This is a genomic window from Aeromonas sp. R2-1 (genome assembly GCF_040908425.1).
Classification (GTDB): domain Bacteria; phylum Pseudomonadota; class Gammaproteobacteria; order Enterobacterales; family Aeromonadaceae; genus Aeromonas; species Aeromonas caviae.
In genome coordinates, this window is record NZ_JBFODR010000053.1 from 1 (window position 1) to 230,686 (window position 230,686).

The window sequence follows — 230,686 nt, forward strand, 5'->3', positions numbered from 1 at the left end:
TACTCAGGTACTCAGGTACTCAGGTACTCAGGTACTCAGGTACTCAGGTACTCAGGTACTCAGGTACTCAGGTACTCAGGTACTCAGGTACTCAGAAAAGCAGAGCAGAACCATGCTCGACCACCACGAGTTTTGCATAGCAACCTCGATCTATTCCCTCTCCCCTTGGGAGAGGGTAAGGGTGAGGGGAAACCACTCTACATCGCTAGCAAGCGCCAGAAAGCAACAAGGGCTGCAGAGTGTGCTCTGCAGCCCTTGTGTCATGGATGCGGTTTAACGGGTGCTGGCTGCGTCAGGGGCGACCTCTCACGATTTCACGATGCTTTCATCTCACCATGAAGTTTCAAACTGCCTTTATCGCAAAAAACTGATCACTTGTATGCCAAAAACAACAGGGGCAGCGAAGTCTCACTCCCCTGCCCCTGTAGTAAGCAATAAACGGCGGATTAAGGCTTAGCTCGCCCAGGTAATGATATGGTCGGCCCAGTCACCAGCCTGCGCCTCGTGCACTACCTTGCCGCGCACCGACTGGCCAGCCTGGTGCATGGCGCTGCGACTGCCGGTGATAAGGGGATGCCAAGTCGGCAGGGTCTGCCCTTCCGCCAGCAGGCGGTAGGCACAGGTAGAGGGCAGCCAGTTGAACTCGGCAATCTTGTCGTGGGTGATCTGCAGGCAGTCCGGCTCTTTTTTAAAGCGGTTGCCGTAATCGGAGCACTGGCAGGTCTTGGTATTGAGCAGGTTGCAGGCCACGTTGGTGAACACCAGCTCCTCGGTGTCCTCGTCGATCAGCTTGTTCAGGCAGCACTTGCCGCAGCCGTCGCACAGGGACTCCCACTCCGTCATGGTCATCTGTTGCAGGCTTTTTACCTGCCAAAAGGGGGCGGTCTGCACGGGTTCACTCTGCTGCATAAAAATTGGCTCACTCAATACACTGACAAGCGCGTGGTTATACGCCCTATGGCCCGATTTTTCAAGGTTTGCGACAGAGCCAAAGAGACGCTACATGATCCTGTTCTTGATGATATCTAACCAATTAACCGGCCCATTAAAACTGCTATTCACATCAACATGGTCACCACAACCGAGGTTGCAGGCTTTGCTTCCTCCGCAGTAGCGAGGGCGCCCCCTTCCTCCCCATGCATTGTCCTCCAGAAACGACAAAAGATGCCAAGGCGACCAAAAACTAGAAGGGCCAAAAACGATGAGGCTCTGAAGATATCAGGCCATACCAACACTGGCACGGTAGCGATTCAACCGGTAGATGCAGAAGTGTCGTATGGCTGATGCATTGCGATAAATTCACGCCATTCAGGTTCAAGCTCCAAGGCAGACTGCCTCTCTTGGCTTAAGGACAACCAAAATGGTAACCACAAATACGTCCACCAGTATTCCATGTCTCCCTGTAGTGAGCCCAACCCTTCGGGGTCAATCCATGGGAATGAGTCTGCAGGAAGAGGTGGATCTAATCTCGTCTGCTGGAGAGTTTCAAGCACATCAAGGTCATTACAGGCAAACGAGACTGTCGTTCCAGCAAAAGAAGGGTGCAAGAAAAGCATGACTTTCTTGCTCACTGGATCCCCTGAACGACTTAATACCTGTGTGTTCAAATCAGGGCTCACTACATAGCCTGTTTGGGCAAGAGCTTGGAAAAATATCGCCAGACTATCCTCTGAAACAAGGAAACGAATAAGATAAGCCTCGATTGAAGGCTCTGGTGGTAGTGGCGTTGGGTACCCGCTGTACGCACTTTCTGGCACTTTGGGGCATCCAGTCCCCCTGAAAATATCTTTCATGTCAGGAGGTGACGCTTCCTTTTTTCTTCCAAACAAGTGATTCAGCATGTACATAATTTCCATAAGGGAGAACCACTATCTATTCGGAGTCATATTGTCTGGCAGAGGCAATGAAAATGTCACTAATCAATCCTATGACGATTCCCTCTGGGCCAACATCTCTCCCTAGAGTGTTTTATAAAATGTCACCTTCCACAATTTATAACAAGATCGTATGTCAATACATGCCTCGTGAGAGGCTTATCAAAACAGGTAAAAAATAGGTCGAGGTCAAAAGGTAGCCGATCCAGATTGCGTGCCCCACACTCCTCCAAGGTGATCCTCTCCCGAGTTTCCCCCGGTAATATTGACAGGTGACGGGCCTCAAATGAGTTGATATCCTAGGCGCTTTGCTCTTTGTCATGGATATTTAGCCTCCGAGAGGCCGTTGCATGGCATCATTGACTTGGTAAAAGATATGAACTTTAAAGTAATAGCAGTAATAATCGGAGTCAGTGCATCAAGCCCCGCTTTTGCTGGGTTGTTCGATGTAAAAGAAGAGTCAGCACCATTTAAATGCGGAAGAGAGGATGCTGTGTCTGCTCTTGTGCAGACACTTCGCGATGATGCATCTCCAATGCTGAAGTCTAGGTATGCAAAGACCACCAGTACCGAGCAACTTAGCCAATTTCAGGCAACCCTTGATGCTATTAATGTTCAAGCATCAGAGGTCACAACGGTTGACAAGACAGATGCCTCACTGAACTGTATCGCGACTATCACAATGACAATACCTATGGAGCTTAAAGACGTTGCGGATAAGGTTCCCGCTGTTTACAACGAATTCCTGAACCATAGTGATGCGACAAGCAGAAATAACTCCTTAATATGGAAAGACAGAACTTACAGTCTACGTCTGGCAGATAATGGCACAGACATCTCCGTCAGAGGGACGAACTTCTATTCTCCAATGTTGACTCTGGTAAACGCTGCCTCTATCGCAACCAGAAAAGATGAGATCCTCAAGGAGAACGATCCTTCAATGGTACCGGCGGCCAAGGAACTCTATATGGCCGAGGATAAAGAACTGAATCGTATCTGGGGAGCAATTCCCAAGTCATTCCGCTCATCAATGATGGATTCACAAAGGCAGTGGGTCATTGCCAAAGCCAATACTTGCGGTTCTCTAAGTAGAGCCAACTCCCCAGATGAAGCAGTCAAAGACAGGGTTGAAATCTTCAAGTGCCAAACAGACTTTACCAAAGAGCGAATTCAATTCTTGACTGCAGGTCAGAAATAATAGGCTGGTATATAACAGTCATCGAGAAAACTCTTATCTCAGAATACTAGCAATAAAAATGCCGCCCCAAGGGCGGCATTTTGCTATCTGAGCTAACAGGCTAACTTACCAGCCGGTCACTTCACGCAGGGCCTTGCCGATATCGGCCAGGGAGCGCACGGTTTTCACGCCGGCATCTTCCAGGGCGGCAAATTTCTCGGCCGCGGTGCCTTTGCCACCGGCGATGATGGCGCCCGCATGACCCATGCGCTTGCCAGCCGGGGCGGTGACGCCCGCGATGTAGGAGACCACCGGCTTGGTGACGTGGGCCTTGATGTAGGCCGCCGCGTCTTCCTCGGCGTTGCCGCCGATCTCGCCGATCATCACGATGGCTTCGGTCTGCGGGTCATTCTGGAACATCTCGAGGATGTCGATGAAGTTGGAACCCGGGATGGGGTCGCCACCGATACCGACGCAGGTGGACTGGCCGAAGCCCTCGTCCGTGGTCTGCTTGACCGCTTCGTAGGTCAAGGTGCCGGAGCGGGAGACGATGCCCACCTTGCCCGGCTTGTGGATGTGGCCGGGCATGATGCCAATCTTGCACTCACCCGGGGTGATGACACCCGGGCAGTTCGGGCCGATCATGCGCACGCCGGTTTCCTGCAGCTTCACCTTGACGTCCAGCATGTCCAGGGTCGGGATGCCTTCGGTGATGGTGACGATGAGCTTGATGCCAGCATCGATGGCTTCCAGAATGGCGTCCTTGCAGAACGGGGCCGGTACATAGATGACGGAGGCGGTGGCGCCGGTGGCTTCCACGGCATCACGGACGGTATTGAACACCGGCAGACCCAGGTGAGTGGTGCCGCCCTTGCCCGGGGACACACCGCCGACCATCTGGGTACCGTAGGCAATGGCCTGTTCGGAGTGGAAGGTACCCTGACCGCCGGTAAAGCCCTGGCAGATCACCTTGGTGTCTTTGTTGATCAGAACGCTCATTATTTGGCCTCCGCTGCTTTTACCACTTGCTGAGCTGCGTCAGTCAGACTCGTTGCGGCGATGATATTGAGGCCGCTGTCGGCCAGTTTACGGGCACCCAGTTCGGCGTTGTTGCCTTCCAGACGCACCACCACGGGCACTTTCACACCCACTTCCTTGACGGCGCCGATGATGCCTTCCGCGATCATGTCGCAGCGCACGATGCCGCCAAAGATGTTGACCAGCACGGCTTGTACCTTGCTGTCGGAGAGGATGATCTTGAAGGCCTCGGTCACGCGCTCCTTGGTGGCGCCGCCGCCGACGTCCAGGAAGTTGGCCGGGGAACCGCCGTGCAGGTTGACGATGTCCATGGTACCCATGGCCAGGCCGGCGCCGTTGACCATGCAGCCGATGTTGCCATCGAGCGCCACATAGTTCAGCTCCCACTGGGCGGCGTGCGCTTCGCGGGGGTCATCCTGGGACGGATCGTGCATCTCGCGCAGCTTGGGCTGGCGATACAGGGCGTTGGCGTCGATGTTGATCTTGCCGTCCAGGCAGTGCAGGTTGCCCTTGTCGGTGATGACCAGGGGGTTGATCTCCAGCAGGGCGAAGTCGCAGTCCAGGAACATCTGGCCCAGACCCATGAAGATCTTGGTGAACTGCTTGATCTGATCGCCGACCAGACCCAGCTTGAAGGCCAGCTCGCGGGCCTGATAAGGCTGCGGGCCTACCAGGGGATCGATGGCAGCCTTGTGAATGAGTTCCGGGGTTTCGTGGGCGACTTTCTCAATCTCCACGCCACCTTCGGTGGAAGCCATGAAGACCACGCGGCGAGAGCCACGGTCGACCACGGCGCCCAGGTACAGTTCCTTGGCGATGTCGGTGCAGGACTCCACCAGGATCTTGGTAACCGGCTGACCGTTGGCGTCAGTCTGATAGGTCACCAGGTTCTTGCCGAGCCAGTTCTGGGCAAAGGCGCGGATCTCGTCCTTGCTCTTGGCCAGCTTGACGCCGCCCGCTTTACCGCGGCCACCGGCGTGGACCTGGCATTTGACGACCCAGGTGTTGCCGCCAATCTTGTCGGCCGCTTCGGCCGCTTCCTGCGGGGTAGCACAGGCATAACCTTCGGAGACCGGCAGGCCATACTCGGCAAACAGCTGTTTTGCCTGATATTCATGCAGATTCATAGATGCTCTATCCGTGTTGTAGGTATTTCCGTCCGGGGCTCGTGTTTCTCAATCCCCTGTGAATGGGGGCCTGGGCGGCCCCTCGTTATCTTTCAGTCACGCTTGCTCAGACATCCAGCAGCAGACGGGTCGGGTCTTCCAGGAGCTCCTTGATGGAGACCAGGAAGCCCACGGACTCGCGGCCGTCGATGATGCGGTGATCGTAGGAGAGCGCCAGGTACATCATCGGCAGGATCTCGACCTTGCCGTCGACGGCCATGGGGCGGTCCTGGATCTTGTGCATACCCAGAATGGCGCTCTGGGGCGGGTTGATGATGGGGGTGGACATCAGGGAGCCGAACACGCCACCGTTGGTGATGGTGAAGTTGCCGCCTGTCAGTTCATCCACGGTCAGCTTGCCGTCACGGCCCTTGCCGGCTAGGTCTTTGATGGCCTTCTCGATGTCCGCCAGGCTCATGTTGTCGCAGTCGCGCAGCACCGGGGTCACCAGACCACGGGGGGTGGAGACGGCGATGCTGACGTCGAAGTAGTTGTGGTAGACGATGTCGTCACCGTCCAGCGCCGCGTTCACTTCCGGGTAGCGCTTGAGGGATTCGACCACGGCCTTCACATAGAAGGACATGAAGCCGAGCTTGATGCCGTGCTTCTTCTCGAAGATCTCGCCGTACTGCTTGCGCAGCTTCATGATGGGCGCCATGTTGATCTCGTTGAAAGTGGTCAGCATGGCGGTGGTGTTCTTGGCCTCCAGCAGACGCTCGGCGATGCGCTTGCGCAGACGGGTCATGGGCACACGCTTCTCGGTGCGACCGGCCAGCGGGGCAACCGGTGCAGCAGCCATAGGAGCGGCAGCAGCCGGCGCAGCCACGGGAGCCTTGCCCAGATTCTTGATGAAGGCTTCCACGTCTTCCTTGGTGACACGACCACCCTTGCCGGTGCCGGTCAGCTTGGCGACGTCGATGTCGTGCTCGGCCACCATGCGGCGCACGGAAGGGCTCAGGCCATCGGCAGCGTCATCGGCCACGGCTTCCACCGGCTTCTCGCTGGTCGCTTCACCGGCCACCGGGGCCGGCTTGAGCATGGCGATCAGCTGGCGGGAGAGCACGGTCGCCCCTTCGCTCTGCAGGATGTCGCCCAGTACGCCGGCTTCCGGTGCGGGCACTTCCAGCACGACTTTATCGGTTTCGATGTCAACCAGCACTTCGTCACGGGCAACCAGATCACCCGGTTTCTTGTGCCAGGTCGCGATGGTGGCATCCGCCACTGATTCCGGCAGGTCCGGTACCTTGATCTCGATAGTCATGTAATCAGTTCCTTGTTACTTCTTGGCCAGCAGGCTTGTTCCAGGTCAGAGAGGGTCCCGACACGGGCCCTCTCATCCACAACTCGTTCATTCCAGGGTAAGGGCGTCTTCCACCAGGGCTTTTTGCTGCTTGGCGTGGACGGACATGTAACCGACGGCCGGTGAGGCCGAGGCCGGGCGACCGGCATAACGCAGACGGGCATGGCTTGGCAGCACGCTGTCGTAGTGATGACGGGTGCTGTACCAGGCGCCCTGGTTCTGCGGCTCTTCCTGACACCAGACGAAGTCGGTGACATGGCTGTAATCGGCCAGGATGGCGCGCACTTCCTCTTCCGGGAAGGGGTAGAGCTGCTCGATCCGTACCAGGGCCACGTCCTGCTGCTCGGCCTTGCGACGGGCATCGAGCAGGTCGTAGTAGACCTTGCCGGAGCAGAAGACCACGCGCTTGACGCCTTTGGGATCCAGCGCATCGATCTCGCCGATGGCGTTCTGGAAGGTGCCCTCTGCCAGCTCTTCGAGCTTGCTCACCGCCAGCGGGTGGCGCAGCAGGGATTTGGGCGTCATCACGATGAGCGGACGGCGCATGGGGCGCACTACCTGACGACGCAGCATGTGGAACACCTGCGCCGGGGTGGAGGGCACGCACACCTGCATGTTGTGCTGGGCGCACATCTGCAGGTAACGCTCCAGACGGGCGGAGGAGTGCTCCGGGCCCTGACCCTCGTAACCGTGCGGCAGCAGCATGGTCAGGCCGCACATCCGGCCCCACTTCTGCTCGCCGGAGGAAAGGAACTGATCCACCACCACCTGGGCGCAGTTGGCGAAGTCGCCGAACTGGGCTTCCCAGATGGTGAGACCGGCCGGCTCCGCGCTGGCGTAGCCATACTCGAACGCCAGGACCGCGTTCTCGGTCAGCACGGAGTCGTACACCTCGAATGGGCCCTGCTCGTCGTGCAGGTTGCACAGCGGGGTGTAGGTGCTGGCATCGGTCTGGCTGTGCAGCACGGCGTGGCGATGGAAGAAGGTACCGCGGCCGGAGTCTTCCCCGGTGAAGCGAATGCGGGATCCCTTGTCCACCAGGGTGGCGTAGGCCAGCGTCTCGGCAAAGCCCCAGTCCACCAGCTTCTCACCGGCGGCCATCAGGCGACGGTCTTCGTAGATCTTCTCGACCTGACGTTGCAGCACATGGGTCGCCGGGTACTGGCTGATGCGCTCACCCAGGGCCTTCAGATGATCCATGGGCACAGTACTGTCATAGGCCATGGCCCAGTCGTGACCCAGATACGGGGTCCAGTCCACGGAGTGCAGCTCCATGGGGCGCCATTCCTTGCTCACCCGCTCGCCCCGATCCAGGGTATCGCGATAGTCGTTGACCAGGGTGGTGGCCAGCTCAGGCGCGATGGCTCCTTCGGCGATCAGCTGATCGGCGTAGATCTTGCGCGGGGTCGGGTGCTGCTTGATCTTCTGATACATCAGGGGCTGGGTCGCGCTCGGCTCGTCAGCCTCGTTGTGGCCGTGACGACGGTAGCAGACCAGCTCGATCACCACGTCGCGCTTGAAGGTGTTGCGGTAATCCAGGGCAATCTGGGTCACCAGCACCACGGCTTCCGGGTCATCCCCGTTGACGTGCAGCACAGGTGCCTGCACCGCCTTGGCGATATCGGTGCAATATTCGGTGGAGCGCAGGTCACGGATATAGGAGGTGGTGAAGCCTACCTGGTTGTTGATGACGATGCGCACCGTGCCGCCCACGCCATAGGCACGGGTCTGGGACATGTTGAAGGTCTCGGCAACGACTCCCTGCCCCGCGATGGCGGAGTCACCGTGGATGGTGATGGGCAGGACGCTGGATCCGTCCTTGTCACCGCGGCGGTCCATACGGGCACGCACGGAGCCGATGACCACGGGGTTGACGATCTCGAGGTGCGACGGGTTGAACGCCAGCGCCAGGTGGACGTTGCCGCCCGGGGTGGCGAAGTCGGAGGAGAAGCCCATGTGGTACTTCACATCCCCCGTGCCCCAGGATTCGCCGTGCTTGCCGGCGAACTCGTCGAACAGGTCCTGAGCGCGCTTGCCCAGTACGTTGATGAGCACGTTGAGGCGACCGCGGTGGGCCATGCCGATGACGGCTTCCTTGCAACCCTGCTCACCGGCGCGGCGAATAAGCTCTTTGAGCATGGGCACCATGGCATCGCCCCCTTCCAGGGAGAAACGCTTGGCCCCCGGGAACTTGGCACCCAGGTATTTTTCCAGCCCTTCGGCGGCGGTCAGGCTCTCGAGGAAGCGGGTCTTCTCTTCGAGGGTATAGTTGCCCTTCCCTTCGATGGATTCCAGCCTGTCTTGCAGCCAGCGCTTCTCCTCGGTGGAGGTGAGGTGCATGTAGTCGGCGCCGATGCTGCCGCAATAGGTCTTCTTCAGCGAGGCATACAGATCGGAGAGCACCATGGTCTCGCGACCGATGGCGTAGGAGCCCACATTGAAGGTGGCCTCCATGTCTGCACCTTGCAGGTTGTGGAAGGCCGGGTCCAGCTCGGCGACCGGCTCGCGCTGCCACAGACCCAGGGGGTCCAGGTTGGCGTTCTGGTGACCGCGGAAACGGAAGGCGTTGATCAGTTGCAGTACGCGAACCTGTTTGGCATCCACCTGGGGATCGGAGACGGGAGCGCTGTAACGGGAGGAGTCCTTGGCCAGGCGGCGGAAATAGTCGCGAACCTGGGAGTGGGGTTGTTCTACTGCATGTCCGTTGACCTGGGGCAGCGACTGGAACAGGCTGCGCCATTCGTCGGCAACGGAGTCGGGGTTTTCCAGGAAGGATTCGTACAAATCCTCAATGTAGCTTGCATTCGCACCAGCCAGGTGAGATGACTCCAACCAGGCCTTCATCACGCCGTTATGCATTTCTATCCCTTGTACATCTTGTTCGCTGCACTGCAGCTTGTAGGGTCATAGCCATCCCGGGGCGGGATGGCTATCCAGAGGTCGGGCCCGGCGCAAGGCGCCCTGGCCCCGATACTACACGGCCCGGTTGAGCAACATCGACTTGATCTGACCGATGGCCTTGGTCGGGTTCAAGCCCTTGGGACAGACGTTCACGCAGTTCATGATGCCGTGGCAGCGGAACACGCTGAAGGCGTCATCCAGGTTGCCCAGTCGCTCACTGGCCGCAGTATCGCGGCTGTCCGCCAGCCAGCGATAGGCGGCGAGCAGGCCGGCCGGACCGATGAACTTGTCCGGGTTCCACCAGAAGGAGGGGCAAGAGGTGGAGCAGCAGGCACAGAGTATGCACTCGTACAGGCCATCCAGCTTGGCGCGCTCTTCGGGGGATTGCAGGTGCTCACGCACGGGCGGCAGTTTTTCGTCGTTGATGAGGAAGGGTTTGACCTTCTCCCACTGGGTGTAGAACTGAGTCATGTCGATCACCAGATCCCGGATCACCGGCAGACCGGGCAAGGGTCGAATGACGACCTTGCTGCCCTTCTTCAAGAGATCGGAGAGCGGCGTGATGCAGGCCAGACCGTTCTTGCCATTCATGTTGAGACCGTCAGATCCACAGACCCCTTCGCGGCAGGAGCGGCGGAAGGCGAGGGTGGGATCCAGCTCCTTTAGCTGGATCAGTGCGTCGAGCACCATCATGTCGGAACCTTCAGGAATATCAAGACGATAATCCTTCATATACGGGACGTTATCAACGTCCGGATTGTATCTGTAGACAGAGAATGTGACGTTCATTGTGCTTGGCTCCGCAATCAGTAAGTCCGGACCTTGGGCGGGAACGCCTCACGGGTCTTGGGTGACATGTTGACAGCGCGACGGGTCATGGACTCGGTGTCCGGATGATAGAGGCTGTGGCACAGCCAGCTCTCATCGTCACGCTCCGGGAAGTCGAAGCGGCTGTGGGCGCCACGGCTCTCGGTACGGAAGTTCGCCGCCACCGCGGTGGCATAGGCGGTCTCCATCAGGTTGTCCAGCTCCAGGCACTCGATGCGCTGGGTATTGAACTCCTTGGAGGTGTCGTCCAGACGGGCGTTCTTGAGACGCTCGCGGATGAGTTTCAGCTCGGCCAGCCCTTCTGCCATGGCATCCCCTTCCCGGAACACGGAGAAGTTGTTCTGCATGCAGCGCTGCAGATCCTTGCGGATCTGGGCCGGGTCTTCCCCGTCACGGTTGTTTTCCCAGCGGTTGAAGCGCTCCAGCGCCTTGGCGATGTCGGCGTCGGTGGCTTCCACGCCGTGCTCCATCGAGCCAAGGGTCTCCACCAGGTGCATGCCGGCAGCACGACCGAACACCACCAGATCCAGCAGGGAGTTGCCACCCAGACGGTTGGCACCGTGCACGGAGACGCAGGCGATCTCGCCTACCGCGAACAGACCGACCACCGGCACGTCGTTGCCATCCTTGTCCTGGGTCAGGCACTGGCCGTTCACGCTGGTCGGCACGCCGCCCATCATGTAGTGGCAGGTCGGGATGATGGGGATGGGCTCTTTGACCGGATCCACGTGTGCGAAGGTGCGAGAGAGCTCGCAGATACCCGGCAGACGGGATTCCAGTACCTCTTTGCCGAGGTGATCCAGCTTGAGCTTGATGTGCGGGCCCCAGGGACCGTCGCAGCCACGGCCTTCGCGGATCTCGATCATGATGGAACGGGCCACCACGTCGCGACCGGCCAGGTCCTTGGCGTTTGGCGCATAACGCTCCATGAAGCGCTCGCCGTCCTTGTTCAGCAGGTAGCCGCCTTCACCACGGCAACCCTCGGTCACCAGTACCCCTGCCCCGGCGATGCCGGTGGGGTGGAACTGCCAGAACTCCATGTCCTGCACGCCGACCCCGGCGCGCAGCGCCATGCCGACGCCGTCACCGGTGTTGATGTGGGCGTTGGTAGTGGACTGGTAGATGCGACCGGCGCCGCCGGTGGCGAGCACGGTGGCCTTGGCCTTGAAGTAGACGACTTCACCACTCTCCATGTCGATGGCGGTACAGCCGACGATATGGCCATCCTGGTTCTTCACCAGATCCAGGGCATACCACTCGGAGAAGACGGTGGTCTTGTTCTTGACGTTTTGTTGATACAGGGTGTGCAGCAGGGCGTGACCGGTACGGTCGGCTGCCGCCGCGGTGCGGGCAGCCTGCTCGCCGCCGAAGTTCTTGGACTGACCGCCGAACGGACGCTGGTAGACGGTACCGTTGTCAAAGCGGGAGAAAGGCAAGCCCATGTTCTCCAGCTCATAGATGGCCTCGGGGCCGGTCTTGCACATGTATTCGATGGCTTCCTGATCACCGATGTAATCGGAGCCCTTGACGGTGTCATACATGTGCCACTGCCAGTTGTCGTCGTGGGCATTGCCCAGGGCGACCGTGATCCCGCCCTGGGCGGAGACCGTGTGGGAACGGGTCGGGAAAACCTTGGATAACAGGGCGCAGCTCTTGCCGGACTGGGCAATCTGCAGCGCGGCGCGCATACCGGCGCCACCGGCACCGATCACGACCGCATCAAATTCACGAGTTGGAATAGTCACCTTACACACCCCACAGCACGACGAAACCAGTCATCACATAGACAAACAGCACCACCACCAGCACAAACTGCAGCGCACCGCGCAGTCCGACCGGCTTGATATAGTCGGTCAGCACCTGCCATAGACCGATCCAGGCGTGGATCAAGACGCATACGAGCGTCAGCAGGGTGAAGACCTTGGTGAAGGTGTTGGAGAAGAAGCCGGTCCACACCTCGTAGGTGATGTCGTTGAACGCGACAAAGCCAACCAGATAGAGGACGTAGCACGTCATGATGAGGGCGGTGGCGCGGATCAGGATGTAATCATGAACACCGCTGCGCCCGAAAGTTGCAGAATTGGTTACCATACCAGTACCCCCGCCAATACCGCCAAAACCGCGGTGATCACGAAGGCCACACGGGCACTCTGATTACCGGATTCCAGCTCTTCCCAATAGCCCATGTCCATGACCAGGTGCCGCAGACCGCCCACGATGTGGTAAGCCAGCGCGGTCAGGATCCCCCACAGCACGAACTTGATCAGGAAGTTGTCCATGATGGCAACGACCGATTCAAATCCTTCGGGAGAGGCGAGTGAAGTACCAAGCATCCACAGCAAGATGGCCAATGCCACAAAGGTGATGACCCCTGAGACACGATGCAAGATGGAAGCGATGGCGGTGACAGGAAAGCTGATCGTCTGTAGGTCGAGGTTTACAGGTCTCTGTTTGTTTTTCACGGCTTTGCCCACTCAGCTCCATTGAGCACGTTAGTTATTGTTTTCACACGCTTTGAGGGCGAGGAGTGGCATTTGTTAGGTTTTTGTTACCAAAACAACTCAGGAAAGCCAAAAATAACATTTTCGATATCACATCTGGCTTTGCGAAAGCGTTTCAAACACCGACGACCATCACCCACGTGGCGCAGTATATCGGCGGCCTTAACCAATGACAATCAAATAGCTACACAGAAAATCCAAAACCGTAAACCAGATCTCACAACAGCTTTAACAAGTCATTAATGATCATCCAGCAAAATTGACAAAGACATGGTTCTCTGGTTCAAATAAGGCGCTCCAGCCGCCGTGGTACGGGTAAGAACCTTTGCCAGCGTCATAACAGTCGTAATAAAGTAGGGCTGGAACCAAATTATAAAAGAGCAAAGGAGACGTGCTATGGCTGATAAGATAGCCACCCTACATCTGCCCGGAAAAGAGCCGGTTGAACTGCCGATCCTCTCCGGTACCGTTGGACCCGATGTGATCGATGTCAGAAAGCTGGGCACGCAAGGATATTTCACCTTCGACCCCGGTTTCATGGCCACCGGTTCTTGCAAATCTTCCATCACCTACATCGATGGCGACCAGGGTGTCTTGCTGCACCGCGGTTACCCCATCGCCCAGTTGGCCACCCAGGCCAGCTACCTCGAAGTCTGCTACATCCTGCTGTACGGCGAGGCCCCCACCAAGACCCAATATGCGGAATTTGAACGTCTGGTCACCCGCCACACCATGGTGCACGAGCAGATCGCCTTCTTCTTCCGTGGCTTCCGCCGCGACGCCCACCCCATGGCCGTCATGTGCGGCGTGGTCAGCGCACTGTCCGCCTTCTATCACGACGCCCTCGACATCAACAACGAGGAGCATCGCGAGATCTGTGCCTTCCGTCTGCTCTCCAAGATGCCGACCCTGGCCGCCATGTGTTACAAGTACTCCATCGGCCAGCCCTTCATGCAGCCGCGCAACGCCCTCTCCTATGCAGGCAACTTCCTGCACATGATGTTTGGCGTGCCGACCGAAGAGTACAAGGTCAACCCCATCGTCGAGCGCGCCATGGACCGCATCTTCACCCTGCATGCGGATCATGAGCAAAACGCCTCCACCTCCACCGTGCGTCTGGCCGGTTCTTCCGGTGCCAACCCGTTTGCCTGTATCGCTGCGGGGATCGCCTCCCTGTGGGGCCCGGCCCACGGTGGTGCCAACGAAGCCTGCCTCAAGATGCTCGAAGAGATTGGCTCCGTGGATCGCATTCCCGAGTACATCGGCCGCGCCAAGGACAAGAACGATCCGTTCCGTCTGATGGGCTTCGGTCACCGGGTCTACAAGAACCACGATCCCCGTGCCACCGTGATGCGCGAAACCTGCCACGAGGTGCTTACCGAGCTGCAGATCAAGGATCCGCTGCTGGACGTGGCCATGGAGCTGGAGCGCATCGCGCTGTCCGACCCCTACTTCATCGAGAAGAAGCTCTACCCGAACGTGGACTTCTACTCCGGCATCATCATGAAGGCCATCGGCATCCCCATGTCCATGTTCACCGTGATCTTCGCCATCTCCCGTACCATCGGCTGGATTGCCCACTGGAACGAGATGCACTCGGACCCGGATCAGAAGATCGGCCGTCCCCGTCAGCTCTACACCGGTCAGCCCCTGCGCGAATTCGTGCCCCTCGACCAGCGCTGAGCCCGATCTGTCATGGTTTGTTACAAAGGCGGTCATTGACCGCCTTTTCTTTTGCAGGTTTAATCGCGCCCTTTTACGCCAAGGACACTCATCATGAAATCTCCCCTGCTCCTCAGCTCCGCCCTCCTGCTCAGCGCCTGCCAGAGCGCCCCGACCACCGAAACCCTCTATATCCAGGACAAACTGGCAGACTGCGTCGGTGTCGCCCCCATGAAGTGCATGCAGGTGCGCAGTCAGCCGGGCGAGAGCTGGAGTCTCTTCTATCAGCAGATCGAAGGCTTCACCTTCGAGCCGGGCTACCGCTACCAGCTGGAAGTGACCAGGGAGCAACTTGCCGATGTGCCGGCCGATGCCCCTTCCTTGCGCTACCAGCTGATCAAGGTCGTGAGCAAGGAGCCGGTTCGCTGACGAGTCGCTGACAGGTAACCCGGTTTCGTTTGTGTGCTCTCTGAGGTATGCTGTCACCCCTTTTTGCCACGGTTTGAGTACGGACCCGACCCGCATCATGATCACGATCCGCACCATCCGCACGCCAGACTGGCCCGCCATCATGGCCATCCAGCACGAGTGTTATCACCAGTTCGAACCCGAGCCCCTCGAGGTGATGCAGAACAAAACCGAGCTGGCCCCCGCCTCCTGCTGGGTGGCCGAGCGTCAGGGCAAGGTGCTGGGTTACCTGCTCTGCCACCCCTGGCGTGCCCACCAGCCCCCGCCCCTCTCGGTGCCGATGAAGGCGCTGGCCGGCCACGACGAGTTCTATCTGCACGATCTCGCTGTCTCGAGCAAGGCACGCGGCCTGGGTGTCGGACAGCGACTGCTGGCAAGGGCGCTCACTTTCGCGAGCCATGCAGGATATCGCCATGCAGGCCTGGTGGCGGTTCAGGATGCCCCCGCCTTCTGGCGCAAGCAGGGGTTTGTGCCCGCCGACACCGGCAAATCGCTGGTGGAGTATGGTGACGGGGCTGTCTATATGCGGTTGCCCCTGGCAGACAGCGGTCCCGAACCGGGAACCATCAGCAGAGTTCAATAAAAAGAGTTCAATAAAAAAGGCGCCTTTCGGCGCCTTTTTCTATTTCGCGTTGCGCTCCCCACAGGGAGATCAAGCCTTGAACTTGCTGAACACCAGAGAGGCGTTGGTACCGCCAAAGCCGAAGCTGTTGGACATGACGGTATTGAGGTCGGCCGCTTCGTATTCACGCACGATGGGCAGGCCCACGGCTTTCTCGTCTAGGTTCTCGATGTTGATGCTGGGGGCGATGAAGCCGTGTTCCATCATCAGCAGGGAGTAGACGGCCTCGTGCACGCCGGCGGCGCCCAGGGCATGGCCGGTCATCGCCTTGGTGGCGGAGAGCTTGGGTGCATTGCTGCCAAACAGGGTCTGAATGGCTTCCAGCTCCTTGGTGTCACCAACCGGTGTAGAGGTACCGTGGGTGTTGATGTAGTCCACCTTGCCGACACCCTGCATCGCCATCTTCATGCAACGCACGGCGCCTTCACCGCTCGGGGCCACCATGTCGTAGCCGTCGGAGGTCGCACCGTAACCGGTGATTTCGGCGTAGATGTGGGCACCACGGGCCAGGGCGTGTTCCAGCTCCTCGACCACCAGGATGCCGCCGCCACCGGAGATGACGAAGCCGTCGCGGTCCGCATCATAGGTGCGGGACGCTTTTTCCGGGTTGTCGTTGTACTTGGTGGAGAGCGCGCCCATGGCGTCGAACTGGATGGTGGAAGACCAGTCCAGCTCCTCGCCGCCACCGGCAAAGATGATGTCCTGCTTGCCAAGCTGGATCAGTTCCAGGGCGTGACCGATGCAGTGAGCAGAGGTGGCGCAGGCGGAGCTGATGGTGTAGTTGACACCCTTGATCTTGAACGGGGTGGCAAGACAGGCGGAGGTGGTGGAGGACATGGTACGCGGCACCATGTAGGGACCCACCCGCTTGACGCCCTTTTCACGGGCGATATCGGCAGATTCGGAGGTGTTCTTGCCGGAGGCGCCGCCGGAACCGGTCACGATGCCGGTACGCTCGTTGGAGACCATCTCTTCCGGCAGGCCGGCATCTTCGATGGCCTGCTGCATGGAGAGGTAGGCGTAGGCCGCGGCGTCACCCATGAAACGCATGACTTTACGGTCGATCAGTTCAGACGGATCGAGTTTGATGTTACCCCAGACACGGCTGCGCAGGTTGTACTGCTCGAACTGCTCGGAATAGGTGATGCCGGATTTGCCTGCTTTCAGGGAGGCCAGCACCTCTTCCTTGTTGTTGCCGATACTGGAGATGACGCCGATACCGGTGATCACTGCTCTTCTCATTAATTCATCTCGTCTGGAAAAACTGGCACCGAGTCTACCCGCTTTCGGCTGCCAAACTGGTCTGCTTTCACGTAGAATGCCCGCGATTTTGTGACGCGAGCCGAGGAAAACGTGAGTCAAACATCCTTACATCATGCCCGATTGGACTGGAACGAAGCGGGAACTCCAGTCTCCAGTGAGTTCGGGGATGTGTACTTTTCCAATGATAACGGTCTAAGTGAAACCCGCTACGTCTTTTTGCAGCAAAATCGACTGCCAGAGCGATTTTCGCACCACGATAGTGACAGTTTCGTGATTGGTGAAACAGGTTTCGGTACAGGACTTAACTTTCTGGCCACAATGGCCGTCTTTCTGGAACAGGCCCCCCTGTCCGGCAACGGATCCCGGCTGCACTTCATCAGCGTCGAGAAATACCCCCTTACCCAGGCCGATCTGCGCAAGGCCCTGGCCGCCTGGTCCGAGCTCGCCCCCTTGAGCCAGCCTCTCATCGACCAGTGGCCGTTGCCGGTCTCCGGCTGCCATCGCCTGCTCTTTGCCGATGGCCGCATCCGCCTCGATCTCTGGTTTGGCGACATCAAGGAGATGCTGCCTCAGGTGCCCCATCCGGCAACCGGTCTGGTGGACGCCTGGTATCTGGACGGTTTCTCCCCTGCCAAGAACCCAGAGATGTGGACCCAGGATCTCTTCGACGATCTCGCTCGCCTCGCCCGCCCCGATGCCACCCTCTCGACCTTTACCTGCGCCGGTTTCGTGCGACGGGGGCTGATTGCCGCCGGCTTTGCCATGAAGAAGGTGAAGGGCCACGGCAGCAAGCGGGAGATGCTGGCGGGTGTTCGGGAAGGCAAAGTGCCGCAGCAGAGCATCGCCCCCTGGTATGCCCGCCCCGCAGGGCGGGAGGGAGAGGTGCTCATCATCGGTGGCGGCATCGCTTCCGCCATGACGGCGCTCTCTCTGGTGGAGCGGGGTCGGCACGTCACCTTGCTGTGCGAAGATGGTGAACCGGCCAGCGGCGCCTCCGGCAATCGACAAGGAGCCCTCTACCCCCTGCTCAACGGCGAGCACGATGCCCTGTCGCGCTTCTATTCGCTGGCCTTCGGCTTTGCCAGAAACCGGCTGCTGGCCCTGGCAAAGCACCACCCCGTCGCCTTCTCCCTGTGTGGCGTCACCCAACTCGGTTACGACGACAAGTCCACCGCCAAGCTTGCCAAGATGAGCCAGGGCCCCTTCCCCCCCGAGCTGATGCACCCACTCTCGGCAGCGGAGGTTGAGCAGGTGGTCGGCCTGCCCTGCGATGCGGATGGCGTGAGCTATCCCCTAGGGGGCTGGCTCTGTCCGGCGGATCTCACCCGCGCCGCCATCAGGGAGGCGCAGGCCAGCGGGCGGCTGGAAGTGGTGTTCAATGCCGCTGTAACCCGCATTGCCGAAGAGGCCGATGGCTGGCGAGTGGAGAGCCGGGATGGCCGCCAGTGGCACGCCCCCAATCTGGTGGTGGCGGCCGGGCATCAGTTGCCAACCCTTCTCCCCTTTGCCGAGCTTCCTCTCTATCCGGTGCGCGGCCAGGTGAGCCATGTGCCGACCACGGCTGGCTTGAGCCAGCTCAAGAGCGTGCTCTGCTACGATGGCTACCTCACCCCGGCCCACAACGGCGCGCACTGCATCGGGGCCAGCTATGGCCGCAACCAGACCGACCTTGCATACCGCACCGACGAGCAGGAGCAGAACAAGGCGCGGCTGCAAGCCTGTGTGCCCCAGCAGCGCTGGCCTGCCGAGGTGGATGTGAGCGGTGCTCAGGCCCGCATCGGGGTGCGCTGCGCCAGCCGGGATCACCTGCCGGTAGCCGGGCCCGTCGCCCGGTTGGCGGCGCTGGCGGATCATGACGTCAACGCCCCCGCGGATCAGCAGAGCGCACTACCCCTGCACGCCGGCCTCTACGTGCTGGGGGCGCTCGGCTCCCGAGGTCTGTGCTCGGCGCCCCTGTGCGGCGAACTGGTCGCCAGCGAGATCTGCGGCGATCCCCTGCCGCTGGCCGCCGATCTGCTGGAGGCGCTCCATCCCGCCCGCTACTGGGTGCGAAGGCTGCGCAGGGGCAAGCCACTGCGCGACTAACTCCCCAGGAGCCGGGGCTGCCCGCCTCCACACCATTGGGCGCACCAATAAAAAACGGGCTCAATCAGCCCGTTTTTTATGTTTCCCATGAGCGTCCATGGGCCTGTACACGTGTCATCAGCCAGCCCTGGGCCAGACGACCCCCAGCCTGCGCCCCTGATCGGTCTGGCTGGCCAGGGTGTCGAACCGCGCCCGGGTGGCCTCCAGCACCGCCTGCCCTGCCTGCCAGCCCTGATGCTCCAGGGTTGGGCAATCCCGGGTCACCGGCAACTGGGCGAGGCGCGTGCCAAGCTGGCTCACGCTCTCCAGCAGGATGTCCTTGTGACGGCTCTCGTAGTCAAACATGGCGGCCACCAGTTTGTCCCACTTCTGGCGCTCCTTCGCGGGCGCACGGGCCTTGTCCATCCAGTTGGGCACCCTGACCTGGATGCGGGCACGGACGCTGGCCTGCTCCAGCTCGCAGCGCGCCGCCGTCGCCTTCGTCTGCAACTGCCAGGAGAGCTGATAACTGGCCTTGCCAATGTGCCCGTCCGCCTGGGTGGGCGACAAGGCGGTGATCTGGCGCATCACGGCCCCCACATCGGCCCCGGAGACCCGATAGAACTGGAAGTCGACCTTGATATCGGGGGCGACCTTCACACCGGCATAGTGGGAAGGTACAGCACCAATTGAGGCGGCATAAATGAGGGCCACCGTCACCCCTGTCTTGCTGAAGAGTCCCATCTGTCCGCGGCTTTGCTCCTTGTGAGTCCCGGCTTAATTTCAATTAATAATCAATGAATTAATAACCCAATTGGGAGATTACCCCTGATCCAGCCCCCTGTCATCCGCTCTTGGCACCCGGTTGCTGCAAACGTGCGAGTCATCACCCCGGCTCAGGCGGGGATTTGCAGTCGAGATCACAAGCTGCCATCGAACGGATGGTGAAATACTCCTTAGTGGGTAATATCCGCAGTGTTTTTGTTGGCCGATGCCGGATAGTCCAGCGCAACCCTCTGGTGAGCCCTGGCAGGCCACCCCCTCACTTCAACTCTTGGGAAGGTTTTATGATAGAACTCCTGATCGGCACCCTGGTCACCCTGGCCGTGGGTCGCTACATCTTCAAGGGCTACTCCGCCACCGGGGTACTGCTCAGCGGCGGCCTGCTGCTGCTGGCGATCACCGCCCTGATGGGCAAGGCGGTGCTGCCAGCGAGCGTCCCCTCCACCGGCCACATGGCCACCGACATCTTCGAATACGTGCGCTTCCTGCTGGTCGACAGGGGGGGTGGCCTCGGCATGCTCATCATGGTGCTGTGCGGCTTTGCCGGCTACATGAGCCACATCGGCGCCAACACAATACTGGTGAAGCTCGCGAGCAAGCCCCTCGGTGTCATCAAGTCCCCCTACATCCTGCTGGTGGCCGCCTATCTGGTCGCTTGCGCCATGTCGCTGGCGGTGAGCTCCGCAACCGGCCTCGGGGTTCTGCTGATGGCCACCCTCTTCCCGCTGATGGTCAACATGGGGATCTCCCGTGGCGCGGCGGCGGCGGTGTGCGCCTCACCGGCCGCCATCATCCTCTCCCCCACCTCGGGGGACGTGGTGATGGCCGCCCAGGCTGCGAACATGGAGCTCATCGAGTTTGCCTTCAAGCTGACCCTACCCATTTCCCTGGTGGCCATCGCCGCCATGGCGGTGACCCACTTCTTCTGGCAACGTTATCTGGATCAGAAGGCAGGGGAGCACAACGCCGCGGTCGCCCCGAGCGATCTTGTCACCGACGCCCCCGGTTTCTACGCCATCCTGCCCTTCACCCCCATCATCGGTGTGCTGCTGTTTGACGGCAAACTGGGGCCCAAGCTCGACATCGTCACCATCATCGTCATCTGCCTGGTGCTGGCCGCCCTGCTGGAGCTGGTGCGCAAGCGCAACGGCCGCGAGCTGCTGGACGGGCTGCAGGTGTGCTGGCGCAACATGGCCGACGCCTTCGCCGGCGTGGTGATGCTGCTGGTGGGTGCCGGGGTCTTTGCCCAGGGTCTGATGGGGCTCGGTTTCATCGCCAACCTCCTGGATCTGGCCCAGAGCTTCGGTACCGGCGGCATCGTCATCATGCTGGTGCTGGTGGTCATCACCACCCTGGCGGCCTTCACCACGGGTTCCGGCAACGCCCCCTTCTACGCCTTCGTGGAGCTCATCCCCCATTTGGCCACCAGCCTCGGCGTCAACCCGGCCTATCTGGTGATCCCCATGCTGCAGGCATCCAACCTCGGCCGCACCATCTCGCCGGTCTCCGGGGTGGTGGTCGCCTGTGCGGGGATGGGGAATCTCTCTCCGTTCGAGGTGGTCAAACGTACCTCGCTGCCGGTGGCCGTCGGCCTGCTGGTGGTGATCCTCGCCACCCAGATCATGGTTCCCGCCTGACTCTTTACCGGCCCGGCTGCCGCCGGGCTGGTATCCCCCCACCCCATGCAGTAGACTCGGTGCTCTTTTTTTCTAAGGAGGACCGAGCCTTGAGTATGACGGTTCAACTTGCCCACTTCAGCGACTGCCACTCCCATTTCGATGGTGCCCCCATGCGCTTCTCCCCCGATGGCGAGTCCGAATGGCGCACCCAGTGCGGCGGCTATGGCCGCATCCTGACCCGGCTCACCGCCCTGCGCCAACAGGCCGAGGCAGCCGGCCAGACCTGCCTGCTGCTGCATGGCGGCGATACCTTCCAGGGGTCACTTTACTTCAACCGCTTCAAAGGGCGGGCCAATGCGGACCTGCTGGCCCTCTTGCGACCGGATGCCATGGTGATCGGCAACCACGAATTCGATCTGGGCAACGGGCCGCTGGTGGAGTTTTTGCGCCAGCTCGATTTCCCGGTGCTCGCCGCCAACATCGACAACCGTCAGGAGCCCGCCGATGCCCCGCTGCGGCTACAGGGACTGCCGCGGCTGTTTGACGCGAGCCGCCCCTGGCACAAGCGCGTCATCGACGACGTGCCCTTCGCCCTGCTCGGCATCACGCTGCCGCAGATGGCCGCCATCGCGAGCCCCGATCCCCACACCCGTTTCCACGGTATCGAAGAGACCTTGAGCCGTGCCCTCTGCGAGATCAAGGCCGAGGGGATCAACCACATCATATTGCTGAGCCACCTGGGTCTGGCGCAGGACAAGCGACTGGCGACCCGCTTCCCCGAGCTCAGCCTCATCGTCGGCGGGCACACCCACAGCCTGCTGGGGGATCTGGCGCCGCTCGGGCTCGACAGAGAAGGCAGCTATCCCCTCATGGTGAACGGGGTGGCCATCCTGCACGCCGCCCACAGCGCCCTCTGTCTCGGGGTGTGCGAACTCACCTTCGACGAGCAGGGACGCGTGTGCCAAAGCCGCGGCCAGCTGGAGTGGTTACCCTGGGATCCCTGGCCCTTTGCTTCCCCGCCTCCTGCGGGGCTGCACTTCTGCGAACCGGCCCCCGAGCTCGAGCAGCATCTGGCCAGACGCTATCGCCCCGAGCTCGAAACCATGGCCCGGCGCGTGGTGACCCGGCTCGCCGATTCGCTCCATCACCAGCGCCTGCCCGATGCCAGCCTGCCCGCCGGCAGCCAGGTCGCCCCCCTGGTAGCGAGTGCCATGCTGGCCAGTGCCCGCGAACAGGTGGGTCAGGTAGACTTTGCCCTGCACAATGCCGGGGGCGTGCGCTGCTCCCTCGAGCCCGGCCCCCTGACCGAAGCAGATGTTGCCGGGCGTCTGCTGCCCTTTGCCATTCCCCTTACTCTCTACCGGGTGCACGGCCATGAACTGGCCGAGGCGCTGGAGGGGGCCATCGACAACGCCACCAACAACGGGGTGACGGGCAATGGCAGCGGCAGCTTCCCCTATACCGCCGGGGTGCGCTTCTGCTATCAGGCCGACAGACCCAAAGGGGAGAGGATCACTCGCCTGGAATGGGAAGTCAGCCCGGGTCAGTGGCAGCACGTCGAGCCGGATGCCATCTATCGCGGGGTCTCCAGTGCCTATACCGCCTCCGGCAAGGAGGGCTACACGGCCCTTGCCCGCACCCTGACCCAGCACAATCAGGAGCTCGGCATCACCCTGGCGGATGCCTTCCTGCGCTGGGCACGCCACCTGCCGGAACTCAGCCCTCTGCCGGCCCTGGTGGAGTATCACGGCCAGTGAATCTGACACCGGACCATCCCGGGTCGGTGCCGCCTTTCCACTGCATAGGGGAATCCTGATCCGCTCCCAGGCGCAGGCCCCCTACCATGCAACCTCAGGCTGTGACGCCCGACTGCGCCAGCCCTGTCTTGTGATGTGGCCTGCCAGTGCAGACAGAGGCGTGAAAACGATACTTTTACGAATTATTTCAGGTGCCTACACTTCTTCCATTGCATCGTGCAGCCCGGCTCGGCAAGATAAGCCCGCTTTTTCAGTCTTTCCCGCAGGAACAGGTCACCCATGAATCACGCCATCCGCTTTACCCCGCACCGCCACAATCCCGGGATCAGGCCGTCGGTCATCTTGCTCACCGCCCTGATGGCTCTGCTGTTCTGTCTGCGCAATCCGTTGTTCCACGGCATGGCCCCGGGATTTGATGCCTCCCTGTTTGCGGTGATGGGCAAGATGTGGAGCGAGGGGGGCGTACTCTATCGGGACATGATCGACATCAAGGGTCCCATGATCTTCGCCCTCGATGCACTGGGCTATGGCCTTGGTGGCTTCTTCGGGATCTGGCTGCTGGAGTGGGTGCTCTGCTGGCTGGGCCTCATGGCGAGCTGGCAGGCTTTTTCGCAGCTCGGGCTCTCGGTGCGGGCGCGACTTGGCAGCATGCTGGCCCTGCTGGCGCTCTACAGCACTCGCTACTACTACGGCAACATGACAGAGGACTGGACATTCCATCTGGCCCTCATCGCCCAGTGGGCTTTCATCACCATGCTGCTGGACAAGCGATTCAGCTGGGGACCGGCCCTGGTCGCCGCACTCACCTTCGCCATCGTGGCCTGGATGCGCACCAACAACGGCGCCTTCTGGGGGGCCTGGTATCTGGTGCTCTTCTGTCACTGGTGCCTGCGTGAGCAGTGGCGCTGCGCCTTTGCCCTGCTCTTTTCCAGCCTGCTTGGACTGGCCCTCGTCGGCGGCCCGCTCTATGCCTACTTCCAGCACCACGACGTGCTGACCGAGTTCAAATACTACGCCTTCGGCATCTTCTTTGAAGGGAGCTACGGCAACGGCTTCTCTCCTGAGGTGGGCGCCGTCGGTCTGCTGCGCACCGGCCTCATCATGCTGCTGCCCGCCTTCCTCGTGCTGATGCTCGGGCGCCGCCAGGAGTGGTATCTCCCCGCGCTGTGCGCCACCCTCCTGGGTGTGCTGTTCACCCTGATCGCCAACTCGGTCTCCGGCCATGTGTTCGATCACTATGACGTGCTCTATCTGCAACTTGGCCTGCTGCCGCTCGCCTGCCTGCTGGACAGAAGCGAGCAGCGATCCGATGCCCTGGGGCTGCTCTGCATCTCTCTGGTGGTACTGACCGCCAGCTGGTTGCTGGCCCAGCAGCTCGGCTATGGCTGGAGCACCAAGGAGTGGTCTCTGGAGCGGGTGCGCGAGGTGCTCGGCAACAGCCTGCTGTGGGCCTTGCCCGTGCTCATTCTGGTCCCGCTCTGGCGCGCCTGGGACGTGCGTAGCGCCACCCCCTGGCTCGCCTCGCTGGCTATGCTGGCGCTGCTGGTCAACAACGCCTGGGAAGGCAATCTCAAGGGCAGGCCGTTCAATCCTCCCGCTCAGGTCAGGGTCGACCGTATCCTCGCCGAGACGGCGCCTACCGACAAGATCTGGGTCGATGGCATCCAGCCGCAATACTACCTCTGGACCGATCGCCAGCCGGCCTCCGCCTATCTGTTCTTTGCCAACGTCAACCCGCCCTACGATGTGCGCGAGCGGGTGCTGGCTGACATCCAGCGCCAACAACCCAAATTCATCATCGCCAAACCGGAGCGGGTGGCACAGGAGCTCAAGACTCCGACCTCCCCCTCCCACCTTGCCTTCTACCAGTATCTGGCAGCCCAGTATGAAGAGGTGGACCCGGGCCTGTACCGGCGCCGCTAATCAGGCACACAGAAGGGGCCATCCTGGTGATAGCCCCTTTTCGTTGTCGTCATAAAGAGGGGGGCCGACCATGTTCAAGGCGCTCCATCCTGACTACAATGGCGCTCTTTTTTGCGGCAGAGGGAAGAATCATGGCGGAGCTGACTTATCTGGGGGGCTATCCGGAGCCACTCAAGGCTCAGGTACAGCAGTTGATTGCGGCGGGCAAACTCGGCGAGATGCTGGCCAAACGCTACCCGCAAACCCACCTCGTCCAGAGCGACAAGGCGCTGCTCGCCTATACCATGGAGCTGAAGAACCGCTACCTGAAAAGCTCGGCGCCGCTTTCCAAGGTGATCTTCGACGGCAAGATCAACGTGATCAAGGATGCCCTGGGACTGCACACCTATGTCAGCCGGGTGCAAGGCAGCAAGCTCAAGGCCAAGAACGAGATCCGCATCGCCGCCCTGTTCAAGGAGGCCCATCCCGCCTTTCTCAAGATGATAGTGGTGCATGAGCTGGCCCACCTGAAGGAGAAGGATCACAACAAGGCTTTCTACCAACTCTGCCAGCACATGGAACCGGACTATCATCAACTGGAGTTCGATCTCAGGCTCTGGCTCACCTGGCGTGATATCGAGCGTACCGCCCGCTGATCCCCTTGCAAGGAGGCAAGATGCGCCCATGGCACACACCTCTCCAGCCCGTTCGCCATGGGCACTGGTTGCTCCCGGGGCTGATGCTCTGGCTCTTCTCCCTGCCGCTGTCGGCCACCGAACGCTGGCAGCGTGATGACTACCTTGTCCAGAGCTTCATGGAAATCGCCATGAAACGGGAGTATGACCATGAACAACAGGAGCACTTCTCCCGCTGGCCGGGCCCCGTGCGTCTCAAGCTCGTCAACGAATTCGGCGACAAGCCGCTGCAGGCCGAGGTCGTCAAGGTACAGACCCGTCACCTGAGCAGGATCACCGGTCACCCCATCGAGATTGTCAACGACAACCCCAATCTCACCCTCATCATGACCCGGCACAAACAGATGGCGAGCTGGGCTGCGCGCACCATGCGCCAGGACGAGTCGGTGCGCATCGCCCTCAAGGAGGGGATCTGCCTGGCCAATTTCGCCACCAACGCTCGCTACGAGATCACCCGTGCCACCATCATCATTCCGGTGGATTACAGCCGGGCAAAAGGTCGTTTTCTGGATTGCGTAGTGGAAGAGTTGAGCCAGGTGATGGGGCTGCCCAACGACTCGGACAAGGTGTTCCCCTCCATCTTCAATGACAGCAGCATCGACAGCTTTCTGACCGGGCTCGATTACGTGTTACTCAAGCTTGCCTACCACCCGGCATTGCAACCGGGGATGACGGCGGACGAGGTACGCGCGGCGCTCCCCGCGGCCCTCAAGGCACTGCGTGCCAATGGCGACATCGCACAGGCCACCCAACGGGTGCAGGTCGACAGCCTCAAGCGTTGGGCGGGACTCTGAACGCAGCCAGAGACATTACTCTTTCGCCTTTCGCCTTTCGCCTTTCGCCTTTCGCCTTCATGGTCATGCGCTTACCCCATCAACGCAACACGCAGCCCATGGCTGCGTGTTTTGAAGAGCGGTTCGGCAAAGCCGGTACAGGGATCATCACCCGACTGGAGGTTCCTCCTCGCGCCCTGGTGGATCACGACGATGTTTGCCGCTGAGAGCTTATCTTCAGGCCTCCAGAGCCTCTTCTTCCGGCATCCAGCTATCAGCGTTTTCCCACACCTCCTGCACCATGGCTTCGGCCAGCTCCTTGTCTTCCTTGCTGGCGCGACTGACCGTCAGAGCCATGGCACTACCCGGTGCCACCCGCACATGCAGATCGGGAAAACGCTCACCCAGTTGCTTGAGCAGCTCCTGGCGCAAGGCCTCCATGGTCGAGGTGGGGATCTGGTGTTTTCTGTCGATGATGATTTCCAGGCGCATAGGGTACGTCTCCATGATAATTTACTGTATTTTTATACAGTAAATTTGAAAAGTAAAGATGGTGGCTGCACATAGGCCCTCACCGCCCATGCCTTCTTGCTGACGATGTGCAGCCGAACGGCCCCGATTTTCCCCCATCGCTGTCATCATGGAAAAAACAGTTGATATTGATTCTCATCCATCGCATTATCATGCCTTGTTATAACATAACAAAAGAGGCAATCATGCGCCCCCATATTCACCCTGAATACCGCAAGGTTCTGTTCCACGATCTCGCCAGCAATACCTACTTTCTGATCGGCTCCACGCTGGCCACCGATCGCACCAGAGAGTGGGAAGATGGCAACACCTACCCCTATGTGACGCTGGATGTCTCCAGCGCGTCCCACCCCTTCTATACCGGCAAACAGAAGCAGGTCGGCAAGGAAGGTCAGGTCGCTCGCTTCGGCCAGCGATTCGGTCAGTTCTTCAGCAAAGGAAAAGAGAAACAATGAAAGTCCTCGCCTCCCTGAAATCCGCCAAGTCGCGTCACCCGGACTGCCAGATCGTGCGTCGACGCGGCAAGTTGTTCGTCATCTGCAAGAGCAATCCCAGGTTCAAGGCTCGTCAGGGCTGATTGCGCATCCGCCCCTCATGGATAACAAAAGCCCTCGTCATGAGGGCTTTGTCATCTCTGGGCTCTGCTCACAGCGGGGTGGCGCACTTGCGGTATTCGGTGGGGCTGACTCCTACCCGCTTTCGGAATACCCGCGAGAAGTAGAGCTGATCGTCATAGCCCACCTGCTGGCCTATGGTGGCGACCGACAGCGGCGTGGTCTGCAGCAACAGCTTGGCCCGCATGATGCGCTGATCCTCACGCCAGCGCACTATGCTCACCCCCACCTGCTCGCGAAACAGGTGCGCGAGGCGCGAGGGGGACAAGAACACCTGCTCCGCCAGCGCTTCCACCGAGATCTCGGCCGAGAGGGACTCGCTCAGGATCTGGCACGCCTCGTGGACCCGGTGATCGATGGCGGGATAGGCATTCTGGGACGATGCCTCGTAGCAGCGGATGAGCAACCGCTCCAAGAGGTTCATGGCGAGCTGCTCCGACATGGGCCGCAGCTGCTTGTGGGTCTCCTCGATGTCGAGGAAGAGGGCGTCGAATTCGGTGAGCAGCTGGTTGTCCGCCAGTTGCAGTCGCCCCACCTGCTCCGTCACCTGGGGCCACTTGAGCCAGTCAGCCCAATAGGCCCGCGGCCGGAAATAGACCCAGCGGTGATACCACTCTCTGGCATCCGGCGCCCGGCCGTAATGGTGCACCGCCGCGGGTGGAAAGAGCAGCAGGTCACCGGGCTCCACGGTGAAGGCCTTGTCCCCCTGAAAGATCTGCCCCTTGCCCTTGATGGTCAGATTGACGATGAACCCCTTCATGCCGTGGGGCCTGTCGATGGTGAAATCCAGCGCGCTCCCCTGCTCGATGGGAGTCATCCCCGAGACCAGGAAGACGTCGAAGGCGTAGCCGGGCAGCAGGGGATTGAGTTGTTTCGGCTTCTCTTTTTGCATCGAGGACATGGCGGAAAACAGGGTTTCAGTAAAAAAGTCGACATGGGCCATTGTAGAGATCCGGCGTAGGAACCCCCTAAGTTCGCAAGCTGTTCGTTGTGAAATTGTTGAACTGGCTCACAGCTTGCCGGGGAAAACACCGGGCCGGCGCGAGGCCGGCCCGGTGACGAGGAAAGACATCGCTCAGATACGGGCTTTGCGCACCTGCTTGTAGCGGTCGAACAGCACGGCGGCGAGCAGGATGAGGCCACGCACCACGTACTGGGCAAACGGGGAGATGTTGAGCAGGTTCATGGCGTTCTCCATCAGCCCCAGGATCAGCACCCCGGCGATGATGTAGGAGATCTTGCCGATCCCCCCCTTCATGGAGACCCCACCCAGCACGCAGGCGGAGATCACCACCAGCTCGAAGCCGATGGAGGTCATGGGCTGACCCGAGGTCATGCGGGATGCGAGGATGATGCCGGCGAGCGAGGCGATGAGCCCGGTCATGGTGAAGATGATGATCTTGGTGCGCACCACGTTGACCCCGGCCAGACGTGCGGCCTCCTCGTTACCCCCCATGGCCAGGGTATTGCGCCCGAAGGTGGTCTTGTTGAGCAGCAGCCCGAACAGCACGAAGCAGACAGCCGTCAGCCAGATGGGCGTCGGGATGCCGAGCAGGGCGGAGTTGCCAAGCTCGAAGAAGCCCTCCTCCACGATGCCCACCGCCTTGCCGTCGGAGATGATGTAGCCCACCCCGCGCGCCATCTGCATGGTGGCAAGGGTGGTGATGAGGGCGTTGATCTTGAATTTGGCCACGACGATGCCGTTGATGAGGCCAAAGACAAGGCCCACCGAGAGACCGGCCAGAATGCCGAGGGGGATGCTCTCGGTGGCGTTGATACCCACCGCGCAGGCAACCCCGGAGCAGGCCACCACTGAGCCCACCGACATGTCGAACTCGCCGGAGGCGAGGCAGAACAGCATGCCGCAGGCCACCATGCCCGACATGGAGACGGCAAGCCCGAGCCCCCGCATGTTGATAAGGCTGGCGAAGTTGGGGACCAGCACGCAGGCGAGCAGGAACAGGATGGCGAAGATCACCAGCATGCCGTACTGATCCCAGATGCGGGTCAGTTGCAGGCGGGTACCGCTCACCGCGGTGTCGTTGGCGGCTTGGCCGACCGAGGTCGTTGTTGTCATGGTATTTCTCCTGAAAATTCCGGGTGCTATCTCGTTGCGGTCAGCAGATCAACGGGCCGGCATGGCCAGATTGAGCGCCTTGACCTCGTTGGCCTCGTCGTGGGAAAGCTCGCCGGCGATCTCCCCCTCCCGCATGACCAGGATCCGATCCGCGATGCCCAGCACCTCCGGCAGCTCGCTCGAGACCACCACCACGGCGATGCCCACCTTGGCCAGATCGTAAATCACGTTGTAAATCTCGTTCTTCGCCCCGACGTCGATGCCCCGGGTCGGTTCATCGAGCAGGATCACTTTCATGTCTTCCGACAGCCAGCGCCCCAGAATGGCCTTCTGCTGGTTACCGCCGGAGAGGTTCATGATGGCCTGCTGGGGAGACGGGGTCTTGACCCGCATGTCGCGGATCCGCAGCCTCGCGTTCTCGTCCTCCCACTTCTGGTTGATCCAGAAGCCTCCCCACGCGTGGTGGTGGCGGGCGCTGATGTTGATGTTCTCCTGCACCGAATGGATGGGGATGATGCCGAGCGCCTTCCTGTCTTCGGTGCAGAGCATGATGCCGCTGCGAATGGCGTCGATGGGGCTCTGAATGACCACCTGTTTGCCAAACACCGCTATCTCGCCCCCTCGAGGTGTCTCGGCGCCGAAGATAAGCTTCATCAGCTCGCTGCGCCCGGCCCCCACCAGCCCGAAGATGCCAAGGATCTCCCCGCGTTTCACCTCGAGCGACACCGGCGCCTTGAGGCCGGGTCCCATCAGGTGCTCCACCTTGAGGCCCGCCTCGCCAAGCGGCCTTGGGCTGTAACCATAGATGTCGGTCAGTTCGCGCCCCACCATGGTCTTGACCAGCAGATCCCGGTCCACCTCGGCCATGGAAGCGAAGGTGCGCACGAACTGGCCATCCTTGAACACCGTGATGGCATCGCACAGGGCGAAGATCTCGTCCATGCGGTGGGAGACGTAGAGAATGACCTTGCCCTCATCCCGCAACTGGCGGATGACCCGAAACAGCTGCTCAATCTCGCGGGACGACAGGCTGCTGGTCGGCTCGTCGAAGGCGATGACGCTGGCGTCCCGGGTCAGGGCCTTGGCGATCTCCACCATCTGCCACTGACCCAGGGACAGGTACTTGAGCGGCGTCTCGGGGGAGACGTCCATCCCGAGGCGTGCCAGCTGCCTGGCCGCATCCTGATAGAGCTTCTCCCGATCGATGACGCCGCGCCGGGTCGGCAACTGCCCCAGGTAGATGTTCTCCGCCACGCTCATTTCAGGGACCAGGTGCAGCTCCTGATAGATGATGGCGATCCCGCTCTCAAGGGCATCGACCGTGTTTTGGAACACTTTCTCCTGACCCGCCAGCTTCACCACCCCGCGGGTGGGCGCCTGAAAACCGCTCAGGATCTTGAGCAGGGTGGACTTGCCGGCCCCGTTCTCTCCCATCAGCGCGTGTACCGTGCCCTGCTGGCAGGCGAAGGAGACGTTCTGCAGCGCCTTGACGCCGGGAAACTCCTTGCTGATGCCGCAAAACTCCAGATATGGAACTTGATTCATGAGATGACTCCAGCCAGCCGGCACGGCGCACTCCGCCATGCCGGCATGGGTATCAAGGGATGGGGATCACAGCCCTTTCTTTTGCAGTTCGGCCTTGAAGTTGTCGCGGGTGATGAGCACCACGTCGGTCACCTCGGTGAACTTGGCAGGCTCGGCGCCGTTGACGACCCAGTCATGGAGCATCTGGATGCTCTTGTAGCCGTGTACGTCCGGGCTTGGCAGCAGGGAGCCGAGGAAGCCGGTGGCGCTGGACTTGGAGAGCTCGTTCACTGCATCCACCCCGTTGATACCGATGCCGATGACGTTCTCCGCCTTGAAGCCCTGCCCTTCGGTAGCGCGCACGCCGCCGAGCACGGTGTTGTCATTCATGCCGACGATGAGCCAGTTCTTGACCTCGGGGTGTTGCACCAGCATGGAGTTGGCGGCATCCAGCGCCCCCGGAATGTCGTTGCTCTTGGTGGGCGCGCGGAAGATCTGGCCCTCGGGGAAACCGGCGGCCTTGAGCGCGCCCAGGGAGCCCTCGACCCGGCGACGGGCGGTGTCGAGCTCGTCGGCGGTGATGGCGAGCACCCCGGTCGCCTTTACGTCCCACTGGCGCTTTTGCATCTCCTTGTAGAGCTCCTGACCCTGACGCTCGCCAATCTTGGTGGCGGCCATCATCACCAGGGGCACTTGCTCCATGGGCTGGCCCTTGGCGTTGACGAACTGGTCATCCACCGTGATGACCTTCAGATCCATGCTGTTGGCCTTGGCCATGATGGCGGCACCGAGTTTGGGATCCGGGGTACAGATGACGAAGCCCTTGGCGCCATTCGCCGCCAGACTGTCGATGGCATTGAGGGTCTTCTCCCCGTCGGGGACGGCTATCTTGATCACCTCGAAGCCCAGATCCTTGCCCGCCTTGTCGGCGAAGTTCCACTCGGTCTGGAACCAGGGCTCCTCGGGCTGCTTGACCAGGTAGCCCAGCTTCAGCGCTTCGGCCGAGAAAGCAGAATTTGCCATACCAAGGGCGAACCCCATCGCGATCATGCCTTTAACGATTTTGTTCATGCGAATGTCTCCAACGGTTCTATCAATCCATGTATCCACGCAGTGCTGCTCGTTGAGCCAATCAAGTCGCAGCCATATAAAAACATGCTTAAACAGGACGTTATTGTTGTTGCTGGTTGAGCGAACCAAGTTGTAATCGTTTTCACAATAAAAAATGGAGAGCAGGATCACGCCATGAGATTGCAGCCATTTCGTCTATATAATTAGCAATTTCGTCACATATTGAATTTTAGAGAGCCGTCACCCTGTCGCACTGACAGCGTTAAAATCCATATTTCCAGCAGCCAATGGCTAACCGCCCCTCCTGCCCATCTCCTATGGTTCCCCCCAGTCACCCCTCATTGATGGTCAGGAGCACTTATGTCTGAGCACATCGTCATCGGACTCGATTTCGGCAGCGACTCGGTCAGGGCACTCGCCGTGCGCTGCCAGGACGGCGCCGAGCTGGCGACCCATGTCGTCTATTACCCGCGCTGGCAGGCAGGCCACTACTGCCAACCGGTCAACAACCAGTTCCGCCACCACCCCCTCGACTATCTGGAGTCCATGGAGCAGGCGGTGGTGGCGGTGGTGAGCCAGCTCACGCCGAGTCAGCGCACCGCCGTGCGCGGCATCGGGGTGGACAGCACCGGCTCCACCCCCGCCCCCATCGACAGAGAGGGGCGCGTGCTGGCCCTGCGTCCGGAGTTTGCCGACAACCCCAACGCCATGTTCGTGCTGTGGAAGGATCACACCGCCATTGAGGAGGCGGAGGCCATCACCGCCCTGTGCCACGGCGGCCAGTTCCCCGACTACAGCCGCTACATCGGCGGCATTTACTCCTCCGAGTGGTTCTGGGCCAAGATCCTGCACGTCTCCCGCGCCGATGCCGCCGTGCGCGCCGCCGCCTGCAACTGGGTCGAGCTGTGTGACTGGGTACCCGCCATCCTGAGCGGCACCCAGGCCCCGGCCACCCTCAAGCGCGGGCGCTGTGCCGCCGGCCACAAGTCCCTCTGGCACCCGAGCTGGGGCGGCCTGCCCCCCGCCGACTTCCTCAATGCCCTGGATCCCCTGCTGACGGAGGATCTCGACTTCCCCCTCTTTACCGACAGCTGGACCGCCGATCTCCCGGTCGGCACCCTGACCCCGGAGTGGGCGGAGCGGCTGCACCTCTCCTGCGAGGTGGTGATCGCTGGCGGCGCCTTTGACTGCCACATGGGGGCGGTGGGAGCCGGGGCCGGCAACAATGCGCTGGTGAAGGTGATCGGCACCTCCACCTGCGACATCCTGATCGCCGACGAGGCCACCATAGGTGATCGGGCCATTGCCGGGATCTGCGGCCAGGTGGACGGCAGCGTGGTGCCGGGCATGGTGGGGCTGGAGGCGGGACAGTCCGCGTTCGGTGACATCTATGCCTGGTATCAGCGCCAGCTCGGCTGGCCCCTTGACAGCCTCGCCGCCCAGTATCCGGAGCTTCGCACCGCCATCGAGCGCCACAAGCAGGCCCTGTTACCCAGCCTCGCCGCCGCCTGGGATCAGCAGCGCGACCTGGCGCACCTGCCGGTGGTGCTCGACTGGTTCAACGGCCGGCGCACCCCCTATGCCAACCAGCGCCTGCAGGGTACCCTCACGGGGATCAACCTCGGCACCGATGCCCCCGATCTCTTCGGCGCCCTGGTGGCCTCCACCGCCTTCGGTGCCCGCAGCATCATGGAGTGCATGACCAGTCAGCAGGTGCCGGTAGAGCAGGTGATCGCCCTTGGCGGCATCGCCCGCAAGTCCACCACCGTGATGCAGACCTGCGCCGACGTGATGAACAGGCCCATCCAGGTGGTGGCCTCGGATCAGTGCTGCGCCCTGGGGGCGGCCATCTTTGCCGCCGTGGCGGCCGGGATCCACGCCGATGTGGCCAAGGCCCAGCACCACATGGCGAGCGCCGTGGAGCGCACCCACCAGCCACACCCCGAGCGGGTCGCCGAGTATGAACGCCTCTACCAGCGCTACCTCGCCTGGGGCGCCGCCGCCGAACCCCTCTACAACCGGGGGGTGCCGGCATGAACCTCAAGATCCTCAAGGAGCAGGTGCTCGCCGCCAATCTGGATCTGCCGCGCCATGGCCTGGTGACCTTCACCTGGGGCAACGTGAGCGGCATCGACCGAGAGCGCAATCTGGTGGTGATAAAGCCAAGCGGCGTCAGCTATGAGCGGATGCGGGTCGAGGACATGGTGGTGCTGGATCTGGCGGGCAAGCAGGTGGAGGGCGCCTTGCGCCCCTCCTCCGACACCGCCACCCACCTGGTGCTCTATCGCGCCTATCCGGAGCTTGGCGGCGTGGTGCACACCCACTCCACCCATGCCACCGCCTGGGCCCAGGCGGGGCGTCCCATCCCCATTTTCGGCACCACCCAGGCCGACTACTTCCACGGCGAGATCCCCTGCTCCCGCCTGCTCACCCCGGGTGAAGTGGAGGAGGATTACGAGGGGCTGACCGGTCATCTCATCGTCGAAACCCTCAAGCAGACCCCCATCCTCACCATGCCGGGGGTGCTGGTGGCCAACCACGGCCCCTTCAGCTGGGGCAAGAGCGCCGAGGACGCAGTACACAACGCCGTGGTGCTGGAAGAGGTGGCCCGCATGGCCTGGCTCACCGGCCAGATCAACCCGGGGGCCCGCCCCCTGCCCGATTACCTGCTGGAGAAGCACTACCAGCGCAAGCATGGCAAACACGCCTATTACGGCCAGACAAAAGCCTAAAAGAGGACAAACTCATGGAATTGATGAAACAGCTGGAAGTGTGGTTCCTGGTCGGCAGCCAGCACCTGTATGGCGCAACCACCCTGAAGCAGGTAGCCGATCACGCCCATACCATCACCAACCAGCTCAACGAGGGGGCGAACCTGCCCCTCAAGATAGTGCTCAAACCCACCGGTACCACCCTGGATGAAATCAGCGCGGTGGCCCGGGATGCCAACCACGACGAGCGCTGCGCCGGGCTCATGGTGTGGATGCACACCTTCTCCCCCGCCAAGATGTGGATCCCGACCCTCAGCCAGTTGCAAAAACCCCTGCTGCAATTTCACACCCAGTTCAACCGGGATCTCCCCTGGAGCGAGATCGACATGGACTTCATGAACCTGAACCAGACCGCCCACGGCGGGCGCGAGTTCGGCTTCATGGGGGCCCGCCTGCGGCTGCCCCGCACCGTAGTGGTGGGTCACTGGCAGGATGAAGAGGCCAGACAGAAGATTGGCAACTGGATGCGCATCGCCGCCGCCATCCACGACAGCCGCCACCTCAAAATCGCCCGTTTTGGCGACAACATGCGCAACGTGGCGGTCACCGAGGGCGACAAGATTGAGGCCCAGATCCAGTTCGGCTATCAGGTGAACTACCACCCGGTCGGCGATCTGGTCAAGGTGATCGATGCCGTGCCCGAGAGCGACATCGAGGCGCTGCTGGCCGAGTATGAGGCGACCTACACCCTGACCGAGGCGGTGCAGGCGGGTGGGGGGCTTCGTGCCTCCCTGTATGAGGCGGCGCGCCAGGAGCTGGGGATGAAGAAGTTCCTCACCGACGGCGGCTTTGGCGCTTTCACCACCACCTTTGAAGATCTCTATGGTCTGCACCAGCTGCCGGGCCTCGCCTGCCAGCGCCTGATGGAGCAAGGCTTCGGTTTTGGGGCAGAAGGGGACTGGAAGACCGCGGCCCTCTTGCGCACCCTGAAAGTGATGGGATATGGCCTTGCGGGGGGCGCCTCCTTCATGGAGGACTACACCTACCATCTGGAAGCGGGCAACAACCTGGTGCTGGGGGCCCACATGCTGGAAGTCTGCCCCTCCATCGCCGCAGGCAAACCCGTGCTGGACGCCCAGCATTTAGGCATAGGCAAGAAGGCCGATCCGGCCCGCCTGCTGTTCGCGGCCCCGGCGGGCAAGGCGGTCAACGCCAGCCTCATCGATCTCGGCAACCGTTTCCGCCTGGTGGTCAACCAGCTGGAAGTGGTGGACCTGCCAGAGGCCATGCCGAAACTCCCGGTGGCCAGCGCCCTGTGGAAACCCCTGCCGGACCTGCAGACCAGTGCCGAGGCCTGGATCCTTGCGGGCGCCGCCCACCACTCGGTGTTCACCCAGGCGGTGGACATCGAGCAGCTGCGCACCTTCGCCGACATCATGGGTATCGAGTTTGTGGTCATCGACGAGCACACCCGCATCCCCGCGCTCAAGGAGCAACTGCGCTGGAACGAGGTCTACTACAAGATCTGCCAATGACCCTTTAATCGGCCAGCGGCCATCACCATGACAACAGCCCCGCCCGCGGGGCTGTTTCATTTCGCGTCCCCTCAGGGATGACCCTCCCCCTCCAGCAGCCAGTGACAGACTCGCTGCACCCCGTGGCGCTGGCTGTCGGGCCGGGCGATCAGGGCGTATTCGTGATCCGTCTCCAGCACGGGGGTGAAGGGAGCGACCAGGGCGCCGCTCTCCAGCTCCTCGGCCACTATGGTGGGATCCCCGAGAGAGAGGCCAAACCCCTGCAAGGCGGCATTCATCGCCAAGTCCAGGGTATCGAACAGCTGCCCCCCCTGGGGCTGCCAGGGGATGTCGAGGAAGGCGGCAAACCAGTTGCGCCAGTCCCGCCTATCGGCGCTGGCATGGATGAGGGGCAGCAGGGGCAGCTCGTTCAGGTCGCGCTCGAACAGACGATGCTTGGCAGCAAACGCCGGGGCGCAGACCGGGGTCAACCGTTCCCGAAACAGGGGCTGGCTGTGGGAATAACGCCCCAGGCAGGGCTGGTAGACGATGGCGAGATCGAAGGGCTCCCGGGAGAAGTCGATGCCATGGCTGTGGCTGCCGCGCACCTCCACCGCCTCCCCCTCGAACGCCTGCAACCGCCGCAGCAGCCAGCGGCTGGCGCAGGAGGGCACCTTGATGCTGATCGCCTGCTCGTGGGGCAGGGCCTGCAAGGCGCTGAGCCCCTCCCCCATGCGGGCCAGCCCTTCACGAACGAAAGGCAGCAGCCGCTCGGCGGCGGGGGTCAAGGTGAGACAACGGGTGCCGCGCACGAACAGCAGGTGGCCCAGGCGCGCCTCCAGCTGGGCGATCTGCTTGCTCACCGCCCCCTGGCTCACGCACAGCTCGTCGGCAGCCAGGGTAAAACTCAGGTGGCGGGCAGAACACTCGAAGACCTGCAGGCCATAGAGAGGCAACTGAGTACGCGGCTGGGTAGACAACATGACAAGCCTCCATGCTTGAGAAAAACTCATGCGTACCATGCCGAATAATCCGTTGTCCGGCAAGCCTTGGGGGGGCTAAAAAGGGACCTCTTTCACACACGCAGGTGACGGCCCCATGTCCATCCCCCAGGTTTCCAGCAAACTGCCCCAGGTGGGCACCACCATCTTCACCGTGATCGGGGATCTGGCCGCCCGCCACCCCAGCATCAACCTCTCCCAGGGGGCGCCGAGCTTCCCCTGCGATCCCGAACTCATCCGGGTGACCCACGAGGCCATGCTGGCCGGTGAAAACCAGTACGCCCCCATGACGGGGCTGCCTGCCCTGCGCGAACAACTGGTAGCCAAGATTGCAGCCAGCTACGGCCATCACTATGACGCGGGCGAGGAGATCACCATCACCGCCAGCGCCAGCGAAGCCCTGTTCTGCGCCATCACCGCTCTGGTTCACCCCGGCGACGAGGTGATCATGTTCGAGCCGGCGTTTGACAGCTACCGCCCCATGATCCAGTTGCAGGGAGCCACCCCTGTGGTGATCGCCCTCAAGGCGCCGGATTTCGCCATTCCCTGGGACGAGGTAGCCGCCCGCATCACCCCCCGCACCCGCATGATAGTGCTCAACACCCCCCACAACCCCACCGGCACCGTCTGGCAGGCAGGGGATCAGGAGCGCCTCGCCCGCCTGGTGCGCGGCACCGACATCCTGATCCTCTCGGACGAGGTGTACGAGCACGTGGTGTTCGACGGCGCCCTGCACCAGAGCGTCATCCGCTATCCGGAGCTGGTGGAGCGCTCCGTCGCCGTCTTCTCCTTCGGCAAGACCTTCCACGTCACCGGCTGGCGGGTGGGCTACTGCGTGGCGCCCCGCCCCCTGATGGAGGAGATCCGTAAGGTGCACCAGTTCGCCATGTTCGCCGCCGACACCCCCATGCAGTACGGCTTCGCCCACCTGTTGCAGCAACCGGCCCACTATCAGGGGCTGGCAGCCTTCTACCAGCGAAAGCGTGACCTGCTCGCCTCGGCCCTGGCCGGTTCGCGCCTGACCCTGCTCCCCTCGGCGGGCAGCTTCTTCATGCTGGCAAGCTACGAGCGGGTAAGCGACGAGCCGGACAGCCTGTTCGTGCAGCGGCTCATCCGCGATCACGGGGTCGCCACCATTCCGGTCTCCGCCTTCTATCACGACGGCACGGATCAGCGGGTCATCCGCCTCTCCTTCTCCAAGGATGACGACACCCTGCTGGCGGGCGCCGAGCGCCTGTGCGCCGTCTAGGGGGCACCATGAATTCACTGCGCGTTGCCGTCCTCCAGATGGTCTCCGGGGATAACCTTGACCACAACCTGGCCCAGGCCGAGGCGTTGCTGCGTCAGGCCGCGGCCGAGGGGGCAGAGCTGGCCCTACTGCCCGAATATTTCTACCTGATGCCGGTCGATGAGCGGGCGCGGGTGGCCCTGGCCGCCCCCGTTGACGATCACCCCCTGCTTGCCTGGGTACAGGGGCTGGCCCGGGAGCTCGGGCTCTGGATCCTGGCCGGCACATTGCCGCTTGCCAGCCACGAGCCCGGCAAGATGCACAACAGCAGCCTGCTCATCGACCCGCAAGGGCAGCTCGCAAGCCGCTACGACAAGCTGCACCTGTTTGGCTTTTGCACCGGGCAGGAGCAGTATGACGAGGCCGCGACCATGACCCCGGGCCGGGAGGTGGTGAGCCATCCCCTGCCCTGGGGCGTGCTGCGCATCGGGATCTGCTACGACCTGCGCTTCCCGGAGCTGTTTCGACTCGATCCTGCCCCCGATTTCATCGCCCTGCCCGCGGCCTTCACCCACACCACAGGGCTCGCGCACTGGGAGCTGCTGCTGCGGGCCCGGGCGGTGGAGAACCTGGCCTTCGTGTTCGCCAGCGCCCAGGGAGGGCACCACCCCGGTGGGCGGCGCACCTTCGGCCACAGCATGATCATCGATCCCTGGGGCCGGGTGCTGGCCCAGGTAGAGGAGGGTCAGGGCCTGGCCATCGCCACCCTGGATCTGGCCGCCCAGCGCAAAGTGCGCAGCCAGTTGCCGGCCCTCACCCATCGCAAGATAGCCGTCGGCCCCGCAAGCCGGCACATTCAAGACCATCGGCATGACGCCACAGACGCCACAACTGCAAGGGAATGACCATGAAACTCAACACACTGATGATGCTGATGGCCCTGGCCACCGCCGGCCAGGCCGCCGCCAAACCCCTGGTGATCGCCACCGACGCCACCTATCCCCCCTTCGAGATGGTCGACAGCAACGGCCAGCTCGGCGGCTTCGAGGTCGATCTGGCCTATGCCCTGTGCGCGGCCATGAAGACCGAGTGCGAGGTGATCAACCAGCCCTGGGATGCCCTGCTGCCGGGACTGCAGGTGCGCAAGTACGACGCCATCATGTCCTCCATGAACATCACCGACGAGCGGCGCCAGAAGGTCGCCTTCAGCCAGGTCTACTACATGATGCAGAACCGCTTCGTGGGGCGCAGCGACAAGGCGGCCGACTTTGCCGACACCCCCGAGCACTTCAAGGGCAAGGTGATAGCGGTGCAGGAGGGCACCCCCCAGGACAACTTCATCACCGCCCGCTACGGTGAGGTGGCCAAGATCAAGCGCTACGTCAACGCCCAGTCCCCCATGCTGGATCTGCAGTCCAGCCGCGCCGACTACACCTTCGGCAACATGGTGCAGTTGAAGGTGGGCTTCCTCGACAAGGAGATGGGCAAGCAGTTCGCCTTCGTCGGACCCCAGTACAACGGCACTCAGGACAAGATCCTGGGAGAAGGGGTGGCGGTGGCCCTGCGCAAGAACGATGACAAGCTCAAGAGCCGGTTCGATGCCGCCATCGACAGCGTCAAGGCCGACGGCACCTTTGACACCCTGCTCAAGAAGTACCAGCTCGAAGACCTGCTCTGATCAACTCCTGCCCGGCCTCGCTGACATGCGGGCCGCGTTGAAGAAGGGCGGCCCTGGCCGCCCTTCTTCTTTTCCTGCTCTGTGCTGCGTCTGTTCTCTTTCACGCCCCCTATTTCGCCAGTGCGAGGTGCCCGGCAATCTGCTGGTACAGGGTCTGGTAGTTGCCGTCGAAGTGGTGGGAACCCGGCAGTGTCACCGTCGTCACGTTCGGCTGCTGCAGGCGCGGGCAGAGTTTGACCGGGGAGTCATCCTCCGCTCCCTGCACGCAGAGCAGCGGCAGACTCTGGATGCGTTTCACCTCCGGCAGGGTGGGATAGCTGCCCCCCTTGCCGTGCACCACCATGTCGCTGACGTGGATCTCGAAGTCCGACGCCGTCGAGGGGGAGAGCATCACGGCGCCCGCCAGGCTGTCACGATAGGCCGGCGGCAGGCGATTGATGACGAAGGGCACTATCTCGGCACCAAAGGAGAAGCCCACCAGCAGCCAGCGCTGGCGTCCCCAGCGGGACTGGTACTCGGTGAGGATGCGCACCAGATCCGCCGTCGCCTGATCCGGCGTCTTCTTCTTCCAGTAATAGGAGAGCGAGCTCCAGCCCACTACCGGCATGCCGTGGGCCTGCAACTGGGCGCCCAGCCCCTTGTCCAGCGCCGCCCAGCCGCCATCCCCGCTCATGAAGACCACCATGGGGGCGGACGAGGCTTGCGCCACCGGCAACTCCACCAGCCCCAGATCGGCGCCGACCCGGCCCGGCTGGGCGGCCACCGCCGGCAAGGTGAACGAAGAGACGAGACAGCAAATCAACAGCAACAACATGGCTCTCATGGGCCAACTCCTATTTTTTCATGAGCCCGAAGGGGCCGCGACTGATGAGGGAGACGAGGTGGGTCAGGGTGCGGGGCAGCACCAGATGACCGGTGCAGAGCAGGTAGCGGGGCTCCCACCTTGGGCCGAACTTCTCCTTGTAGCGCCGCAACCCCTGGAAGTTGTAGAAACGGCTGCCCCGGGTGAACAGGGTGTTGCCAAGGCGGGCCCAGTAACCGCCGAGGGGGTTGTCGTTGAACCCCGACATGGGGGCCATCCCCAGGTTGAAGCTGGCATAGCCCTCCTGCTTGCCCCACAGCAGCAGCTCGACGAACAGGAAGTCCATGACGGGGGCCGCCCCCGTGTCCAGGCTGTAGCGCATCAGATCGATGGAGAGGCTCTCCTTGTTGTCGCTGGTCCAGAGGTTGGCAAACCCGACGATCTGCCCCTCCCGCCGCACCAGCGCCATCGGGTTGAGGGTGAGGTAGGCGGGATCGAAACTGCCTACGGAGAAGCCCTTCTCCCTGCCCTGCTTGCTGTGCAGCCAGCTGTCTGAGATCCCCCTCAACTCGGGCAGCAGGGGGGCAATCTCACCGGGTGCCACCACCTCGAAGAGCAGCCCTTCCCGTTTGCCCTTGGCGTGACTCTGGCGCAGGTTGCGCAGGCGACTGCCGGCGAGATCGAAGCTCGGCAGATCCACGATGGCCTCCTCCCCCAGCTTGAAGGGGATGAGCCCGAGATCCAGATAGACAGGGAGATAGCGGGCCGACACCTGGTAGAAGACCGGGCTGACGTCGTGCTCGTCACAGCGCTCGCGAAACTGCCAGAGCAGCTCCTCCACGAGGGAGGACTGACCGACGGGATCCCCCATCACAATCCAGCTGCTGCCCTCGGCCCCGTACATGAGGAAGACCTCGCCGCTTGGGTGGAACAGCAGGGACTTGTCCCCGAGCTGGGCCAGGTAGCCGTGGCCTCCCCCTGCCCGCATCACCAGCCCATGGGCACGGGAGAGCGCCTCGGCATCCGGCTTGCCGACGGCCAGGCGCAAGGGAGCCAGCAGATGGGCCACCCCGACCACCGCCAGCACCCCGATGACGCTCCCCATGGCGCGCAGGGCGCGGGAGGCGGCCCCGGGCCCGTGGGCCGAGACGTGCAGCCAGAGGGAGGGGTCGTACTCCACATGGCGGTAGGAGAAGAGCAGCAACCACAAGGCCCCCAGCAGCACGGCTCCCACCGACATCAGCCAGGAAGGGGTGAACCGGGCGTGAAGCAAGGAACCCTTGCGATAAAAGAGAGGGCGGCAGGGGGTGATGATTAGCAAGAAGCCCCCGAGCAGCAGGGCGGACTCCCAGTCAAACCCCTTGAACAGGGAGAACAGCATGCCAAGCCCCAGCAACCACTGGGTGATCCTGAATGCCCCGTCATGACGGCGGTAGAGGCTGTGGGCCAGCAACAGCAGCAACACGCCGCTGACACTGCCGAGCACATGGGAGAGCTCCAGCAGGTGCAGCGGCAACACCTCCAGGAAGGCTTCGATCCGCCCCTTCATGGTGGGGATCATCCCGGAGCAGAGCAGCAGGGTGCCCGCCGCGAAGGTACCCATGCTCACTAGGGCGGGCACCAACTCCCGGGTCGCCATCATCACCCCCTGCAGCCGGTGCAGGCGGGCCCGCTGTTGCAGCAGCTCCTGACCTGCGAACAGCAGCAGAGCACAGAGGAAGGGCAGGAAGTAGTAGACGCAGCGGTAGATAAGCAGGGAGGCGAGCAGCTTGTCCACCGGCAGATAGTGGGTGAGCAGCAGGCTCATGCTCGCCTCGAAGACCCCGATGCCCCCCGGCACATGGGCCAGCACCCCGAGCAGGCTGGAGAGCACGAAGGCACTGAGCAGCACCGGATAGGGCACGCTGCCCGATGGCAGCAGCACATAGAGCACGGCGGCGGCGGCCATCCAGTCAAGCAGGGCGATGAGCAGTTGCAGCAGGCGGTATCTGATGCGCGGCAGGAACAGCGGGTGTCCGCGCCAGACCAGGGCAGCCCCCGGCCACACCAGATATGCCAGCACCGTCAGCAGGGCCAGGCCCCCCGCCAGTTGCAACAACCCGGTCGCCCAGCGGGGCCAGTCCACCAGCAGGGCCGCCCCCTGCCCCAGCAGCAGGGCACTGCCCCCCCAGCCCATCAGACCGAGGAAGAAGGTGATGGAGCAAAAGAGGATCACCCTGGCCACCTCCCCGGTGCCAAGCCCCAGGGAGGAGTAGAGCCGGTAGCGTACCGAGGAGCCGGTGAGCAGCGCAAAGCCCAGGGTGTTGGAGAAGGTGTAGGCGATGAAGGAGGTCATCCCCACCTGCTGCCAGGACAGTCGCTTGTCCAGCACCTTCAGGGCCAGCAGATCATAGCAGCAGAGGCAGCCATAGCTGAGCAGGGTGAGCAGCAGGGCGCCCCCCAACTGCGGCAAGGGTTGAGACCAGATGGCCTGGCGGATGTCGTGCCAGTGCCACAGGTGGGTCAAATGATAGAGGACGGTCAAGGCCGCCCCCAGCAGCAGCAGGCTGCACAGGGGGCCTATCCAGATCAACAGCTGACGCCGCATTCAAGATTCCTGTCGAAAAGCGTGGAGAAAGAGAGGCTCCGAAAGCGGGCGGACAAGGCGCCCTCCCGGAGTGACTCCCCCACAGGCGGCGCGTGACGCCGCACGTTCACGGGGGCAATCCTATGATTTACCAGGCTCTGCCCGCTCGCCACTTTTCTTCTGTAACCTTATGTACAGGCAGACAAAACATCCCCGTCCGGGATAGAGGCAGGAGACGCCATGACACCCTCCCCCCTGATAAGACGCTTCCCCCAAAACGCCCAGGGGCGCGATCTGGCCGTCGGCGACATCCACGGCCACTTCGCCCTGTTGCAGCAGGCCCTCGACACCCTGGATTTTGATCCCGCCCGGGACCGTCTCTTCAGCGTCGGGGATCTGGCGGATCGCGGGCCCGAGTGCAGCGAGGTGATCCACTGGCTGGCCAGGCCCTGGTTTCACCCGGTCTGCGGCAATCACGACGACTACGTCTGCCGTTACGAGAGCTGCGATCGGGAGAACTGGATCCGAAACGGCGGCGGTTGGTTTCAGCACCTGACCCCTACCGAGCAGGCGGCGTTCGCCGTCCACTACCGCAGCCTGCCCCTGGCCATCGAGGTGGCCACCCCGGCCGGCCCGGTCGGGCTGCTTCACGCCGATTGCCCCTTCTCCTCCTGGCAGGGGCTGCTGGACCAACTCGATGCCGGGGTGAGCGGCGGACGGCTTCGGGCCATCAAGAACGTCTGCCTCTGGTCAAGGCGCCGTATCGAACGGCTGGACGAGAGCGGGGTCGCGGATCTCGCCGCCTTGGTGGTGGGCCACACCCCGGTGAGGGTGCCGGTGCGCCTTGGCAACGTCCACTACATCGACACCGGCGGCTGGTATCCCGAGGAGGGCGGCTACTTCACCCTGCTGGACCTCAATACCCTGACCCCCCACTTTCCCCTGCCCTGAGCCGGACCGATGGGATGAACAGGCTCACGGACAACGCCCACTGCCCATTAAAGCGCCAGGCGAACGCCCCGGACTTCGCTCTGCCAGCGCGATGGTTTACCATGCAGGCAATTGCGGTGCATGGCACCCCCACCTAGGCGCCAGGCGCCGCCGTCATCGGATACTCCTTTCGAGCAACATGAGCACATCAGCGCACCCGGCCAGCGGGCCCACGTTCTACTTCCACGACTACGAGACCTTCGGCATCAGTCCGGCCAAAGACAGGCCGTCGCAGTTTGCGGGCATTCGCACCGACGCGGATTTCAACCTCATCGGCGAGCCGCTGGTGATTTACTGCAAGCCGCCGGCGGATTACCTGCCGGAGCCGGAAGCCTGCCTCATCACCGGCATCACGCCGCAAAAGGCGATGAAGGACGGCCTGTGCGAGGCGGACTTCATCCGCCAGATCCACGCAGAGTTCGCCACCCCGGGCACCTGCGTGCTCGGCTACAACAGCATCCGCTTCGATGACGAGGTGACCCGCTACACCCTCTATCGCAACTTCTATGACCCCTATGCCTACGCCTGGCAGAACGGCAACTCCCGCTGGGACATCCTCGACATGCTGCGGGCCTGCTACGCCCTGCGCCCGCAGGGGATAGAGTGGGCCTTCGATGAAGAGGGCAAGCCGAGCTTCAGGCTGGAGAAGCTGACGGTGGCCAACGGCGTGGCCCACGCCAACGCCCACGATGCGCTCTCGGATGTGCTGGCCACCATCGAGATGGCCAGGCTGGTGAAAAAAGCCCAGCCCAAGCTCTTCGAGTACCTCTTTGATCTTCGCAACAAGAACAAGGTAAAGGCCCTCATCGACGTGGTGACCATGAAACCCCTGGTGCACGTCTCCGGCATGTTCTCCCCCTGGCAGGGGTGTGCAAGCTGGGTGTCGCCGCTCGCCTGGCACCCCAGCAACCAAAACGCGGTGATCATGGTGGATCTGACCCGTGACCCGACTCCGCTCATCGAGCTCTCCTGCGAGGAGATCCGCGAGCGCCTCTACACCAAAAAAGAGGAGCTGGGGGATCTGGCCGGCATTCCGGTCAAACTGGTGCACATCAACAAGTGCCCGGTGCTGGCCCCGGCCGCCACCCTGACGCCGGAGCGGGCGGACGAGCTGGGCATCAATCGGGCTCAGTGCCGCAAGAGCCTGGATCTGCTGCGGGCCCACCCCGAGGTGCGGGAAAAACTGGTGGAGGTGTTCAACCAGGAGTTTGCCGGCAGCACCGACGGCGACCCCGACACCCAGCTCTACGCCGGTTTCTTCGGCCACGGCGACAAGTCCACCATGGATCTGGTGCGCGCCACCCCGGCGGATCTGCTGGGGGAGCGGGAGTTTGCCTTCACGGATCCCCGTCTGCCCGAGATGCTGTTTCGTTACCGCGCCCGCAACTGGCCCCACACCTTGAGCGAAGCGGAGCAGAAGCGCTGGCGCCTGCACTGCAGCGACTACTTCAGCCGCCGCCTGCCGGATTATGTGCCGCGCCTGGAAGCCCTGGCGGAACAGAATCAGGGGAACGAACGGAACTTTGCGATTCTAAAGAGTCTCTATCACTACCTTGAAAATCTGTGAGATGTGAGCCGTTTCACAGTTAAAAACCGATGCGTTTCCCCGGCTCGCGACATAATGGGCAGGGAGCCCAAGCTCCTGATAGTGTGAATATTTAGATGCGCTGACGGCATGGATGCCGTGCTTTCGACTGTTGGGGAACTCTCGTTTTATGCGTTCAGCTCTGCCTGCTTTGACACTCGTAGCCTGTGCCCTGCTGCCCCAGGCCGCCCTCGCTGGCGCCCGGTTCGAGGTGCCAGACTACCTCTTGCGCCTGCCGGAGCAGACCTACCGGCTCATCGAGCGCAATTTCAGCACCCTCTACCAGCAGACCGACTTCACCCCGCAAATCACCAACAGCTATTTCAACCACTCGGATCTCTACCGCTTCGCCGGCATTCCCCTGGCCATCACGCCGCAAAACGGCTTCCAGATGGAGGTGTTCGGCCAGCTCTACAACAAGTCGTCCCAGATCTATGCCCAGATGAGCCAGGATCTCTCCCTCTATCGCACCCTGCGGGTGGACATGATGGGGGATCAGAGCGACGAGATCGCCATCGGCATGGGGCTCGGCATCCCCCTGACAACCCGCCTCACCGTCAAGGCGCTCGCCTCCAGCAACGAGATCCCGGGCTATGGCTCCGCCAATTACGCCATCGGGATGGAGTGGCACTTCTAGAGACCATTTCGCCACGTAAAAAAGGCTCCCTCGGGAGCCTTTTTGCAGTGCAACGCCATCAGGGGTAGCGGATCACCGCCCCCTGCCCCCCTTGCAGCACCAGGGTGCTCCCCAGGGGCGTCTCGTCCCAGAAGTCCGTGCCCCCCGGCGCCAACGGGAACTCGCAGGCGTGCTCCCCCCAGTTGAACAGGCAGAGCAGCTCGCCGCCCCCGGGCAGCGCCACCCGCCCGCGCTCGAATGCCATCCCCTCGAAGCGGGCCGCCGGGGTGCGCGCGGCGCACAGGGCCAGCAGCTTGCCAAGGCGCGCCCCTTGCGCCTCGTCCAGATCCTGCAATCTGTCCCCCGCCAGCACCATGCCACCGCTCGCCACCAGGGCGGCCAGGTGGAAGTCGTACTCGGCGCGGCTCCCGTGCTGGCCCGGAATATCCCGCAGGCAGACGCAGTCGGGGTCCAGCACCCAGAGCCGCTCGTGCTGCCAGGCGCGGCAGAAGGCTTCTCGCGCTATCTGGCGAAAACGGGGGCCCTGGCGCTCCACGTCATCGCTCACCCGCATGCCGTGCACCAGGCCGAGGCTCGGCCACAGCGGCGCATTGCAGCCGAGCAGGAAGGCCCCCTCCCCGGCGCCGCGCAGGATGGCGGCCATTCCGCGCCGATAGGCCTCCACCCGGGTGGCGGCGGGGTCGTGGAAGCGCCCACCGTGGATGGCCCCCCAGAAGTTGGCATCGAGCTTGAAGTAGTGAATGCCCCACTGGGTACGCAGGGTGCGAAATACCTGCTCCAGGTGCGTCTGCACCTCGGGGTGGGTGCCATCCAGCACGTACCAGGGGGTGCAACGCCAGCCCCCGTAGGTGACCCGCTCCGAGGGGAGCGGCAGGCCATCCTCCCCTTTCACGAACCAGTCAGGGTGATCCTGGAACACTCGGGAGCCGGGCTCGGCGATAAAGGGGGCGACCCAGAGCGCAGGCTCGCAACCGGCGGCGCGGATCTCCCCTGCCAGGGCCGCCACCCCCTCCTCGAACTTGGCGGAAGGGGTGAGCCAGTCCCCCATCCTGGCCTGATAGCCGTCATCTATCTGCACGTAGCGCAGGGCCGGGAAACGCTCGGCCCGCACCGCCAGGTTCTCGCGAATGTCCGCCGCGCTCACGTTCGCGTAGTAGTGATACCAGGAGCACCAGCCGCTCGGGCGCGTGGGCACCTCCCCCACCAGGGAGCCGTGCTCGGCGGCGATATGCTGCGCCAGCGTCGCGAGCAGGGCCTCCCTGTCCGGCCCCTCCAGGCAGATCAGCGCCTCGCTCTGCCAGTGCGCACCCGGCGCCAGGGTGCGCCCTTCGGTGTTCATTACGATCTCGAGGCGCCCGTCGGGATGGAGGCGAAACTCCCCGCCAAAGCGCTGGCAACTCGCAAAGGCCAGCAGCAGCCAGCCCCCCTCCTGCGCCACCAGCAGCAGGTTGTGCACCGTGTGGTAGCCATGGTCGGCGGTGATGCGATAGACAGACGCATCGGGGCAGCGGCCCAGGTGCTCGGGGGCGTTCCAGCGTCCCCCGGTCTGGGCCAGCATCTGGAACCCCTCCCCGTAGATGGCCGCGTCGGGCGCAAGTCCGAGATCCCCCTCAAACAGCCGCCAGTGGTGGACGGCCTCGGACTGCTTCCCTGTGTTGTCAAGCCTCACCCGGCAAAGCGGCCCCTCCCACTGGCGGGTTTGCAGCAGGGCGTCAGGGAGGGCGGGATCGGCGGGCAGTTGGCGCAACCGGGCCAGGAGAGAGGGGGTCGACATGGGAACTCCTTCTTGTGAATGGGGATGAAGCCGGGGCCATTGTATCCCCTGCGGGCCAGTTGACCCTGTTCCCTCCCCCCCGTGCCTGTTAAACTGCGACCTCGCTCACACTTGCCAAGATGAGGCCCCCGTGCTGCTGCAACGCACCCTGCGCTACCTTCGTGATTTTCTGGTCATCATCGCCTGTCTGCTGGCAGGCAAGGCCGTGGCGGCCATCCTGCCCTTCGCCTTCCCCGGCAGCATCATCGGCATGCTGCTGCTGTTCGTGCTGCTCTCCTTGCAGATCGTCCGCTTCTCCTGGGTCGAGCTGGGGGGCGGCCTGCTGCTGCGCCACATGGGGGTGCTGTTCGTGCCGGTGGCGGTGGGCCTGGTGGCCTGGCTCGAGCCCCTGCGCCAATCCTTCGGTCTCATCATGCTCTGCGTCGTGCTCGGCATCGTGCTCATCCTGGGCGCGGTCGGCCACCTCTATCAAAGGATGAACAAGCCATGATCCTCTGGTTCGCCCTGCCCCTCACCCTGGCCCTCTATTTCATGACCCGGGCCCTCTACCGCCGCCTGCCCTGGCCCGTCATCAATCCGGTGCTGATCCCCACCGCCGTCATCATCGGCCTGCTGCTCTGGCTCGATCTGCCCCTGGATCAGTACCAGCAAGGGGCCTCGCCCCTCACCGCCCTGCTGGAACCCGCCGTGGTGGCCCTGGCCCTGCCGCTTTACCAGCAGGCACGCCAGATCCGCGACAAGCTCACACCCATCCTGGCCTGTACCCTCACCGCGGTGCTCATCTCGGTCTGCACCACCCTGGGGGTCGGCCACCTGATGGGGGCGGATCCGGCGCTGCTCGCCTCCATCGCCACCAAGTCCATCACCACGCCGCTCGCCATGAGCGTCAGCCAGTCCCTCGGCGGCATTCCCGCCATCGCCGCCGCCGTGGTGGTGGTGGTGGGGATCCTGGGGGCCCTGGTGGGCTATCCCCTGCTCAAGCTGATGCGGGTCACCGACCCCGAGGCCCAGGGGCTCGCCATGGGAGCCTGCGCCCACGCCATCGGCACCGCCGCCTCCGCCGAGCAGGGAGTGACCCAGGGCGCCTTCTCGTCGCTGGCCATGGTGGTGTGCGGTGTGCTGACCGCGGCCATTGCCCCCCTGCTGTTCGCCCTCTACCACTGGCTGACCTGATCCCCGTTGCCATGGCCGCCCCTGCGGCCATGGCCTCTGTGCCCTTTCACCGTTTCCATCCGATACCCTCGCCTCCCTGATGCCGGGAGCTGGCGCACAGATTGCGAAAGACAAACGTTTCCTTTACCATCCCCGCCCCTTTGCCCATCAAGGCGTGAGCGCGCTCACACAATTCGCCGCGCTTGCTCCCTACAATGGCCCCCCAATTGGCCTTTGAGGACACAGTATGCATCCCCGCTTTGCCAAGCCATTCGAGACCCTTTCCGCCCCGCTCCAGGCCGCCCTGCTGCCCATGCTGGGGGACGATTTCCAGGCCCGTTTCACCCCGGACCAGGTCGCGACCCTGAAAGCCGCCACCGGGCTGGATGACAGGGCCCTGCGTCTGGCCTTGCTGCCGCTGGCGGCCGCCTGCTCGGTGGCCCCCATCTCCAGGTTCTTCGTCGGCGCCATCGCCTGCGGCCTGAGCGGCACCTGGTACTTTGGCGCCAACATGGAGTTCGCGGGCCAGGGGCTGTTCCACTCGGTCCACGCCGAGCAGTCCGCCATCTCCAACGCCTGGCTGGGTGGCGAGACCGGGATCTCCGAGATCACCGTGAACTACACCCCCTGCGGCCACTGCCGCCAGTTCATGAACGAGCTGAGCACCGCCAAGACCCTGAAGGTCTCCCTGCCGGACGATCTCAGCGAGCTGCAATCCTTCCTGCCCCACTCCTTCGGCCCCGCCGATCTCGAGATCACCGATGCCCTGATGAGCCCCCAGGCTCACGACGAGCTGGTGCTCGAGAGCGACGACCCCCTGTGGCAGGCTGCGCTCGCCGCCGCCCGCCAGAGCTATGCCCCCTACAGCCAGGGCTATGCCGCGGTAGCGCTGCAGTTCGAGGACGGGCGCATCTTCTGCGGCCGCTATGCCGAGAACGCCGCCTTCAACCCGAGCCTGCCGCCGATGCAGATGGCCTGCGCCCACGCTGTGCTGGGTGGCGAGGATCTCGCCACCGTGCGCCGCGCCGTGCTGCTGGAGAGCAAGGATGGCCAGATCAGCCAGCGGGATTCGGCCCAGTCCACCCTGAAGGCGCTGGGTTCAGTCGAGCTTGAGTACAAAGCCGTCTGACCCCGGCATCCGCCAACGGGAAGGGGAGCTGCGGCTCCCCTTCTTGCTCTCTGCGGCTCTCATCCTGCCCCTCACCCCCTTTCTCTGCGCCTCTGGCGCCGTGCATCAGATGCCCCCCTGCCCCATGTGAGGGCGGTCTCCCTCCGATGACCTTATTGGCAGACCTCCTCTGCGGTGGCGGGAAGCCCAGGTTAAGGGGCCAATGCCCCGCCCCTGCCCCTTGCGGTCCCCGTGTGTGACCCCAAGATGCATTTGCCAAGCCACTGGGATCCCGCCTCTCCATGGATTTTGCAAATACCTTTCCCTGCCGATTCCCCCGGCGCGGAGCGGCATGGCGGCGGCGGGAAAGGTCGGGGAAGGGGTCAATGCCCCGCCCTCGCCCCTGGCGGCCCCCGTGTGTGACCCCAAGATGCATTTGCCAAACCACTGGGATCACCCCTCTCCATGGATTTTGCAAATACCTTTCCCTGCCTGTTCCCTCGATGAGGGGCGGTATGGCGGCAGCGGGAAACGTCGGGGAAGGGGTCAATGCCCCGCCCCCGCCCCTGGCGGCCCCTGTGTGTGACCCCAAGATGCATTCGCCCAGCCACTGGGATCACCCCTATCCATGGATTTTGCAAATACCTTTCCCTGCCGTTCCCTCGACGCGGGGCGGCATGGCGGCGGGAAACCTCGGGTAAGGGGTCAATGCCCCAGCCCCCTGTCGGCTTGCTTCCCCCTGAAATACAGCGGGGGAGCCACTGGCTCCCCCGACTGTCATTGATGTGGCCGATATGGCGGCACCGACCCCTGTCAGGACTCCCACAGGATGCGCTGGCTGCCGGACCAGCGCTCGCCGATGTCCGCGTATTTTTGTTCCAGCAGGTGGCGGCGGATCTTCATGGTGGGGGTCAGCACCCCGTTCTCGATGTTCCAGGGGCTCTTGACCACCAGGATGCCCCGCAGGCGAGCATGGGATTCCAGCTTGTCGTTGACCCGATTGAGGGCAGCCTCCAGCTGGGCCTCCACCCCGGCCTTGTCCCCCTTCATGGCGCTCTCGGCGAGCTGCACCAGGGCGACCGGCTGCGGCATGCCGTAGCCGATGACGCAGAGCTGCTCGATGATGGGCTCCTGCCCGAGCATCCCCTCGATGGGCACCGGGGCCACGTACTTGCCCTTGGCGGTCTTGAAGACGTCCTTCATGCGGCCAGTGATGGTGAGGTAACCCTCCCGGTCCAGCTTGCCCATGTCACCGGTGTGCAGCCAGCCCTCGGCGTCGATGGCCTCTGCACTGTGCTCGGGATCCTTGTAGTAGCCCACCATCATGCCGTCGCAACGACAGAGGATCTCCCCCTCGTCGGAGATCTTGATGGTCACCCCGGGCCCGGCCTTGCCGACGGTGCCTATCTTGTCCGCCCGGAACGGGTAGTTGAGGGTGGAGTAGGCGTGGTTCTCGGTCATGCCCCAGGCCTCGGTGATCTCGAGGCCGATGCTGTGGTACCACTCCAGCAGCGCCGGGGCCACCGGCGCCGAGCCGCAGCCCAGCACCCGCGCCTGATCCAGCCCCAGCCCCTTTTGCAGCTTGCTCTTGATGAGGCTGGAGACGAGGGGGATCTTGAGCAGCAGCGCCAGCTTTTTCTGGGGCAGCTTCTCGTGGATCTTGATGCGGAACATGGCCCAGAGCCGCGGCACCGAGATGAAGACGGTGGGACGGCAGCGCTTGACGTCCTCGATGAAGGTGTCGAGGGATTCGGGGAAGGCGATGGTGGCACCGCTGAACAGGCTGCCGCCGTAGATGTAGACCCGCTCCGTGATGTGGGCAAGGGGCAGGTAGGAGAAGCCGCGATCCTCGGCGGTGAGGGAGACCGCCTCCACCAGCTTCTCGCAGGACCAGGCATAGCGCTCCACGCTCAGCATGGCCCCCTTGGGCTTGCCGGTGCTGCCGGAGGTGTAGACCAGGCTCAGCAGGGCATCCGGCGCCTGCACCGGGCTGTCCGGGATGGGGTCGTATTGCGCCAGCAGATCGTCCCACTGGTGGGCGGCCGGCATGGTGTCGTAAGGCAGGGCGATACGCAGCAGATCCCCGGGCACCCCCGCCTCCTGGCTCTTCCAGTCGTCCAGCTTGCCGACGAAGATCGCCCTGGTTTCGCTGTGGCGCAGCACGTATTCGATGGTGTCGACGTTGGCGGTGGGGTAGATGGGCACGCTCACGTATCCCCCCATCTGCATCGCCAGATCGGCGATGAACCACTGGGCGCAGTTCTTGGAGAGCAGGGCCACCTTGTCACCGGGCACCAGGCCCAGGGCGCGCAGTGCCGTCACCATGCGCCGCGCCTCGTCGGCAACCTCACCCCAGGTGAAGTCGACGTATTCGCGGTGGATGGTCTGACGCAGATAGATTCGGTCGGGACACTGCCGCTCCCAGTGATAGAGCATCTCGAGCGGCAGTCTGGTGGCAATGCGTGAGGTGGAGGCCATGGTTTAATCCCTGAAACAAAAGGCGAGCCTCATTATTAACCTTTTGATAACACTCAGGGAAGCAGATTACTTAAACTTGTGTTTGAACTGCGAATGGGATCAAGCTTCCGCCTGGGCCTGCAGACGCTTCCACATCTCCTGCACCAGCACCTCGTCCTGCTCGGAGAGCTCACCCTGCAAGATGGCCTCGTTCAGGCTGCGCAGCACATAGCTCTTAACGTCCCGCACCAGGGTCTTGCCCTCCAGCTCGGCGCGCGCCACCGCAAGGGAGATGTGCCCTCGCAGATAGCCACCCGCAAACAGCTCGTCTTCGCTGGCCGTGGCGACCATGGCGTCGATCAGTCCCAACAACTTGTGTTCAAAATCGTGAATCGTCATTTAACGCAGCCTCATTTCCGGGGTTGCCGGCAAAAAATTCGGGGAGTGGAACCGCGATCCGGTTGATCGCGGCTCTCTGGCGCCAGGCCAGCCGCATCCTTGATGTCCTATTCCGGGTTGGCCACCGGGTAGATGACCTGATCCTTGTATCCCGTGGTTATGCGCAGATAACCACTCAACGACCGGTTCAGTACCGGATCGTCGGTGTCCACCAGCAGCGGACGGCCTTCTAGCGCCGCCAGCTTGGCTTTGGTGGCGAGCACCTGGATATGCTCGCGCCCGACGGCCCGGATCACGTCTGGACTCAATTGCTGATTTCCGCGCCCGAACAGATGTCCCTGACCGCCGATCAGGGTGATGATCAGACGGCAGCGACGGCCGCGGATCCGGGTCAGGATCTCGGCGGCGGAGAGATCCTGCCCGATAAGCCGGCCATTTTCCACCAGATCCACACCGAGCAAGGTATTTTCCAGACCCAGCTCCCCCATGCAGGCGGCCACCGTGCTCCCCGACCCCATCAGGTAGAGGGTATCGGGCTCCATCTGCTCCACCACACCGGCGGCAAGATCGGCGAGCACCAGCTCCTCGGACTCCCGCCCCCCCTGCTTGACCGCCTGCACGTAGCGCAGATCCCCGGGCACCAGCAGCTGGCCGTAGTGGCGGGCGCGCACCTTGCCGGCGCGAAACGCCTCCTCGTCGATGTCCATCACCTCCGCATCCACCAGGCTCAGAAGCTCCCCTGCGATCATTCTGGCCGCCACCCGGCCGCTCGCCGCCGGCGTCACCCCGTAGACCCCGGAGTGGATCTTGCACCCCGCCGGGATGCCGAGCACATGGCAGGACTCCCCCACCGCCGCGCAGATGTCACGGGCGGTGCCATCGCCACCGGCGAAGAGCAGCAGATCCACCCCGGCATCGCGCAGGGCCAGGGCGGCAGCCCGGGTGTCCTCGGCGCTCGTCTGCGCCCCGGCAGGCCGATGGACAATGCGATGGGGCAGCCCGAGCTCTGCGGCAAGCGTCTCCCCCATCTCACCGGCCACCGTCAGCAGCTCGAATGACGTGGTCAGCTCGCACAGGGGCAACAGGGCCTGGCGGGCCCGCTCCCGGGCCTTGGGGACGGCCCCGCGCGCCAGCGCCTCGGCGACCATACCGTCACTGCCCTTGAGACCGACGGCCCCGCCGATGCCGGCGACGGGGTTGATGATGAGCCCTAATCGAAACATGTTTCCCTCCTGTTGGATCGCCGCCATTTTTATCTTTTCCCGCCACTGGGACAAGCCATGACCCCCTGCTAAAATGCGCGGCTTCTACCTCAATCACTGTTCAACCAAGGTTCAATCATGCTGGAATGGATTGCTGACCCCTCCGCCTGGGTCGCGCTCGCCACCCTGACCCTGCTCGAGATCGTGCTCGGCATCGACAACATCATTTTCATCTCCATCCTGGTGGGTCGCCTGCCGGAAGCCCAGCGCCAGAAAGCGCGCATCCTGGGGCTGGGGCTCGCCATGGGCACCCGCATCCTGCTGCTGCTCTCCCTGGCCTGGGTGATGCGCCTCACCGAGCCCCTCTTCACCGTGCTGGGGGAAGCCATCTCGGGACGGGATCTCATCCTGCTGGTGGGGGGTTTGTTCCTCATCGCCAAGAGCACCCACGAGATCCACCAGAGCCTGGAAGGGGCCGCCGAAGAGGCGGGTGTGGTGAGCAAGACCGCGGGCTTCCTGTCCACCCTGGTGCAGATCGCCATCCTCGACATCATCTTCAGCCTGGACTCCGTCATCACCGCCGTGGGCATGGCGGATCATGTCCCTGTCATGGTGCTGGCCATCATCATCGCCGTCGGCGTCATGATGTTTGCCGCCAAGGCCATCGGCGACTTCGTCGATACCCACCCCACCATCAAGATGCTGGCCCTCTCCTTCCTTATTCTGGTCGGGGTGGCGCTGATGGCCGAAGGGCTGGATCTGCACATTCCCAAGGGTTACATCTACTTCGCCATGGCCTTCTCGCTGGTGGTGGAGATGATCAACATCCGCCTGCGCAGCCACCAGGAGCGGGCCAAGTAAACCGCGACCTGCCCAGAGATGGCCAAACAAAAAGCGCGACCCAGGGTCGCGCTTTTTTATTGTCCCGCCAACGGGGCGCCTTGGGCTCAGAGGGCGTTGCGAGCGGCCACGGCGTCCGCCAGGTTGCGCAGCAGCACCTCGGTATCGGCCCAGCCGATGCAGGCGTCGGTGATGCTCTGGCCGAAGGTGAGCTCGCACCCGTCCACCAGATCCTGACGCCCTTCCACCAGGTGGCTCTCCACCATGACGCCGAACACCGCCTTGCTGCCGGCACGCAGCTGACCGGCCACGTCCTCGGCCACCAGCATCTGGTTCTTGAACTGCTTGCTGCTGTTGGCGTGGCTGAAGTCGATCATCACTTTCTGGGGCAGACCGGCCTTGTCCAGACCACTCACCACCTCATCCACGTGACGGGCGCTGTAGTTGGGCTCGCGGCCACCGCGCAGGATGATGTGACAGTCCGGGTTGCCAGCGGTCGAGACGATGGCGGAATGGCCGTACTTGGTCACCGACAGGAAGTGGTGCGGGGCGCTGGCGGCGCCGATGGCGTCGATGGCCACCTTGATGGTGCCGTCGGTGCCGTTCTTGAAGCCCACCGGGCAGGAGAGACCGGAGGCCAGCTCGCGGTGTACCTGGGATTCGGTGGTACGGGCGCCGATGGCACCCCAGCTCATCAGATCCGCCACGTATTGCGGGGTGATCATGTCGAGGAACTCGGAGGCGGTCGGCAGCCCCATGTCGTTGAGATCCAGCAAGAGCTTGCGACCCAGGCGCAGGCCGTCGTTGATCTGGCAGCTGTTGTCGAGGTAGGGGTCGTTGATCAGCCCCTTCCAGCCCACTGTGGTACGGGGTTTTTCGAAGTAGACCCGCATCACGATCTCCAGCTGATCTTTCAGCTCGTCGCGCAGCACCTTGAGGCGTTTGCCGTATTCCAGGGCGGCGACCGGATCGTGGATGGAGCAGGGGCCGATCACCACCAGCAGGCGATCATCGTCGCCGGCCAGGATGTTGTGGATGGCCTGACGGGATTCAAACACGGTGGCCGAGGCGGTGTCGGTCGCCGGAAACTTCTCAAGCACCGCAACCGGGGGCAATAACTCTTTGATTTCACTGATACGAACGTCGTCGGTTTGATGCTGCATGACCAAGTTTCCTGCTAGATGACTGCGATAAAGAGATCTCAATCTAGCCCTGTGCCGGGTCGGTGTAAATAGAAAATTACATTCTTCGACAAGGAATTTTATTATCGCACCTTGCAAGTTTGCATAATGCTGCTAGGAGGCATGAAAAAAGCGGGGGGCAGAGATGAAAAGGCCCGCACGAAGCGGGCCGAAAGGGCTCAGGCCTGACTGACGCTGGCCAGCTTGTCGAAGTAGTCCGGGAAGGTCTTGGAGGTGCAACCCGGATCATTGATGGTGACCGGCGTATCGGAGAGCGCCACCAGGGAGAAGCACATGGCGATGCGGTGATCGTTGTAGGTGTCGATGGCCGCGTGGGTCAGCTGTGCGGGCGGGATCACGGTGATGAAGTCGTGCCCCTCCTCCACTTCCACGCCCAGCTTGCGCAGCTCGGTCGCCATGGCGTGCAGGCGGTCGGTCTCCTTCACCCGCCAGTTGTAGATGTTGCGGATGGTGGTGGTGCCCTCGGCAAACAGCGCCGTGGTGGCGATGGTCATGGCCGCATCCGGGATGTGGTTCATGTCCATGTCGATGCCGTGCAACGGCCCCTGCTCGGCCTCGATGAAGTCATCGCCCCAGGTGATGCGAGCCCCCATCTTCTCCAGTACGTCAGCGAAGTGGATGTCCCCCTGGATGCTGTGCTTGCCGATGCCGGTAACCCGCACCTTGCCCTTGATGGCGCCCGCCGCGAGGAAGTAGGAGGCGCTGGAGGCATCCCCTTCCACCAGGAAGTCGCCAGGGCTGACATAGGTCTGGTTGCCCTTGATGTAGAACACCTTGTAGTCGTCGTGCTCGATGACCACCCCGAACTGCTTCATGATGTGCAGGGTGATGTCGATGTAGGGCTTGGAGACCAGCTCCCCCTTGATGTGGATGCGGGTGTCGCCGGCCGCCATGGGGGCCGCCATCAAAAACGCCGTCAGGAACTGGCTGGAGACGGAGCCGTCGATGTGGACATCGCCACCCCAGAGCCCCTTGGCATCCACCACCAGGGGCGGATAGCCATCTTTCTTCAGGTACTGGATGTGGGCACCCGCTTCGCGCAGGGCATCCACCAGGTGGCCGATGGGGCGCTCTTCCATGCGCGGCTCGCCGCCCAGGGTGTACTCGCCGGAGCCCAGGCACAGGGCGGCACACAGGGGGCGCATGGCAGTACCGGCATTGCCGAGGAACAGGTTGACCGGCGCCGAGACCGCGAAGCTGCGGCCCAGACCGTGCACGGTGCACTCGGTCTTGTCGGCGGAGAGCTTGTACTTGACGCCGAGCTGGGTCAGCGCCGCCAGCATGTGGCGGATGTCATCGCTGTCGAGCAGGTTGGTCAGCCGGGTGGTGCCCCGGGCCAGGGCCGCCAGCAGCAGGGCCCGGTTAGAGACACTCTTGGAGCCGGGCAGATTGACCACCCCGGCCACGCTAGAAATGGGTTCCAAACGCAACGAATTCATAGACTTCCTGTTCGATCTCAATTAAATCACCTGACCGGACGTTAACAGCCTGCGTCCCCCGCGGCAAGTTCGACAGTGGCACGACCGCGGGAGAGGGCAGCCTGGGTCAGGATGGGTCTGAAAAACAGACGCCGGGGAGTCCCCAGCGTCTGGCAATGGGGAGACACGCCTCAACCGTGGCGTTTGGCAAAGTCATCCATAAAGCTGACCAGGGCCTTGACCCCTTCCAAGGGCATGGCGTTGTAGAGGCTGGCGCGCATGCCACCGACGATGCGGTGTCCCTTGAGAGCCAGCAGACCGGCCGCTTCCGACTCCGCCAGGAACAGCTTGTCCAGGGCCTCGTTTTTCAGCTGGAAGGGCACGTTCATGCGGGAGCGGCAGGCCACATCCACCTTGTTGCCATAGAAGCTCGACTGATCGAGGTAGCCGTAGAGGAAGTCAGCCTTCTCCTTGTTGCGTGCTTCCATCGCCGCCAGGCCACCCTGCTCCTTGAGCCACTCGAACACCAGACCGGCCAGGTACCAGGCGTAGGTGGGGGGCGTGTTGAACATGGAGTCGTTCTTGGCGGTGAGCTGGTAGTCGAAGATGGACGGCACATCGGCGCGGGCCTGGTTCAGCAGGTCGTCGCGCACGATGGCGATGGCCAGACCAGAGGGGCCTATGTTCTTCTGGGCACCGGCGTAGAGGATGCCGAAGCGGCTCACGTCGAGGGGACGGGAGAGAATGGTGGAGGAGAGATCCGCCACCAGGGGCACATCGCCGGTGGCCGGGATGTCGAACATCTCGATGCCATCGATGGTTTCGTTCGGGCAGTAGTGCACATAGGCGGCATCGGCGCGAAACGCCGGCGTCGGCAGCAGGTGGGAGACCCCCTGCTCGTTCTTGGCTACCCCCTGGAAGGTCTGGATGTCACCGTATTTCTGGGCTTCATCCACGGCGCTCTGGGCCCAGACGCCGGTCACCAGGTAATCCGCCTTCTTGTTGGCGCCACCCAGCAGGTTCATGGGCACGGCGGAGAACTGGCCGCGGCCACCGCCGTGCATGAAGAGCACCTTGTAGTTGTCCGGCACCGCCAGCAGGTCGCGCAGGTCCGCTTCGGCCTTCTCGGCGACCGCCATATAGGGCTTGCCGCGATGGGAAAGCTCCATGACCGAGGCTCCCAGCCCCTGGAAATTACAAAATTCGCGCTGGGCGCGCTCCATGACTTCAACCGGCAACATGGCGGGGCCGGCGCAGAAGTTGTAAATCTGTTTGCTCATGACGCTTTCCGTGAATGGATGTGTGTGATCGGTGACTCGAACGTTTTTACACGACAGCCCCCCGTGGGGGCAAAGGCTTTTTGGGATCCAGCGCAACCTTTTGCCCCGGCGCCACCGGGCACTCATCAGACAAAAGCCCTGAACGGGCCAGGGCTTGCAGAGAATATGCATGGAAACGGGGGCGAGACAGCACGGACGGCTTTGTTCGCCCCTTTGTGGCAAATTTACAGCTTGGCGGTGAGCTCAGGCAGCAGAGTGAAGAGATCCCCCACCAGACCGTAGTCCGCCACCTGGAAGATGGGGGCCTCGGCGTCCTTGTTGATGGCGACGATCACCTTGGACTCCTTCATCCCCGCCAGATGCTGGATGGCGCCCGAGATGCCCACCGCGATGTAGAGCTCGGGGGCCACCACCTTGCCGGTCTGCCCCACCTGCAGGTCGTTGGAGACATAACCCGCATCCACGGCGGCCCGCGATGCCCCGACGGCAGCCCCCAGCTTGTCCGCCAGAGCGTCGATGAGGGCAAAGTGCTCTTTCGAGCCGAGTGCCCGCCCGCCGGAGACCACCACCCGGGCCGCCCCGAGCTCGGGTCTGGCGGAGCGCACCGCACGCCGCTCGATGAGCCGGGTACGGCAGCGCACCTCAGCCACCGGCAGCGATTCCATCACGGCACGCTCCTCCCCGGACCCGGCCTTGGCGAACGCGGTGGGCCGCACGGTGAGCACCTTGACGGGGGCGCTGCTTGCCACCCGGGCGATGGCGTTCCCCGCATAAATGGGACGCAGGAAGGTGTCGGGCCCCTCGATGCCGGTCACCTCGGCGATCATCTCCACCCCGAGCCTGGCCGCCACCCGCGGCAGCAGATCCTTGCCCTGGCTGCTGGCCGCCATCAGGCAGTGCTGGTAGTCCCTGGCCACCTCGGCGAGCAGTCTGTCGACCCCGTCGTTGAGCCCCTCCGCCAGCATGGGATGTTCTGCCAGCAGCACCCGGTTTACCCCCGTGAGGGCGGCGGCCTGCTCCCCCGCCTCCGTCAGCCCCTGCCCCAGCAGCAAGAGGTGCACCTCGCCCCCCAGGCGCCCCGCCGCCGTGACCAGCTGGGCCAGGTTGTCGGCGATCCGCCCCTGATGATGTTCCGCAATCACAAGTACGCTCATGGCAGCACCTTCATGTCATCCATTGATCCCTTGCTCCCCTGGGCCGCTGCCCCATGCATGGCGCTCACGCCTGCGGGAGGCATCCCTCTCATGCCCCTGCCCATCAGAGCACCCGGGCTTCGTGCTTGAGCTTGTCCAGCAGCTCGTCCACCGAGCCCACCCTGATGCCGGCGCTGCGCACCGGTGGCGCCATCACTCCGAGCTGCCGTGTCTGGCCGGCCGGCACTACCCCGAGGGCGGCGAACGGCTGGCTCTCCAGCGGCTTGCGCTTGGCCTTCATGATGTTGGGGAGGGAGGCGAAGCGCGGCTCGTTGAGGCGCAAGTCCACGGTCACCACGGCGGGCAGCGCCATGCCGAGGGTCTCGAGGCCACCGTCTATCTCGCGGGTCACCTGCAATTCCCCCTCCACCAGCCTGATGGCGGAGGCGAAGGTGGCAAGCGGCCAGTCATTGAGGGCGGCGAACATCTGCCCTACCTGATTGTTGTCGGAATCGATGGACTGCTTGCCGAGCAGCACCAGATCGGGCTGCTCCTGCCCGCACACCGTTTGCAGGGCCCGGGCCACGGTGAGCGGAGTCAGGGTCTCGTCGGTAACATAGTGCAGCGCCCGATCCGCCCCCAGCGCCAGGGCATGGCGCAACTGCTCGGCCGCCGCCTCGGGGCCGAAGGTCACCACCACCAGCTCGGATGCCACGCCGGCTTCCCGCAGCCTGACCCCCTCCTCCACCGCGATTTCACAAAACGGGTTGATGCCCATCTTCACATTGGCGAGCTCCACATCGGAGCCATCCCCCTTGACCCGGATCCTGACGTTGTAATCAACGACCCGTTTGACTGCGACCAGCAGCTTCATGGCGGTCATCCCTCATACCTGTTGTGTGGGTCCACCTTGTCGTCACTCACTTTTCTGCTGACAAAGTGGTTTACGTTTACGTAAACTACCAGCACTACCCTAGGCCAAGTCGAGCGCAGAGGCAAGATGGAACGCGAAGCAATGGAATTTGATGTCGTCATCGTCGGTGGCGGCCCGGCAGGCCTGAGCGCCGCCATCGCATTGAAGCAGCAGGCCCCGGCCCTCTCGGTCTGCCTGCTGGAGAAGGGGGCCGAGATCGGTGCCCACGTCATTTCCGGCGCCCTGCTCGATCCCGTCGCCCTCAGGGAGCTGCTGCCAGAGAGCTGGCAGGAAGCCCCCCTCGGCGTGCCGGTGACGGATGATCAGGTCCATCTGCTGCAAAGCGACAGCCGCTCCCTGCAGCTGCCCCACTGGGCGGTGCCACCCCGCATGCACAACGACGGCAGCCACATCATCAGCCTCGGCACCCTCTGCCGCTGGCTCGGCAAGCAGGCCGAGGCCCTCGGTGTCGAGATCTACCCGGGCTTTGCGGCGAGCACCCTCATCGTGGAGGAGGGCCGGGTACGCGGGGTGGTGACCGGCGATCTTGGTCTCGACAAGGAGGGCAACCCCAAGCCGGATCACGTGCCCGGCATGGCCCTGTATGGCCGCTATACCCTGTTTGCCGAAGGGGCGCGCGGCCACCTCGGCAAACAGCTGATCGCCCGATTCCATCTGGAAAATAGCGCCCAGCCGCAGCATTACGCCATCGGCTTCAAGGAGGTGTGGCAGGTGCCTGCGGGACAATCCCACCCTGGGCGGGTACTCCATGGCAGCGGCTGGCCCCTTGGTGAGGGAAAGGGCAACAAGAGTCAGGGGGGCTTTTATCTCTATCATCTGGCCCAGGATCAGGTGGCGGTCGGCCTTATCGTCGATCTCAACTACCAGAATCCCTGGCTCAGCCCCTTTGACGAATTCCAGCGTCTCAAGCACCACCCCCTCATCGCGGCAACGTTGCAGGGGGGCGAGCGCATCAGCTACGGCGCACGGGCCATCACCAAGGGGGGCTGGCACTCATTGCCGCGCATGCACTTTCCCGGCGGCCTGCTCATCGGTTGTGACGCGGGCACCCTCGACTTCTCCCGCATCAAGGGGATCCACACCGCCATGAAGTCAGGCATGGTGGCGGCCGCGACGGTCGCCATGGCACTGCGAGGAGGGGATGAAGGGGGACGGGATCTGGCCGAGTTTCAGGACGCGCTGCTGCAAAGCTGGCTGACCCGGGAACTGAAGAGGGCCCGCAACGTTGGGGCCGCCCTGCACCGCTTCGGCCCCTGGCTCGGCGGCGCCTTCAACTGGCTGGAGCAGCGACTCTTTGCCTTGACCTCTCCTTTTACTCTGCTGGACAAGGAACCGGATTACCGCCAGCTGCGCCTGGCCAGCCGTTGCCAGCCCATCGACTACCCCAAACCCGACGGCAAGCTCAGCTTCGACAAGCTCTCTTCCGTCTATCTGGCCAGCACCAGCCACGACGAGGATCAACCCTGTCACCTGACCCTTCAGGACGCGCGCATTCCGGTCGAGGTCAACCTGCCCACCTGGGCGGAACCCGCCCAGCGCTACTGCCCGGCGGGGGTGTTCGAGATCCTCGATGGGGATACCCGGCCAAGGCTGCAGATCAACGCCGCCAACTGCATTCACTGCAAAACCTGCGACATCAAGGATCCCAGCCAGAATATCGTCTGGACGCCGCCCCAGGGCGGCTCGGGCCCCAACTATCCCAATCTGTAACAGGCTTGCCCACGCAAACCAGAGCAGATAACAAGGAGACGCAGCCCCGGAACACCGCACGGAGACCGTTTTCTGCGCTTGGCCGGAGGCTGTCGCAGGGCGACCAGCAACCCGCCATTCCCGCCGGTGAGCTCGGGCCCTCCCCCACTCCAGGGCGAAGAAAGGAGGCGACGTCGGGATCGCCCGTTTCGAGGTCGGCGTGGCTGATCCGACCTCGCCGCTTTTTTGAGCGAACAGGCTGAACCCCTGATGAATAGGCCCTGACAAGCGGGTCCCGCCCCTGTATAGTTCGCCGCATTCAGGTTGTCCATCGGCCTCGTTATGCTATTTCATGGGATCGCTTTCCGTGCGATCTAAGGCCGCATGAACCTGTGCAACCATCCCTGATTACCCATGACTTCTTAAGGGGGGACAGATGATCACCGCCTACATTCTCAACAACAAGGTGCTGGACATAGTCACGCTCGGGCCGGATGACATCGTTCCCGACAACACCGTCTGGCTGGATGCCTACAAGCCGGACACAGCGGAGCGAGAATGGTTGACGGGCCTGTTCCTGGAGGAGGTGCCGGACAAGGAGGAGCTCGATGACATCGAGGCATCCGCCCGCTTCTACTGGGACACCGACGGTCTGCACATCCACTCCCTGTTTCCCCAGCGCATCGGCCGTGACACCAAGGGTGTGCACGTCTCTTTTACCCTGCGCAACAACCTGCTGATCAGCATCCGCGAGGATGACATCGGCCTGGTGCGTCTGCTGCGCCACTACATGCGCCAGGACAGGCTGGAGGTCGAAGACGCCCTCGACATCCTGCTGGAGGTGCAGAACCTCAAGGTGGAGTACCTCTCGGATCTCATCGAGGATGGCTACAAGACCCTGGAGAACACCGCCGATCAGATCTTCGAGCCGGACCAGATCAACCCCATGCTCAAGGAGCTGATGGCCCAGGAAGAGGCCAACGGCCAGATCCGTCTCTCCCTGCACGATACCCGCCGCGCCCTGCGCTTCCTCAAACGCAGTCTGCGCCAGCGCATGACGGGGGAGCAGAACAAGTGGATCGACGAGATGCTGCACGATGTGGAATCCCTGCTGCCCCATACCCAGTTCCTGTTCGACAAGATCAACTTCCAGCTGGAGGCCTCCATGGGGGTGACCAATCTGGAGCAGAACAAGGTGATCAAGATCTTCTCGGTAGCCGCGGTCATCTTCCTGCCGCCGACGCTCATCGCCAGCATCTACGGCATGAACTTCGGTCGCATGCCGGAGCTCGCCTGGGAATACGGCTACCCCCTCTCTCTGGTGCTGATGGTGATGTCATCGCTGGGCACCGGTCTCTTCTTCAAGCGAAAAGGCTGGCTGTGACGCCGGAACCCGGCAACTAAAGACTGCGGATTGGGGGGCATGGCCCCCCGATTAATTCCCGGCCGTTGCCGGCCTTGCAATGGCCTGCCCTGTGCCCCATATCCCCTTCATCACTCGCACTGCATGAATGGATACCGGGCCACCATGACCCTCTACCCCGAACACCGTTACGACGATCACGGCCAGTTGCGCCCCCCGCTCTGGTTCTGGCCCATCGCCCTCTTGCTGACCCGCTCGGTCTGGCTGTTTCTGATGGCGGGGGTCACCCGGGAGAGTGGCAGCGCCATCCTGACCCTCTTCTACCCGGACAAGCTCACCCTCTATATCAGCCTGCTGACGGACGTGCCCGCCATGCTGGCGCTGCTCGCCTGCGGCGGCACCCATCGCCAGACCCACAGTGCCAGAGCCTGGCTCAGACGCCACAGCCCCTTGCTGCTGCTCTGCTCTGCCGTCAGTGGCCTGCTGATGCAACTGCACAGCCTCAATCTGCAGCAGTGGTCGTTCAACTGGTCCACCGCCCTGGTGCTCATCGCCAGCCTCTGGGCGCTCTGGTATCTGCTGAGAAGCCGCCAGTTGCGGGATTACGCCCTGGATCAGCCCCACTGACAGGCTGGTTCACTGGCGCGTGACCCGGATCTGCAGAGTCTGGCGCTCGCTGCCGCTGGCCCTGCCCATGCCTGATGGATTGGCGATCGCGGCCTCCCGGCTGCCTTGGGTTGTGGAAAGCTCCCCCACCGTCAGCCACTGGCCCGGGGCGCCGCTCACCTCGGTGGCACTCTGGCCGGTGTGTATGTTGCCCCGCTCCACTCTTGCCTGTTCACTGCTGAGGGCCACCTGCACCCTGTCCCCTATCAGGGTCGCGGTGGCGTAGAGACCGTTCATCAGCGGCATCATGCCCACCACCCTTCCCCCCTGCCACTGGTAAAAGGTGACCGGCTGATAGGACCCCATCTGCAACAACACGGGCCGCCCGGAGAGGCCGCGCACCTGCCAGTTGTCACTCTGGCTGCGTTCATAGTGCCGGGCATCCCCCTCCAGCAGCCACTGCCGTTTGGCATCCAGGCCCAGCCCCACTCCGGCCTGCTGACTGCTGGAGGCGCCATCCACCCGCCACTCGATGAGCAGGCTTTGGGGCGGCTGGTTCACTTGCGCCAGGGTACGCTCGGCCTCCTGCAACTGGGCGGGGGTTCCGCTCAGTACCAGCTGGTTGCCCATGGCGCTCACCCCGAGATCCGGGTAGATCTCCTTGAGCGTCTGCACCGCGGCATCCGCCTCGAATACCGGTATGACCTTCACTTCGGCCCTCAGGGGCAATGCCAGCAACAGGCAGCACCCCAGCCCCCAATACCCTGATCCAGCGCGCATCTTCTCCTCCCGGCGTTCACCGCCACCCTCTCGCTTCCTGCCATCATGGTCCATGGCGCCCCGATTGCAACGGGCCTGGTATGCAACCCCACACAGAGGCACCTGATAAAGACTCGTTAAGATACCAAACAATACAAATAAAAATGGTTATCATTTGTTGTCACAACAAAAACCCTCGGATACAATTCGGACTCATTTTTTCGAGTCAGCCTCTGATGAAGCCAGAATCCGTCGCATCCACCCCTGCCGCCATCCACCTGGCGCTGCTCATCAACATGCTCTCCATGGGCTGCATGATGATGGTGATGCCCCTTGGCCCGGAACTGGTAACCCGCCTGGGGATGCTGCCGGAGCAGACAGGTTACTTCAGCGGCGGCGCCACCCTGGGCGCCGCTCTGCTGGGCCTCCTGGCCGCCCCCTGGCTCGATCGGGTCAACCGCAAACCCGCCCTGCTGGTACTGCTGGTCCTGCGCTTCCTGCTCTTGATGGCTTGCGCCCTGGCCGAGGATAGCCAGACCCTGCTGCTGATCTTTATCCTGTCCGGCTGTGTGGCCGGCCCCCTGGGGGCCATCCTGATGGCGGCGGTGCTGGATCTGGTACCGCCCGCCGAGCGGGGCCGCCGTCTCGCCTACGTGGGCATGGCGTTTTCCCTGGCCGCCATTCTGATCGTGCCCGCGGCCCTCGTGCTGGCCCAGTGGTCTGGCTGGCAGAGCCCCTTCCTCTTGTTTGGTGCTGGCGGCCTGCTGCTGGCCCTGCTGTGTGCGATCTGGCTGCCGTCCCTGCCGGTCAACCGGGCCCCGGCAGGCCAGGGGATGCGCCAGTTGCTGGGGTCACCGCTCTGCCAGGGAGCCCTTTTCATCCTCTGCCTGCAGATGTTCGGCCACTTCCTGCTCATTCCGCACTTTGCCAACTACTTCCAGTTCAACCTGGGTTTCCCGCGCGAGCAGATCGCCAGCCTCTATCTGTGCGGCGGTCTTGCCAGCATGGCCACCATGCGCCTGTGCGGCGGCTGGATCGATCAGGGCCGCGCCCAGGGCGCCATCCTGCTCACCAGCCTGGCCCTGGCCCTGATCACCCTGGTGGGCTTTGCCTTGCCGGCAGGCCTGCCTCTCTATCTGCTGTTCACCCTCTTCATGGCCCTGAGCTCCGCCCGTGCCAGCACCACCCTCGCGGTCACGGCGGCCATTCCGGCCCCCCATCAGCGCGCCGCCTTCATGTCTTTCCAGGGCTCAGTCACCAATGTGGCAGCGGGCCTCGGCAGCCTGCTCTCCGCCAGATATCTGGTCTCCGACGAGGGGGGCGCCCTGCACGGTTTCCCCACCCTGGCCTGGATCAACATTGCGTGCACCCTGGTGGCCTGCGCCGGTGTCTGGTTCCTCATCCGGGGCCTGAAGCGCACAAGAGATAACAATAATCCTGCCTCTGGCACCGCCAGACAAGGAAGTCAGTGAGCACCGGATCAGAAGAATCCGGACCCCATAACCTCAGTTATATCCATGGAGTTTTTGACAATGCAGTTGCAGCACGGCCTCTTTAAACTGAACCCCATTCTGCTCTCCCTTGGTCTGCTGGCCGTACCGGGCCTGGCCCAGGCCGAGTCCGTCAAGGCCAACGAGACGGTGGTGGTCACCGCCACCCAGACCAAGCACACCGAGCTGACCGCCCCGGCCAGCGTCTCCGTGGTCACCCGCGCCGATCTGGACAAGATGAACGTCAACAACATCGGCGATGCCCTCAAGCACGTTCCCGGTGTCAACATCATCGGCACCAACCCCACGGGTCGCAACGAGATCAAGATCCGCGGCATGGGCGGTGACTACACCCTGCTGCTGGTCAACGGCAAGCGGGTCAACGCCCGCGAGACCCTGGGCAGCTCCTTTGGCAACGACTTCGACTTAAGCTCCATCCCCATGGCCGCCATCGAGCGTATCGAGGTGATCCGCGGTCCCGTCTCCTCCCTGTACGGGGCCGATGCCCTCGGCGGCGTGGTCAACGTGATCCTGCGCCAGGCCAAGGAGTACACCGAAGCGGCCGTCGGCTACACCCACACCATGCCCACCAAGGGGGATGGCGGGGATGCCAACCAGGGTAGCGCCTTCGTCTCCGGCGCCCTGATCGACAACAAGCTGCTGGGCAGCGTGGTGGTGGAAGGCTATCAGCGGGATCGCTGGAAGAGCGAGCAGTCCAACAACCCGGATGCCGACGCCCTGGAGAAACGGGAAGTGGTCAACGTGCTCTCCAGCCTGAAGTGGCTGGTGGCCGACAACCAGGACATCGACTTCGATCTGGGTTACAACCAGAACGACATGGACAGCTACTTCAACAACGTGCCCCGTGCCCCGACCGCACCGGCCACCCCCCACAACGTGCAGAAACTCGATCGCCTGAGCATGGGGCTGACCCACAACGGCCGTTGGGAACACTTCGACAGCCGCGCTCGTTACTACTTCGAGCAGACCGATCTGATGGATGACTCCCAGCTCAACGGTGGCGCCGCCGACATCACCCAGACCAACAACACGGTGGATGGCCAGTTGAGCGGCTACCTCGGGGATCACCTGCTGACCTCGGGTGCAGAGTTCCGCAAGACCGAGCTGGAGCACAGCCGCAGCATCCAGAACGGCAGCGTGGATGCGAGCCAGAGCGCCCTCTACCTGCAAGACGAGTTCGGCTTTGGGGATCTGGCCCTGACGCTCTCCGGCCGCCTGGATCACCACGAGACCTATGGCAACGAGTTCAGCCCCCGTGCCTACGCCCTCTACTCCCTGAGTGACGAGTGGGTGATCAAGGGGGGCGCCGGCAAGGCGTTCAAGGCCCCGACCCTGGCCCAGTCCAGCGAAGGGTTCGCCACCACCGCCTGCCGCGGCGCCTGCAAGGTGATAGGCAACCCGGATCTGAAGCCGGAAACCTCCGTCAGCTACGAGCTTGGTACCGCCTACAACGCCGATCGCTTCGGCGCAGGGGTGACCGGCTTCCACAACGAGATCGAGGATCTGATCCAGAGCGATCAGTGGGGCCCGGGCTACCGTCCGACCGTCATGACCTACCTCAACGTCAAGAAGGCCCGCATCAAGGGGCTGGAGCTGACCGGCTGGTTCGACGTGCTCGACAACGTGCAGCTGACCGGCAACCTGACCCTGCTGGACTCCGAAGACAAGAGCACGGGTGACGATCTGGCCAAGACCCCGGATCACACCGGCAACATCGGCCTGGACTGGAAGGCGAGCGACGTGGTCAGCGCCAACCTGGCCTGGCAGTATGTCGGCAGCCAGGTGATCAAGGTGCCGGCCCGCAACGCCCAGGCATTCACCTCCAAGCACTACCAGACCCTGGACGTGAACACCAAGTGGACCGTCACGCCGGCCCTGGACTTCAAGCTCGGCATCACCAACCTCACCAACACCCAGCGTGACGAGGTGGCGACCGACGCCGACTTCATCCTGGAAGGTCGCACCGTCTACGCAGGGGTCGATTACAAGCTGTAATCCATCCTGTCTGCGGGAGCCCCGGTCGCGGGGCTCCCTTTTTGCGTTTCTGCCTCCCCGAATTCAAGGAGTCATTGAGTGCTCAGATACCAAGCTCGGCTGTTCTGGCTCGGCGTGCTGCTCCTCTTCCTGCTGATTTGTCTGTCACTGGCCACCGGGGCCGGTGTCTATGGTGGCCGCGAGGTCGCCGGTTTCCTGATGGGCGATCCCGCCTTCGTGGCCGATGAAAAGCTCGCCATGATAGTCCATACCCTGCGCCTGCCCCGTACCCTGGCAGCCCTGGTGGTGGGGGCATCACTCTCCCTGGCGGCCTCCATGCTGCAAAGTGCCACACGCAATCCTCTGGCCGAACCCGGCCTGCTCGGGGTCAATGCCGGCGCCGTCTTTGCTCTGGTGATCGGCCTCACCTGGTTTGGCGTCGAATCCGCCTACGGGTATCTGCTCTGGTCCGGCATGGGGGCCCTGCTCGGCAACCTCATCGTGCTGGGCCTCGGCCTCATGGTGGGGCGCTCCAACCCCCTCAAACTCATCCTGGTAGGAGTCGCCCTCTCCGCCACCTTCGGCGGTCTTTCCAACTTCCTGCTGCTCTCCAACCGGGTGGTGCTGGAGCAGTTCCGCTTCTGGAACTTAGGGTCCCTTGCCGCCTCCAGTCTGGAGGCGGTACTCACCGTGGTCCCCTTCGCCCTGGCCGCCCTGCTGCTGACCCTGGCGCTCTGTCGCCCTCTCACCCTGATGCAGATGGGGGATCACCAGTCCAGGGCCCTCGGCATCCGCCCCACCCGGGTGCGGATCGGCGTGCTCCTGGCCGCAACGCTCTTCACCGCCTGCGCCATCGCCATCGCCGGTCCCATCGGCTTTGTCGGCTTCCTCGCCGCCTACTGCGCCCGCCTGGTGGAGCCGGTTCGCCTCGCCATCCAGGTGCGCTTCTCCGCCCTGTTCGGGGTGCTCTTTCTGCTCGGTGCCGATGTGCTGGCCCGCTGGCTGATCCAGCCCTACGAGCTGCCCAACGGCGTCATTCTGGCGCTCATCGGGGCGCCCGTGCTCATCCTGGTGGTGCGCAGCGGCGGCTTCCGCTCCCTGCTGGCCGTCAAATAAGGTGCCACGCCCATGAAGAACTCTCTCTCACTCCCGAGCGGCACCCTCTGCCTTCGCCTTGGCAGCCGCACCCTGTTGCTGCACCGCCGCGCCTGGCTCATCACCCTGGGGCTCCTGCTCGCCCTCACCCTGCTCTCCCTGTTGGCCCTCACCCTGGGTTCCGGCAAGATCACCATGATGGGGGTGATCCAGACCCTGCTCGGGGAGGGAAGCCGACTCGATCAGGTAACCGTCTTCAAGATCCGACTGCCGCGCCTGTTGGCGGTGCTGGTGGCCGGCGCCGCCATGGGACTCTCGGGCTGCCTGGTGCAGACCCTGGTGCGAAACCGCCTCGCCACCCCGGACATGATCGGGGTCAACGAGGGGGCATCCCTTGCCATCATCATCTTCTCCCTCTATCTGACCCTGGGCAGCTGGCCCTGGTGGGCCGCCCCCTTCGGCGCCCTGTTTGCCGCCGCCGTGCTCTATGCCCTGTGCAACAAGCCGGGGGAGCAGGGCTACCTGTTCGTGGTGATCGGCATCGGGGTCTCGGAGCTGATGAACGCCCTCGGCCAGTTCGTCATGTCCACCCAGTCCCTGGTGCACCTCACCAGCCTCTATCTGTGGAACATGGGCAACTTCGTCGGTCAGGGCTATGGCACCTTGCTGCCGGTGAGCCTGCTGCTCCTGCTCATCTGCCCCTGGACCGTCTGTCTCTCCCGCTCCCTCGGCGTGCTGCGCCTGGGACCGGTGACGGCCAGCACCCTCGGGGTCAACGTGAACCGGGTCCAGCTCGGGGTGCTGGCCCAGGCCATCATTGTCGCAGCCCTTGGCACCGCCATCGGCGGCCCCGTGGTCTTCATCGCCATGGCGGCCCCCATCCTTGCCTCCTGGCTCAGCCGGGATCGCATCGTGCCGCTCTGGATTGCCGCCCTGTGCGGCGCCCTGATGCTGCTCGCCAGTGACACCCTGGTGCGGGTGCTGGCCAGCCCCCACGAGGTGGCTACCGGCATCATGACCCGCATTCTCGGCGGCCTGCTGCTGCTCTTCATCCTGCTCAAAGATCGCCAGAAGGCCGACTGACCATGGCATTCATCCATTTTCAATACAGACCGAGGGCCGCCCGATGACGCTCACCGTGAACCGACTCCAGTTCGGCTACCCGCAAAAGACCATCTTCAAGGAGATCTCCTTCTCCCTCCCCCGGGGCAAGCTGGTGGGGATCGTCGGCCCCAACGGCGGTGGCAAATCCACGCTGCTCAAGCTCCTTGCGGGACAGGAGCAGCCCCGGTCCGGGGAGATCCTGCTCAAGGAGAAGCCACTCGGTGCCTATGGCGCCAAAGCCCTGGCTCGGGAACTCGCCTATCTGCCCCAACGCCCCCTGGTCCCCCCCGGTATCCTGGTGGAGCAGCTGGTGCAATATGGCCGCCATCCCCATCAGGGCTGGTTCAATCAGTGGAGCGAGGAAGATGCTCGCATGGTGGACTGGGCCCGGGAGCGGATGCAGCTCGATGCCATCTGGCACCAGAGCGCCAGTTCGCTGTCCGGCGGTCAGGCCCAGCGGGTGTGGCTCGCCATGGTGCTGGCACAGGATGCGGACATCATCTTGCTGGACGAGCCCACCAGCGCGCTGGACATCGGCCACCAGACCGAGGTGATGGAGGCCATCCATCGGGTCGCCGCCGAGGGCAAGACGGTGCTTATCGTCATCCACGATCTCGCCACCGCCGCCCGCTACTGCGACGAGCTGATTGCCCTGGGGGATGGCGCCATCCAGGCCATGGGCCCGGCCCGGGAGGTGGTGACCAAGCCCCTCATCGATCGCCTCTACCAAACCGATGTGGACATACTGCACGCCCCCGGCGACGGGGCCCCTGTCATCGTGCCCCGCCGACGCGCTGACGAAGCGCCTCGCCTGCGCGCCGACCATGGCGTGCCGGCCTGAGCCATACCCTGTCCCAGAGAAAGAAACCGCCTGATGGCGGTTTCTTTCTCTGGGCTTTGCGCTGGCGTTATCCGGGCGCTGGCATCGTGCTCACAGCAACAAGACGGTGAGCACGCCCCCCGGCAGGGCTTGCCAGTGCAGGGTGGCGCGCCAGCCAGCTGGCAGGGTCGGTGTCAGCGGGCATTTGAGCTCCAGGGTGAGAGTCTGCGCCGTCATGGCGAGCCAGCGGGCATCGAGAAAGTCAAAGTAGCGCCCCACCCGGGGATAGAGCCCCTTGAAGAGGCTCTCCTTGGCGGAAAACACCAGGGTCACGCCCTCTGCCAGGCTCAGCTGGGCGTCGTGAACCCCCGCCTCCAGCCGTCCCCACTCCTCCCCATCCATGATGCCGGGCCAGAGCTTCGCCCCTTGGTCGCCATCGAGCCAGGCCTCCAGATCCAGCCCGATTCCCTCCTGGCCCGGACGCACCGCACACAGGGCCACCCCCTCTCCCGCCAGCCGGCTGTGGCTGATGCTCCCCTCCACCCCTTCAGGCCAGAGTGGCTCCCGGGCCGCTCCGATGGCCACGCTGCATCCTGCAAGACCGAAGGGACGCAGGGCCTCACGGGCTGCGAGACGCCCTGCCAGAAACTCCCCGAGGCGCTTGGGGGCAGCCCCCTGCAATGAAGCAGGCAGGATGATGCCCTGGGCCCCAAAGCACTCCGGCGAGAAGGCGGCGGGATCAAAACTGACCCGATGAAGAGACAGCGTCTCCAGGCCCGGCAGGCACAAGGCATCGAATTGACGGACAAAGGATCCATCGAGTGAGGGACAACGAGGCAACATGCAAGGCTCCTGACAGGGGCCTGCGATGGTACCAAAGCAAGCCGAGGTCATGCCACAAATACAAATGACAACGCTTCTCACTTGCTTTGTGGTAGCATGTCCCCGCCCATTCGGGGCTGGCCGGGCGGCTCTCAGGCACTTTCCAAAGACTCCGGCCCACCGATTTCACCCATAAGGATGTCACCATGAAGATCTTCTCCCCGCTGGCCACCTTGCTCATGCTGGCCAGCCTGACGGGCTTCCAGGCCCAGGCGGGCAGCCGCCAGGTCATCGATGCCAACGGCCAGCCCCAGAGCGTCCCCGATGCGCCCCGGCGGGTCGTCGTGTTAAGCGAACTCGATCTCGACAGCGCCCTGACTCTGGGGCTGCAGCCGGTAGGCACCGTCAATGGGCGCGGCCAGTCCACCCTGCCCCGCTATCTGCTGGACAAGGCGGGCAAGGAGATCGCCGTGGTCGGGGATCTGGACAACCCCAATCTGGAGACCCTCATCGATCTGGAGCCGGACCTCATCCTCACCGGCCAGACCAAGCCCGAGCTCCTGGCCCTGCTCAAGGAGATCGCCCCTACCGTCGTCACCGGCAACTGGGGCGAGCCCTGGAAAACCGTGTTCGGTCGCAGCGCCGACGCGATGAACCGGGGGGCCGAGGCCAAGGCGTTCCTCACCCGGTATGAGGCCCGCCTGGCAGAGGCCCGCAGCAAGCTCGCCCAGCATCAGGGGGAACAGATGAGCATAGTGCGCTGGAACCCCAAGGGGCCGAGCTACATGCACGGCGGCACCTTTGCCAGCAGCGTGGTCACCGAGATGGGGCTCACCCGCCCCTCCCACCAGATTGGCGACAAGAGCCCCCACTCCCCGGCCCTGAGCCTCGAATCCCTCAACCTGCTGGACGGTGACTGGCTGGTGATCGGCACCCTCAGCACCAGCGGGGATGCGGTGGATGCCATGAAGCAGGCCGAGCAGACCCCGGCCTTCCAGCAGCTTGGCGCCATCAAGGGCAAGCGCTTCGGCGCCGTGGACGGGTCGCTCTGGACCTCCACCGGCGGCCCCCAGGCGGCCCTCAAGGTGATCGACGACGTCGAGCGCCTGCTCACCAAACCGGATGCCGCCCCCATCGCTCACTAATCCCTCGGTTTACGGCCAACAAGAAGCCCGCATGATGCGGGCTTCTTTTTTATCCATCGCTCTTACCATCCGGCAAGGCGACTACTCGGGCAATGGCAGCGCCTTTCTGTCCAGTTTGCCGCTGCCAGTCTTTGGCAGGGCATCCAGCAGGATGAGCCGCGCCGGCACCATGTAGTGAGGCAGCGTCGCCTGCAGCCCCTTGCGCAGGGCGAGGCGATTGAGAGTCACTCCGGCCCTGGCCTCCACGTAGCCCACCAGCATGGCCTCGTCCCCCTCGCCCACCAGACGCACCGCCGCCTCCTGCACCCCGGCCTGGCGGCGCAGTCCCGCCTCCACTTCGCCGAGCTCGATGCGAAAACCGCGCAGCTTGATCTGATCGTCGCGCCGTCCCAGATAGAGGAAGCGGTCCGCCCCAAGGAGGCGCACCCGATCGCCGGTGCGATAGAGGCGATGGGTGGCAAGGCGCAGGAAGGCGGCGCTGGTCAAGGCCGGCTTGCGCCAGTACCCCTCGCACAGGGCCGGGCTCTCGATGCAGAGCTCGCCGCACTCCCCCTCTGCCACCGGCTGCCCCGCCTCGTCCAGCACCCAGTGCCGATAGCCGGGCAGGCTGTGGCTGATGGTGATCTGCCCGCCAACCGGCGGCCAGCGCACCTCGCTCACCAGGGACCAGACGGTGGCCTCGGTCGGCCCATAGCAGTTCCACAGCCGCCGGGTGCGGGCACAGAGCTGCTCGGCCAACCCTGGGTCCAGCGCCTCGCCGCCGCACAGGGCGGTGAGGGTATTGCGCCCCTGCCAGCCAGCCTTGAGCAACATACGCCAGCAGGCCGGGGTGGCCTGCAGCCAGTTGATGGAGGAGTCGGCCTCGAGCAGGGCCAGCATCCCCAGGGGATCCTTGTTGTGCTCACCGCCAGCCACCGTCAGCCGGCCACCGCCCCAGAGCGGCCCCAGCATCTCCAGCAGGGAGATGTCGAAGGCCGGGGTGGTGATAAAGAGCCAATGGCAGCTCGGTGAGAGCCCGAGCCGCTCGCGGATCCCGTCGAGGAAGCAGAGCAGGGCTCGCCGGCTGATGACCACCCCCTTGGGCTCGCCGGTGGAGCCCGAGGTGAACATCATGTAGGCAGCCAGGGCGTCATCCACCTGAGGCCAGGAGACCGGCCCTGCCGCTGCCGGCCCGCCGAGGGTACGCAGCGGACAGCCGAAAGCGGGCACCGATCGATCGCAGTCGCAGATCACCGCCGACAGGCGCGCCTGGCGGGCGATCCCCTGTAGCCGCTCCACCGGAAAATCCGGTTCAAGGGGCACAAAGGTGAGACCGAGGCGCAGGCAGGCCAGCAGGCTGGCCACCAGATCGGGGCTGCGGGAGAGATAGAGGCCAACCCGCTCCCCCACCGCCAGCCCCTGCAATCGGGCGGCAATCTCGCCGACTCTGGCATTGAGCGCGCCGTAGCTGAGCCACTGCTCATCTGATCCGCCCTCACTGATGCCCTCCCCGCCCATGCGGATGGCGGGGGCCAGCGGGGTGGCGGCCAGACAGGCCGCCAGCCGCGCACCCAGGTTGGCCGCCCCCTCACGGGGGGCAGGCCGGGTTTGCACGAGCGGAGCCTCATGCTTGATGGTCACCGTCATAGCGCCGCCTCCGTTTGGCGTACCAGCCAGTGCCGATAGAGCCGGCTGGGGGATGGATGGGCCTTGAGCGTCTGCAGGGTAAGTGGCGCCCGATCCTGCGCGAACGCCTCGTTAAGAGCAGCCAGCAGGGCGAGCTGCTGCACCGAATCCACCCCGAGTTCACACAGGGTCTGCTGCCAGATGCCGGGCACGCCGCACTGGCGCTCCCACAGGGCCACCAGCGCGCGGGCCTCGGCCGGCGGCTGAGCCAGGCTGGGCTCCGCCCTGGTGGCGACCACCTGCGGCATCACCGGGGGCTGTGCCGTCGCCACGCTGGCCGGTTGGCTCAGATCCGTCTGCGCCAGCCAGTCGAGCTCGGCCAGCCAGTCAGCCAGCACCGCCTCGGCCCGGGCCTCGGGGATCTGCTCGCCATCGAACTCGAGGCGCAGCTGGAGCGTCTCACCCCGACTGCTGACCACCAAGGAGAGAGGAAGCTCCACCTTCTCCACCACGGCGCCGAACTGCGGCACTAGCTGGTGAGGTTCGGGGGCGACGGGGGCCGCCGGCATGGGGTAGTTCTCGAACACGAACAGGCTCTGGAACAGACGTGCCCGGCCTTTGGTCAGTGCCGCCAGCGACTGGGTGCCGTGCTCATTGAGCGCCATCAGGTCGGTCTGCAACCGGGCGATATGCTCGGCCAGGGTCAGCTCGGTGCACCACTCAAGCGCCAACGGCAGGCTGTTGATATAGAGCCCGACGCTCGCGGTGATCCCCTCGATGGGGTAATCCCGGCCCGGGGTCACGTTGCCCACCAGGGTGACGGCATCGCCAGAGCGGCGTGCCAGCAGACGGTGCCAGACATATTGGGCCAACAGGCCCGCAGTCACGCCCAGGTCGCGGGCACGGCGCGCAAGCTGAGCTGCCACTTCGGCCGGCAGCGCCGTGGCGCACACCGCCGGTCGCTGCTGGGTATGGCGCCCGCTTGAGCCCGCGTCCAGCGTCACCCCGAACAGGCAGGCGAGATCGTTGGGCGTTGCCAAGAGCTCGCCCCGCCCCTGCCAGTAGGCGTCGGCGCTGCGGGCTTGGCTGGCGATATGGCGGCCAAATTCGAGCCAGGCGGTATCCGGCTCGCGCTGGGGCAGCAAACCGTTCATGAGAGACTGATAGTCGCGATGCAAGGCACCCAGCAACACGGGGCCGCTCCAGCCATCCAGCACGCTGTGGTGGGCGCTGAAGATCACCTTGTGGTGATCGGGGGCCAATTTGAAACAGGCAAGGCGCAGCAGGGGCGCCTGCTCCAGCGGGATCGGGCGGGCCAGATCCTGCTCGCGATAGGCCTGGACCCGTGTCTCTGCATGTTCCACTTCAGACAAGTCCTCATAGTGGAATGGCAACTCGGCGCGCTTGAGGATGCGCTGCAGCGCGACCCCATCCGCCAGTACCAGTTCGCTGCGAAGGGCCGGCCAGCGGGCGATCTGCCCCTGCCAGGCCTGACGGTAGACCGCCACGTCCAGCGGCTGGTGATAGTCGATCTCGGTCTGCAGGTGATAGGCGTGATCCCGGGGCGCCAGCGCCCTGTGATGGAACATGCTCTGCTGAAGCGAGGTCATGGGCAGCAGGGTCTCCACCTCGCGCCCGGCCAGCACCCGATCGAGCCCAGCTTGCGAGAGGTCAAGCCCCGGGAAGTCGCTCGGGGTATGGCGCGGCGCCTTCTGGTTGCAGCAGTGCTCCACCAGCGCCGTCAGGTTGTCCGCCAGCCGCGCCATCAGAGCGTCGCTCCCTTGCTGGTTGAGGGCGCCGACCTGGCGCAGGGTGAGGCGGCCATCAAACACGCCCCCATGCAGACTGACCAGCTCCCGCGGCAGATTGTCAGGGGACGTGGGGGCCCCCGGCGCCAGCGGCAGGGGCTGCCAGGGTTGAGCGGCCTCGCCCTGATGGCTGACCCCCAGGTAGTTGAAGACGATCAGGGCTTCGGGCAGTGCCCAACCACGGGGGTGGTGCAGGCGCAGGGCGTTGAAGCCCACCCCCTTGTCCGGCACGGCGCGCAGCCGCTCCTTGGTGGCGCAGACCAGCGCCTCCCACTCCCTGGCATCCGCCAGCGCCAGCGGGTAGGTGCTGGTAAACCAGCCGAGGGTACGGCTCACGTCGAGTTCCGCATCGATGGCCTCACGGCCATGTCCTTCCAGCATCACGCAGTGACGGCTGCCGTAACCCTGCTCGCTCAGGGTACGGGTCAGTGCCGCCAGCAGCAGGTCGGGCACCCGGGTGAAATAGGCCTGGTTGGCGGTGTCGATGAGGCGGGCCGTGGTCTCCTGACTCAGTTGCAGCAGGCTGGCGGCGGCACGGCCATCGGCGGCTCGTTGCGCCGAGAGCAAGCCTGACTCGCAGCCCTCCCCCTGAGCCAGCCAGAAGCCCATCTGCTCCTCTTCCCGTTTGGCGTAGGCCGCGAGCCCCTCGCCCCACTGGCGATAGCTGCTGCCCTTGGCGGGCAGCGGCTCACCCCTGCTCACCCGAGCGAGATCCTCGGCCAGAATGCGCCAGGAGACGGCATCGATGACCAGATGATGGAAGGCGAGGAAGAGCCCCTCCACCGTCTCCCCGTCCACCGTCAAATTGCGCAGGCGGGCCCAGGCCAGGGTGTGGCCGCTGGCAGGGTCGAGCTCTTCCTGCAGCTCGGTCAGGCGGGCCTGCAGTTCGGCCTCGTCTAGATTGGCGGCATCCAGGGTCGGCAGCGGCGGCAATGGCAGTTCGGCCAGGTAGCGCTGACCGGTCGGGGTCACCGCCAGGCGCAGGGCATCGTGGTGCTGGCGCAGGGCATACAGCCAGCCGCGCAGGTCCTCATCGTCCACCCCGGCCGGCAGGCGCAGGATCACCCCCTGGTTCCAGTGACCGGGCTTGGCAAAGCCCTGCTCGAAGAACCAGTGCTGAATGGGGTGGAGCGGGAACTCGCCGGTCAGGCTGCCCTGCTCGCTCCTGTGGCTGATCGCCTGCTGCTGGCCGAGCTGGCGACAGAGGCGGCGCACCGTCTTGGCTTCGAACACGTCTTTCACGCTGCAGTGCAGCCCCGCATCCCGCAACCGGGTGGTGAGCTGGATGCTGAGGATGGAGTCACCGCCCAACCGGAAGAAATCATCCTCCACCCCGAGGGGCTGCTTGAGCACCCCTTGCCAGATGGCGAGCACGGTCTGCTCCAGTTCGTTTTGTGGCTCGCCCTTGCTCTGCTGCCAGACGATGGCGGGCAGTCGGCGCAAGTCCAGCTTGCCGTTGGGGGTGAGTGGCATCTCGGGCAGCCAGCAGAGGCGCGCCGGCACCATGTATTCGGGCAGGCACTCGCCGGCCCGCTGCAGCAGGGCATCGCCGTCGGGCTCCCTTGCCCCGGCCTGCAAACAGGCGTAAGCGAGCAGGCGCCCCTCCTGCACCACCACCTTGATCTGGCGGATGACCGGGCACAATTCGGCAAGCCGGGTCTCGATCTCCCCCGGCTCGATGCGATAACCGCGCAGCTTGATCTGCTCGTCTATCCGACCCAGATACTGGATGTTGCCGTCGCGGCGCAGCAGGGCCCGATCGCCGGTGTGATAGAGGCGATGGGTACGTTCCTCATTCGTTGCATCAAAGGCCAGCTCGATAAAGGCCTCCTGGGTACGCTCCGGTAGATTGAGGTAGCCGCGGGCCAGCCCCAGCCCCGCCAGGCAGAGCTCGCCGGGCACCCCCACCGGGCAGAGGTTGCCCGCCTCGTCCAGGATCAGCGCCTTCAGGTTGTTGACGGGTCGACCAATGGTGATGGGCGCCCCCGGGGTGAGCCGCGCGCAGAGCGCGGTGACGGTGCACTCGGTCGGGCCGTACATGTTGAACAGCGCCACCCGCTCCCCCCAGCGCTCCACCAGGCTGCTCGGGCACGCCTCGCCGCCAAAGCCGATGGCCTTGAGGGAGCCGAGATCCGCCGGGGGCAATAGATTCGCCAACAGCGCCGTGGGCAGGATCATATGGCTGGCACCGCAAGCGATCGCGGCACCGATCACCCCCTCGCCCGGCTCGCCGAAGTGCAGGGCCGCGCCGCAGTAGAGCGGCAGCAGGGTGGTCATGTTGCCTGCATCGAACGAGAGGGACATGCAGTTGAACATGGCGCCATTCTGATCAAGGGCGATGCGCTCGCCGTGATCCGCCATCAGGTTGACCAGGCTGCCCTGCTCCACCATGACCCCCTTGGGCAGGCCGGTGCTGCCGGAGGTGTAGATGATCTGGGCCAGCATGGCGGCGTCCCGAGGCAGTGCGGGCGTGCTGGTTGGCATCTTGTCCAGCACCAGCCCTTGCAGATCGTGATATTCGGCCGTCGTGCCCGCCAGCGCCTCGCCAAGCCGCGGATCCGGCACGCCACCCAGCACCAGGCTGATGGATGCATCGCCAAGGATATGGGCCAGCCGCTCGGCGGGATAGGCAGGATCGAGCGGTACATAGGCCGCCCCCGCCTTCCAGCAGGCGAGCAGGGCGATGACGAAGGCCACATCGCGCCTGGCCTGGATGCCGATGGCGGCGCCCGGGGTGACGCCCTGAGCCTGCAGCCAGTGGGCCAGCCGGTTGGCTAGCACCTCCAGCTCGCCATAGGTCAACGATTGCACACCGTCGCTCACCGCCAACGCGTCCGAGCACTTCCCAACGCGCCGCTCGATATGACAGAGCAGGGTGTCGCGACTCGGGTAATCCGGCGGCAGGTCTGCAAGCTCGGCGGCCAGCGCTGCCTGGTCGGTGCCCGCCTCCAGCGGCAACTGCCAGATGTCGGTCTCGGGGGCCGCCACCACGGCGCGCATCAGGTGCAGCAGGCGATCGGCGTAGGCCTGGATGGTCTCTCGCTCGAACAGTGCGGTGGCAAACAGCCAGTCCACCCTGACCGAATCCATCAGCTCGGTCACCTTGACCGAGATGTCGGTCTTGGCCGGCAGCACAGGCGAGGTCTCCTCCACCAGCTGGCAACCGGGGATCAGATCGTTGAAGTCCACCTTGGCCTGATAGACCAGCATGATCTGGAAGATGGGGTTGATGGCGGTGGTGCGATCGGCGCCGATGGCCTCGGCCAGCGCCTCGAAGCGGTAGAGCTGGTGATCGAAGGCCGCCAGATCTTCCTCCCGGCACTGCTGCAGATAGTCGACAAAGCTGGGCTTGCCGCTGAATTGAGTGCGCAGCACCAGGGTATTGACGAAAAAGCCCACCAGGGACTCGATTTCGTGACGCTCGCGATAGGCAAGCGGGGTGCCGATCACCACCTCCTTCTCGCCGCTCTGGCGCACCATCAGCAAGGCAAACAGGGCGTGCAGACCGATGAAGTTGGAGGTGCTGTGCCGTTGGCACAGGCGCTTGAAGCTCTCCCACAGGTCGCTCTCGATGGTGGAGAAGACCAGCTCGCCGCCGCTGTCCTGATGGGCCGGGCGCGGCTTGTCGAGCGGCAGACCGTGCACCTCGGGGCTGCCACCTAGCCGATCGACCCAGAACGGCTTGAACTCGGCGTGATAATCGAGAAAACGCGGTGAGTTGAACCAGCGGGCATAGTCGATGTAGGTGAGCGGCAGCTCGCTTACCTGCAGAGGCTCGCGGTTCTGGTGGGCAAGAAAGGCGCGCTTGAGATCCGCGAACATGTTCTTGACCGACCAGCCGTCGGAGATGATGTGGTGCTGGGTGATCAGCAGCACGTGTTCGCGGCTGCCCAGCCGTATCAGATGCACCCGGCTCAGATCCCCTTTGGTCAGGGAGAAGGGGCGCCCGATCTCCTCGCGTACCCGCCTGGCCACATAGGCCTCGCGCTCAGCTGCGGGCTCTGTGCTCACATCCTCAATCTGCAACGTGAAGGGCTCGTGGGGCAGGATCTCCTGCGCCCCCCTGCCCGCCTCGTCCTTGATGAAGCGGGTACGCATGCTGGGGTGGCGGGCAAACAGGTGGTCGAAGGCAAACTCCAGTGCCGCCGTGTCCAGCTCTCCCTTGACGCGAAAATAGACCGGCATGTTGTAGAGGTGGGAGGCCTCCTCGTATTGCTCGATAAACCAGAGTCCGCTCTGGGACGAGGAGAGCGGCCCCTGCAAGGCCCCCTCTGAGGCGATAGGGGCCTCAAAGGCGGCACGGGCCGCCAGGCAGCGCACCAGTTCATCCTTGTGGGCCTTGATGGTAGCGCCGATGGCCGGCGTCACCGCCTCCTTGCTCGACTGGGAGATAAGCTGGCCCTTGTCGTTCAGCGCCAGCTTCACTCCCTGCCGTTCCAGCTGTTTCAACAGCAAAATCGTATTGTTCATCTGTTTCTCAAGCCTCAGGCACTCAGGGTGGCGCCGCCGTCGACGACCAGATCCTGCAGCGTGATGTGGCTGGCCAGATCCGAGGCCAGGAAGAGGACGGTATGGGCGATCTCCGCCGGGGTGGCGACCTTGCGCAAGGGGATGCCGAGCTTGAACTGCTCCGGCAACCCGGCAATGGTGCGGGCCATGGCCTCCTCGCTTGGCAGCATGCCGCGCAGCATGGGGGTATCCGTCGAGCCCGGCGACACCAGGTTGGCGCGCACGCCGAAGGGGGCCAGCTCCAGCCCCACCGTCTGGGTCAGGCTGGTGACCGCCGCCTTGGAGGCACAATAGGCCGCCATCTGCATGCGCGGCACATGGGCGGCGTTGGAGCCGATGGTGACAATGGCGCCGCGCCGCTGCCCCTTGAAGTGGGGCACCAGGGCCCGCAGAAGATAGAAGACGCCGCTGGCGTTGACCGTCATGCAGTCCTGCCAGTCATCATCGCTTAAGGTTTCGGTGGGGCCGAGACGCAGTACCCCGGCCCCGTTCACCAGCACATCGAGCCCGCCGTCCGCCAGCAGCGCTGCGCAGCAGGCGTTGACCGCCTGCGAGTCGCCAATATCGAGCAGCCGGGTGGCATAGGGGTAGTCGGCTTCGGGAAACGCCAGATCCAGCCCCACCACGGATGCGCCGGCCGCCACGAACTGCGTCGCCACCTCACGGCCGATGCCGCGCCCGGCCCCGGTCACCCAGACCCGCTTGCCAGTAAAATCAAAGGCCATTGCTTGTTGCTCCTTATCCATCACCACACCATCTCCACGCTCTCTTCGTCCTCGGCAAGCAGGCCGTCGAGGAAACGGCAGAAGTCGTCGAGGCGCGGGTGATCAAACACGTCGGAGACCTTGACCTGCACCCCGAACTCGGCGCCGAGCCGGTTGACGATCTGGATGGTCTGCAGGGACTGGCCCCCCAGTTCGAAGAAGTTGTCCGTGGGCGCCATGGTGGCGAGCCCCAGGATCTGCTGCCAGATGGCGCCGACCCGGTTCTCGGTCTCGCTGCCCAGGGTCAGGGCTTCATCGCCCGCCTGGTAGGCGGCCAGCAAGGCCTTGCGATCCAGCTTGTTGGAGCCGGTGCGAGGCAGCTGGTCATAGTGGCGATAGTCGGTGGGGATCATGGCGGCAGGCAGCACCCTGGCCAGCTGCGCCTTGATGACCCGGCTGTCGCGCTCCGCCCCCGCCACGAAGGCCACCAGCCGGCGCACGCTGCCGATGCTCACCCCCTGCACGCAGGCCTCGTCCACCCCCGGCAGGGCCAGCAGCTGGGCCTCCACTTCGCCGGGCTGGATGCGATAGCCGCTTATCTTGAATTCGTTGTCGCGCCGGCCGAGGTAGACCAGTCGGCCGGACACCAGGCGCACCCGATCGCCGGTGCGATAGACGGGCATCAGCTCCGCGCCAACCCGCAAGGTATCGAAGCTGCCTTGTACGCCCCCCACATAGCCGTTGGCCAGCTGCGGGCCGAGCAGTACCAGCTCGCCTTCCTCGGCGGGTTGCTCCCCCGCCCCCAGAATGAGCGCCTGCATGCCGGGCAGCGGCAGACCGATGGGCAACTGGGCCTGGCTCGGATCTTCCTGCTGCAGCTCCTGAGTGGTCACCACCACGGTCGTTTCGGTGGGACCGTAGGTGTTGAACAGGCGCACATCGGAGCGACCCTGGCGCTGCCACTGGGCCAGCTGCTCGGGGTAGACCGCCTCGCCGCCGATGATGACGGTGGTAAGCCCGGCAGGAATGTGGGCCTGACCCGCCGTCAGCGCCACCACCCACTCGTTCCAGAACGCGGTGGGCAGGTCGAGGTGGGTGATCCCCATCTGCTCCACCCCGGCCGCAAAGGCGGGCATGGATTCGAGCAGGGCGTCGGTGCGCAGTACCAGGGTGGCACCGGCGCTCAAGGTGGCGAACACCTCCTCGATGCTGGCGTCGAAGTTGAAGGGGGCGAATTGCAACATCCGCGCCTCTTCATTCAGGTGATAACGGCAGCGGGCGGCGGCGGCGAAGTGATCCAGCGCGCCGTGGCTCACCGCCACCCCCTTGGGCAGGCCGGTCGAGCCCGAGGTGAACATCAGGTAGGCGACGGCGCGGCCGGCTGTCGGCTGGTTGAGCCGATCATCGCTCACCAGATCCCCCGCCAGGAGCGTGCGCCCCTCAAACAGGCTGGCCAGCTTGTGGCGGTACTCGGCCTGGGTGATCAGGGTCTTGACCTCCCCCAGCCGCAGAATATGGCCCTGGCGCTCCAGCGGCTGCTCGGGGTCGAGCGGCACGTAGACGGCGCCCGCCAGCAACACCGCCAGCTGGGCGAAGATGGCCTGGGGGGTGCGGGCCAGCATGACCCCCACCTTGTCGCCGGGGGCGACGCCTGCGGCCTGCAGGGCGGCCGCCATCTGTTCGGATCTGGCCAGCAGCGCCTCGTAGCTGAAGCGGGCCTCTCCCTGCGCCGTGCTCTGAATCAAGGCAATCTTGTCCGGGGTCTGGGCGGCGAAATGGCAGAGCGCCTCCAGCACAGGCCGAGCCTTGATCACTTCATGGGAGGGGCCGGCGATCAGGGCGCTGGCTCGCTGCTCGGCCAGCCAGTCGGCCTTGAGCGCCCCCAGAGTCTGGGCGGGCTCGGCCAGCCAGCGGCCCAGCAGGGCAAACAGGGTATCGGCGATGGCAGCCAGATCCCCCTGCTGGTAGCAGCCGGGGTTGGCGTCCAGATCCAGTCTGGGCTGGCCATCGACGCCGACCTGCACCTCGATGGTGAGATCCTCCACCGGCCCGGCGCTGATGTTGAGAATATGGGCAGATAGCGGCCCGAAGCGGCGAGCGTGATCGAAGGGCATGATGTTGACCAGCGGGCCGAACAGGCGCTTGTCGCCCCCCACCAGGCCAAGGTCGCGGCGCAGCAGCTCGTAGCGGTAGTGCTGGTGCTTGCGCACCCCGCGCTTGGCCTTGGCCACGGCGCCGGCGGCGCCCGCCAGATCCAGCCCCTCTTCGAGCTCCAGAGCAAGAGGGGTAATGTTCATCTGCATGCAGGGCACGGTCAACGATGCCGAGCCGATGCGGTTCATCATCATCAGGCCGAGCAGGGTCTTATCCTGGCCGCTCGACAGCGACAGCTGGACAGAGAGGCCGGCCAGCAGCAGATCGGGCCAGCCCAGCTTGTGCTCGTCGGCAAAGCCAATCAGGGATTGCCAGAGCGCCGCCGGCAGCGGACGGCTCTCGCGGATAAATTCGGCGGCAATCGGCGCCCGTAACGAGCCAAAGGATGTCACCTCGGGCCAGCCTTGCAGCTGCTCCTGCCAGAAGGCGCGGGCGGCGGCGTTCTTGCCGCTCTGCTCGCGGCTCGCCTCTTCTGCCAGCACCTCAGCCAACGAGCCGAAGGGAGATGGGGAGTTCATCTCACCGGCCAGCCCCTCTGCATACAGTTCGGCGATGCGCTGGAACAGCAAGGTGGTGCCAAAGCCGTCGAGGGCGATGTGGTGCACGCAGCTGTAGAGATAATCGCGGCCGGGGCCGCGCAGCAGGGCAAAGCGGCAGGGTGCCTCTTGGGTCAGCTCGAACGGGCGGCGCAGATCGGCCCAGGCCCAGGCGCGGGCCAGCGTCTCGTCATCGCGCTCGAGGGAGACCTCTTCATAGGCCAGGGGCAGCTCATGCGAGACGAAGCAGACCGCCTCCTTATCGTCTTCGAAGTGGCCCTTGAGCGCCTCGCACTCCCCCACCGCCTTGGCAAGGGCCGCGACCAGCACGGCCGCCTCCACCTTGCCGTCGAAGGCGATGCACTCGGCGGTGTTGAACATCGCCTTGTCGTCATTGAGCAGATGTCCGGACCAGAGCCCCTGCTGGGGGATGGTCAAGGGGAAGCGATTCATGGGGTCACCTCCAGCGCCTGGGCTGCCAGCCTGGCCTCGATGAGGCGCCACCAACCGTTGAGGGTCGGCAGCTTGGCGAGATCCACGAAGCCCAGCTCCACCCCGGCGGCGCGCCACTCGGTGAGCAGGGCCATGATCCGCACCGAATCCAGACCGTAGTCGATGAGGTTCTCGTCGGGGTCAAACTCCCCTTCGTCCTCGTCGATATGACTTAGCAGCCGCGCCTTGAGCCCCTCATACGTCAGCAACGGATTGGTGGGCAGCGGACTGGTCTGGGCGGCAGAAGCGGAGGCCGGGGCGAGGGCCAGCACCTCCTCGCAGCGGATCACCTTGCCGCAACGGGTCGCCACGTAGTCGAGCGCCATCTGGTGGTCGGCCAGGGAGAAGTCCGCCACCCCGTCCGCCAGGAAGAAGGGCTGGATGTCGCGCATGAAGGCGTCGCAGGCGGTCATCATGCAGCCAATATGGCCGTAGATGCCGCCGATGATCAGCTGATCTCGCCCCAGCGCTTTGAGCATCTGCTCGAGCTCGGAGCGCTGGAAGGCGCTGTAACGCCACTTGACCAGCACGGTGTCGTCACGCTCTGGGCAGAGCGCTGCCACCACCTGCTGTTGCTCGGGCCGTTTGTTGAGCCCCGGGCCCCACATGTCGTTGAGCAGGGCGCGATCTTCAGGGGATTGATCCTTGGGCTGGGCGGTGTAGAAGACCGGGATGCCGAGGGCCTTGCACTGCTTGCGCACGGCGGCCAGCTGCTCGATGAGCGCCGCAATCAGCGGGCTGTTTTCGCCATAGAAGGCGGTGAAGTACTCCTGCATGTCGTGGATCAGCAGGGCTGCGCGCTTGGGATCCAGAGACCAGTCGACCTTGTTGGCCTTCCACTGGCTGGGCATGGCGTAATTGTTCAGGGTTGGGATAGCCATAACGTCATGATTCCTTACTAGTTTTTATGCTGTAGAGGCTGGTTGGCGGCGATGGCGTGCGCAATGCGCGCCCGCAGCCCCTGCTTGTCAATCTTGCCCACCGCCGTCATGGGCAGGGCGTCCAGAGTTTCGAAACGGTCGGGCAGCTTGAAGTCCGCCACCCCGCGCTCGCGCAGAAACTTGCGCAAGGCCAGCGGCTTCAAGGCGGGATCCGTGCTGACGATGAAGGCGCAGCTCTTCTCCCCCATGGCGCTGTCAGGCATGGAGACCAGGGCCGCATGGGTGATGGCAGGGTGGTGCAGCAGCTGGTTTTCCACCTCTTCCGCCGCGATCTTCTCGCCGCCCCGGTTGATCTGATCCTTCTGCCGCCCGACCACGGTGAGGTAGCCATCGGCATCCTGTACCACCAGATCGCCGGAGCAGTAGAAGCCCTCGGCATTGAACACCCGGGCGTTGTGGGCCGGGCTCTGGTAGTAGCCGCGGAAGGTATAGGGGCCGCGGGTGTGCAGGGCGCCAGGCTCGCCGGGGGCAACCGGATTGCCCGCCTCATCGAGGATGCGCACCTCGTCGTCCGGGCTCATGGGACGGCCCTGGGTGTGAATGACCTTCTCGTCGGGATCAGAGAGCCGGGTGTAGTTGACCAGCCCTTCCGCCATACCGAACACCTGCTGCAGCCGGCAGCCGAGCAGCGGCCCAATCTTGCTGGCCACCGCCTCCCCCAGCTTGGCGCCGCCCACTTGCAGCAAGTCGAGGCTCTCGAGCTGAGTGCGCGCTGTGGGATCCGCTTCCGCTGCCTGCAGCCAGAGCGAGACCGCCGGCGGCACCAGCGAGGTGAGATTGACCCGGTGGCGGGCGATCAGCGGAAAACAGCTGATGGGGCTGGGATCGGGTGCGAGCACCACGGTGCCACCCACCTCGAACACCCCGAGGGCGCCAGGGGAGCTCAGGGGGAAGTTGTGGGGCGCCGGCAGGGCGCACAGATAGCGGGTATGGGGGCCAAGGCCACAAATTTCGTTGCTGCGACGCACGCTGTAGTAATAGTCGTCATGAGTTCGCGGGATGAGCTTGGGGGTGCCGGTGCTGCCGCCGGAGAGCTGGAAGAAGGCCACCTCGTCCGCCGGGGTCGGGCCACATTTCACCGGCTCACTCTCATCCCCCTTCGCCAACCAGTGGGTCAGCCCCAGCTCCCCCTCATCGCCATCCAGCAGCACCAGCTCGGCGCCGATGCTTGTCAGCAGCTCGCTCTCGCGACCCTTGCTCGCAAACAGCGGGTGAGCCAGCGAGCCGATAAAGAGGCGCGGTGTGATCTGCTCGGCATAAGAGAGGAGCTCCAGCCGGTTGTGGCTAAAGAGCGCATTGACCGGCGCGATGCCGGCCTTGAGTAGGGCGAAGAACACCAGATAGAACTCGGCCACGTTGGGGAGCTGCACCAGCGCGGTATCCCCCACCCCCAGGCCGTGGCGGGCCAGATTCGCGGCCAGCCGGCTCGAGGCGGCGTCCAGCTCGCCATAGCTCAAGCGCCGCTCGCCGCAGAGGATGGCCTCGGCGTCGGGGGCCAGCTCGCACTGACGCGCCAGCATGGCGGTCAGCGGCTCGCCGCGCCAATAGCCCTTGGCGCGGTAACGCTGGGCCAATTCGTCAGGCCAGCGGGTATAGGGCTGGAAGCGGTTGAATTGGCTCATTGCGCCACCTCCGGACTCAGGCCCAAGACTTCCAGATTCGGCTGTCCACTCTGCCAGCCCAGATATTGAAGCTGGGTCATTGCGCCACCTCCAAATCCAGGCCCAGTGCCTTGAGCATGGTGCCCAGCTTGGTGCCGGTCTCGGCCCACTCCATGGCGGGATCCGAGCCCGCGACGATACCGGCGCCAGCAAACAGCTCCACCTGATGGCCATCGAGCACGCCGCAGCGGATCACCACGGCCCACTCGCCGTTGCCCTGGCTGTCGCACCAACCGACGATGCCGCTGAACAGGGCGCGCCGGAAGGGCTCCTGCTCGCGGATGAACTGGCGGGCCAGATCAGTGGGATAGCCGCACAGGGCCGGGGTGGGATGCAGCTGGCAGGCAAGTGACAGTACCGATGCCTCGCCGCCATTGAGCCGCCCGGCGATGGGGGTGCCCAGATGCCAGAGGGTATCCGTGCTCATCAGCGAGGGATGAGCGGGGATCGCCAGCTCGCGGCAGTGGGGGGTCAGCACCCGGCGGATCTCGTCGATCACCAACTTGTGTTCATGCTGATCCTTGCGAGAGGCCAGCAGATCCCGGGCCACCATTTCGTCTTGCGCCGGTTCGCTCGCCCGACGGGCTGAGCCCGCCAGCGGATGGGTGAACACCTCTCCCCCGCTGACCCGCAGCAGCAGCTCGGGGCTTGCGCCCAGCAGGCGGCGGCCCTGGCCGAGCGGCAGGGAGAAGTGGAAGGCGTGGGGATTCTGGGCCATCAAACGGGCCATCACCCGCTTAGGGTCGGCGGGCTGGTGCAAGGTAAGGGTGAGTTTGCGCGACAACACCACCTTGGCGAGACGACCTTGTGCAAACGCATCCAGCGCCGCGCTGACCGAGGCCTGAAATTCGCTGGCCGGCGGGGTGCTCTGCACCGAGATGACCCGGTTGGCCTCGGGGGCCTGCTCAGCCGCTGTCACCGATGACGGCTCTGTCGGGGCCAGTTTCTCGCCCCGCTTATAGCTGCCGGGCACATAGAGGCAGGAGGCCTCCGCCGGGTCGAACGCAAAAGCACCGATCAGCAGAGGATTGCTCTGGCCGGCGGCGCTGGCCGCGGCTAAGGCGCTGGCAATCTGTTGTTCCAGCAGGGGCCATTCACAGGCGGGGGTGGTGATGGGTTGCCCCAGGTCAGTGGCACTGATCGTGCCCTGACCCGAGGTAAACAAGAAATCAGGCGACATCTTCGCCTCGGCAGGTGTGCCATTGTCCATTACTCGAGTCTTCACGTAACACCCTCAAAGAAGATTCAAAATGATAATGATTATCAGTTTGACTTTGTGCGGCGGTAAAATACTCGCTTTGAAATCGCGGGGTCAATGGGATTTTGCATCGTTAAAACAGGAGCTTGTCTGTGGGTACTTCAGAGATGACGCCAGGGCGGGCCTGCTGGCGGTGAAGGGAAACAGCTACTCGAATGAAAACGGATTGCCATCCCCATATGGGGGATGCGACAGAAACCGGTCAGGGCGGCCCCACTGGCGGCCAACCCGCTTTGCCTCTAAGATGGCGCCACCTCTTGTGACAGCCCCGAAAATGGAACCCTCCCATGTTGAAACACCTGCTTCTGCTTCCCTTCGCCCTGCTGCTGGCGGCCTGCTCGCTGACCCAGTACAGCGTCAGCGAAGGGGAGATCAACCAGTACCTCAAGGAGCGAGTCGCCTTCGAGAAACAGCTGGGGATCCCCGGCATCATGTCGAGCAAGATCCGCCTCGATGACATGCAAAGCCGCATCGGCCGCAGCCAGGCCGACAAGGTCGAGCTGGATGCCGCCGGCGAGCTGCAGGTGGCGAGCCCCCTTGGCAGCCAGCAGATGAAGATCCGCCTCTCCCTGCGGGCACGCCCGGACTATGTGGCCGAGCAGGGCGCCATCTATCTGCGCGATCTCGAATTGCTCTCCGTCAAGACCGAGCCGGCGGACGTGGGCACCGCCCTCTCCCCGCTCTTGCCCACCTTCAACCAGTCCCTCTCCCTGTTCCTCTCCCAGACCCCCGTCTACCGGCTCGATGGCAGCCGCCAGAACGAGGCGCGGATCAAGGAGAAGGTCGAAGCCCTCAAGGTGGAGCCGGGCCGACTGGTCATCCCCTTCAAACTGATGTGACACCTGCCGCCGCGCCTCTCCTCTTCACCCCACCGGGGCGCGGTTTTTTTCTTCTCAAGCCCCGCCCTTTGCCCCATAATGCACACCATTCTCATTTAGATTCATGAGAAGCGTCATAATAAAATCAACAATATGGTGAGAAGGACATGAGAAAAACCGTACTGGTGCAGGCGATCGCCTGCGCACTCCTCAGCAGCGCCGCACAGGCTGCCGTCAAGGTGGAGGACAAGACGTTCAACACCGCCGCCAACATGCTGGCCTACACCGAATTCGAGCTCTCCGGCGAGCCGCTGGCCGAGGCCCTCGGTCTGGATCTGGATGTGCTGGACGCCAACCGCGCCGACGAGCCGACCCCGTTCGACTTCGCCGCCGGCATCGAATCCTATGAATACTCCGAAGAGGCAATGTACGCCCTCAACTACCAGTCCGGCATGGGCCCCCATCTGGTAAACGGGCCGCAAAACCAGGCCCGTGGCGGCACCCTGGCCGACCTGGGCAAACGGGTACTGGCCATGGCCGAGGCCGTCGGCTTCCCCGCCGATGAAATTCCCCAGGGCATGTATCCCCTCTCCCTGCCCTACGCCTCTGCCAACCCGGAGTTCGCCCAGGCCGTAAACGCCACCCCGGTCAACGGTGACCAGATCACCATCAAGACCGCCAAGGGCAACGAGAAGAGCGTCAAGACCCAGGTCCCCGCCTACTTCCGCGACTACGCTACCCTGCGCTGGAGCGGCAGTGACAACCTGCTGGTCCCGGCCGCCGTGGGCGGCATCCTGCTCAAGGAAGTGATGTGGTCCCAGGACTTCCTGGGCGGCATGCACGTAGCCGAGACCGATGAAGAGGTGGAAGCCGCGTCCGCCACCATGGATCAGGACGGCAAGCACAAGCTGGGGGTTTCTGCCGCCGACGGCTTCAACGGCATGATGCTGACCGAGCAGTCCATCGACAAGCTCGCCATCCTGCAAGGTCAGCTCGGCTTTGACGGCAAGACCCTGGGCGCCAAAATCACCCCGCAGTACGATCCGGCCAAGGGGGTTGTCTACTTCCCTCATCAGGTGAAGGTGACAGAGACCAGCAAGAACGACGCCGGTGCCATCGGCAAGCTGGAGGTCGTGGACGGCTCCGCCCAGTTGCGCGACGCCTGGATGCTGCTGTGGCCCCTCTCCGAGTTCTACGCCTTCAGCGATCAGCGCACGGCCAACACCAACCAGAACCCGGCCTTCCACGCCGTGTTTGACGGTGCCCCGTTCGCCGCCGCTCCGGCTGCCAACCAGACCAACGATCTGGGCAAGGCGGTGGCGGGCAGCGATGCCTTCTCCCTGGCCCTGAACCTCTCCAACCTCACCTTCAAGAACCTGCTGGCCCTGCACTTCGAGCCCAAGGCTGGCACCCTGGTCGACAGCTGGCAGGCTGGCAAACAGGCCGGGCACGTCACCACCTTCGACGCCGCCTACGCCCTGGTCGCCCTGCAGATCTTCCAGCGCGCCCAGGATGCGCTGCCGGTGGGTTACGCCGCCGGTGACAATGGCGAGCTGAACCTCAAGACCCCGCAGGGTGAGCAGGCGATCGCACTGGTCCGCAAGCAGGCCGATTTCATCCTCGCCAACCTCAAGGGCAAGAACGGCCTGGTCCATGACGGTCTGACCCTAGGCGGCAAGCTTGACGCCGGTCAGTCCATCGACGCGCAGTTCGCCGCCATCCGCGGCCTGACCGCCGCCTTCCTGGCCACCTCGGATGCCAAGTACCGCACCGCGGCGCGCGAGCTCTTCATCGCCGCCGACAAGGCCTACTTCAATGCCAAGGCCGGTACCTGGCTCGCCGGCAAGCAGGGTGAATACACCCCCTGGACCCAGGCCGCCATCTCCGGCGCCCTGCGCTCTGCCATGCTGAACCTGCGCAACGAAGGGGTCGAGAAGGCACCCGAGCTGGAGCTGGCACAGCTGACCCAGCGCTACGTGAGCTGGTTCCGCGGCACCGTCAACGGCGGCATGCAGATGGCCGAGTGGATCGGCGACTCCGGCGAGAACGTCATCGAGGGTGCCGGCAGCGACACCGACGAAGATGGCGTCCCGCAAGTGACCGCCGCCGGTGGCAAGCATGGCACCGCCATGGTGATGGCCAGCAAGGCCCTGGTCAGCGAGAAATAAATCGACCACCAATAGAAAGGGAGCCCAGGGCTCCCTTTTTTTGTCTGTGTCGACGAGGTTAGCCGAGCTTGGCCAGCATCGGCTTGGTCACCAGCACGATGCCCTGCTCGGAGCGGTAGAAGCGGCGTGCATCCTCGTCCGCGTTCTCCCCCACCACCAGGCCGTCTGGCAGCTTGCATCCCTTGTCCACCACCACCCGGCGCAAGCGGCAACCAGCCCCGATCTCGACCCCGGGGAAGATCACCGCCTGATCCAGGGTACAGAAGGAGTGCACCCGCACGTTGGTGAACAGCACCGAGTTGAGCACGAAGGAGCCGCTCACGATGGAGCCCCCCGCGAACATGGAGTTGATGGTCATGCCGTGCTGGCCGTTTCTGTCCTGCACGAACTTGGCCGGGGGCGACATGTTCTGGCTGGTCCAGATGGGCCAGTTCTCGTCATAGATGTCGAGCTCGGGCACCACGGAGGCAAGGTCCATGTTCGCCTCCCAGAACGAATCCAGGGTCCCCACGTCGCGCCAGTAGGGTTTTTGCCCCTCCTTGGCCCCGACACAGGACATGTTGAACGGGTGGGCAAAGGCCTTGCCCTCTCCCACGATGCGCGGGATCACGTCCATGCCGAAGTCGTGCTTGGACTCCTGGTTGTGGATGTCCTCTTCCAGCAACTGGTAGAGGTACTCCGCCTCGAAGATGTAGATGCCCATGGAGGCCAGCGAGCGATCCTCGCAGCCCGGCATGGCGGGCGGATTGGCCGGTTTCTCCACGAAGGCGCGGATCTTGCGTTGCTCGTCGATGTCCATCACGCCGAAAGCCGATGCCTCGCAGCGCGGTACCTCGATACAGGCCACCGTCACCTTGGCGCCGAGGCGCACGTGATCCAGCAGCATGGCGGCGTAGTCCATCTTGTAGATGTGATCCCCCGCCAGCACCACGATGTACTTGGGACCGTAGTCACGGATGATGTCGACGTTCTGGTAGATGGCGTCTGCGGTGCCGCGATACCAATGCACCTCGTCCACCCGCTGCTGGGCGGGCAGCAAGTCGATGAACTCGTTCATCTGGTAGCGCAGGAAAGACCAGCCCGATTGCAGGTGGCGCAACAGACTGTGGGACTTGTACTGGGTCACCACACCCACCCGGCGGATGCCGGAGTTGATGCAGTTGGAGAGCACGAAGTCGATGATACGGAATTTGCCGCCAAAGTGGACGGCGGGCTTGGCGCGGTTATCGGTCAACTGCTTCAGGCGGCTGCCCCGTCCCCCTGCGAGCACCAAGGCCATACTCTGATTCAATAGTTGCCGTGCTTTGGCGGTGTCTACGGGTTCTAGCAACATATCTACCTCTGCTCTGTTGGGGCTGTTTTCAACCCATCTTCGCTTTTTTTACAGACCATGAAAGTGTTTTCACTCACATTTAGTTGCATTCCGCCGGCGCTTTATCGTGGAGTTGCGTGAGTACTCATGTTTTGCGCCAGCGACTTGGTTAGAATTTCTACATCATGAACATCATCAAGGATGAAACGATGTTGAATAAACATGAGGGAAACCTGCTGCTGGTCAGCGCACTGGTCTGCATTCCCATGCTGCTGTTGCAGGGAGTGCTGCTCGCCCCCCCCGCCTCACCGCTCACCCTGCTGCTGGTCCTGATGACCACCCTGACGGGATTCGCCCTGCTGCTCTTTCTCACCCACAGCGTGCGCCGTGGGGAAAAGGCGAGGCAGGAGCAACGCTGGCTGCTGGCGCTGCAGCAGCGGGATCCCGCCATGCTCGACAGCGTACAGGCACAAACGGCTCTGCGCCAGCTCCTTGCGTCCTTCAATGAGGCCGAGATCGATGCCCACCGCCAGATCACCGAATTGCACAATCAGGCGACCCGGGACGAGATGACGGGCCTTGGCAACCGCCACGCCTTCCGGCGCGATCTGACCGAGCTGCTGCAACAGGAAAACACCCAGACCGCCATCCTGGTGCTCATCCGCGCCACCGAGCTCGGGACCCTCAACGCCCAGCGCGGCTTCCAGTCCGGGGATGCCTACATCCGGGACATCGCCGCCCTCATCAGCCACACCGTCAACCGCTTCCCGGGCCACCGGGTCTATCGCATCTCGGGGGCCGATTTTGCCGTCCTGCTGCCCCCCCTGGCCCAGATCCCGCCCCATCTGCTGGGACGGGATCTGAAGCTCGCCTTCGATCGCTATCAGCACGATCACGAGCTCGAGAGTGCCGCCTACTCGGGCATGACCCGCCTGAGCAGCGAGCAGAAGATAGAGGCCATTCTGGCCCGGGCGGATCTCGCGCTGGCCCGTGCCCAGACAGAGGTGGTCAATGGCTGGGCCATCCAGCAGAACGACGAGGTGGTCGAGGTGCAGGGTCAGCGTCACTGGACCCAGGTGCTGACCGATCTGCTGGAGCAGGAGAGCATCAGCTTCACCTGCCAGCCCATCCAGCCCCTGCATCGCGGCATGCTCGCCTACCACGAGATCTATCCCCGTTTCAGCAGCAGCGACGGCACCGTGCTGCCAAGCGATACCCTGCTCGCCATGGCGCAGCGGCTGGACATGGTACTGCGCCTGACCCAGATGGTGATCCGCCATGTCATCCGCCAATACCGCGCCTTCGGAGGCCACAACAGCCGATGGGGTCTCAATCTGCCGGGCTCCCTGCTGCAAAACAGCGCCTTTCTCATCTGGCTGGATCACCAGTTGCAAAAAGACCCCGACATCGGGGCCAATCTGGTGTTCGAGCTCGACGAGGAGCACCTGGAGCGCAACCTGACCGGGTCCAGGCGGCTGTTCGAGCTGCTCAGGCGCCACGGCAGCCGCTCGGCCATCTGCAACTTCGGCAAGGGGATCGGCTCCTTCAGCCTGTTTCGCGAGCTCAAACCCGACTACATCAAGCTGGACCCCGGTCTCATCACCGAGCTGGAGCAGGATCTCACCAACCAGCAGTTCGTGCGGATGATCGTCGACGTCTCCCATCGCATGGGCTGCCTGGTGATCGCGGAAGGGGTGGAACAGATAGGCCAGAAGCAGATGCTGCAGAGCATGTATGTGGACGGCTTGCAGGGCTACCTCATCGCCCGGCCCCAGGAGCTGGGACCGGAGATCGGTCAGATGGGGATCTTCACGGAGACGGTTTCAGCTTCAACAGGGTCAGAATGATGTCGTTGAGCTGGCGATAACGCTCCAGCTCCTTCTGATCGTAACGGGTCGCCAGCATGGTCGGGTTGTGGCGATGCTTGAGGTAGCGGTTGATCTGCAGGCGGTTGAACCCGGCCACCTTGTAAATCTGGCCGAGCAGGGCATTGAGCTCGTCGTCCGCCAGCCCGGCCCGGGTCAGGTAATCGGGTTGAGACGGGCTCTCCTGGCGGGCCGTGACCTTCTCCAGCTGGCCACGCTCCTGCAAATAGGTGAGCCACTGCTCCACGTAAAGCGGCTTGCAGCCCCCCAGCAGATTGAAGTACCCCACGGCATCGCAGCGGCACCCGCTCAGCAGCACCAGGGCCAGCTCGTCGCTGTCACACTGAAAGCTCACCGGGCCGCTCTGGCTCCAGTCCAGCGCCTGCACCTGGATCCTCCCCTGCGCCCCCGCCTTCGTGGTCACGTCAAAGACAAACATGGCACCTCCCGATCGGCAAAGGGTTGATGATGACCCATCCCCGGAACGGGTGCAAAGGCAAATCGCCTTTCATGGCCCATGGCGGCCATAAAAAAACCGGCCCCCCGAAGGGGGCCGGTTCATCACAATCCGGCAGGACGGCAGACTCAGGCGTCCAGTTCCACCAGCGCCTTGGCCAGCTCGATGGGCTCGAGCTCCTGACCTTCCAGATCGGCGTTCCAGTTCGGGCCGACCAGCACGTCGTCCTCGTCCAGATCGTTGATCCAGATGTCCAGGAACTCTTCGAGCTCGATCACTTCCGGCTCGTAATCCGCCCACTCGTCCACGCAGTGCAGGCGGGCATCTCCTTCGGCGGACCAGAGCGGCATCACGTCCGCATCTTCGAACTCGGCGGAGCGGCACACCACCCAGTCTTCACCGTAGCGCAGACCCCACACCTGACCCGACTCGCGGACTTCTTCGATGAACAGCTGGAAATTGGCGTCAAGATTGTCAGTTAGTTTGCTCATGGGGTCTCTCTCTTGCAAAGCAATGGCAGGCTGTCGGCCAGGGCTGGCCGAGAATGGGGCAGATGGTGTCCCAAAAGCCCCCCAGACTCAAGCCTTATCCCGAAAAAGCGGGGAGAAAGGCCGTCAGATGCGATATTTCGCCACCAGGGCCCCCAGCTCGTCGCAGGCCAGCGCCAGTTGCCCGGATGCCTGCTCGGTCAGCCGGTTCTGGGCCAGGGCATCCGCCGCCAGCTGGGTGATGGCCACCAGCCGCTGGTTGATCTCCTCCGCCGCCCGGCTCTGCTCCGCCGCCGCCGTGGCAATCTGCCCATTCATGGCAGTAATGGTGTGGACGGATCCATCGATGGCATTGATGGCGACATCCGCATCGCCGGCCCTGTCCGCCGTCGCGCGGGAGAGCTGCTGCAACTGGCTGATGCCGCTGACCACCTTGCCGGCCCCCTCCTGCAGCCGCTGGATCATCTGCCGGATCTCGTCGGTGGAGCTGTGGGTGCGGGTCGCCAGGGTACGCACCTCGTCGGCGACCACCGCAAAGCCGCGCCCCTGCTCCCCGGCCCGTGCCGCTTCAATGGCGGCGTTGAGGGCCAGCAGGTTGGTCTGCTCCGCCACCCCGCGAATGACGTCGAGCACGGAGCCAATCTGCTGAGTCTCCTGCTCGAGGCGGCTCACCGCCTGCACCGTCTCCACCATCTCGTCCGCCAGCTGGCTGATGGACTCCCGGGTCTGGACCACCACCTCGCGGCCATGCTGGGCCAGATTGAGGGCCGAATCCGCCGCGTCGGCGGCCTGGGCCGCGTGCTGGCCCACTTCGCGGCTGCTCACCGTCATCTGCTCCATGGCGCTGGCCACCCGCAGGGTATCCTGCTCCTGGCCGGTGACGATGGCGCCGGTACGCTCCACCACCTCGGCCAGCTGGTGGGCATGCACCCGGTTCTGATCCGCTATCTGCTGGCTGCGGGCCACCAGCTGCGCCATCTGGCTGGCGAAGAGGTTGAAGTTGATGCTGAGCTGGCTCAGCTCGTCACGCCCCGACTCCGGCAGACGTACCCGCAGATCCCCCTCCCCCCTGGCGATGTTGCCAAGGGCCGAGACCGAGCGGGAGAGGGGCACGACGATGCTGCGCACAATGAGGCCGACCACGGCAAACAGCAGGAGGGCCAGCACCAGCCCGATCCCCAGCAGGGTGTGCAGCACCTCCCGGTACTGGGCCTCGACGTCGTCCACATAGACGCCGGTACCGATGATCCAGTCCCAGGGGGCGAAGCGCTTGATGTAGGAGATCTTGCGTACCGGTTCGTCCACCCCCGGTTTGGGCCAGTAGTAGGCCACCTCCCCCGCGCCCTGGGCCCGGGCCAGATCGGCGAAGGCGACGAACAGCCTGAGCCCCTGCTTGTCCTCCACCCCGGAGAGATCCTTGCCGTCCAGCTCGGGTTTCATGGGGTGCATCACCATGGTGGGGTGGCTGTCGTTGATCCAGAAGTAGTCATCGTTGCCGTAACGCAACCCCTTGATCAGCGCCAGCGCCTCGGCCTTGGCGCTCGCCTCGTCCAGCTCCCCCTTGCGTACCCTGGCTTCCAGCCCTGCCACCAGGCTGTAGGCGGTCTCCACCTGGGCCTGGGTCTGGCGGCTCTTCTCCCCCATCAGCCCCTGCTGATAGATCTGCAGGCAGAAGAACAGCAGCAGTCCCAGCAGCGCCAGCACCATCAGGGTCACCAGCGACAGACGCCGACCGATACTCCATTGTCTCAACATACCCTCGCCCCGCAGCAGCTACATATCCTTAACACAAGGTATGCCGCCGCGACGCGGGCTGTCCACGATGTCAGCAAAAGCGATGCCAAAAACATGATCCAGCCCCAAAAACAAGAAAGGGTGCCAAGTGGCACCCTTTCTCGTGGTCGACAGGAAGAGGGATCACCGCTCCCAGTACACCTCTTCCAGGCTGTCTTCCTTCTCCGGCAACCCGCGGGAGAGGCGCGGGCTGCTCTGGGCCAGCACCTCGTAGCTCACCCGGTTGGCGTACTTGCACACCTGGGCCAGAGAGGAGTAGGTCAGGAATTCCGAGAGATGCTTGGCGGAGTTCGGCACGTTCATGCGGTGGTAGGCGTTCGCCACCATGTCGTGCAGCACGGCGGACAGCGCCCCGTCCCCTGCCCCGTTGGTGTTCTTGATCTTCTCCGGGCCGCCCATGTAGGGGGAGATGTGGGAGTAGATACGCGCAGGCTTGCGGCACTTGTCCCGGGCCATGGGGCGGCTGAACTCGTACATGTTGAACTCGGGGATGACGCCGGGCAGCAGGGTGTGGGTGGTCTCGCGCTTGTAGTCCTCGTCGGTGTAGCTCGCCATGTAGAGGCCGATGGGGCCGGCGGTGCAGAGCACCATGTCCGCCCAGTCCAGCGCCTTGTCGGCCGCGCCGAGGGGATCCTTTATCCCGGTCAGGGCCTCCGCCTCGTCCTCGTTCATGGCGAGCACGGTCACGTTCTCGCTGATGAAATCGCGCCACCACTGGGGATTCTCGTCGATGACGAAGCGGGTGCCCAGAGTCAGCACCACGGGCACCCCGGCCTCGCGGGCATAGCGCACCGCGGCCATGGCGGCCTCCTTCATGGGGGTGCCGTCGGCGCCGCGCACCAGGTAAGCGGTGATCACCAGGGCCGAGGCCTCCTTGATGATGGTCTCGGGGATGTGGTCCACATCCAGGTGATCCATCTTGCCGGCGTTGATGCCAAAGCTGCGCTCTCCCCCTTCGGTGATGAAGGTGAAGCAGCGCCCGACCGGGCCGTCCACCGGCTGCAGGTAGTCGAGGTTGACCCGGGAGGAGGTGTTGCACAGATAGCGGTAGGCATAGCTGCCGATGCGGATGTCCTGGCTCATGACGCCAAGCAGGATGGAGTGGGAGTCCGCCAGCACGGAGTAGTTGTGCATGGTGTTGCCGATGGTGCCGCCGGCAAATTCGCTCACCACCATGTTGTTGGCCTTGAGCTCGTCGTAGACCAGCTCCGCCACTTCGTCGGAGATGAGCATGGAGTGGCCCTTGCTCAGGCCGTACCGGTTCAGGAAGTCTTCGTCCACATGGGCTTCGATATCCACCAGAGTCTGATCGATGCCCACTACATAGGCCTTGCCCAGTTCGGTGAGCTGGGAGTTCTGCGGGATCAGGGGATCACGTCTGTCGACCGGGAAGTAGTGTTTGGACTTGCGCTGACCGGGAAATTTCATGGCAATCTTCTGTGCTCTGGGGAAAAGAGGGGCGGGATTTTAACACAATCCACCACGCCGAAAAGTCGCACGATTGAATTTTGAGGTCAGTATAGACAAGGGCTTGCGAGGAAAACGTTTGACTTGTCTGCCACAAAAAACCACCCCGTGACGGGGTGGTGTTGCGGGATGACATTCAGCTTGCCGAGAGCCCCTGCACCAGGGCCAGCACCGAGAACACCCCCAGCGACAGCCAGAAGAAGAGGGTGCCGAAGAGGCGCGGCATGTTGGGAGCCCTGGGGATCTGGATGCCGATGGCATGCAGGATGCGCCCCACCAGCAGCAGCACACCGCCCAGGTGCAGCCAGAGCGACCCGACCCCCGCCAGTTCGCACAGGGCCATCAGCAGCAGGGTGAGAGGCACGTACTCGGCAAAGTTGCCGTGAGCGCGGATCGCGGCCAGCATCTCGGGGGCTTCCCCCTCCCCTATCATCACCCTGAACTGGGCGCGGCGCTTGACCACCCAGAAGGAGAGCAGCAGGAACAAGAGCCCGAGCAGGCCGGCGTAAATCAGCGTGATATGCATCATCAGGACACTCCTTTATCGTTGAATCCGAACGTCCGCCACGTCGGGCGCCGGATGAGAACGGCCATCATGCCAGCTCGCGACAGATGAGGGAAACCATCATGCGGATATGGGCCTGATCGCTGTTGAGGGCCGGGATGTATTCAAACTGCTCGCCACCGGCGGCCATGAAGATTTCCCGGTTCTGCACCTGGATCTCCTCCAGGGTCTCGAGGCAATCCGCCGAGAAGGCCGGGCAGATCACATCGAGCCGCTTGACGCCGCGAGAGGGCAAGTCGCCCACGGTCAGGTCCGTGTAGGGCTTGAGCCACTCCTCCTTGCCAAAGCGGGACTGGAAGCTCGCGGTCCACTGCTCCGGGGCCAGCCCCAGCGCCTCCGCCAGCAGGGCGGCGGTGCGCCTGCACTGATGACCATAAGGATCCCCTTCCCGCTCGTAGCGCTCGGGAATACCGTGGAAGGACATCAGCAGATGCTCCCCCTGGCCGTGCTGCTCCCAGTGGCGACGCACGCTCATGGCCAGCGCCTGGATGTACTCCGGGTGGGCATGGTAATCGCGGATGAGCCGCACCACCGGCAGATTGCGCTCGGTTTTCATCGCCCTGGCCCAGGCATCGAACACCGAGGCGGTGGTACTGACCGAATACTGGGGATAGAGCGGCAGCAGGATCACCCGGTTGACCCCCTGGGCCTTGAGGGCCTGCCAGCCATCGGCCAGCGACGGGGCACCATAGGTCATGGCGAGCGCCACCGGCACTTCGACTCCTTCCCGCTTGAGCTCGTGCTCCAGGGCCGCGCGCTGCTGCTGGCTGATGACCATCAGGGGGGAGCCCTGCTCGGTCCACACCTGCTGATAGAGCTTGGCCACCTTGGGGGAGCGGGTCGGCAGGATGATGAAGTGAAGCAGGGGGCACCAGAGGTAGCGCGGCAGGTCGACGACCCGCTGATCGTGCAGAAACTGGCTGAGAAACGCCTTGACCGCCGCCGTGGTCGGCGCGGCCGGGGTACCCAGATTGACCAGCAAGATCCCGGTTTTCGTGGTCACGTTAGCATCCTGTCGTTCTGTGTCGTGGGAATGGAATGCAAGAAAGGGCCCGGTATGGACCCTTTTCTCACTCTCGTAGCCAGCCGGCGAACGGCTGCGTCCTGCCGGCCCTGAATGGCTTAACCGAGAATGGCGGCCAGTTGCTGGCTGACCAGATCCACCGGCTGGGTGCCGTCGATCTTGACGTAACGGGTGTTGCCCGCTTCCGCTTCCTTGCCGTAGAAACCGATGAGCGGCGCGGTCTGCTGATGGTAGACATCCAGACGCTTGCGCACTGTGGTCTCTTCGTCGTCGGCACGGATCACCAGATCCTCGCCGGTCACGTCATCCTTGCCTTCCACTTTCGGCGGGTTGAACACCACGTGGTAGGTACGGCCGGAGCCGGAGTGCACGCGGCGGCCGCTCATGCGCTTGACGATCTCTTCGTCCGGCACGTCGAATTCCAGCACGAAGTCCACGGTCACACCGGCATCCTTCATGGCTTGCGCCTGGGGAATGGTGCGGGGGAAGCCGTCCAGCAGGAAGCCGTTGGCGCAATCCGGTTGCGCGATGCGTTCTTTGACCAGGCCGATGATGATGTCGTCGGAGACGAGCTGACCTGCGTCCATCACGGCTTTGGCCTTGAGGCCCAGCTCGGTACCCGCCTTGATCGCCGCACGCAGCATGTCGCCGGTGGAGATCTGCGGAATACCGTGTTTTTCCATGATGAACTGAGCCTGGGTACCCTTGCCGGCGCCCGGAGCTCCCAACAGAACAATGCGCATACACGCTCCTAGTTGATTGGTTATTCAATTCTTGAGAAGGCAAAAAACTACACGTTTTCGCCCGTATTAACAAGCTCGCCCCGTGTGAGTGGCCAGATTATCACCACACTCCCGCCCCGTCTCTGCGACCAAAGACGCAGACGACGACCACAAAAAATGATTGAAAATGCAGCAGCGCACCAGAGGGGAACGGCCAAAAAAAAGCCCACTGTCATGCAGTGGGCCAATCACAATCACATCACGCCTGGAGTAGCAGACGGTTGATACGGGAGACGAAGCTCGCCGGATCATTGAGGCCGCCCTGCTCCGCCAGCTGGGCCTGCTCGTGCAGGAGGGAGACCCACTCGCCAAACAGGCTCTCATCCTCGATGGTGCCGAGCTTCTTCACCAGGGCATGGTCGGGGTTGAGCTCCAGGATGTACTTCTGCTCCGGCACCGGCTGACCGGCGGCGCGCATCAGCTTGATCATCTGGGTGCTCATGCCGTGGGCGTCAGTGACGATGCAGGACGGCGAGTCGGTCAGACGGTGGGTGACGCGCACCTCTTTCACCGCTTCACCGAGGCTCTTCTTGACCCGCTCCACCAGACCGGCGTTGGCTTTTTCGGCCTCTTCCTGCGCCTGCTTGGAGGCCTCGTCTTCCAGATCCCCGAGATCCAGTTCGCCACGGGTGACGGAGACCAGCTGCTTGCCGTCGAACTCGGTCAGGTGGCTCATCAGCCACTCGTCCACCCGCTCCCACATCAGCAGCACTTCGACGCCCTTCTTGCGGAAAATCTCGAGGTGCGGACTGTTCTTGGCAGCGGCATAAGAGTCGGCGGTGATGTAGTAAATCTTCTGCTGACCTTCCTTCATGCGGCCAACGTAATCCTCCAGCGACACGGTCTGGGCTTCGCCCTCGCCGGCGGTGCTGGCAAAGCGCAAGAGCTTCGCGATCTCTTCCCGGTTGGCGTAATCCTCGGCCGGGCCCTCTTTGAGCACATTGCCGAACTCGCTCCAGAACTTGGCGTACTTCTCGCCGTCGTCTTTCGCCAGCTTGTTGAGCATGGTGAGCACGCGCTTGGAGCAGGCCTTGCGCAGGGAGGCGGTCACCTTGTTGTCCTGCAGAATTTCACGGCTGACGTTGAGCGGCAGATCGTTGGAGTCCAGCACCCCTTTCACGAAGCGCAGGTAGGTCGGCATGAACTGCTCGGCGTCGTCCATGATGAAGACGCGCTGCACGTAGAGTTTCAGGCCGTGCTTCTGCTCGCGGTTGTAGAGATCGAACGGCGCGCGGGCCGGGATGTAGAGCAGGCTGGTGTACTCCTGGGCCCCTTCCACCCGGTTGTGACCCCACAGGAGCGGGTCTTCGAAGTCGTGGGCGACGTGCTTGTAGAACTCCTGGTACTCCTCGTCCTTGATGTCCTTCGGGTTGCGGGTCCAGAGCGCAGTGGCGCGGTTGACCTGCTCCCACTCCCCCGGGGTGCCGACGATGGTTTCACCGTCTTCTTCCCGATCCGGCGTGCCCTCCTTGAACATCTCCACCGGCACGCTGATGTGGTCGGAATATTTGCTGACCACGGAGCGCAGGCGCCAGTCGTCCAGGAACTCCTCCTCATCGCTGCGCAGGTGCAGGATGACGTCGGTGCCGCGACCGGCTTTGGTCACATCGGCCACGGTGAAGGAGCCTTCCCCTTGTGATTCCCACTGCACGCCCTGCTCCGGCGCGGTGCCAGCGGCGCGGGAGACCACGGTCACCTTGTCGGCCACGATGAAGGCGGAGTAGAAGCCCACCCCGAACTGGCCGATCAGCTGGGAATCCTTGCCCTGGTCACCGGAGAGGTTCTTGAAGAACTCGGCGGTGCCGGACTTGGCGATGGTGCCCAGGTGCTCGATCACCTGGTCACGGGTCATGCCGATGCCGTTGTCCGAAATGGTCAGGGTCTTGTTCTCTTTGTCCACCACCAGGCGCACGCGCAACTGGCCGTCGTTTTCGAACAAAGAGGCATCGGAAAGCGCCTTGAAGCGCAGCTTGTCCGCCGCATCGGAGGCGTTGGAAATCAGCTCGCGCAGGAATACTTCTTTGTTGGAGTAGAGGCTGTGAGCCATCAGGCTCAGCAGTTGTTTGACTTCAGTCTGAAAGCCGTGGGTTTCGGCGTGAACACTTTGGGTCATCGACCAGTCCTCAAAACGTCGGGTTGAACAGATTCCCAAGCTAGATGGGGTTGGCCTTTCAAATATCAAGGGGCTTACGTGCAAACTTGAGAGCAAATTTGCACACCGGCCCCTCGCTTGGCCCACACAGGCAACCCCTTCCCGGCCTCCCCCTTCACAAGGGGGAGGTGCACCGTCGTCCCCTGTCTGGCGAGGAGGGTCAGATTGGGATCGAGCGTGGAGCCAATAGCGGAGTCAGCCTTGCTCTCCCCTGCCAAAGGGAGGGCTGGGGTGGGGTGCGTTGCTTTCTCTCCTGCCAAAGGGAGGAGTGGGGCAAGATCCATTGCTCCCTCCCCTATCAAGTGGAAGGCCGGGATGGGGTTCGTTGCTTTCTCCCCTGCCAAAGAGAGGAGTGGGGCAAGATCCATTGCTCCCTCCCCTGCCAAGGGGAGGGCCGGGGTGGGGTTCGTTGCTTTCTCCCTTGCCAAAGGGAGGAGTGGGGCAAGATCCATTGCTCCCTCCCCTATAAAGGGGAGGGCCGGGGTGGGGTCCGTGGCCTCTTTAGCTCAGGCGCTGGCGCCCCATCAGGGAGTGGGAGAGCGTGGTGCCATCCACCAGCTCCAGCTCCCCGCCCACCGGCACGCCATGGGCGATGCGGCTCACCTCCACCCCTGCGGTGCGGGCCATGTCGGCAATGTACCAGGCGGTGGCATCCCCCTCGATGGTGGGGTTGGTGGCGAGGATCAGCTCCTTGATCTGCTCCTCTTGCAGGCGGCGCTCCAGGATATCGAGCCCCAGCTCCTCGGGGCCGATGCCGTCAAGGGGCGACAGGTGGCCCATCAGCACGAAGTAACGGCCGGAGAACTGGCCGGTCTGCTCGATGGCCGCCACGTCCGCCGGGCTCTCCACCACGCAGAGCAGGCCGTTCTCCTCGCGCTTGGGATTGGCGCAGATCTCGCAGCGATCGTTCTCGGTAAAGGTGCGGCAGTGGCTGCAATGACCGATTTCGGTGAGCGCCCGGTTGAGCAGGGAGGCGAGACGCAGGCCGCCGCTGCGCTCGCGCTCCAGCAGGGTGAACGCCATGCGCTGGGCCGATTTCGGGCCCACGCCCGGCAAGACCTGCAGCGCCTTCATCATCTCATCGAGCAGGGGACTGAATTTCATGGGGATATCCTTTAAAGCCGCGCCGAAGGAGTGATTCGGCCCGCTTGCCTGAAGCGGTGCCGACTCCTCCATCCGAACCTATCTTGTTGGCGCAGGACTATACCCGAGCCGGCCCCGGGCGCCAATGGCCGGATCCCCGTCGGGCGGAGCAGGGCAGCCTTGCACTCAGGGCTGACTCAGGTTCGCAAGTGACCCGTCGCAGCCACCAACAAGTACGGCACCCGATGCAGAAATCGGGATCCGCAGCCTAATGCCGTTATTAGGGAGAGAGCCTAGAGGGTTCTATATCACCGGCCGGTCACAACTATTGACGCGACAAGGTGATGAATTCGACACCCGGATGACAGTCCCTGCCCCATCGTGCGGCAGACCGCTCGACGACATGCCTACGACCCATTGATGAAATGGCGGCAACAGGGCGCAAGACAGCGCCAACAGGCCCTGGAGAAAGTAGATCGGCGGCAAAAACGTTTAGTTTTTCTATTTAAAATGTGTAAGTCGTAAAGAAAAACAGAACAAAAAAGCCCCCCTGTTGACTCATTTGTTGAGCAAGGTCCGGTTTCCAACACCTCCCGCTACTGTTTTTTAATCGACGAGATAGCATGTCCCAGATGGCAACCAACTCTGCAACGAACATTTCCTCGCACGAATCTCTTAGCAGGGCGTTTTTTACATCGGAGTAAACATGGGATTTTATATAAGGAAGAGCATTGCTGTTGGCCCTTTTCGTTTCAATCTATCAAAATCTGGGCTAGGTGTTTCTGCTGGTATTAAAGGCCTAAGAATTGGAACAGGCCCAAGGGGAAACTATGTCAGAATTGGTACGAAAAATATTTACTACCGTTCCACTATTGTTAGTTCTCCATCTGAAAGCTCTTTGATTCAAGATATAAACCAGCACGTTACAAGTGATCCCCATCATTACACTCATGAACCGCTAAAGGAAATTGATTCCGCACATGTCACACAGATCGTTGATTCATCTTCATCAGAGTTACTCAACGAGCTAAATGATAAACGAAAGAAATATAGGATGTGGCCAATCGTTTTTATTACGTCCTTAGGGCTTACATATTTATTGAATAATATGGAGCTACCAAGATGGGTTGTGCTTTCCACATTAGTATTGGGTTTGTTTTTCACTTGGGTATCTCATACACGAGATATGCTGGCTAAGACAACTGTGTTGTTCTATGACTTTGAACCAGAAATGGAGACTACATATAATAAACTGTTCCAAGCAGCTGAACGCTTGGAGAAATGTAGAAAAGCTTGGCACATATCGGCCTCTGGTAAGGTCCTTGATAAAAAATACCATGCGGGTGCCAGTAATCTAGTAGACCGCAAAACAACAACAATTCAGATCTCTGAGCCTCCATATTTACAAACGAATGTAAAAACTGTCGCACTTGCCGTTGGTCGTCAGACTTTGCATTTCTTCCCTGACCGAGTTCTGGTTTACGATGCTGCAGGAGTCGGAGCAGTAAGTTATCAAGCACTCCTTGTGACGGTACGTGATAGGCGGTTTATTGAAGATGAAACCGTTCCAAGCGATGCATTGATTGTTGATAAGACGTGGAAGTATGTAAATAAATCTGGTGGGCCTGACCGCAGATTCAAAAACAATCACGAGCTACCAATCTGTTTATATCAAGAAATGACGTTTACCAGTTCTACAGGGCTTAATGAATTAGTCCAATTATCTAAACGCGGCCCTGCTGAGGACTTTAAAAATGCTCTTTCTGCTCTAGCAACCAGCCTGCCAAAGGAAACATAAGAATATTAATTTGTGAGATTCATTGGTCATAGAACATCGTATTTATTTTTTCGATTAGTGCCGTAGGGTGCAATAAGCGCAGCGCATTGCACCTCTTGCATTTTTTAATTAGTGGTGCAATTCACTTCGCTTATTGCACCCTACATTCCCACCCTGTATTTATGCCCTCACTTTATAGTGGCTGTCTTTACTGCGGTCACTTCTCTTCCCGACCATTCTCCATCCAGCCGATGAAATAAAGACTCCATTGCCACCCAAGCCTTCCCTCCCTGTCGCTCCTGCCGATAATTTATTGGTCAACATTTTATCGTCTGTTTTTCAACCCGTTTGATTGAAAAGACTGGTTAAAAATGGCTGCTTAGCAAAAACAAACTCTTGCCCGCTGCTCGGGGGCCTATTTCAATCAAGGAGTAATTAATAACCTCGCTCAACAGTCTTTTTTGATTATTTATACCTGAGCATACTCCCACAGACTCTGTGTCATCATAAGCTGAATCGCAGATAAACAGACTGTGTCCATGATGAGCCTCCTATTTATATCCAGCTAACCCCCGCTCCCATCGCAATCCTGAAGATCCTCCCGAACGACTATCCGTGAACTCCCGGTAGTGCGGGGCCCCTGTGTTGGCAGCCATGCCACCGGCAATCAGACAAGATAATTTCATGAACTGTACTAACAAACCCGCCCTGTCCGGCATCATGCTGGCGGCGATCGGCGTGGTCTATGGCGACATCGGCACCAGCCCGCTCTATACCCTGCGCGAGTGCCTCTCCGGCCAGTTCGGTTTCGGCGTCGAGCCCGCCTCCATCCTGGGCTTTCTTTCGCTTATCTTCTGGCTGCTGATCCTGGTGGTCTCGGTCAAGTACCTCTCCTTCGTGATGCGGGCGGACAACGCGGGCGAAGGGGGCATTCTCACCCTGATGTCGCTCGCGACCCGCAACACCCCGGAAAAATGGACGCCGGTGCTGATCATCCTGGGGCTCGTCGGCGGCAGCTTCTTCTATGGCGAGGTGGTGATCACCCCGGCCATGTCGGTGATGTCGGCCATCGAGGGCCTGAAGATAGTGGCGCCTTCCCTGGACGCCTACATAGTGCCGCTCTCGGTGCTGGTGCTGACCCTGCTGTTTGCCATCCAGAAGCACGGCACCGCCGCCGTGGGCAAGCTGTTTGCCCCCATCATGCTGATCTGGTTCCTGACCCTGGCGGTGCTTGGCCTGAATAGCATCCTCCAGCACCCCGAGGTGCTGGGGGCGCTCAACCCGGTCTGGGCGCTGCGCTTCTTCATGACCTATCAGAGCGCCTCCTTCTTTGCCCTGGGCGCCGTGGTGCTGGCCATCACGGGGGTGGAGGCGCTCTATGCGGACATGGGCCATTTTGGCAAGAGCCCCATTCGCCGCGCCTGGTTCATGGTGGTGCTGCCATCGCTAGTGCTCAACTACTTCGGTCAGGGGGCCTTGCTGCTCGGCAATCCCGAGGCCATCGCCAATCCCTTCTTCCTGCTCGCGCCCAAGTGGGCGTTGCTACCGCTCTTGCTGCTCGCGACGCTCGCCACCGTCATCGCCTCCCAGGCGGTCATCTCCGGGGTCTTCTCCCTCACCCGGCAGGCGGTGCGGCTCGGCTATCTCTCCCCCATCCGCATCGTCCACACCTCGGAGCAGGAGTCCGGCCAGATCTATATTCCGGTCATCAACTGGCTGCTCTATCTCTCTGTGGTGATCGTCATCATGAGCTTCGAGCACTCCAGCAACCTGGCGGCGGCCTATGGCATCGCCGTGACCGGCACCATGGTGCTAACCTCCATCCTCTCCTGCTCGGTGGCCCGCCACAGCTGGCACTGGCGCAAGCCGCTGGTGGCCACCCTCTTCGCCCTGCTGCTCGCCATCGACGTCCCGCTGTTTACCGCCAACCTCGCCAAGATCTTCTCCGGCGGCTGGCTGCCGCTCACCCTGGGTGCCGTCATGTTCACCCTGATGACCAGCTGGAAGAGCGAGCGCTTCCAGCTTATTCGCCGCCTGAACGAGCACGGCAACTCGCTGGAGCCGATGATCGCCTCGCTGGAAAAATCCCCGCCGACCAGGGTGGCCGGCACGGCGGTCTATCTGTCGCGGGTGGTCAACGTCATCCCCCATGCGCTCCTGCACAACCTCAAGCACAACAAGGTGCTGCACGAGCGCGTCATCCTGCTCACCCTGAAGGTGGAGGATGTGCCCTATGTCCACAACGTGCGCCGGGTCTGCATCGAGCAGCTCTCCCCCACCTTCTGGCGGGTGGTGGCGAGTTACGGCTGGCGCGAGACCCCCAACGTGGAGGAGATCTTCCACCGCTGCAACGCCGAGGGGCTGAGCTGCCGTATGATGGAGACCTCCTTCTTCATGGCCCACGAGTCCCTCATCATGAAGGAGCGCCCCTGGTACCTCTATCTGCGGGGCAAGCTCTTTATGCTGCTGCAGCGCAACGCCCTGCGGGCGCCGGATCAGTTCGAGATCCCGCCCAACCGGGTCATCGAGCTGGGATCCCAGGTGGATATCTGATGGCGGGCGCCGCGCCCAAGGTCATGGCACGCAAGAGGGAGGCAACCGCCTCCCTCTTTCATTGCTGAGCGCCTCTCTCTTCCGCCCGGGATCTCGAGCCGCCAGGAGACGTGGCGCCCCTCACAGGATCGCAAAGAAGCGCCGCATCTGGCACTCAAACCGGGGCGAGATCAAGGTATTGGGGACCGGGGCCCCGGTAAACTTGGCCCCCGTGACAGGGCGAGGGCCTCCTCTGCCTGTCAAGGCTACGCCCCTTCTATCGCGACGCAGCCCGTTGCCCCCCGTTCGTTGCACCCGATGGCCCATGCCGTGGCGGCAGGCCAGCAGATGGGAGTTCGATATCGCATGACATCCCCCAGGATGATCGCCGGATGGCCGCCCCTGTCGGCCCTCCCCAGCCTCCCTGTCATGAGGGAGGGTTCCCTGCCCCCCGGTTATCAGGGAGGGGCGCTGGCCCCTCTTTGGATGGCGCCATGACCACGTCGACACGCCTTCGACTGCGCAGGGAATTTCATATAGACGGTATCGTGCAGGGGGTCGGCTTTCGCCCCTTCGTCTATGGGCTGGCGCTGCGCCACGGCCTTGCCGGTTATGTCTTGAACGATGCCAATGGCGTCACCATAGGCGCCGAAGGATCCCCTGAGCAGCTCACAGCCTTTGCCTGCGAACTGCGGGAACTGGCGCCGCCGCTTAGCCGCATCGATCATGTCAGCGAGCGGGAGCTGCCCCTTGCTCATGATCCCGACTTCGATGGCCAATTTCATGGCCAGTTTCGAATTAAAGCGAGCCAGCAGCAGAGCGCGGCCACGGTCGCCATCTCGCCGGATCAGGGGATGTGCGAGGCATGCGCCCGGGATGTGGCCAGCCCCAACGATCGCCACCACCACTACCCTTTTACCAACTGCACCCACTGCGGCCCGCGCTACACCATCATCCGCCGCCTCCCCTACGACCGCCCCCATACTGCCATGGCGGGCTTTGCCATGTGCCCGCGCTGTGCGGCGGCCTATGAAAACCCGCTGGACAGACGCTACCACGCCCAGCCAGTGAGCTGCCCCGAGTGCGGGCCCCATCTCAGCTGGCGCAGCGGCCACGGCGATGCGCTGGCCGAGTGTGAGGATGCCCTGCACACCGCTGCCCGCGCCCTGCAAGCGGGCAAGCTTATCGCGGTCAAGGGGATGGGGGGTTATCACCTGATATGTGATGCCCGCAGTGAGTCTGCCGTGGCGCGGCTTCGCCAGTTAAAACGGCGCGCACGCAAGCCGCTGGCGGTGATGATGGGCTCCCTTGCCGAGGCCAAATTGCATGTCACCGGCAGCGAAGACGAGTGGAAGCTGCTCGCCTCTCAGGCCAGGCCCATCACCTTGCTGCGCAAGCGCAAAAACGATGATCGGCACTCAGAATCTGGACTGTCAGCCACGCCGCTGGCCGAGGGGATAGCCCCCGGCATCCCCTACCTTGGCATCATGCTCCCCTATACCCCGCTCCATCAGCTGCTGCTGGATGCCTGCGCCATGCCGCTGGTGGCCACCAGCGCCAACAGCCGCGGCAGCCCGATCCTTATCGAATGCGAGACGGTGGTCAGGGAACTCGGCAGCGAGATTGACGGTATCCTGGATCACAACCGCCCCATCCTGCACCCTTGCGACGACAGTCTGGTGCAGTGGGCGGGCGGGCGACGCCAGACGTTGCGCCTCGCCCGGGGTTATGCCCCCTGCACTCCCAGCCTGAAAGAGGCGGTCCAGGTGCCACTCTTGGCAGTCGGGGCGCAGCAGAAGAACCAGCTGGCGCTCGCCTTCGGCCGCCAGCGCATCTACAGCCCCTACATCGGCGATCTGCACAGCCTGCCGATGCAGGAGCACTTCGAGCAGACCCTGGCGACCTTTCGCGATCTCTACGCTCTCAAGCCCGAAGTTCTGGTGTCGGATCGCCACCCGGGCTATCTCAGCCATCAGTGGGCCAAAATCTACTGCCGCGATCACAATGCCACCCATCTCGAGGTGCAGCACCATCACGCCCATCTGCTGGGGGTGATGGCCGAGCACGACATCACGGGCCCGGTGCTGGGGGTTGCCTTCGATGGTACCGGCCTTGGCGATGACGGCACCCTCTGGGGGGGCGAGCTGCTGCTGGCAGATGTTCAGGGATTTGAGCGCGTTGCCCACCTCCAGCCCTTCAAGCTGATCGGTGGCGAGGCGGCCATCCGCGAGCCGGTACGCCAGCTGCTGGGGCTGCTGTTTGAATCGCACAGCCCTGAGCAGATCAGTGCCCTCGATATGCCGGCGATCAAACAACTGCCCGCTGAGCGGATCAGCAACCTGCACCAGCTCTGGCGCCTCGGTCGCAACGCCCCCTATACTAGTTCCATCGGTCGGCTGTTCGATGCGGTGGCGGCGCTCTTGGGAGTGATCGACACCCCGGATTACGAGGGCGAAGCGGGACTCTTGCTGGAGGCAGCCGCCTTACAATTGGCCCCCGATGAATTGCCCTTCCCCCTCGCCTTTGATCTCAGCCAATCAACAGAGGGGCCACTGCAGATCCAGTGGGCCAAGCTGATCCATACCCTTGTCAGCGAGCGGCGAAAAGGCACCGCCACCGCCAGCCTGGCCGCCGGTTTTATCCGCGCCATCAACGATTTGGTCATCGCCCTGGCGGAGCGCTTCCCCGGCTATCCGGTGGCGCTCGGGGGCGGCGTCTTTCAAAACCGGGTACTGATGGACCAGCTGGTGCCCGCACTCGAAGCCGCCGGTCGGCAGGTATTGACCAGCGAAACCCTGCCGCTCAATGACGGTGGCATCGCCGCCGGTCAGCTCTGGTTTGCCATTCACCATCTTGCCACGCATCAGCCTGTCACCACCGGTTGTGCCACCTTGTCGGAGTCCTGAAATTCATGTGTCTATCCATCCCCTCTCAGGTGGTGCAGCTGCACCCCGAAGATAACTGCGTCACCGTCGACACCCTGGGGGTACAGCGGCGCGTCAGCTGCATGCTGCTCGAAGAGCCTCTCAACATTGGCGACTATGTGCTGCTCCACATCGGCTTTGTGATGAGCAAGATTGACGAAGAGGAGGCGCAGGCCAGCCTCGAGAGCTTCCGCCAGATGGTGGCCCTGATGCCAGAGCAGGATATTTTGCCATGCTGACCTTGAATGATCTCTTTCAGGGTTTTCGTCAGCCCGAGGTGATCCGCGCCCTCGCCGCCCAAATTACCGAGCTTGCCAAAGATCTGCCAGAGCCGCTGCGGGTGATGGAAGTGTGCGGCGGCCATACCCACACCATCATGAAGTACGGCCTGCACCAGCTGCTGCCAGCCAGCATCGAGTTTGTCCACGGCCCCGGCTGCCCGGTCTGCATCATGCCAAAAGAGCGCATCGATCAGGCCATCGAGCTGGCGAGTCAACCGAACGTCATTCTGGTCACCCTGGGGGACATGATCCGGGTGCCGGGCTCCAAGGGCACGCTGGCCCAGCAGCGCGCCAAGGGGAGCGATATCCGCCCCGTCTATGACCCCCTCGACGCCCTGCGTATCGCCCGTGAGAACCCTGAGAAAACCGTGGTCTTCTTCGCCATCGGTTTCGAGACCTCCACCCCCATGACGGCCGCCTTGCTGGCGGCGGCTGAAGCTGAGGGGATTGAGAACCTGCTGTTTCATATCAACCATGTACTGGTGCCCCCCGCCATTCATGCGGTGATGGCCGACGGAGTGGCCAAGGTGAATGCCTTTATCGGCCCCTCCCACGTCAGCGTCATTACCGGCGCCGATATCTACCTGCCTATCGTCGATCGTTATCAGGTGCCGGTGGTGGTGAGCGGCTTCGAGCCGGTGGATGTGATGGAGGCGCTCTTGATGATGGTGCGCCAGAAGGTGGAGGGTCGCTACGCGCTGGAGGTGCAATACAGCCGCGCCGTCACCGCCAGTGGCAATAAAGCCGCCCAGCGGCTGGTCGAGCGCTTTTTCGAGACCCGCGAGCACTTTCGCTGGCGAGGTCTGGGGGATATCAACGCCTCCGCCCTGCGCCTGCGCGATGCCTTTGCCAAGCGCGATGCGGAGCGTCACTTTGCGCTCGCTCAGACTCCCATCGATGACCACAAGGCGTGCCAGTGCGCCGATATCCTGCGCGGCCTGGCCAAACCGAACCAGTGCAACGTCTTTGGCCGGGGCTGCACCCCGACCCAGCCCATGGGCAGCTGCATGGTCAGCTCCGAAGGGGCCTGCAATGCCTACTACCGATATATGGGGATCCAATGAGAGAAATCCAGTTAAGCCACGGCGGCGGCGGTGTAGAAATGAACCAGCTGATAAGCCACCTCTTCTTTCGCCACTTTGGCAACGAGATCCTGCTGCGCGGTGAAGATGCCGCCCTGTTGCCGGTAGAGGGCCCCGTTGCCTTCACCACCGACAGCTTTACCGTCTCGCCGCTCTTCTTCGAGGGGGGCGATATCGGCAAGCTGGCCATCGCCGGCACGGTCAACGATCTCGCCATGATGGGGGCCAAGCCCGAGTATCTGAGCGCAAGCTTTATCATCGAGGAGGGTTTCCCCTACGCCGATCTCGCCCGCATCGTCGAGTCGATGGCGACTGAACTTGCCAACAGCGGTGCCCGCATCGTCTGCGGCGACACCAAGGTGGTGCCCAAGGGGGCCGCCGACAAGATCTTTATCAACACCAGCGGGGTCGGCACCTTCCCGCTGCCCGAACAGAGCCGGGGCATCTCGGTGCGGAGCCTCAAGGCCGGTGACGCCATCCTGGTGTCGCGGGATATCGGCAGCCACGGCGCCTGCATCCTGATGGCCCGTGACGCCCTGCAACTGGGATCCGATCTCAAGAGCGACTGCACCACCCTCTGGCCGCAGGTCGAAGCGCTGCTAAAAGCGGGGATTACCCCTCACGCCCTGCGCGACGCCACCCGCGGCGGCCTTGCCGCCGTGCTCAACGAGTGGAGCAGCGCCTCCCAGGTGGCCATCGAACTGGAGGAGTCCGCCATTCCGGTGTGCGATCCGGTACGCGGCCTGTGCGAGCTCTACGGTTTCGAGCCCCATGATCTCGCCAACGAGGGGACCATGGTGCTGGCCCTGCCTGCCGAACAGGCACAGGACGCGCTGGGCATCTTGCGGCAATTCAACCCCGCGGCAAGCCAGATCGGCGTGGTGCAGGCGAGCGATCGCCACAAGGTGATCCTGAGCAACCCCTGGGGCAGCCGCCGCTATCTGGAGCTGCCGCAAGGGGAGCTGCTGCCGCGGATCTGTTGAGCGGCCATGCCGTCTAGTCAATTACAGGGAGGAGTCACTGCTCCTCCCCATATCGGTTAAGGAGCCACCATGCACGAAATGTCTCTGGCCATGGCCGCCATCGATCTGGCGGCCGAACAGGCCACCCAGCGGGGCTTTAGCAAGGTGACCGCCCTCTGGCTCGAGGTCGGCAGCTTCTCCTGCGTCGACCCGGACACCATTGCCTTCTGTTTCGAGGCGGCCGCCAAAGGCACAGTGGCCCAAGGCGCCCAACTGCACTTTCAACACCAGGCGGCAGAGGCCTGGTGTTACGACTGCAACCAGACGGTCACCCTCACTGAACGGGGGCAGGCCTGCCCCGGGTGTGGCGGATACAAATTACGAGTCGCGCAGGGTGATAGCCTGCGCATCACCGACATCGAGGTAAGTTGATATGTGTAGCGTATGCGGATGCGGCCAGGCGCGGATCGCCGGCCATGAGCACGATCATGAGCATCATCACGAACATGAACATCACCATGAACATGAGCACGACCACCATCATGGTCATGACGCCCATCACCATCATGACCATGAGCAGAGTGCACCGCGCACCCTGATCATTCACCACCACTATCACCATCAGGGGGATGTCCATCACCACTACCACGGGGTGCGAGATCCCATAAGCCACGAGGGTCATGATCACCCCCACGACCATCATCATGATCATGTCCACTCTCATGACCACGGCCATTCCCACGCGCATCCCCATGATCACAGCCATGACCATGACCATGACCATGACCACCAGCAGGGTGATCTGCACTACGGCAAAGGGGAAGCGGGATTGTCGGTGCCCGGCATGGGGCAGCGCCAGCTGATCGCCATCGAGATGGACGTGCTGGCCAAAAACAACGCGCTGGCCGCCCACAACCGCGAACACTTCGACGAGGCGGCCCAGCTGGTGCTCAACCTGGTATCGAGCCCGGGTTCAGGCAAGACCACCTTGCTGTGCGAAACCCTGCGCCAGCTGTCCGACAAGCGCCCCTGCGCGGTGATCGAAGGGGATCAGCAGACAAGCAGAGATGCGGATCGCATCCGTGCCACTGGCGTGCCTGCCGTGCAGATCAACACCGGCAAGGGCTGCCATCTGGACGCCAAAATGGTCCACGACGCCTGCCACCAGCTACCCGCCAATGAAGGGGGCATCCTCTTTATCGAGAACGTCGGCAATCTGGTCTGCCCCGCCAGCTTCGATCTCGGCGAGAAGTACAAGGTGGCGATCCTCTCCGTCACCGAAGGGGAAGAGAAGCCGCTGAAATACCCGGACATGTTTGCCGCCGCCCAGCTGATGGTGATCAACAAGATCGATCTGCTGCCCTACGTCAGCTTTGACGTGGCCCGCTGCATCGAGAACGCCAAACGGGTCAACCCCTATATTCAGGTGATCCAGGTCAGCGCCACCACGGGGGAAGGGATGGATGCCTGGCTCAACTGGCTGGCCACGGCCTGAACCAGAACCGGTTAAACGCCGCTGATAACGGTAGATAACAAGAGAGGGAGGCTGATGCCTCCCTCTCTTTTATCTGCGTGCTTTGCCAACGATTCTCTCTGTACAGAATGGCCAGCGTTTCATACTCGCGCCCCCTCACCCTGGCCCTCTCCCCAGGGAGAGGGAATCGGTTTGTGGATGCCGCGGCTATACGACGCCCTCAAACCCCTCAGGGGGCTTCGAGCATAACAACCAGCCATATTTTCAAACCCCAAGGTTCTCCAAACCCTAAACCCCGAGCCTGGCGAAATGGCACCTTCTGCTCCCTTCTCCCCTTGCGGGAGAAGGGCTGGGAATGAGGGGGAAGCCATTCCTCAGGCCACGCTACGGGCCATCGCCTCCTGCTCCGCAGGCGGCTCACCAAAGCGCAGCACCCGATGACAGATCTGGCGCAGCAGAGCCTGCTGGTGACTGAAGACAAGCATGGCGAGACCGCGCTGCTCGCACTCCATCATCAACTCCCGCCAGAGCTGGCGCTGAATCTGCGGATCCAGCTGGGCGGTCACTTCGTCGGCAATCAGCAGTCGGGTGCGGGGATCGAGGGCGCGCAGCAGTGCGATTCGGGCCAGCTCGCCGCCGGAGAGTTGACCGGGTTTACGACCGAGCCATTCAGGCTTGACCATAAAGCGGGCAAGCATGGCGTCATCGGGGCGCCATACATCCCACAGCGCCTGCCCGGTGGTGCGATAAGGATTGAAGGTGAGTTCCGGGTGCTGAGGCACCAGCTGGATGGGGTGATAACCTTTTACCTGTTCAGGCACCGGCTGCCCATCCAGCAGGATCTGCCCGCCAGCCCCAACCGGTTGCCAACCCGCCAATACCCGCCCCAGGGTGGTCTTGCCATGGCCACTCGGCGCAGAGATACCGAGTCGCTCGCCCGCTTTCACCGTCAGCGACAATCCCTGCCAGAGGGGACGTTCCCCCTGGGCGATAGTGAGATTTCGTACTTCAAACATCAGGAAACCTCCGGCACAGAGAAGAGCGCGTTGAATTCCGGCAGTGCCTGCCAGTGGGCGCGGAGCATCTCGCTCCCCTGCCCCTGACGCAGATGGTGGCAGCTCAAAGTATCGCTCACCTGCCCCTGATGCAGCGCCACAATGCGATCGGCAAAGCGGGCCGCCAGCGCCAGATCGTGGGTCACCCAGAGGATGCCGCTGCCCTGATTGGCCAATTCACGCAACTGGCCGAGCAGCAGACAGGCCAACCCTTCATCGAGCCAGGCGGTGATCTCGTCTGCCAGAATGTAGCGGGCGCCGCCGAGCGCCGCAGTGCAGGCCAGAATGCGCTTGGCCATGCCGCCGGAGAGCTGGCGCGGGAATCTGTCCAGGGTGGCGGCGGGCAGCTGGTAGCGCAGCAGTTGCTCGCCGAGCCGCTCGCGGGAACCGCTCTGACCGCACAGACGCGCCGCACGGCCCAGCTGGCGCTCCACCGTCAGCAGCTGATTGAGGGCGCTCACCCCCTGCGGCACATAGCAGAGGGTGTGACCGCGCAGACGGGCACGACTGGCATCGCACAGGGGCGTGCCATCGAGGGAGATTGTGCCGCGCATCCGCAGATTGTCCGGCAGCAATGTCAGGGCGCTTTGCAGCAGCAGGCTCTTGCCCTCACCGCTCCCCCCCACCAGTGCCACGATTTCGCCGGGCGCCAGTTGCAGGCTGATATCGGTCAACAAAGGCTGCCAGCTACGCCGCCCCAGCCAGGAGTAGTGGGCCGCTTCTATGGTCACATGGTCGAAGCTCAGCATGGTTCACTCCTGTGCCACAGCAGCTGTTGCAGAGCGCGGGTTGCCTGATCAAAGAGCAACACCAGCAGCAACAACATCAGGCCGGGGAAGAGGGCCAGCCACCAGCCGCCACCGGCAAGATAACGCAAGGCATCGGCCAGCAGCAGACCCAGCGAGGCCTCGTGGGCCGCCAGTCCAAAGCCGAGAAAGCTCAAGGCAGCGCTGTGCAGCACCGCATGGGGAAACATCAGCAGGGTGCCGATAAACCACTGGGGCAACAGCCCCGGCAACAGATGGGTGCGCCAGCGACGCAGCGCCCCCATCCCCTGACAGCGGGCCAGCACCACATAGTCGCTGCAGGCGATCCGCCGCGCTTCTGCGCAGAGAATGAGCGCCAGTTTGGGCCAGTGGGTGAGCGCCACCGCCAGGATCACCCCGCGCATACCGCCCCCCACGGTGAAGCAGATAAGGATCAAGAGCAGCATATGGGGCAGCGCCAGCATGGCGTCGATCACCAGCCGCACCGCCGCATCACATCTGGGATGAATGAGCGACACACTTGCCGCCACCATGGCCAGCAGACCACTGCAGAGCGCCGTGCTGATCCCCAGCTCCAGACTGGTGAGGGTGCCCTGAAAAGCCCGCAACCAGAGATCCCGCCCCATCTGATCGGTGCCGAACCAGTGGGCCAGCGAGGGAGGCTGCTGGCGCGCCAGCAGATCCATCGGCACATCCTGATGAGAGAGGCTCCAGCCGTAAGTGGCCAGCAGCGCCAATCCGAGCAGGGCAAAAACCAGCCGCAGTATGGAGGGAAACGGATTAAACAGCATGCTCGCCCTCCCAACCCCGATTGATGCGGGCCAGCAGCACCCGAGCCACCGTATTGCCAATAAAAACCAGCAGGGTGCAAAAGAGCACGATTCCCATCAGCAAGGGGATATCGCCCCGCAGCCCCGCATCCACGGTGGCCTGGCCGAGCCCCGGGTAGGAGAAGACCTTCTCGGCCAAGAACGATCCGCCAATCAACTCGCCAAGGGAGGCAAACTGCAGACAGATGGCCGGGGTCAGGGCATGGCGCAGCACATGAAAACGCAGCATGGGCCAGCCGCCATCACCCTGGGCGCGGGCGTAGCGGATAAAGTCGCTCTCCAGCACCTCGGCCACCCGCTCCCGGGTGTGCAGGGCGATGTTGCCAAGCCCCAGCAGGGTCAAGGTCGCCACCGGCAGCAACAGATGACGCAACCGCATCAACCAATCCGCCTCATCGGCAGCGAGCCCCGGCGTCCAGGCGCAGCAGACCGGAAACCAAGGCCAGTGCACCGCAAACAGGGCGAGCAGCAAGAGGCCGACCCAGAAGGTGGGCAGGGAGGCGAGCAGATAGGCAAACCGGCAAATCAGGCGATCGGGCCAGCGATTGAGATAGCGACCGGCGCAGAGGCCCAGCAAAATCCCGAAAAATCCGGAGAGCAGCCAGGCGCCCGCCAGCAGCAGGAAAGAGGCAGTAAAGCGCTGGCCTATGACTTCACCCACAGGCGCGTTGTAGAGCATGGAGTAACCGAGATCCCCATGCAGCACCTGGCTAAACCAGTGCCAGTAGCGCAGCCAGAGCGGCTGATCCAGCCCCCAGCGGGCAGCGATGCGGGCGTACTGCTCGGGCGGCACGTGCAGCAGATCGTTGCCGATATAGGCTTTGATGGGGTCGATAGGGGAGTAGCTCAACAGCACAAAGGTGGCGACCGAGACCAGACAGATCAGCCCTGCCAGACGCAGCAGGGCTTTTAGAGTGGCAGTCATCATGGTGGACGAACTTAACGGCACGTCCACCGCCAATCCTGCAAGTTGTTGAGCAGTGACCAGCTACCGTGAATTTCCGGCGCCCCCTTGCCAAGCTCGATGCAGCGATTGACCAGATAGGTATGCTGCACATTGAGCAGCCAGGCCCAGGCGGCATCTCCCTGCACTCCGGCGCCGGTCTTGCCATCCCACTCCACCTGCTGCCAGAACGGCACGGCCGCCTGCCAGTTCGGGGCATCCAGCGCCTGCTTGAGGTGGCTATCCACCACCGAATTGCTGTAGTAGCCCGGATTGTAGAACTCCACGCCACCGGAGCCGCTCTGGTAGTGGTGATAGAGCTCCATGGGATCCAGACTCCCCCACCCCATCAGCACCGGGTTGGCGTGCATCTCCCGCTCCACCTGCTCCCAGCTGCCGGACTTGAGGCTCACCTCAAGGCCGATGGGTCCCAGCATGGCCCGCACCGCTTCCGCCAGATCCCGGCGGGTGCTGTCGCCACTGGTGTACCAGAGGGTAAAGGCGGCGCGCAGGGAGCCCTTGTGGCGAATGCCGTCACTGCCCCTCTTCCAGCCTGCCTCGTCGAGCAGGGTATTGGCGTGGGCCGCATCCCCATCCTTGAAAGCGGTAGCTTTGTTCAGCCAGGGCAAGCCTTCTACCGCGCTATAGGCGGGGATGGCGTGCCCTTCCAGCAGCTGATCGGCCAGCAGCTTGCGGTCGATGGCGTAGTTGATGGCGCGGCGCACCGCCACATCCGAGGTCACGTCGTTGCCGATGGGATAACCCTTGGCATCCTTGCCGCCCGCAGGCGGAATGGGAAAGACGATGCCGCGGTTCTCCACACTCGGGCGCACCCAGAGTTTGAGGGAAGCAGGCACGGTAGGCGCCAGCGACGGGGCGATGCGCACCAGATCGAGTTGATTACTCTGGGCGGCGGCATAGGCGCTCTCTTCATCGATAAAGACAAACACCAGCCGCTTGAAGTCATTGCTGCCGCCGGCGTAATGGGGGTTGGCCTCCACCACCAGTTGCTGGCCGGGCAGGAAGCTCACCAGCCGGTAAGGGCCGGCACCGACCGGCTTTTGGGCATAGGCTTTTGCGTCGTAATCCTTCTTCGACACTATCCCCAAGGATCCCAGCACGTTGACAAAGGTGCTCTGGGGGGCACTCAGGGTGATGGCAACCTCGGTGGGCGAGAGCACCTTGGCCGAGACAAAGTTGCCCATGTCGATCTTGCCGCCGCCCTGGGCTGCGCTGTTGTAGGTGAAGGCCACATCCTCTGCGGTAAGCGGTGCACCGTTGGAGAATGTCAGATCCGGCTTGAGGCGGATAAGCCACCCCTTGCCATCCTGGTTCGGAGTCACCGCTTGGGTGAGCACGTTCTGCCAGCTGAGGTCGGCGTTTTGCTTGAGCAGCGGGCTGTGCAGCAGCAGATAGCTGCCGTGGCTCCAACCAAGCAGCGGGTCAAACCCTTCGGTGGGTTCGGCTCCGATGGCAAGCTTGAGTTCGGCGGGGACGGGCTGGGCAGCCAGCGCCATGGTAGAGAAACCGCCCGAGAGCAGGGCCAGCAGGGACAGTGCCCGCACCAGGACTGGCGCACCCAGCAGGCCATCGACGCGGCCATGTTCAATCTTCATCATGATCCTTGTTCCCAGGATTCACTCGCAGAGATGCAACGCCACCTCAATGAGGCGAGTGAGGGGCCCATGCCGGCCCCTGTGTCAAACTGACGCGCCCGGTTGTCGGCACGCCTTGGTCTCAGGACTTTCGTCCCCCGAACAGTCGTCGGCGCCCCAGATCCACGCCGCCCTCCCCCTGCTGCACCGGCAAAGAGTGCAGCATCTTGAGGGTGCTGCTCACCAGCGCGCGCCCCTCGTCGGCCCCGAGATGCGGGTCGATGGGGGACATGAGCGAGCAGGCCAGCAACTGCCCCGTCTCGGGCAATGCCCCCACCATAAAGGTCAGGTTGCCGCAGGGGAGCTGCAGGGCGAGCCGATCGCTGCTGCTGCGCACCGGCCAGAGCTGATCCGGCCCCGGCAACACCACCACGCTCAGCATCCAGGGGGTGAGCACGCAGCCGAGCCACTGCCCTTCAAACAGGGTGCACTCGGCCACGATGGGCATGGCCGGGTGATAGAAGGGCAGGGCCTGCATCTCTTGCTGCGCGATCCGCTCGTATTGGGCCACCAGGCGCGGGGCAGGGTTCGCGGCAAAACCGCTAAACTCCTGCGCCGACTCTGTCGCGGCTTCGTTCACTGTCTTGTTCACTACCTCATTCACAATGGATTGCGCCATACGCCCTCCCGCGCTCGCTCGGCCTTCTCCTGCTCAGAGAGCGGAATGGCCGGAGCTCCCAGACTGGCCAGCAGGGTCAGGATCCGATCCGTCGCCTCCCCCAACGCCGTCGCCACCACAGGGGTCAGCCCGATGCGGGGTTCGAGGGATTCGGGCTCGACCCCAATCAAGGTGAGCCGCCTGGGGGATTCCCCCGTCATGTGCAGCGCCGAGAGCACGTCCGCCAGCCCCAGCTGGTGAGGGGAGATCTTGCGGCCAAACAGGGTCGGGATCTCCTCATCCTTCAAGGTCACCACGGTGCCCGGCGGATTGCCGCTGCGCACCGCGTCCGCCAGTATGATGTGGTCGCGACTGGCCATCGCTTCGAGCAGCTCCATGCCGGCGGTGCCGCCATCAAGCAGCTCGATGCCAGGGGCGAAGCGGTAGTCGCGCTCCAGCCCCTCGACGATCCGCACGCCGACGGCCTCATCGCTCAACAGCAGATTGCCCACGCCCAGGATCAAGGTGTTCATCACAGCACCTTCACCTGAGTTGTTTCACCGCTCTGGGTATCCACCACGTGCACCGCGCAGGACATGCAGGGATCGAACGAGTGGATGGTGCGCACTACTTCCAGCGGCTTGGCGGGGTCAGCCACCGGGGTGCCCACCAGGGATTGCTCGTAGGGGCCGGGTTCATCGTTGAAGTTGCGCGGGCCCGAGTTCCAGGTCGACGGCACCACCGCCTGATAGTTGGCGATCTTGCCGCCCTTGATGACTACCCAGTGGGAGAGCATGCCCCGCGGCGCCTCTTCAAAGCCCACCCCGCGAAACTCCTTGTCCGCCGGGATCTCGGCCTTGATGTAGGCGCTGACATCCCCCTTGCCGATATTGTCCACCAGCGCCTGCCACTGGTGAGACAGAGTGTCTTTGAGCACGCAGCAGCGTACCGCCCGGCCGATGATGCGGCCCAGGGTGGAGTGCAGCTGTTCGGTCTTGATGGCCGAGCCGGTGAGCGTCTTGTAGAGACCGTTCAACTGATCGAAGTGCGCCACCGTCTCCGGGTGCTTGGCGGCGAGCTTGACCAAGAGGTCTGCGAGCGGCCCCACCTCCACCACCTTGCCGTAGAAGGTGGGGGATTTGACCCAGGAGTACTTGCCGTCATCCTGCCAGCCGGTGTAGTTGGGCTCGGTCTTGCCCTCCCAGGGTTTGAGGGGGGCGTCATCCTTGTACCAGGCGTGCTTGTTGCTCTCGGCGATGCCATCCATCAGCCAGCCATCCTGATGGCTCTCGATGGGGCGATAGCCGGCCAGATCGCCATTCTCGATGTAGCCGCCCGGCATCAGGAAGCTGCCGCCGTCACCGTCGGTGGGGAGCTCCGGCACGCTCAGGTAGTGCTTGGCCCCCTGCCCCAGGTTCAGCCACTCGGGGTAGTGGGCGGCTATGATGGCGGCATCCACCTTGTAGACCTGCTCGATGAACTCGCCGAGCCGGTCGATAAAGCTCTTCACATACATGAGGCGCTCGAGGTTGAGCACGCTCGGCGCATCCAGGTTGATGGGGTTGGCCACCCCGCCCACCGCCAGATTCTGAATGTGGGGGGTCTTGCCGCCCAAAATGGCGACGATGCGGTTGGCATCGCGCTGGCACTCCAGTGCCTGCAGATAGTGCGCAACGGCGATGAGGTTCACCTCCGGGCTCAGTTTCATCGCCTTGTGGCCCCAATAGCCGTTGGCAAAGATGCCGAGCTGGCCGCTGGCCACCAGGGCGCGGATCTTCTCCTGCACCTTGGTCAGCTCGTCGACGCTGTTGAGGGACCAAGTCGATACCCCCTTGAGCATGTCCGCCGCTTTTTGCGGATTGGCCCCAAGGGCCGCGGTGATATCCACCCAGTCCAGCGCGGAGAGCTGGTAGAAGTGGACGATGTGATCGTGGATGTTGTGGGCCGCAATGATCAGGTTGCGGATGTACTGGGCATTGACCGGCACCTTGGCGCCGATGGCGTTCTCCACCGCCCGCACCGAGGCGATGGCGTGAATGGAGGTGCACACCCCGCAGATGCGCTGCACTATCATCCAGGCATCGCGCGGGTCGTTGCCCTTGACGATCTCCTCCATCCCGCGCCACATGGTGCCGGACGACCAGGCCTTGGTGACGACGCCGCCTTCGATTTCACAGTCGATACGCAGGTGACCCTCGATGCGGGTGATGGGGTCTATGGTGATACGTTGGCTCATACGTTGGCTTTCCCTCGGGCCTGATAATCTTGGTGAACACGTTCAAGTGATGGCAGTACCGGCAAGAGCCGGATCAGCAGCAAATAGGCACACACCTCGATGGCGACGAAGCCCAGGGAGATCAGCACTTCCGCCGCGGAGGGGAAGTAGTGGTAGCCATTGCCGGGGTTGAAGGCGAGCAGGGAGTAGTCCAGTCGCCAGAGGGCGGCGCCCAGCAGCATGCTGAGGGCCCCCAGGAACAACATGCGCGAATCGCGGCGGCTCTTGTCCCAATGGAACACCAGCAGCGGGAAGATCATCAGCGCGATCTCGCTCCAGAACATCAAGGCGTAGCGGTTCCACTGGGAGAGATATTCCGACTTGTCGTTGATGACGATCTCGGCAAAGCGCAGCGCCACGAACAGGATCAGGAAGATGTCGATCACCTGGGTCAGCTTGTAGAACAGCGACTTCTCGTTGGGGCCGCGCCCCGCCAGCCCTGCCTGCACCAGGGAGCCTTCAAACACCACGATGGAGAAGCCCATGATGAAGGCGGTCAGAAGCGAAAAGACCGGCAGCAGCTCGTAGCTTTGCCAGAGCGGATGGATCTTCTCCCCCGCCACTATCATCAAAGAGCCCATCGAGGATTGGTGCATGGTGGGCAGCAGGGCCCCCAGCGCCAGGATGAAGAACATGATCTTGTTGAGCCGCGCCATAGAGGCCTTCCAACCGAACTTCTCCAACAATACGGGGGCAAACTCCAGCGCCATCACCCCGATGTAGATAGTCATGCAGACCGCTGTCTCGAACAGCACCGAGGAGGTGTTGAAGAAACCCGGAATGTAGAAGTAGGGCAAGTTCCAGTAACGGCCGACGTCGATGGTGATGGAGAGGCCGCCCAGGGAATAGCCAAACAGACTCGCCAACAGGGCCGGCCTTACCAGGGGGTGATACTCGCCCCGGTTGAAGACGTAGACCGCCCAGGCCAGCGCCCAGCCGCCGCAGGCGAAACCGGTGCCAATCAAAAGGTCAAAGGAGATCCAGAGCCCCCAGGGGTAGCCGCCGTTCAAGTCGGTGACCGAGCCCAGCCCGAAGATGAGGCGTTTGAGGATCAGCATGCCGCACAGGATGGCGAACGGCGCCAGCACCATGACCGGCCAGCTGACCAGTCTGCCCCCCAGCGGATGTGCCTTGTGATTACTCATGGTCCTTGCCTCCCGATTGCTTGTCATGGCCCGCGTGCGAGTCATGATCGTCGCCATCCTGATGGTCCTTGGTGTTGCGGCGAATGAGTACTGAGAGCCCGGTCAGCACCACCAGCGGCAGCACCATCCCCTTGTAGAGGGTGTGCTGGATATGCTCGGAGCGCGCCCCGGAGGAGAGCTCCGGCAAGTCAGGCATGTCGAGCTTGGTGTAGGGCACCCCGGCCAGCACCAGCACCTGGGTGCCGCCCCCCTCTTTCTCGCCATAGACGTAAGGCTGGTAGTTGGGCACTTCATGCAGGTAGGGATCGTTGGCGCTGAAAGTCTGGCGCGGGTAGGCGTATTCGCTGCCCGGGGTCGCCAGCAGCCGGCGCTTGGCCTCGGCCATCAGCGCCTCGCGGGTGCCAAAGATGACGGCGCCGGTCGGGCACACCTCGACGCAGCCGGGCAGCTTGCCCTGATCGATGCGCTCAAGCCCCTTCTGGTTGCAGAGCTCGCACTTGTGGATCGCCCCGAACGGGTTGTCGTAGTCATATTTGGGCACGTCGAACGGGCAGCCCACCATGCAGTAGCGGCAGCCGGTGCAGACGTCCGGGTCGTAGTGGACGATGCCGGTCTTGGGATCCTTGGTCAGCGCCTGCACCGGGCAGACGGAGACGCAGTTGGGATCGACGCAGTGCATGCACTGCTTCTTGATGTAGGCATAGCCATCCACCAGCTGATCCTTGTGCTCACCCGTGCCGCTCTTCCACACCTGAATGATGTTGTTGGTGTAGGGGCTCAGCTTGTCGTTGTTGGACCAGGTCGCTTCCCCGGCCGGATTGGCCGGGTTGCCGTTGAGGCGCTGACACTCAGCCACACAGGCCTGGCAGCCGATGCAGAGGGTAGAGTCGTAGAGCATGCCGAGCGCACCGGGAATGGGCGGCTTGTTCTCGGCCGCCGCCAGCGCGGTGCCGGAAACGGTGGTGCCCGCCGCCAGCGCACCGACGGAGGCGAATTTGAGAAAATTGCGTCTGTTCACGGTCACTCCTCCCGTGAGGTGTGCTGCCCGGCTTCATGGCGCTTCTGCTGGCGACCGAGCTCGCGCACCGTCATCAGGCTCACCCCGACCAGCACCCCGAGCGCACCACCGATAAGCCCGGTGGCGGTGGGCGACATGTGCCCCCCCTCCTGAATGGCCACGTCGGGCTTGTTTACCCGCGGGGTGGGATTCTCCACCTTGGCGAGCTGGAAGATCCCCTTGCTAAAACCCACCCCCTGCTCGTTGCAGCCGTAGCAGGGATGACCGATGCCCACCGGCCAGATGCCACCACCGATATCACAGAACTCCAGAGTCGAGCAGTTGCCGTAGGTCTCCGGCCCCTTGCAGCCCAGGTGGTAGAGACACCAACCCTGACGGTGACCCTCGTCGCCAAACTCCTTGGCAAAACGCCCCGCGTCGAAGTGCGGGCGGCGCTCGCAGTTTTCGTGGATGAGCCGCTCATAGGCAAACAGCGGGCGCTTCTTGGCATCGAGCGCCGGCAGCTTGCCGTAGGTGATGTAGTAGGCGACCGTGGTGAGGAAATTGTGGGGGTTGGGCGGGCAGCCCGGGATATTGATAATCGGCGTGCCGAGGTTGCCGAGGGCCTCTTCCAGGCTGACGGCGCCGGTCGGGTTGCCACCGCTGGCGGGCACCCCGCCCCAGGCGGCGCAGGAGCCGATGGCGATGACGGCGGCCGCGCCACTGGCGGCACGGCGAATATGGTCGACGATGGGCTCGCCAGCCACCATGCAGTAGATGCCGCCATCTTTAAGCGGGATGGAGCCATCCACCACCAGCACATACTTGCCCTTGTAACGTTCCATGGCGTTGTGCTTGTTCTCTTCGGCCTGATGACCGAAGGCCGCCGAGAGCACCTCGTGGTACTCCAGCGAAATGGTGTTGAGGATCAAGTTCTCGATGGTGGGGTGGGTGGCGCGCAGCAGCGATTCAGTGCAACCGGTACACTCCTGCGCCCCTATCCAGATCACCGGCGGCCGCTCGGGGCTGGTGAGCGCGGTGGCCATCTTGGCCACGGCATGCTGGCTTAATCCAAGGGTTGCGGCCATCCCGGCGCACAATTTCATAAAGTCACGGCGATTAATTCCATGAGCCGATAAAAAAGTATCCTCGACCATTCTTCTTATTCCCGTCAGTGAGCATTGTTTGACAAATGCTTAATTGCGGGAATGCTATGCCTCCCCTTCCCCCTTTATGTTGATCTCCATCAAGTCGAACCCTATTAATGCCTCTGTTGGACTGGAGAGTGAAATTAAAAAAGCTATATGCCACATGCATTTATTATTTGCCGAGACCCCAAAAACACCCATAAAGAGGTATTTCAACAAAATACCTAATTAACACCATATAAATTACGCCTTTGTTTTCGACATGAAATTATAAAAATGAAAGCATTGTCACAGAATTTATTTTTCGGCCCTGTTATTTCAGCATTTCATCTTCATCAATAGGTGTTGCAGCGTACATAGCGCCACCACTCAGTCCTTCATCTCTTGCCAAAACAGAAATAAATTAATCAAGCGCGGTACTTTAATAGCCAAGCTCAAGGACTACAGAAAGTGGCTGAATCACCAGCAGAAACGCTTGTATCTCGTACGCAACCCGCTTTCATTGTACTGACCAGGCTGGCCTCCCAAGCCAGAGCCTCCTCCCCCTCCAACCAACTATCCGGAAGAATGGCGATCACGTTTTCTGATGATGACACAAGAAAACACCGGCTGAAACCGGTGCTAAATAATACCTATACTGATGGCACATTAATGCAATGAGTCATAGCTCTGAAAATAACTCACTACCATCCGACATCTATTACCAAACCTATTAAAAGCAATGACGCTATTTCAGTGAAAAGCTATCAGATTTTATCCAATAATTTTTCCCTCCTGATGGGGTTTTGTATATTATTTTATAAAACATTCCATCATCAGACATGTCAGAAAGAATGAACTCATCACCTCTAATTAAATATGCTTTAAGAACTTCTCTCTCCTTAGGTCCACTATAAAGATGAACTTTTGATTCTTCAACAATCCCATTTAATGGTTCTCGAGATAAAAAGTCGCTACCATCACTAAGAAGAACGGTGTGGTTGTTTTTTCCATCTTTTTTATAAATTCTCTTTACTTGTTGACATCCGACACATGCATCCCTAAAAAGTAACGTCCATTTATCTTGAATTATCTTATAAACATCATCATTCCACTCACCCTTATCTCTCCAAGAGCTCACTACATATTTATCATGAAGTGATATATTACATAATTTTCCATCAACGCCAGCAGATGGAGTATCCTCTATCTTTCCATGTACGATTTTAAATATAATGGAGCACTGATTTACATCGTGTGAGGTTGTCACAAACAAATATTCTAAATCAAATATCTTCTTTATTTCAATTTTTTCATACCCATCATTCAAAAGTGTTTTTACTAAAGGTGGAGTGATAAAACCTTTGCATGACTGTGCATTGCAATCCTCTGCGTAAACAGGAAAGGTTACGCTAACTAAAAACAAACAAAACAACAATGCAACATTTCTAGCCGCCATTAATTCAGCCCCCACTCTGTCTTTATAAGATTAAAATATTTCATTCTATCCAACAATCCATTGTCACCACCATTTACAGCCAAAGTAATTAATTTTACATTATCTCTGTCATTGTCAACTAAGATGTTTATATCACCCTTTGCATCAAATTTTTTATGAACAGCACCGTTAAAACGCCAATACCAGCATGATGCTTCTATTGCATTTGCCATACTAGCAGCCACCAATGACGAGTCGTTGACACAGTCCACGCCAGAATGTTTAGAGAAGCGTATATAATTGTTTTTCCACGTCAATTGAATCAGACCTCGCCCTCTATAGGTTGGACCATCACCTATTTTGGTGTTTCCGTTCTTCTCTGCATCTGCATGTCGGCCAGGATCATAATTAACTCCAGAGCCAAATTCCAATGTAGTATCTAGATGAGCTGACTCATGCAAGCATTGTGATAGGAAGTGGGCTTTATGATAAGGACCATTAATTTCGTATTTAAAAAGCATTTCATTAAGAAGTGCAACAAAATCAGTCTTATTATATTTGTATACATTAGGATAGTCTTTTTTAAACTTGCTTGCAAAAGCCTTGCCGCCCCTTTCACCAGTAAACCAGTCATTTTTGTGACCAAGTAATAGCTCTATTAACTCAGTAGTAATTATATGCTCCGAAATCATAGGCTTTATTATTATGGATAATGGATATAGATGTGAAACCTCTCCATTAAATTTTAACTTGGCAGCACTCTGCATCCACTCCAGCTTATCGATACGCTGTTTCTCATGATCCACCAGCAGGTCAAAATCAGGCAAGCCAATTTTAGCCATCAGTTTTTTCAGCCACAGATAACTGCTGGCCGACGATTTTTCATACCACTCGCTGGGATGCTTGACGATAAGCTTGTGAAGTTGCTCTGCATTGCTGCTATTTTGCAGCGCGGTCTGTATCTCTTCACTGCTAAGTTCACCGCTCTTGTCGGTATCGAAACTGTTTACCAATTCGGTAAAGAAAGTAGGCGGCACATCCGGGTCCAGATAACCATCTGATCCTGAACCATCGACCTTTTTAAAGCCAATCTTAAGCCAGTCATGCTGGCTCAATAGCTCCACTTGCTCTTTCTTGACATATTTTCCTGACGAAATGCTGACCCACTCCTGCTTGGTGGCATCTTTTTCAAACGTTGGTGATTCAACCAGCGCTTCCAGACTCTTGTCACCGGTTGCCACCCAGAGATCTTTACCATCCTGCTTTTTCTTTTCGTATAAGACGAGTTCCGCAGGGACTTTGGCATAAGTAGCACCGCCTCTTGTTCCCGCCTTGTTGGCCAGCACATCGTCAAGACGGGGATCCTGGGTGAACACCTCAAGATGAACTTGATGCTTACTCTTTTTGCCTCCAATCAGAGAGCCTGGCGTTTCCACCAAGCCGAGATAGCCTATGGTCTCACCTGCGGCAATGGCCACGGGAGATGGCAACACATAGAGTTCGCCAAGATGGGAGGGAGGAAGCGTATTTGCCTCGATATATTTGTCTTCGACGCATACCCAGGCGACACCACAACTACTTGGCACACCGTCCACACTCGGCGTCACATATTTGCATCTGGCCATCTTGTGCGCCTTGTCACCATCCCAATGGAATTCGAGTTGGTGTGCATCATACTGCAACTTGGTACCGGCAGGCAGAGAAACACTTTTCTTTCCCACCACCGGACGACTTGTAGGCCCATCAACTCCAGGATCCGCACGGCCAACCATATTAGTCAGCAGTTCCGCCTCTATCTGATCGAATAGCCAGGTAGGCAGGTTGGGTTTAATCACCTCAACAGCGGCCGGACTATTGGCGATCCAGACCGAACTCCCTTGACTGACCACAACACCGGCCTTCTCAGCCTCTTTCATCTGGGTATTGGACAGCTGACTCTTGATGATCACCTTGATGAAGTCATACACCTTGCCCCCGACATTCCCCTTTTGGGATGGTACACTGCTGTCCATTTCCAGTTCGGTATCTTTAGGTAGCGTGAAGCGCGGCAAGGCGGCATCAACACGCTGCTGCTCGGCATCGGGATTGGCATGGGGAACGGAATTGCGCGCATTCCACCCCTTCTTCAGTACCAGCCTCTCGGTGCTTTGGTACTGATCCCAAGGCTGCAGATGCATATAGAGCGAGTAGAAGGTGAACTCATTTTTCGCCTTGGTCTCTGCATTCACTTCACAATATTCATGCTGTACCAGGCAGAAACAGTTGGAATAACGCAAGGACTCCCCCTGAAATTCAGAGGTCAGGTAATCCTTCATCATCCGGAAGGCCACCACCTTGCCATCGGCCATGGCTCTGACAGGGTACTTATCCTTGCACCAAGGAGCACTCTTGTCGCTGATATGAATGCCGCCATGCCATTTGTTGTGATTGCCAAGAAGATAGTGACCCGATTGCTCGCCATTGATCAGCGCCGTCAGTGCCTTGACGTCCTTGAACTCTTCCCCTGTGGCTGTGAGGATGGGAAATGCAAACTTCATGCTGTTTCCTTATTCAGAAAAGAGGTAAAACGCGCCAGGCTTCTCTTCTTTCAAGAGCGCCTCCATCGCTTTCTCGGTGGCAATCGCCTTGACCAGTTCAACCAGTTCAGGGGCTTTCACCACCTCAACCCCCTTGGGCACCACGGGGGCCTTGCCACCCCAGCCAGAGCCTGAGCCTGCGCTGCCGCCGGCATTGAGTTTGATGGCGGGGCCCACCAGCTTGACGCCGCTCGGGTCCACTTTCACAAAGCTGCCGCCTCCCTTGAGGGTGATCTCGGAACCGGCTTCCAACACCAGCTTGTCGCCCACCTTGATATGCACCTCCTGACCGGCTTCCACCAGCAGGGACTGCCCCAGCTTCTGATGCAGGCTGGCATCCACCGTCAGCGAGTAGTCGGCTTTTATCTGGTCGCGCTTCTCACCCTCCACCGTCAGGTGGTCGTTGGCCTTGATGCGGGTCACCCGCTCATTGTCGATATCGGTGTGCTGGTCGTGCTTGATGTGCCAGGCGGCGTCGTTCTCTATCAACACGTTCAGGTCTTTCTGACCGTGGATGTAAATCTCTTCCTGCCCCGCCTGGTCTTCAAAGCGCAGCTCGTTGAAGCCCTCACCCTGGTGGGTCTCGGTGCGCAGCACGGTGCGGGTCTTGTTGGTCGGCAACTCGTAGGGGGGCCGGTTGGTGGCGTGATAGGTGCGACCCGTCACGATGGGCTGGTCGGGGTCCCCCTCCAGGAATGAGACAATGACCTCGTGGCCGATACGGGGTATCGCCATCATGCCGTATTGACCACCCGCCCAGCCCTGAGATACGCGCACCCAGCAGGAGCTCTGGTCGTTGGAGCTGCCGTAGCGGTCCCACGGGAATTGCAGCTTCACCCGGCCATGTTCGTCGCAGTAAATCTCTTCCCCCTCGGGGCCCACTACCATGGCGATTTGCGGGCCATCCACCATAGGCTTGTGGGGGGCTTCCGGGCTGCCGATGCGCGCCCGCCAGGTGGTGCTCGCTTTCACTACGCCAAATTCGTTGTGGTAGACGGTGGGGCCGCTGCCTCCCTCCTCTTCCAGCGCCTGCGGCTGCAAGCCGGTGTGCTGGATACGCACGATTTGCCAGTCGGTGTTGAGGCTGCCGTTGGGATGTTCAGCGAGCGAGAAGCTCTGGCCCAGCAGCAAGGCCGCGCTGTTGGATTTGCCGCTGCCCGCCACCGCATCATTGCGCAGCGCATCGAGCCGGTGCTGGGCAAAGGCCTTGCCGCTCGGGTCCTGCTTATAGCGGCCCGGGTAGTCAAAGTGCTGGTAGGTATCGCGCTGGTGTTCGAGCTCCGCCCCCACCTTCTTGTGGGAGAGGCCGTAAGCCGGCGTCTTGAAGCTGTAGTCTTTGAGCTCCACATCGCTCGGACGCACCGCCTCCCGATAGTGGAACTGACGCACATAGGGGCCCTGCTCCAGGGAGCGGTTGCCGAGGTTGAAGAAGAGCTCGGGGCCTTGAGTCAATGCTGCGGCATCGTCAGCAAACACGATGCGGTGCTTGCCCTGCTCGAATTCGTGGAAGTAGAACATCCCCTCTTCGGCGGCGAGCCGGTTCACGAAATCGAGGTCGGTTTCCCGGTACTGAACGCAGTATTCCCGCTTGGCGTGCTCGTTCTTGAGGGCAAAGGCATAGTCGGTGATGCCATGTTCTTGCAAGAGGATACTGAGGATTTCATCGGGCTTCTGCGCCTGGAAGATGCGGGAGTTCTGGCGAAGTGACAGCCGCCACAGGGCCGGCTGCACCATGAGCTGATAGCGGGTGCGGCGAAAGCCGCTGTCCCCTAGCGCGAAGTCACTGACCACCCCGCACACCCGACGCTGCAGCTCGCCGTTGTACCACACCAGCAGCTCGCACGGCTGGTCCAGCACGGCGCCAACGTCGATGTCGGGCTGGGTACTTGCCAGCTCCAGGCGCAGGTTGAACGGCCGGTTGAGCGCTTCATCCAGCGCAAACTCGGCCACCACGAAGGTGCTCTCGGGCAGGGCCCCCACCTTGACGGTAAATTGTAATCCTGTGCTGTCTGCCATGAAGCGCTCCTTAACCTGCCTGTCCGCTGCCTGAGCCAATCACCACACCGCCGCAGCCGACGGCGGTACCGGTCACGGCGATGGGCTTGCCGTTCACCAGCACAGAGCCGACGCCGCCCGAGATACTGCGCGGATGGGGTGGATTGTTGGGTTTGTCGTGGGGAGCCAGCGGATCACCCTGCCGGGCCACCGGCTTGCCATCGAGGAACACATCGGGGCTGGCGGCAATCACGGGGGATGGGTGGAAACCCTCGTGGTCGGTACCGATATCACCGATCAATGCAATAGAAGGACACATCTGGATTCTCCGTGGGGCAACCATGGTGCAAGCGCAGCCTGGTGCAGAGACAGTTGAAGCGGCGACCCAGCAGCCTCCATGCCATGGCAAAGTCGCCCACAATCACATTAAAAATCAGTCAATTACGATTCAATCTCGTTGAGTCTGACCAATCTGCTGCAATCCATTGCGCAAGACAGAGCAAGTTTTCCGGCAAACCTTGCCTTGCCAGTCAAATTCACCGCATTTTGCGCAACTCTTTGCTCAGGCCAGCATTTTCAGCTACCAGAAGCGCCCTGCTGCAGCTGATAGAGGCGGATATTGAGCGCTTTCAGATCATTTTCCAGGCTTTTGAGCTCGGCAGCCGTAATGGGCTCCTGGGAGGCTTTTCTCGCCTCAAGTTCACCGAGGCGCAGACTGAACGGGATGTTCTGCATCAGGTTCTTCTGCACTTCGTAGAGCTGGGATTTGAGGTAGGAGATGGTCACCGTCTTGCGCTGGCGCTCCAGCTCCAGCAGCTGATCGAGCAGGGCATCCACCCCGGCGCGGGCATCCAGGTAGGTGGGCACGCTGATGACGTCCCCCTGCTGACCGCCAAGCTGCGCCTGCCACTGCTTGTCCAGCGCCTTGACCGCCAGCGAGTCGGGATAGAGCATCAAGAGCGAGTTGCGCAGCCCCTCGCCGTAGCGATACCAGTAGAGCGGCGACGTCTGCTCGAGCCGGGTCAACTGGTTCTGATAGCGGGCCACCAGATCGCTCTCCATATTCTGCAGGGTCTGCTCCCCCAGCACGATACGGGCCTGGCGAATGTCGTCATAGCTGAGGGCTCGGGGCAGCTCGGCGGCCGGCTGCACCAGGCGCTGGGCCGCCACGGTTTTCTCCTGCTGATGTTGCTGCCAGCCGAGCCAGCCCATCACCGGCAGGGCGCAGCTGAGCAGGCCGCAGCCAAACCAGAACCAGGCCGGACGCTGCCGGCGGTGCTGCTCAATCTTCAGCACGGTGGGCTTGACCTGCCCCTTCTCTCGCCCCACCAGAATGCTGCCCTGAGGCAGGTGCGGGGTCGATGCCGAAACCGTGCCGCCGTGATCACTCTCCATGTCGGACTTGAAGAACACCATGGGCGGGATCTGCAGATCCTCCTTGAGGCCCGGCTCGTCGGAGACGATGACGATCTCGGTCTCATCGAACAGGTGGGTATACCCCTCGATGAAGTGCACCAGATTCTCGACCCGGGGAATGCGGCTGAGGCCAGCGTTGTGCAGCTTCTCGCTGATGAGCTGCAGCGCGCGCTCGCAGCGATAGATCAGCCGCTTGTCCTCGTGGCTGATCTGGTACTGGCGAATGACATCGCTGATGCGGGCGATAAACCAGTCGAGCATCTCGATGCGGGCCCGCTCCTGATGGACCGGCGGCCAGAAGCTCTCCCACTGGGTGACGATGAGGTTGGCAAGAAACTCGCACCCTTCGGTAAAACCGCTCAGCCCCTGCAGGCGCGAACGGGCCAGGGTGAAGTAGATGGCGGTCTGCAGATCCACCCCGTGTTTTTCGAAGATAAGGCTGGCGAGCTGATGGATCCGCTGCCAGTCCACCTCGGGGCGCGAAGCGTGGCTGAGCTTGTTGATCTCGGCCCGCAGCGCCTCGTACTCCGGCAACATCCTGGGGTCGCGCCCCACTTTCAGGGCCTGCTGACCTTGTTGATTCTGTGACATATGGACTTCCAACGCAGGAAGGGGGCATAACGTGCCCCCGACGCGATCAATAGAGGGATTCGGGCAGTCTGAACTGGCTGAACAGGCCGCCGGTGAAGGGGTTTTGCGCGCTGTCGGTGTAGACGCGGTAGGTCATGGCCCCCTGATCCACCGGGAAGCGCACATCGAAAGTGGCGTCATTGACCTGGGTCAGCTCCCCCTTGTCCATCAGGCGGAACATGGCCCAGGGGCCGACGAAGCCTTCGCTGCGCGGTGAGCGCTCGCGGGCGGCCGGCACCAGGGTGATCTTGCTTTCGGCCCCGTCGCGCATGGTGTTGGGCCACACCAGCGGGATCTTGGTACGACGGCCATGGGCGTATTCCAGCAGCTGGCCATCCAGGTTCAGCACGCTGCGCCGCTTGTTGGCGGTGAGCTCGATGGGCTCGAGGGCGAACTGCACCTCCAGGTTGCCCTGCTGGCTGAAGAAGATCTGACGGATGCGGGCTGCACGGTCCAGCTGCTTGACCAGCTCGGCCTGGATGGGCGAGCTGAACTCCCCTTCCATCAAGCCGCTCTCCACCATGGGTTTGAGGTTGACCTGATAAAAGCTGTCCAGCGTCCCGTTGGGTGCAAAGAAGCGCTCCATCTCGGAGAGGGGAACGTCCTTGTTCGAGCTCGGATCAAACGGATAACGCCCGGCCAGCTGGCTGTTGAAGGGGGTCAGCACCTTGTCCTGCCACTCCTGATTGAGGGAGGACATGGCAAGATCAATCACCAGTCGCGAGCTCTGATCGGAGAGCTGACCCACCCAGCGATCGAGCGGGGCCGGCAGACTGCGGGCATATTGCTGCAGGGCGAACACAGGATCGGCGTACTTGTTGGTCATGCGCAGCTGCACCGCTTTCAAGGCGGACTGGCCCGGCTCGGTGGCGTTGACGATGAGCTCCAGGTAGTGCTGCAGCTCCACCAGCTTCTGGTTGACCTCGGAGATGAGCGGCCCCTGTTCACCGCGACCGCTGAGCGCCGCATTGGTGGCCATGAAGGGACGACCGATGCGGGCACTGATGGCCTGGGCCGGGTCCCCTTCCACATCGGAGATCTTGCGAATGCGGGTGTTGTCATCCAGCGAGGCCAGCACCCGCTGGAACGGCTGATCGTTGCCGGTGATGGCGGCGAGCACGTCCAGCGCCTGCTCCGGGCTCTCCAGGGTCTGCACGTCCAGATTGGTCAGCAGTTTTTGCCACTGGTTGACGTAATCGGTGACGTAACGGTCGTTGACCTGACGGGTGATCTCCTTGCGATCGGCCTCGCTCAGCTGACTCAGCTTGCGCTGGCCCAGCACCCAGGCATCCATCGCAGTGAGATCGATGAGGGCCTTGTCCTGTTTCAGGAAGAAGTCGTTGAAACCGGGCCAGGTGAGCAGCCGCGGCACCTGGCCGGCGTTGTCGCTGCGCAGGGCAAACACGGTGTCGAAGGTGGGGCCCACCTCGTCACGGACGTTGAGATCCGGCGGCAATACATCACCCGCCTTCACCACCAGATTCTGGTAGACCCGCTGATACATGGGCAGCTTGCCGAGCTCGCGCTGGGCACCGTAGACCGGCTCCTTGAACGGCACGAAGGCGGTGATGGCGGCCTGATCCCGCTCGGCCCTGGCGCCATACCAGTTGGTGTGGTCGAGGGCATAGTCCAGGTGCCCCATCAGCTGTTCCTGTACCGCCCCCTGCCCCGGGAAGGCTTTCTGCCAGCGGCTCGCCATGTACTGCGCCACCAGCTCCTTGTTGCGACCGGACGCATCGTCCAGCATCCGCATCACCCGCAGGATGGCGAGCTTCTCCTCGCTCCCCGCAGGCGCCTGGTTGAGATCCGCCAGCAATCCCTGCATCTGGGCCGGCAGGAAGCGCAGGCTCAACAGTTGCAGGTAGGAGCCTTCCACATAGGGACCAATTTCGTCCCCCTGGTAGAGGCCGAGGTCGGCCACCAGCGGCATCCGCTCGCGGTAGTTGCCAAAGGAGAGGGTCGCCTCGCGAATGAGGTTGAGGCGCGGCAGCTGGCTCACCCCGAAGGCGTGGGCGTCGGCCACCTCGTTGGTCTCCATGAAGGCCTGGGCCTTGGTCAGTACGTTGCGACCCGCCTCCTCGTTGACCCGGTAGAAGTAGTGCCAGCCACCGATGAGGGCGGCCGAGAAGAGCGACAGACAGCTGAGGCCGATGGCCATGCGGCGCCGGCGATAGAGGGTGTGCAGCCGGTTTTCGCCGGCCAGATGGGCCTCCGGGAAGATGATGGAGGAGAACAGCTGGCGCACGAAATAGGTGTTGGACTCCCCGCGCAGGGCCGAGTGGATGGGCTCTGGCAGGTTGTAGCGGCGGGAGGCCGCCTGGGCAAACGCATCGAACGGCACTCCTTGCTGATAGACGGAGCTGACATAGACCCCGCGTACCAGCAGCGGCTTGCTCTCCTCGATGGCCAGGGTCTCGGCCAGCAGGCTGGTCACGTAATCCTTGAGGCCCGCCAGCTGGCGCACGAACGAGAACAGCGCGTTGCGCTGGGCAGCATCGAGCCGGCTCAGCATCAGTTCGGGCAGATTCTGGTTGAGGTTGTCCACCCACTGATCCCAGAACAGGGCCAGATCCTGCTGCCAGTCGGCGCCCGGCTTGAAGGTCACCCCCAACACGGCCTCGCGGGCCTCCTTGTCGAGCTGCTGGTAGATAACGTCAAAGCCGCGCAGCAGATCGAGCTTGGTGAAGGTGACATAGAGCGGCAACCGGGTATTCATGGTGGCCGACACCTCCTGCAGGCGCGAGCGCATCAGCTGGGCATAGGCCTTGCGTTCGGCCACGCTGGCGTGGGAGAGCCAGGCCAGATCGACGGTCAGCACCAGGCCGTTGAGGGGCTGGCGACGACGGTGTTCATTGAGCCAGCCAAGCAGGTGCAGCCAGAGCCGCTCATGCTTGCGCGCCTGCGGATCCAGTTCGGCCTCGCTCTGGGAGAGCAGCACACCGGCGGGATCCAGCATCACTGCCTGTTCCCCCAGCCAGCAATCCACCAGCTGATCCTGCGCCACGTCGCGCAGCTCGGTATCGAGTCTCGGGTTGAGCTTGTTGGCCGGGTTGGCGCGGTGAATGAGGCTGCTCTTGCCGCTGCCGGGCAGGCCCAGCACCAGATACCAGGGCATGGCGTAGAGCGCCCCCTTGCCCAGATGGGTATTCAACGCCTGCAGCCAGCGATCGAGGAACAGCGCCTGCCTGTCGATGAGCCCCTTGACCGGATCCTGCTCCAGCACTACCTCGTGCTGACGCTCGGCCTTGAGCTGCTGCATCTTGCGCCACACCCGCCAGGAGGCCACCCCCAGCAGCAACCAGAGCCAGAGCAGGGTGAACACCACCCGCCCCCACAGCGGCTCGAACGGCTTGGCACCGCGCACCTCGAGACGAGGGCCTAGCCACCACACCAGAATGAGAGCCAGCACCCAGAGCACAGCACCGAGCAGGGGCCAGGAGGGTTTCAATTTCGGCAGCTGTTGCCGCAGAAAAGTAAAAATGGTTTTGAACATAAAATGTGATCCAACTCCGACTCAATGACTCATTTCGGCACTCATTTCGACAACGGCGCCGCCAGGCTCTCCAGGCGGTTGACCAGCCCGGGCTCCCAGTGCGACAACCCGAGGCGACTGGCCTCTTGCCACAAGTGTTGATAGTGCTGGCGCGCAAGCGCCTCCATGCCTTCCTGCGCCAACAGCTCCGCCTGCACCAGCAAGGCGTGGAAACGATCTCTTGGCTCTTTCAACTGCGCAATCCGCTCATCGAGCAGGGCGAGCGCCGCCGCGACCCCCTGCTCGCCATGGCGCTGTGCGACCTCCTCGGCCAGCCCCGCCTCGCCACTGCCCGCACTGCCGCCCTTGGCCGGTTGCAGCCAGCGGCTGCACTCGGGGGAGAGAAACGGCGAGCCGTCGCTAAAAGCGAGCTCCCGCAGGGCCGGCAGGCGCTGCAGAAAAGTCCCGAGCTCCTCGGCGATCGCCTGGGCCACCGCTCCAAAGCCGAGTTTCTGGGCCACCTCGGCCGAGAGCCTGTGCCCCTCGAACCAGTAAGGCGCAAGGGTCAGGCTCTGCTCGATGCGCTGCCAGAGCCCCTGATCAGGAGCGTTCATGGCGGCACGGTACTCGTCCACCATGTCCGCCGACATGGGCGCCAGCGGGGTTTTATTGCCCGCCCCGCTCATGGGGACCGCCGTGATCCCGGCCCAGACGGCGTGACGGCGCAGTCGATAGCCCACCGCCGCCTCCGGCTGGCGCTCGATCAGGAGCTCCGCCACCTTGAGCTGGGTCTGGCGCCAGGCGCGATCGTTGGAACTGTCGATGTCGACGCCAGCACTGCCGCCACCGCCGCAGAGGAGCATGGCGCCGGCACCGCTGGCGGTCGATGCCACCGAGGCCGGGGAGCCCGCTGCCGCCGCACCGCTGCTCTGGGGCTGCCCGGCGGCATTCGCCTCGGCCTGTGCCACCTGCTGGCGCTGGGCCCGCTTCAGACCCATCACCAGCGGGTCGAGCAGCTCCCCCTTGTCGGGACACTGGGCCAGCCAGACCCGCTCCAGCTGCTCGGCCTGTGCCAGCAGTTGGGCCAGCTCGGCCGCCGAGGCGCTCTCGCAGATGCGCGGCAGGGCCCCTTCGAAGCGCTTGACGATTTGCACCATCAACCGCTGTTTCTGGCTGGCATTGCCGGGCCAGGCCAGCAGCCAGTAAGCCTGGATCCAGGCCTCCAGCAGGCTGATCGCCGCCCCCAGCGGGGTTGCCTTGGCTGGGTGCTGCAGGCAGCGCAGCAGCTGGGCCAGTACCCGCATGTCCTTGGTACGGCTCTCCAGCAAGCCGAGGCACGCCTCGGCCACCGCATTGAGATCCACCTGGCTGTGAGCGAGGGATCCCAGCTTGACCAGCTCGGTTTCCACGTAGTCCCAACGCGGCTCGTCGGCCAGCACGGCACCTCTGATCTGTTCATCCGGCAGGCTGGTGAGCAGGCGTGCACACCAGGGGTGTTGATAGCTCATCGTCCCTCCTACCAGCGGCACTGCTGACGCAGCGGTGCCAGCGCCTCTTTCAGGCCGCTCAAATCGACCCGCAAGAGGGCGCCGTTGTCGGCCCGCACCTGCAGCTCCCGATGGCCCAGCCAGCGCTTGAGCTCCTCGATGGCGGGCAGACCGCGGCCATACTCGAGCAACAGACCCTGATCCCGGATAAACCAGCTCTGGGAGCCGGCACTCGGCTGACCATCCAGCTCGACCTGCACTTTCTCGCCACTCCAGGGCTGATCCAACCGCAGCCGGATATGGGTGATGCTGTCGACGCAGCCGATGGAGAGCGTCGCCCCGCGCAGTGCCGGGCGGGTGAGGGTTTCACTGCCGCGCGTTTCATCGCTTTGCAAGAGGAAGGGGGCGCTCGCTGGCGTGCGGGCCTGCTCCTGGGCCCAGATGGCCTGCCAGGCAGCCGACTTGGGGGCTGCCCCTTCGGCGGCACTGGCTGCGCCATTGCCGATGGCGTCGTAGCAGGCGAGCCGCACCAGCGGTGAGGGTTCCTGCCGGCAGACCTGCCAGCGCGCCATGTCCAGCGGGACCTCGGCCGCACTGGTGGCCAGCAGCAGCGGTAACAAGCCGAGGATGCTCATCAGTTCACCTCCAGTTTCTGGCACTTGTGATCCAGGGTGCGCTTGGGAATGTTGAGGCTCTCGGCCACCAGCATCCGATTGCCCTGGAAGTGGCGCAGCCGCGCCTCGATGACGGAAGCCTCGTACTGCTGCATGGCCCGGCGCAGATCGCGGATGTGGTTGTAATCGTCCATGGTGCTGGGCAGCAGGGCGCTGACCCGCTCGCGCAGCTCCGGCGGCAGCGCCTCCAGCACCACCTCTTCCCCGTGACGGGTATGGGCACAGGCCACCTCCAAGAGGTTTCGCAGCTCGCGCACGTTGCCGGGAAAGTCATAGGTCTGCAGCTGTTTCAAGAACTTGCGCTGTAAGCCGGCGAGCGTCTTGCCATCCTGGGCGGCAAACTGGGCCATGAAGTGCTGACAGAGCAGCGGCACGTCATCCATGTGCTCGCGCAGGGGGGCGATCAGCAGCAGGCACTGACAGAGGCGGTGATAGAGGTCCGCCCGAAACTGCCCCTCCTCCACATGACGGGTGAGCGGTTGATGGGTAGCGGCGATGAGGCGAAAATCGGAGTGATACTCCTGCTCGGCCCCAAGCGGCCGGTAACTGCGGGTTTCCAGCACCCGCAGCAGCTTGGCCTGCATGGCGGCGGGCATGTCCCCCACCTCGTCCAGAAACAGGGTGCCGCCGTTGGCCTGAGCCACCAGCCCGGTCTTGTTGGCAAGGGCGCCGGAGAAGGCTCCTTTCTGGTAACCGAACAGCTCGCTCTCGATGAGGTTCTCCGGGATGGCGGCGCAGTTGATGGCCACAAAGGGCTTGTTGGCGCGATCGGAGCACTGGTGCACCAGCCGTGCCACCACCTCCTTGCCGCTGCCGGTCTCCCCCTGGATCAGCACGGTCAGCTTGTGTTGGCCGGCTTGGCTTATCTGCTCGCGCAGCCCGCGGATCACCGCCGACTGGCCGACCAGCTGATCGCCGAGCAGCTTCTCGTGTTGACGCAGCCGCTCCCCCTCCCCCTTTATCTGGCGCAGGGAGTCGCGCAGTACCCCCTGATCCCGCCGGCTGCGACCGAGATCGCGAATGAGGGTGAGCTGATTGCAAAAGACCTGTGAAAGCTGGGCCAGCTCGGGGCCATCGGCCCAGGCCCGCAGCACTTCCCCTTCATCCATCAGGGCCAGCACGGCAAACGGCTTGCCGTTGCCATCCAGCAGCGGATAGGCGTGCAGCCCGCACTGCTGGCCAAGGTTGGCCAGCAGTGCGCGAAAACCGGCGTGCTCGATGCGGGCACCGCCGTAGAGGGAGTCCCAGGTGCGGGACTGGGCCTTGTGCAGCACATAGGCAAGGGGGTGGGAAAAATCGTCCACCGCCAGCCCCAGCGCCACTTCCTTCCCCCTGACCCAGCCTTGGCACTCCAGCTGACGGCCGCTCACATCCAGCATGCCGAGCAGCAGCCCCTTGGGCTGGAAGCTGGCATGAACGGTCGAGCTCCACCAGTGGCACAGGTGCGGCTCATCGCGCTGGGCGGTGAGGGCCAGGGCAAATGCGAGGGCTTGCTCCATACTCAAGCCCCCACCTCGGCCACGAACTGGTGATCGGCCACGGAAAAGTGGACGCGCTTGATGGGTTCACCGGCCGAGAGGCGCTGCAGCAGCTGCAGGGAGACCGGCGGCAGCAGGGCACCGTCGATGACGGATTCGAGCATGCGGGCACCGTTCTCGCTGCGATTGGCCCGCAGCAGGATCTCCTCGGCCACCTCGTCGTCCAGCACCACCTCGGCGCCGAAGCGCTCCTTGAGCAGCTTGACCAGCCGGTTGAGCTTGCCTCCGACGATCTGCACCAGGGTATGGTGACCGAGCGGCAGATAGGGGATCACCTCCATGCGCGCCAGCAGGGCCGGCTTGAAGAAGGCGGCAAGCTCCGGATAGAGGGCATCGAGCAGCACGTCGGGCTGCTCGGCATGGTCGACGATGGTCTGGAAACCGAGATTGGAAGTGAGGAAGAAGACCACGTTCTTGCAGTCGATGATGCGCCCTTCCCCATCCGCCAGCTCGCCCTTGTCGAACGCCTGATAGAAGAGGTTGAGCACGTCTGGGTGGGCCTTCTCCACCTCGTCCAGCAGCACCACTGAGTAGGGTTTCTGCCGAATCGCCTCGGTCAGCACGCCCCCCTCGCCGAAACCGACGTAGCCGGGCGGCGAGCCGATCAGGCGCGAGACGGTGTGCTTCTCCTGATACTCGGACATGTTGATGGTGGTCAGGTACTGGCGACCACCGAACATCAGCTCGGCAATCTGCAGCACGGTTTCGGTCTTGCCGACCCCGCTCGGTCCCACCAGCAGGAAGGCCCCCAGCGGACGGCCGGGACGACGCAGGTCAGCGCGGGCGGTGAGCAGGTGCTTGTGCAGGTGGGCCACCGCCACATCCTGCCCCTTGATGAGCTCGCCGAGATACTCCGGCAGACGGGTCACCACATCCAGCTCCCCCTGGGAGATGCGATTGAGGGGCACCCCGGTCCACTCGGCAATGACGGCGGCAATCTGGGTCTTGTCGACGTGAGCGGAGACCAGCACTTCTCCTTGCTGCAGTTCGGCCAGCTCGCGCTCAAGGGTGGCCAGCTGCTCGGCAGCGGCCTGCGGATCGAGGGGCGCATCGGCGAGATCCAGCGCCTCTCTGGCCAGCATCTCATCCTGCTGATCGGCCAAGAGAGCTGCGCGCAGCTCGACAATCTGGTGCACCAACCCTTGCTGCTGCTGCCACCGGGCCTCCTGCTCGGCCAGCTCTTCACGGCAAGCCTGCTGGGCCGCCTGCAACTCGGCCAGGCGCTCTGCGTTGTCACCAAGACCTATCAGGCTCTGGCGCTCCAGCTGGCGGATCTCCAGCTCGCGCTGGCGCAGCGAGTTTTGCAGGTGGCTGACCGCGCGCGGCGGGGTGGTGAGGTTGATGGCCACCCGGGCACAGGCGGTATCGAGCACGTCAATCGCCTTGTCCGGCAGCTGACGGCCGGAGATGTAACGGGCGGAGAGCTGGGCGGCGGCCTGCAGCGCCTCCTCGTCGATCAGCACCCCGTGGGCCTTCTCGTAGATACTGCGCAGGCCGCGCAGGATCACGGTGGCCTCGTCGGCATCGGGTTCACCGACCTTCACCAGCTGGAAGCGGCGCGACAGGGCCGCGTCTTTTTCCACGTATTTCTTGTACTCGCCCCAGGTGGTGGCGGCGATGGTGCGCAGCTCGCCCCGGGCCAGCGCTGGCTTGATGAGGTTGGAGACATCCAGCCCGCCAGCCTGGTTGCCGGCCCCGATCAGGGTGTGTGCCTCGTCGATGAACAGGATGACAGGTTGCACGGCGTCCTTGACCTCCTGCATCACCCCCTTGAAGCGCTTCTCGAACTCCCCCTTGACCGAGGCGCCGGCCTGCATGGCACCGAGATCCAGGGTCATCAGCTCGACCCCGCGCAGCTTCTCGGGCACCTGACCCGCCACCATGCGCAGGGCCAGCCCCTCGATGAGGGCGCTCTTGCCGACACCAGCCTCCCCCACGACTATGGGGTTGTTCTTGCGACGACGGGAGAGGATGTCGATCATCAGGTCGATTTCGTGATCCCGACAGAGCACGGGATCCAGGCTGCCCTGGCGGGCCTGTTCGGTCACATTGACGGTAAAGCGGGCCAGCAGGCTGGCATCGGCCGACAGCGCGGCCTGGGCCGTCTTGCCGCCGGGGGTAGTGGTGACTTGTGTCTCGGCAGACTCCTTGACCCACTCGTCAAACTGCTGGCGCAGCAGCTCGCGATTGACCTTGGCAAGCAGGCGGGTCACCGAGCCCGGCAGGTAGCGCTGGGGGGTCATCAGCAGCACCAGCAGCATGACGCCGCTGCGCAGCTGGACATGTTGCAGCTCGGCGGAGGCGAGCAACCAGCTGTCTTGCAGCCACTCCACCAACATGGGCGAGAAGGAGGGGTAACCCTGGCCATAGCTGCTGTCGGCAGCGGACGGTTGCAGCAGGGTCTTGAGCTCTTCCACCTCCACCTCGGCCACCTTCAGGATCTGGCGCACGTCGCTCAGCGGGGTCTCCAGCATCTTGAGCAGCAGGTGCTCGATGCGGATCTCAGCTCCCTGGTGATTGACACAGAGGGCTGCAGCCTCCTCCAGCATGTGACGGCAGATGGGATTGAGTCTTTCCACCAGTACCGGTAGCTCTATACGAATCAAGGCGTGCTCTCCTTAGTATTTTATTTTAATAATTCGCCCAGTTGACGCAGAACGTCCTGGGTCTGGTTATTGAGTTGGTGGTGATAGAGGCCGAAGATCAGCGCCAGGATCAGCGCCCCGCCCATGAACAGGCTGCGCAGGGAGACCTGCTTGCGCAGCTGATAGCGGGAGGCCTGCTGCCCCAGATCGAGGTGAAACACGCTGGGCGCCTCGCCGCCGGCCTCGGGGGCCAACTGCTTGTGCAGCTGGCGCACGATGCGCTCGAACTCCCCTTGTCCCTTGCTCATCACCTTGTAACGCCCCTCGAAACCGAGGCACAGACAGAGGTAGATGAACTCCAGAATGTCGCGATAACGCACCGGGTCTTCCTGCAGGCGGGCCAGCAGCACGAACACCTTCTCGCCGCCCCAGGTCTCGTTGTGAAAGCGGGTCAGCAGGGAGTGCTCGGACCATTCGCTCTGGCTGCCCCAGTCGCGGCCCATCACGGCCTCGTCGATGAAGGTGCAGAGGATGTAGCGAAACGACAGCACCACCCCGTTCTCGTAGCCCTGGGCCATCAGCTCCTGTTCGATCGCCTGGATCTCGGTCACCACCCGCTGGTAGAGCTCGGGCACCCGGTCGTAACGGGACAGCAGGCGCACCCGCTGCACCAGCCCCAGCAAGGGGGTCACCGCATCGATCATCGGGTTGATGCTCTGGCCGCGCAGGCGGAACCAGTAGTCCGAATCCATGTCCAGCTGCTCGGCATGATCGAACAGCAGGTCGCTGAGTTGCTCGTTCTTGATAATGTCCGTGGTCATCTCTGCTTATTCCTTGGTGCGATCACTGGCTGCGAATGGCCCAGAGCTGCATGTCGAGCTCGGGGAAGTCGCCGGCGATGTGGAAGGCAAGGGTGTTGCCCACCGCCAGCATCTGCCAGGCCGGGCTCTGCCGGTCGAGCTGGAAGTAGCTGTAACCGGCGTGATAGGGCAGCTGGCGCGGCGCCACCGGCAGCGGCAGCAGCGGAATGCCGGGCAGTTGCAGGCTGATGAGCTCGCGGATCTTGTCGCTGGAGGCCACCTTGGTCTGCTGCAGCAACTGCTTGCGCAGCTGCTCCTGCGGCATGCGGGCACGCACCGCCAGCACGAAGTCGGCGCTCTGCATCAGCTCGCTCTCGTTGACCATGGCCACCATGATGCCGTACTGGTGCTTGCGCAGTTGGATGGAGACGGCGCGCGGCGACAGCACGGTACTGAGCGCCTGGCGCAGGGCCAGCATCACCGGCTCGAAGCTCACCTGCTGATCGTCGTGGCGATAGGCGGGGAACTCGGGCGGCAGGCGGGACTCGTCGGTAAAGGTCATCAGCTCGCCGCAGAGTTGCACCAGCGCCTCATGCAGCCGCTCGGGGTGCAGGGTGCCAAGGCGCGCCAGATGGGAGAGCTGGGGCTGGGCCCGGTTGAGCAGTTGCAGCATCATGAACTCGGCCACGTCGGCCACCCCCTGCTGACCCGGCGCGGCGATGCGCTGGGAGAGGCTGCGGGCCCGCTCGGCGACCAACCCGGCCGATTCGCCGAGGAAACGCTTGAGGGTCGGGATGGCGGAGACGCTGATGCTGCAGGGCATGAAGTTGGGATCCAGCACCAGGCCGCCGTCCGGACGCTTGTCCAGAATGCGGGCAATCGCCAAAGAGGCGTAGGCGCTGCGATCTTCCCGCTCCAGCATCAGTCGCAGGCTGACCCGCCCTACTTCGAGGGAGACCACGTCCCCCCCTTCGCTGTGCAAGTCGCGCACGTCGTGGCGATGGGCCTGCAACCGGGTGGCCACCTGGCCGCCCTGATTGACCTCGTTGACGCCGCTCACCGAGAGCGGCAGCGCCAGATAGACCTTCTGGTTGGCCACCGAGGCGTCGGTGACTTCCAGCGGGGTCGGCAGCACGTCGTCATTGGGGATGTTGAACACGGTACCGTCCGGCAGGATGCCGGTGGCCCCCACCAGGGCGATGCGACCAAACCCCAGGTAATCCTCGTTGATGGCAAGCGACTGCAAGCCGTAGAAATAGTCGGACAGCGCGCTCAGGCGAGCGTGCAGCGCGTAATCCGAATGTCTTTGTTGTTGCTGGAAGTGCTGGGGCTTGATGAACAGCCCCTCACGCCAGATAACCCGATTTCGACTCGACATGGTTATTCTTCTTCTTTTTGCAGTTCCACTTCATCCAGGCGCAGGTGCACCAGGATTTGATAAGCCGTTCCCTTGCTCTTGATCTTGATGACCTTGCGCCACTCGGCGCTGTCGGGGTCGGCGTAGCGTGCGATCACCCCGATGTAGCGGGTCTTCTCGTCGAGCTTGATGGGGGGCAGGTATTTGAACTGGCCCGGCAGCAGGGTGTAGTCCTGATGGTCCAGGTAGTTCTTGCCAAGGGCCTTCTCCACGTCCGCAGTCACCTGGTCATAGTCGGTGGCGAGCAGCTTGGAATCTTCCGCCAGCAGCACCACCTGAAACTCGATGGGCGCCGCCTCCCCGCTCTCGTTGGGGTTGACGTCAGGCTCCGCCAGCAGACTCAGCCCCAGGGTGGAGGGCTGATCATTATTGCTGCCCACCTGGATATCCGGGTTCATGGCCACATCGGCCATCTTGCCCATGGTGGTACAACCTGCCAGGGCCAGCAGCGCGGCGCCCAGCATCAGCGCTCGTATCATCAAATCAGTCCCTGTTGCTGACGCACGGCCTGGTCATAGGCCTGGGCATACACCTGGTGGAACAGCTTGTTGAACCCCTGCTGGCGGGCGGAGGTGAGCTCGCGGTAGTAGTGCTGATACATGTCCCAGGCCCAGCCTTCGTCGGCCGTGCCCGGTGCACCGCTGCGGCGGTATTGCTCGAAGCGCCCCAGCAGGGCCTGCGGCGAAAACGCCTGCAGGATGCTGTCGAGCGCCGCGCCGATGGCCTGCTGGTTAGCCACATGGTGGATGCGCACGTTGTGCAGGCTCTCGGCCACCGCCGCCGGCGCGCTCAGGTGGACCGGGCTCTTCTGCTCGGCAAACAACACCGCCAGGGTCTCGTCATAATCAAGGCCCAGGCGCAGCGGGTTGTCCTCGATGGGGCGCAAGTGCTTGTCCGCCAGCGCCGCCTGTTCGTTTTGCAACTGCAGCAGCCCCTCCACCATGGCCCGCACCGTCTTGCCCATCTCTTCGAGCATGTCGTGGGCCTGCTGGGTGTCCTGCAATTGCAAGGGTTGGCCCAGGCCACGCATCAGCGGGGTCAGGGCTACGTGATCGACGCCGTCCAGCGACAGCGGGTAATCGGGATGGTTCTCGATGGCGGGCATATCCAGAAATTCTTGGTTCATGGTGTTCTCGACAGCAGAAAAAGGGGCAAGAGGGGGGACGTCCACATCCGGTTGTGAACGCAGTGAAGCCTGCAGGCGACCGTCCGCCAGCGGGCCATCCATCAACGGATTGGGCGCCCTGCGATCCTGCTGCAATGCCAGCAAGGGATCGGCCGCCAGGGTGCGCGGATCGTCTGCGGGCGCAACGGGCTCATCGCTGGTTAGCCACTCGTCGAGCTGCTCGGTGGGGCGGTTGCCCAGCACCTGTTGCAGGCTCTGCTCGGGGGTGATGGCCCCCAAGTAGGCGCGCAGCCGGAACGGGCCGACCACGAGCTCGTCCCCCTGCTCCAGATGCACCTTGCGGGCCCGCCCGATGGGCGAGGTGGCACCGTTGATATAGGTCTGGCCGCTCAGATCGCACAGGCAGAAGCGACCGTCGTTGAGCTCGATGCGGGCGTGGGCGGGCATGACGGCCCCCAGCCTGTCGCGCAGTTGCCAGTCATCCTGTTCGGAGGCCCCCAGGGTCCCCCCCATCTCATCGAAGCGGTACTGCACCTGCTGGCTGCCGTCGAGCTGTTCGCTGTTGAGCACCACTAGGGAAAGTTGCTGGTTAAAATCGTCCACAGTTACTCCTGCACTGATTCCTGTAGTTAAATTTTCTGCGCTGCTGATCGCTGCACTTATTCCTGCACGCAGATGGTCACGAACGGATCACTCGGCGGCTGGCCGAGAAAGGTACTCCACCCCAGGCGGGCACTCTGCTCTTCCCCCAGCCTCAGTCCCCTCGCCTGCTCCTGGCCGAAACCCAGCCGCAGATCCCAGGCCAGCTGATCGCGCAGGATGAAGGAGACAAAGGTCACCAGAGCCTGGAAGTGCTCCCCGTTCGGCAGAAAGCCGAGAAACTGGCCAAAGCTCAGGTTGTTGATCTTCAACAAGAACTTGCCGGCACAGTCGTTCACCTTGTCGCCGATGACAAAATCGCTCCCCAAGGTGGCGCAGGCGCCGCCGAGGCGGTTTTGCTGATCCTGATGAATAGGCACCTTGCGCCACTGCCAGGCGCTCACCTGCACATCGGCCAGATCGAAACAGTGAGCCACCAGACCGGCCACCACCTCGGGGGAGCGGCTGGGGCTGGCCAGCATGCCCGCATAGGAGAGCATCTTGGCCCGGTTGACCGGCAGGCTCTGGCATACCGCTTCGTTGCCCAGTCCCACCAGGGCGAACATCAGGCGGGAGAAGCCATCCTCGCCGTTGTCCTGGAACCGCACGTGGTAGCGATACTTGCGCCAGATCCGGTGCAGCAGGGTCAGCAAACGGTGGTGGAAGAAGTCCAGAAACAGGCCGAGCTTCTGCTCCCCCTGGGCGTACTCCCACGCCAGCGAATCGAGGTAATAGCCGGGCATCGGCGACTGACTGCCGTGCAGGCCGAGGAAGGCCACTTCCAGCTCGTGGCGCCCCTGCCCGTCCCGGCCAATCTGCAGCACGTCGCTGGTGGGAAACCCCAAGGAGGCGGTCGCCTTGAAGCGGATGTTCTCGTCACCGGGCAGGTAGTCGAGCCCTCGCTCCTGATCGGCGCCATCGAGCCGGTTGAGCAGCTCAACCAGCTGGAAGAAGTTGAAACGGGGCGCCTCCCGGGCGGCGCTCACATCAGGGAGTGCTGACCGATCTGGACTGGCCATTGGTAGCGCTCCTTGTTGTCGAGATTGACCACCTCAAGCAGGTGGAAGGCGTTGACGCTGGCATAGAGCGAGAAGAAGTGGGCCAGCACGGTACTGAACAGATAGAGCTCCCCCTCGCTGCCAAAGGCGGACTGGCGGATGGAGAGCACCGACTTGAGCCCCCGCACCGGCATGCCGCGCACCAGCCGGTCCACCGGACTGGTTTCGATCTCCTCGATCCCCGCCAGCCGCTTGCGCGAGGCCTGCTCCGCCTGCTTGTCGTGCAGCGCCGGAAAATCGTAGGTGCGCAGCACCTGCACCAGGGCATCGCGGCGCAGCAGGGAGACATAGTTGAGCGACAGGTTGGATATCAGCGTCCAGTGCAGACTGCCGTCCAGGGCCGGGCGCAGCGGCCGAGTCGGCCGGATCAGGTTGCGAAAGGTGGCAAACGAGGGCGAGCTGCCGGTGGGTACGCAGACGCTGCCCACCTTGAGGCGGGCGGCGCGGGAGCGGTTGGTGCAGGTGAGCGTCACCGAAATGGATTCATCCAGTTCGACCGTGGTGGTTTCATCCCCACGCACGAACGAGAGGCTGTGTTCGAAACCATCCCCGCTTACCGCCTCCTTGACCCGCACCCGGTAGTAGAGCGCCAGCCGCTGCTTGGCCCGCTCGATCTGGTGCTGAAAGCTCTCGAATGGCTGATAGATGCGCGGCGTGCCGCGGGAGCGACCGAGGTTCCCCTCGACCCAGCCTTCCACTTGATCCACCGAGAAGATCTCGAAGCTGTCGGCGTGGCGATAACTTGCCTTGAGGGGATACTCCGCCTGACGGCCATTGAGGTTGACCGGCTCGCTGTCGTGCTGGAACAGGTTGATGGCCGGCACGCAGTTGAGCATGAAGGAGTCGGGACGGATCTTGAGCTCCGCCGGCAACGGCCGATCGAAGCAGAAGTGCACCTTGAATTCGTTCACCGGCAACGGCTGCTTGGGCCAGTCGCCACCGGAGAGATCAAAGAAGAGAAAGCTTTCCGGGAAGCAGAAGTACTCCTGCAGGATCCGGTAGCCGGAATAGACGTTGTTCGGGTAGGGCAAGAGCGCATCGCCGCGCTCGAAGCCGACCGGTTTGAGGGCCTTGGCCTCCTGGCGAAAGCGCTTGCCGTCGATCTCCAGCTCGATATGGGAGAGCTGGTTGGAGAGCCAGAAGTAGAGCTCATAGGCGGTGTAGCTGTCACCACCAAGGAAGAAGCGCAGCTTGTCCAGCTGCAGCTCGCTAAGCGGCAGAGGGGCATGCAGGGCGATATCCAGCGAGATGGTGGAGAGATCGTTGCCGCTCTGGGCGGCGATGTGGCGGATATCGGCCGGATAGACCCAGGTATCGTGACAGGTCTGGAAATGACAGGTCACCTCGTCCAGGGGCAGACTGTCGAGCTGACAACCTTGCCTGACCAGCGCCGGCTGGGCGATGGCCCCCGGAATGACCGAAAACTGCATGATGGTCATGCTGGGCACGGGACGCAGGTAGTTGGGCCAGAGCATGTTGAGCAGACCATGGGTCAGCTCGGGAAACTCATCCTCAATCTTGGCGCGCAGGTTGCCCGTGAGAAAGGCGAACCCCTCCAGCAGGCGCTCCACGTCCGGATCGGTGTTCTGCTCCGACAGAAAGCGGGTGAGCTCGGGATAGGCGTCGGCAAATTCGCGCCCTTGCAGGCGCAAAAAAGCCAGCTCATCCCTGAAGTAATGTTCCAGCGACATTGATCAGACCATGCGGTAGTGACGGTGACTGTCCATGTGGACGTTGAACGAGGTAACTTGCTCGAGCTGCTCCAGCCGCACGTGGGCCGTCACCTGAAACGTCATCTCAAGCGGGCTCGCCTGATAGTCGGGTGAACGGACTTCCACATGCACGATCCGCGGCTCATAGCGGCGGATGCATTGCCGGATCGCCTCCCGGATCCGCCCCTTGATGTCGGCACTCCCCTGGGTGGCGTCATTGAGATCGATGACGCCAAGTTCGGGGGCACTGCGACAGTTGCCGGGACGGGTGTTGAGGATCTGATCGAGCTGCCGTTTGACAGAGTCCACCAGTTCATCCACTTCCGAACGGGGGGAGGAGCCAAGCCCCTCCCCCCGGATGCGATCAAACAGACTGGCCGCATTGCCTCTATCCCAGGATGAGAGATGCGGCATCGGGCTTTATTCCTTGTCCAGACGACCTACCAGAGAGAGCTCGAAGCTCGCTCCCATGTACTTGAAGTGCGGGCGCACGGCCATGGCAACCTGATACCAGCCCGGCTCCCCTTCCACGTCCAGCACCTTGATCTGGGCGGCGCGCAGGGGACGACGGCTACGCACGTCCGCAGGGGGGTTCTCCTGGTCGGCCACGAACTGACGGATCCAGTTGTTGAGTTCCCGTTCCAGATCCTGGCGTTCCTTCCAGGAACCGATCTGCTCGCGCTGCAGCACTTTGATGTAGTGGGCCAGGCGGTTGATGATGAACATGTAGGGCAGCTGGGTACCCAGCTTGTAGTTGGTCTCCGCTTCCTTGCCTTCCTTGGTGTTCGGGAACACCTTGGGCTTTTGCACCGAGTTGGCGGAGAAGAAGGCGGCGTTGTCGCTGTCCTTGCGCATGGTCAGGGTGATGAAGCCCTCTTCCGACAGCTCGTATTCACGGCGATCCGTGATGAGCACTTCGGTCGGGATCTTCGCCTGCAACTGACCCATGGCCTCATAGACGTGCACCGGCAGATCGTGAATGGCGCCACCACTCTGCGGACCAATGATGTTCGGGCACCAGCGGTACTTGGCGAAACTGTCGGTCAGGGAGGTGCCCATCAGATAGGCGGTGTTGCCCCACAGGTAGTGATCATGGTTCGAGCTGATCTCTTCCTGATAGTTGAAGCCCTTGATGGGGTTCTCCGTCGGATCATAGGGCAGACGCGCCAGGAAGCGCGGTGCGGTCAGACCCAGATAGCGGGCATCTTCCGACTCGCGCAGGGAGCGCCACTTGGTGTAGGCCGGCCCTTCGAATACCGATTTCAGGTCCTTGATGGAGGGCAGATCGGTGAAGCTGTCGACCCCGAAGAAGGCGGGGGCGACGGAAGAGATGAAGGGGGCATGGGCCATGGCGCCCACTGCACTGACATACTGCATCAGCTTGATGTCAGGGGAGCTGTGGGTGAAGGCGTAGTCACCAATCACGGCGCCGACCGGCTGTCCGCCAAACTGGCCATAACCGCTGGAATAGACGTGCTTGTAGAGGCCGGACTGGGTGATTTCAGGAGAAAATTCAAAATCTTCCAGCAGCTCTTCCTTGGTGGCGTGCAGCACCTGGATCTTGATGTTCTCGCGAAAATCGGTGCGATCCACCAGGAGCTTCAGGGAGCGCCAGGAGGACTCCAGCTCTTGCAGCTCCTTGGCGTGCAGAATGACGTCCATCTGCTTGCCGAGCTTCTTGTCGAGCTCGACGATCATGCTGTCCACCAGCGCCTTGTTCACCGGCTCTGTGGTGGTGCCGCTGTCCAGAATGTTAGCAATCAGGGCTGCAACGCCCTGCTTGGCGACGCTATAACCCTCATCCACCGGGGTGATGCGGGCCTGCGCCATGATTTCGTCCAGCAGGGACGAGGAGGCTGCACTCGCCCCCGCTTGAACCTGTTCTTCGACCAGAGACATAATTTTTCCTTATAAGTCAGTCAATTAATCTGCTGATCACTCGGCAGGCTTAATCAAATCCAGCTCCTTGAGCAATTGCTCGCGAGCGTCGTCACTGGACAGCAGATCCTGCAGACGGTTGCGGAAGGCGGGGATATTGCCAAGCGGCCCCTTCAGGGCAACCAGCGCCTCACGCAGTTCCAGCAGCTTGCGCAGCTCGGGCACTTGCTGGGCAACGCTGTCAGGGGTGAAGTCTTCCAGGGACTGGATTTTGATCGACACGGGCAACTCGTCCTGGCTGTTCTCCTCCAGGCGGTTGGGAACCGAAAAATTCAGCTCCAGTGCAGATTCTTTCATGACGGAAGAAAAATTATTCTTGTCGATAGAGACGGTCTGACGCTCCTCGATGGGGGTTTCTTCAGAGCGCCCTTTCATATTTCCGACCACCATCATGGTCAACGGAAGCTCTATTTCCGCCTGTTGGCCACCGGTTGCCGGCACATATTTGATATTGATACGTTCTTTGGGCGCAACAGTGGCGCCATCAATCCCTTTTCCCATGCTCTAGATACCAAGTTGAGGATCCATGAAGACCCAAAAGCTTATAGCCAATGCTTTAGTCGGCAACTGTAAAAAATGACAGTTGACGTGCTCAGGACGAAAATGAACAAAAAAGCATCAACCAACCACGCCTTTTCGATATATTCCAAGAGAGAGCCAGGATATCAAAAAGGCAGCATTCAGCTTGTTATTCAATACAATCCGATTACGTCTCTACTCTTCGTTAGAGATCATGATTTACTAAAGAGTCATTTGTGGCTAATGGTATATTTTTGATGATAGCAACGTCAACGAGAAATATATTTATAAATGTAACAAAAGCAAGGAAAATATAAAAAAACCAACAAAATCAATAGCATGGCGAGTGATGAAAATAGTATAAACTTGAAATGTAAAGTGTAGGGAAGTTGCATGCCATGAAGAGTCAAATAGGAAAAATCTGATTTTAAACCATCATGACCGCTCATGATAAATCATAAGTAAAGCTCATTTTACGAACACAAAATGAGATTTTTCTGACAACGCAAGGTGTTATTTTTGTCAAAAAAACCGCCAAGATGTATTATCAAGGCGGTATTGGATGGCGATAATAAGTGGGAAATGGCAATATCCACTCACGGTTGCCTTTATCACTATGTCTCATTCATGTTATGGGGATGGCATCATATACCCTCTGATGCCTTCCCTATTTCACCGTGCTTATCCAGTCTGATGAACCAGTGCTGCGCCAGTTTTTGACCGGCACTTTTTTCTTGTGCCGTCATGCCTTTTTCAAGTTCACGGCTGGCGGCGGTTGCATCAATATTGCCATCCGTTGCGGCCAATAAATACCATGCATAAGCATGCAATCTATTGCGGGGGGCTCCCCATCCCTGCTCACGCATGATGCCCATGCGATATTGTGCTTGCCGATGACTGGCGTTTGCCGCAGCCCAATACTGTTTCATGGCTTCGGTATAATCAGCCTCACCACCCTGCCCCAGTCGCAGCATCTCGCCGTAGGCATATCGAGCCTCGACATTGCCCTGCGAGGCCGCCAGAGAGAGGCTCTTACGCGCAGCTTTCAACTCCCCCCGTTCCTGTTGCAGGGTCGCCAGTTCAAGCTGGGCCTGGCTCACCCCCCCCGCAGCAGCCAGATTCAGCCAGTGCTCACGTGCGGTGATATCGCTCTGCTGCAGGCTCAATTGATATTCGGCGTCATGGGAACCATTGCCTGCCGCCAGCTCCAGCCAATAACGGCCAAGCGCCAGGTCCTGGGCAACCAGATCCCCCCTCAGATAGGCCTGCCCCAACCACAGCTGGGCAGGAGCAGCCCCTGCATTGGCGGCGCGCTGATAGAGGCTGAATGCCTCTTCAGAGGGCGCCTTGCTCGCCAGTACCAGCAAAGCGTCCGGCTGTTGCTGGGCTGCGGCTTTCTCATACCAGCGCAGGGCAAGATCGGCGCGCTTTATCACTCCTTTCCCTTGCTCATAGCGAACGCCAAGCTGGAATTGGGCATCCCGATTCCCTTGTTCGGCGGCTTTCTCCAGCCACTTGACGGCCTCTTCATCGGCCCCCGCCTGACCTGCATACCACTGCCCCAGAACCAGCTGGGCATTTCCATGATCCCGCTTGGCGGCATGCTCGAACCAGTCGAGACACTCACTGACCAGCTTCCCCTTGTGCCGTTGCCGGCACTCCTGACCCAGTTGATAGCTGGCCTCCGAATTGCCCAACTTGGCGGAGCGCTGCCACCACTGCCTGGCCAGTACAGGATTTTTGGGCTCTCCCAACCCAGCCTGATACCAACTTCCCACCTGTAGCGCGGCCCTGCCCCGAATATCGGCATCTGCCGCCATGGGGCCCGTCTGCTCGACCGCCTGCTTCATCCAGCGCATCGCCTCGGGATAATCCGGCTTCGCCGCCAAACGATTAGCCAGCTCATATTGCGCCTTGCCCTGACCCTGTTGGGCGGCTTGGGAGAGTTCAGACTCGGTGAGTCGTGTAGTTGTAGAACATGCAATAAGCAAACTAGCTAATAACATCGATAGTAAAGCTCGATATACCATCTATAACACCCGCAGTTTTAAACAAGAGGATAATAAGAAATTTAGTAGAGACACCCAAAATACCAAAAGCACATAATAAAAAACACTCAACTATAATCTAGATAAAATTAAACGTATCACAGCAAAAGATTTGCCAAGCCTGATTTAGGGTGTTCCTTTTTTATCAAAGATGCATAATGTTGATCATGGTAGTCAAAAGTTATACCATCAATATATTCTTTTGAAATACTGTGGCAAGCATGACCTAGTAAAAAAAAGTCATCTTCTATTTTGTATGGATAACAATCCACACCATATATGGAGCAATAGATGTAGCAAGCACTAGCGGTAAATTGAAAGAAATCTTCTTTACTATCTTTATCTAGCGTGCCGATAAACGCATTCATTCCTTTCGTAAGATCTTCTAGTGATAGAATCCCCCGTTCAATATAGGTTAGAAGACGCCCAGTTGAACGATAATGGCCATGCTCTCCCCAATCTCGGTCCATAACCAAGAATCCCTCATTTCCTCTAAAGAAATTCCATGGTTTTGTTTTGAACTCTGATATGAACTCAATTTCATTATATGGCTTCATTATTGCCATCTCATCGTATCATCAAAATAATTAAGCAGCTTTTCGATATACCCATCATGTTTTATGTTTTCCGCACCATGCAATGCGGCTTCTTTTGCCCCACCTTTAGTTTTCCCGCCAGGAACCCATTCATCAGAAATTGCCCCTGGTTCATTGCCAGTAGCCACTTTATATTTAAACCGACTATCACCTCATCCTTGGATTATGTATCCCCGGTGGGGAGCTACTCTTTCATTCATCGCCATTTTGCAAGTGGCTCTGAAATAGTTCCATTTTCAATATTAATATCATGTTGCCAAAAACGCTCACCTTTAAATGGCGGTTCATGTGCAAGAACAACTCTTACTGTTTTTTCTGCGGAAGCCGATTGGTTTGCTAAACAATATATGCAACTACCAGATTCTTTAAATGAAAAACGGGTAATGAAAAGTAAATCTCCCTCCTTATCAAAAAAACTAATGCCAGAGGCATTTAAAGCCGCCACACCATCTAACTTCTTATCATAAGCAGCGTCAATATAATCACCTGTCACTTTTATTTCTTTACCATCATAAACCCAAGAAATATCATTCTCATTTAAGTCAACCCTCATTTTCACTCCTGTGGCAAAGCTATATCAGAGATTATTTTTAGGTAAGCGTTATCTGTATAATTATTTTTCTTACTGGGAACAGCATTTTCGAAATCTTTGTAAAGAAGTCTAATCTGTTCTCCTCCCCCTGGATAATACTTGTATGAACCATCAGACATTTTTTCTATTTGTGGTCCAACGGGACCATATTCTATGTCAAATGGACGTTGTACTTCATAGGTAACTCTTCTATCAAGTGTTCCTTTCCATTCTTCTTTGATTGCGAGATTTGCTCTACCAAAGCTAGAGTTAGGGATCTCACTTTGAGTACCAAATTGACCTGGAAACTGAGCTCTGCCCTCATTAGTGATCATATTAAAACGTTCTCCAGGCTGAATAATTCGCGTCTTAGGAGTAAACCCAACAGGCCATGGGGACTCATTGTCCCTCACATTCTCAAATGCGCTAACCAATGCATGGTCATCGTTAAACTGGCCAGTATGATGCTGCTCAAATTGTTTGAATACATCTTGCTGCTCAACTGGGATCCGAGCTCTAGGTGTATCCAATGGACACTGTCCCGGCACATTGCTTAGCCCCAGTGGATCCACCCAGCCAGTCGGGTTAGGGGCGTACTGGTAGTTGTTCAGCCCGCCAGCCAAGCCTATCGGGTCAGGGGTGATAAATCTACCCGTGCCGGGCTGGTAGTAGCGGTGGCGGTTGTAGTGAAGCCCCGTCTCGGCGTCAAAATACTGCCCCTGGAAACGCAAGGGCGTTGCCACCTCGGCAATCTCTTCCCGCCAGACATTGCCATAGGCTCGATAGCGCACCTGCCAGGCGGTGGCCCCGCTTGTGCGGGTCAGTGCCAAGGGCGTGCCCAGGTGGTCAAGCTGGTAGTGGAATACCTCGGCCTTCTGCCCCTCCCCTTCCAGCTGTGCCAGGGGTTTGAAACTGCCGGGTTCATAGATAAAGCTGCGGTACTGCTCGTCAGTACGATGCTTGTCGTCCCCGAGCAGATAGCAGCTCTCGGCAATCAGGTTGTTGGCCTGCCACAGGAATTCAGTAACCTGCTCGCCTTTTGCACCCTTTACCGTCTTGCGAATGCGGCGACCAAAGGCATCGTAGTCATAACAGGCGGTGCTGCCATCGGGCAGTTCGGCCCTCACCAGCTGGTGCTGGCAGTCGTAGTGATAGCGGGTCACCAGTTGCTGACCCTTGCCGCGCAGCTCCAGTGCCAAGCGGCCAAATTCGTCGTACTCGAAGTGGCGATCGCCACTCAACAGCAATCGGTTCCCCTGGGTGCGAGCCCCATCGAACTGACCACCCGAACGCTCACCCAGGAGGTTGCCGGCCGGATCATGCAAGAAGCGCTCGGTCAGCTCGCCCCGTACCTCCAGCAAGCGGTCCAGCGGATCGTAGCGGTAGTGCTGCTCCCCCTGCACGCTGTCATCGATGTGCAGCAGGTTGCCCGTTCTGTCATAGCCATAGCGCCGCTCGCGGGCGACCTGCTTGCCCCGCTGCAGACGCAGTGCCGAGAGGCGCCCCTGCTCGTCATATTCGTACTGCTGGGTCAGTGCCCCCTGCTGCCTGCGCAGCTCGAGCCCACCCACCACCTGGTGGCGAGTGAGTTCGGCGCCGTTGAGATCAATGCCGCCAAGCGCCCCGTGCTGATAGTGATAGCCAAGCCGGTTGCCGTCGGGCAGTTGCCAGTGTGACAACCGTCCCATGGCATCGTATCGGAAATGGCTTGAGGCCCACCCCTGATGCTCGGCCACCAGATGACCGGCACCATCGTAGTCAAATGCCAGGGGCCAGGCACCGTCGTCGACCCGGATGAGCTGGCCATGGCCGTCATACTCGAAGGCGATCTCGCGACCATCTGGCAGGGACTTTTTCAGCAAGCGCCCCATGGGGTCGCGCTCATAGCGGGTGACCAGTTCGGTCTCCTGCTTGCCGAACTCCACTTTTTCGCTCAGGCGTCCGTTGAGATCATAACGGTAGGCGGTGGTGCGACCATCGAAGCCGGTTTCCCGTGCCACCAGTCCGTTGGGATGGTAATGGATACGATGCTGTTCACCATGCTCGTTCTCGATCTCGCTGAGAAAGAGCTTGGCGTTGTCGTAGCGGTATTTGAGCTCGCTGCCATCGGGGTTGATGCGCCGACTCACCAGATGCAGGCCGGGGTGATATTCGAAACGTGTCTCGCGACCCAGCTCGTCCCACTGCGCCGTGACCTTGCCATAGGCGTTGTACTCATAACGGCGAACGCCGCCCCCGGGCAGATGGACGGCACTGAGGCGATCTGCCGCGTCCCATTCATAGCGTGTGATTGCGCCACGCGGGTCTTGCTGCACGATCTGGCGGCCCCGCTCGTCATAGCGCCAGCGGCTTATCCCGCCATCGACCCCTTTTTCTTCGATCAGCTGGCCAAGGCGGTTCCACACCAGTTCGGTGCGGGTGCTGTCCGGGTGAACCACAGCGCACAGCTTGCCCTGGGGGGTATAGCCATAACGGGTTTCGTTCCCCAGGGGATCCCGCCTGGCAATCAGATCCCCTTGCGGATTGTGCTCAAAGCGCCATTCGCGCTCCCCCTGCACTACCTTGCGAACCCGGCCATCCCAGTAGTGATAGGCAGTCTGACTGCCGTCGGGAGCCACTTCGAGGGCCAACATCCCCTCTTCGCCGTAGTGATAATGGGTCTCGGCCCCCAGCGGATCACGGGCCAGTACTTTCTGACCCTTGCCGTTGTAGGCAAACTCGGTTATCGCACCATCCGGATCCTGCTGGCGGACAAGACGTGCCTGGCTGTCGTGCTGATACACCTCCTGACTGCCATCGGCATTGAGTACCGTCACCTCACCCTTGTCATCATCCCAGCCATAGGTGACATCAAAACCCGCCACATCGCTCCAGTGGCGGATGGCGCGGGCAGACTTGCCTTCCCCTTCCCACTCCCAGAAGAAACCGGCACCGCCAGCCAGACGGCGCTCAACAATGACCCCATCATCACGATAGCGATACCGCTCGCACTCCCCGGCCCCATTCTCGGCCGCTACCAGGTGACCATGGTCATCGTAGTGGTAGCGTTGCAGCGTGGCCTGGGGCTGCCAGGCAATGCCATCAAAGCGCTGCAACTCGAGCGCCATGATGTGGTCGCCCTCGTAAGCGAGACGAAGGGCCAGCCCAGCGTCATTTTCAACCCAGGCGGGGCGCCCTTGACGGTCAGAACGCACTGTCAGTCGATTGCCGTAGGGATCGGAAAAACCGGTCAGCCGCCCGATCTCGCCATGCCAGGTAAAATGCAGGAACGGCGAACCGGCCTTGGCCAGGATCACTTCATCAGCCTCGTCACCGAGGTAGACCGCCGCCTCCGACAACAGGTTGGTCACCATGGGTCTGGCGGCTGATGGCAACGGCAGTTCCGTTGCCAGGGACTCCTCATCCCACCAGGTCAGGGTATCGCCGTGACGTTCAAGCCGGTGCGCAAGGGCATGCGTCCAGCCAAGCCCCATGCCGCAGGATTTCGCGACGGCAGAGGTGCGATAGAGGCGCCCGAAGACAAAGGGAAGCAGACCCGGCAGTTCGCCATCTTGCAGTGCCAGCAACTCCTCCCCCGTCACCATGGAGACCGGGCAGTTGTTCTTGCAGGTGCTGGCTTCCGGTTGATGGGGCCGGTTATTCGGGGTAACTGCCTGCTTGGAGGCATCAGGTGTCTTGTTCACCTGCTTGATCTCGGTGTGCCCCTGGAATCGGCGTTTGGCCGCCGTGCCTTTTTCCACCAGCGTGTTGGCATTGCCATCGACCAGCTTGAGATCCGCTTTTTTGGCCGGGCTCAACGGTGCAGCCCCGGTGATCAGCACCTTTTTCGCCTGCTGGGCGTGCTGGGCCAGGTTGTGTTTCCTGGAGAGATCGACCAGGGAGGTGACCAGTCGCATGACCCGGTCACTGTTCTTGGCCATGGTGGCAGCCTTGGCACCATAGCGTGCAGCCAGGCCTGCCCCGCCGGTCATTACCACCCCGATGATCACGTCAATCAGCACCGACGAAATCACCTGAGCACCAAACTCGGTCTGCTGATCCGGGGGCAGCATCTTGACCCAGCACACCAGGGCATAGGCATAAAGATAAAGCAGCGCCTCATCTTGCAGTACCAGCATGGCAGCTTCCATCTGGGAAGCTCCGGCCTTGGCCATGGCCGCGGCGTCCACGCCGAACTCGGCCAGCTTTTTGGCGTTGCCTACCGGATCGGCCAGCAGGTTGTAGAGGGTCTTGAGATCGTCCCACACCCCGACCAGCGCCTTGCCGATACCGCTTGCCGCCGCCAGCGCATGGCTGCCAAACCCGCTACCAGTGCCGCTGTAACGGGCCCACGCAGCCTTGTGCTCACTGTTCCACTCCTTGGTAAGCCATGCCTCCAGGTCTTTTTGAACCGGGGCATAAGAGGCAAACAGCGTATCCAGATCGCTCTTCTTCACATTGGGGTAGAAGGTCACCCGATAGGACTTGCCCGGGGTCAGCTTACCAACCTCGGCAATACCCTTGGCATCCAGGGTTCCCTCCTTGACTACTGCCTCGCTGACAAAACGTCCGCGCACCAGTTTCCCCGCCTCCACCTTGTATGGGGTATTGCCGATGGGAATAAACCTGACGGATTCGAACAGATGAACCAACCGCAGCGTGCCGCTCAGCGGGCACTGCGTCACCACGGACTGCGCCTTCTTGCTGCCGGACGATGCCGTGATGGTCTTGTCGCCCACCTTGATGGTCTGCTCCATGTCCATGCTGAGCATGTCACCCAGGAAGAAACTCTCGGCATCCTTGCGATAGGCACTCAGGACGTTGCGATAATCGGCGATCACTTCGTTGAAGACGGCCTGGCCGGCATTGCTCATGCTTGAACCTCATTGATCAGCGCCGCTTCCAGCGCCGGAAACAGATCGATATCGGGGGATGGATGACGGGAGACAAAGCGGGCGACCTTGCAGCGCAGGTTCGCCTCGGGAAACGCCCAGTAGAGCTGACCGTTGTGATCCGCCAACTGCTGCATCAGATTGTTGATAAGAGGGGCGGGATCCTGTCTCGCCAAGGTCGCGGCAATGGCGGGAGGCAGCTCCCACCAGGGGAATGCGCGTGATGCTGCGGCTTCTGACGCAGCCCATTCGAAGCCGTCCCCCCCGACCCAGATCCCGTTCACTCCAGGCAGCAGGGCGGTGAAGCCCTCTCCCAGCTGGACCAGAATGTGTTTCAGATACACGCCATCCCAGTAACGGAAGAAGACCGCCTCCCCCTGGTGCCAGATCTGGGTCAGCCCCTGCAGATGGGCATAGAGGGCATCGACAGGCTGCTCGCTCGCCACTATCCAGCCCCAGTCGCTCGCCTCGGCGCCCTGCGCCCACTCGATAAAGGGGCTCTCCTTGTCGAGGGCCACCAGATAGGGCATGACGGGATGCCAGTCTTCATAAGGAGTGCCGAGATAGAGCCCGCGTGGCGTTTCGCGGCCATCGAGCTGGTAGTAGTGCTGCAAGGGAGCCACATCGCTGGCCCCCGCCAGCACGGCATAAAGAGGGGCTGATTGCCTCTGTATCCACGCTTCCAGCGGTGTGCTCTCAAATCTCACAGCCACCCTCCTTGCATTTTTCACACTCTTCACAGAAAGGGGCGGCACTCTTCATGGTGGCCAGTTGGGCAGGAGTGAGCGGTACCTTGGGTTTGGGGGGAACACTGACACCCAGAGGGCCCAATGGTGACTTTCCGCCCCATCCCGAGCCGGCACCCGGGCTGCCGCCCGAGTTCATCTTGATGGTGGGCCCCATCAGGGTGACGCCGCCGCCATCGACCTTGATGAAGCAGCCGCCGACCTTGACGGTAATGTCTGAGCCCGCCTCCAGCACCACCTTGGCACCGGCTTTGACGTGTACCTCCTGCCCCGCCTGGGTGAGCCAGCTCTGGCCGAGTTTTTGATGCATTGAGGTGTCAACGCCGAGTGAGTAGTCCCCCTTGATGTGATCCCGTTTTTCACCGTTCACAGTGAGGTGATCATTGGCCTTGATGCGGGTTACCCGCTCATTGTCGATGTCCCTGTGTTCGTCGTGCTTGATGTGCCAGGCGGCGTCGTTCTCGATAAGCACGTTCAGATCTTTCTGACCGTGGATATAAATCTCTTCCTGCCCCGCCTGGTCTTCAAAGCGCAGTTCGTTAAAACCTTCTCCCTGATGGGTTTCGGTGCGCAGCACGGTGCGGGTCTTGTTGGCCGGCAGCTCGTAGGGCGGCCGGTTGGTGGCGTGATAGGTGCGACCGGTCACGATGGGCTGGTCCGGGTCCCCTTCCAGGAACGAGACAATGACCTCGTGGCCGATGCGCGGGATGGTCATCATGCCGTACTGACCCCCGGCCCAGCCCTGGCTCACCCGCACCCAGCAGGAGCTCTGGTCGTTGGAGCTGCCGTAGCGGTCCCACGGGAATTGCAGTTTGACCCGGCCATGCTCGTCGCAGTAAATCTCCTCCCCGTCGGGGCCCACCACCATGGCGATTTGCGGGCCATCCACCATCGGCTTGTGAGGGGCCTCGGAGCTGCCGATACGCGCCCGCCAGGTGGTGCTCGCCTTCACTACGCCAAATTCGTTGTGATAGACGGTGGGGCCACTCCCCCCCTCCTCTTCCAGCGCCTGCGGCTGCAAGCCGGTGTGCTGGATGCGCACCACTTGCCAGTCGGTGTTGAGGCTGCCGTTAGGGTGCTCGGTGAGCGAGAAGGTCTGCCCCGGCTGCAAGGCTGCGCAGTTGGACTTAGCCTGGCCCGCCACCGCGTCGTTGCGCAGGGCATCGAGCCGATGCTGAGCAAACGCCTTGCCGCTGCCATCCTGCTTGTAACGACTAGGGAAATCGAAGTGCTGATAAGTGTCGCGCTGGTGTTCGAGCTCTGCGCCCTGCTTCTTGTGAGAGAGGCCATAGGCCGGGGTTTTGAAGCTGTAGTCTTTGAGCTCCACATCCGAGGGGCGCACCGCCTCGCGGTAGTGGAACTGGCGGACATAGGGGCCTTGCTCCAGGGAGCGGTTGCCAAGGTTGAAGAAGAGCTCGGGGCCGGCAGTCAGGGCGGCAGCGTCATCGGCAAACACGATGCGGTGTTTGCCCGCGTCAAACTCGTGGAAGTAGAACATCCCCTCTTCGGCGGCGAGGCGGTTCACAAAATCGAGGTCGGTTTCCCGGTACTGAACGCAGTATTCCCGCTTGGCGTGCTCGTTCTTGAGGGCAAAGGCATAGTCGGTGATGCCATGTTCTTGCAAGAGGATACTGAGGATTTCATCGGGTTTTTGCGCCTGGAAGATGCGGGAGTTCTGGCGAAGTGACAGACGCCACAGCGCCGGTTGCACCATGAGCTGATAGCGGGTGCGGCGAAAGCCGCTGTCACCCTGCGCGAAGTCACTCACCACCCCGCACACCCGGCGCTGCAGCTCGCCGTTGTACCACACCATCAGCTCGCACGGCTGGTCCAGCACGGCGCCAACGTCGATGTCGGGCTGGGCACTCGCCAACTCCAGGCGCAGGTTGAACGGCCGGTTGAGCGCTTCATCCAGCGCAAACTCGGCCACCACGAAGGTGCTCTCGGGCAGGGCCCCTACCTTGACGGTAAATTGTAATCCTGTGCTGTCTGCCATCGCTGCGCGCCCCTGAAATATCGTGCGGCCCCATCAGGTGGGGCACATCAAGCCATGTGAGAGCTTCGCCATCGCCTGGATTTTTCTTTCACCATGGCTGCCGCACGCCCTTGACGGCGTGCGGCAAGACGTAAACTCGGATTTTTTCTTGCACCCGCTCACACCAGGCAAACGGACAGAAGAAAAAATGCGTGGGTTGAAAAATCGGAAATACGGTCTCCGGGCAGGTTGTCCTTGCAGAGACGATAAAAGGGCACCGCAAGCAGTGCCCTTTGGCTCGGAATTACGCTTCGATCGGCGCACGCCAGTCATCCGCACCAGAGGTGCCGGCAACGGTGTGCTCCCAGTCGATCTTGCGGTAGGCCATGGAGACCTGGATCAGCTGGGTGAAGTCGGACTTCGCCGGATCCTGGCAGTGGGGCATCTGGCAGTCGATGTCAACGATGGTGGCATCGGTCAGCACAGTGCTGAAGAAGTGCTCCTGCTTGCCCTCAACGGAGGTGCGATACCACTTCAGGGTCACTTTCGGCAGCATCTCGCCGGAGGCCAGGGAGTTGTACATCAGCGGCACGGCCTTGTTCAGGGCAACGGTGAACTTGAACGGCTTGTGGACACGCTGACCCGCCGGCTGACCGGATTGCGGATCGGTCGGTACGGTGACGACGTGCTGGAACTCTTGTACCAGCATCTCGTCTTCATGGCCCTGCACGAAGATGTTGCCGACGGAATCGGAGGTGAAAGCACCGGCAGTGATGTTGCCCTGGGTTTGACCTTCGATGCTGATATAACATGGAGTTGGCATGGAATTGCTCCTGATGGTTGAACGGTTATGACACTCGTCCGAATCCGTTAGCAGTGACCATGCCAATACATTTTTTTGTTTTAAAACAAATAGTTGAATAGAAAACCGATTCGCGCATCCACACCATGACGCAACAAGTTGCGCAATCAATGCATTTACCCATTAAACCTTGCACATGCAGCATAAATGACTGGTATGAATGCAACATATTGCGCGTGGCGGAGTTTATCTCTGCCTCCAAGCTGCTTCTCCAAACCAGACCAGCGGATTCTCCGCTTCGCCTGCGAGCCACCCCCATCACAGGCATGATCAGATTGTCGGCAACTAAAACAAAAGGGCCTGTCTCGCGACGGCCCTTTTGTTTTAGTTGGCTGTATGGGCGGGATGATTCACCGCTGCGTGGCTCACCCCTTCGGGACGGCCTGCAGCCGTTCATCCCGGCAAGCTGCTCTGCTTGAACCCGACGAGGATTCTCACCCTCCCTCTTCGAGATGAGCTGATGACACTTCCCCAAAGCAAAAAACCGACCATGAGGTCGGTTTTAACATCTGAGGATGGGTCGGGATTGACTCGCGCCATCCCTGGCGCTCGCCCTGCGGGCTATCCTGCCCGCCTGTCGAACCAGGGCCCGAACCGAGCCGCCCATCACCGGATAAAACAAAAGGCCCCGTCTTTCGACGGGGCCTTTTGTTTTATCCGGTGAGGGAGGGATGATTCGCCACTGCGTGGCTCACCCCTTCGGGGCGGCCTGCGGCCGTTCATCGTAGCAAGCTGCTCTGCTCGAACCCGGCGAGGGTTCTCACCCCCCTCTTCGAGATGAGCTGATGACGCTTCCCCAAAGCAAAAAACCGACCATGAGGTCGGTTTTTTGCAATTTGGCGGTGAGGGAGGGATTCGAACCCTCGATACGTTGCCGTATACACACTTTCCAGGCGTGCTCCTTCAGCCACTCGGACACCTCACCAAATTTTTACTTCTTTGAAGTGGCTTTCGGAGCACGTAAACATGCATCTTTCCGACTTCGTCGGTGGGCAGCCACTCGGACAACGCACCCAATTTTGGTCTGTGCTTTTACGTGTTCAGCCAACACGAATTCGCTGCGCCGTTGCGCTGGAACGGGGCGTAATGTAAGGGATAGGCGCGAGGCGGTCAATGCAATTTTTTATCTTTTGCCACTGTTTGCTCAATAAGCGAACCAAGTGACTAAAAATATGCCATTTCCTATCCCTTTACATCAATTTTCAACCGCTTCGTGCAAATGTTCTCCTCGAATCGCCTCTTCCAGCGAGCCGTAGAACTCCAGCTCTCCCGCCACCGGACGCACCTTGGCCCGCGCCAGGGTCTTGAGGGGCTGGAATTGCAATTCAGCCACCTTGAGACGGACCCCCGCCTTGGCCATGCGTTTTGCGAACTGCTGGAAGGCGGTGAGACCGCCAGCATCCAGGATGGAGACCGCCTCCATTTGCAGGATCAACTCCTTGTGGTCCTTCACCTGGGCAAGCAACTCGTCAAAGACCCGCTCGGCGGCGGCAAAGAACAGTGGCCCGTTGATCTTGTAGACAAGGGTCGAGGGGGACACCTCGCTGGCATAGCGCTTGTGATCCGCCAGGTTGTGCAGCCTGGTCATCTTGGCTATCTCGCGCATGAACAGCAAAGAGGCCAGGATCACCCCGAAGGTGATGGCGATGACCATGTCGAAGATGACGGTCAGCGACAGGCAGACCAGCAGCACCAGTACATCGGATTTGGGCGCCCGGCGCACCAGATCCACCACCTTGTGGGCCTCGCTCATGTTCCAGGCCACCAGCAGCAGCAGGGCAGCCATGGCGGAGAGCGGCAGCCAGGAGAGCCAGGGGGCCAGCACCAGAATGGCGGCCAGCACCACCAGCGCATGGACTATGCCGGAGATGGGCGAGGTGGCACCGGCCCGCACGTTGGCGGCGGAACGGGCGATGGCGGCCGTCGCCGTGATGCCGCCGAAGAAGGGGGCGAGGATGTTGCCAAGCCCCTGCCCCACCAGCTCGCCGTTGGAGCTGTGCTTGCGCCCCGTCATGCCGTCCAGCACCACGGCGCAGAGCAGGGATTCGATGGCCCCCAGCATGGCCATGGAAAAGGCGGCGGGCAGCAGCCGCTCGATGGCCGCCAGATCCCAGACCACGGGGGCGCCGTCCGGCCCGGGCAGGGCCCAGGGCATCACCAGGGTCGGGGCGATGGGGGGAATGCCCATGCCCTGACTGCCGTCGGCCAAGGTATAGCTGAACTTGCTGCCGATTGTGGCGACGTCCACCCCGAACTGGTGCAGACCAAACCCGAGCCCCACCCCCACCAGCACGGCCGGCAGGTGACCCGGCACCGGCAGCCGCAATCTGGGCCAGAGCAGCAGCACCGCCAGGGTCGCCACCCCCACCAGGGTATCACCCCACTGCCAGCTCGGCAGGGCATGGACCAGCGCCTGCACCTTGCCGACATAGGTCTCCGGCATCTCGGGCACCTGCAGGCCAAAGAAGTCCTTGATCTGCAAGGTGGCGATCACGATGGCGATGCCGCCGGTAAAGCCAAGCGTTACCGAGGGCGGAATGTACTCGATGAGGCGACCGAGGCGTGCCATCCCCATGGCCACCAGGAAGCAGCCGGAGATGAGGGTCGCCATCAAGAGACCCCCCACCCCGAATTGCTGGGCCACCGGATAGAGGATCACCACGAAGGCGGCGGTCGGGCCCGAGATGGAGAAGCGGGATCCCCCCGCCACGGCGATGACGATGCCGGCGATGATGGCGGTGTAAAGGCCGTGCTGGGGCGGCACCCCACTGGCGATGGCCAGCGCCATGGCGAGCGGAATGGCGATGATGCCGACCGTGATGCCAGCGATGAGGTCGCGGCCAAAGCGCGCCACGCTGTAGGGTTCGTCGATGCAGGATTGGCGCAATGCGATGGCCAGCTTCACGCCTTGTAAGGAAGCTTGATTGTGCATGTCTAGGGTAATACCAGAAGAGGGAGACAAAGGCCGGGGTGAACCGGCACCCGATCATCATCAAGGGCCGGCAGAGCTGTCGACGCGGCGATGGTATCGAAGGCAACCATACCCGACCCGGCCAGATAATTCGATGGGCAGGATCAAGAAATGGCCATGAGCGCGCAATATTGTCGGTGACACCCCGAATATCAACGCCGTTTCCCGCCACGGCAGGTTTCCCCGGGCACGGTACTCAGCGGATGAACGACATCACGCTTCCTCTTGGCAGTATGCGGGAACCAGGGTACAAGGCAGGCACAACCCGGCCAAAGGCGCGATCTCAAGCTCCTGATTGTGCTGAAAATAGTCCGCGTTGACCAAGTTTTGGGCAAACGGGCCAAAAAGCCATTTTTTACGCCGACAGGCGGGTTGACACCCGGGAGATGGGCCATTAATATCCGCCCCGTCTCGACGAGACAGGCCATTCCTCCTTAGTTCAGTCGGTAGAACGGCGGACTGTTAATCCGTATGTCACTGGTTCAAGTCCAGTAGGAGGAGCCAATTCCCTCGTAGTTCAGTCGGTAGAACGGCGGACTGTTAATCCGTATGTCACAGGTTCAAGTCCTGTCGAGGGAGCCATATTCCATGCCTCAAAGGCCCGATCGCAAGATCGGGCCTTTTTGTTTTGCCTGTCTCTGGCGCCGGATGCCGCCACATTGGCGCCTTTTGCATGTCAATGCGCTCGCCCTGTCCCCTATACTGACCCTCATTCCGATAGCACTGACTTCACCTCCCACGGCAAAGGCGCACGCATGGCACACAAATCTCACTTTTCCCTGGACGTCGGATGGCAGCTGTTGCTCAAAGACCTTGGCCTGCAATCCAGGCATGTCTTGCGCAGGGCCCTGCTGCCGGAAGACACGTTGTCGCGTGAAAATCACGGGTTGACCACGGATGAGTACTTCCATTTCTGGCGGGCGCTGGAGCAGGAAGCCAATGACGTCCTGTTTCCCTTGCGACTCATCGAGACGGTTTCAAGCGAAGTCTTCAGCCCCCCCTTGTTTGCCGCCCTGTGCAGCCCGGATCTGATGCGGGCGGTTCAGCGGCTGGCCAAGTACAAGGCGCTCATCGCCCCCATGAGCCTCGAGATCACGGTGGGCTCCGGGGGGGAGATGACGCTCTCCCCCCGCTGGCAAGGAGGGCACACCGAGGTGCCGCTCTCCCTGCAGGTGGTGGAACTTGCTTTCTTTGTCCGGCTGGCCCAGATCGCCACACGTGAAGCGATCCATGCCGTGCGAGTGACACTGCCGGCGCTCCCTGGCGGAAAGTCACTGCAGCGCTACGAGCGCTTTTTCGGCACTGCCATCACGCCAGGAGCTCCTGCCAGCATTACGTTTTCTGCCGTGGACGTGCTGCGCCCCTTTCTCACGAGCAACGAAGGAATGTGGCGAGCCTTCGAGCCCGAGCTGCGTCGTCAGCTGTGCGAAATGGACCCTGCCGCCACCACGGCGGAGCGGGTGCATGCCGTCCTGCTCGAACTCTTGCCAAGCAACTCGGCCACCATTGAGGTGGCCGCAAGCCGCCTGGGCATGAGCAAAAGAACCCTGCAACGCCGGCTGGAAGAGGAGGGGGGAAACTTTCGAGCCCTGGTCAGCGAGACGCGGAGAAGGCTCGCCTGCCACTACCTTGAGCACACCACGCTGTCTGGAGGGGAGATAGCCTTTCTGCTGGGTTTCGAAGATCCCAACTCCTTCTACCGCGCATTCCAGGATTGGACCGGGCGGACGCTGGAAAGCACTCGCCAGTCATATCGATTCAACTGAGGTCAACCCCATGCCCACCCATCCCAATCCCCGTCGTGTACTGCTCGCCGGGGCCACAGGGCTCGTCGGAGGCGAACTGCTTGACGCCCTGCTGCGTGACGAGACCGTCTGCGAGGTGCATGCCTTGAGTCGACGCGCCTTGGCTGTCACCCACCCCAAACTCCAGACCCATCTCGTGGAGATGGACAACCTGCCCGATCTGCCCCGGATAGATGAAGCCTATCTGGCACTGGGGACCACCATCGCCGTCGCTGGCAGCCGGGAGGCATTTCGCGCCGTCGACTTCACGGCCAATCTGGCCGTCGCCAGGGCCGCGGTCAAGGCCGGTGCTCGCCGCATTGGGTTGGTCAGTGCCGCCGCCGCAGACCCGGGCTCTCGCCTCTTCTATCAGCGCGTGAAGGGGGAGCTCGAAGACGCCCTCAAGGCGCTGGATCTGACCACACTGGTCATCGCCCGCCCCTCCTTGCTGCTGGATAAACGCACGCACCTGATGCAACCGTTCCGGCTGGGAGAGTGGATGGCCATTCCCCTTGCCAGACTGCTGGCGCCCATACTGCCGGACACCTATCAACCCGTCTTCGCCCGGCAAGTCGCCCTTACGCTGCTACGCAAGGTGCCAACCGCGCAGGGCGTGGTGTCCCTGCCCTCCCACCTCATCGCCACGTTGACACCTTGAGGATGCAAGCCCTGTTGTTGGCCATGAAAGGCATGCTGCTGTGGGCAGGCCTGCTGTCTGGCGTCACGTTGTCAGCCGCCTGCGTGCAGATGCCCGAGCGCCCCCGGACCTTCACTGGCACCTTGCTGGTCGATGGCTCCCTGGGGAAGACGCCGGTCACGCCCAGTCACCTCACCGCTCAGCCACCCCGCGTGGCTGTGGTGCTGGGAGGCGGTGGTCTGCGTGGCTATGCCCACATTGGCGTGCTGCAAGCCCTTGATGATGCAGGTATTCACCCTGACCTGATCGTGGGAACCTCCGTCGGCGCCATCATCGGGGCCGCGTACGCCTCTGGTTCGTCAGCAGACCGGCTTTGGGAGCAGGCCAGTGATTTTGCCGTCTTCTCCCTGGCCGATCCGACGCTGGACGGCCCCGGATTCATCGAGGGGAAGGCTCTCTCGGACTGGGTCAATACCCTGGTGAGACAGTTGCCGATCGAAGACTTCCCTGTGCCATTTGCCGCGGTGGCAACGGATATCAACCTCGCCCTGCCCTATGTCATCACGGGCGGCAACACGGGAGAAGCCGTACGCGCCTCTGCGGCCATCCCCGGCATCTTTCTTCCGGTGAGCGCTGCGGGGCAGCAGCTCATCGACGGGGGCGTCACCTCCCTGGTTCCGGTGTTTGCCGCTCGCGCCCTGGGAGCCGACGTCGTCATCGCCGTGGATGTCTATTGCCATGGGCCGCGATCTTTTCCCCGCACCGCCACGGCCATGTGGCTCAACGTCGCCCGGTTGCAGAGTTGCCTGCTCGCCGCCCCGGAAACCGCCTCCGCCGACGTGCTGATTGCCCCCGCAGTCACCCCCGCCGGCATGAACAGTCGCCAGGACAGGGAGACCCTCAGACGCCTGGGGTATGACGCCGCCATCGCACTCCTGCCGTCAATGCGAGACAGGCTGGCGCAAAAGCAGTCAGCCTCGCTCAATGGCACGCCCCCTGGCCGCACTGACGCCGCCACGCGCCTCACCGCAGCAGCCATGGGCCCCTCACCGCCGTGAGCGCCCGCCCCACAGACTGACGCGAATCAGAAGGGATGGCGCAGTTCGATGGCGTCATGGCGCCGTTTGCCAGAACCATGGCATCACGAGTCGGATAAGGTATCGACACCGCAGGCAAGCCGCTTCTGGACACGCATGCGATTCATTTTGCTCGAGGATCTTCCATATGAACTCAAACGTTGTGCTCGTCACCGGCGCCTCCTCCGGTATCGGAGCGGCCACCGCCATGAAATTGAAGGCACTCGGGTTCACCGTGTATGCCGCGGCGCGGCGCATCGAACGCATGCAATCCCTGACCGACGCGGGGATCCGCGTCATCGCCATGGATGTGACCCAGGATGCGTCTATGCAGGCAGGAGTGGAGAGGATCATCGCCGAAGCCGGCCAGATCGACGTACTGGTCAACAATGCCGGGTATGGCTCCTACGGCTCGGTTGAAGACGTCTCCCTCGAGGAGGGCCGTGCCCAGTTCGACGTCAATGTGTTTGGCGCCGTCCGCCTCATCCAGCTGGTGCTGCCCCATATGCGTGCCCGGCAGACTGGCACCATAGTCAACATCACCTCCATGGGCGGCAAGATCCATACTCCGCTGGGCGCCTGGTACCACGGAACCAAGTTCGCGCTGGAAGCCATCAGCGATTGCCTTCGCATGGAGGTGGAACCCTTCGGCATCAAGGTGGTGGTGGTAGAGCCGGGTGGCATCAAGACCGAGTGGGCCGACATTGCCGCGCAGAAACTGCGCGAGGTCTCCGGCGACGGGCCATATGGCCACCAGGCCCTCCCCATGGCGGAGTCCATGATCGGACGCGCCAGCCGCGAGCGCCAGTCCCCGCCGGAACTTATCGCGGATACCATCGCCAAGGCGGTTCAGGCCCGCCGCCCCAAGACCCGCTATGCCGTTGGTTTTGGGGCCAGACCGATGATCTTCCTGCGCCGTTTGTTGCCGGATCGCGCATTCGATCGCTTCATGCGCCTTGCCACAGGGATCCCGCACCAACGCGGCTGACCCAGTCCACCGACACCTCACCCAGGATAGGCTTGCGCCTGAAAGCCCGGCCATCGGCCGGGTTCTTTCTTACCCCCTGCCCCACCTCGGGGCAAGGGCGCTCGCCTTCCACCCCCGCATCCCGCTGCGCCCGTCCCTTGCCCTCATGGCCTGTTGCCACAAGATGGCGCAGGCTTACCCTCTATGGGGTACCACTCTGGTGCGCCCTGCCTTGACCCTTGATGACATATAAGTCATCCATATGATTTTTCAATAAAAAATTACTGACACTGGCCTCGATAGCGACTCAATTGGCTGGCACAGCCCTTGCACTTTGTGATGTACGCAGGGACGTCACAAGGAGTTGCCTATGCTGCCCATCAAGCCCCCCGGACCCGGTTGTTACGACGAGATGCTGCTCACCGACAACCAGTTTCGCGATCATTACCACGCCTACCTCTCGTGGCTGCACCAGACCGACGAGAAGAGCATAGAGCGCAAGCGTGAAGAGGCCGACCTGCTGTTTCGCCGGGTCGGCATCACCTTCAACGTCTACGGAGACGGGGACGGCGCCGAGCGCCTCATCCCGTTCGACAGCATTCCCCGCATCATTCCCGCCCGGGAGTGGCAACATCTGGACAAGGGGATCCGCCAGCGCGTCACCGCCCTCAATGCCTTTCTGCACGACATCTATCACGATCAGCGCATCCTGAAGGCGGGGGTGATCCCGGCTGCCCAGATCCTCACCAATGCCCAGTACCAGCCCTGCATGCAGGGGGTCGACCTGCACCGGGACACCTATGTCCACATCACCGGGGTCGACATCATCCGCAACCACGACGGTGAGTACTATGTGCTGGAGGACAACCTGCGCACCCCCTCCGGGGTCTCCTACATGCTGGAGAACCGCAAGATGATGATGCGCCTCTTCCCGGAGCTGTTTCACAACCAGCCCATCGCCCCGGTGGAGCGCTACCCGGCCCTGTTGCTGCAGACCCTGCGCGAGAGCAGCCCGGTGGACAACCCCTGCGTGGTGGTGATGACCCCGGGACGCTTCAACAGCGCCTACTTCGAGCACAGCTTCCTCGCCCAGCAGATGGGGGTGGAGCTGGTGGAGAGCGCGGATCTGGTGGTCAAGGATGGCCAGGTGCTGATGCGCACCACCACGGGGCTGAAAAGGGTGGATGTCATCTATCGCCGCATCGACGACGACTTCCTCGATCCCCTCGCCTTCAACCCGGACTCCCTCATCGGCGTGCCCGGGCTGCTCTCGGTCTACCGCGCCGGCGGCGTGGTACTGGCCAATGCCATCGGCACCGGGGTGGCGGATGACAAGTCCATCTACCCCTATGTGCCGGAGATGATCCGCTTCTATCTGGGGGAAGATCCCATTCTCAACAACGTGCCCACCTGGCAGTGCCGCGAGCCGGCTGCCCTCTCCCACGTGCTGGCCAATCTGGAGGAGCTGGTGGTCAAGGAGGTCCATGGCGCCGGCGGCTACGGCATGCTTATCGGCCCCTGCGCCAGTCGCGAGGAGCTGGCCCGTTTTCGCGAGCTGCTCAAGGCGCGGCCGGACAACTACATCGCCCAGCCGACCCTCTCCCTCTCCACCTGCCCGACCTTCGTCGACGCCGGCATCGCCCCTCGCCACATCGATCTGCGCCCCTTCGTTCTCACGGGGCAGGAGCTGCGCCTGGTACCGGGCGGCCTGACCCGGGTCGCCCTCACCGAAGGCTCCCTGGTGGTCAACTCCTCCCAGGGTGGTGGCACCAAGGACACCTGGGTCATGGAGGGCAGCCCATGCTGAGCCGCACCGCAAGCGAACTTTACTGGATGTCCCGCCACCTGGAGCGGGCGGAGAACACGGCGCGCATGCTGGACGTCACCCAGACCATGTCGCTGATGCCCTCCATCGACGCCGATCACAGCGAGCTGGTGGCGCCTCTCACCATCAGCGGCACTCACGAGCCCTTCCTGGCCCGCTACGGCCAGGTGAACATGGAGAACCTGCTGCAATTTTTCTGCTTCGACGAGGAGAACCCGAGCAGCATCTTCAGTTGTCTGCGCATGGCCAGGGACAACGCCCACGCCGTGCGGGGCAAGATCCCCGGTGAGGTGTGGGAGAGCATCAACGCCGCCTGGATAGAGATCCGCCGACGCCGCCAGGCGGGTCTCTCCAGCGGTCAGGCCCAGGAGTTCTTCGACTGGATCAAGGAACGCTCCCACCAGTTTCGCGGCGCCACCTATGGCACCATCATGCGCGGTGACGTGCTCTGGTTCCTGCGCCTTGGTACCTTCATCGAGCGGGCCGACAACACGGCACGCATCCTGACCGTGAAGTATCAGGTGATCCGGGAGGACGAGGACAGCGTGCGCGAGTTCTACCGCTGGAACGCCCTGTTGCGGTCAGTGGGCGCTTACGAGGCCCACCAGACCCTCTACAAGACACTCTCCCATGCCTCCATCGCCGAGCTGCTGATCCTGCGCAATGAAGTGCCGCGCTCCCTGCGGGCCTGCCTCGACGAAATGGAGCTGATCCTGGCCCAGATCGAGGGCAACGCCGGTCAGACGCCCCGGCGCCTGACCACCATACTCAACGCCCATCTGACCTATGGCGCCATCGACGATGTCTTTGCTCTCGGCATGCAGGAGTACCTGAGTGATTTCCTCAGCGACATCGGCGCCATCGGCCAGAGCATCCACGCCGCCTACCTGGAGGTATTATGAGACTCATCATCGATCACCAGACCCGCTACCACTATGCCGACGTGGTGCGCCGCAGCACCCAGTACCTGCGCCTGACCCCCCACAGCACGGCCCGCCAGCAGATCCTCTCCTGGGAGCTGGAGCTGCCGGGGGAGGCCACCTGCACCACGGACGGTTACGGCAACATACTGCACGTGCTGAGCCTGGAGTCCCCCCACGAAGGGATCCTGATCCGCGCCCACGGGGAGGTGGAGATCTGCGACGACGCCCCGGAAGATGAGGAGTCCTCCCTCATCTCTCCCCTGAGCTACCTGAGGCCCACCCCCCTCACCCGCCCGACCCCGGCCCTGCAGGATCTCGCGAAGGCCTGCCTGCCAGAGGCGCCGACCCTGGCCGACTTGCAGAGCCTGATGGCACGCATCCTGGTGCTGATGCCCTATCAGCCCGGCAGCACGGATGCCACCTTCAGCGCAGACGAGGCCCTTGCTTCGGGCAGCGGCGTCTGTCAGGACCACACCCATGTCTTCCTGACCTGCTGCCGCCACGCCGGCCTGCCGGCCCGGTACGTGAGCGGTTACCTCTACAGCCAGGACAACAGCCACGTGGCGATGCACGCCTGGGCCGAGGTGTGGATCGAGGAGCGCTGGCACACGTTCGACGTCACCAACCTTACCAGCTCCACCAGCGAGCACCTCAAGCTCGCGGTCGGCATGGATTATCTGGATGCCTGTCCGGTGCGCGGCGTGCGCTATGGCGGCGGGTGCGAACAGTTGCAGAGCCAGGCGCAGGTGACCCGCCTGGATGGACAGCAGCAATGAAGACCGGGAGAGTCCTGGCGGGAGTGCGGTCATGACCTATTGCGTCGCCATGTGCCTGCAAGACGGCATGGTGTTTGCGTCCGACTCGCGCACCAATGCGGGGGTGGATCACATCGCCACCTTCCGCAAATTGCACCTCTTCACCCGGGAGGACAGGGTGATAGTGCTGCAAAGCGCGGGCAATCTGGCCACCACCCAGAGCGTCATCAGCCTGCTGACGGAGGGGCAGGAGCTCCTTGCCCTCCCCAGCCTCTACGAGGCTGCCGCCCTCATCGGCCAGACCATACGCACCGTCATCAGCCGGGATGGGGGTCAGCAGCAGGGCCATATCAACTTCGGCTGCAACATCCTGCTGGGGGGGCAGATCCGGGGGGAGCGCCACCGCCTGTTCCACATCTACCCGGAGGGCAACTTCATCGAGGCGAGCGCCGACACCCCCTACTTCCAGATTGGTGAGAGCAAGTACGGCAAACCCATCATCGATCGCATCATCCACCATGAGACGCCGCTTCAGACCGCATTGCAGTGCGCCCTCATCTCCATCGACTCGACCCTGCGCAGCAATCTGTCGGTGGGCTTGCCCCTGGATGCCCTGGTCTATCACGAGGGCAGCTTCTCGGCGACGAACCAGCACCGCATCACCGAACAGAACCCCCATTTCGTGGCGCTGCGAAAGGCCTGGGGCGAGGGGTTGCAGCAGTTGTTCCAGGGCCTGCCCACTTTCCCCCTCTAGGCTGGGCGGGAGGCGCCAAGGCGCTTTCCCGCTCCTTTCTTTCCGGATATTCTGGCTGCCTTCCTTTTCGATGGAGTTTCCCATGCGCCGCTTCAACGTCATGCTCAACGGCAGCCGGTTGATGATGTTCCCCTTCTATGTCTGCATCCTTATCTGTGTCGCCCTCCTGATGGTGAAGTTCGCCATGCAGCTCTATGTGCTGTGCCGCGACATCATCGACATCCACTATCTGGATCTCATCACGGGGGTACTCACCCTGGTGGACTTCGTGCTGGTGGCCCAGATGCTGATCCTGGTGGCCATCTGCGGCTACGTGCAGTTCATCAAGACCCCGGAGCAGCGAGCGGCCCTCGGCGACAACTGGCTCAGCAAGATCAACTTCGCGTCCCTCAAGCTCATCGTCATCAACTCCCTGGTGACCATCGCCGGCATCGAGGTGCTCAAAGCCTTCCTCGACGACGGCACCGGCAACGAGATCGAGATGAAGTGGTCGGTCATCGTCTTCCTCGCCTTCTCCACCGCGGCACTTATCTATGCGGTGACCGAGCGACTGGCGGAGCACAAATAGGGCCCGGCGCCATTCAGGGTCTATTCATCAAGAGCCGAATTGATAACTCTTTTCATTACCCTTACTGCATTGTAAACTTGCTCGCCCCGGGCTGAACCGCCCGGGAGCTGGAGCACCCATGACGAGTCTTTCCCTCTCACCACGACACTGCTGGCAGTGGCTGGCCTATCACCATCAGGCCGCCGAGGGCTCCCTCTATCTGATGTTCTTCTCCGGCCTGCTGCTGTGGGAACCGCTGACCCCGCTCTGGTCGCTGGCACGCTGGAACCTGTTTTTGCACGTCGCCCTCTCGCTCACCCTGTTTCCCCTGCTGTTCGGCGCGTTCTGGCTCTCCCATCGCAGCCTGCTGCGCAAAAGCCGCAAGCCATTCTTGCGCACCACCGGCCGCATCATCGAAGCCTTGCTGTTTATCTGTCTGGCCAGCGGACTGCTGCTGGTGCTGCACGGCACCCCGGGCGATGACATGGGCAACCTTGCCAGCTGGGCCCACTGGCTGAGCGCGCTCGCGTTGACTCCCCTGGTGCTGCGCCACGCCTGGCGCTGGACCGTCTTGAAATGGCGCACCTGATCTTATGTTGAAGTTGTTGTTATCCCTGATGTTGGCCGCCCTGCTGCAGGGGACCGCCTCGGCCCAGGAGATGGGCACCGCCATGATTGCCTATGACGAGGGGAGTGCCCCGCGCCTTGTCACCGCCAACCAGAACGCCGGCTCGGTCACCCTGCTTGAGCGCGATAGCGGCAAGCGCCTCAACGAGGTGCAGTTGGGGGGCGATCTGCGCCAGCTGGCCCGCGCAGACGACGGCACCCTGCTGGTAAGCGATTATCGCGGCGATCGCCTGCTGCTGCTGGATGATGATCTCACCCTGGACAAGGCGATCCCCACCGGCCATAGACCCTACGGGGTCATTTTCGATGCCAAGCGGCAGTGGTTCTGGGTCACGCTGTTCGAATCAGCTCGCCTGCAGGCCTATGACACGGCGGGCAAGCTGCAGTTGGATGTGGCCACTGCCGAGACCCCGCGCGGACTGGCCTTGACCGACAATGATCGCCTGCTGCTCACCCACTCCATGACAGGCCAGCTCGCCATCTATGATATTGCCAAGCTTGAGAAGGACGCTAAGGGAGCTACTCTGCCCAAGCCCAAGCTCATCACCCTGGCGGAAACCCACAGCGATACCCCGAGCGACTCCCAGGGATTGCCGCGCCTGCTGGACGGCATCGCCCTCTCCCCCGATGGCAGCGAGGCCTGGCTGCCCCATGTGCTGTGGAGCTTCGACCACCCCTTCCAGTTTCAGAGCACCGTCTTCCCGGCGGTCTCCATCATCGATCTCGATGAAGAGAAGGAGCGGGTCGATGAAAGAAAACAGCTCTTCTTGCAGATCAACCTGCCCAGCGTCGGCAACCGCAGCCAGATCGTCTCCAACCCGTTCGCGGCGCGCTTCGCCGCCGATGGCAAGCGGGTCTACCTGACCCTGGCGGGTTCCGAAGACTTGCTGGTGTTCGACCTGTCGCGCAGCGGCAAGCAAAACAGCAACCGCCACCGCCGCAAGAAGTTCCAGGGGGGCGCCAAGGCGACCCAGCTCTTGCGTCACCTGCCGGGCCAGAATCCGCGCGATCTGCTGATCGATGGCGACCACATCCTGGTGCACAACGTCATGGGGCAGGATCTTACCCGCCTCAACACCGGCGGCAGCGGCCCCTTCGCCCGGGTCACCGTCGATGTGCCCCACTTCGCCAAGCTGGTGGAGACGGATCCGCGCCCCAAGCCGCTTCAGCGCGGCGAGCGGTTGTTCAACCTCGGCAACACTGCCGCCAACAGTCGCTTCCCCATGGCGGGGGACAACTGGATGAGCTGCAACTCCTGCCATCTGGACGGGTTCAACTTCACCAACAGCTATCTGATGGCGGCCCACCGCCAGCAGAGCGGTGACAACGCCATCAACGGCCACGCCAACCTCGCCAACATGGTGGCGGGGGACTTTATCGGCGAATACCTGCGCATGACCCAGCAGACCCAGGGCGGCATGGGCCATGACACTCGCGATGGCGCCGAGGCGGTCGACCCCGCCAAGCCCCAAGCAGAGGTGAAAGCGATGATGGAAGATCTGCACGCCTTCGTCACCGCCGATGGCAACCTCCCCTATCTTGCCAACTGGCTGCGGCTCGATGCCCCGCGCAGGGATCCTGCCAAGGCGCCGACCACTCATCCCAAGGAGTGGCTCAACTCCGCCTCCTGCCAGAACTGCCACCAACAGGCGTTCCAGGACTGGAGCGAGAGCAACCACCGGCTGATGGGCAACTCCCACCCCTACTACAAGGTGGTGCAGGCGCTGGCCCGCGAAACCGAGGGCGAAGCCTTCGGCCAGTGGTGCCAGGGCTGCCACATGCCCCAGCAGGTAATGAACGGCCAGCAGGATCTGCCCAAGGGCTCCCACATGTTTGAGCGCGGTGGTGCCTCGCTGATCGCAGCACACCAGAAAGGCGAGCCCGTGGTGGAAGAAGGCACCGGCTGCGTGCTCTGCCATCGCATCACCCGGCTCGAGGATGCTGGCGGCAACAGCGCCTTTACGGTGAATCTGAAAGACCGCGAGAGCTATGTGTTCGAGGATGCCGCCGGTGGCAGCCTCCAGCACTGGCTGGCCGAGCGGCAGATCAACGCCCGTCCGGCGGCCCACAAAGCCTCTTACCAGAAGGATTTCTACCGCGACGCGGCCCTGTGCAAGTCGTGCCACAACGAGTTTGCCCCGGGCACCGGTGCCAATATCGTCAACACCTGGGACGAGTGGGAAAAATCCAGCTTCGCCAAAGCCGAAGATCCTGCCAAGCGCCGCACCTGCATCGACTGCCACATGAATCCGGAGCCGGGCAACGGCGGCGCGCCCGTGGCGGGCCAGTCCACCGAAAACGGCACAGTGAAAGAACGACTCTATCGCCACAACTTTACCGGCGCCCAGCATCAGCTGGTGGGGCTGAGAAGTGCAACCCTTGAGCAGGAGAGCCTGGCGCTCTTGCGCTCCAGCGCCACCCTCTCGGCCCGCATTGAAAACCAGAGTGGCCAACCCGCGCTGGTAGTGAGAGTCGCCAATACCGGCGCCGGCCACGCCCTGCCCACCGGGGTTGCCGATTTCCGTGAACTCTGGCTGGAGCTGACCGTCACCGACGCCAGTGGCAAGCTGGTGCTTGAAAGCGGCCAGCCGGTAGATGGCGCCGTGCCCGACGATGCGCGGCTGTTTCGCAAGGTGTTCGGCGACGCCGAGGGCAAGCCGGTGGGGCTCAAGTTCTGGCGCTACGCCAAGCTCTTGGAAGATACCCGCATCCCGGCCGATGGCTGGCGCGATGAAGCCTGGCCGCTGCCCGCAGATGCCCAAGGGCCCTTCAAGGCCGATATCAAACTCAATTTCCGCACCTACCCCAAGTGGGTCAATGATGCGGTGCGCGCCGCCGAGCCGAGCTTGCCGGAGCCACCCATAGTGCAACTCAATCGGCTGCAACTGACCCTGCAGCCCCTCCCCGTCACGCCCGATACGGAGCCTCAATCCTGATGTTTGCAAGTTTTCTCATTACCCTGCGCGAGGGGCTGGAAGCCTTCCTGCTGGTCGGCATCTGCCTCTCCTACCTCGCCAAGCTGGGGGCAAGCCGCTACAACAAGTTCGTCTATCTGGGGGTGGGGCTGGGTCTTATCGCCTCCCTCGTCGTCGCCTTCCTGTTCCAGGTGGTGGTGAGTCAGTTCGAGAGCGAGCGTTACAACCACCTCTTGATGGCGGGGATCCTGATCTTCGCCACCCTGGTGCTCACTTATATGGCTATCTGGATGCAAAAACAGGCCAAATCCCAGGTGGGGGCCATGACGGCGCGCATCGATGCCGCCATCGACGGTGGCAACCTGTTTGGTCTGGTGCTGCTCGCCTTCCTGGCGGTGATGCGCGAAGGCTTTGAAACCGTGCTCTTCTTCTCGGCCCTGGTCTACTCCGGGCAAGGGGTGGATCTGCACCAGGGGCTGATGGGGGCGCTGGCGGGGCTGCTGGTCTCTGTGGTGCTGGTGTGGGGGCTGCTGCGCTCCACCCGCAAGGTGGCGCTGGCGCCCTTCTTCCGCTGGACCGGCCTGCTCATCATCATCATCGCCGCCGGGCTGCTGTCGTCCGCCGTCAACATGCTGCAGGCGGCCGGGCTCATCACCTTCTGGACGACGCCTGTCTTCAACATCAGTCACATTCTCGACGATCAGGGGGTATTTGGTACCTTCCTGCGTGCCCTGTTTGGCTACAATGCCTCACCAGCCGGCCTGCAGTTGCTGACCTGGGCCTGCTACCTCATCATCTTTGTCACCCTCTGGCATCGCAGCTATCGCCCCCAGGGGAGCGCCGCCCCGACCAGGGGCTGAGCCCGGGGATCACACTCTGTTCGGGAGCCGCGCACAGGCGCGCTCCCCCAGCTATCACGCCGTTTCGGAACACTCATGAACGACAACAACAAGAAGCACATTGCGGTGCTGGGCGCCGGCCCCGCCGGCCTGATGGCCGCCTGGCGCCTGCGCCAGGCCGGTTTTGCGGTCACCCTGTTCGAGCAGGAGCCGGTCGTGGGCGGCATGTGCGCCACCCAGACCTTCAAGGGGCGCGACGGGGAGTATCGCTTCGACTACGGCGGCCACCGCTTCATCACCAAGAACCCCGAGCTGCTCGCCTTTATCGACGAGCTGATGGGGGACGACCTGCTCCACGCCGAGCGCAAGAGCGTGATCCGCTTTGGCGGGCGCACCTATGACTACCCCTTGAACCTGCCCAACCTGCTCAAGACGGCGCCGCTGGCCCTCATGGCCGGGGCGGTGAAAGATCTGCTGCTGTTGCCCTTTGCCAAGAAACCCACCGATTTTGCCAAGGCGAGTTTTGCCGAGTGGATCCAGAGCCACTTCGGCCGTACCCTCTACCGCCAGTTCTTCGAGGGCTACACCGGAAAGTTGTGGGGCATCAACCCGGACCAGCTCTCCGCCGACTGGGCCGGCCAGCGCATCAGCCTGATCGATCTCAAAGACGTGGCGCGCCGCCTGCTGCCAAGGCGCAACGGCAGCATGTCGGTGCGCACCTATGCCCGCAAATACCGCTATCCCAAGTACGGCTTCGGCCAGATCTTCACCACCTTGGGGGAGCGGTTGGTGGCCGAAGGGGTTGAGCTGAAAACCGGCGCCACCATCACCCGCCTCGAGCAGACCGATGGCCGCATCGAACGGGTTTATTGGAAACAAGATGACGTTGAACAGAGCGAGCACTTTGAACAGGTGATCTCCACCCTGCCGCTGCCGCTCACCTGCCAGCATCTGGGCTTGCCGTGCGATCTCCACTATCGGTCGCTTCGCTTCGTCAATATGCCCCTCAATCAGGAGAACCTGTCGGACAACACCTGGCAGTACCTCTCCGACCCCCATATTCTGGCGACCCGTCTGCAGGAGCCGCGCCGGCGCAGCCCCTTTATGGCGCCTCAGGGGCAAACATCCGTGATGCTGGAGATCCCCTGCAATCCGGGGGATGCCACCTGGCAGGCACCGCTCTCTGATCTGCGCGGCCGGGTCACCACTGATCTCGCCAGCCTCGGCGTCGATACCCAGAAGCTTGGCGATGAGACGTTCGAAGCGCGCAGTGAATACGCCTATCCGCTGATGGATCTGGGTTATCAGGCGCGCCGCAACGAAGCCATCAAGGCGCTGATGCCGATCACCAACCTCATCATGACCGGCCGTCAGGGGACATTCCGTTACATCTTCACCGACACCGCCATGGAGATGGGGATGATGGCCGCAGACATGGTGATCGACGGGGTGGACAGACGTCACGCCATCTTCAATCATCGCAACGAAAATACCGTCATTGAAACCCAGAGCGTGGCGTGAGCACGATGACTGGTGTTCAACAGGCAAACAGACGCCGCAACACCTTCAATCATCGCAACGAAAATTCCGTGATCGAGACCCAGAGCGTGGCGTGATGGCCGCGCCATAAACAAACAAGGAGAAGAGGATGACCATCCGCCCGGGTTTACTTGCCCTCACCCTGCTGCTGACCCTGAGCGGTCAGGCGCAGGCTTACTCCTACGCCGCCGCCGGCAAGGAGCCGCTGATCGATGCCCGCGAGGCACTGCTGGGTGCCGCCACTGATGGCAAGGATGCCAGCGCCACCTTGAACGACATCGCCGAGGAGCTGACCTATCTGGAAGAGCACCACAAGGTGGAGCTGCAGGCACCGCTGGCCGCCGCCATCAAGGCCAAAGACGCTGCAACCACCGCCGCCCTGCTCAACCGGGCCTACAAGGCGGAGATCGAGCGCCGCCTCGAGGGGGCCAGCCAGAACCTTGGCGACTACCAGACCGCCAAGGTGCTGGTGGTCAAGAGCAAGCGCTTCCTCGATTTGATCCTCCCCTCCCTCGATGAAGGGGATCGCAAGGCCGCCGAACAGGCGCTGGCCAAGGTGCTCGATGCCATCGGCAACCCCGGAGTGTTCGGGGTGGGTGCCAAGCCTGCCGATGCCGCTGCCTTTAGTGATGCCGAAAAAGCGCTGATGGCCGTGCTGGCGTCGCTTTGATGGCCTCTCATCGATGATGACGGCCCCCCTCATCCCCAACCCTTCTCCCGCAAGGGGAGAAGGGGGGCGTCGTCACGGCCGATTACGCTTCGCTAATCGACCCTACTTGCTTGCCCTGCTGCAACTGGCCTGGCTTGGCTGGCTGCTGACCTTCCCCGTGGCGCTCGATTCCGACGATGCCCTCAACTTCGCTCACGGGGTGACTCGCTTTAGCGTGCTGGAGTTCTCCCCCCACTTTCCAGGCTACCCCGCCTTTATCTGGCTGGCGCGGCTGATCAATCTGGCGGTGGACGAACCGGCCCGGGCGGTGCAGTGGGCCAGCCTCTTGGGGAGCAGTTTGCTGGCGCCGCTCGCCGCCTCCCTCGCGGTCAAATTGTGGCAGCGGCCCAGCCTGCTGGCGCCGGTCTGGCTGCTGGTGCTGGCCCTGCCGCTCACCCCGACGCTCGCGCTCTCCGGCCTGTCCGACGGGCCTGCGCTCGCCGCCTGGCTGGGCGCGCTCTTGGCTTTGCAACAGCGCAAGATAGCGCTGGCGGGTCTGCTGCTGGGCCTCATGCTGGCGCTGCGCCCCTCCTACTTCGTGCTGGCCCTGCTGCCCCTTTGGCTCGGGATGGCGCAGCAGGGCACGCGCGTCAGGTTTGTGCTCCCCATCGCGCTGGTGGGGCTAGCCGGCCTGCTGTTTGTCTGGCAGGCCGATGGCTGGGCCTATTTCAGCGAGGGGCGCCGCTTTACCGACGGCCACTTTACCCTCTGGGGCAACACGGCGGCGGCCCACGGGGATCGACTGCTGAGCTGGGCCAATACCTTCAACGATCAGCTCACCCCGCTCTGGTCCCTGTTGATGGGGGCCTTGCTGATACTGCCACTCTGGCTACGGTCAAAGGATCACAATCCAGCCCCCTCCGTGCTCTGGCCTCTCTACTGGCTCGTTCTGCTGCTCTGGACCCTGTTTGGCCAGAATCCGGACAATCCCCGCCATCTGGCCCCCATCACCCTGCTCGGCCTCGTGCTGCTGGCAGGCTGGCTGCCGCGCCGGGGCGAGCTGCCAGCCATGCTGGGAGCCCTGTTGCTGCTGCTCTGCACCCTCACCCCACCGGTGGCACCAGCCATGACCCGGGCCGCCAGACTGGCCGAACAAACGTGCCCGGCGCTGGTGACCCAGTGGGGAGTGAGGCTGCTTAGGGAAACCACAACCCTGCCCGTCACCGACGGCTGGTATCAGGGGGATGCCGCCCTTGCGCTCACCCAGGGGGCCTGCCGCCTCAGCCGCCGCCCCCTGGGGGCAGAGGCGCTACCAGGCCCTTATGACACCCTCTGGTTTGCCCCCCGCTTTCACGCCGAACCCGGCCTCTGGCTCGCCCTGCCTCGCTGAACCGGGCGCTTGCGAGGGCATCGCACGACTCGTCTACACTCACAGCCGGGTCTGTCAGGAACCAGTGCAATGGAAAGAAACACGAGCGGAACCGGGGAGGGGATACGGGTCGTGCTGGCCCTGTTGCTGGCCTGCGCCCTGCTGATGCTGCCGCTCTGGTGGCAGGGGGGCAGCCAGGGACACGATCTGTTTCATCACCTGCTCTCCGGCCACTACTTTGCCCGCCAGCTCTGGCAGGGGGAACTCTATCCCCGCTGGCTGATGGCCATGAACGGCGGCTTCGGCAGCCCCACCTTCTTCTTCTATCCCCCGCTCCCCTACTACGTCAGCGCCCTCTTTGCCGGGCCCGGTGCCCACCCCCAGCAGGCCATCTACCCTTTGCTTGGCAGCGCCACCCTGGCCCTGCTGCTCTCCGGGGTGTTTGCCTATCTGTGGCTGCGTGCCACCACGCCCCCTGGCAGGGCCCTGGCCGCCAGCCTGCTCTATCTGGCGCTGCCCTATCATGTCGCCATGGATCTCTATGCCCGCTTCGCCCTGGCGGAGTTCTGGGCCTTCGCCTGGGCTCCCCTTATCCTCCTGGGGCAGGATCTCGCCCACCGCGGACGACCTCAGGGGTTGCCCCTGCTGATCCTGGGGCTGGCGCTGCTGGCCTTCTCCCACCTCCCCAGCCTCTTGCTCATGATGGGGCTGGTCACCTTGCGCGCCTTCTGGTTCGCCAGACGCACCCGCACTCTGACGCCCTGCTGGCAAGCCCTCGGCGCCCAGGGTGTGGGGCTTTGCATGGCTGCCGCCCTGCTGCTGCCCGCCCTGGCGGATCAGGGGGCCATCTCCATGGAGCTGATGCGTGGCGGCATGTTCGACTACAGGCGCAACTTTCTCGACCGCCTGCCCAGCGCCTGGGAGGACTGGCGTTTTCGCGGTCACCTGGCGTGGCAAAGCATGCTGACCCTGGCCCTGCTGCTCATCGCCTGGGCCGCCGCCCGGGAGCCGCGCCACCCCGAGCTGCTGTTCTGGGGGGCGATCGGCGTCGTCGCCTTCCTGATGATGCTGCCCCCGAGCCAGCCTCTCTGGAGCCTGCTTCCCCCCTTGCAGCGGGTGCAGTTTCCCTGGCGGCTCAACCTGGTGCTCGCCCTTGCCACGGTCGCCGTGGTGGCGCTCGGCACCCAGCCCCATCGTCTCTGGCAGGGGCTCTGGTGGGGAGTATTTCTGCTGACCCTCCTCTCCACCCTGGCCTATGTGCGTCACGCCCCCCTGACCCAGGCCCCCGAACGGGAGGCCATGGCATTCGAGTTCGACAGCAAGCGCAGTGCCCGGGAATACAGGCCAAGGCAGGTGCCGGGGGGCATGTTCGCCCCGACCCTGCTCGCCTGGAAGGAGGAGTTCCAGCCGCCCGTCAGCGCCGAACCGCCAGGCGCAAGCTGGACCCTGACCCGCTGGCAACCCCGCGCCCTGGCGCTGGAGATCAAGGCCCGGGTGCCGACCCGGCTGGTCCTGCACCAATACCATTACCCCGGCTGGGAGGCCCGCCTCGACGGGCACCTGGCGCTGACGGTGAGCGCCAATCGCCAGGGGTTGATGCAACTCTGGGTTCCGGCGGGCCACCACAGCCTCACCCTGACCCTGGCGGCGCGCTGGCCGGAGCGCACCGGCAATGCCCTCTCCCTGCTCGGATGGCTTGCCTGGCTCTGGCTGCTCTGGCGCCACACCAGACAAAAGAGCATCGGGCAGGATGCACCTGATCGCGCCCGCCAAAACTGATAGACTCAACACCTGCCTCTTAACCCGGCCCAGCCCACGACTCGGATACCCTATGCCCCAAGCCAGCTCCCTCTCCCCCCGTTTCCTCTTCATCCTGCTCGGCGCCCTGGCGGGCCTGACTCCGCTCGCGGTGGACATGTATCTGCCCGCCATTCCCGCCATCGCCCGGGATCTGGCTACCAGCATCGACGGCGCCCAGCTCACCATCAGCGCCTTCCTGGGGGGCTTTGCCATCGGCCAGCTCTTTTACGGGCCGCTCGCCGACAGCTTCGGCAGAAAGCCGGTGATCCTGGCGGGCCTGACGATGTTTGCCGTGGCCTCCGTGGGCTGCGCCATGGCGGACTCCCTGCCTGAGCTCCTCGCCTGGCGCATGTTGCAGGCCGCAGGGGGCGCCGCGGGTTCCGTGGTGGTCAACGCCCTGCTGCGAGACCTGTTCGAGAAGGATGCGTTTTCCCGCGCCATGTCCTTCGTCATCCTGGTGATGACCCTCGCCCCCCTGGTGGCCCCCGTGGTGGGGGGGTACATCAGTGCTCACAGCGACTGGCGGGTCATCTTCTGGCTGCTGGTGGCCATCAGCCTGCTCATCTGCCTGGTGATGCAGTGGAAGATTGAGGAAACCCTCAAACCCGAGCACAAGCAGCCCCTGCGACTCGGGCAGGTGCTTCGCAACTACTGGGGGGTACTCTCCCACCGTGGTGCCATGGGCTATGTGCTGTGCGGCGCTCTGTCGAGCTCCGGCATGTTCGCCTTCCTGAGCGCCTCCCCCTATGTCTACATCGAGTATTTCAAGGTGCCGACCGAGCACTACGGCTGGCTCTTTGGCCTCAATATCCTGCTGATGATGGTGGTCACCTTCGCCAACAGCCGGCTGGTGAAAGGGGTGGGTGCCGAGCGCATGCTGCGATACGGCCTGACCGTGCTGCCGCTCGCCGGGGCCCTGCTCATCTACAACGCCTGGAGCCAGACCGGGGGCCTGTGGGGCATCGTCATCCCGGTGGTGCTCTTCGTCGGCCACATCAGCCTGGTGGGGGCCAACGCCATGACCGGCCTGATGGGCCACTTCCCCCAGTCCGCAGGCACCGCCTCGGCGCTGGCGGGCACCCTGCGCTTTGGCCTTGGGGCCCTGGTGGGGGTCCTGGTCAACCTCAATCCCCCCGAGTCGCCGCTCCCCATGGCCATCGCCATCGCCGGTTGCGGCCTAGGGTCGGCCCTCAGTTACTGGCTGCTGAGCGGCAAGCGAGTCCCCTGATGCCCTGCAATGAAAAAGCCCTGTCCATGGACAGGGCTTTTTGCATCGGGGCGCAGGCCTCAGTCATCGGCCTGCAACCCGCTGCGCGCCAGGATCTCGCTCTCCAGCCCATCCAGGCTTAGCTGGTTCTTCTTGCGCCAGTAGGCCTCTATCCCCTCCTGCCCCTGGCGTGCCGACCAGTTGGCGAGATCCTCCCTGTCTCCCTGATAGTCAAACAGGGGCACCGACATGCCGCACGACGTCTGGACCCGTTCAATGTCCAGCAGGAAGATCTGGCGAGCCGCGACGCTTGGGGGGAACAGCGCCAGCAACGACGGCCACTGCGGATCAGTGCGGTGCAGCACCCGTGCCTGGCCATAGGCTCGCAGAATAAGCGGCGCCCCCTCGAAGGCGCAAAACATCACCGTCATGCGCGGCTGTTGCAGCACCTGGGCCGCGGACTCGTTGCCGCTGCCGGTCAGGTTGAGCCAGGCCAGGGTGTGGGCATCGAGGACGCGCAGCGAATCCCCGCCCTTGGGGGAGAGATTGACCGATCCCTTCGCGGCTGCCGTACCGACAAAGAAGATCTTCTGCCCCTCGATAAAGGTGACATGGCGCGGCAAAAGCGCCTCGAACAGTTGTCCCATCTTGCCTCTCCCTGGTGCCTGGAACCGGATTCCCTAAAACAGGGCGCTGTTGAGCCACAGGTGCGCCCCTATGCCGACCATATAGCCAAGCAAAATGGCAGGCAACCACTTGAGGTGCCCGACGAAGGTATACATGCCCCTGGCCTGCCCCATCAGGGCCACCCCGGCGGCGGAGCCGACCGAGAGCAGACTGCCCCCCACCCCGGTGGTCAATGTCACCAGCAGCCACTGCCCCGTGCTCATCTGCGGCTCCATGGAGAGCACGGCGAACATCACCGGAATGTTGTCGATCAGGGCGGAGAGCAGGCCGATGGCGACGTTGGCCAGGGTCGGATCGCCGCCGTCATAGAGGAAATGGGAGGCAAGCGCCAGATACCCCATAAACCCGAGGCCGCCGACGCACATCACCACCCCGTAGAAGAAGAGCAGGGTGTCCCACTCCGCCTTGGCAATCTTGTTGAACACATCGAACGGCACCACCGAACCCAGACGCAGCAGCCTGGCCTCATCCCCGGTGCGCTCATACAGCGCCCGTGCCCGGGCCAGGGTGACGGGCTGGGTCTTTCGCAGATAGAAACTGAAAAATTGCAGGTAGCCCAGCCCCATCATCATGCCGAGCACAGGGGGCAGCCCCAGGAAGTGATGGCAGGCGACGGCGGTCACTATGGTGAGCACAAAGAGCAGCACGATGACAACGGCGCCGCGCCTTGGCACCACCATCTCGCCCGGCATGGCGGGCACCAGACGGGGCACCATCAGGCTCATCAGGGTGGCCGGCACCAGGAAGTTGAGCAGGGCGGGGATGAAGAGCAGCAAGAACTGCTGGAACGGCACCTTGCCCGCCTGCCACACCATCAGGGTGGTGATGTCGCCAAAGGGGCTGAAGGCGCCGCCCGCATTGGCCGCCACGACGATGTTGATGCAGGCCAGGTTGATGAAGCGGCGCTCCCCGTTGGCCACGTTGAGCACCACTGAGCACATCAGCAGCGCCGTGGTGAGGTTGTCCACCACGGGGGAGATGAAAAAGGCGAGAAAACCGGTGAGCCAGAAGAGCGTACGCAGGCTGAAGCCCGCTTGCACCAGGCGTACCCGCAGCACGGCGAACAGCAGCCTGTCCTCCATGGCGTTCACATAGGTCATGGCCACCAGCAAGAAGAGCATCAGCTCGGCATACTCCAGCAGGTTGTGGCGAAACCCGGCCTGAACCAGCTCGCTGTGCCCCAGCCCCGTATAGACCAGGCCGATGGCTATCCAGATGATGCCGGCAGCCACCAGCACTGGCTTGGATTTTCGCAGCTTCAGGTACTCCTCGGCCATCACCAGGGCATAAGCCAGGGCGAAGATGGCGAGGGCGAAGAGCCCGACCCCGCTGTGGGTCAGATCGAGGGGGCCGTTGCCCGCAGCGGCGGGGGCACTGAGCAGGGCCGCCCCGGGCACGAGGCGAAGGAGTCCAGACATGGCGGCATCTCCTGGCAGGCGTCTGGCATTGAGGCTAGCAGCGCAAAGGGAAGCCGCCCTCCTTGTCATCCTGATGAGCGGCCCGCCGCGGGCTCTCAGGCAAACATGAGCGAGGCCCGTTGCCGGGCCCCGTCATCAGGAGGTCTTCTTGCCAAAACCCGATTGCTTGAGGGTGTAGCCTGCGCTGTTTTGCCAGGCATCCAGCCCGCTTCGGTTGTTGCCCGCCACCAGGCTCGCGGCCAGGCTCGGGCTGTTGAAGAGCTGATCAGCGGTAAAGATGAAGCCCCCTTCGGGGTGTGGAACGAGCACCCCCTTGCCCAGCAGCTCCTGGCGCAGCTCGATCACCGCCTCGCGCAGGGAGGCCGCATCCTCGCCGTTGGCGGTGGAGCCCGCCTGGACCATGAAACCGGGGTTTTGCCGCTTGCCCACCGGATAACCATGGGCCTCTGCCCCCTTGCCGTTGAAGTGGTAGAGCTCGCGCTCCCCCGGCTTGTTGTCGGAGAGGGCCTTTTGCAGGGTCATCAGCTCGTTGTAGATATCGATGGGGACCACGGCAGCCTGCTTGACGCCCTTGCTGTCGACGATAAAACTGACTTGCTTGTGTAACATCCTTGCTCATCCTGTGACCCATGGAAGGCCCTATTCTAACCACCTCAGGCGAGCGGGATCCAGCGAGGATCCCCATCCCTTTTGCAGGCGCGATCACTAACTGGCATAGTGACGGACATTGTGAAAGCCATTGACCATCAAACGGTTATCCCATGCTTAGCCTGCGCAACCTCAGTAAACGCTTCGCCAACGGCGGCGAGACGCTCCCCCTGTTCGAGGGGCTGGATCTCGCCCTCACCCCGGGGGAAACCTGCCTGCTGCTGGGGCAAAGCGGCTGTGGCAAGTCCACCCTGCTTAACCTCATCGCCGGTCTCATCGCCCCGGACGAGGGGGAGATCTGGCTGGAAGAGACCCGTCTCGACACCCTGCCGACAGACGAGCGGGCCCGGCTTCGCGGGCGCCATTTCGGCATCGTCTATCAGGATTTCAACCTGCTGCCGACCCTGACCGTGGCCGAGAACCTCGCCCTGCCCCTTCAGATAAACAACCTGCCCCAGGACGATGGGCGCCTCGATGCCCTGCTCGCGCGCCTTGGCATGAGCCACAAGCGCCACGCCTGGCCGGAGCAGCTCTCCGGCGGCCAGCGCCAGCGGGTGGCGCTGGCCCGTGCCCTCATTCATCAGCCCCGTTGGCTGCTCGCCGACGAACCCACCGGGAGTCTCGACGAGCACAACGCCGAGCAGGTGATGGCCCTGATGATGAGCGCGGTGCGCGATACCGGCGCCGGTCTCTTGCTGGTGAGCCACAACCCGGGCTATGGCGACCTGGCGGATCGGGTGCTGCGCCTTGAAGGGGGACAGCTGGTCGAGCTCAAGGGGCGCCGCCATGGCTGACGTCTGCCGGGGGGCCTGCTGATGTTGCCCCTCAAGGCACTGCTGCGCCTCTATCGCGCTCACCCCTGGCTGCTCTTGATGAGCCTGGCCGGACTCACCCTCGGGGTCACCCTGGTGGTGGCCATCGAGCTCTTGAACCACAGCGCCCGCACCAACTTCGTCGCCGCCCGCAGCCAGCTCGCCGGGGAGGCCAACTACCGCCTGGCCCCCCAGGGTGGCCTGGATGAGCAAGTCTACGTGAGGCTGGTGCGAAGCCAGCCGAACCTTGACGCCATGCCAGAGCTTCACGCCTGGCTCAAGGACGAGCAGGGGCGCAGCTTCCAGTTGCTGGGGATGGATCTCTTCAACCCCGGCCCCCTGCGCCGCCTCTTTGGCGATGCGCCAGACAGCCAACCCGATGTCTCGTTGAATCGTGCCGACAGCGTCTGGCTGGCCGCCCCCGAGGCGAGGCGCCTTGACTGGCAACCGGGCCAGTCGCGAACCTTTGTACTGGGGGATGAGGGGCAACGCCCCCTGACCCTGACCCTGACCCTGGCGGGCACCTTCGAGCCCGGCGCCGTCCCCATGGAGCGGCTGCTGGTGACCGACATCGGCCTCGCCCAGCCCCTGCTTGGCAAGGCTGGCAGACTGGATCGCATCGTCTTCAAGCTCAGCGAGCAAGAGGCCAATACCTTGCAAAGAGCCTTGCAGGCGGCCCTGCAATCCAATGCCCCCCATCAACCCCTCTGGCTTGAGCCCATCAGCCCGGCGCTCGATGCCAGCCAGCTCGGGGATGCGCTGGCCCTGAACCTTACCGCCCTCTCCCTGCTCGCCATGGCGGTGGGATTGTTTTTGGTGTTCAACGCCCAGCGCTTCGTGCAGAGCGTGCGCCGCCCCCTGCTCGCCCAGCTCATCATTCTCGGGATGCCGCCGCGCCGGGTGCTGCGCTGGCTGACCCTGGAGATCCTGATCCTCGCCACCCTCGGCACCCTGCTCGGGCTGCTGCTGGGGAGCCTGCTGGCCCTCGCCCTGATGGGGCAGCTCACCCAGGCGCTGGCCGATCTCTATGGCCCCAACCCCATCGACCTGCTGCGCCTCTCCCCGACGAGCCTTGGCAAGGCGCTGGTGATTGGCCTTCTGGGGATGCTTGCCGCCAACCTGCCCGGCTGGTGGCAACTGCTGCGCCAATCCCCCCTTGCGCTGCGAGAGGGCAACAGTCGCCCACCGGCTCACCCCTGGCAACGCCGGGGGCTTGCCATCGCCATCCTGCTGCTGTGCACCCTGTGTCTATGGCGGCCAGAAACCGGCCTTGGCGGCGCCCTCTTCGTGGCCGGAGGCTGGCTGCTCGCCATGGCCCTCCTGCTGCCCGATGCCCTTCGCTCCTTGCTGGGGCGGCTGCGTGCACGCGGCCCCCTCACCGCCCGGCTCGGGGTGGCAGAAACCCTCCATCACCTGGATCGCACCGCCATCGCGGTGATGGCGCTGCAACTGGCCATCGCCGCAGCCATCGGCATCGGGGTCATGGTGTCGAGCTTTCGCTCGAGCGTGGAGATCTGGCTCGGCCAGCGTCTGGCCGCCGATCTCTACGTCACCGCCCCCAAGGGGGTGGCAGGCAGCAGGGGCGCCCTCGGCGAGCAGACCCTCAACACCATCCTCGCCGCGCCGGATGTGCGCGCCGCCTCCCGCCGCGCCGTGCTCCCCGCCCGCTGGCAGGGTCAGCCCATCGAGTGGGCGCAGATGGACTTTATTCCCGAGCTCAAAGCCGCCTATCCCTTGCTCGCCGGGCGCTGGCCCGCCGCTCCCGACGAGGTGCTGGCGAGCGAACCGCTGACGGTACGCCTCGGGGTCAGGGTGGGCCAGCGCCTCGAGGTGAGCGGCGAGCAGGGGCCACGCACGCTCACCGTCACCGGCGTCTATCAGGATTACGGCAGCGACAAGGGACAGATACTGCACGCCTTCGAAGGGGGCAAGGTGCAATCCCTTGCCCTCTTCAGCCCGGATCCCGAGCGCCTTGGCGACAGGCTCAGGAGCCAGTTTGGTGAGCAGGTGAACCTGTTGCCCGCCCCCGCCATCCACGCCGCAGCCCTCAGGGTGTTCGACCAGACCTTCGTGGTGACCGAACTATTGAAGTTGCTGATCCTGGGGATCGCCTTCGTCGGCATCGGCTCGGCCTTTATGGTGCTGGGGCTGGCCCGGCGCGGCGAGTTGCAGACCCTGCAAAGCCTTGGCCTGAGCCCGCGCCACTGCCGCCGGCTGCTGGTGTGGCAAGGGGCAGGCCTCGGACTGCTCACGGCGCTCCTGGCCCTGCCGGTGGGCTATGGCCTTGCCTGGGTGCTGATTGAGGTGGTCAACCCCCGTGCCTTTGGCTGGCGGCTGGCCTTCGAGGCCGCCCCCCTGCACGCCGTCACGGCGCTTCTGCTGGCGCCGGTGTGCGGTGCGCTGGCCTCCTGGTACGCCGCAAGGAGAGTGGTATGACATATCGGTTAGCGCTCTGGCTCGGCCATGGCTTGACGTTCCCATTGACCAGGTCTCTGTCACCGCACTTGATTCAGCGCAGAGAAGCGCACAGAGCTGCCGCGAACCATCCCCTCTCCCTTCGGGAGAGGGCCAAGGTGAGGGGAATCTTGTCCTCTTTACGGACCCTGTGGCTTGCAGCCCGCTTGATCCCGCTTGTTGCCATAAGCGGCCACGCGCAGGCCAGCGATCTGGGGAGCATCCTCGGCGGTGGTAGCAATCACTTCAAAAAGGCCCTGCCGGATCAGTCCATCAACCTGCCCGCGGATCACGCTGCCCACCCCGACTACCGCTCCGAGTGGTGGTATCTCACCGGCAACCTCAAAGACGAGCAGGGACGCGGCTACGGCATGCAGTGGACCCTGTTTCGCCAAGGCATCGAGCAGGAGATAACATCCGACAACCCCTGGCTCACCCCTCAACTCTGGTTGGCCCAGTTCGCCATCACGGATGTGAGCAAAGGCCGCCACCAGCAGGACGAGCGCACCAGCCGCCAGGGGCCAGGGCTCGCCGGTGCCAGCGGTGGTGAGTATTGGCTGAAAGAGTGGCGGCTTACCTCTCAAGGAGAGACGCTTTTTCCCGCCACCCTCAAGGTGCAGAGCAAGGCGGGGGATCTTGATGTGAAGGTGAGTGCCGCCAAGCCGGCGGTGCTGCAAGGCAAAGCAGGTTACAGCGAGAAGAGCCCGGGCAACGCCTCCTTCTACTACTCCTACCCTCGCCTGACCATCAGCGGCACTTTGACCCTGGATGGGGAGACCCGCCACGTCAGCGGTGAGGGGTGGTTTGATCACGAGTGGAGCAGCTCGGTATTGGCCGAGTGGCAATCGGGCTGGGACTGGTTTTCGCTGCAATTTGACGATGGCCGCGAGCTGATGCTGTTTCGCCTGCGCACCAAAGCGGGCCACACTGAGCCTGAGAACCGCTACGGCATCCTGATCGAGCGGGATGGCAGCAGCCGGGTGCTGAGCCCAGATCACATCCACCTCACCCCCGGCAAGACCTGGCGTGGCCCCAAGGGGCAAGCCTACCCCATCGAGTGGCAACTGGAAGCCGCCGATTTGAACCTGACGATCCGTGCCCGCCAAGCCAATCAGGCCATGACGGGGCGCTTTGACTACTGGGAAGGGGCGGTCTTAGTCTCGGGAGACGCAAAAGGCGTCGGTTATCTAGAGATGACGGGCTACTGAGTCTTACCCCGTTCGCCATCGCGGATAAGCAGGTTCGACTCATGGATGTCAGCATCAGCGCGCGCTTGGCGATGCTGTTGGCCGCCTTCTCTATGTCACAGGCGGACAGGGCGGCGGTGCAGGCGATGGCCAGCATGACTTTGTGGTGCATTCTCATGACTCTTGTTCCTTGCAATTGCTTTGTTATGTGAGGTGCATTCAATCGCCGCTGAATTTACTGAAGGAAGGGTTCGCCGGTCGACGCAAGATCTGCAACAAGCTGTTACAAGGCATTGATAAACAAGAAATAACACATGACTTGGTTGGTCGGGCGGAGCAGCAGAAAAGAAGAGAAGCCATCTCCCCTCCCCCCGTTTCTCTCGACCTTTCCGTGTAAAAATCTGACCGCCATCAAGATTTCATTCAAATCCCACGGATCGGCTGTGTTTTTACTCAACAGGAGCGGTCAGCCTTTGATAGGCTACTCATCCGGCCCTTAGAGCCCCAAAGGCAGCCAAGGAGTGGCTATGATTTCCCCCTATTCAACTTGGTTAAAAAGAGCACACGGGGAGCTGCAACCCCGTGCGGTAGCAATCTTTATTTGTCAAAATAATGACATATCAATTTAAAATCAATTATAAACTTTTTTATCGTTCTAAATAAGTAATAACTTTATGCATGAAATTAGACAGCACTAAATTGTTTGTGTAAAACCAACTCAATACAAAAAGCTCACATGCCCCACCTTTAAATATTAATTGCAGAGCATAAGGCAATTTTTTCCAATGGGAATATCATTAGGTTTTTTTATGGCTACGCTTTCATCTAGAGTAAACAAAGAGATAAGAGGGTCACTTTACAAAAACAAAATATTTTTGGATAATCGGTGGAATTTTTTCGAAAAAAGCATTGTCCGATGGTCAACCCACTACAAAAGATATATTCTGTTAACACTAATGCTATCAGGCCTGGTGACTTATAATTTAATAATCTGGCAGCCATGGATCAAACCATATATTGTTATATATGCTCCAGATTGGAGAAAAATTCTTGACTGGCAAAGCACCTTATTAGGTGGACAACTAACTATAATTGGTGTCGTATATCCATTAGTTGTTGGCCTGATCAGCATTCTTTTCCAAAATAAATCAGCCAAAACCATTATCTTTCCCTTATACCAAAAGTATTCTGGATTTATGTTTGCCGGCCTGAGTGGACTTACACTCTCAGGGTTTATTGTTGCAGGTTATTTTTTAAAAGCAACAATCACTGAATACAAATACGTCGCCATCTGTATCACCTCAGCAATTTGGTTTTTATCAAATTTATTGTTGACAGCTTGGTTTTTCGTGCAAACATTTAGGATGCTGGATGATAACTCTCGCGAAGAAATAGTTTTCCGTTTTTCAATAAATGAAACATGTGAATTAGATATCCGCCGCAGAGTTAAAATTAAATTATTAGAAAATGCGGTTGATAACAACCTAATTGTCAACCCAGATGAAAACATCATGGCAGTAATGACATACAATTACTTTGGAGGAAACAGTCAAGAAATAACTCGAAATGTGAAGTTCCGTTGTTCCATAAAAGATGTAAACCTGTGGTTGCTTAACTCTGCGATAAGAATTCAAATATTCATCCTGAAGCTTAAGAAGCAACAAGGAGCAAAACTAATAATCAATCCACTAATAGGTAATCGAACTAACAATACAGTCCTTATTGCTACATTTAGCGACTTTACATTAAACCCTATAGTAAAATTACTAATAAAATTATCTTTCTCTTTTGAAAGGAAAAACAGTGAGAAAAACACGGGATTATTAAGTTTACTGAATGCTTTTATTGGCCCCGCAAATGACGCAATTAGAGATGGTGATGTAAGAGAATTTACAAACGCTCTAGATAACATTTCTCTATGGCATGCTAAACTTGCTTCGGTACTATCTTTTAAAGGAAGCAAAGGTAAACTAGATAACTGGTTAACATTATCGGACAGTGGCTTATTTGGAAAGAATTACCTTGATGAGCTTATTACCGAATATTATCGCCTTGCAAAGGAAACTGTCGAAATAATACATGACAACACTCGATTTTATCAAAGCATGCTCGGTTTTCATAGGCGCATAATTTCTAGAAGAGATTCATTTATTGAAAAGGAATTGAAAGATCTTATAAAAGCCAGTTACTATTTGTGGTATCTACTGATAGAGTGGCGCTCATACAACTCGGAGTCTAGTGACTTGAGGATCGCTAATAAGTATGAAGATATCCTCTATGATTTTGTTGGTGCTTGGGAAAGTTGGATTATGTACATTGAGTCAACTTCAAAGCGGACTAGTAATATAAGCAGTGTATATTCTGCTCTTATAACACATTTGGAGTGTACAGCATCAACAACAATTTCAGCTCTCCGATTTGGCAATTACGAAGCCGCCGGTTGGGGAGTTGATATGCTCAATAACTGGTTTTATACATTTTCAAGAGATAACCATTGGAACATCTATTTGCATTGGCGTACAGAGCCAATTAATTATTTCTTTCTATCAATGAAGCCAACTAGTAAAAATTGGCAGTTTATTCTCAATGGAAACATCTATAACGATAGCGCTGCATTTGACTTATCTTTTAAAAATGCTCATTTAGACCTAAGGGTTATTACTGCTTGCTACATACTATTAAAACCTAATAGTGAACAGCCAGAAATATTGAAAAAATATGTCAAGGCGCTGTTATCTGGTGAGCAAATTTATCCATCTGGCTCACTTAGACAAAATCACAATAAAATATTAAATGCTGGCGACCTGCTTGGCTCTTATATTAGACATAGAGATTACAATGGTGGTAATAACGGTGAGTATGGTAATTGGCTCTCATCAATTCTGGAGTCATTCGGCCGTATCTATGAAGAAAGGCGTGTAACTGGTAGAATTTACTCTGGGTGGGGTGCAAACGACCCAAAGAGTATGAATTTAGCTTATGTTGAAATTGCTATTTCTATGTCCCATACATCATGGGCGCTATCCTACAGATGGGATGATGTTCTTTCTTCCAATTTTTTTGAATATGAAGAAAAACAAGCAATAATTTCAGATCTAAATGAGTGGATTAACATTGCCAAAGAGAACCACGAATTCATTTTAGTTGAATATGATAACTTAGAACCCTGTAAAACTAATTTTATTAAATCTTTAAGAGATATTATTTCCAAAATCACTAGCAGTCAGAATCAGTCTGTTTTAAATGCTAAAATAGACAGGGATCGCCTGACAAAACTTGGAATTGCAAGCTCATCCTTCTTGAAAAGAGAAAATGCACATCGCTTCCCGCTAGGACTTTTTGAACATATTATTCGAAATGCTCTTCCTGATGACTCTCCTTTTAGGATAAAGCTTAATAATTATGCTAAAGAACAAATTGCCTGTGGCCTAAATATAAGCCGGGCAATTAATGAAGAAAGTTGGCTGTCTGAATTTATTTTTGAAAACATAAAATCAAACATACTAAGTAAATTACTGAAACAACCATGTTTAGAACTATACAAATACACTGATATCGACAGTATCCTTTCTGATATTATGAAGTTTTCATTGTTAATGGCATGCCCTGTACTATTTGTCGGCCACCAAAGCTTGAAAGACATTCTTCACAGCTCATTATATGAATTAGAAGTTGCAAAAAAATATGGTATAAGACACCAAGATGGCTTTGATAGTGAATATATTTGTCATATCGGCGATTGCGAGGTTTACTCTCTTGAACTTGACAACATTGATGACTGCCTTCTCACAAGCAAAGAGTTATTTGATACCATTGGTATTCATGATATAGGCAATGAACAATATGTAGATGTCAGTTTTGAATTAAATGATGGTAGCAGTACCATTGGTAGTTTGACATTCAAATACTGGATGACAGTGACATTAGCTAATGACACTCCATGTATAAAGCTTGAACTCCAAGACAGTAATAACAACAAAAATATAAACTAACTAAGGTTATAACCGATTTAACCAATGCATAAACCCCGGCAGAATTTATTCTGTCGGGGTTTTCTTTGTCTCGCCGCCTGATCCACCAGATAGAGGATGCTGTGATAGGGAATGCTGGCGTGCTGGCTGAGCCCCATTTCGCAGGTGCGGCTGTATTCCATGGCTGCAAGCACGGCAATGGGGAACTCAGACGTCATTAATCCCTCATCTTCTGTTTGCGCCAAAAAGTGAAAGTACAGGTGAACACTCCGGCATGGCCTTACAACCCTCTTTCGCTTTCTGCCTTGATGGCGCCCAGTATCCGGCGCCGGATCAGGCCGCTGACGGGGCGGATCAGATACCAGTAAGGTGCGAATTTGAGGCGGCAGGCCAGATCCGGGCAGAACACCCTTGTCTGGGTGGTCAACCGGGTGGTGCCGTTTGGCTGGCGGCTGGCCGAAAACCCCAGGGCCAGTTTTGCAACGCCTGGCGCCGCAAAGTCCAGATACGCCTGACTGTCCGCCATGGTCACCAGACCAAAGTCCGGCCGCCAGAACCGGCCGACAAGGCCGTAGAGCAGCGTGTTGTCGTCCTGGCTGTCGAGCTGCACGAATCTGTCCAAGCCAAAGGGAGGCGGGCTGGCGCTCTGTTGGCGACCGAGAAGATGCCCAAGGCGCATCGGCACTTCCCGCAAGCCGATCAGGTGGCGAAAGGCCGGATCCGCTTCCGGTCGATAGTTGGACGCCGCCTGGATGACGGTGCGCGGGTCGGCGGCAATGTCGCGAGCGTGCTCTTCACAGAAGTGATAGGCAGGCAGATAGTGGTTTAGCGGCGTCATCAATCCTTCCTTGCCATCGTTCGTATCAGCATCGGCCCCTTTCATAGCACGTAGCACCAGACAAGTCCCGTTTTTAAGCCACCTTGTTCACCCCATTGAAAACGGCAGGATAGTTATCCTGCCGTTTTTTTCTCTATCTCGCCGCCTGATCCACCAGATAGAGGATGCTGTGATAGGGAATGCCGGCGTGCTGGCTGAGCCCCATTTCACAGGTGCGGCTGTTGCTGAATCCCTGACGGCAATCCCTGGGGACCTGGGCGGGCAGGCTGGCGAGGGCCGCGGCGTTGAGCTCCGGGGTCATCAGCCCCTTGTCGCCGGCAAAGCCGCAGCACTGGATATGCTCAGGCACGATCACCTCGCGGGCACAGGCGCGGGCCAGCGCCAGCATGGTCTCCCCCAGCCCCATGCGCCGGCTGCTGCAGGTGATATGGAGCATCACTGTCTCATCCAGGGGGGTCAGCTCAAGGTGGGGCAGCAGGTGTTCCAGCACAAAGGCAGAGGGCTCGAACACCCGAAGGCCCTTGCCGAGCGCCCCCGAGAGCAGTCGCTGCACGCAGGGGCTGGTGTCGAGCAGCACGGGCCAGCGCCCCTGCTCGCTTGCCTGCCACAGGGCCTCGGCCAGCTCTGTACGCTTGCCCTGTGCCACCTCGCTCATCCCCTTGCTGTCATAGGGCATGCCGCAGCAGAGCCCCTCAACTCTCACCGGCACGATGACCCGGCAGCCCGCTTTATTGAGAAGTGATTGCACCACGTCCGGCAGTGACGGGGCCTCCTCCTGCTGGCCGAATACCCGGCTCGCGCAGGACGGCAGGTAAACCACGGCGCGATCCTCTCCAATGCCCTCATTGGATCCGCCATGGCTCCCCTCCCCTTGGGGCCACCGGTAGCGGCTCGGCCCCGGCAGGGTCGGCAGCCAGGCGGGCGTGCGCTGGCCGCTCAGATGGCGAACCCCGTTCACCAGCCCTGCCAGAGCTTTTTCCCCCAGCAGCTTGCCGGCAATGGCTTTGAGGCCCAGCGCACCGCGAGCCGTGCGGGTGACGCCGGCGAAGTGATCGGCACTCCAGCGGGCGATGGGCACGAAGCGCTGGTACTTGTCTGTGCGCAGCTTCTTGATGAGCGCTCCGGTGTTGATGCCGACCGGGCAGCGATCGGCGCACAGCCCGGTGGCGGCGCAGGTCTCAATCCCCTGATAGTCAAACAGCCGGGCCAGCTGGTTGGAGGGCTCATCGGCACGAGTGCGGCGGGCCAGTTCGCGATAGAGCACGATGCGCTGGCGCGGCGACAGTGACAGGGTGCGCGAGGGGCAGACTGCCTCGCAAAAACCGCACTCGATGCACGGATCCACGATGGCATCGCTCGCCGGCATGGGCTTGAGATGGGCCAGGTGGGCCTTGGGGTCATCGTTGATGATGACGCCGGGATTGAGCAGGCCATCGGGGTCCAGCAGCGCCTTGATGCGCCGCATCAGCGCCATTCCCTCCGGCCCCCATTCCAGCTCCACATAGGGGGCCATGTTGCGGCCGGTGCCGTGCTCGGCCTTGAGGGACCCGCCAAAGCGCACGGCGACGAGTTCCGCCACCGCATCCATAAAGGCGCCGTAACGGGCCACCTGCGCCGGATCATCGAACCCCTGGGTAAAGACGAAGTGCAGGTTCCCCTCCAGCGCGTGGCCGAAGATGATGGCTTCACCGTATTCGAAGCGATCGAACAGGGCTTGCAGCCCCGCCACCCCTTCGGCCAGACGCTCGATGGGAAAGGCAACATCCTCGATGATGACGGTGGTGCCGGTGGTGCGCACCGCCCCCACCGCCGGGAAAAGCCCCTTGCGAATGGCCCAGAGCCCGGCGCTGTCGCTGGTAAAAGGCACAGAGGCGACCTGAACGAACTCGCCCGCCCTGGCCGTCACCTGCTCGCAGCGATCCACCAGCGCCTCTTTCGATTCCCCATGCACCTCCACAAGCAGGGCGCAGGCGGCCAGATCCAGGGTCTTGATAAAGTCCGGCAGACCGGGCTTGCCCGCCACCGAGCGAAGGGATCGCCCATCCATCAGCTCCACCGCCGCCACCGGCGCAGCTTTAAGGCGCGAGGTGGCCAGACAGGCCTGCTCGGCGTCCCGAAACACCAGCAGGGCCGAGGCCTTGTGGGGGTATTCGGGCACGGTATCGAGCACCACCTCGGCGATAAAGCCGAGGGTCCCCTCCGAGCCAATCATCAGGTGGGTGAGGATATCGACGGGATCCTCATGATCGAGCAGGGCGTTGATGGCGTAGCCGGTGGTGTTCTTGAGCCGGTACTTGTGGCGAATTTTGGCGGCAAGCTCAGTATTCGCCAGCACCTCGGCACGCAGGGCGGCAAGCCCCGTGAGCAGCTCCGGGCGTTTGGCAGAAAAGGCGGCGCGGCTCTGGGGATCGCCGCTCTCCAGCACGGTGCCATCGGCCAGCAGCAGGGTCATGGCGTGCAGGGTGTGATAGCTGTTGTGGGCGGTGCCGCAGCACATGCCGCTCGCGTTGTTGGCGGCGATGCCGCCGAGCTTGCAGGCGTTGATGGAGGCGGGATCCGGCCCAATCTTGCGCCCCAGGGGCGCCAGATAGCGGTTGGCATCGGCGCCGATCACCCCGGGTTGCAGGGCGATGCGCGCCCCCTCGTCCAGAATGCGGTGGCCGCGCCAGCTGTCGGTCAGGGTGATGAGTACCGAATCGCTCAGGGCCTGGCCCGAGAGGCTGGTGCCAGCGGCGCGAAAGGTGCACGGCAGGCCCAATTCGCGGCACACTCCGAGCACGAAGCGCACCTCCTCGAGGGAGTCGAGGCGCACGATGCGCTCGGGCACCAGGCGGTAGAAGCTGGCGTCCGTGCCGTGGGCCAGCCGTAAATCCGGATCGCTCACCAGCCGCTCCGGCGGAATACGCGAGAGCACGGCGGCGTCAAATTCATTCCAGCGCATCAGCAATCCTCCACCAGCACGACCAAGAGGCGGCTCGGGCCGTGGGCGCCGTAGGCCAGGGTCTGCTGGATGTCGGCGGTCTTGGAGGGGCCGGAGACCAGCAACAGGTTGGTGGGCATGGCCTGTTGCCAGCGCCCGGCCGCCACCAGCCCCGCCAGGTTGTCGGCGATGGTGGAGGCCGCCAGCAGGGCGATATGGCAGGGTGGCACAAGCGAGAGGGTGCGCGGCTCGCCGCCATCCGGCAGCAACACGAGCGTGCCGGTATCGGCGATGGCGCCCGCGCAGTGGGTGATGCCCGCCTGACAGACGTCGAACAGATCGTCCTTCCAGCTCGCGAACTCGCCTGCGGGGGTCAACACAGATCGCCCGGCGCAAGCCGCCGCGACCGCCGCCTGCCAGCGACCGCCCTGGCCACAGGCCAGATGCGTCACGCCTTCTTGATCCAACCAGGCGGCCAGATCCCGGGCCAGGTTTGCCTGTTGGACTGTGAGGATCTCGGCGTGGCTGGCGCTGATCCCGGCAACAAAGCGCTCGCGCCGTGCCTGTTCATCCTCCCCGCGCCAGGGCTGCCAGCCATGGGGGGCGTGGGCCATGGGGGTGGCGGCGCCGCGCAGGCGGCTTAATATGGCCTCTTTGCTCGACATCTCAGGACTCCTTCTTCTTCTGGCGCAGCAGGGCGTGCAGGCTCTGGGAGGCGGGTTTGGGGGCTTCGCGGCACTGGGTCCAGAGGCCCAGGTGTTTGGGCATCAAGCCCCGCAGGCGACCGGCCACCCCGGTTGCGGCGTGGTAGAGGCGCGGGTGGGTGGCGGCAAAGGCAAAGCCCTGCATGGCGAGGGTCTCGAGCCGGCTTTTGGCCGCCCCCTGCCCCGCCAGCGGTTCGTGACCGGGCTGTGCGTCGTGCTTGGCCTCCCGGCGCAGGCGCTGCAACAGGTCGGGAATGGGGATGCGCACCGGGCACACCTCGCCGCAGGCGCCGCACAGGCTCGATGCGGTCACCAGATCGCTCGTGCTCTCCAGCCCCAGCAGGTGGGGGGAGATGATTTTGCCGATGGGCCCCGGGTAGATGGTGCCGTAGGCATGGCCGCCGATGCGGGTGTAGACCGGGCAGTGGTTCATGCAGGCGCCGCAGCGGATGCACTGCAATGTCTTGCGCAGCTCTTCGTCCCGGTAAGCCTGGCTGCGGCCGTTGTCGAGCAGCACCAGGTGCACCTCATCCGGGCCGTCCAGCTCCCCTGCCCGGCGCGGGCCGCTGATGACGTTGAAGTAAGTCGTGATGGCCTGTCCGGTGGCCGAGCGGGTCAGGGCGCTGTAGAGGGGCGGCACATCGGATAGGCACTCCACCACCTTCTCGATGCCGGTGATGGCCACGTGCACTTTCGGCACCGTGGTGCACATGCGCCCGTTGCCCTCGTTCTCCACCAGACACAGGCTGCCGGTCTCGGCCACCGCAAAGTTGACGCCGGAGAGCCCCATGCCGGCGCGGCGAAACTCTTCGCGCAGGGCCCGCCGCCCGGTCTGGATCAGGGCGTCCACGTCCGTGGTGGGGGTGAAGCCTTCCAGGTTGCTTGCGAAGGTGTCGCTCACCTCCTGCTTGTTCTTGTGGATGGCGGGCATGATGATGTGGGACGGGGTGTCGCCGTCGAGCTGGACGATAAACTCTCCCATGTCGCTCTCAAGGCAGCGGATGCCGTGGCGCGCCATCTCGTGGTTGAAGCCCACCTCCTCGCTCACCATGGACTTGCCCTTGACGATGCTGCTCACCCCGTGTTGCTGGGCGATGCCGAGGATGATGGCGTTGGCCTCGGCCGGCGTCTGGGCCCAGTGCACCCGGATGCCGTTGCGCTCACAGTTGGCTTCGAGCTGCTCCAGCAGGTCCGGCAGGCGCGAGAGACAGCGCAGGCGGATTTGCTCCGCCGCATCGCGCACCGCCGCTTCTTCCTGCGGGTCGGCGAAGGCATCCCGGCGCTTGGCGCGCAGGTAATCCATGGCGCCGCGAAAATTCTGGCGCAGCACGGGGTCGGCCAGGGCCGCCTCGGCCTGGGGATGGAAGCGGCGCGGCGAATACTTGGCGTGATCAGACATGGGGCAGGGCCTCTTTGGTATGAGCCAAATCGCTAACAGCGGCGCCGTTATGAGCTATTTCGTCACTGTCGGGGCGGCTGTGGGCGAGCAGGAAGCTCGCCAGGTGGGTGGCAGGCAAGATCCTGCCCTGATAGGCCAGGGATCCCTTGATGTTCAAGAGGCACCCCCAGTCGGCGCTCACCAGGGTGTCGGCGCCGGTGGCCAGCAGGTGGCGGGTCTTGTCCTCCACCATGGCCTGGCTGATGTGGGGATGGCGCACCGAGAAGGTGCCGCCAAAGCCGCAGCACTCGCTCTCGTAGGCCTGCTCGTGCAAGGTGACGCCATCGAGCTGCCCCAACAGGCTGCGGGCCGTGGTGTGTACCTGCATCTCGCGCCGGGCCGAGCAGGAGGTGTGCATGACGATGCTCGCCTCCCCCACCCCGTGCCAGCGCACCCGGCAGACCCGGGCCAGAAACTCGGTGAGCTCGAACACCCGATCGCAAAAATCCGCCACCTCGGGGCTCTCGGGGAAGAGGCGGCGGTAGTGGTGGTGCATCATGCCGCCGCAGGAGCCCGACAGCACCACCACCGGCCAGGGCTCGGGGAAGAGCGCCATCTGGCTTTGCGCCACCTTGCGCGCCTCCTCCTCGTGACCCGAGGTGTAGGCCGGCTGCCCGCAGCAGGTCTGTTTCTCGACAAAGTGCACCCTTATCCCTTCCCGCTCGATCAGGGCGATGGCATCGAGCCCCGCCACCGGGTCGAACAGGTCCACCAGACAGGTGGCGTAGAGATAGACATCGGCCGGCTTGGCCGGGTAGACCCGCATTACCTTCATCACTTGCTCTCCTTACTTGAGCTGCAGCAGTGCGTCCGAGATGTGGAAGCTGTACATGAGCGCCAGCCCGATAAGGCCGGTGACCAGCAGGTAGTAGAGGGTCGGCAGCGCCGTCTTGCGCAGCGTCGCCCCCTCACGACCGAGCAGCCCCACGGTGGCCGAGGCCGCCACCACGTTGTGAATGGCGATCATGTTGCCCGCGGCGGCACCGACTGCCTGCAGGGCCAGCATGGCGGCGGTGGAGACCCCCAGGGTCTGGGCCACTTCAAACTGGAACTGGCTGAACATCATGTTCGATACCGTGTTGGAGCCGGCGATAAAGGCCCCCAGCGCGCCGATGGTGGCGCTGAGGGCCGGGAAGAACTCCCCCACCAGCCCGGCGGCAAAGTTGGCGGTGGTCACCGGCATGCTGGCGAGATCCGCCCCGTTGACGCCGGAGTTGATGAAGATGCGCACCATGGGCACGGTGAAAATCAGCACGAAGCCGGCGCCGATCAGGGTGCGGCTGGACTCCCCCAGCGCCCGCCCGAAGGGGGCGAGGGAGCGCGATTGCAGCCAGGTGGCGAGCAGGGCGCAGAGCACCAGCAGGCCCCCCGGCAGGTAGAGTGGCTCAATGGAGGCGCTGACCCCCTTCTCTCCCAAAAGGTCCGTGAAGGCGAGGCTCACCGACAGGAGGCTGGCCTTGAATGCCGGGCTCACCCGGCTCGCCACCAGCAGGAGCGCCAGCGCCACATAGGGGAGCCAGGCCAGCATGAGCGACATGGGGCGACCAGCGGCCTCTTTGAGATCGAGCTTCAAGGAGCCCAGCCACTCGGCGGGCCACTCGTTCTCGGGGGCGAAATCCCAGGAGTTCTTGGGCACCAGAAAACCGGCTCGCGCCGCCGTCACCACCAGGGCCAGCCCCACCAGACCGCCGATGAGGGACGGGAACTCGGGGCCGAGCAGCATGCCGGTGAAGGCATAGGGGACGGTGAAGGCGAGCCCGGCGAAAATCGCGAAGGGCAGGATGGAGAGCCCCTCGGTCCAGCTGCGGTTGCGGCCGAAGAAGCGGGTCAGCATCATCACCATCAGCACCGGCATCAGGGTGCCGACGGTGGCGTGAATGAGGGCCACGTTGGTGGTCACCTGCTGCAGGTAGATGTCCCAGCTGCTGCCACCGGCGCTCAGGGTCTGGCCGATGGCCTGGTTATCCAGCCCCTTGTTGATCCCCACCAGGATGGGGGTGCCCACCGCGCCGAACGACACCGGGGTGGACTGGATCATCATGCCGAGCAGCACGGCGGCGAGCGCCGGAAAGCCGATGGCCACCAGCAGCGGCGCGGCGATGGCGGCCGGGGTGCCAAAACCCGAGGCCCCTTCGATAAAGGCGCCGAAGCACCAGGCGATGATGATGGCCTGGATGCGCCGGTCCGGCGAGATGTTGGTAAAACCGCCGCGAATGGCGGTGATGGCGCCGGTGTGTTTCAGGGTGTTGAGCATCAGGATGGCGCCGAACACGATCCAGAGCACGGTCACCGTGATCACCAGCCCCTGCAGGGTGGAGGCGAAGACCCGGGTCGGGCTCATCTGCCAGCCCCAGAGGGCGATGAACACGGTCAATAGGAAGGCGACGGGCATGGCGCGCTTGGCGGGCCAGTTGAGGCCGACCAGCAGCACGGCGGCCACCAGGATCGGCGAGAAGGCCACCAGGGCCAGCAGGGTGTCTGTCATCATTGCGTCCTTGTCCAGAGGGGTGCAGAGGCGCACCTTGTTGTTGTTTTGTTAAGCGGACGTGACCTTACCCTGTTCCTTTTTCGCGATATATGGAAATAATGAACAACATTCGTTCCAAAAGTTGATCAATATGGCCAGTACCGACGACCTCATCCTCTTCGCCCAGGTGGTGGAGGCCGGATCCTTCAGCAAGGTAGCTGAACAAAATTCCCTGACAAATTCAGTGGTTAGCAAGCGGATCGGGCGTCTTGAAGAGGAGCTCGGGGTCCAGCTCCTCTATCGCACCACCCGCCGGCTCACCCTGAGCGAGGCGGGCAAGGCGCTCTATCAAGGTGCCAAAAATGTGAAGGCCGCCGCACTGGACGCCTTCGACGCGGTGGCGGGATTTGGTGAAAAGGTGAGCGGTCATGTGCGGATGTCGGTGCCCACCATCTCCGGCGAGCTCTTGCTCGCCGATGCGGTGGCCGATTTTTGCCAGCAGCACCCGGGGCTCACGGTGGAGATGTCGCTGGACAACCGCTTCGTCAACCTGGTGGAAGAGGGGTTCGATCTGGTCATTCGCACCGGCTATCTGGATGACTCGAGCCTGATTGCCCGCCACATTCTCGACTCCCAGTGGGTCATCTGCGCCGCCCCCGCCTATGTGCGCCGCTTCGGGGCACCGCGCGAGCCGTCGGATTTGCTCACCCACAACTGCCTGCGCTACGCCTACCAGAGCACGGGGGCCTCGGAGTGGGCCTTCAAGGGGGAAGAGGGCAACTATCTGGTGTCGGTGTCGGGGAGCTTTTCAACCGACAACGCCGGGGCCCTGCGCAAGGCGGCGCTGGGGGGGCGCGGCATCGTCTATGTACCGCGCTGTCTGGTCTATCACGACCTGATGCAGGGGGATCTGGTGGACCTGTTTCCCGACCGGGTGGGCAAGAAGCTCGGCATCTACGCCGTCTACCCCTTCACCCGCCAGCCGCCGCGCAAGATAAGGCTGCTCATCGAACACATCCGCCAGCGCTATCTGGAGATTGGCCACTACTTCCTCTGAGGCCCTTGTCGGGCCTCAGAGGGCGGATGACGCCGCCTGACGGGAGAGAAACGCCAGGGACTGGCGGTTGAAGTGATCCGGCTGCTCCACGTTGCAGACGTGGCCGCACTTTTCGATGATTTCGAGGCGGCTGTAAGGGTCGCGGGCCACCTGCTCACGCACCGGGGCGAGGAACATGTGATCCTCCTCCCCCATCACGTAGAGGGTGGGAATGGGCAGGGCCCGCTCGCGAAAGTAGCGCATCAGGGGGTTCACCTCGGTGGCGAGACGGAACCAGCGCTTGAACTCCTTCTGGCAGAGCTTGCGAGCCTCGCGCACGAAGAGGTTGCGGGACTCCTGATGGTGCTGGCGCGGCATGATGATGAAGGCGAACAGGCGGTAGAGCCACATGTAGGGCAGGAAGTGCTGGCCGAGGCGACCAAGCTGCACCAGCACCCGGGAGCGGATGTCGAGACGCAGGATGGCGCCGCCGAGCACCATGCTCTTGACCCGCTCGGGGCGAAGCTCCGCCAGGTGGCGGATGAGGATGGTGCCAAGGGAGATGCCGACAAAATGGGCGTGGGGGATGCGCAGGTGATCCAGCAGGCGCAGGATGTCCTCGGTCACGGCCCGAAAGCTGTAGTGCCCCTTTACCACCTGCTGCAGCTGGTTGGACTGGCCGTGGCCGCGAAGGTCCAGCAGCAGCACGTTGAAGTGCTCCCGGTAGGCCCGCAACTGCTTGAACCAGATGGAGGAGCTGCCGCCCGCACCGTGCACGAACACCACCCAATCCCGATCGGGACCCAGTTCAAAGGTCTTGTGGTACAACATCTCATGGGCTCCCGGGGTGATGGGGGGTATACTCGGCGCGCATATTAACAGAAGGCTCACCCCGGTGAACATGCTTCCACCATGATCGGACCAGCCTGGAGTCCCCATGACCCTCGTTCAATTGCGTGAATTTTTGCTCAGCCAGCCCGGCGCCACCGAGGACACCCCCTTCGGCCCGGAGATCCTGGTCTACCGCATCGCCGGCAAGATGTTTGCCCTGGTGGACTGGCAGGCGGAGCCCCTCTCCATCAACCTGAAGTGCGAACCCGAACTCGCCCTGCTGCTGCGGGAGATCCACCCCGAGGTGAAACCGGGCTGGCACATGAACAAGCAGCACTGGAACACGGTGACCCTGAGTGAAGGCCTGTCTGACGATCTTTGGCAGGGCTGGGTAGTCCACTCCTATGAGCGGGTGGTGGCGGGTCTGCCCAGGGCGAAGCGGCCCCAGGCCCCCCGCGCGACCATCAGGGAGGGTTGACCCATGCCGTCTCCTTCTTCTCCTCGCATCGTCCCCCTCGAGGAGGCGCACATACCAAGGCTGCTGGATCTGTTCGAGCAGTCGGTACGCCGCCTGGGGCCTGCACACTACAGCCCGGAGCAGGTGGAGCAGTGGGCCAGGGGCGCCCATCACCCGGGGCTTGCCAGCCAGTTGCGCGAGCACCATGGCTGGGTCATCGAGCAAGACGATGTGCCCCTTGGCTTTGCCACCCTGAGCGATGACGGTCATCTCAGCCTGCTCTACGTGAGCGCGGATCATCCGCGCCAGGGGCTCGGCACCCTGCTGCTGGAGCGGGTGCTGGCAGCCGCCAGCCAGATGGGGCTTGGCAGCCTCACCACGGAGGCGAGCGCCTTCAGCCTCGCTCTCTTCCTGCGTCACGGCTTCCTGCTGACCGGATTGGAGACGGTGGAGCGCGGCGGTGTCCAATTTATCCGCCATCGGCTCCACTGCCGCTTGCCATGACGGGTTCAGCCACTAAAATACGCACCATTTCCCCAAGGCAATGAAGAAAGGGCAGCCATCATGGTGGTAGAGAGCGACGGTTACATTGCGCTGATCGAGTATCTGGTAGAGAGTCTGGGTCTGTTCGAGAGCCAGCAACAGGGCGGCGGCGCCCAGACCATCGAGGATCTGGTGAGCAGCCGGGTGGCCGACAACCTGATGGCCATCTGCGAGCAGAACCCCCAGCTCGACCCCAAGGTGCGCTTCCTGATCATGCAGGAGGCCGATGCCGTGGTCGCCGATCTGGAAGAGGTGCTCTCCGCCGTCTGGTTGTCCGCCCCCAGCGAAGCCCAACAAGCCTTCCTCATCGAGTTCATCGACCTCATCAAGAACCTGTTCGACAACACCATCAGCTGACCCCAGCCCCTGCCGTGACGGCAAGGGGACGAGATGCAATGAGGCGAGGAGTGAGGCGGGACGCCCAATGAAAAGGGCCGCCTCATCGGGCAGCCCTGCTTGCTAGCATTGTCAATTCATCGCGCTTGTCAGAGTAATGAATTTCGGGGCAAAAAAATGTGTCTGGTCTTGGCAACCATCCGTGGTCGCTACCCTGTTGGTCAGCCAGGGTTCAGTTTAGTTCCCCACCTGACGCATTTTTTTCAATTATTTTTCATCACAATGACACGGGGGCCTGATGGCCCCCGTGGTATGCAATGACGCCTCAGCGATTCAGGCTGGGAGGCAGGCAGACGCCAATGCCCCCCAGGCCGCAATACCCCTCGGGATTCTTCTCCAGATATTGCTGGTGATAATCCTCGGCATAGTAGAAGGGGGCCAGCGGCAGGATGCGGGTGGTGATGGTGCGCCCGTCACCGCTCGCCGTCATGGCCTGCTGGTAGGCGGCCAGGCTCTGCTGGGCAATCGCCTCCTGGGTGTCGTCCCCGACGAAGATGACGGAGCGATACTGGGTGCCGATGTCGCCACCCTGGCGCATCCCCTGGGCCGGATCATGGTGTTCCCAAAACAGCTTGACGAGATCCCCGTAGCTGATGACCTTGGGATCGAACACCACCTGCACCGTCTCGGCGTGGCCGGTCAGGCCGCTGCACACCTCCTTGTAGGTGGGATTGGGGGTCAGCCCCCCCTGATACCCGGCGGCGGTGGAATAGACCCCGGGCTGCTGCCAGAACAGACGCTCCACCCCCCAGAAACAGCCCATGCCGAACCAGGCAAGCTCCATCCCCTCGGGCCAGGGTCCCTGGGTCGGGTGACCGTTTACTGCGTGCACCTGGCCAATCTCCAGTGCTTCCCGCCGTCCCGGCAGCGCCTCTGCCGGTGAAATAATCTGCTCCATATGCCCTGTCCTTGTATAAAACCCCGCGCAATGCGGCTGACGAAAAGGAACACCGAAGATATCAGGTTATTAGCCCGGATCAACCAGGGAGCGGCCCCCGGGGCGACCCTCCCGTCCTCGCCAGCGTCTTCCCCTCCCCGCACGCACTGGTCAAAATGGCGACAAAAAAACATCAAGTCGATATTTAGTCTTGATTTGTGAATTTATTTTCATATATTGGGCGAATTGCTGCTTTTTTATGGAATGAAACACGTGCGTGAACGCGAACCCAGCCTGGTCCATGCCTTTCGGCAATCCACCCCCTATGTCAATGTGCACCGGGGTGCCACCTTCGTCCTGATGATCGGCGGGGAAGCCATTTGTCACCCCAATTTCGCCAACATCGTCAGCGACATCGCCCTGCTGCAGACCTTGGGGATCCGCCTGGTACTGGTGTTTGGTTCGCGTCCGCAAAATGACGAGGCCCTGGCCCGTGCCGGCATCCAGGCCCAGTATCACAAGCGGATCCGGGTCACCGACGATGCCAGTTTCGCCATCATCAAGCAGGTGTGCGGCGGTCTGCAATACGACATCACCGCCCAGCTCTCCATGGGCCTCGCCAACACCCCCATGCAGGGGGCCCGCATCAGCGTGGTGAGCGGCAACTTCGTCACCGCCCAGCCGCTGGGTGTGGATGACGGCATCGACTTCTGCCACAGCGGCCGGGTGCGTCGCATCGATGTGGAGGGGATCACCCGCCAGCTGGATCAGCACGGCCTGGTGCTCATCTCCCCCATCGGCTGCTCGGTCACCGGCGAGAGTTTCAACCTGAGCTCGGAAGAGGTGGCCCGCCGGGTGGCGGTGGATCTCAAAGCCGACAAGCTCATCTGCTTTAGCAGCACCCAGGGGGTCATGGACAGGCACGGGGAAGCCATCTCCGAGCTCTTCCCCGAGCAGGCCGAAGAGCTGCTGGTGGCGCTGGAGCAGGCGGGGGAAGAGATGTCAGGCACCGCCCGCTACCTGCGCGCGGCCATCGCCTCCTGCCGGGGTGGCGTGCCCCGCTCCCACCTGGTGAGCTATCAGGACGACGGCGCCATGCTGCAGGAGCTGTTCAGCCGCGAGGGGCTGGGTACCCAGATCGTGCGCGAAAGCGCCGAGCGGGCGAGGGCCGCCACCATTGAGGACATCGGCGGCATCCTGGATCTCATCCGTCCGCTGGAGGAGGAAGGGATCCTGGTGCGCCGCTCCCGGGAGCAGCTGGAGATGGAGATAGACAAGTTCACTATCATCGAGCGGGACGGCCTCATCATCGGCTGTGCGGCGCTCTATTGTTTCATGGAAGAAGCCATGGCCGAGATGGCCTGCGTCGCCATCCACCCGGAGTATCGCAACTCCAACCGGGGGGACACCCTGATCGCCAAGGTGGCCGAGCGGGCCAAGCGGCTCGGCATCCGTCGCCTGTTCGTGCTCACCACCCGCTCCATCCACTGGTTCCGGGAGCGGGGTTTCGATCCCCTGGAAGTCGAAGATCTGCCGGTGGAGCGCCAGCGCTTCTACAACTGGCAGCGTCGCTCCAAGGTTTTGTCCAAGACCATTTCGTAACTGATTGATCTTGTGCCTGGTTACCGTCAATTTTGTTCTTTTTTACGAACTCGATTGACAGTGCAATCCAGACCAAGGTATTTGTACATGCACGCCACCTGTCACAGGTGGCACCAGAAGAGGAGCGCTGCCCAGGCAGCCCAAGGGAGGACACCAGTGTCCGGTGAACTTGGGTCAGGGGGAGCAGCGCCGAGACGAGGCGAGTGACTGGACACCGCCACGTCGGCTGCGGGGGCTGAATCCCCCGGGTTGTCATCGGTAGTGGTCATCCCACACCGCGCCCCACCTGGGGCCGGTACGGGATGGGCTCTGCAGGTGGAGTGCTTCTGGCCGGGATCCTCGCGTTTTCCTGCCATTTTTTGCCTCCTCCTCTCTATTTGCCCGATGAAACCGGATTTTCACCTTGAGACAGGAGTATGCAATGAACCCGATCAATGTCGCCAAGTTTGGCGGAACCAGCGTCGCCAATGCCGCGGCCATGAACCACTGCGCCGACGTGGTGCTGGCCAATCCGGCGACCCGGGTGGTGGTGCTGAGCGCCAGCGCCGGCGTCACCAACCTGCTGGTGAGCCTGGCTCAGGGTGAACTGGACGAAGCCGGACAGGATGCCCAGCTTGCCAGGCTTGCCGACATCCAGCTGGCCATTCTGGCCGCCCTTGGCAACCCGAGCGACGTGAGCGCCCTCATCCATGCCCAGCTCGGCGACATTCGCACCATGGCCCGTCAGGCCAGTCAGCACACCGACGCCGAACTCGCCGATCGCCTCATCGCCTGCGGCGAGCTGATGTCCACCCGTCTCTTTACCGAACTCCTGCACCAGCGCGGGGTCAAGGCCCAGTGGCAGGATGCGCGCCAGCTGCTGCGCACCGACAGCCGCTTTGGCAAGGCCACCGTGGATCTCGCGGCGACCCGCGCCCTCTGCCAGCAGGCGGTGGGCCCGTTGCTGGGTGACAGCCTGGTCATCACCCAGGGCTTCATCGGTGCCGACGGCGATGGTCGCACCACCACCCTCGGCCGTGGCGGCTCCGACTACAGTGCGGCCCTCTTGGCCGAGGCACTGGACGCAGGCAGCATCGAGATCTGGACCGACGTGCCCGGCATCTACACCACGGATCCCCGCCTGGTCACCCGCGCCCGCCCCATCCCCGAAATCAGCTTCGTGGAGGCGGCGGAGATGGCCACCTTCGGCGCCAAGGTGCTGCACCCGGCCACCCTGCAACCCGCGCTGCGCCAGGACATCCCGGTGTTCGTGGGCTCCGCCAAGGATCCCGCCGCCGGTGGCACCTGGATCCGCGCCACCACCCGCAGCAACCCGCTGTTCCGGGCCGTGGCTCTGCGCCGCCAGCAGGTGCTGGTGACCCTGCACAGCCTCAACATGTTCCACGCCTACGGCTTCCTGGCCGAGGTGTTCGGCATCCTGGCCCGTCACCGCATCTCGGTGGATCTCATCACCACCTCCGAGGTGAGCGTCTCCCTGACCCTGGATCACACCGGCAGCCAGAGCAACGGCGAACCCATCCTGAACGACAAGGTGCTGGCGGAGCTCGGCCAGCTGTGCAAGGTGGAAGTGGAGACCGGTTTCGCCCTGGTGGCGCTCATCGGCAACCGCATGAGCGAGGCGGCCGGGGTGGGCAGCCAGGTGTTCGACGCCATCCGCGAGCACAACATCCGGATGATCTGCTACGGCGCCAGCGCCCACAACCTCTGCTTCCTGGTGAAGGAGAGCGAGGCGGGCCACATCGTCAACTGCCTGCACCGGGAACTGCTCGACTGAGTCGCCCCGGCGCTGGCATACCACAAGCCTCGTCCGCCCCATCACCCGGGGCGGCCTTCCCCACTCAGCAAAGAGGGGCGCCGCGGCGCCCCTCTTGTCACTCTTCTTTCACCATCAGCTGGTGACCAGGGTGGCCCGGGTGGGCAGCAGATTGGCCCGGATCTGCTCGCGCAGCCCTCCCAGCCGTTGCAGCAACCCGGCCTGACCGAGCCCCGCTTCGTCAGGGGCCAGATTGTCCACCAGGGCCGGGAAGTGCTCCCGTACCGCCTGCTCCAGCCAGTCGAGACGGCGCAGGGTGAGCGGGCCGCAGCTCTTGCCGCTGAGGTCGTCCAGGATGTCGAGCCGATGGCTGCGGTACATGTCGCGCCACCAGTTGGCCGCCAGCGCCTCGTCGCTTGCCAGCGCCGCACTCCACTCCCCCACCAGTCCCTGCATCCGCGCCAGCACGGGGGCGCTCGCCCCCTCCCGCGACAGGTATTGCAGCTCTCCCCTGGCCCAGGCGAGGCAGAGCTCGCGCCAGCGGCGAAACAGCGGCAAGGGATCCGCCTCGTCCAGCCAGAGCCCGGAGAGGGTGCGGGTTTCCAGCCGCTCAGGCACGTGGAAGTCGGGATCGGTGAGGCCGTTGGAATTGAACTCGTGCAGGGGATCGAAGGGCCACATGTAGCCAAAATCGAACACCGAGATATGCTGGCCGTCATCCAGCAGGTTGCCCGGGCTCGGATCCCAGTCAAACCAGCCCCAGCGGGCCAGCTCCGCCTCCACCGCCAGCATCTGCGCCAGGTTGCGCTCGCAGAGCGTGCGCACCGGCTCCCCCCGCAGCCAGGGGGAGACCAGCACCCCGGCCCGGGCGGAGCCGAAACTGGTACAGACCACGTTGGAGAGGATGGTGGGGTGCAGCTCCCGCAGGCTCTCTATCTCCCGACGCCGCTCCAGCTCGGTGAGAAAGGCGGTCTTGCCGTCCACATTGGCCACCAGAGAGTCCTGGCGGCAGCGTTTCAGGCACCAGTGGTGCCCCTCCACCTTGAGATGGAACACCTCGGCGGTGAGCCCGTGACCGTAGACCTTGACGACGTCCGGGTGATCCTCGGTCAGCCGGACGAGCTGGGGCAGCGGCAGGGGGCAGTCCCGCTCCCGCCCGATCCGGATCTCTTCTTTGCTCTCCAGCATCTGGAGCAATCTGGCCTGACGCGCCGCAACTTTGGGATTCATACATGTACCTCCAACCGTTACTGAGAGACTAAACAGCGCCCCCCTCCCAGACCAGCGGCAAAGGCTCATGATGACGCTTTCATCACAGAATGAGTGCCCCTGGCGGATCGGGATCACAAATTGCTTCACAGTGCTCATCACGGAATATTCATCTTGTTGTCATTAAATTGACATCAAGGAACAAGCCACGCACCATCGGGTCAAAATAGAGGCAGTCGTCGCTGCCATGACCGCTCCAAGGATGAGCCCTTATGAATGCCCCCGTCACCGGCCACCGCCCCGCCTCCCAGCCCCTGGCCGGGCTGTTGCTGGGTCTGCTGACCGCCCTGCTGCTGCTGACCCTCGCCCTGCCGCTGCTCAACCCCGTCAGCTGGCTCGGGCGTGCCGCCCCCCTCATTCTGGGCCCGGCGGATCAGCCCATCGCGACCCTCCATCGCTACAGCCTGCTCTACAAAAGTGACAACCGGGGCTTCTATCTGGTGGTGCGCAGCCAGTGGCAACTGCTCAAACCCCTGCAGGAGGGGGACAAGGTGCGGGTGGAGCTGCTCAACGACAAAGGGGTGCGCATCGATCAGCTGAGCCAGGCGGTGGACAAGCGCCAGAAGTGCCGCAAGGAGCGCTGCACCCTGAGCCTCAACAGCGCCCTGCGCGCCCCCGACGACGCCCTGGACAGCCGCTACCAGCTGCGCATCGGGCTGCTGCTGGCAGACAGGCCGGAGAGCGCCGAATACAGCCAGATCCTCCAGACCCTGCCGGAGCGCGGTTTCAACCTCCTCTACCTGATGACCAGCCTGCTGCTGGTGTTGCTGGTGAGCGCCGCCGTGCTCAAGGCCCTGCTGCCGAGGCTGCGCCGAAGCTACCGCGCCCGGGTGGCAGGCAGCCTGCTGCTTGGCAACCTCACCTTCGTGCTGCTGCACGGCTTCGTGGTGTTCAAGCTGGGGGAATTCCTGTTCTGGTCGGGCTTTCGGCCCGAGCACTACTACCTCGCCTGGGGCAGCATGGTGCTGGGCTGGAGCCTCTGCGCCCTCGCAGGCTTCAGCCTCTATATGGGGCTGCTCTTCACCGCCCTCTCGGGCATCGGGCTGCTCGCCAACTTCATGAAGATCGCCATCTACGGGGTGCCGCTGGGGGGGGACGATCTGGGCAACCTGCTGGCCCTGCTGCACATCCTGCTCGATCAGCACCCTGTGGTGCCGGTGCTCGTCGTGCTGGGGCTCCTTTTTCTGGTGTGGCGCTTCGCCCTCTCCCGCTGGATCCTGCGGGGCTTGCTGCGCACCACCGCCGCCACCGCCGCCTTCTTCGCCCTCTGCGTGTTCGCCACCCAGACCGGCAACAAGCTGCTCGGGGCCAACATCCGCTACGTGGACAGGGCGGTGAACTACCACAGGGACATCATCCGCGCCGGCCCAGGCCTCTACCTGTTCAACCTGGTGGACGAGATGCTGCAAAGCGGCAACGTGTTTCGCTACCCCTTGCAGATCAACGAGCGCACCCCGGAGCTGAGCCTGCCCGCCCAGCCCAGGGCTCCCCGCTTCGATCTGGTGATCGTGCTGCAATACGAGTCACTCTGGCTTGACTGGCAGGGCCGTCTCTGCGCCCCCGCCCCCACCTTGAGCCTGCCCGCCAGCGTGGCCCAATGGCGCAAGACCATCCACTCCCCCACCACGGGGGGCATGACGGTACTGGCAGAGTTCGAGATGAACACCGGCCTGCCGGTGGGCCTGCTCAAACAGGGGGTGGTGCCCTACTACTACCTCACGGACAAGGTGCCCGGCCTTGCGCGCAGTGCAGCCCAGAGCGGCTACCAGACCCTGTTCGCCCACCCCTATGTGGAGAAGTTCTGGGGCCGCGCCAAGGCGATCCCGGCCCTCGGGTATCAGGAGCGCTGGTTCGATACCCGCTTCACCGCCCTCGAGCACAAGGGGCTCTACATCTCCGACGATGCCCTCATCGATCACCTACTCAAGCGCAGCAACCAGGACGATCAGCCCCTGTTCGCCTACGCGGTCACCATGCAGGGGCACGGCCCCTTCGACGGGGATCGCTACCGGGCCCAGCAGCGCAGCGGCGCCTGCCCGGATCAGAGCCCGGCGGATACCCAGTTGCTCAACACCTACTACACCGGGGTGGTGGATGCCATGGCCTCCCTGGAGCGGCTGCTCAAGACCCTGGACAACTCCGGCAAGCGCTACCTGGTGGTGGCCTTCGGGGACCACCAGCCCTTCCTGATGTCGGCCGGCAAGGGCATCCACGGCGCCAAACCGCCACGGGATGCCAGCTACCAGATCCCCATGATGGCCTTCACCCGGGCCGGGGACGGGCTGGATCTCGCCCGCCAGTTCGACCCGGTGCGCCAGCTCTACCAGATGGGCCAGGCCACAAGGCAGCTGCTGGCGGGGGACCTCACCCCTATCCGGGACCAACCCCTGCTCCACCCGGTGCTCGGGGAGGAGAAAGGCTTCGACCCCTCCCCCCTGGTGCCGCAGATCCGCGCCAGCTTCCGGCCCGATGCATTGCCCTGATCGATTGAGACACGAGGGACACAGATCCTTGCAACACCTTCCGGCCCGATGCCCTGCCCTAATCCGCAGCGAACTAGCAGACGACAAAGAGGTCGCCCGGGCGGCCTCTTTTTATGGGCGGGATGCGAGTACAGTGCCGCCTGCACCTCGCCATGTTCGTCCTGATCTGGGCTTTCGACCCCTGACAGGCTATTTTTTGTTTAGATATATCAAACGATAACTCATTATCGAATAGTAAAATTGAACAACTTTGCCGACCTTCAGGCCCTGTGCCCCCCCATGTTCCCGCACCTTCTCCGGGCCGGGCCATTTTCTCCCTCATTCCCGGCCAGCCCAGAACCATCGGGGCATTCGATACGTTCAGGCCTTGAGCCCCACTCACTTGCACCCACCTTTGCGCGCCACACCCAACAAAAAGCCGACCTCGGGGTCGGCTTGTGACGGGGCGTTTGGCCATGCAGGGCCGGGCACTGGCGGGCTAGATCACCACGGCGGTGCCGCTGATGCTGACCATCAGCATGCTGCCGTTCTGGCCCACCACCTCGTAGTCGATGTCGATGCCCACCACGGCGTTGGCCCCCAGCGCCTGGGCACGCTCCTTGAGCTCCTCGAAGGCGATCTCCCGGGCCCGGGCCAGCTCTTTTTCGTAGGCGCCGGAGCGACCGCCGATGATGTCGCGGATGCCGGCGAACAGATCCTTGAAGATGTTGGCGCCGAGGATGGCTTCGCCCACGACGATGCCGCGGTACTCGCGAATGGTCTTGCCTTCCAGGGTGGGGGTGGTTGAGAGGATCATGAGGTCTCCTGTGAGTTGGGCTGAGTGCGCGAAGCACCGTTGCCGTCATGGTAGCAAGGCGCTGGCCAAAGCATAAGCCCGGCGTGGCGGGGCGCCCCGTGCATCGTGCCCGCCACGCTCATCAAGGTGCCATCTATACTGCCTGTGTCGTGCCACTTTCCCCGGGAATGCAAGGATGGGCACCGACGCTGGGGAGAGGGCTTCTCAGCCACGATGAAAGAGGGACCTTGATGAAACGGACACTGCTGCTGTTGCCCCTGACCGCCATGTTGAACGCCCCCGCCGAGGGGGCCGGTCTCTACCTGTACGAAACCGGCACCAATGATCTCGGCCTGGCCGCCGCCGGCATGGCCGCCAGGGCCCAGGATGCCACCGTGCAACTGGTGAACCCCGCCGGACTGACCCGGCTGGAGGGGCGCCACCTCACCCTCGGCGGGCAACTGCTCTACGGGGACCTGCCCTACGATCTGGACGATCCCGCGAAGGGGGATGTCGATACCGTCGTCGGCTGGTTCCCCGCGGCCTCCGCCTACTACAGCCAGCAGCTCGATGATCGCTGGTCGGCGGGCCTCGCGCTCTATGGCAACTTCGGGCTGGGGCTCGATTTTGGCGACTGGGCTGGCAAGCAGCTCATCAAAAAGGCCACCCTGATCGGCCTCACCCTGCAACCATCCATCGCCTATCGTCTCGACGAGCACTGGTCGCTCGGGGCCGGGGTCGGCATCAACTACGGCCTGTTCTCCCTCACCCGGGAGGGCAGTGGCGGGGAGCAGAAGCAGGACGACGGAGACTGGGCCCTCAATGCCAAGCTGGGGCTCCTCTATGAGCACAATCCAGAGACCCGATTCGGGCTCGGCTATGCCAGCGAGGTGACCTACCACTTCGCCATCGACCGCACCATCACCTTCTCGCGCCCCAACCTGCCCGGCATCAACGCCACCCTGCCCCTGTCCGGCATGGTCAACAGCCCCCAGCAGCTGATGGTGAGCGCCTTTCATACTCTGGCCCACGACTGGGCCATCATGGGCAATCTGGGGTGGCAGGACTGGAGCCGCTACAACGACAACGAGGTCACCATCTTTGACCGCACCGCCCCGCAGAAGGGGCTCTATCAGGACAGTTACCACCTGGCGCTCGGGCTCCAGCACGCGCTGACGCCCCAATGGACCCTCAATGGCGGCGTGGCGTACGACACCAGTGCCTACCGGGATCAAGATCACACCTCCCTCACGGCGCCAAGCGGCAGCGCGTTGCGGCTCGGCACCGGTGTCACCTATGCGCTCACCCCTCAGGAGACCCTGGGAGCCGGGTTTGAGTACATCCACATGGAGAGCGCCAGCGTCGATGAGCGGGATCTCTCGGGCCGCTACCCCACCCCGGCCCTCTACTTCTTCGCCCTCAACTACGGCAGACGTTTCTAGCGTCGCCCCGCGTCGGCCATAAAAAAAGGAGAGGCAAGCCTCTCCTTTTTGATGTTCGCAGCGGCAGCCGCCATGCACTCAGTGCAGCTTCATGCTCGGGCGCAGCACCCGGTTGATGCGGCCCACCAGCATGATGAGGCCGGTCTTGATGTAGCCGTGCAGGGCGACCTGGTGCATCCGATACAGGCTGATGTAGACGATGCGCGCGATGTAGCCTTCTACCATCATGGAGCCCCGCATCAGGTTGCCCATCAGGCTGCCCACGGTGGAGAAGCGGCTCAAGGAGACCAGGGAGCCGTGATCGTGGTAACGGTAGGGCTTCATCTCGCCGCCATTCATCTTGGCCAGGATGTTCTTGAACGCCTGGGTCGCCATCTGGTGGGCGGACTGGGCGCGGGGCGGCACGAACTTGCCGTCCGGCTGCGGGCAAGCGGCGCAGTCGCCGATGACGAAGATGTTCTCGTCCCGGGTAGTCTGCAGGGTCTCGTGGACCACCAGCTGGTTGATGCGGTTGGTTTCCAGGCCCGCGATCTCCTTCATGAAGTCCGGCGCCTTGATGCCCGCGGCCCACACCATGAGGTCTGCTTCAATCAGCTCCCCATCCTTGGTGTGCAGACCATCGCTGGTCGCTTCGGTGATCATGGTGGCGGTGCGCACGTCCACGCCCAGCTTCACCAGCTCCTGATGGGCGGAGCCGCTGATGCGCTCCGGCAGGGCCGGCAGGATGCGGGGGCCCGCTTCCACCAGGGTCACCTTGAGACTGTCGGTGGTGAGGTTCTTGAAGCCGTAGGCGTAGAGCTGCTCCACCGCGTTGTAGAGCTCGGCAGAGAGTTCGACGCCGGTGGCGCCGCCGCCAACGATGGCGATCTTCACCTTGTCACCGGGCTGGTATTCGGTGGCGAACTGCAGGAAGCGGTTCATCATGCTGTTGTAGAAGCGGTGCGCCTGGGAGGGGCTGTCCAGGAAGATGCAGTGATCCTTGATGCCCTTGGTGTTGAAGTCGTTGGAGACGGAGCCGATGGCCATCACCAGGATGTCGTAAGCCACTTCCCGCTCGTTGACCACCAGGGCGCCGCTCTCGTCGTGGATGGGGGCCAGCACGATGCGTTTCTCGTCGCGCTTGATGTCGGTCAGGCTGCCGAGCTGGAATTCGAAGCCGTGGTTCTTGGCGTGGGACTGGTAGCTCAGGGCGTCGATGCCCGCATCCATGGAGCCGGTGGCCACTTCGTGCAGCAGGGGTTTCCACAGGTGGGTGCGATTGCGATCCACCAGGGTGATCCTGGCCTTGTTCTTCTTGCCCAGCTTGCGGCCCAGGCTGGTCGCAAGCTCGAGACCACCGGCGCCACCGCCTACAACGACAATATTCATCATGATGATTTTCCTTGGTTCCTCAAAACGAAAGGGAGCCATTGGCTCCCTAAAACGAAATCGGTTGACGTGATGGCTCAGGCTTCTTTGAAGGCCTTCATCCGTTGCAGATGGTGCGAGATGTTCTTGAACTTATGGGTCTCGCGCTCATCCCATACGATGTCGTAATAGTTCTTCAATTCACGTTCAGTGTCCCGATTATCGCGGATTTCATCCTGAACGGAAAGGATGCACAGGCAGTTTCCTGAATTTTTATTACGAAATTCGGTTACACACTTGGTGCCGATGTCCTCGTACTCCTCCGGCCGGTCGATCTTGCCCTGCATGTTCTCTTCCGGGTGCAGATTGGGGTTGAAGACCACCTGCTTGATGCCGCACAGAAACCCGATCCGCTCGCTCCAGTAGCCACCCAGGCCCACGCCGCAGATGAGAGGTTTGGGATCGGTGCTCATGTCGAGCTGCTTCTTCACTTCCTTGAGCAGGTGGCTCATGTCGTGGCGGGGGTGAACCGTGCTGTAGTGCACGAAACGCACATCATCATCGATAAACTGCAACTGCAGCACTTTTTCATGATTGCCGGGGCTGGTGGCATCAAAGCCATGCAGATAGATGATCATGGACAAGACCTCAAAAACTGTGTCGGTTCTATCGAAACTACCCCAGCGACAGGGCCTTGCGCCACCAAAACATCCCACTTTCTTGCTTTGGATCACGCCCCTTCGGGCCACCAAACCGCGCGTCGGGGCCGCTGTGGCAGCGCCATGCCCCGGCGGGACATGGCGCAAACCGGGTCTGGCGAGGTTACCCGCCGCACTGGGCGAAGCGCGCCACCGCCGCTTCCACCAGGGCCAGGCTCCCCTGCCAGAAGGCGGGCTCGCGAATGTCCTGCCCCAAATGCCGTTCGACCAGTTCTTCGGCGCTCATGCGACCTGTGTCTCGCAGCAGGGCGCGGTAGGCCTTCGCCACCCCCGCCTCCCCTGCGGCCTGGCGGCTCATCAGCTGCTGATAGACCCCGAGGCTGAACAGATAGCCAAAGAGGTAGGGGTAGTTGTAAAAACCGAAGCCCGCGATGGAGAAGTGCGCCTTGGCGGCCCAGAACAGGGGGTGATAACGGTCGAGGCTCTGCTCGTACCAGCGCCCCCAGGCCTCGTCGGTGAGCCCCTTGAGCCGGGCCGACGACACATAGCCCTGCTCGCGCTCGGCCACCAGGGCCCGCTCGAAGTCGAAGCGGGCCGGGATGTTGACCAGGAAGGTGGCGGCGCCATCGGCATCCGCCCAGGCAATGGCCAGACGCTCCTCGGCGCTTCGGGCCTGCTCGTAGAGGGCGCTGCGCACCAGGGTCTCGGCGAAGATGGAGGCGGTCTCCGCGAGGGTCATGGGGTAGCTGCGCTGGCTCATGGGCAAGTCGCGGATGAGCCAGTTGTGCCAGGCGTGACCGAGCTCGTGGGCCAGCGTGATGACGTTGTCCATGGTGCCCGCATAGGTGATGAAGACCCGCGGCTCCACCGGCTCGGCAAACTTGGTGCAATAGGCCCCGGTGCGCCGGTTGGGGGTGGAGGCGGCATCAATCCAGCCGCGCTCGGCCATCATGCGGGCAAAGTCCCCCATCTCGGGGTCAAAGCGCGCGAAGGCCTGGGCGATGATGTCGACCGCCTCCTCGAAGGGGATCTCCCGGCGGCTGGCGGCAGGGGGCGGCGCAAAGAGATCCTCCGGCCCCAGCACCTCGAGGCCGAGGTGACCGGCCATCAGCCCCAGGGCCCGCTGGCCCAGATGGCGGGCCTGCCAGGTCTCCGCCATCAGGGTATCCAGGGTCGCCCGCTCGATGTGGCTCTGGTGGCAGGAAACGTCCAGGGCATCGAGGCGCCGGTGTTTGCCGCGCTGGCGCGAGAGCTCCAGGCGCCAGCCGTTGAGGGCGTTGAGGATGGCTGCCACCGTCTCCTGCTCCCCTTCCCAGCCCGCGCTGATGGCATCGAAGGCCTCTTTGCGCAGGGCCCGATCCGGGCTGGAGAGCAGGTTGCTCGCCTCCGCCAGCCCCATCTCGCGACCCGCGATCACCAGCCTTATCTTGCCCACCAGATCGTTGTAGAGGTTGCCCCAGGCGTGCAGGCCGTCGGTGCCAAGGCCGATGACCAGCTGCTCCGCCTCCACCGGCAGCCGCTGATCCTGCAGGCGGCGCTCGTGGCGCAGCCGGTACCCCTCCTCCCCGAGCAGGGGGTCGGCCATCAGTTGCTCAAACTCGGGCGCAGGCAGCCCCAGCATCAGATCTTCGATGGGGGCAAGCGTCTTGAACAGGTCCGCATTGAGGGCACGGGCCCGGGAGGCAACCTGCTTGGCGAGGGGATCCCGGGCGTCCTGGCTCCCCTTGCATGCGGCCAGCACGGCGATGTTCCAGCCGATGTCGCGAATGCGCCGGGCCCGCAGGCGTACCTCCCTGAGGAAGTCCTGCAAGGCGCCTGGGGTGCGCGGAACCTGGGCCAGTCCCTCGATAAAACCGCTCAGCTCGGCCAGGCTGGCGCGGGCCAGGCTCATGTCCGCCTCGAGGACACAGCTGTCGAGGGAGGGGTAGATGTGATCATTTTGCCACTGCTGTGGATAGACTCGTTGTTGCATCGAACGCTCATCGTCAGGGACGGGCCTGGCCCGTCGTGAAATCCAGGTGGCCAGAGCCACCACCTTCGCGGGCAGGCATCACACCAGCCGCTCGAGGCGCACCACCGCCTCTTCCACATAGCGCAGGCTCTCCTGCCAGAACCCGGGTTCGCGGATGTCGACCCCCAGGTGCTTCTCCACCAGCGCCTCGGCGCTCATGCGGCCGGTATCTCGCAGCAGGGCGCGATAGGCGGGCACAAACTCGCCCCCGGCCCGCGCATGCTGGGCATAGAGCCCCAGGCTGAAGAGATAGCCAAACAGATAGGGGTAGTTGTAGAACCCGGACTCGGCGATGGAGAAGTGACCCTTGCTGGCCCAGAACAGCTCGTCATACTGGCTGAGGGCGTCACCATAGCACTGCTGCTGCGCCGATTTCATCATCTCCCGCATCTGGCTCGCCCCCACGTAACCCGCCTCCCGCGCCGTCACCAGGGCGCGCTCGAAAGCAAAGCGGGCGGGGATGTCGAGCAGCAGGCTCGCGGCCCGCTCCCCGTCCAGCCAGGCGATGGCCCGGCGCTGCTCCACCTTGTCGGTGGCGGCCAGCAGGGCATCGCGCACCAGGATCTCGGCAAAGAGGGAGGCGGTCTCCGCCAGCGTCTTGGGGTAGCCCCGCTGCTCGAAGGGAAGATCCCGCAGCAACCAGCTGTGCCAGGCGTGACCGAGCTCATGGGCCAGGGTGATGACGTTGTCCATTGTCCCCTCGAAGGTGAGGAAGACCCTTGGCTCGGGCGGATCGGCATACTCGGTGCAATAGGCGCCGCTTCGCCTGTGCTCGCTCGGGGCGGCATCGATCCACCCCTTGTCGGCCATCATGCGGACAAACGCCCCCATCTCGGGATCGAAGGCGGCAAAAGCCTCCATCACCAGATTCAGCGCCTGCTCGAAGCCGAACTTGCCGTGCACGGCCTGGGGCGCCGGGGCAAAGAGATCCCAGGGGGCGAAGTCGGTGATCTGCTGGGCACAGGCCATGGCCCGCAAGGCGCGGCGCCCGAGCTCCCTGTGCTCCCCGGCCGCCGCCATCAGGGTCTCCAGGGTCGCGCCCGTGATGTGCTCCTGATGGCAGGTGACCTCGAGGGCATCCAGCCTGCGCCCCTTGCCGCGCTGGCGGCCGAGCTCGTTGCGCCAGCCGTTGATGGCGTTGAGAATGGCGGCCACCGTCTCCTGCTCCGCCTCCCAGGCGCTCTGGATGGCGTGCCAGGCACTGGCGCGCCGTGCCCTGTCCGGGTGGGCGAGCAGGTTGTCCGCCTGGGCAAGCCCCATGGGCACCCCCTCCACCACCGGCAGCAGCCGCCCCACCAGGTTGTCGTAGAGATCCCCCCACCCCTGCAGGCCGTCCACCGCCAACCCCTCGATGAGCTGCTCGCTCTCGAGCGAAAGCCACTGATCCTGCAGCGCTCTGTCGTGATGGATCTGGTAGGCCAGCTCGAAGAGTTCGGGATCTTGCAGCAGGGTGCGCACCAGTGACTCGGGGGCGCGAACCCAGAACAGGTCCACCGGCTTGCTGCGCTGGGCCAAGGTCGCCTCCAGCTGCTGGCCCCGGGAGAGCAGTACTCGGGCCTCCTCGTCGCGCCCGTTCTGGCTCAGCCGGTTGTAACCATAGACCTGGCTGTTCCAGGCCAGGGTCTTCACCCCGTTGGCCTCGCGGCGGATGGCCCGCAGCAGGTGGCGCAGGGCATTGGCATCCGCAACGGGATGGGCGGGATCCGGCAGGTCCGACAGGAGGGCGTCAAGCCGGGTAAGGGCGCGGGCAGCCTCCTGGAAGGCGGCCTCGATGGCAGGATCGTCGGGGGCGGCATAGATGTGATCATCTCGCCAAACGGGTGGTTTCATGGTTGTCCTTGTCTGTTTGCGTCCATATCGGGTCACCCCGCCTCTGCGGGCGGGTGAAACCGGATAGTACGAAGGGGGCCAGGCACTTGCCTAGCCCCCATTCGAGGCAACCAGCAGAAGAGCGCCCCCGGGTGCGACGGCCCCTGTCGGCCCTCCCCCGACAAGCGATCTATTTGGCGGGCTGAAGCTTGCTCACCAGGGTCATGGCCACCACCACCACCAGCCCTGCCACCACGCCTGCCAGAGCGCTCAGCAGGGTGGGCGTCACCACGGCCAGTACCCCGCCGACCCCGGGCAGGGCGGCCACCGTGCCCGCCGTCCCTTCGATGAGATGATGGAGGAAGGGCCAGCCATGGACCAGAATGCCGCCGCCGACCATGAACATGGCGATGGTGCCCACTAGGGCAAGCAGGTGCATCAGACGGGGCGCCGTCACCAGCAGCCCCTGCCCCACCGCCCGGCGCACGGCGCCGCCATCGGGCTTTTGCAGCAGGTGCAGACCGATGTCGTCGAGCTTGACGATGAGCCCCACCAAGCCATAGACCCCGACGGTCATCAGCAGGGCGATGCCCGCTACCACGGCGATCTGCAGGCCCAGGCTCGACCCCTGCACGGTACCGAGGGCGATGACGATGATCTCCGCCGAGAGGATGAAATCGGTGCGAATGGCCCCCTTCACCTTCTGGCGCTCATAGGCCGCCAGATCCTCGGGCACCGGCGCCGCCTGATGCGCCTCCTCCTCGTGGGGCAGGAACTTGTGGACCAGCTTCTCCGCCCCCTCGAAACAGAGGTAGGCCCCCCCCAGCATCAGGAGCGGGGTGATGAGCCAGGGGATAAGAGCACTGATGGCGATGGCGGCAGGCACCAGAATGAGCTTGTTGCGAAACGATCCCTTGGCCACCGCCCACACCACCGGCAGCTCACGCTCGGCCCGCACCCCGGAGACCTGTTCTGCATTGAGGGCGAGATCGTCCCCCAGCACCCCGGCCGTCTTCTTCGCCGCCACCTTGGTCATCAGGGCGACATCATCGAGCACGCTGGCAATATCATCGAGCAGGGTCAACAAACTGGCTCCGGCCATATCTGGCATTCCTTCTATTGAGTGGGACACATCCGGGCTGTCCCGGTCAGGGTGATGAGGGGGTCAGGGGACCACGGGCCCATCCGGGGATCACCCTTTGG

General features: G+C 62.4%; 181 protein-coding genes, 3 tRNA genes, 2 other RNA genes and 1 riboswitch. Of the genes, 77 read left to right on the plus strand and 109 right to left on the minus strand.

From position 1 onward, the window contains the following. Positions 1-453: 453 nt before the first annotated feature. Together AB5Y80_RS18525 and AB5Y80_RS18530 are read right to left on the minus strand one after the other, a co-directional pair. On the minus strand, positions 454-909 hold the full coding sequence (locus tag AB5Y80_RS18525; RefSeq protein WP_104452876.1) for a YcgN family cysteine cluster protein: 456 nt from the start codon (positions 907-909) through the stop codon (positions 454-456). 341 nt (positions 910-1,250) lie between these two features. Next, positions 1,251-1,856, minus strand: coding sequence for a hypothetical protein (locus AB5Y80_RS18530; protein WP_103254857.1), 606 nt, complete (start codon positions 1,854-1,856; stop codon positions 1,251-1,253). Positions 1,857-2,250: 394 nt separating this feature from the next. Between AB5Y80_RS18530 and AB5Y80_RS18535 the strand changes: the two genes are divergently transcribed. Further along, positions 2,251-3,072 (plus strand): lysozyme inhibitor LprI family protein, encoded by an 822-nt coding sequence (locus tag AB5Y80_RS18535; protein ID WP_145983754.1) that lies wholly within the window; start codon positions 2,251-2,253, stop codon positions 3,070-3,072. Between the two features lie 105 nt (positions 3,073-3,177). Here the strand turns inward: AB5Y80_RS18535 and sucD are convergent, their stop codons facing one another. The 8 genes from sucD to sdhC form a co-directional block, all read right to left on the minus strand. Then, the gene (sucD, locus tag AB5Y80_RS18540; RefSeq protein ID WP_005300222.1) at positions 3,178-4,050 is read right to left on the minus strand and encodes a succinate--CoA ligase subunit alpha; all 873 of its coding nucleotides are present in this window, start codon (positions 4,048-4,050) and stop codon (positions 3,178-3,180) included. Beyond that, on the minus strand, positions 4,050-5,216 hold the full coding sequence (sucC, locus tag AB5Y80_RS18545) for an ADP-forming succinate--CoA ligase subunit beta (protein WP_005300220.1): 1,167 nt from the start codon (positions 5,214-5,216) through the stop codon (positions 4,050-4,052). The genes sucD and sucC overlap by 1 nt, the downstream gene beginning before the upstream one ends. 106 nt (positions 5,217-5,322) lie before the next feature. Continuing rightward, complete coding sequence (gene odhB / locus AB5Y80_RS18550) at positions 5,323-6,516, minus strand: 2-oxoglutarate dehydrogenase complex dihydrolipoyllysine-residue succinyltransferase (RefSeq protein WP_124244491.1); 1,194 nt, start codon at positions 6,514-6,516, stop codon at positions 5,323-5,325. A gap of 87 nt (positions 6,517-6,603) precedes the next feature. Then, on the minus strand, positions 6,604-9,414 hold the full coding sequence (gene sucA, locus AB5Y80_RS18555; RefSeq protein ID WP_010674498.1) for a 2-oxoglutarate dehydrogenase E1 component: 2,811 nt from the start codon (positions 9,412-9,414) through the stop codon (positions 6,604-6,606). 114 nt (positions 9,415-9,528) lie between these two features. Further along, positions 9,529-10,245 (minus strand): succinate dehydrogenase iron-sulfur subunit, encoded by a 717-nt coding sequence (locus AB5Y80_RS18560; protein ID WP_010674497.1) that lies wholly within the window; start codon positions 10,243-10,245, stop codon positions 9,529-9,531. Between the two features lie 17 nt (positions 10,246-10,262). Then, positions 10,263-12,029 carry a succinate dehydrogenase flavoprotein subunit gene (sdhA, locus tag AB5Y80_RS18565; RefSeq protein WP_029314421.1) on the minus strand — a complete coding sequence of 589 codons (1,767 nt, stop codon included), beginning with the start codon at positions 12,027-12,029 and terminating at the stop codon, positions 10,263-10,265. A 1-nt stretch (position 12,030) separates the two neighbouring features. Next, positions 12,031-12,375: a succinate dehydrogenase, hydrophobic membrane anchor protein gene (sdhD, locus tag AB5Y80_RS18570; protein WP_010674495.1), complete on the minus strand. Its 345-nt coding sequence runs from the start codon at positions 12,373-12,375 to the stop codon at positions 12,031-12,033. Beyond that, complete coding sequence (gene sdhC / locus AB5Y80_RS18575) at positions 12,369-12,758, minus strand: succinate dehydrogenase cytochrome b556 subunit (protein ID WP_203762101.1); 390 nt, start codon at positions 12,756-12,758, stop codon at positions 12,369-12,371. The genes sdhD and sdhC overlap by 7 nt, the downstream gene beginning before the upstream one ends. A gap of 423 nt (positions 12,759-13,181) precedes the next feature. Between sdhC and AB5Y80_RS18580 the strand changes: the two genes are divergently transcribed. The 3 genes from AB5Y80_RS18580 to AB5Y80_RS18590 all read left to right on the plus strand — a co-directional run bounded on the left by AB5Y80_RS18580 (position 13,182) and on the right by AB5Y80_RS18590 (position 15,498). Continuing rightward, on the plus strand, positions 13,182-14,468 hold the full coding sequence (locus AB5Y80_RS18580) for a citrate synthase (protein WP_010674492.1): 1,287 nt from the start codon (positions 13,182-13,184) through the stop codon (positions 14,466-14,468). A gap of 93 nt (positions 14,469-14,561) precedes the next feature. Beyond that, a complete protein-coding gene (locus AB5Y80_RS18585) occupies positions 14,562-14,876 on the plus strand; it encodes a DUF4377 domain-containing protein (RefSeq protein ID WP_319894628.1) in 315 nt (104 codons plus the stop codon). 97 nt (positions 14,877-14,973) lie between these two features. Then, complete coding sequence (locus tag AB5Y80_RS18590) at positions 14,974-15,498, plus strand: GNAT family N-acetyltransferase (protein ID WP_368173338.1); 525 nt, start codon at positions 14,974-14,976, stop codon at positions 15,496-15,498. 69 nt (positions 15,499-15,567) lie between these two features. Here the strand turns inward: AB5Y80_RS18590 and fabB are convergent, their stop codons facing one another. Further along, positions 15,568-16,779, minus strand: a complete 1,212-nt coding sequence (gene fabB, locus AB5Y80_RS18595; protein ID WP_029314417.1) for a beta-ketoacyl-ACP synthase I — start codon at positions 16,777-16,779, stop codon at positions 15,568-15,570. Between the two features lie 90 nt (positions 16,780-16,869). Between fabB and mnmC the strand changes: the two genes are divergently transcribed. Then, the gene (gene mnmC, locus AB5Y80_RS18600) at positions 16,870-18,885 is read left to right on the plus strand and encodes a bifunctional tRNA (5-methylaminomethyl-2-thiouridine)(34)-methyltransferase MnmD/FAD-dependent 5-carboxymethylaminomethyl-2-thiouridine(34) oxidoreductase MnmC (RefSeq protein WP_368173339.1); all 2,016 of its coding nucleotides are present in this window, start codon (positions 16,870-16,872) and stop codon (positions 18,883-18,885) included. A gap of 117 nt (positions 18,886-19,002) precedes the next feature. On the opposite strand, the gene AB5Y80_RS18605 is transcribed toward mnmC, so the two are convergent. Then, complete coding sequence (locus AB5Y80_RS18605; protein ID WP_325770303.1) at positions 19,003-19,608, minus strand: DUF922 domain-containing protein; 606 nt, start codon at positions 19,606-19,608, stop codon at positions 19,003-19,005. A gap of 323 nt (positions 19,609-19,931) precedes the next feature. On the opposite strand from AB5Y80_RS18605, the gene dcuC reads away from it, so the two are divergent. From dcuC to AB5Y80_RS18630, 5 genes are all read left to right on the plus strand, one after another. Next, positions 19,932-21,284 carry an anaerobic C4-dicarboxylate transporter DcuC gene (gene dcuC / locus AB5Y80_RS18610; protein WP_010674486.1) on the plus strand — a complete coding sequence of 451 codons (1,353 nt, stop codon included), beginning with the start codon at positions 19,932-19,934 and terminating at the stop codon, positions 21,282-21,284. An 89-nt stretch (positions 21,285-21,373) separates the two neighbouring features. Next, positions 21,374-23,023, plus strand: a complete 1,650-nt coding sequence (locus AB5Y80_RS18615; RefSeq protein WP_368173340.1) for a bifunctional UDP-sugar hydrolase/5'-nucleotidase — start codon at positions 21,374-21,376, stop codon at positions 23,021-23,023. A 279-nt stretch (positions 23,024-23,302) separates the two neighbouring features. Beyond that, positions 23,303-24,946: a hypothetical protein gene (locus tag AB5Y80_RS18620; protein ID WP_368173341.1), complete on the plus strand. Its 1,644-nt coding sequence runs from the start codon at positions 23,303-23,305 to the stop codon at positions 24,944-24,946. Between the two features lie 131 nt (positions 24,947-25,077). After that, positions 25,078-25,581 carry a M48 family metallopeptidase gene (locus AB5Y80_RS18625; RefSeq protein WP_010674483.1) on the plus strand — a complete coding sequence of 168 codons (504 nt, stop codon included), beginning with the start codon at positions 25,078-25,080 and terminating at the stop codon, positions 25,579-25,581. Between the two features lie 20 nt (positions 25,582-25,601). Then, on the plus strand, positions 25,602-26,414 hold the full coding sequence (locus AB5Y80_RS18630; RefSeq protein ID WP_368173342.1) for a DUF2927 domain-containing protein: 813 nt from the start codon (positions 25,602-25,604) through the stop codon (positions 26,412-26,414). Positions 26,415-26,630: 216 nt separating this feature from the next. Here AB5Y80_RS18630 and AB5Y80_RS18635 read toward each other — a convergent pair whose 3' ends face one another. Then, a complete protein-coding gene (locus AB5Y80_RS18635) occupies positions 26,631-26,885 on the minus strand; it encodes a DinI family protein (protein ID WP_010674481.1) in 255 nt (84 codons plus the stop codon). A 224-nt stretch (positions 26,886-27,109) separates the two neighbouring features. Here AB5Y80_RS18635 and AB5Y80_RS18640 point away from each other — a divergent pair, with 224 nt between their 5' ends. Continuing rightward, entirely contained in the window at positions 27,110-27,379 is a 270-nt protein-coding gene (locus AB5Y80_RS18640; protein WP_039040091.1) for a type B 50S ribosomal protein L31, read from the plus strand. Beyond that, positions 27,376-27,501 carry a type B 50S ribosomal protein L36 gene (gene ykgO, locus AB5Y80_RS18645; RefSeq protein WP_010674479.1) on the plus strand — a complete coding sequence of 42 codons (126 nt, stop codon included), beginning with the start codon at positions 27,376-27,378 and terminating at the stop codon, positions 27,499-27,501. Before AB5Y80_RS18640 ends, ykgO begins: the two co-directional genes overlap by 4 nt. A 68-nt stretch (positions 27,502-27,569) precedes the next feature. On the opposite strand, the gene araC is transcribed toward ykgO, so the two are convergent. The 4 genes from araC to AB5Y80_RS18665 form a co-directional block, all read right to left on the minus strand. Next, positions 27,570-28,481 (minus strand): arabinose operon transcriptional regulator AraC, encoded by a 912-nt coding sequence (araC, locus tag AB5Y80_RS18650; RefSeq protein ID WP_039040092.1) that lies wholly within the window; start codon positions 28,479-28,481, stop codon positions 27,570-27,572. Positions 28,482-28,613: 132 nt separating this feature from the next. Beyond that, complete coding sequence (gene araH / locus AB5Y80_RS18655) at positions 28,614-29,615, minus strand: L-arabinose ABC transporter permease AraH (RefSeq protein WP_048207521.1); 1,002 nt, start codon at positions 29,613-29,615, stop codon at positions 28,614-28,616. A 48-nt stretch (positions 29,616-29,663) separates the two neighbouring features. Next, positions 29,664-31,160 (minus strand): L-arabinose ABC transporter ATP-binding protein AraG, encoded by a 1,497-nt coding sequence (araG, locus tag AB5Y80_RS18660; RefSeq protein ID WP_368173343.1) that lies wholly within the window; start codon positions 31,158-31,160, stop codon positions 29,664-29,666. Positions 31,161-31,226: 66 nt separating this feature from the next. Next, on the minus strand, positions 31,227-32,210 hold the full coding sequence (locus tag AB5Y80_RS18665) for an arabinose ABC transporter substrate-binding protein (protein WP_039040094.1): 984 nt from the start codon (positions 32,208-32,210) through the stop codon (positions 31,227-31,229). A 360-nt stretch (positions 32,211-32,570) separates the two neighbouring features. Here AB5Y80_RS18665 and AB5Y80_RS18670 point away from each other — a divergent pair, with 360 nt between their 5' ends. The 3 genes from AB5Y80_RS18670 to araA are packed head-to-tail and all read left to right on the plus strand — an operon-like array spanning position 32,571 to position 36,456. Further along, the gene (locus AB5Y80_RS18670) at positions 32,571-34,247 is read left to right on the plus strand and encodes a ribulokinase (RefSeq protein WP_266141355.1); all 1,677 of its coding nucleotides are present in this window, start codon (positions 32,571-32,573) and stop codon (positions 34,245-34,247) included. Next, positions 34,244-34,942 (plus strand): L-ribulose-5-phosphate 4-epimerase, encoded by a 699-nt coding sequence (locus AB5Y80_RS18675; protein ID WP_049636205.1) that lies wholly within the window; start codon positions 34,244-34,246, stop codon positions 34,940-34,942. The genes AB5Y80_RS18670 and AB5Y80_RS18675 overlap by 4 nt, the downstream gene beginning before the upstream one ends. Positions 34,943-34,956: 14 nt before the next feature. Continuing rightward, entirely contained in the window at positions 34,957-36,456 is a 1,500-nt protein-coding gene (araA, locus tag AB5Y80_RS18680) for an L-arabinose isomerase (protein ID WP_368173344.1), read from the plus strand. 71 nt (positions 36,457-36,527) lie between these two features. On the opposite strand, the gene AB5Y80_RS18685 is transcribed toward araA, so the two are convergent. Next, a complete protein-coding gene (locus tag AB5Y80_RS18685; RefSeq protein WP_368173345.1) occupies positions 36,528-37,418 on the minus strand; it encodes a LysR family transcriptional regulator in 891 nt (296 codons plus the stop codon). Positions 37,419-37,533: 115 nt separating this feature from the next. Here AB5Y80_RS18685 and AB5Y80_RS18690 point away from each other — a divergent pair, with 115 nt between their 5' ends. From AB5Y80_RS18690 to AB5Y80_RS18700, 3 genes are read left to right on the plus strand one after another with little or no spacing between them, the layout of a single operon-like run. Continuing rightward, a complete protein-coding gene (locus AB5Y80_RS18690) occupies positions 37,534-38,685 on the plus strand; it encodes a methionine aminotransferase (RefSeq protein ID WP_270821438.1) in 1,152 nt (383 codons plus the stop codon). A gap of 8 nt (positions 38,686-38,693) precedes the next feature. Continuing rightward, on the plus strand, positions 38,694-39,569 hold the full coding sequence (locus tag AB5Y80_RS18695) for a carbon-nitrogen hydrolase family protein (RefSeq protein ID WP_368173346.1): 876 nt from the start codon (positions 38,694-38,696) through the stop codon (positions 39,567-39,569). A gap of 2 nt (positions 39,570-39,571) precedes the next feature. After that, on the plus strand, positions 39,572-40,342 hold the full coding sequence (locus AB5Y80_RS18700) for an ABC transporter substrate-binding protein (RefSeq protein ID WP_368173347.1): 771 nt from the start codon (positions 39,572-39,574) through the stop codon (positions 40,340-40,342). Positions 40,343-40,451: 109 nt separating this feature from the next. Here AB5Y80_RS18700 and AB5Y80_RS18705 read toward each other — a convergent pair whose 3' ends face one another. Together AB5Y80_RS18705 and mprF are read right to left on the minus strand one after the other, a co-directional pair. After that, positions 40,452-41,165: an AcvB/VirJ family lysyl-phosphatidylglycerol hydrolase gene (locus AB5Y80_RS18705; RefSeq protein ID WP_368173348.1), complete on the minus strand. Its 714-nt coding sequence runs from the start codon at positions 41,163-41,165 to the stop codon at positions 40,452-40,454. A 10-nt stretch (positions 41,166-41,175) separates the two neighbouring features. Then, complete coding sequence (mprF, locus tag AB5Y80_RS18710; RefSeq protein ID WP_368173349.1) at positions 41,176-43,731, minus strand: bifunctional lysylphosphatidylglycerol flippase/synthetase MprF; 2,556 nt, start codon at positions 43,729-43,731, stop codon at positions 41,176-41,178. 219 nt (positions 43,732-43,950) lie between these two features. On the opposite strand from mprF, the gene AB5Y80_RS18715 reads away from it, so the two are divergent. The 3 genes from AB5Y80_RS18715 to AB5Y80_RS18725 all read left to right on the plus strand — a co-directional run bounded on the left by AB5Y80_RS18715 (position 43,951) and on the right by AB5Y80_RS18725 (position 46,922). Next, positions 43,951-44,661 (plus strand): metallophosphoesterase, encoded by a 711-nt coding sequence (locus AB5Y80_RS18715; RefSeq protein WP_368173350.1) that lies wholly within the window; start codon positions 43,951-43,953, stop codon positions 44,659-44,661. Between the two features lie 178 nt (positions 44,662-44,839). Then, positions 44,840-46,267, plus strand: a complete 1,428-nt coding sequence (gene sbcB / locus AB5Y80_RS18720; protein WP_319909065.1) for an exodeoxyribonuclease I — start codon at positions 44,840-44,842, stop codon at positions 46,265-46,267. 148 nt (positions 46,268-46,415) lie between these two features. Continuing rightward, a complete protein-coding gene (locus AB5Y80_RS18725; RefSeq protein WP_039038881.1) occupies positions 46,416-46,922 on the plus strand; it encodes a hypothetical protein in 507 nt (168 codons plus the stop codon). A gap of 58 nt (positions 46,923-46,980) precedes the next feature. Here AB5Y80_RS18725 and AB5Y80_RS18730 read toward each other — a convergent pair whose 3' ends face one another. Continuing rightward, entirely contained in the window at positions 46,981-48,696 is a 1,716-nt protein-coding gene (locus AB5Y80_RS18730) for a glycoside hydrolase family 36 protein (RefSeq protein ID WP_368173351.1), read from the minus strand. A 130-nt stretch (positions 48,697-48,826) separates the two neighbouring features. Between AB5Y80_RS18730 and AB5Y80_RS18735 the strand changes: the two genes are divergently transcribed. The 3 genes from AB5Y80_RS18735 to cdd all read left to right on the plus strand — a co-directional run bounded on the left by AB5Y80_RS18735 (position 48,827) and on the right by cdd (position 50,977). Continuing rightward, positions 48,827-49,186, plus strand: a complete 360-nt coding sequence (locus tag AB5Y80_RS18735) for a CidA/LrgA family protein (protein WP_010674461.1) — start codon at positions 48,827-48,829, stop codon at positions 49,184-49,186. Further along, on the plus strand, positions 49,183-49,869 hold the full coding sequence (locus AB5Y80_RS18740) for an LrgB family protein (RefSeq protein ID WP_010674460.1): 687 nt from the start codon (positions 49,183-49,185) through the stop codon (positions 49,867-49,869). The genes AB5Y80_RS18735 and AB5Y80_RS18740 overlap by 4 nt, the downstream gene beginning before the upstream one ends. A gap of 226 nt (positions 49,870-50,095) precedes the next feature. Beyond that, positions 50,096-50,977 (plus strand): cytidine deaminase, encoded by an 882-nt coding sequence (gene cdd, locus AB5Y80_RS18745; RefSeq protein ID WP_010674459.1) that lies wholly within the window; start codon positions 50,096-50,098, stop codon positions 50,975-50,977. A 792-nt stretch (positions 50,978-51,769) separates the two neighbouring features. Here cdd and AB5Y80_RS18750 read toward each other — a convergent pair. From AB5Y80_RS18750 to AB5Y80_RS18760, 3 genes are all read right to left on the minus strand, one after another. Continuing rightward, entirely contained in the window at positions 51,770-53,434 is a 1,665-nt protein-coding gene (locus tag AB5Y80_RS18750) for an AMP-binding protein (RefSeq protein WP_045524988.1), read from the minus strand. Positions 53,435-53,533: 99 nt separating this feature from the next. Further along, on the minus strand, positions 53,534-53,812 hold the full coding sequence (locus AB5Y80_RS18755) for a YfcL family protein (RefSeq protein ID WP_010674457.1): 279 nt from the start codon (positions 53,810-53,812) through the stop codon (positions 53,534-53,536). A 107-nt stretch (positions 53,813-53,919) separates the two neighbouring features. Then, the gene (locus AB5Y80_RS18760) at positions 53,920-55,035 is read right to left on the minus strand and encodes an ATP-NAD kinase family protein (protein WP_368173352.1); all 1,116 of its coding nucleotides are present in this window, start codon (positions 55,033-55,035) and stop codon (positions 53,920-53,922) included. A 117-nt stretch (positions 55,036-55,152) separates the two neighbouring features. Here AB5Y80_RS18760 and AB5Y80_RS18765 point away from each other — a divergent pair, with 117 nt between their 5' ends. Beyond that, positions 55,153-55,875 carry a TerC family protein gene (locus tag AB5Y80_RS18765; protein WP_103259990.1) on the plus strand — a complete coding sequence of 241 codons (723 nt, stop codon included), beginning with the start codon at positions 55,153-55,155 and terminating at the stop codon, positions 55,873-55,875. A gap of 86 nt (positions 55,876-55,961) precedes the next feature. On the opposite strand, the gene aroG is transcribed toward AB5Y80_RS18765, so the two are convergent. From aroG to AB5Y80_RS18790, 5 genes are all read right to left on the minus strand, one after another. Further along, positions 55,962-57,017, minus strand: a complete 1,056-nt coding sequence (gene aroG / locus AB5Y80_RS18770) for a 3-deoxy-7-phosphoheptulonate synthase AroG (protein ID WP_041212942.1) — start codon at positions 57,015-57,017, stop codon at positions 55,962-55,964. A 197-nt stretch (positions 57,018-57,214) separates the two neighbouring features. Then, the gene (gene aroA, locus AB5Y80_RS18775; protein WP_041212941.1) at positions 57,215-58,495 is read right to left on the minus strand and encodes a 3-phosphoshikimate 1-carboxyvinyltransferase; all 1,281 of its coding nucleotides are present in this window, start codon (positions 58,493-58,495) and stop codon (positions 57,215-57,217) included. 170 nt (positions 58,496-58,665) lie between these two features. Continuing rightward, the gene (serC, locus tag AB5Y80_RS18780; RefSeq protein ID WP_010674452.1) at positions 58,666-59,754 is read right to left on the minus strand and encodes a 3-phosphoserine/phosphohydroxythreonine transaminase; all 1,089 of its coding nucleotides are present in this window, start codon (positions 59,752-59,754) and stop codon (positions 58,666-58,668) included. Positions 59,755-59,978: 224 nt separating this feature from the next. Further along, the gene (locus AB5Y80_RS18785) at positions 59,979-60,908 is read right to left on the minus strand and encodes an electron transfer flavoprotein subunit alpha/FixB family protein (RefSeq protein ID WP_042017251.1); all 930 of its coding nucleotides are present in this window, start codon (positions 60,906-60,908) and stop codon (positions 59,979-59,981) included. A gap of 103 nt (positions 60,909-61,011) precedes the next feature. Continuing rightward, positions 61,012-61,761, minus strand: a complete 750-nt coding sequence (locus tag AB5Y80_RS18790; protein ID WP_201872575.1) for an electron transfer flavoprotein subunit beta/FixA family protein — start codon at positions 61,759-61,761, stop codon at positions 61,012-61,014. A 126-nt stretch (positions 61,762-61,887) separates the two neighbouring features. On the opposite strand from AB5Y80_RS18790, the gene AB5Y80_RS18795 reads away from it, so the two are divergent. The 3 genes from AB5Y80_RS18795 to AB5Y80_RS18805 all read left to right on the plus strand — a co-directional run bounded on the left by AB5Y80_RS18795 (position 61,888) and on the right by AB5Y80_RS18805 (position 65,500). Then, positions 61,888-63,531 carry an electron transfer flavoprotein-ubiquinone oxidoreductase gene (locus tag AB5Y80_RS18795; RefSeq protein ID WP_368173353.1) on the plus strand — a complete coding sequence of 548 codons (1,644 nt, stop codon included), beginning with the start codon at positions 61,888-61,890 and terminating at the stop codon, positions 63,529-63,531. Positions 63,532-63,946: 415 nt separating this feature from the next. Further along, entirely contained in the window at positions 63,947-64,894 is a 948-nt protein-coding gene (gene corA / locus AB5Y80_RS18800) for a magnesium/cobalt transporter CorA (RefSeq protein WP_005301617.1), read from the plus strand. Positions 64,895-65,038: 144 nt separating this feature from the next. Continuing rightward, positions 65,039-65,500: a DUF2919 domain-containing protein gene (locus tag AB5Y80_RS18805; RefSeq protein WP_041215334.1), complete on the plus strand. Its 462-nt coding sequence runs from the start codon at positions 65,039-65,041 to the stop codon at positions 65,498-65,500. Between the two features lie 9 nt (positions 65,501-65,509). Here AB5Y80_RS18805 and AB5Y80_RS18810 read toward each other — a convergent pair whose 3' ends face one another. Continuing rightward, the gene (locus AB5Y80_RS18810; protein WP_041215335.1) at positions 65,510-66,259 is read right to left on the minus strand and encodes a hypothetical protein; all 750 of its coding nucleotides are present in this window, start codon (positions 66,257-66,259) and stop codon (positions 65,510-65,512) included. Between the two features lie 215 nt (positions 66,260-66,474). Between AB5Y80_RS18810 and AB5Y80_RS18815 the strand changes: the two genes are divergently transcribed. The 5 genes from AB5Y80_RS18815 (at position 66,475) to AB5Y80_RS18835 (ending at position 72,763) form a co-directional block, all read left to right on the plus strand. Further along, positions 66,475-67,710, plus strand: coding sequence for an MFS transporter (locus AB5Y80_RS18815; RefSeq protein ID WP_183148552.1), 1,236 nt, complete (start codon positions 66,475-66,477; stop codon positions 67,708-67,710). A 60-nt stretch (positions 67,711-67,770) separates the two neighbouring features. After that, the gene (locus AB5Y80_RS18820) at positions 67,771-69,744 is read left to right on the plus strand and encodes a siderophore amonabactin TonB-dependent receptor (RefSeq protein ID WP_368173354.1); all 1,974 of its coding nucleotides are present in this window, start codon (positions 67,771-67,773) and stop codon (positions 69,742-69,744) included. A 78-nt stretch (positions 69,745-69,822) separates the two neighbouring features. Then, positions 69,823-70,839, plus strand: a complete 1,017-nt coding sequence (locus AB5Y80_RS18825) for an amonabactin ABC transporter permease subunit 2 (protein WP_010674444.1) — start codon at positions 69,823-69,825, stop codon at positions 70,837-70,839. A gap of 12 nt (positions 70,840-70,851) precedes the next feature. Then, positions 70,852-71,901, plus strand: coding sequence for an amonabactin ABC transporter permease subunit 1 (locus AB5Y80_RS18830; protein ID WP_266141370.1), 1,050 nt, complete (start codon positions 70,852-70,854; stop codon positions 71,899-71,901). 43 nt (positions 71,902-71,944) lie between these two features. Then, positions 71,945-72,763 (plus strand): amonabactin ABC transporter ATP-binding protein, encoded by an 819-nt coding sequence (locus AB5Y80_RS18835; protein ID WP_119197725.1) that lies wholly within the window; start codon positions 71,945-71,947, stop codon positions 72,761-72,763. A gap of 90 nt (positions 72,764-72,853) precedes the next feature. On the opposite strand, the gene AB5Y80_RS18840 is transcribed toward AB5Y80_RS18835, so the two are convergent. Continuing rightward, a complete protein-coding gene (locus AB5Y80_RS18840; RefSeq protein ID WP_368173355.1) occupies positions 72,854-73,585 on the minus strand; it encodes a 4'-phosphopantetheinyl transferase in 732 nt (243 codons plus the stop codon). 185 nt (positions 73,586-73,770) lie between these two features. On the opposite strand from AB5Y80_RS18840, the gene AB5Y80_RS18845 reads away from it, so the two are divergent. Beyond that, entirely contained in the window at positions 73,771-74,709 is a 939-nt protein-coding gene (locus tag AB5Y80_RS18845; protein WP_368173356.1) for an ABC transporter substrate-binding protein, read from the plus strand. 81 nt (positions 74,710-74,790) lie between these two features. On the opposite strand, the gene amoH is transcribed toward AB5Y80_RS18845, so the two are convergent. The 7 genes from amoH to AB5Y80_RS18880 form a co-directional block, all read right to left on the minus strand. Beyond that, positions 74,791-76,335, minus strand: coding sequence for an amonabactin biosynthesis glycine adenylation protein AmoH (amoH, locus tag AB5Y80_RS18850; RefSeq protein ID WP_368173357.1), 1,545 nt, complete (start codon positions 76,333-76,335; stop codon positions 74,791-74,793). Further along, on the minus strand, positions 76,332-82,592 hold the full coding sequence (gene amoG, locus AB5Y80_RS18855; protein WP_368173358.1) for an amonabactin biosynthesis non-ribosomal peptide synthetase AmoG: 6,261 nt from the start codon (positions 82,590-82,592) through the stop codon (positions 76,332-76,334). Before amoG ends, amoH begins: the two co-directional genes overlap by 4 nt. A gap of 14 nt (positions 82,593-82,606) precedes the next feature. Beyond that, complete coding sequence (amoA, locus tag AB5Y80_RS18860; protein ID WP_323920194.1) at positions 82,607-83,356, minus strand: amonabactin biosynthesis protein AmoA; 750 nt, start codon at positions 83,354-83,356, stop codon at positions 82,607-82,609. Between the two features lie 20 nt (positions 83,357-83,376). Beyond that, positions 83,377-86,478 (minus strand): amonabactin biosynthesis non-ribosomal peptide synthetase AmoF, encoded by a 3,102-nt coding sequence (gene amoF, locus AB5Y80_RS18865; protein WP_368173359.1) that lies wholly within the window; start codon positions 86,476-86,478, stop codon positions 83,377-83,379. Then, the gene (gene amoB, locus AB5Y80_RS18870; RefSeq protein ID WP_368173360.1) at positions 86,475-87,398 is read right to left on the minus strand and encodes an amonabactin biosynthesis bifunctional protein AmoB; all 924 of its coding nucleotides are present in this window, start codon (positions 87,396-87,398) and stop codon (positions 86,475-86,477) included. The genes amoF and amoB overlap by 4 nt, the downstream gene beginning before the upstream one ends. A gap of 17 nt (positions 87,399-87,415) precedes the next feature. Then, positions 87,416-89,080, minus strand: a complete 1,665-nt coding sequence (amoE, locus tag AB5Y80_RS18875; RefSeq protein ID WP_323942801.1) for an amonabactin biosynthesis (2,3-dihydroxybenzoyl)adenylate synthase AmoE — start codon at positions 89,078-89,080, stop codon at positions 87,416-87,418. Positions 89,081-89,156: 76 nt separating this feature from the next. Beyond that, the gene (locus AB5Y80_RS18880; RefSeq protein WP_323579918.1) at positions 89,157-90,344 is read right to left on the minus strand and encodes an isochorismate synthase; all 1,188 of its coding nucleotides are present in this window, start codon (positions 90,342-90,344) and stop codon (positions 89,157-89,159) included. Between the two features lie 320 nt (positions 90,345-90,664). Here AB5Y80_RS18880 and AB5Y80_RS18885 point away from each other — a divergent pair, with 320 nt between their 5' ends. Both AB5Y80_RS18885 and AB5Y80_RS18890 read left to right on the plus strand, forming a co-directional pair. After that, positions 90,665-91,216 (plus strand): lipoprotein, encoded by a 552-nt coding sequence (locus tag AB5Y80_RS18885; protein WP_039038906.1) that lies wholly within the window; start codon positions 90,665-90,667, stop codon positions 91,214-91,216. A gap of 146 nt (positions 91,217-91,362) precedes the next feature. Beyond that, positions 91,363-93,363: a hypothetical protein gene (locus AB5Y80_RS18890; RefSeq protein WP_368173361.1), complete on the plus strand. Its 2,001-nt coding sequence runs from the start codon at positions 91,363-91,365 to the stop codon at positions 93,361-93,363. Between the two features lie 58 nt (positions 93,364-93,421). On the opposite strand, the gene glgC is transcribed toward AB5Y80_RS18890, so the two are convergent. After that, positions 93,422-94,696 carry a glucose-1-phosphate adenylyltransferase gene (glgC, locus tag AB5Y80_RS18895; RefSeq protein WP_039038908.1) on the minus strand — a complete coding sequence of 425 codons (1,275 nt, stop codon included), beginning with the start codon at positions 94,694-94,696 and terminating at the stop codon, positions 93,422-93,424. A 188-nt stretch (positions 94,697-94,884) separates the two neighbouring features. Between glgC and AB5Y80_RS18900 the strand changes: the two genes are divergently transcribed. After that, complete coding sequence (locus AB5Y80_RS18900) at positions 94,885-96,522, plus strand: GGDEF domain-containing protein (RefSeq protein ID WP_323920189.1); 1,638 nt, start codon at positions 94,885-94,887, stop codon at positions 96,520-96,522. Here the strand turns inward: AB5Y80_RS18900 and AB5Y80_RS18905 are convergent. The 9 genes from AB5Y80_RS18905 to recR form a co-directional block, all read right to left on the minus strand. Further along, positions 96,485-96,979, minus strand: coding sequence for a hypothetical protein (locus tag AB5Y80_RS18905; protein ID WP_010674428.1), 495 nt, complete (start codon positions 96,977-96,979; stop codon positions 96,485-96,487). The two genes, AB5Y80_RS18900 and AB5Y80_RS18905, sit on opposite strands and share 38 nt — an antisense overlap. Positions 96,980-97,125: 146 nt before the next feature. Next, the gene (locus AB5Y80_RS18910; RefSeq protein WP_010674427.1) at positions 97,126-97,488 is read right to left on the minus strand and encodes a DUF2750 domain-containing protein; all 363 of its coding nucleotides are present in this window, start codon (positions 97,486-97,488) and stop codon (positions 97,126-97,128) included. A 123-nt stretch (positions 97,489-97,611) separates the two neighbouring features. Then, positions 97,612-99,240: a methyl-accepting chemotaxis protein gene (locus AB5Y80_RS18915; protein WP_039038910.1), complete on the minus strand. Its 1,629-nt coding sequence runs from the start codon at positions 99,238-99,240 to the stop codon at positions 97,612-97,614. A 162-nt stretch (positions 99,241-99,402) separates the two neighbouring features. After that, the gene (locus tag AB5Y80_RS18920) at positions 99,403-100,707 is read right to left on the minus strand and encodes an inosine/guanosine kinase (protein WP_010674425.1); all 1,305 of its coding nucleotides are present in this window, start codon (positions 100,705-100,707) and stop codon (positions 99,403-99,405) included. A 175-nt stretch (positions 100,708-100,882) separates the two neighbouring features. Then, positions 100,883-101,275 carry an MAPEG family protein gene (locus AB5Y80_RS18925; RefSeq protein ID WP_042863722.1) on the minus strand — a complete coding sequence of 131 codons (393 nt, stop codon included), beginning with the start codon at positions 101,273-101,275 and terminating at the stop codon, positions 100,883-100,885. A 64-nt stretch (positions 101,276-101,339) separates the two neighbouring features. Beyond that, a complete protein-coding gene (hemH, locus tag AB5Y80_RS18930) occupies positions 101,340-102,314 on the minus strand; it encodes a ferrochelatase (RefSeq protein ID WP_042882436.1) in 975 nt (324 codons plus the stop codon). Positions 102,315-102,433: 119 nt separating this feature from the next. After that, positions 102,434-103,078 (minus strand): adenylate kinase, encoded by a 645-nt coding sequence (gene adk / locus AB5Y80_RS18935; protein WP_010674422.1) that lies wholly within the window; start codon positions 103,076-103,078, stop codon positions 102,434-102,436. Positions 103,079-103,316: 238 nt separating this feature from the next. Further along, complete coding sequence (gene htpG, locus AB5Y80_RS18940; RefSeq protein WP_368173362.1) at positions 103,317-105,230, minus strand: molecular chaperone HtpG; 1,914 nt, start codon at positions 105,228-105,230, stop codon at positions 103,317-103,319. A 540-nt stretch (positions 105,231-105,770) separates the two neighbouring features. Continuing rightward, positions 105,771-106,373 carry a recombination mediator RecR gene (gene recR, locus AB5Y80_RS18945; protein WP_010674419.1) on the minus strand — a complete coding sequence of 201 codons (603 nt, stop codon included), beginning with the start codon at positions 106,371-106,373 and terminating at the stop codon, positions 105,771-105,773. Positions 106,374-107,058: 685 nt separating this feature from the next. Between recR and AB5Y80_RS18950 the strand changes: the two genes are divergently transcribed. From AB5Y80_RS18950 to hypA, 7 genes are all read left to right on the plus strand, one after another. Next, positions 107,059-108,150, plus strand: a complete 1,092-nt coding sequence (locus AB5Y80_RS18950; protein ID WP_368173363.1) for a DUF4236 domain-containing protein — start codon at positions 107,059-107,061, stop codon at positions 108,148-108,150. 663 nt (positions 108,151-108,813) lie between these two features. After that, the gene (gene kup, locus AB5Y80_RS18955) at positions 108,814-110,682 is read left to right on the plus strand and encodes a low affinity potassium transporter Kup (RefSeq protein ID WP_368173364.1); all 1,869 of its coding nucleotides are present in this window, start codon (positions 108,814-108,816) and stop codon (positions 110,680-110,682) included. 473 nt (positions 110,683-111,155) lie between these two features. Further along, on the plus strand, positions 111,156-113,567 hold the full coding sequence (hypF, locus tag AB5Y80_RS18960) for a carbamoyltransferase HypF (protein WP_368173365.1): 2,412 nt from the start codon (positions 111,156-111,158) through the stop codon (positions 113,565-113,567). Between the two features lie 5 nt (positions 113,568-113,572). Beyond that, complete coding sequence (locus tag AB5Y80_RS18965; RefSeq protein ID WP_021230224.1) at positions 113,573-113,824, plus strand: HypC/HybG/HupF family hydrogenase formation chaperone; 252 nt, start codon at positions 113,573-113,575, stop codon at positions 113,822-113,824. Further along, entirely contained in the window at positions 113,818-114,930 is a 1,113-nt protein-coding gene (gene hypD / locus AB5Y80_RS18970) for a hydrogenase formation protein HypD (protein WP_368173366.1), read from the plus strand. Before AB5Y80_RS18965 ends, hypD begins: the two co-directional genes overlap by 7 nt. Continuing rightward, entirely contained in the window at positions 114,927-115,931 is a 1,005-nt protein-coding gene (gene hypE / locus AB5Y80_RS18975) for a hydrogenase expression/formation protein HypE (protein WP_368173367.1), read from the plus strand. The genes hypD and hypE overlap by 4 nt, the downstream gene beginning before the upstream one ends. Positions 115,932-116,000: 69 nt before the next feature. Then, positions 116,001-116,342: a hydrogenase maturation nickel metallochaperone HypA gene (gene hypA / locus AB5Y80_RS18980; protein ID WP_324032510.1), complete on the plus strand. Its 342-nt coding sequence runs from the start codon at positions 116,001-116,003 to the stop codon at positions 116,340-116,342. Here the strand turns inward: hypA and AB5Y80_RS18985 are convergent. Continuing rightward, positions 116,320-116,694: a hypothetical protein gene (locus AB5Y80_RS18985; protein WP_324032511.1), complete on the minus strand. Its 375-nt coding sequence runs from the start codon at positions 116,692-116,694 to the stop codon at positions 116,320-116,322. The genes hypA and AB5Y80_RS18985 overlap by 23 nt on opposite strands. On the opposite strand from AB5Y80_RS18985, the gene hypB reads away from it, so the two are divergent. Further along, on the plus strand, positions 116,575-117,405 hold the full coding sequence (gene hypB, locus AB5Y80_RS18990; RefSeq protein ID WP_368173408.1) for a hydrogenase nickel incorporation protein HypB: 831 nt from the start codon (positions 116,575-116,577) through the stop codon (positions 117,403-117,405). The genes AB5Y80_RS18985 and hypB overlap by 120 nt on opposite strands. A gap of 353 nt (positions 117,406-117,758) precedes the next feature. Here hypB and AB5Y80_RS18995 read toward each other — a convergent pair whose 3' ends face one another. From AB5Y80_RS18995 to dauA, 41 genes are all read right to left on the minus strand, one after another. Further along, positions 117,759-118,400 carry an ATP-binding cassette domain-containing protein gene (locus AB5Y80_RS18995; protein ID WP_324033126.1) on the minus strand — a complete coding sequence of 214 codons (642 nt, stop codon included), beginning with the start codon at positions 118,398-118,400 and terminating at the stop codon, positions 117,759-117,761. Then, positions 118,400-119,188, minus strand: coding sequence for an ATP-binding cassette domain-containing protein (locus tag AB5Y80_RS19000; protein WP_368173368.1), 789 nt, complete (start codon positions 119,186-119,188; stop codon positions 118,400-118,402). The genes AB5Y80_RS18995 and AB5Y80_RS19000 overlap by 1 nt, the downstream gene beginning before the upstream one ends. Continuing rightward, positions 119,182-119,997 (minus strand): ABC transporter permease, encoded by an 816-nt coding sequence (locus AB5Y80_RS19005; protein ID WP_368173369.1) that lies wholly within the window; start codon positions 119,995-119,997, stop codon positions 119,182-119,184. The genes AB5Y80_RS19000 and AB5Y80_RS19005 overlap by 7 nt, the downstream gene beginning before the upstream one ends. Then, the gene (locus AB5Y80_RS19010) at positions 119,987-120,964 is read right to left on the minus strand and encodes an ABC transporter permease (protein WP_324033128.1); all 978 of its coding nucleotides are present in this window, start codon (positions 120,962-120,964) and stop codon (positions 119,987-119,989) included. Before AB5Y80_RS19010 ends, AB5Y80_RS19005 begins: the two co-directional genes overlap by 11 nt. Before the next feature lie 11 nt (positions 120,965-120,975). After that, on the minus strand, positions 120,976-122,595 hold the full coding sequence (locus tag AB5Y80_RS19015; protein WP_368173409.1) for an ABC transporter substrate-binding protein: 1,620 nt from the start codon (positions 122,593-122,595) through the stop codon (positions 120,976-120,978). Between the two features lie 121 nt (positions 122,596-122,716). Beyond that, entirely contained in the window at positions 122,717-123,253 is a 537-nt protein-coding gene (hybE, locus tag AB5Y80_RS19020; RefSeq protein WP_368173370.1) for a hydrogenase-2 assembly chaperone, read from the minus strand. Then, the gene (locus AB5Y80_RS19025) at positions 123,235-123,765 is read right to left on the minus strand and encodes a HyaD/HybD family hydrogenase maturation endopeptidase (protein ID WP_223916513.1); all 531 of its coding nucleotides are present in this window, start codon (positions 123,763-123,765) and stop codon (positions 123,235-123,237) included. The genes hybE and AB5Y80_RS19025 overlap by 19 nt, the downstream gene beginning before the upstream one ends. Beyond that, positions 123,765-125,468: a hydrogenase 2 large subunit gene (hybC, locus tag AB5Y80_RS19030; protein ID WP_368173371.1), complete on the minus strand. Its 1,704-nt coding sequence runs from the start codon at positions 125,466-125,468 to the stop codon at positions 123,765-123,767. The genes AB5Y80_RS19025 and hybC overlap by 1 nt, the downstream gene beginning before the upstream one ends. Then, a complete protein-coding gene (hybB, locus tag AB5Y80_RS19035) occupies positions 125,465-126,652 on the minus strand; it encodes a Ni/Fe-hydrogenase cytochrome b subunit (RefSeq protein ID WP_368173372.1) in 1,188 nt (395 codons plus the stop codon). The genes hybC and hybB overlap by 4 nt, the downstream gene beginning before the upstream one ends. After that, complete coding sequence (hybA, locus tag AB5Y80_RS19040) at positions 126,645-127,670, minus strand: hydrogenase 2 operon protein HybA (RefSeq protein ID WP_042015680.1); 1,026 nt, start codon at positions 127,668-127,670, stop codon at positions 126,645-126,647. The genes hybB and hybA overlap by 8 nt, the downstream gene beginning before the upstream one ends. A 2-nt stretch (positions 127,671-127,672) precedes the next feature. Continuing rightward, on the minus strand, positions 127,673-128,806 hold the full coding sequence (gene hybO, locus AB5Y80_RS19045) for a hydrogenase 2 small subunit (protein ID WP_323908292.1): 1,134 nt from the start codon (positions 128,804-128,806) through the stop codon (positions 127,673-127,675). A gap of 718 nt (positions 128,807-129,524) precedes the next feature. Further along, positions 129,525-130,235, minus strand: a complete 711-nt coding sequence (locus tag AB5Y80_RS19050) for a hypothetical protein (protein WP_239053402.1) — start codon at positions 130,233-130,235, stop codon at positions 129,525-129,527. Continuing rightward, positions 130,235-132,751, minus strand: a complete 2,517-nt coding sequence (locus AB5Y80_RS19055) for a glycoside hydrolase family 19 protein (RefSeq protein ID WP_368173373.1) — start codon at positions 132,749-132,751, stop codon at positions 130,235-130,237. Before AB5Y80_RS19055 ends, AB5Y80_RS19050 begins: the two co-directional genes overlap by 1 nt. A 9-nt stretch (positions 132,752-132,760) precedes the next feature. Beyond that, positions 132,761-134,806 (minus strand): type VI secretion system tip protein TssI/VgrG, encoded by a 2,046-nt coding sequence (tssI, locus tag AB5Y80_RS19060; RefSeq protein ID WP_368173374.1) that lies wholly within the window; start codon positions 134,804-134,806, stop codon positions 132,761-132,763. 10 nt (positions 134,807-134,816) lie between these two features. Next, positions 134,817-135,104 (minus strand): type VI secretion system PAAR protein, encoded by a 288-nt coding sequence (locus AB5Y80_RS19065; RefSeq protein ID WP_368173375.1) that lies wholly within the window; start codon positions 135,102-135,104, stop codon positions 134,817-134,819. Between the two features lie 257 nt (positions 135,105-135,361). Continuing rightward, the gene (locus AB5Y80_RS19070) at positions 135,362-136,792 is read right to left on the minus strand and encodes a VasL domain-containing protein (RefSeq protein WP_368173376.1); all 1,431 of its coding nucleotides are present in this window, start codon (positions 136,790-136,792) and stop codon (positions 135,362-135,364) included. A gap of 46 nt (positions 136,793-136,838) precedes the next feature. Then, on the minus strand, positions 136,839-140,324 hold the full coding sequence (gene tssM, locus AB5Y80_RS19075; RefSeq protein WP_368173377.1) for a type VI secretion system membrane subunit TssM: 3,486 nt from the start codon (positions 140,322-140,324) through the stop codon (positions 136,839-136,841). 41 nt (positions 140,325-140,365) lie between these two features. Continuing rightward, complete coding sequence (tssA, locus tag AB5Y80_RS19080; RefSeq protein ID WP_368173378.1) at positions 140,366-141,811, minus strand: type VI secretion system protein TssA; 1,446 nt, start codon at positions 141,809-141,811, stop codon at positions 140,366-140,368. Between the two features lie 8 nt (positions 141,812-141,819). Beyond that, positions 141,820-142,425, minus strand: a complete 606-nt coding sequence (vasI, locus tag AB5Y80_RS19085; RefSeq protein ID WP_323902173.1) for a type VI secretion system-associated protein VasI — start codon at positions 142,423-142,425, stop codon at positions 141,820-141,822. Continuing rightward, positions 142,425-143,963 carry a sigma-54-dependent transcriptional regulator VasH gene (gene vasH, locus AB5Y80_RS19090; RefSeq protein ID WP_041215370.1) on the minus strand — a complete coding sequence of 513 codons (1,539 nt, stop codon included), beginning with the start codon at positions 143,961-143,963 and terminating at the stop codon, positions 142,425-142,427. The genes vasI and vasH overlap by 1 nt, the downstream gene beginning before the upstream one ends. A gap of 2 nt (positions 143,964-143,965) precedes the next feature. After that, a complete protein-coding gene (gene tssH / locus AB5Y80_RS19095; RefSeq protein ID WP_368173379.1) occupies positions 143,966-146,608 on the minus strand; it encodes a type VI secretion system ATPase TssH in 2,643 nt (880 codons plus the stop codon). A gap of 20 nt (positions 146,609-146,628) precedes the next feature. Beyond that, positions 146,629-147,408, minus strand: coding sequence for a type IVB secretion system protein IcmH/DotU (gene icmH / locus AB5Y80_RS19100; protein ID WP_010634228.1), 780 nt, complete (start codon positions 147,406-147,408; stop codon positions 146,629-146,631). A gap of 22 nt (positions 147,409-147,430) precedes the next feature. Beyond that, the gene (tssK, locus tag AB5Y80_RS19105) at positions 147,431-148,765 is read right to left on the minus strand and encodes a type VI secretion system baseplate subunit TssK (protein WP_029303266.1); all 1,335 of its coding nucleotides are present in this window, start codon (positions 148,763-148,765) and stop codon (positions 147,431-147,433) included. A 2-nt stretch (positions 148,766-148,767) separates the two neighbouring features. Continuing rightward, a complete protein-coding gene (gene tssJ / locus AB5Y80_RS19110) occupies positions 148,768-149,283 on the minus strand; it encodes a type VI secretion system lipoprotein TssJ (protein ID WP_041215374.1) in 516 nt (171 codons plus the stop codon). Beyond that, positions 149,283-150,533 (minus strand): type VI secretion system-associated FHA domain protein TagH, encoded by a 1,251-nt coding sequence (gene tagH, locus AB5Y80_RS19115; RefSeq protein WP_368173380.1) that lies wholly within the window; start codon positions 150,531-150,533, stop codon positions 149,283-149,285. The genes tssJ and tagH overlap by 1 nt, the downstream gene beginning before the upstream one ends. A 56-nt stretch (positions 150,534-150,589) precedes the next feature. Next, on the minus strand, positions 150,590-151,588 hold the full coding sequence (tssG, locus tag AB5Y80_RS19120; protein WP_041215375.1) for a type VI secretion system baseplate subunit TssG: 999 nt from the start codon (positions 151,586-151,588) through the stop codon (positions 150,590-150,592). Further along, positions 151,552-153,318, minus strand: coding sequence for a type VI secretion system baseplate subunit TssF (gene tssF, locus AB5Y80_RS19125; protein WP_368173381.1), 1,767 nt, complete (start codon positions 153,316-153,318; stop codon positions 151,552-151,554). Before tssF ends, tssG begins: the two co-directional genes overlap by 37 nt. Before the next feature lie 3 nt (positions 153,319-153,321). Beyond that, a complete protein-coding gene (gene tssE, locus AB5Y80_RS19130; RefSeq protein WP_042015698.1) occupies positions 153,322-153,753 on the minus strand; it encodes a type VI secretion system baseplate subunit TssE in 432 nt (143 codons plus the stop codon). 6 nt (positions 153,754-153,759) lie between these two features. Next, on the minus strand, positions 153,760-155,238 hold the full coding sequence (tssC, locus tag AB5Y80_RS19135) for a type VI secretion system contractile sheath large subunit (protein ID WP_042015701.1): 1,479 nt from the start codon (positions 155,236-155,238) through the stop codon (positions 153,760-153,762). 36 nt (positions 155,239-155,274) lie between these two features. Then, on the minus strand, positions 155,275-155,778 hold the full coding sequence (gene tssB / locus AB5Y80_RS19140; RefSeq protein ID WP_041215379.1) for a type VI secretion system contractile sheath small subunit: 504 nt from the start codon (positions 155,776-155,778) through the stop codon (positions 155,275-155,277). A gap of 662 nt (positions 155,779-156,440) precedes the next feature. Further along, a complete protein-coding gene (locus tag AB5Y80_RS19145; RefSeq protein ID WP_368173410.1) occupies positions 156,441-157,802 on the minus strand; it encodes a tetratricopeptide repeat protein in 1,362 nt (453 codons plus the stop codon). Between the two features lie 140 nt (positions 157,803-157,942). Then, positions 157,943-158,410 (minus strand): hypothetical protein, encoded by a 468-nt coding sequence (locus tag AB5Y80_RS19150; protein WP_368173382.1) that lies wholly within the window; start codon positions 158,408-158,410, stop codon positions 157,943-157,945. 226 nt (positions 158,411-158,636) lie between these two features. Then, positions 158,637-158,993: a hypothetical protein gene (locus AB5Y80_RS19155; RefSeq protein WP_368173383.1), complete on the minus strand. Its 357-nt coding sequence runs from the start codon at positions 158,991-158,993 to the stop codon at positions 158,637-158,639. A gap of 2 nt (positions 158,994-158,995) precedes the next feature. Continuing rightward, positions 158,996-163,864 carry an RHS repeat-associated core domain-containing protein gene (locus AB5Y80_RS19160; protein ID WP_368173384.1) on the minus strand — a complete coding sequence of 1,623 codons (4,869 nt, stop codon included), beginning with the start codon at positions 163,862-163,864 and terminating at the stop codon, positions 158,996-158,998. Then, on the minus strand, positions 163,861-164,589 hold the full coding sequence (locus AB5Y80_RS19165) for a DUF4123 domain-containing protein (protein WP_368173385.1): 729 nt from the start codon (positions 164,587-164,589) through the stop codon (positions 163,861-163,863). Before AB5Y80_RS19165 ends, AB5Y80_RS19160 begins: the two co-directional genes overlap by 4 nt. Next, positions 164,579-166,624, minus strand: a complete 2,046-nt coding sequence (locus tag AB5Y80_RS19170; RefSeq protein ID WP_368173386.1) for a type VI secretion system tip protein VgrG — start codon at positions 166,622-166,624, stop codon at positions 164,579-164,581. Before AB5Y80_RS19170 ends, AB5Y80_RS19165 begins: the two co-directional genes overlap by 11 nt. A 283-nt stretch (positions 166,625-166,907) precedes the next feature. Further along, a complete protein-coding gene (gene hcp1, locus AB5Y80_RS19175) occupies positions 166,908-167,426 on the minus strand; it encodes a type VI secretion system effector Hcp1 (RefSeq protein WP_042015720.1) in 519 nt (172 codons plus the stop codon). 368 nt (positions 167,427-167,794) lie between these two features. Next, a non-coding RNA gene (locus AB5Y80_RS19180) (RtT sRNA) lies at positions 167,795-167,923 on the minus strand. A gap of 197 nt (positions 167,924-168,120) precedes the next feature. After that, positions 168,121-168,250: non-coding RNA, RtT sRNA (locus AB5Y80_RS19185), on the minus strand. Positions 168,251-168,302: 52 nt separating this feature from the next. Next, a tRNA-Ser gene (locus AB5Y80_RS19190) sits at positions 168,303-168,390 on the minus strand. A gap of 270 nt (positions 168,391-168,660) precedes the next feature. Continuing rightward, positions 168,661-170,397 (minus strand): C4-dicarboxylic acid transporter DauA, encoded by a 1,737-nt coding sequence (dauA, locus tag AB5Y80_RS19195; RefSeq protein ID WP_368173387.1) that lies wholly within the window; start codon positions 170,395-170,397, stop codon positions 168,661-168,663. Between the two features lie 467 nt (positions 170,398-170,864). On the opposite strand from dauA, the gene AB5Y80_RS19200 reads away from it, so the two are divergent. The 19 genes from AB5Y80_RS19200 (at position 170,865) to AB5Y80_RS19290 (ending at position 190,670) form a co-directional block, all read left to right on the plus strand. Then, positions 170,865-170,940: transfer RNA gene (locus tag AB5Y80_RS19200), tRNA-Asn, on the plus strand. A 2-nt stretch (positions 170,941-170,942) separates the two neighbouring features. Further along, a tRNA-Asn gene (locus AB5Y80_RS19205) sits at positions 170,943-171,018 on the plus strand. Between the two features lie 173 nt (positions 171,019-171,191). Then, positions 171,192-172,202, plus strand: coding sequence for an AraC family transcriptional regulator ligand-binding domain-containing protein (locus tag AB5Y80_RS19210; RefSeq protein ID WP_323941517.1), 1,011 nt, complete (start codon positions 171,192-171,194; stop codon positions 172,200-172,202). A gap of 10 nt (positions 172,203-172,212) precedes the next feature. Next, positions 172,213-172,878, plus strand: coding sequence for an NAD(P)H-binding protein (locus AB5Y80_RS19215; protein ID WP_323941519.1), 666 nt, complete (start codon positions 172,213-172,215; stop codon positions 172,876-172,878). Positions 172,879-172,901: 23 nt separating this feature from the next. Further along, the gene (locus AB5Y80_RS19220) at positions 172,902-173,915 is read left to right on the plus strand and encodes a patatin-like phospholipase family protein (RefSeq protein ID WP_323941653.1); all 1,014 of its coding nucleotides are present in this window, start codon (positions 172,902-172,904) and stop codon (positions 173,913-173,915) included. 166 nt (positions 173,916-174,081) lie between these two features. After that, positions 174,082-174,921 carry an oxidoreductase gene (locus AB5Y80_RS19225; protein ID WP_043761256.1) on the plus strand — a complete coding sequence of 280 codons (840 nt, stop codon included), beginning with the start codon at positions 174,082-174,084 and terminating at the stop codon, positions 174,919-174,921. A gap of 349 nt (positions 174,922-175,270) precedes the next feature. Then, positions 175,271-176,707, plus strand: coding sequence for a circularly permuted type 2 ATP-grasp protein (locus tag AB5Y80_RS19230; RefSeq protein WP_010674397.1), 1,437 nt, complete (start codon positions 175,271-175,273; stop codon positions 176,705-176,707). Continuing rightward, the gene (locus tag AB5Y80_RS19235) at positions 176,701-177,627 is read left to right on the plus strand and encodes an alpha-E domain-containing protein (RefSeq protein WP_010674396.1); all 927 of its coding nucleotides are present in this window, start codon (positions 176,701-176,703) and stop codon (positions 177,625-177,627) included. The genes AB5Y80_RS19230 and AB5Y80_RS19235 overlap by 7 nt, the downstream gene beginning before the upstream one ends. Then, positions 177,624-178,424: a transglutaminase family protein gene (locus AB5Y80_RS19240; protein WP_103259930.1), complete on the plus strand. Its 801-nt coding sequence runs from the start codon at positions 177,624-177,626 to the stop codon at positions 178,422-178,424. The genes AB5Y80_RS19235 and AB5Y80_RS19240 overlap by 4 nt, the downstream gene beginning before the upstream one ends. Continuing rightward, entirely contained in the window at positions 178,408-179,157 is a 750-nt protein-coding gene (locus AB5Y80_RS19245; protein WP_223916588.1) for a peptidase, read from the plus strand. The genes AB5Y80_RS19240 and AB5Y80_RS19245 overlap by 17 nt, the downstream gene beginning before the upstream one ends. An 82-nt stretch (positions 179,158-179,239) precedes the next feature. Next, positions 179,240-179,725, plus strand: a complete 486-nt coding sequence (locus tag AB5Y80_RS19250; protein WP_010674393.1) for a YqhA family protein — start codon at positions 179,240-179,242, stop codon at positions 179,723-179,725. Between the two features lie 118 nt (positions 179,726-179,843). Next, positions 179,844-180,293, plus strand: coding sequence for a hypothetical protein (locus AB5Y80_RS19255; protein WP_323933263.1), 450 nt, complete (start codon positions 179,844-179,846; stop codon positions 180,291-180,293). A gap of 4 nt (positions 180,294-180,297) precedes the next feature. Beyond that, positions 180,298-183,267, plus strand: coding sequence for a hypothetical protein (locus tag AB5Y80_RS19260; protein ID WP_368173388.1), 2,970 nt, complete (start codon positions 180,298-180,300; stop codon positions 183,265-183,267). Then, a complete protein-coding gene (locus AB5Y80_RS19265) occupies positions 183,267-184,106 on the plus strand; it encodes an FTR1 family protein (RefSeq protein ID WP_368173389.1) in 840 nt (279 codons plus the stop codon). Before AB5Y80_RS19260 ends, AB5Y80_RS19265 begins: the two co-directional genes overlap by 1 nt. Before the next feature lie 75 nt (positions 184,107-184,181). Then, the gene (locus AB5Y80_RS19270) at positions 184,182-185,606 is read left to right on the plus strand and encodes an FAD-dependent oxidoreductase (RefSeq protein ID WP_368173390.1); all 1,425 of its coding nucleotides are present in this window, start codon (positions 184,182-184,184) and stop codon (positions 185,604-185,606) included. A 127-nt stretch (positions 185,607-185,733) separates the two neighbouring features. Further along, positions 185,734-186,294, plus strand: a complete 561-nt coding sequence (locus tag AB5Y80_RS19275; protein WP_368173391.1) for a hypothetical protein — start codon at positions 185,734-185,736, stop codon at positions 186,292-186,294. 106 nt (positions 186,295-186,400) lie between these two features. Next, positions 186,401-187,663 carry a hypothetical protein gene (locus tag AB5Y80_RS19280; protein ID WP_368173411.1) on the plus strand — a complete coding sequence of 421 codons (1,263 nt, stop codon included), beginning with the start codon at positions 186,401-186,403 and terminating at the stop codon, positions 187,661-187,663. 69 nt (positions 187,664-187,732) lie between these two features. Then, positions 187,733-189,421 (plus strand): hypothetical protein, encoded by a 1,689-nt coding sequence (locus tag AB5Y80_RS19285; RefSeq protein WP_368173392.1) that lies wholly within the window; start codon positions 187,733-187,735, stop codon positions 189,419-189,421. Positions 189,422-189,473: 52 nt separating this feature from the next. Continuing rightward, positions 189,474-190,670 carry a Bcr/CflA family multidrug efflux MFS transporter gene (locus tag AB5Y80_RS19290; RefSeq protein ID WP_010674385.1) on the plus strand — a complete coding sequence of 399 codons (1,197 nt, stop codon included), beginning with the start codon at positions 189,474-189,476 and terminating at the stop codon, positions 190,668-190,670. A 59-nt stretch (positions 190,671-190,729) separates the two neighbouring features. Here AB5Y80_RS19290 and AB5Y80_RS19295 read toward each other — a convergent pair whose 3' ends face one another. The 3 genes from AB5Y80_RS19295 to AB5Y80_RS19305 all read right to left on the minus strand — a co-directional run bounded on the left by AB5Y80_RS19295 (position 190,730) and on the right by AB5Y80_RS19305 (position 193,363). Continuing rightward, on the minus strand, positions 190,730-191,296 hold the full coding sequence (locus AB5Y80_RS19295) for a pyridoxamine 5'-phosphate oxidase family protein (protein WP_128345226.1): 567 nt from the start codon (positions 191,294-191,296) through the stop codon (positions 190,730-190,732). A 33-nt stretch (positions 191,297-191,329) separates the two neighbouring features. Further along, a complete protein-coding gene (gene nhaD / locus AB5Y80_RS19300; RefSeq protein WP_330143487.1) occupies positions 191,330-192,754 on the minus strand; it encodes a sodium:proton antiporter NhaD in 1,425 nt (474 codons plus the stop codon). 135 nt (positions 192,755-192,889) lie between these two features. After that, positions 192,890-193,363, minus strand: a complete 474-nt coding sequence (locus tag AB5Y80_RS19305) for a DUF4357 domain-containing protein (RefSeq protein WP_010674381.1) — start codon at positions 193,361-193,363, stop codon at positions 192,890-192,892. 152 nt (positions 193,364-193,515) lie between these two features. Here AB5Y80_RS19305 and AB5Y80_RS19310 point away from each other — a divergent pair, with 152 nt between their 5' ends. The 5 genes from AB5Y80_RS19310 to AB5Y80_RS19330 all read left to right on the plus strand — a co-directional run bounded on the left by AB5Y80_RS19310 (position 193,516) and on the right by AB5Y80_RS19330 (position 201,847). Beyond that, a complete protein-coding gene (locus tag AB5Y80_RS19310; protein ID WP_010674380.1) occupies positions 193,516-194,196 on the plus strand; it encodes an ABC transporter ATP-binding protein in 681 nt (226 codons plus the stop codon). A gap of 21 nt (positions 194,197-194,217) precedes the next feature. Then, on the plus strand, positions 194,218-196,650 hold the full coding sequence (locus AB5Y80_RS19315) for an FtsX-like permease family protein (protein ID WP_368173393.1): 2,433 nt from the start codon (positions 194,218-194,220) through the stop codon (positions 196,648-196,650). Between the two features lie 185 nt (positions 196,651-196,835). Next, a complete protein-coding gene (locus tag AB5Y80_RS19320; protein ID WP_368173412.1) occupies positions 196,836-197,876 on the plus strand; it encodes a lipocalin-like domain-containing protein in 1,041 nt (346 codons plus the stop codon). Between the two features lie 41 nt (positions 197,877-197,917). After that, positions 197,918-198,067 (plus strand): hypothetical protein, encoded by a 150-nt coding sequence (locus AB5Y80_RS19325; RefSeq protein WP_368173414.1) that lies wholly within the window; start codon positions 197,918-197,920, stop codon positions 198,065-198,067. Between the two features lie 597 nt (positions 198,068-198,664). After that, positions 198,665-201,847, plus strand: a complete 3,183-nt coding sequence (locus AB5Y80_RS19330) for a hypothetical protein (RefSeq protein ID WP_368173394.1) — start codon at positions 198,665-198,667, stop codon at positions 201,845-201,847. 17 nt (positions 201,848-201,864) lie between these two features. Here the strand turns inward: AB5Y80_RS19330 and AB5Y80_RS19335 are convergent, their stop codons facing one another. From AB5Y80_RS19335 to AB5Y80_RS19365, 7 genes are all read right to left on the minus strand, one after another. After that, positions 201,865-202,044: a hypothetical protein gene (locus AB5Y80_RS19335; RefSeq protein ID WP_368173395.1), complete on the minus strand. Its 180-nt coding sequence runs from the start codon at positions 202,042-202,044 to the stop codon at positions 201,865-201,867. A gap of 62 nt (positions 202,045-202,106) precedes the next feature. Continuing rightward, positions 202,107-202,664, minus strand: a complete 558-nt coding sequence (locus AB5Y80_RS19340; RefSeq protein ID WP_323919229.1) for a hypothetical protein — start codon at positions 202,662-202,664, stop codon at positions 202,107-202,109. A gap of 133 nt (positions 202,665-202,797) precedes the next feature. Next, positions 202,798-205,605, minus strand: a complete 2,808-nt coding sequence (locus tag AB5Y80_RS19345) for an FAD-binding and (Fe-S)-binding domain-containing protein (RefSeq protein WP_368173396.1) — start codon at positions 205,603-205,605, stop codon at positions 202,798-202,800. Further along, the gene (locus AB5Y80_RS19350) at positions 205,605-206,249 is read right to left on the minus strand and encodes an LUD domain-containing protein (RefSeq protein ID WP_324063098.1); all 645 of its coding nucleotides are present in this window, start codon (positions 206,247-206,249) and stop codon (positions 205,605-205,607) included. The genes AB5Y80_RS19345 and AB5Y80_RS19350 overlap by 1 nt, the downstream gene beginning before the upstream one ends. A 1-nt stretch (position 206,250) precedes the next feature. Beyond that, complete coding sequence (locus tag AB5Y80_RS19355) at positions 206,251-207,687, minus strand: LutB/LldF family L-lactate oxidation iron-sulfur protein (protein WP_368173397.1); 1,437 nt, start codon at positions 207,685-207,687, stop codon at positions 206,251-206,253. Continuing rightward, on the minus strand, positions 207,680-208,501 hold the full coding sequence (locus AB5Y80_RS19360; RefSeq protein WP_368173413.1) for a (Fe-S)-binding protein: 822 nt from the start codon (positions 208,499-208,501) through the stop codon (positions 207,680-207,682). Before AB5Y80_RS19360 ends, AB5Y80_RS19355 begins: the two co-directional genes overlap by 8 nt. A gap of 12 nt (positions 208,502-208,513) precedes the next feature. Then, positions 208,514-210,211, minus strand: a complete 1,698-nt coding sequence (locus AB5Y80_RS19365; RefSeq protein WP_324032393.1) for an L-lactate permease — start codon at positions 210,209-210,211, stop codon at positions 208,514-208,516. 61 nt (positions 210,212-210,272) lie between these two features. Here AB5Y80_RS19365 and AB5Y80_RS19370 point away from each other — a divergent pair, with 61 nt between their 5' ends. Continuing rightward, positions 210,273-211,250 carry a LysR family transcriptional regulator gene (locus AB5Y80_RS19370; RefSeq protein WP_080944316.1) on the plus strand — a complete coding sequence of 326 codons (978 nt, stop codon included), beginning with the start codon at positions 210,273-210,275 and terminating at the stop codon, positions 211,248-211,250. A 15-nt stretch (positions 211,251-211,265) separates the two neighbouring features. Here AB5Y80_RS19370 and AB5Y80_RS19375 read toward each other — a convergent pair whose 3' ends face one another. Next, on the minus strand, positions 211,266-212,060 hold the full coding sequence (locus tag AB5Y80_RS19375; protein WP_010674369.1) for an alpha/beta fold hydrolase: 795 nt from the start codon (positions 212,058-212,060) through the stop codon (positions 211,266-211,268). Between the two features lie 106 nt (positions 212,061-212,166). On the opposite strand from AB5Y80_RS19375, the gene AB5Y80_RS19380 reads away from it, so the two are divergent. From AB5Y80_RS19380 to AB5Y80_RS19390, 3 genes are read left to right on the plus strand one after another with little or no spacing between them, the layout of a single operon-like run. Next, complete coding sequence (locus tag AB5Y80_RS19380; protein ID WP_042883097.1) at positions 212,167-212,538, plus strand: MmcQ/YjbR family DNA-binding protein; 372 nt, start codon at positions 212,167-212,169, stop codon at positions 212,536-212,538. A gap of 3 nt (positions 212,539-212,541) precedes the next feature. Further along, entirely contained in the window at positions 212,542-213,021 is a 480-nt protein-coding gene (locus AB5Y80_RS19385; RefSeq protein ID WP_041215401.1) for a GNAT family N-acetyltransferase, read from the plus strand. A 60-nt stretch (positions 213,022-213,081) separates the two neighbouring features. Then, the gene (locus AB5Y80_RS19390; protein WP_202042689.1) at positions 213,082-213,417 is read left to right on the plus strand and encodes a DUF3802 family protein; all 336 of its coding nucleotides are present in this window, start codon (positions 213,082-213,084) and stop codon (positions 213,415-213,417) included. Between the two features lie 304 nt (positions 213,418-213,721). Here the strand turns inward: AB5Y80_RS19390 and msrA are convergent, their stop codons facing one another. Next, on the minus strand, positions 213,722-214,354 hold the full coding sequence (msrA, locus tag AB5Y80_RS19395; protein ID WP_010674365.1) for a peptide-methionine (S)-S-oxide reductase MsrA: 633 nt from the start codon (positions 214,352-214,354) through the stop codon (positions 213,722-213,724). A gap of 252 nt (positions 214,355-214,606) precedes the next feature. Between msrA and argA the strand changes: the two genes are divergently transcribed. Next, entirely contained in the window at positions 214,607-215,935 is a 1,329-nt protein-coding gene (gene argA / locus AB5Y80_RS19400) for an amino-acid N-acetyltransferase (protein WP_041215931.1), read from the plus strand. A gap of 109 nt (positions 215,936-216,044) precedes the next feature. After that, positions 216,045-216,269: riboswitch (Lysine riboswitch) on the plus strand. An 87-nt stretch (positions 216,270-216,356) separates the two neighbouring features. Further along, positions 216,357-217,709 carry a lysine-sensitive aspartokinase 3 gene (gene lysC / locus AB5Y80_RS19405; protein WP_368173398.1) on the plus strand — a complete coding sequence of 451 codons (1,353 nt, stop codon included), beginning with the start codon at positions 216,357-216,359 and terminating at the stop codon, positions 217,707-217,709. Positions 217,710-217,823: 114 nt separating this feature from the next. Here the strand turns inward: lysC and AB5Y80_RS19410 are convergent, their stop codons facing one another. Then, a complete protein-coding gene (locus tag AB5Y80_RS19410; protein ID WP_010674362.1) occupies positions 217,824-218,918 on the minus strand; it encodes a hypothetical protein in 1,095 nt (364 codons plus the stop codon). A gap of 251 nt (positions 218,919-219,169) precedes the next feature. Between AB5Y80_RS19410 and AB5Y80_RS19415 the strand changes: the two genes are divergently transcribed. Further along, positions 219,170-221,440, plus strand: coding sequence for an LTA synthase family protein (locus AB5Y80_RS19415; protein WP_368173399.1), 2,271 nt, complete (start codon positions 219,170-219,172; stop codon positions 221,438-221,440). 478 nt (positions 221,441-221,918) lie between these two features. On the opposite strand, the gene AB5Y80_RS19420 is transcribed toward AB5Y80_RS19415, so the two are convergent. Then, entirely contained in the window at positions 221,919-222,236 is a 318-nt protein-coding gene (locus AB5Y80_RS19420) for a heavy metal-binding domain-containing protein (protein ID WP_010674360.1), read from the minus strand. 230 nt (positions 222,237-222,466) lie between these two features. Between AB5Y80_RS19420 and AB5Y80_RS19425 the strand changes: the two genes are divergently transcribed. After that, the gene (locus AB5Y80_RS19425; protein ID WP_368173400.1) at positions 222,467-223,657 is read left to right on the plus strand and encodes an OmpP1/FadL family transporter; all 1,191 of its coding nucleotides are present in this window, start codon (positions 222,467-222,469) and stop codon (positions 223,655-223,657) included. A gap of 78 nt (positions 223,658-223,735) precedes the next feature. Here the strand turns inward: AB5Y80_RS19425 and AB5Y80_RS19430 are convergent, their stop codons facing one another. The 5 genes from AB5Y80_RS19430 to AB5Y80_RS19450 form a co-directional block, all read right to left on the minus strand. Next, positions 223,736-225,028, minus strand: a complete 1,293-nt coding sequence (locus AB5Y80_RS19430; protein ID WP_039038963.1) for an NAD(P)/FAD-dependent oxidoreductase — start codon at positions 225,026-225,028, stop codon at positions 223,736-223,738. A 74-nt stretch (positions 225,029-225,102) separates the two neighbouring features. Next, positions 225,103-225,642, minus strand: coding sequence for an alpha/beta hydrolase YcfP (gene ycfP, locus AB5Y80_RS19435; RefSeq protein ID WP_005331594.1), 540 nt, complete (start codon positions 225,640-225,642; stop codon positions 225,103-225,105). Between the two features lie 184 nt (positions 225,643-225,826). Continuing rightward, positions 225,827-227,635 carry a M3 family oligoendopeptidase gene (locus AB5Y80_RS19440; protein ID WP_279986475.1) on the minus strand — a complete coding sequence of 603 codons (1,809 nt, stop codon included), beginning with the start codon at positions 227,633-227,635 and terminating at the stop codon, positions 225,827-225,829. Positions 227,636-227,713: 78 nt separating this feature from the next. Then, positions 227,714-229,504 carry a M3 family oligoendopeptidase gene (locus AB5Y80_RS19445; protein WP_368173401.1) on the minus strand — a complete coding sequence of 597 codons (1,791 nt, stop codon included), beginning with the start codon at positions 229,502-229,504 and terminating at the stop codon, positions 227,714-227,716. Between the two features lie 169 nt (positions 229,505-229,673). Continuing rightward, a complete protein-coding gene (locus tag AB5Y80_RS19450) occupies positions 229,674-230,585 on the minus strand; it encodes a DUF808 domain-containing protein (protein WP_368173402.1) in 912 nt (303 codons plus the stop codon). Between the last annotated feature and the right edge of the window lie 101 nt (positions 230,586-230,686).

Excerpts from the sequence above, each read along its gene's own strand:
- AB5Y80_RS18525 (WP_104452876.1), bottom strand. The coding sequence starts at position 909 with ATGCAGCAGAGTGAACCCGTGCAGACCGCCCCCTTTTGGCAGGTAAAA.
- AB5Y80_RS18530 (WP_103254857.1), bottom strand. The coding sequence starts at position 1,856 with ATGGAAATTATGTACATGCTGAATCACTTGTTTGGAAGAAAAAAGGAA.
- AB5Y80_RS18535 (WP_145983754.1), top strand. The coding sequence starts at position 2,251 with ATGAACTTTAAAGTAATAGCAGTAATAATCGGAGTCAGTGCATCAAGC.
- sucD (WP_005300222.1), bottom strand. The coding sequence starts at position 4,050 with ATGAGCGTTCTGATCAACAAAGACACCAAGGTGATCTGCCAGGGCTTT.
- sucC (WP_005300220.1), bottom strand. The coding sequence starts at position 5,216 with ATGAATCTGCATGAATATCAGGCAAAACAGCTGTTTGCCGAGTATGGC.
- odhB (WP_124244491.1), bottom strand. The coding sequence starts at position 6,516 with ATGACTATCGAGATCAAGGTACCGGACCTGCCGGAATCAGTGGCGGAT.
- sucA (WP_010674498.1), bottom strand. The coding sequence starts at position 9,414 with ATGCATAACGGCGTGATGAAGGCCTGGTTGGAGTCATCTCACCTGGCT.
- AB5Y80_RS18560 (WP_010674497.1), bottom strand. The coding sequence starts at position 10,245 with ATGAACGTCACATTCTCTGTCTACAGATACAATCCGGACGTTGATAAC.
- sdhD (WP_010674495.1), bottom strand. The coding sequence starts at position 12,375 with ATGGTAACCAATTCTGCAACTTTCGGGCGCAGCGGTGTTCATGATTAC.
- AB5Y80_RS18580 (WP_010674492.1), top strand. The coding sequence starts at position 13,182 with ATGGCTGATAAGATAGCCACCCTACATCTGCCCGGAAAAGAGCCGGTT.
- AB5Y80_RS18585 (WP_319894628.1), top strand. The coding sequence starts at position 14,562 with ATGAAATCTCCCCTGCTCCTCAGCTCCGCCCTCCTGCTCAGCGCCTGC.
- AB5Y80_RS18590 (WP_368173338.1), top strand. The coding sequence starts at position 14,974 with ATGATCACGATCCGCACCATCCGCACGCCAGACTGGCCCGCCATCATG.
- fabB (WP_029314417.1), bottom strand. The coding sequence starts at position 16,779 with ATGAGAAGAGCAGTGATCACCGGTATCGGCGTCATCTCCAGTATCGGC.
- AB5Y80_RS18605 (WP_325770303.1), bottom strand. The coding sequence starts at position 19,608 with ATGGGACTCTTCAGCAAGACAGGGGTGACGGTGGCCCTCATTTATGCC.
- dcuC (WP_010674486.1), top strand. The coding sequence starts at position 19,932 with ATGATAGAACTCCTGATCGGCACCCTGGTCACCCTGGCCGTGGGTCGC.
- AB5Y80_RS18620 (WP_368173341.1), top strand. The coding sequence starts at position 23,303 with ATGAATCACGCCATCCGCTTTACCCCGCACCGCCACAATCCCGGGATC.
- AB5Y80_RS18625 (WP_010674483.1), top strand. The coding sequence starts at position 25,078 with ATGGCGGAGCTGACTTATCTGGGGGGCTATCCGGAGCCACTCAAGGCT.
- AB5Y80_RS18630 (WP_368173342.1), top strand. The coding sequence starts at position 25,602 with ATGCGCCCATGGCACACACCTCTCCAGCCCGTTCGCCATGGGCACTGG.
- AB5Y80_RS18635 (WP_010674481.1), bottom strand. The coding sequence starts at position 26,885 with ATGCGCCTGGAAATCATCATCGACAGAAAACACCAGATCCCCACCTCG.
- AB5Y80_RS18640 (WP_039040091.1), top strand. The coding sequence starts at position 27,110 with ATGCGCCCCCATATTCACCCTGAATACCGCAAGGTTCTGTTCCACGAT.
- ykgO (WP_010674479.1), top strand. The coding sequence starts at position 27,376 with ATGAAAGTCCTCGCCTCCCTGAAATCCGCCAAGTCGCGTCACCCGGAC.
- araC (WP_039040092.1), bottom strand. The coding sequence starts at position 28,481 with ATGGCCCATGTCGACTTTTTTACTGAAACCCTGTTTTCCGCCATGTCC.
- araH (WP_048207521.1), bottom strand. The coding sequence starts at position 29,615 with ATGACAACAACGACCTCGGTCGGCCAAGCCGCCAACGACACCGCGGTG.
- araG (WP_368173343.1), bottom strand. The coding sequence starts at position 31,160 with ATGAATCAAGTTCCATATCTGGAGTTTTGCGGCATCAGCAAGGAGTTT.
- AB5Y80_RS18665 (WP_039040094.1), bottom strand. The coding sequence starts at position 32,210 with ATGAACAAAATCGTTAAAGGCATGATCGCGATGGGGTTCGCCCTTGGT.
- AB5Y80_RS18670 (WP_266141355.1), top strand. The coding sequence starts at position 32,571 with ATGTCTGAGCACATCGTCATCGGACTCGATTTCGGCAGCGACTCGGTC.
- AB5Y80_RS18675 (WP_049636205.1), top strand. The coding sequence starts at position 34,244 with ATGAACCTCAAGATCCTCAAGGAGCAGGTGCTCGCCGCCAATCTGGAT.
- araA (WP_368173344.1), top strand. The coding sequence starts at position 34,957 with ATGGAATTGATGAAACAGCTGGAAGTGTGGTTCCTGGTCGGCAGCCAG.
- AB5Y80_RS18685 (WP_368173345.1), bottom strand. The coding sequence starts at position 37,418 with ATGTTGTCTACCCAGCCGCGTACTCAGTTGCCTCTCTATGGCCTGCAG.
- AB5Y80_RS18690 (WP_270821438.1), top strand. The coding sequence starts at position 37,534 with ATGTCCATCCCCCAGGTTTCCAGCAAACTGCCCCAGGTGGGCACCACC.
- AB5Y80_RS18695 (WP_368173346.1), top strand. The coding sequence starts at position 38,694 with ATGAATTCACTGCGCGTTGCCGTCCTCCAGATGGTCTCCGGGGATAAC.
- AB5Y80_RS18700 (WP_368173347.1), top strand. The coding sequence starts at position 39,572 with ATGAAACTCAACACACTGATGATGCTGATGGCCCTGGCCACCGCCGGC.
- AB5Y80_RS18705 (WP_368173348.1), bottom strand. The coding sequence starts at position 41,165 with ATGAGAGCCATGTTGTTGCTGTTGATTTGCTGTCTCGTCTCTTCGTTC.
- mprF (WP_368173349.1), bottom strand. The coding sequence starts at position 43,731 with ATGCGGCGTCAGCTGTTGATCTGGATAGGCCCCCTGTGCAGCCTGCTG.
- AB5Y80_RS18715 (WP_368173350.1), top strand. The coding sequence starts at position 43,951 with ATGACACCCTCCCCCCTGATAAGACGCTTCCCCCAAAACGCCCAGGGG.
- sbcB (WP_319909065.1), top strand. The coding sequence starts at position 44,840 with ATGAGCACATCAGCGCACCCGGCCAGCGGGCCCACGTTCTACTTCCAC.
- AB5Y80_RS18725 (WP_039038881.1), top strand. The coding sequence starts at position 46,416 with ATGCGTTCAGCTCTGCCTGCTTTGACACTCGTAGCCTGTGCCCTGCTG.
- AB5Y80_RS18730 (WP_368173351.1), bottom strand. The coding sequence starts at position 48,696 with ATGTCGACCCCCTCTCTCCTGGCCCGGTTGCGCCAACTGCCCGCCGAT.
- AB5Y80_RS18740 (WP_010674460.1), top strand. The coding sequence starts at position 49,183 with ATGATCCTCTGGTTCGCCCTGCCCCTCACCCTGGCCCTCTATTTCATG.
- cdd (WP_010674459.1), top strand. The coding sequence starts at position 50,096 with ATGCATCCCCGCTTTGCCAAGCCATTCGAGACCCTTTCCGCCCCGCTC.
- AB5Y80_RS18750 (WP_045524988.1), bottom strand. The coding sequence starts at position 53,434 with ATGGCCTCCACCTCACGCATTGCCACCAGACTGCCGCTCGAGATGCTC.
- AB5Y80_RS18755 (WP_010674457.1), bottom strand. The coding sequence starts at position 53,812 with ATGACGATTCACGATTTTGAACACAAGTTGTTGGGACTGATCGACGCC.
- AB5Y80_RS18760 (WP_368173352.1), bottom strand. The coding sequence starts at position 55,035 with ATGTTTCGATTAGGGCTCATCATCAACCCCGTCGCCGGCATCGGCGGG.
- AB5Y80_RS18765 (WP_103259990.1), top strand. The coding sequence starts at position 55,153 with ATGCTGGAATGGATTGCTGACCCCTCCGCCTGGGTCGCGCTCGCCACC.
- aroG (WP_041212942.1), bottom strand. The coding sequence starts at position 57,017 with ATGCAGCATCAAACCGACGACGTTCGTATCAGTGAAATCAAAGAGTTA.
- aroA (WP_041212941.1), bottom strand. The coding sequence starts at position 58,495 with ATGAATTCGTTGCGTTTGGAACCCATTTCTAGCGTGGCCGGGGTGGTC.
- serC (WP_010674452.1), bottom strand. The coding sequence starts at position 59,754 with ATGAGCAAACAGATTTACAACTTCTGCGCCGGCCCCGCCATGTTGCCG.
- AB5Y80_RS18785 (WP_042017251.1), bottom strand. The coding sequence starts at position 60,908 with ATGAGCGTACTTGTGATTGCGGAACATCATCAGGGGCGGATCGCCGAC.
- AB5Y80_RS18790 (WP_201872575.1), bottom strand. The coding sequence starts at position 61,761 with ATGAAGCTGCTGGTCGCAGTCAAACGGGTCGTTGATTACAACGTCAGG.
- AB5Y80_RS18795 (WP_368173353.1), top strand. The coding sequence starts at position 61,888 with ATGGAACGCGAAGCAATGGAATTTGATGTCGTCATCGTCGGTGGCGGC.
- corA (WP_005301617.1), top strand. The coding sequence starts at position 63,947 with ATGATCACCGCCTACATTCTCAACAACAAGGTGCTGGACATAGTCACG.
- AB5Y80_RS18805 (WP_041215334.1), top strand. The coding sequence starts at position 65,039 with ATGACCCTCTACCCCGAACACCGTTACGACGATCACGGCCAGTTGCGC.
- AB5Y80_RS18810 (WP_041215335.1), bottom strand. The coding sequence starts at position 66,259 with ATGCGCGCTGGATCAGGGTATTGGGGGCTGGGGTGCTGCCTGTTGCTG.
- AB5Y80_RS18815 (WP_183148552.1), top strand. The coding sequence starts at position 66,475 with ATGAAGCCAGAATCCGTCGCATCCACCCCTGCCGCCATCCACCTGGCG.
- AB5Y80_RS18820 (WP_368173354.1), top strand. The coding sequence starts at position 67,771 with ATGCAGTTGCAGCACGGCCTCTTTAAACTGAACCCCATTCTGCTCTCC.
- AB5Y80_RS18830 (WP_266141370.1), top strand. The coding sequence starts at position 70,852 with ATGAAGAACTCTCTCTCACTCCCGAGCGGCACCCTCTGCCTTCGCCTT.
- AB5Y80_RS18835 (WP_119197725.1), top strand. The coding sequence starts at position 71,945 with ATGACGCTCACCGTGAACCGACTCCAGTTCGGCTACCCGCAAAAGACC.
- AB5Y80_RS18840 (WP_368173355.1), bottom strand. The coding sequence starts at position 73,585 with ATGTTGCCTCGTTGTCCCTCACTCGATGGATCCTTTGTCCGTCAATTC.
- AB5Y80_RS18845 (WP_368173356.1), top strand. The coding sequence starts at position 73,771 with ATGAAGATCTTCTCCCCGCTGGCCACCTTGCTCATGCTGGCCAGCCTG.
- amoH (WP_368173357.1), bottom strand. The coding sequence starts at position 76,335 with ATGACGGTGACCATCAAGCATGAGGCTCCGCTCGTGCAAACCCGGCCT.
- amoG (WP_368173358.1), bottom strand. The coding sequence starts at position 82,592 with ATGAACAATACGATTTTGCTGTTGAAACAGCTGGAACGGCAGGGAGTG.
- amoA (WP_323920194.1), bottom strand. The coding sequence starts at position 83,356 with ATGGCCTTTGATTTTACTGGCAAGCGGGTCTGGGTGACCGGGGCCGGG.
- amoF (WP_368173359.1), bottom strand. The coding sequence starts at position 86,478 with ATGAATCGCTTCCCCTTGACCATCCCCCAGCAGGGGCTCTGGTCCGGA.
- amoB (WP_368173360.1), bottom strand. The coding sequence starts at position 87,398 with ATGGCTATCCCAACCCTGAACAATTACGCCATGCCCAGCCAGTGGAAG.
- amoE (WP_323942801.1), bottom strand. The coding sequence starts at position 89,080 with ATGAGCCAATTCAACCGCTTCCAGCCCTATACCCGCTGGCCTGACGAA.
- AB5Y80_RS18885 (WP_039038906.1), top strand. The coding sequence starts at position 90,665 with ATGTTGAAACACCTGCTTCTGCTTCCCTTCGCCCTGCTGCTGGCGGCC.
- AB5Y80_RS18890 (WP_368173361.1), top strand. The coding sequence starts at position 91,363 with ATGAGAAAAACCGTACTGGTGCAGGCGATCGCCTGCGCACTCCTCAGC.
- glgC (WP_039038908.1), bottom strand. The coding sequence starts at position 94,696 with ATGTTGCTAGAACCCGTAGACACCGCCAAAGCACGGCAACTATTGAAT.
- AB5Y80_RS18900 (WP_323920189.1), top strand. The coding sequence starts at position 94,885 with ATGTTGAATAAACATGAGGGAAACCTGCTGCTGGTCAGCGCACTGGTC.
- AB5Y80_RS18905 (WP_010674428.1), bottom strand. The coding sequence starts at position 96,979 with ATGTTTGTCTTTGACGTGACCACGAAGGCGGGGGCGCAGGGGAGGATC.
- AB5Y80_RS18910 (WP_010674427.1), bottom strand. The coding sequence starts at position 97,488 with ATGAGCAAACTAACTGACAATCTTGACGCCAATTTCCAGCTGTTCATC.
- AB5Y80_RS18915 (WP_039038910.1), bottom strand. The coding sequence starts at position 99,240 with ATGTTGAGACAATGGAGTATCGGTCGGCGTCTGTCGCTGGTGACCCTG.
- AB5Y80_RS18920 (WP_010674425.1), bottom strand. The coding sequence starts at position 100,707 with ATGAAATTTCCCGGTCAGCGCAAGTCCAAACACTACTTCCCGGTCGAC.
- AB5Y80_RS18925 (WP_042863722.1), bottom strand. The coding sequence starts at position 101,275 with ATGATGCATATCACGCTGATTTACGCCGGCCTGCTCGGGCTCTTGTTC.
- adk (WP_010674422.1), bottom strand. The coding sequence starts at position 103,078 with ATGCGCATTGTTCTGTTGGGAGCTCCGGGCGCCGGCAAGGGTACCCAG.
- htpG (WP_368173362.1), bottom strand. The coding sequence starts at position 105,230 with ATGACCCAAAGTGTTCACGCCGAAACCCACGGCTTTCAGACTGAAGTC.
- recR (WP_010674419.1), bottom strand. The coding sequence starts at position 106,373 with ATGAAATTCAGTCCCCTGCTCGATGAGATGATGAAGGCGCTGCAGGTC.
- AB5Y80_RS18950 (WP_368173363.1), top strand. The coding sequence starts at position 107,059 with ATGGGATTTTATATAAGGAAGAGCATTGCTGTTGGCCCTTTTCGTTTC.
- kup (WP_368173364.1), top strand. The coding sequence starts at position 108,814 with ATGAACTGTACTAACAAACCCGCCCTGTCCGGCATCATGCTGGCGGCG.
- hypF (WP_368173365.1), top strand. The coding sequence starts at position 111,156 with ATGACCACGTCGACACGCCTTCGACTGCGCAGGGAATTTCATATAGAC.
- AB5Y80_RS18965 (WP_021230224.1), top strand. The coding sequence starts at position 113,573 with ATGTGTCTATCCATCCCCTCTCAGGTGGTGCAGCTGCACCCCGAAGAT.
- hypD (WP_368173366.1), top strand. The coding sequence starts at position 113,818 with ATGCTGACCTTGAATGATCTCTTTCAGGGTTTTCGTCAGCCCGAGGTG.
- hypE (WP_368173367.1), top strand. The coding sequence starts at position 114,927 with ATGAGAGAAATCCAGTTAAGCCACGGCGGCGGCGGTGTAGAAATGAAC.
- hypA (WP_324032510.1), top strand. The coding sequence starts at position 116,001 with ATGCACGAAATGTCTCTGGCCATGGCCGCCATCGATCTGGCGGCCGAA.
- AB5Y80_RS18985 (WP_324032511.1), bottom strand. The coding sequence starts at position 116,694 with ATGGTCATGGTCATGGTCATGGCTGTGATCATGGGGATGCGCGTGGGA.
- AB5Y80_RS18995 (WP_324033126.1), bottom strand. The coding sequence starts at position 118,400 with ATGTTTGAAGTACGAAATCTCACTATCGCCCAGGGGGAACGTCCCCTC.
- AB5Y80_RS19000 (WP_368173368.1), bottom strand. The coding sequence starts at position 119,188 with ATGCTGAGCTTCGACCATGTGACCATAGAAGCGGCCCACTACTCCTGG.
- AB5Y80_RS19005 (WP_368173369.1), bottom strand. The coding sequence starts at position 119,997 with ATGCTGTTTAATCCGTTTCCCTCCATACTGCGGCTGGTTTTTGCCCTG.
- AB5Y80_RS19010 (WP_324033128.1), bottom strand. The coding sequence starts at position 120,964 with ATGATGACTGCCACTCTAAAAGCCCTGCTGCGTCTGGCAGGGCTGATC.
- AB5Y80_RS19015 (WP_368173409.1), bottom strand. The coding sequence starts at position 122,595 with ATGAAGATTGAACATGGCCGCGTCGATGGCCTGCTGGGTGCGCCAGTC.
- hybE (WP_368173370.1), bottom strand. The coding sequence starts at position 123,253 with ATGGCGCAATCCATTGTGAATGAGGTAGTGAACAAGACAGTGAACGAA.
- AB5Y80_RS19025 (WP_223916513.1), bottom strand. The coding sequence starts at position 123,765 with ATGAACACCTTGATCCTGGGCGTGGGCAATCTGCTGTTGAGCGATGAG.
- hybC (WP_368173371.1), bottom strand. The coding sequence starts at position 125,468 with ATGAGCCAACGTATCACCATAGACCCCATCACCCGCATCGAGGGTCAC.
- hybB (WP_368173372.1), bottom strand. The coding sequence starts at position 126,652 with ATGAGTAATCACAAGGCACATCCGCTGGGGGGCAGACTGGTCAGCTGG.
- hybO (WP_323908292.1), bottom strand. The coding sequence starts at position 128,806 with ATGGTCGAGGATACTTTTTTATCGGCTCATGGAATTAATCGCCGTGAC.
- AB5Y80_RS19050 (WP_239053402.1), bottom strand. The coding sequence starts at position 130,235 with ATGGCGGCTAGAAATGTTGCATTGTTGTTTTGTTTGTTTTTAGTTAGC.
- AB5Y80_RS19055 (WP_368173373.1), bottom strand. The coding sequence starts at position 132,751 with ATGAAGTTTGCATTTCCCATCCTCACAGCCACAGGGGAAGAGTTCAAG.
- tssI (WP_368173374.1), bottom strand. The coding sequence starts at position 134,806 with ATGGCAGACAGCACAGGATTACAATTTACCGTCAAGGTGGGGGCCCTG.
- AB5Y80_RS19065 (WP_368173375.1), bottom strand. The coding sequence starts at position 135,104 with ATGTGTCCTTCTATTGCATTGATCGGTGATATCGGTACCGACCACGAG.
- AB5Y80_RS19070 (WP_368173376.1), bottom strand. The coding sequence starts at position 136,792 with ATGTCACAGAATCAACAAGGTCAGCAGGCCCTGAAAGTGGGGCGCGAC.
- tssM (WP_368173377.1), bottom strand. The coding sequence starts at position 140,324 with ATGTTCAAAACCATTTTTACTTTTCTGCGGCAACAGCTGCCGAAATTG.
- tssA (WP_368173378.1), bottom strand. The coding sequence starts at position 141,811 with ATGAGCTATCAACACCCCTGGTGTGCACGCCTGCTCACCAGCCTGCCG.
- vasI (WP_323902173.1), bottom strand. The coding sequence starts at position 142,425 with ATGAGCATCCTCGGCTTGTTACCGCTGCTGCTGGCCACCAGTGCGGCC.
- vasH (WP_041215370.1), bottom strand. The coding sequence starts at position 143,963 with ATGGAGCAAGCCCTCGCATTTGCCCTGGCCCTCACCGCCCAGCGCGAT.
- icmH (WP_010634228.1), bottom strand. The coding sequence starts at position 147,408 with ATGACCACGGACATTATCAAGAACGAGCAACTCAGCGACCTGCTGTTC.
- tssK (WP_029303266.1), bottom strand. The coding sequence starts at position 148,765 with ATGTCGAGTCGAAATCGGGTTATCTGGCGTGAGGGGCTGTTCATCAAG.
- tssJ (WP_041215374.1), bottom strand. The coding sequence starts at position 149,283 with ATGATACGAGCGCTGATGCTGGGCGCCGCGCTGCTGGCCCTGGCAGGT.
- tssG (WP_041215375.1), bottom strand. The coding sequence starts at position 151,588 with ATGGCCAGTCCAGATCGGTCAGCACTCCCTGATGTGAGCGCCGCCCGG.
- tssF (WP_368173381.1), bottom strand. The coding sequence starts at position 153,318 with ATGTCGCTGGAACATTACTTCAGGGATGAGCTGGCTTTTTTGCGCCTG.
- tssE (WP_042015698.1), bottom strand. The coding sequence starts at position 153,753 with ATGCCGCATCTCTCATCCTGGGATAGAGGCAATGCGGCCAGTCTGTTT.
- tssC (WP_042015701.1), bottom strand. The coding sequence starts at position 155,238 with ATGTCTCTGGTCGAAGAACAGGTTCAAGCGGGGGCGAGTGCAGCCTCC.
- tssB (WP_041215379.1), bottom strand. The coding sequence starts at position 155,778 with ATGGGAAAAGGGATTGATGGCGCCACTGTTGCGCCCAAAGAACGTATC.
- AB5Y80_RS19145 (WP_368173410.1), bottom strand. The coding sequence starts at position 157,802 with ATGTTATTAGCTAGTTTGCTTATTGCATGTTCTACAACTACACGACTC.
- AB5Y80_RS19150 (WP_368173382.1), bottom strand. The coding sequence starts at position 158,410 with ATGGCAATAATGAAGCCATATAATGAAATTGAGTTCATATCAGAGTTC.
- AB5Y80_RS19155 (WP_368173383.1), bottom strand. The coding sequence starts at position 158,993 with ATGAGGGTTGACTTAAATGAGAATGATATTTCTTGGGTTTATGATGGT.
- AB5Y80_RS19160 (WP_368173384.1), bottom strand. The coding sequence starts at position 163,864 with ATGAGCAATGCCGGCCAGGCCGTCTTCAACGAAGTGATCGCCGATTAT.
- AB5Y80_RS19170 (WP_368173386.1), bottom strand. The coding sequence starts at position 166,624 with ATGGCAGACAGCACAGGATTACAATTTACCGTCAAGGTAGGGGCCCTG.
- hcp1 (WP_042015720.1), bottom strand. The coding sequence starts at position 167,426 with ATGCCAACTCCATGTTATATCAGCATCGAAGGTCAAACCCAGGGCAAC.
- dauA (WP_368173387.1), bottom strand. The coding sequence starts at position 170,397 with ATGCACAATCAAGCTTCCTTACAAGGCGTGAAGCTGGCCATCGCATTG.
- AB5Y80_RS19210 (WP_323941517.1), top strand. The coding sequence starts at position 171,192 with ATGGCACACAAATCTCACTTTTCCCTGGACGTCGGATGGCAGCTGTTG.
- AB5Y80_RS19215 (WP_323941519.1), top strand. The coding sequence starts at position 172,213 with ATGCCCACCCATCCCAATCCCCGTCGTGTACTGCTCGCCGGGGCCACA.
- AB5Y80_RS19220 (WP_323941653.1), top strand. The coding sequence starts at position 172,902 with ATGAAAGGCATGCTGCTGTGGGCAGGCCTGCTGTCTGGCGTCACGTTG.
- AB5Y80_RS19225 (WP_043761256.1), top strand. The coding sequence starts at position 174,082 with ATGAACTCAAACGTTGTGCTCGTCACCGGCGCCTCCTCCGGTATCGGA.
- AB5Y80_RS19230 (WP_010674397.1), top strand. The coding sequence starts at position 175,271 with ATGCTGCCCATCAAGCCCCCCGGACCCGGTTGTTACGACGAGATGCTG.
- AB5Y80_RS19235 (WP_010674396.1), top strand. The coding sequence starts at position 176,701 with ATGCTGAGCCGCACCGCAAGCGAACTTTACTGGATGTCCCGCCACCTG.
- AB5Y80_RS19240 (WP_103259930.1), top strand. The coding sequence starts at position 177,624 with ATGAGACTCATCATCGATCACCAGACCCGCTACCACTATGCCGACGTG.
- AB5Y80_RS19245 (WP_223916588.1), top strand. The coding sequence starts at position 178,408 with ATGGACAGCAGCAATGAAGACCGGGAGAGTCCTGGCGGGAGTGCGGTC.
- AB5Y80_RS19250 (WP_010674393.1), top strand. The coding sequence starts at position 179,240 with ATGCGCCGCTTCAACGTCATGCTCAACGGCAGCCGGTTGATGATGTTC.
- AB5Y80_RS19255 (WP_323933263.1), top strand. The coding sequence starts at position 179,844 with ATGACGAGTCTTTCCCTCTCACCACGACACTGCTGGCAGTGGCTGGCC.
- AB5Y80_RS19260 (WP_368173388.1), top strand. The coding sequence starts at position 180,298 with ATGTTGAAGTTGTTGTTATCCCTGATGTTGGCCGCCCTGCTGCAGGGG.
- AB5Y80_RS19265 (WP_368173389.1), top strand. The coding sequence starts at position 183,267 with ATGTTTGCAAGTTTTCTCATTACCCTGCGCGAGGGGCTGGAAGCCTTC.
- AB5Y80_RS19270 (WP_368173390.1), top strand. The coding sequence starts at position 184,182 with ATGAACGACAACAACAAGAAGCACATTGCGGTGCTGGGCGCCGGCCCC.
- AB5Y80_RS19275 (WP_368173391.1), top strand. The coding sequence starts at position 185,734 with ATGACCATCCGCCCGGGTTTACTTGCCCTCACCCTGCTGCTGACCCTG.
- AB5Y80_RS19285 (WP_368173392.1), top strand. The coding sequence starts at position 187,733 with ATGGAAAGAAACACGAGCGGAACCGGGGAGGGGATACGGGTCGTGCTG.
- AB5Y80_RS19290 (WP_010674385.1), top strand. The coding sequence starts at position 189,474 with ATGCCCCAAGCCAGCTCCCTCTCCCCCCGTTTCCTCTTCATCCTGCTC.
- AB5Y80_RS19295 (WP_128345226.1), bottom strand. The coding sequence starts at position 191,296 with ATGGGACAACTGTTCGAGGCGCTTTTGCCGCGCCATGTCACCTTTATC.
- nhaD (WP_330143487.1), bottom strand. The coding sequence starts at position 192,754 with ATGTCTGGACTCCTTCGCCTCGTGCCCGGGGCGGCCCTGCTCAGTGCC.
- AB5Y80_RS19305 (WP_010674381.1), bottom strand. The coding sequence starts at position 193,363 with ATGTTACACAAGCAAGTCAGTTTTATCGTCGACAGCAAGGGCGTCAAG.
- AB5Y80_RS19310 (WP_010674380.1), top strand. The coding sequence starts at position 193,516 with ATGCTTAGCCTGCGCAACCTCAGTAAACGCTTCGCCAACGGCGGCGAG.
- AB5Y80_RS19315 (WP_368173393.1), top strand. The coding sequence starts at position 194,218 with ATGTTGCCCCTCAAGGCACTGCTGCGCCTCTATCGCGCTCACCCCTGG.
- AB5Y80_RS19325 (WP_368173414.1), top strand. The coding sequence starts at position 197,918 with ATGGATGTCAGCATCAGCGCGCGCTTGGCGATGCTGTTGGCCGCCTTC.
- AB5Y80_RS19330 (WP_368173394.1), top strand. The coding sequence starts at position 198,665 with ATGGCTACGCTTTCATCTAGAGTAAACAAAGAGATAAGAGGGTCACTT.
- AB5Y80_RS19335 (WP_368173395.1), bottom strand. The coding sequence starts at position 202,044 with ATGACGTCTGAGTTCCCCATTGCCGTGCTTGCAGCCATGGAATACAGC.
- AB5Y80_RS19340 (WP_323919229.1), bottom strand. The coding sequence starts at position 202,664 with ATGACGCCGCTAAACCACTATCTGCCTGCCTATCACTTCTGTGAAGAG.
- AB5Y80_RS19345 (WP_368173396.1), bottom strand. The coding sequence starts at position 205,605 with ATGCGCTGGAATGAATTTGACGCCGCCGTGCTCTCGCGTATTCCGCCG.
- AB5Y80_RS19350 (WP_324063098.1), bottom strand. The coding sequence starts at position 206,249 with ATGTCGAGCAAAGAGGCCATATTAAGCCGCCTGCGCGGCGCCGCCACC.
- AB5Y80_RS19355 (WP_368173397.1), bottom strand. The coding sequence starts at position 207,687 with ATGTCTGATCACGCCAAGTATTCGCCGCGCCGCTTCCATCCCCAGGCC.
- AB5Y80_RS19360 (WP_368173413.1), bottom strand. The coding sequence starts at position 208,501 with ATGAAGGTAATGCGGGTCTACCCGGCCAAGCCGGCCGATGTCTATCTC.
- AB5Y80_RS19365 (WP_324032393.1), bottom strand. The coding sequence starts at position 210,211 with ATGACAGACACCCTGCTGGCCCTGGTGGCCTTCTCGCCGATCCTGGTG.
- AB5Y80_RS19375 (WP_010674369.1), bottom strand. The coding sequence starts at position 212,060 with ATGTTGTACCACAAGACCTTTGAACTGGGTCCCGATCGGGATTGGGTG.
- AB5Y80_RS19380 (WP_042883097.1), top strand. The coding sequence starts at position 212,167 with ATGACCCTCGTTCAATTGCGTGAATTTTTGCTCAGCCAGCCCGGCGCC.
- AB5Y80_RS19385 (WP_041215401.1), top strand. The coding sequence starts at position 212,542 with ATGCCGTCTCCTTCTTCTCCTCGCATCGTCCCCCTCGAGGAGGCGCAC.
- AB5Y80_RS19390 (WP_202042689.1), top strand. The coding sequence starts at position 213,082 with ATGGTGGTAGAGAGCGACGGTTACATTGCGCTGATCGAGTATCTGGTA.
- msrA (WP_010674365.1), bottom strand. The coding sequence starts at position 214,354 with ATGGAGCAGATTATTTCACCGGCAGAGGCGCTGCCGGGACGGCGGGAA.
- lysC (WP_368173398.1), top strand. The coding sequence starts at position 216,357 with ATGAACCCGATCAATGTCGCCAAGTTTGGCGGAACCAGCGTCGCCAAT.
- AB5Y80_RS19410 (WP_010674362.1), bottom strand. The coding sequence starts at position 218,918 with ATGAATCCCAAAGTTGCGGCGCGTCAGGCCAGATTGCTCCAGATGCTG.
- AB5Y80_RS19415 (WP_368173399.1), top strand. The coding sequence starts at position 219,170 with ATGAATGCCCCCGTCACCGGCCACCGCCCCGCCTCCCAGCCCCTGGCC.
- AB5Y80_RS19420 (WP_010674360.1), bottom strand. The coding sequence starts at position 222,236 with ATGATCCTCTCAACCACCCCCACCCTGGAAGGCAAGACCATTCGCGAG.
- AB5Y80_RS19425 (WP_368173400.1), top strand. The coding sequence starts at position 222,467 with ATGAAACGGACACTGCTGCTGTTGCCCCTGACCGCCATGTTGAACGCC.
- AB5Y80_RS19430 (WP_039038963.1), bottom strand. The coding sequence starts at position 225,028 with ATGATGAATATTGTCGTTGTAGGCGGTGGCGCCGGTGGTCTCGAGCTT.
- ycfP (WP_005331594.1), bottom strand. The coding sequence starts at position 225,642 with ATGATCATCTATCTGCATGGCTTTGATGCCACCAGCCCCGGCAATCAT.
- AB5Y80_RS19440 (WP_279986475.1), bottom strand. The coding sequence starts at position 227,635 with ATGCAACAACGAGTCTATCCACAGCAGTGGCAAAATGATCACATCTAC.
- AB5Y80_RS19445 (WP_368173401.1), bottom strand. The coding sequence starts at position 229,504 with ATGAAACCACCCGTTTGGCGAGATGATCACATCTATGCCGCCCCCGAC.
- AB5Y80_RS19450 (WP_368173402.1), bottom strand. The coding sequence starts at position 230,585 with ATGGCCGGAGCCAGTTTGTTGACCCTGCTCGATGATATTGCCAGCGTG.